The organism is Actinokineospora diospyrosa (assembly GCF_024171925.1).
Taxonomy (GTDB): Bacteria; Actinomycetota; Actinomycetes; order Mycobacteriales; family Pseudonocardiaceae; genus Actinokineospora; species Actinokineospora diospyrosa.
Genome location: NZ_JAMTCO010000004.1, coordinates 115,344 through 346,029, shown reverse-complemented (window position 1 = coordinate 346,029; position 230,686 = coordinate 115,344). Strand labels below are relative to the sequence as shown.

Here is a 230,686-nt window from a genome sequence, read left to right as displayed (position 1 = left end):
CACTGCGGGGGTTGCGACCTGCGGAAACCGACGGGGCGGATTCCCAACCTGGAGACCGAGGTTCGCACTCGCCAACAGGAGGCCGAGGCACAGCGAGCCGAGCGGGCAGAGCGGCTGCGGCTCCAGGGGGTTGAGCGAGCCGTGCGGGTGGAGCGGCGACGGAGCCTGCGAGCGACCGCGGACCCGGCGACCGTTGGCATCCTGGACGATCTCGATCTTCTCGAGGTGGACCCCACGGTTGACGTCGACGCGGACGCGACTGCCGCGGCTCGGCGCCGGTTGACGACGGTTGCCGGTCGTGCGGCGGACCGGTTTGACGAACGTGTCATCGACGAGTTGTTCGACGCCGTGGAGAGTGTCGGAGTTACCCAGCTTCTGGAGTCGTTGCGCCACCTGACGTCGCGGCGACCGGAACTCGCGCACCGCTTGGTCACGACTGCGCTGTCGGCGTTGCGGTCGTTCCCGACACTGGAGGCGGGCCGCTGCCTGACCGACTACCCGGACTTGGTGGACGCGGCGTCGATCGACGACGCGGTGATCTGGGCGGTGGTGGTACTGGCAGGGGCGAAGACACCCGAAGACCATCACTTCTCCGGCCCGACGCCGGTAGTACAGGCGAACGATCCGGGCCCATTGCGGGTCCTTGCAGATCTGTGTCCGGACAAGCTGGTCGCACGTTTGGGTGGGATGCTCCCGCGTCCCGCGGTGACGGGCATCATCGTGAATCCCGCGCACCAGCCGCCGTTGGTCTCCGACGTCGACCGGAGGGCGGCCGCTGGTGCTGTCGAGCATCTCGCAAGCGCTCATCTTGAGCTGGCTGTCCAGCTGTTGCCGGCTTTGGCCGTTTCTCTCTCTGTTCCACCGGAAGACAGCTATGACCCGGCGACGGTGGGGGCTGTCGAGCGTGCGATCGCGCGGATGTTCATCGCCGCTCCCGTCCGGATTGCCGGGCTTCTGGAGGACGCGGGCCGGTACGCGGCCGAAGCGACTCGGGACGGTCTCGTCGGTTCGGTCCGACATGCCCTGGAGATGGTCGACACCGAGTACTTCCACCGTCGCCCTCATGACCCGGTGGTAACGCCTGAGGAAGAGGCGGTCGTGACCGAATGGGCATTCGTGTTTCTCCTCGGCCGCACCGATGAGTCGTGGGGGGCAAAGGTGACATTCTCCGCGGCCGATGCCATTGAGCAGGTGGGTCGCTGGCACCGCGACGCCCTTGCCGGACGCATGGACGCGACCCTGGGTGCGTTCGTGACACTGACCCGGCACCGGCTCACCACGCGGAACAGCGTGCTCACCTCGGCCGCTGTTCCGGATCCTCTCGCGGGACTAGAGGCATTCTCGCGCGAACACAGCCTGTATCAGTCCGCCCAACGGCTGTTGAGAGCGGTGGAGTCCGCATCATCGACCGACCCGTTGGCTGTGTGCGCGACCATCACCGCGCTCATCACGAGCGAACGCGACAGTGACCTGGGTGCCGAGGTGGTGTGCCCCCTCCTGGCCACCCTCGGCGAGATCGGCCGCTCCCATGGCAACCAGCCCGGAGTAATCCAGGCCATTCTGCCGACTCTCCACACCTACCTCGTCGATGCCGACCCCGGGCCGCGTGCGGAGGCGCTCGAGGCATGGACGGCGATCGGCGGGACGCATGCCCTGCCATCGACGGTCGCGGACCTACTCCCGGCACTCGTCCTGGACACGCACGTCGTGATGATCGACGCCGTCCTCAAGGCCGCGTGCCGGCTCATCTGGCCGGACCAAGAGTCCCGGATTCGGTTGATTGTCCACGCTGCGAACGTGATGAAGGGCATCAACGTTTCCAAGCACTTGGACACGTTCCTGACCTCGCTCTCGGCGCTGCGGCGCCACGTACCGAACCTTGCTGCGCTCGCTGAGCTGGAGAAGGAGGCCCTCACCCGAGTTCCTGAACTTGAGGGGTATCAGGCGACGAAGGTCATCGAGCAGCCGTGGCAGCCCGGTGCACGAGTTGCACCGGAGCTCGCCGTGTTGTGGTTGATGCTCGCGCCGCAGAGCACTTACGGTTTCAGGCAGCACGACGAGGCCGAGAAGGCGTTGAACGGGCTTCTCGACTGCGGCGTCGGCCTCCTCGGTCTCCCAGCGGCCAACATCATTGAAGTCGGCGTCGCGCACTCCCCGGAGTCGCACCAGGGATCGGTGGAGTATGCCGAGGTCCTCGCCCGGGCAGAGCGCCGGACCGATGCCCTGGCGCTGCTTGAGGGCGCGCTGACTCGTATCCCGCACGAACCAGCGCGCAGTGCGCAACGTGCCATGGTCGCGCTCGCATGCGCTGTCGGACGTCTGCAGGTGACCCTAGAACCCGCCTCGCCAGTCGACGCCGACGTACGCACGGCAGTCGATGAGATCGGCGCCGCGATCAGCACCTGCTTGAGCCGCGCCGAGGACGACGCCGGATGGCTCCAGCCATACGCGAAGGACGCCGCGGTTCGAGCAGCGATCATCTGCACGGTGCTCGACATTCCGATCCCAGCGAAAGTCGCCGCCGGGATCGCGGATACACCAGCTGGCCAGCAGCTGGCCAGCTCTGACAACCCGGCGGGATCCGGCAGAGCAGTTCAAGGCGCGCGCGCGGCGGCTCCGCGTCCTGGCAGCTGCCCTCCAGCGCGGCGGAAGATCCGCCGGGACAGCGACATACGACGGTCTCGTCATCACCGGGCGACTACTCGACGCTGTCGCACACCTGCTCGACGCCGAGAGCGCCGACCTGAACGCCGATATCATGCAGGCTCGAGCGCACCGGACCGCAACAGCACGCCGCACCGCCGCCATCGACCTGAACGCATACCGGGACGACGATCCGCTCCTCGCGCGCGCGAGCCCTCCGGGCCACGCTCGCGGCAGATCCCGACCCGGCCGCACCCATCGACCTGGGCACGGTTCTCACCGCAGTGGCCGGTCTCCCGGCGCCGTTGCTGTTCATCCGCACACCTGAACCCCAACACGCCTCCAGGCCGTGGACGCCGCCCGCTGATCCCGAGCCCGATAGCCCGACGGTCGCTGTTGCCCTGGTGTCGATCGACGACACACTCCTCACCGGGCCCGCCATCGTCGACCCGACCCTCACCCACACTCTGTCTCTGCAAGTACAGACCGACCCGTGGCCAACGTGGGTCGAACGGCTGGACGCCGAGCTCGTCAGCACCCTGAACGACGCCGAACTCCAGCGGCCCGCGCTCACCTGGCAGCGCCACCAACACACCGGTGATCCGGACACCTACGAGGGGAAGGGCAGCCTTCACGTGCGGTACGCCGTCCCCACCACACAGCACGCGCCCCCCGTCCTGGTGCGCCTCACCTGGCGTGGCACAGACGAGAGCGGCAACCCCAAGCGCCAACCCCTCGACGTCGCCGGCCACCGCGAGTTCCGAGTGCGCCCCTACGACCCAGCCCGCGACGCCACCACCCAGTACGAGGTGTTCGACGAGCACCTCCTCGGCATCTACGAGAAGCTCGCCACCGCCGGCTACCCGCACAACCAACTCCAGCCGTTCGCCCGACTGCTCAACGCCATCTCCCGCGTGGGGCTCGCCATGACCTGGAACAAGAAGTACCGCCGCGGCCAGCACGTGAGCGAACGCCAGTTCCACGACGATCTCCACGCCGCCCTCCTCGCCGACCCCACCCTCGAAGGCCGAGTCGAACGCGGCACCGCCCTCGGACACGGATACCTCGACACCCGACACGACGGCATCACCGCTGAACTCAAGGTCGCCCGCGACCAACCCGTCACCCCTGGCACTGCCACCAAGTACATCGGCCAGCCCACCCAGTACGCCGCCGCCGACGGTGTCCGCCTCTCAATCCTCGCCGTCCTCGACATGAGCCGAAAGGTGCTGCCCATCGGAACACCCGAGAACTACCTATTCGCCCTCGGACCCCAACAGCACGGGATGACAGCTCCACATTCCCCGAGCGTCGTCGTCACCCTCGTCATCAACGGCAACCTGCCCGTGCCCAGCAGTTGGTCCCGCCGCAGGACCCCGATCACCACTGACACCCCTTGCCCCTAGGCGCCACCGGCGGACCAAGTCGACCATGGTAAATGGGTGGAGCGTGAGTAGCGTCTCAAGTCCAACATCGAGTTGGGGCAGCTGGCTGTCATCACCGGAGCTACCAAAGCTGGCGTAATCGGCTCGATGGTTCTGACCTGCGGATTGGGCTGTACTGTGTGTCAGAAGGGCCCATGGCTGGCCGCGGTGAGTCTGCGGCTGGTGGAGATGCTGACCACAGCGGTCGAGACCGCTGTGACAAATAAGGGCTCACCGACCTACGGCATCCCGAGCTGGCCGTACGATGCCGTTGACCTGCGGTTGGACGCCGTCGCAGGTCGTTGAGCGCTGCCCAGAGAGCCTTTGTGTGTGAACCAAGGACGCGATGATGCGCTGACCTGCGGAAACACAATTTCCGCAGGTCAGCGCGGATCCGTTCAGAGTCGTTGAATGCAGTTCGGGTCCGTTGGGCGTGTCTGACTGCTCCCCATTTGCTCCCCGCGCTGCTCCCCAGCGCTTTCACCGTCTGCGGTTTATGGGTTCTCGCGTAGTTCGTTGACCCACGACGGCGTGGTGTTCCAGCGCCTTGCTCATCGGTCTGGAGGTAGTAAGAAGTCTAGGGTCACCGCCGTGCGGCCAGGTTGGTTGAGGTGTTCGCTGGTGCCGGATGTGGCATTTCACTCGGTTGGCCGCATGTCGTGGAGGTCTTCTGCTCGCGTTGCCTGGTTGGATCGTTTGTCGGTTGCTACGGCAGGGGTTGGGTGTGCGTCCATGGAGTTCCGGGTCCTCGAGCAGGTGAAGGCGTTCAACGACGCGGGCACGGTCCTTGTGCTGGAGCCGAAACTCCAGGTGCTGTTGGCGATGCTGTTGATCAACCAGGGCGCTCCAGTGGCCAGGCGCAAGCTCAAATCGTGGTTGTGGGACGGTAAGGACCGCGCTGAGACCACATTCGATGGGTACGTTACTGATCTTCGGCGCACCCTGGTCTCTGCGTTCAAGGACCGCGCCACGTTGCAACCGGACGGTGTCGGTTACCTGCGGTTGACCGTGGCAGACCCGATGTGTGTCGACTACCGGAGATTCCGGACCCGTGTCGCGGCTGCCAAGGCCGCTGACAGCGACGAGAAGGCTGTGGAGGAGCTCGGCGCTGCGATTGAGGAGTTCCGCGGCGAGCCGCTGGGTGCGCTGGCTGGCTCCGAGTTGCGGAACATCCGCACGGACCTCGATCGTCAACATCGCGACGCCTGCCACGACCGAGCTGGTCGCCTGATCAGACTGGGCTGGCACCCTGATGCGCTCACGGAGCTCAACAGGTATCGCACGAGGTGGGCGCATGACGAGGACCTGTTCGAGCTGTGGGCCACCGCGATGATCGCGACCGGTCAGCACCGGCTGGCCCGTGAGGAGTTCACGCACTTCGACACCACCTACAAGGCCACCCCTCAGCTGCATACCCGCATGAGCTCGCTGCTTGCCCGCAGCCGCGACGACGTGCGTGAGCAGGTTTGGTCTGAGTCGGCTTCGGCTGAAGCGGTGAGCCTGTTCGAAGGACAGTGTGAACTCGGCGCTCTGCACCTGCCGAGCGCGTTGCTGCGTGCCGAGTACGGGGTGGTGCCGTTCCAGCACCGCGCCGACATGCTAGCGGCGCTCATGGCATGGATTGGGGATGAATTGCCCTTGTCCTGCCTGTTGATCACCGCTGAGGGCGGGCAGGGCAAGACTCGTTTGGCGCTCAAACTCTGCTCGATGGTCGGCAAGCAGGGATGGACGGCCGGGATGCTGCGCAACGACCTGCCCGCCGAGTTCCTCGCCCGCGTCGGCGCGAAGGGCGGTCGGCAACTGATTGTGATCGACTACGCTGAGGGACGCGTCGACCAGGTCATCTCAGTGGTGGAGGCGCTCAGCGCCCGCGCCAGTGCAGAACCAGCGCGTGTACTGCTGCTGAGCAGATCCATCGGTGAATGGCAGGACGGTCTGCTGGAAGCCGACGATGAAACGGCTGCGGCAGTTCTCGCATCCATGCACGAACTTGCGCTGCCAGCCCTGGTCACCGACGACGATCGACCGGGCGAGTTCGCCAGAGCGGCGACAGCGTTCAGCACGAGGCTCTCCCGGCCGCCTGGACTCGTGCCGCCGCCCGCTGATCTCGACGACCACCGCTACCGCAATGCGCTGGACATCCACGCGGCTGCACTGGCTGCGGTGCTCGACGAGGTCGAACCAGCAGGTCGCGGACCTGCTTGGGTCGACCCTGTACGGCGGGTCCTGCGGCACGAGCACGTTTACTGGGAACGCACCATTGACACATATGCACTGACCGACGCGCATCGGGGCCGACTTGACCAGGTCGTGGTGGCTGGAACTCTGTTCGGCGCTGCGGACCGCGGCGAGGCGGTCCGGCTCCTCAGCGCGCTACCGACGTTCGCGGGACAGCCCCAGGACCTGGTTGAACGGTTTCTCACCTGGTCGCGCGACCTCTACCAAGGCGAAGCGTTACTCAACGGGATGCGGCCCGACCGGCTGGGCGAGGACCACGCCGTTACAACCATCGCCAAGTTCCCGGACCTCGTCACGTTGCTGCTGACGGCCGCGGAAGCGGCTCAGGCCAGGCAGGCGATCACGGTGCTGGGTCGGGCGGCGCCGCGACACACCGCTCTGGTGGGTGCCATCGAGAACATGGTGCGCAGTACTCCTACGCGCCTGGTCCCGATCGGGATGGAGGTCGCGCCGACGCTGACGAACCCGACGGGGCTCACCTCTGCTCTGTCCACTGTGGTCAGTACCTCAGCGGATCGCGCACTGCTGGACGCGGTAGTGGCAGATCTGCCTCCTGGCAGCATCGCGCTCGCCGAGTTCGCGGCCGTGGCCACCGGTCGTGCCCTCGAGGTTCACCGGCACAGTTCGCTGGCCGATGCCGAACTCGCGGTGCTGCTGAGCGACCACGGGACGCGGCTCATCGCGGTGAACGATCTGGATGCTGCAGTTCCTGTTCTCGTCGAGGCAGTGCGGTTGCACCGCGAGATGGCGTCCGAACGCGGCGAGCCGATGGTGAAAGCGGCGCTTGCCAACGCGCTGATCGAGCTTTCCAGTGCGCTGTACGGCCTCGGCCACTACGACGATTCGCTCGACGGCTCACGAGAAGCGGTCGCGTTGTTGCGTGAGCTCGCCGAGCTGGATGAAGACCGGTTCGCCGATGAACTGGTGCTGACTTCCACGGAGTTCGCCAAGCAGCTGCTTGCGGCGGGCGAGCGTGAGGAAGCGTTGGCGCTGCTCGATGAGACGGCGGCGATCTGTGACCGGCTCAGCGAGGATGACCTCAGTTACCTTCCAGAACTAGCGGCGGTGCTGCAACAGCAGGGTTATGCGCTGGCTGAAGCCGGACGGGAAAGGGAGAGCGCCGAGGTGTTCGAACGGGCTGCCCAGATCTTCCGACCACTCGCACAACACGTTCCGGACGCGTTCGCGGAAGATCTCGCCAGCCTGCTTAGCAACTACAGCGGGATTATGTTCGCGCTCGGTGACGCTGCCGAAGGCGTGGAGCTCGCCGACGAGGCGCTGGAAACCGCCGAGATGCTGGTGCAGACCTATGGCGAACGGTTCGAGGCGCTGCTCGCTCACGTGCACAACAATCGGGCGCTGGCGATTGGTCGTCAAGGCCACCACTCGGACGCGGTACAGGAGCTCACTGCCGCACAGCGAATCTTCCGCCGGCTGGCTGATCACCGGCCAGAGTTCCATCTGGCTGATCTGGCGATGGCGCTGGGTAATCGGGCGGTCCACCTCCGGATCCTCGGCAGGCTGGGAGAGGCGGTGGAAGACGACACCGCCGCGGCCGACATTCACCGCAAGCTCGCGGATTCACGACCTCGTGAGTTCCTGCCGCAGCTCGCCGACACTCTCGTCCGACTGTTCCTGGATTACTGGGTGCAGGACCAATGGCAACGTGCGCACGAGGCGATCGCGGAGGCGGTCGTGATCACCACCGAGCTGATGAACACCGCCCCCGGCGAATCGAGGCCACGCCACACCACCGCGCTTTACCACTTGAGCCAGAGCTTCGTACCCCTGGGCAGAAACCTCCGCGCGGCAGCGACTGCCTTCGAGTCGATGCGCCAGGCGAGGGTGCTGGTCAGGGAACAGCCCGGAGCCTTCGACCAACTGGCCGCCGAGATCACGCAACTGCTGGGCGTGACCAGATCAGGCCAAGGACAGCACCGCAAGGCGTTGCACGCCCACAACGAGGCACTCGGCCGCTTCCGACAGTTGGCCGACCAAGATGCGCAGAAGTACCTGCCAAGCGTGGCCTTCGTGTACGCGGAGATGGCGAAGACGCAACGGTTCCTGGGCGATCGTCGCGGTGGCCCCCACCAGGCGTTGCGCACGAGCCGGAAGGCCGAAGGGATCTGGCGCGATCTCCTGACGATGGGCAACGAGGCCGCGGTAGGCGGACTCGCGGGCACATTGAGCAACATCGCTGGAATTCTCGGCGAATCCGGAGATGCCGTTTCCTCTCTGGCGGCCTTGGACGAAGCCATCGTGCTCGGTCGTCAGGCTCATGCCAAGTTTCCGCGTCTTCGCCGGTTCGACCTGTGGCGAGACCTGCGCCACAAGGCACTGGTTTTGTCGGACGAGTCGTGCGATGAGGCCGTGACGCTTCTTGCCGAAGCGCATAGGCTGACCGGTGAGGTGGAGGACGCCGACGTGCGTGCGGGGATGCTCGACGATCTGCGACGCGACATCGGAGTCTTCGACCAACAGGCAGTTCTGCGCGTGTGGCCGGACTGCTCGCTTGTCGGCGACGGCTACTGAGCGTTCTCGCTGGTGCGACGATCAGGTGAGAGTGGCTGTCGTCCAGCCAGTTGCCGCTCCCCGGTGCGGATACTCCGAAGCCTGTACCGGTTCGGGGAGGTGCCGATGGACGGCAGCCATGCCGAAGTCGAGAACCACGTGACGGGGACCGTGATCGGCAACGTCGTGCAGGCTGGACAGGTCAGCGGCGATGTTCACCTGCACTCGGCCGTACCGTCCACGCCTCCTCGTCAACTCCCGCCGAGCCCGGCGTGTTTCACCGGCCGGGCCATCGAACTTGCCGGGTTGGACGAAGCGTTGGATCGCAGTTCTGGCCACGCGGTTGTGGTCATCGTCGGATCAGGTGGCATGGGCAAGACCGCGCTGGCATTGAAGTGGCTCGGTGACCGTGCTGACCGGTTCGTTGACGGCCAGCTGTACGCGGACCTCTCCGCGTTCGGCGCCCAGGGCCCGGCGGAACCAGGTCGGGTGCTGGGCAGGCTGTTGAGAGGCCTGGGGGTGCCTGCGGCAGAGGTTCCGCCCGAGCTGGACGAGCGCAGCGCACTGTTTCGGTCTGTCACCGCTGGTCGGTCCATCGCCCTGCTGTTGGACGACGCGGCATCCACGGCCCAGGCGCAGATGTTGTTGCCCGGCATGGGGAACAACGTCGTCATCATCACCAGCCGTACGTACCTCGGTGGGATGGTGCTGCGTGGTGCGAGAGTGCTGCCGGTGTCGCCCCTGCCCGACGAGGATGCCGCGACGCTGGTCGTGCGGACGCTCGGCCCCGGTCGCGTCGTCGAGCCGAGCTCGGTCTGCGCGCTAGCAGCGTTGTGCGGCGGGGTGCCCCTGGCGCTGAGTGTCGCGGCGGCGCGCTTGGTCGGCAGGCCGCGGTGGCCGGTAGACCGGATGGTGCGCGAGCTCGCTGACGAGCGGCGGCGGTTATCCGCCCTGGTGCTCGAAGACGGCGGGGTCTCGGTCGAGGCGGCGTTCGACCTGTCGTACCGCGAGTTGGGCGCCAGCGTGGCCGAGGTGTATCGCCGCATCGCGTTGCACCCCGGTGCGGAGTTCGGCAGCGAGGTCGCCGCAGCGGCCACCGCCACGTCCGTCGAGCTCGCTAGAGACGCGCTGGACGTCCTGGTCGACGCCAACATGGTGATCGAGGTGGAGGAGGATCGCTTCCGGATGCACGACCTGCTGCGCCTGCACGCGCAGCGATGCGCGGAACGCGAGGACACCGCAACGGTCCGGCACGACGCGGTGCGCGCCATGACCGAGTGGTACCTCGAACGTGCGGTCACCGCGGACCTCGTGGCGACGGAGCTTCGATTCCACCTCGGTGATCACTATCTGACACCGAGACCGCGGCTGTTCGGCACTACTGGTGATGCGCTTGACTGGCTGGAGACGCAGCTGTCCAACCTCATGGGGGTGTTGCGGGTCGCGGCCGCGTTCGGCTGGGACGACCTCACCTGGCGGTTGAGCGACGCGCTGTGGGGCCTATTCCTCTACCGGGGCTTCCACCCGGAATGGATCGAGGCCTGTGAGATCGGCGCAGGTGCCGCAGCCCGGCTCGGCAACCCGGTGGTGGGATCCCGCCTGCTCGTGCACCTCGCTGCAGCCCACCTGCGGCTCAGTGACTCCGCGGCGGCGTTGCGGGCCGCGCTGCTGGCCTGGGAACTGGCGGAGACCACAGGCGACTCGCGAGCCATCGCAACGGCTCTGGAGTGTCTCGGCCGAATCGCCCACGCTGACGGGCAGCTACAGGACGCGGTCGGCTTGTACCTACGTGCGCTGACGGTCAACGAGCAGCACGACCATCAGCGTGGGGCAGCCCTAGTGCTGTGCTGTCTCGGCTACGCACTGGCCGGACTCGGCGACGACGCGAGCGCGGCTGGCTACTTCGCACGCGCGACGCGGGCCGCTGCCTCCATCGGTGACAACACGTGCCGGGCGCAAGCGCTCGTCGGACTCGGAGAGACCCGTGCCCGCCAGTGCCAGTTCGGCCGTGCGATCGCGGAGATGACCGAAGGGCTTGAGGCACTCGACCCGGCGGCGCTGGCGTTGCGCGTCGACGTGGTGGAGAAACTCGGCGAGGTGACGCTGATGGCGGGTGACCGCAGCGCCGCTCGGCGCTACTGGGAGGAGGCGCTGGAGACTTTCACCACGCTGCGGCATCCCAAGGCGAACCGGATCCGAGAGCGGTTGCGGTCACTCGACGTCGCTTAGGTCGATCGGAAATGGCCTCCGCAGCGGCCTGACCAGCACGACGCCTCCAGGTTTCGGGATTCCCAACAGCTCGTAGCAGACCCGGTGGATGATCTCGGTCGCCTGTCCATGGTTCGACAGCGCGATGTCCGCGAAGTCGCGCGACCCTCCCGCTTTCAGTGCCGCACGTACCTGCCGCAACAACGGCTTGCGCGGGTCGAACGGAGTTGCCAGCCGCGACAGCCTGTCCGCGGTGCTGTCCCGCCGGACATCTCGCAGCGACCGGGTGGTCATCAGGACCGGCAACCCCAGCGCGGCGCCGTACTGGGTGACCGATCCGTGGTCTCCGGCGAGGAGGTCTGCGGCGATGAGCGCAGCTCTCCACCCTTCGCGGTAGGGAAGAGCGGTCACCCCTGCCTGCTTTAACCGGACCAACACGGCTGGGCGTCCGTGGAGCAGCCAGATGAACGGGTGCACGATCACCACGATGCGGTACCTCCACGAGGGCAGGGCGGCCCGCAGCCGCGCGAAGACCGTGGGGTCCGAGCCCCAGAGGGAGTGCTCCGACCAAGTGGTGCTGACGACGACGAGCTTCTGCCAGGGACAGACTCGCAGCGCCCGTCGATAGCGCTTGGCCCGGCGCCTGCTCACGAGCATCCGGTCGAAGGACGGACACCCCGCGACGACGGCGTGCGGCAAGGCCTCCGGGCACGACTTGGCGAGCACTGCGAGTTCGTCTTCGTGCGACAGCATGAGTGCGGAGGCCACAACCTTGCCGTCCTTCATCAACTTCTCCCTTCGGAGGTCGTGCTGCTCCTCGTCGGGGAACGGGCCGATGCGCGAGCGTGCCCCGTTGATGCCGTGCGGTAGCTTCACCTTGGGGCCGATGGTCTCGTCCAGGCCGCCGAAACACGCAGAGAGCACGAGGTCGTACGGCGTCGTGAGGACCTGCCACCACGGCACGCGCGCGATGCCCAGTTCACGGAGGAAGTCGTCGAACTCGCTGCTCCAGCGGTACCGCAGATCCGGTGTTGTCCACACGACGTTGATCCGTGGGTCAGTAAGCAGGAGGGGGAGCACGTCGAACAGCAGGCGTGTCACGGCCTGCGGGTGCTGCGCGAGCACGAGCACGGTCTTGCCCGCGAAAGTCGTCCACGGCGCGGCAGCGCGCTCACCGGGTGCGAGCACCCGAGAGCCCTCCTGCTCCGCCGCGACCATTCCGACTCCCAGCTACGTGTTTGCGCTGGTCGCGATTGCAAGGCGCGGAACTGGGGGATCTACTGGGAGATCAACTGGGGAATAACCGGCAATCTGGTTGTCACCTGAATGGCGGAACGTCTCTCATCTCCGGAGACCCGGACTTCTGATGTGATTACCCACCGGTCAGTCGCGGCGGCAGGGGTGGTGCAGGTTCGTGACTAGCGCAGCCTTCGGCGCCGCGGACATCCGGGTGCTGGGACCGATGGAGCTGCGCGGCAGCGACGGCAACCTGGTTGTGCTGCCTCCGAAACCAGCGACGTTGCTGGTCGTGCTCCTGCTGAATCTCGACCTGGGAATGAGCAACGACCAGCTGAAGGAGCACCTGTGGGACGAGGAGGTGCGCGAAGACGACACCTTGTACGGCTACATCAAGGATGTCCGCGCTGCTCTGCGCACGCTCGACCCACGAGCGCAGCTGCTCCGATCGCGTGGGTTGCTCATGCTGCGCTTGCCGAACGCCGAAGTGCTCGATGTGCGCCGCTTCACCCAGCGACTGAAGACAGCGGAAGGAGCTGACACGCCTGAAGACGGGCTGGCGGCGGTGGAAGCCGCCATCGGCGAGTTTCGCGGCGAACCTTGGACAGCGCTGAAGGTGGGCAAGAAGCTCGGCGCCAAGCGCACCGGGCTGGTGAACCAGTGGATCCAGGCCTGCGATCGGCACGCTCGTCTGTTGATTGAGCTGGGCCTGCACGACCAGGCGATCGCCGCCCTCGACGAATATCAGGCGCGCTGGTTCAACGAGAAGCGCTTCGACGTGCTCCGGGCGGAAGCGATAGCCAGCGCCGCTGCGCAACGGAAGCTCTCGACACCCACGCGCCAGTCCGGCACCGACACGGACAGACCCACACACAGCGCCAGCCTAAGTGTCTTCAACCTCGATCGCATCGATTTCGGTGGCATGGCGTTTCACGACGAGGTGGTTGGCAAGGAGGAACATCCCCACGGACTGACGCCCACCATTCTGGATGGGTTGCCGGGGTTGGCGGCTGTGGCACCGGGCTTCACTGGGCGTGAAGATGATCTGGAGCGGTTGCTGGCGGCCCTCGACCCCAACTGTGCCACCGATGGGGGCGGGGTGGTGATCTCGGCGCTGGGTGGGATGGCTGGGGTGGGCAAGACCGCCCTAGCAGTGGCCGCCGCTCACGCCGTGCGCAAAAAAGGCTGGTACGCGGCGGTACTATTTATGAATCTGCGCGGCTATGACACCGATCCAGTCACCGCCGAGCAGGCGCTCCCAATATTCCTACGCGCGTTAGGAGTAGACCCGGTACATTTTCCACCCACGCTGGAGGAACAGGCTAGCTTGTACCGATCCCGACTCGCCAAGCTGGCCGGGGAAAAAGGTGCGCCTCTGCTGGTGATCGCTGACAACGTTTCCCTCGCCAGCCAAGTCAGGCCGCTGTTGCCGGGGATGGGAGAGCATCGGCTACTGATCACTTCTCGCGATCGGCTGCACACTCTTGGCGCGATACAGCTTGACGTGGCGGTGCTCGACCCCCATGCTGCGGTCGAACTGCTGCGTAGTCTGCTCACTCGAGCTGCTCCGGCAGACGGACGTGACTCCGATGCGGCTGGGCTGGAATGCATCGCTCGTCGTTGCGGGTGTTTGCCGTTGGCGCTGCAGATCTGCGCCGCCTTGCTGGTGCGCTCGCCCCATCTATCCCTAGCTCGGCTTGCCGAGAAGTTGACGGACTCCACTAACCGCCTTGAGCATCTTAATGACGGCGAGCGTGCCGTACGCTCCGCGTTTGACCTGTCTTATGCACGGCTAGCACCTAAGTGCGCTCAGGTATTTCTCCTGCTGGGTATCGCGCCCGGCCACGACATCGCCACCGCCGCCGTAGCCGTGCTCACCGATATGGATACCGAAAGCGTAGCCGAGGTTCTGGACGAGCTAGCTGCCGCCTATCTTATCAGTAACGATCCAGAATCCGACCGGTGGGGAATGCATGACCTGGTAGCTGACTATGCCCGCTGGCGTGCGGTCAAGGCCGCGCAGGGTGATCACAAGGTTGCGGAGGCTCAGCGTATGGCGGTAGTTCGAGTGCTCGACTACTACACTCGTGTCGCCAAGGCTGCGGACCGCCATCTCCGGGAGACCTCTGGGGAAAACATGTTGGACGAATTCACGGGACGTAATGCTGCGCTGGCCTGGCTGGACACCGAGCACGCTACGCTGCTCGCCGCCGTGCGCACCGCACGCGACATCAATCACAACAGCACTGCAATCGACCTGCCGCTGTACTTGGCGGAATGCCTGGACTTGCGACGCTACCTCGATGACCAGATCACCGTTACTATGATCGCCCGACAGGTCGCTCAGCAAATTGGGAACGCCCGCGACCAAGCCCTCGCTTGGAACATTCTAGGCAATGCCCTTCGTCATTCGCGACGCTTTGATGAGGCGATCGAAGCCCACGAACATGCCTGCACCATCCACCAAAAGGTCGGAGACCGTCGCGGCGAAGCTCAAGCGTTGAACAACCGTGGTATAGCCTTGCGTCACCAGCGACACTTTGATGAAGCTGTCAGGATTTTCCGGGATGCGCTCGCCCTATTTCGGAAAATCAAGGACCGTCGTGGCGAAGCTGAGGCATTGAACAACCTCGGCATCGCTTTGCGCGAGCAGCGACACCTCGGTGGCGCCGTCAAGACTTTGAAACAAGCCCTTGTGCTATTCAAAGAGATTGGGGACCGTCGTAACGAAGCCATAGCAAGCAACAGTTTGGGTACCGCGCTCGGTTTGGTAGGCAAATTTGACGAGGCGATCGAAGCCCACGAACATGCCTGCACCATCCACCAAGAGGTCGGAGACCGCCGCGGCGAGGCGATGGCGTGGAACAGTCTCGGTAAGGTCTTTCTTCGTATGGAACGCTTCGATGAGGCGACCGGAGCCCATAAACGCGCCCTTGTCATTCACTGTGAAATAGGAAACGGCCACGGCGAAGCGATGGCATGGAACGGCCTTGGTATCGCATTGAGCAAAATCGGCCGCCTAGCGGAGGCGGTCGCAGCGTTCGGTTCCGCGATTGAAATATTCGCCAGAATTGACGATGAGCGTCTGCGGGCCAATGCCGAAAAGAACTTGGCCAACACCCGTGCTAAGTGGGCATCTGATAGCTAATGAAGGCCATTTTGCCCTGCGTGACACTGAGGTGATCTCAGCGAGTTCAGATGAGTCGGCCGTGTTCGAAAACGTGTGAGGACAAGTGCCGCTTTGACGATTTGGCCGATCTTGCGGGGGCTGGTGGTGAAGTGCCGTAGGGCGCGCTGGCGCGGGGTTTGTACGCCGATCATTACAACGGGCTGGTGACCAAGGGCGAGCCGGTGCTGAATGTCAACGGCGCTCGAATGTGGGTTCTGGCTACGGCCGTGCAGGGCATCGCCCTCCCACAAGGTGTACGGGCTGATGATCACGACTCGCCCGGTTCCTGTCGCCTTGCCACCCGGGGACGGCGGGCTGGATGGCCGTCGTAGAACCGCTCGTCCCGCTCGACCCGGTCCGGGTAACGGTGACCGCCGGTCCACCGCCACCCGGTGCCGGTACCGCCCGGCGTGGTGGCGCAAGCTGGGCAGTCGACTCGGAGTTTGCCGCCCGCGGCGCGCACGGTGCTGATGCCGGGAACGAGTGGGTGTCGCCCGCTCTTGCACCTGGTGGGCAGGATCGCGATCACCGCGCCCACGGGATCGAGCCGGTACCGCAGCACCCCGTCCGGCGGAGTGAGCGAGGAGGACGGTGTCATGCCCGGCAACCTACCATCTGTTCGCACACATGTTCGATTTGGACATCGTCTGACGTGCTGGTTCCCGACGGTGACCGCGCCGTCACGTCATCCCGTGAAGGAATCCTCCGTCCAAAGCTCTGTGTCGTCGCGTTGGTGATCTTGCTACACCTGTTCGTGTCCGTGTGATGACAGGTTGTAGCGTGAAGGAAACCGATGCCCCGCACCAAGTCCGGCGTGATCCTGCCCGTCCTGGCCGTCGCCGGGGCCGTGGCCTATTTCGGTCCGGAGGCGGTGATCGACACCGTGACCGGCGCCTTCGACAACCAGGACCCGGTGCTGATCGAGGACGAGGGCCACCAGCTCCTGGTGGGTGGTGACGGGGAGTCCAAGGCGCGGCAGTGCACCGTCACGGTCGCGTTGACCACGCGGCAGTGCGGGGACGCGAAGGTGGTGGTGATCGACGCGGCCAAGATGCCGTTCATCGCCCGCAACATCCACCTGGCCTGGGGCGAGGGCCAACCGTCGGTCCTGACCCGCAACTCCGCCAAGCAGGCCGCCAATCGGGCCGCGGCGTGTGGGCGGTTCGTGCCGAAGAACGGGGGGAGTTGCGACGAATATAGCTTCGCGACCACGGACGAAGGTGGTTCCGGCGCGCGCACGGAGGAGGTTCCGTTGCGGGAGCAGCGATGTCAGGGTGGGGCGATCAGCTCCGGGTACGCCAAGGCCAAGATCGGTCAGGGGGACAGTTTCCTGGTGGTCATCTCCAACCCGGCCCAGGTCGCCACGACCGGGTTCGCCGGGGCCGACGTTGCTGACGAGCAGGTGGAACAATGCGCGCTGTGACCCGCTACGCGTGGGCGGACACCGCCTTCGACCTGGCCTGGACCCTGGCCGTGACCACCGGCCGGACCGAGCGCGAGGTACTCGCCGTCTACGGAGTCCGCGACGACGCGCGGCCAACCGACGTGACGTTCGAGGCCGCGCTGGAGGAACGCAACGAGCACTTCGACGACTACGGCCTCCTGCAACTCAAGCGCCACGGCGAGCACTTGGTGGCGATCGAGCCCAACGGTTGGGTCGGCAACGCACCGGCCGTCGCCCAGCAGCTCGCCAGGCCCACCGGGTTGTTCGTGTCGGTGTATTGGAGCGCCAACGGCGACCACCAGATCGTCCAGGCGCGGGACGGGCAGCTCGTTGCCCGGTTCGACCCCACCTTCATCGGTCTCCCTGCCGGGGCCAACGACATGCTGCCCGGCTGGGTCGAGCCCGAGGACTTCCCCCTCGACCACCTCAAGTCCGCCAGCCTCGCTGCCCTGGAGCGGGTGACCGCGGTGGCGGTCGAGGAGTCCTGGTTGACCACGCCACTACCGACCTACCGTCTCCCGGCCTAGGGCCAGCCGCCTCACCCGTCCAACACCTGCTCGAGCATCTCCTCGTCATGCTGGACCCACCTCGGCCTGCTCGTCGCCGCGCAAGACTTTGACGACCGCCTCTGTCCGACGAATCAGGGCTGCCGGCTCGGCAGCCACCGTGGGGCGAGGCGGGAGGTGGGTGCAGTCCACCATCACCACCGCTGTCGCGTTCGGCATCGCCGCCGCGTCCCCAGCAGCCCGCGGAACCCGGGACGTTCCTCGGCGTCCAGTGGTGACCCCACATCCTGGAAGACCGCGCCCAACCGCCAGCCCTCGCGGGCGCACCACATCTCCATCGCCACCCGATGCTCCAGGACACCTGCGGGGTCCTCGGTCGCGGTGCGAATGTAGCCGTAGACCACCGGAGCTGCCATCACGGTGTCCACAGCGAACCGGAGGCAAGCACCAGCGACGGAGCGCCGGGTTCACCGGGAGCTGGTTGGTCCCGGATGTCGTGGACGATCTCCTGCAGGTCGCTGCTTTCCTTCATCCAGACCACTCCGCCGCCGTAGTTGTCGGCCAGCAGACGGTTCGCCAGAAAGTGCGTGCGGTCGAAGACGAAGATCGCGTCGGTGAACTGCGCGCGGCTGTAGCTCGCGGCCACGCCCACCAGTTCGTCGTTGTCGCCAAGCAGGTGAAAGTTCCACCCGGCTTCGCGGATGGACAACAGGTGGACAAGTTCGGGGAAACGACGCAAGGCGTCGTCTTGGGTGATGTGCATGGTCACGACGCTGGCGCTCCGCGTTCGGTCGGCTCCGGTGGGAGGCACCCCACGCCGGAGACACGCGCCGCCGGCACGGGTCGGGGTACCTACCAGCAACGTCATCCGGCGTGGGGCGCCGTGAACCGAGCTTCGCTGCCGATCACCGGTAGCGGAACAGCGACGAACACGCAGGCCACGACCATCCACGAACCCGGCCATCAACCAGCCGCCGACCCGGAGCTTTACCCTGATGCGAACGAGTACTACCCGTACCTGCCCGACACGTGGAGCAGGATCGCCGACGGAACGCTCGGCGCGTGATACGCGGGCCACCTCGTGTGTGGCGGTTCATCAGTTGAGTGTGTCGGCGGGTTGTTCGTGGTGGCCGGTGGGGGCGGGTTCGGCGATGGTGCGGATGATTCGGGCGTCGTGGGCGAATTGGGTGTGTTCGGCGAGGATGTCGTGTAGTGCGGTGTCGAGTCGGTCGAGGATGTCGGTGATCAGGTGGCGTAGGGCGGGTGGGATGTCGGCTCTGCGGGCTTCTGCAGCTCATCGCCACCGCGAGCACCTGCTGTTGATCGAGCTCAGCGGCTGGGCTGGCATGTCCCGGCCGTCGCCAGCGGCTCGCCGGGTTTCGTGTCGGTGTTCTAAGGTGCCGATGGCGGTCACTGGATGGGTTCGGGCCCGCGGTGGGCAGCTCGTTGCTCGGTTCGACCCCACCTGCATCGGACAACTCGCTGGGGCTAAGGGAATGCCGCCCGGCTAGGTGGAGCCCGAGGGTTTTCCCCTTGACCGCCTCAGTCCGCTGGCCTCGCTACGGTGGAGCGGGTACCCGCGGTGGCTTTCGAGGAGTCCTGGTTGACCACGCTACTGCCGAGGTACCGCCTCCAGGTTTAGGCCAGTCCAACACCTGGTCGAGCGTGTCCTCGTCGTGCTGGACCCGCTGCGGATTGTTCCGGGGCGGGTTCGTGCGGCGTCGATCAGTCGTCCGCAGGGGCATTGCCCTCTCCACCGTGCAGGATCTCGCGGGTACGGTGCAGGAGGATCGCGAGGTCTATCCGTATCTGGTGGAGGGTGTCGGCGAGGGCGTCCATCCGATGTTCGATGTCGTCTAGTCGTGTTACCACGGGGTCTTGGTTTTCGGGTTGGTCGTGGTGTGGTGGTTCGTTGCCCTCGTATATGGCGGTCAGGTGGTGGGGGTGCCAATCGAGCGCGGTGGAGAGGGCCTCGAGGGTTCGGGTGCTGCGTTTGCGTTGGATGGTGTTGTATTGCAGTTCTCGGATGACGGCTTGGGAGACTTTGGATCGGGTAGCGAGTTCTCGTTGGCGCCAGCCGAGTTCGCGGAGCCGGTGGTCGAGGGCGCGTGCCACCGCGTGCCATCCGGTGTGGGGTCGGTTCATCCGGTGGGTGTGTCGGCGGGCTGTTCGTGGTGGCCGGTGGGGACGGATTCGGCGATGGTGCGGATGATTCGGGCGTCGTGGGCGAGTTGGGCGTGTTCGGCGCGGATGTCGCGCAGTGCGGTGTCGAGTCGGTCCACGATGTCGGTGATCAGGTGGCGCAGGGCGGGTGGGATGTCGGCGTGGTGAAGTTCGCCGAGGGCGACGGGATGGGGTTTGGGGGTGGGGCGGGTGGCGAGTTCTCGGAGGTGATCGAGGTCGAGGCCGAGCGCCCGTGACAGGCGGGAAAGTGTGAGGCGGTGGCGGTTGGATTGCTTGGTGTTGCGGGCGAGTTCTTTGACGACGGTCAGGGACACGCGTGACCGGAGGGCGAGTTGTGGTTCTGTGATGCCGAGGTGGGTCATGCGGCGTTGGATGAGGGCGGCCACGTCGGCCCAGTTCCCGGTGTTGTGGGGCATGTCAGGGGGTCCAGAGCGTGGGGATTCGGGCGATGACGAGTCGGGGAGCTAGTGGGTGGTCGGGGGTGGGGAGGTCGGTGAGGTGCTGGATGGTGTCGGTGAGGGTGCCGTCTCGGTTCCAGACCAGGCCGCCGTCGTAGGTTGAGCGGGCGGCGGCGGTGTTGGTGCGGTGGTGGATGACCAGGAGGTCGATCCAGCCGTCGGGCCAGCGGCGGTATCCGTAGATCTGGGTGATGCCGTTGTCGTCGAGGACGGGGTGGAACTCCCAGTCGTGGTCGCGGATGTCGATCAGGTGCTGGAGTTCGGGGTAGGCGGCGACGGCCACCGTGTCCGGTGAGGGCATGGAGGGTCCTCCGACCTCGAGCGACGTGAATGGTGATACCACTGGGGCGGTGCGCACAGCCGCTTCCTCGCCCCGGTGGGCGGTGGGGCGAGGAAGCGGGTCGGCTGCCTATGCGGTGGTGGGTCCGTCCGCGGTGACCATGCCGCTCGACGACGCGGTGGTCGGGGTCTCGTTGATGGCTGTGGTGGCCAGGGTGAGGAACTGTCGTAGGGCGGTGTCGGTGAAGGTGAGCATGATGGCGCCGTCGACGCGGCCGCCGAGGGTGAACTCGATCTCGCCCGGGGCGCTGCTCTCGTAGGTCATGGAGCAGTCGGTGGAGAGCTTGGCGTAGATGTCGACGGTGGGGGTCTGCATGGGTGGTACCTCCTGTTTCTGTCGTGTGGCTGGTCCACGCGACGGTGGTGTCGGATGGTGGTCGATCTGGGGAAACTGTTGTGGTTGCGGGAGTATCGGATCGGTGCGCGCGGGTCCTAGCGCGTGGTGTTCCGTGTCCCGGGTTTCGGGGTCAGGAGGTAGAGGACTTTGGCCAAGCCGAGGCGTAGGTCCCTGATCGAGCTGTTGATGTCGGCGAGGCGTTGTTCGATGGCGGCGAGTGGTTCGGGTTGATCGGTGGGGACTCCGAGGGGGAGTGGGGTGTGTTCGTCGCGGAGGGCGGCGAGGTGGTGGGGGTGCAGGCCGAGGGTGGTGGAGAGTGCTTCGAGGGTGCGTGGGCTGCGTTTGCGTTGGACGGTGTTGAGTTGGAGTTCTCGGATGATGGCTTGGGAAATACCGGATCGGGCGGCGAGTTCGTGTTGTGTCCATTCGAGTTCGGCCAGTCGTTGGCTGATGCAGCGTCCGACGGCCGCCCAGTCACGCTCGTTCATGGGGGTGGGGTATGGGTGTTCACTTGGGCGGGCACGTGTTCTGCGGTGCTGTGGGGCTGCGGCTTTGTGGTGAGGTTGTCGAGGATGGTGAGGGACTCCTCCGCAGTGGCCGCACCCTGTTCGATCGCCTCGATGTGGTGACGGAAGCGTTCGATGTCGGTGGGGTGTTCGAGGTAGAGGACGGAGTCGGTGGCGGGGATCTTGACGACGGTGTGGCCGGTGTCGAGGGTGAGCACGTCGAACGGGTGGGTGATGTCGCCGACGCCCGTGATGCGGATGGTGATGTGGCTCGAGCGGGCGCAGCGGACGAGTCGCGCGATGAGGCGTGACGTCTCGGATGCGGTGGGGTCGAGTAGGTCCACTGCGGACTGTCCGATGAGGTACTGCCCTGCGACCACGGCGCCTGGTGGGTTTCCTGATTCAGGCAAGGTGAACGGGGTGAACGACATCGTCCGGGTCGTGTGGTCGTGGATGATGGCGTTGGTTTCCCGGTACCAGGGTGTGTAGTGGGCGCTGAGCCACCATTCGGTGTGCTCGATGTCGCGTGATCGCCACGAGGGCGCGCTGCAGCGGTCGTGTCGTGATCCCGGCGGTCCAGGCCAGGACCGCGAGGTCGCCGTCGGTGATCGTCCTCATGCCGTTGAGGAACCGGGACAGGGTGGCGCGGTCGATCTCGCTGGTTTGCGCGATCTGTCGTTGGGTGTGCCCGGACTCGGCGATGAGGTCCCGCAGCAGGTTGCCCACCACCAGGGTGCGCAGCGTCATGTTTCGGCTTGTCATGGACTCACGCACTGCGTTTCGTGGCTGGCCAGAGCACGGGGTGCAGGGCCACCGGCACGAGACTGCTCACGTCCACACCACACCCGGCGATGTGCTGCGCCGCTGCGAGGAAACGGCCGCACGGCCACTGGGCGTTGACACAGAACGGACACACCCCCGGCTCCTGCTCCGCCGGCAGGTGCGAACTCAGGTCATCGACCGCCCGCGCGACCTGCCCGAGCGGACAGTCGACGACCACGACGGTGGCCACGATGTCCCTCATGGTGCTCATGACCCCACTCCCGCACCGGCGAGCCGGGTGCCGGTGAACGCGACGACCCGCTCGAGGGCGGCCTGGTGACCGTGAGAGGGCAACAGTTCATGCGGTAGGTCGAGATCGTGTAGGACTTGGTTGACGTGCTGGTCGGCCAATGCGCGGAAGTCGAGGTTCGGGTCGCGTCGTTTGTTGACCCCCAACGGCAAACCAGGATCCAAGGTGGTCCGCAGCAGCAGGTCGTAGTGGGCGCTGTGCGAGCGGACCAGCGACTCCAGGGACGCGACCGTCGCCGCGTCCAGCTGTTCGCCGCGGTAGGCGAGGGCAGCGCGGTAGTAGCCCAGCGCGTCCGGGACGGCGCGGTCGACCAGCACGACGTCGGCGTGGAGCCAGGCTTCGAGTTCGTTGCTGATACCTCGGGTGATGAACCACAGGGTGGAGGCGTAGGTGTGGTTGAACAGGATCGGCAACCCGATCCTCTGAGCCTGCTCACCCAAATCCGAGACCGTGGCGACCTGGATGTCGTCACGGCGCAGCTCGTGCGCGAGCCGGGCGAGGAACGTGGACTTGCCGGTGGAATGCGTGCCCAGCACGCCGATCATGACCGGACGCTCGACACTCACCACAATCCCCCCTCGGCTGCGTCGAAGCCGGGCAATGCCGCGACACGCACCAGCACAGACCAGTCGTCGCAGTGCTCGGCCAACGTGGCCAGCAGACGCGCGGTCATCCACGCGTCAAACCCAGCGCGATGTCGCTGACCCGAAAGCTCCTCTGGGTCGATACCGGTGTGGACGATGAGGCGGTCCAGGCCATAGCCGTCCAGGCCGGGCCAGACATGCCTGGCCAGACGAAGAGTGTCGAGCACCAACGGCGGTGTCCAACCCGGAAGGTGCGCGGCCAGCACACGCTGCTCCACAGCGGCGTTGTGCGCGACGATCACCCGATCGGCCAGCACACCCGTGATCTCGTCGGCCACCTCTTGCCAGGTGGGACTGTCGGCGACATCGGCGTTGCTGATGCCGTGGACCTTGCGCGTCACCACCGAACTGATCGGCATCCTCGGCCGCACCAACCACGTCGCCACGCGCGACGGGTGCAATGGCTGATCTAGTGCGAGCACACCGATTTCGACGATCTCCGGTGGTTGGCCGCCGTTGCCCTCGACATCCACGACCGTGAGGCGTTGCCCGGCCAGCACGCGTGGAATGGGATGGGTCACGACTCCTCCTGCGTGTGAGAGGCCCAGCCGGTGTCGGCTCGGCCGTGCCTGCTTGGATGGTGCGGCTTGGCCACATCGTGGACCTGGAAGCCGAGCCCGTGTTGCATCCGATATCGGCGCTGCTCGTCCAACCCCTGTACTACGATCGCCCGATCGGTGATCTCCACCAACCTTCCGCCCAGGTCCTCCGCCAGCGCGGCCACCGGGCCTTCCGCGGGCCGCGTCCACGCGGTCGCGCAACGCTGCAACTGGGTGGCTGGGCAGATGTCGCACAGTTCGCGGATACCGAAGTGCCCGTTGTAATCCGCCACAATGTGCGCATAAGCCACCGCGCAGCTCGTCTTGCGGAACAACGGCGACCCATGCCCCCGCGCTCCCGCCGCCGCCAGGATCCGGCGTTCCAGGTCCTGCGGGAAGATCTTGCGCCGTGCCCCATCCTCGTAGGGCTCGGGCAGCCCGTGGGCCCGGTAGTAGTCGCGGATCTGGTCCTTGAAGAACAACCCCGTGAACACCGTCGCGTGCGCATATCGGCTCAGGTCGACCAGCGCCGTGGACAGGTGCTCGTCGGTGTCGTTGAGACCGGGCACGATCGGCCGCCAGTACAACACCACCCGATACCGATCCTCGTGCTCGAACGCGATCTTCAACGACGACGCGGCGATGGTCGAGTCGACTGGCTCGACCCTGTCGTCGTCGATGCCCGACCACGTGACCAACAACGTGACCTTGAGGTTTCGCAACGAATTGAGCACCGCACAGTCTTCCTCCGTGACCCTCCACCGGGTGATCACCAGCACGTGATTGGTCAACCCACGTTCGTCCAACAGCCGCAACGTGGCGAGGGTGTGCGGCTTGACCACCGGCAGCATCGGGTCCGTGGCCCGGTTGAAGATCTGCACCGGGGTGACGTGTGCCTGGAAGTGCGCGTGCCCCATCAGAAGGTCGACCGCGTCCTCGTCGGACATCAACGCGCGGGGGACTTTCATCGCGAAGTTGTCGAACAAGTGCCGCACGCAATACCCACAATCCAGCGGGCACCCCACAACGTGGTTCAGGCTCAACCCGCTCTTGCGGTACTCGATCACCTCCAACAACTCCGGCCGCAAGCCCGCTCGTTGCTTGTCGCTGAGGATGGGCAGGTGCTTACGACCAGTCGTCACGTGCCCGGCTGCTTCAGTGGAGATCGTCATTCGGGGCCTCCCGTCCATGGACAAAGACCGTTGGGCTGGTTGCCATATGACCAGGGAGCCCTATGCTCACGTAACGGGGCAAACCCATGACAGCGCGTCGCGAACCGCTGTTGCCCCCACCTCAATCTCTGTCTGCTCTGGAGTCCGCAATGACTGATGACCGCACTGGCGAAGCGGGGCAGGACCAGGACGCGGAACCTTCCGTTGTCCTGCTGGCCGAGGAGATTCGGCGCTTGCGCAAGGCCGCGGATCTTAGCCACGCGCAGTTGGCAACCATGGTCGGTTACTCGCGCCAGTACGTATCGTTGGCCGAAAGGCCACGCAAAGGTCTCCCATCCGCGGACCTCGTACGTGCACTCGACGGCGCACTTGCCGCAGGCGGCTCCTTGATGGAGCTGCGGGAGCGCGCCGAGCTGGCCCGGCAGGCTCGACGCGGCCGCAGCTCGGTGACCGCGTTGGCCCCTGTCATGGCGACCGTGCATCGAGCCGGCACTGGAGCACCGCAGGTCGGTCGCGGACCTGATGACGAGGTAGCGGTCCAAGCACCCGCCGGGCGGTTCTTCGCCGGAACGACCATTCCCGCTGTGGCGTTCCCGGTGAGTGTGGACGCCCGGGTCTTGGCCGCTGTACCGCAAGGGTTCGCCGACGGCCCGTTTGTGCGTCGCCCCCGCCGCGGCCTTGTCATCGGTGTCGGACCGGATGAGCAGGCTCCTGTCCTCTACGGCCTCGACACCCGACAAGCCCGTCGCCGTCTTGCCGGAGCACCCGAGCAGGCGCGCCTGCTCATGACCAGGGCCTACGCGCTGGACGACCTCACTCTCGGTGTGCTGTGGGCCATCGCCAACATCGAGGAAGCCCTCCTGGACGACGACGCGCTACTGGAAGACAGCAGGGGGCAAATCGCCATCTACGCGGATTTGCCCCGCTCCGCCGTCGGCAAGGAAATCGCCCACGATCTGGGCCCCGTGTCGCGCATGTGGCTGGGCTCCCACTTCTGCGCCAGCCACATCCTGCGCCACACCGACTCGCTTACCGGCACCCCGGCGTTCTGGACACGGGAACAGCGCGGAGAGGAGGCCAGCACCTGGCTGCTGTTCGCACATAAGTACTCCTACCTGCGAGAATCCCGGGCGGCTGGTGGTGAGCGTCCCACTCGGGTGTTCTGCATCCCGCCCGACACTGTCAAGGACTCCGACCCCGCCGAACGCATCTTGCTCCTGCTCGCCGCCGCGCTGATGGAGTCCTTCGGCATCACGGTCGCTGTCACCACCGCCGCCGAGTACACCGCCTTGCCTGGGTTTGTCTTCGACGGCCACCGCAACGCCATCGTCGCCAACTGGGTCGGCGCCGACGGCGTCTGGCAGGTCGATGTCACCGACACCGTGGCCCTGGTCCGTGAGTTCGCCGACGCCACCGGCTACGCCCAGGCCCACTCCGTCCTGGGCGCCGAAACCCCAGGTCAACGACTACGTGCCCTCGCCGACTACCTCGCCCTCGACTGGACCTGGCTCGCCCGCCGATGCGCCGAGATCGGCGAGTACGGCATCAGTGGACTCGCCGCCCCACGCAGCCGCCTGGTGTCCACCGAAGGCGTCGATCAGGCTTGCCGCTTCGTGGCGACCGTCGCCCAGGTCGCCAGCTAGGCTGCCGACGATCTCCAGCCCGGACGAGCAGAAGGTGACCCGTGCCTGACATCGCCTCCGTGCCTCACGTGGTCGTCTTCGGCCTCGGCGGCACCATCGCCATGACCTCCACCCCGAGCGGCGGTGTCGTTCCCGCGCTCTCAGCGGAGCAACTCGTGGCAGCGGTACCGGGCCTCGCCGAGACCGGGATTCATGTCGAGGTGGTCGACTTCCGACGCGTGCCGGGGGCCTCACTGTCATTCGACGACCTCGACGAGCTGGCCGCCGCGATCGACAAGCACCTGTCCGCAGGCGCAGACGGCGTGGTGGTCACGCAGGGCACCGACACCATTGAGGAGACCGCGTTCTTCCTCGACCTCGCGCACACTTGCCCGGAACCGGTCGTGGTCACCGGCGCGATGCGCAACCCCTCCATGGCAGGTGCCGACGGGCCCGCGAACCTGCTCGCCGCGATCCAGACCGCCGCCAGCGCCGCCACCAGAGGTCTGGGTGCGGTGGTGGTATTCGCCGACGAGATCCACGCCGCCGCTCGCGTGCGCAAGACGCACTCCACCAGCGGCCACACCTTCGTCTCCGCCAACGGCGGTCCGCTCGGCTACCTCGTCGAAGGCCAACCCCAGATCCTCAACCGACCGACCAGTCGCGTCACAGTCCAGGGCACGCCTGACCATCCAATCGAGGTCGGCCTGGTCACCATCACCCTCGGCGACACCGGGACCCTGCTCCGCGCCACCGCCAACCACTTCGACGCCTTGGTCGTCGCCGGTTTCGGAGTCGGCCATGTACCCGTCGGCGTCGTCGAGATCCTGACCGAACTGGCTGCCGCCAAGCCTGTTGTGCTGGCTTCCCGCACTGGTGCCGGATCAGTGCTTGCCCGCACTTACGCCTTCCCCGGTTCCGAATCCGACCTGCTGGCCCGCGGCCTCATCCCCGCGGGGTTCCTTGATCCGCTCAAGGCTCGGATCCTGCTGCATCGCCTGCTGGCCACCGGCCAAGACCACGACACCATCCGTGCCGTCTTCACCGGGAGCGGGAATGCGTAGCCACGAACTCGCCCTCGGCCGCAGCTTCGCCGTCACCTTCGACCACGGCGACGACTTCTTCGAAGCCCTCGACCAGTTCTGCCGCGACAACAACCTCCGCCAGGGCTACATCCCCGGCTTCATCGCCGGCTTCGCCGACGCCCAGATCGTCGGCACCTGCGACAAACTCGACGACCCGCAAGCCCCAGTGTGGAGCCAAGTCCACCTCACCAACGCCGAAGCGTTCGGCGGCGGCACCCTCGCCTGGGACCCAGTCGAAGACCGCGTGGCGCCCCACATCCATGTGTCGGTGGGCCTCAAAGAACACAGCGCCACCGCCCACACCAGCCACCTACTCGGCGCCCGAGTCCAGTTCCTCACCGAGATGCTCGTCTTCGAGGTCGTCTCCCCGACGATGCACCGCGTCCGCCAGCCCGACCTCTACAACGTTCCTCTCCTGCGTCTGGGCGACGAGACCCACTGAGCGCGCTGGCGGGGCAACTGGGCGTCCGTATGCTGCCAGGCGTGGACAGCGTCGAGAACGCCGAACCCGACCCGACTGCATCGCAGGCCGACCCGGCCATCGCGCGCTTGACGGAGGAGATCCGGGCCCGGCGCCGCGCGGCGGGGCTCAGCCACGCCCAGGTGGCGGCGCGGATCGGATACTCCCGCCAGTATGTGTCGCTCGCTGAGCGCGCCGGTCGAGGGCTGCCTTCCGCGGATCTGATCCGGGCGCTGGACCGGGCGCTGGACGGGGCAGGTGCGCTCGTCGAGTTGCACCAGGCGGCGGCTCTGAGCCGATCCCGGCAGCGGCAAGCCTGGCAGGCCCCCACCGGGAATATGTTGGTCCCGGTGGAGCTTCCGAGCACGACCCCAGAGGCCGTGGTCCGTGCGGATGCTGCGGAGTCCGTGGCGTTCGCGCGCCGTCACGGGGGACACGGGTTGCACGAGGCGGTGTTGGAACAGTTCGAGGCCGAGGTGCTCCGCTTGGCCGAGGAGTTTCTTGAGGAACCGGCCTCGATTGTCGTGCGGCGGTGTCGGGACGTTCGGGACGAGTTGTTCCGGTTGCTTGATCAGCCGAGGTGGCCGCAGCAAGCCCGCACGCTCCACGCCTTGGCCGCCCGTACTTGCGGGTATCTGACTGTTGCCGCCAGCGATTTCTTCGGCCAGAACGCCGCCGCCGAGGACCATGCCCGCACCGCGTGGCAGCTGGCGGAGTTGGCGGATCAGGACGAGTTGCGGTCGTGGATCCGCAGTGTGCAGTCCGCCATCGCGTTCTGGGCGGGCCAGTGGCAGATCGCCGATGCCCTTGCTGCCGAAGCGCTTACGCTGGCGACGACCCGGTCCGGTGCGTCACGTGCGATCGTCATGCGCGCCCGTGCCCTGGCTCGTCTCGGCGACATCACCGCCCTGCGCGCGACCGCCGGCATCAAGGTCCCGGAGCAAATGCACGCCGGGGAGACCGGGATCGTGCTGTTCACCGATATGAACCGCCAACGGTGCCTCGGCGGCGCCTACCTCATGATCGGCGAGCACGGCAACGCCCGAACCCACCTAGAACAGGCCCTGGACGGCTACGAACAGGACCGGGCCTTCGACTACGCCGTCATCGCCGCAACCCGCCTCGACCTCGCCTCGACTCACCTCGCGCGCAGGGACCTGCACGCCGCGATCGAGGTTACGAAACCTGTGCTCGGTATGCCCGACGCTCGTCGCCTCGAAGGCGCCCTGCGCAGGCTCCGCGACCTGCGCGCCACCCTGGCCACCGATCCACACCGTGACGACCCGACCGCGCGGGCCTGGGCCGACCAACTCGAGAACTTCGCCGCCACCACCGTCCTTGTGGGCTGACCGGTGGAACTCCTCGTGCTGGGATGTGTCACTCCCTACCCACGACCGGGCCAGCCGTGTTCTGGGTACCTGGTCAGTGAGGGCGACACCCATATCGTGCTCGATTGCGGTTCCGGAACCTTCGCCGCCCTGCAGGAACACCTGTCGCCCGCACAGGTCACCGCGTTGTGGATCTCGCACCTGCACCCCGACCACAGCGCCGACCTGCTGGCCTGGTCCAACTGGGCACTCAACACACCCCACGCACCCCGCATCCAGGTCTACGGCCCACCCGGATGGGCCCAACGCCTCAACCACATGCTCTCCGGCACCCCCGACACGACCCTCGTCGACAGCATCTTCGACACCCATGAACTACACGACCACCACACCACCACACACGGAAACCTCACCCTCACCACCCGCGCCGTCCAACACTCCATCCCCGCCTACGGTGTCCGCATCCACAACGCCACGACCCACCTCGCCTACTCCGGCGACACCGGACCCTGCGACGCCCTCATCGACCTCGCACAACACACAGACTTCTTCATCTGCGAAGCCGGAACCACCACCCCCAGCCCCCACCACACCACCCCCGACCAAGCCACACACACAGCCCTCACCGCCGGAGCCCACCACCTACTACTCACCCATCTCGCCCCCACCCTCAACCCCACCACCACACAACCAACCGCGATCCCGACCACGATCGCGTCCGCCGGTTGGCGGTGGACTTCACCGTGAACGTGAACAGGGGCTTAGCGACTGAATCTGCGCAGGGCCGAGAACGGGACTACTTGGTCGATCAGACGAACCACATCGGACCGGTTGTCCGCGTAGCGAATCTCGTAGTTGACCACGCCTAGCCAGGTGCCGTGCAGGCCGCGGAAGCGACCATGGAGCCGACCGGGTACGCGACCTGTCAGGTCCAAGCCCGTTTCAACCACACACCGTTCGGCGGCGGAGACCTGGGGAAACAGATGATCAAGGTCAACTCGAACCTGGGTGAGTATCGGACTCCGTCCGTGGAGGTCATCGCCCTGCCAATGGGTGTACGGGCTTTCCAACACCATCTGCTCGCCTGCCACTCGGATACTCAGTGCGGTCGGTCACTCTGTGTGCGCGGGTGTGTTACCGCAGAAGCGCAATGATTAGGTCTCGGGCGACTGAACGGCGCACCTCAGAGCCTTTCTCATGTGAGGACCGTACCTCATCATCGAACCTACGTTCGAATCAAGAGGGAAGATTTGGCTACTGTCGGTGATGGCTGTTTGTGAAGACGCGAAGTGGTAAGCCGGTGTTGCGGCCAGTCAGCTCGTGTTGAGAACGATCAACGCGACTATGGCTCCGATGCCTAGGTGGGGGCCGAGCGGGGTTGGCGCTGTGCGGTCAATGTGTCGGGTTGCGCGGAGGGTGAATCTGGCTGTCGCGGCCAGCAGCCAGCCGAGGAGGGTGCCGGTCAGGATGGTTGTCCAGCCGTACCAACCGAGTGTGAGTCCTAAGAGTCCTGCGAGCTTGACGTCGCCTGCGCCGAGGCCGCTCGTGGTGAGCGCGAGGGTCAGATAGGCCGCGGCGAGGGTCACCATGCCGGTCAGGGACATGGCGAGGTTGGCGTAGCGGGAGTCGAGGATGGCTACTGCTGTTAGGCCTGCGCCGAGGATGGGATAGCTCGGCAGGATGATCGCGCTTGGCAGCCGGTGTTCCGCTAGGTCCACGGCGGCGAGGGCGACGAGTATCGCGGCGAGATAGCTCAAAGGCGGCACAAGGTGGGGTTGGTCTATCCGCCACGCCAACAGGACGAACGTGCCGCCGGTCAGTGCGGCCGACGTCGTCCAGGCTCGCCACCCGAATGATCTTGAGCTCAGCAGGCTTCGTGTCACGGCGCCGAACGCGCCGCCGCTTGCGATGCCGATCAGGCCCCACAGAGCGATCAATTCCGTGTAAGTCAATGGCTTTCGCCCCTGTCACTCGTTGTGGCGACTTTCGGCTCGATACGGCCAGTCGGTCGCCCTGTGTAACACGCACGGGAATTGCAAGGCCCATTGACCGTAGGCCAATCGAGTGAACTGGTGTGAGGGTGGAGCATCCCGACTTCAAAGTCAGCACATTCCGACTTTCCCGTCGGCCGGGGGCTGGGGTGTAAACCTATGGAGTCGCAGAAGGCAAGACGGCAAAGAAGAGGGGAGCGTCCATGTCGGCGCGGATCGCTCGATCGTGGCGCAACAGCCCGATCGTCAGTGTGCTTGCCTTCGCAACCTTGGTCGCGTGCAGCCCGCAGAGTTCCACGGGACCTGCCTCTAGGGCAATCAGTCCGGCGACGACCTCTCTGGCGACGAGCACAAGCAGTGCCTCGTTGTCGCTTGAGACTGCTAGTGAGGCCGCACTAGATGCATATCGGGGGATGTGGGCGGACTTCGTGGAGGCAGGACACACTTCGGACTGGCGGTCGGCGAAGCTGGGGCAGCATGCGACGGGGGTCGCGTTGACGAACCTGTCGCGGGGCTTGTACGCCGATCACTACAACGGCCTCGTGACCAAGGGCGAGCCGGTGCTCAATCCGACCGTGTCGTCGGCCGAGCCCGCGGCGGAGCCGAAAAAGATCATTGTCTCCGACTGTGGTGATTCGACGAACTGGTTGAAATACCGGGCCGACACCGGGGAACTCGCGGACAAGGATCCTGGCGGACGGCACGCGATCAATGCGATCGCCGAGAAACAGTCCGACGGCTCATGGAAGATCTCTGACTATGGCGTTCACGAGGTGGGGACATGCTGACCAGGACGCGCTTATCGATCATCGCCGGCGTCGCGGCGCTCGCCTTTGTCGGGACTGGTTTGCCCGCGCTGGCGGACACCGGCTGGGGAAGCACTGACTGTGGGCAGATCCCGACCCCGGCGTGTGAGCTGGAGGCGGGCAGCAACGGCGGCGGTGGGTCGCCGGGTGGGTCGTCCGGGCACGGCGGTTCCCCGCAGCGGCCGGGTGGGGGTGCGGGTGGTGGTGGTCAGGGCGGGTCGGGCGACACCAGCAGCGGCAGCGGGAACAGCGTGGCCGAGTGCAGGTACGTGCGCAGCGACTTCCAGCCTCCGGCCGGGGGCGTGATCAGCACGGCCTACCGCCCTTCCACCGCGCCCGGCGGAGTCGTCCAGGCCGCGATGGTCCGCCCTGCCGTGGCGCGGGCCGCGCAGCAGGGCGAGGGCGCCTGGTACATGTGGACGTGCGACGGCGAGGGTGTGGCGCATGGGTTGTATCGGCCGCCGGTGTGGATGGCCGACGGCCAGGCGCCGGGCGAGGCGTTGCTGCCGTCCCCCGCCGAGCTGTCGCGGGTCGCGCGCCGGCAGCTGCGGCTGCCCTCGCCCGCGATCGCGGCGAGCCCCGCGGCGGACCAGTTGGTGAACCTGCCGACGTGGATGTGGCTGACCGGCAGCTGGAGGCCGGTGTCGGCCACGGCGTCGGTGCCGGGGGTCTCGGTGACCGCGGTCGCGACCCCGACCTCGGTGTCCTGGGTGATGGGCGACGGCACCACCGTCACCTGCAGCGGCCCCGGCACGCCCTACCAGGCGGGAGCCGACCCGACCGCCGCCTCACCGACGTGCGGTCACGTCTACCGACGCTCGTCCACGAGCCTGCCGGGGCAGGCATACGCGGTGTCGGCGACGGTGCACTGGCGAATCTCCTGGTCCGGTGCGGGCCAGGGCGGGACGTTCCCCGACATGACCACGACCGGGACCGCGGCGTTCCGGGTGGCCGAGTCGCAGGTCCTCAACAACGGCGGCGGCTGACCACCACCGCCTGACCCACCGCACACAACCTTCAACTCTCCGTACCGCGCGCTGGTGTCGGCGTCGCGGCGCGCCACCCCCATGCCTTCTGGAGGTTCGGCATGTCTGCCAACACCACGCTCCGCCCCGATACCGGCAGATCCGCGACCGCGGGCGACGGCCGCTGGGCCGAGAACCGCAAGAAACCCGCGGCCTCGCGGCTGCGCACCCCCGGACGCCGACGCGGCGTCCCGTACCTGCTGCTCGGGGTGCTGCTCGTACTCGTCTGCGTCGGTGCTTTCGTGCTGATCTCGCTGCGCACAGGTGACCGTCAGCCCGTGCTCGCCCTGGCCCGCGCGGTGTCGGTGGGGCAAGTTCTCGCCGCGCAGGATCTGCGGCAGGTCAACGTCGCGGTCGACCCCGGCGTCGCGGTCGTGCCGGTGGACCAGGCGGCCACGGTGGTCGGTCGTCCGATGGCCACGAGCCTGTCGGCGGGGACGCTGCTCACCCCCGAGGCCGTCGGTGAGGCCGCGGTCCCGGCCGCGGGCCAGGCCATCGCCGCGCTCGCCCTGAAGCCCGGACAGTTCCCGGCCGAGGTCTCTCCCGGTGCGCGGGTGTCGGTGGTGTTCGTGCCCGGCCCGACCGGGACCGCGACCACGCCGCCCACCACGGGTGGGGTGGTGTGGCCTGCGGTGGTGACCAGCGTCAATACCCAGCCCAGCGGTGGGCAGGAGACGGTGGTGTCGGTGCAGCTGGCGGAGACGGCGGCCCGGCAGGTCGCGGCGGTCCCGGCGGGCCAGGTGTCGATCGTGATGCTCGCGGCCGGGGGCAGCTGATGCTGATCTCGCTGCTGTCGTTGAAGGGCTCGCCCGGGGTGAGTACCCTCGCCGCGGCCCTGGCCGCCCGCTGGCCCGCTCCGGCGAGGACGGTGTTGGTCGAGGCCGACCCGTCCGGCGGGGACCTCGCCCTGCGGTTCTCCTTGTTGTCGACCCCGGGGTTGGTGTCGTGGGCCGCCGCCGCGCGGCGCGCCGGGGACGACCCGGACCTGGTGTGGCGGCACACCCAACAGCTACCCGGCGGGTTGCCGGTGGTCGCGGCCCCACCGGACGCCGACCAAGCCCGCGCCGCCCTGGCGGCCCTGGCCCCGGACCCCGCGAGCGGACTCGGTGGCCTACGGGCCGCGGCCGAACAGCAGGACACCGTGGTCGTCGTCGACGCCGGTCGACTGGACCCGGGGTCCCCGACGCTGCCGATCGTGCCCGCCAGCGACGCGGTCGTGCTGCTGACCCGCGCGGGCGCCGACGACCTGGCGCACCTGCCCCGCCGGTTGCCCGTGATCAGCAGGTGGAGCCCGAACCCGATGCTCCTTTTGATCGGCGACGGCTACTCCAGCACCGAGATCGCCCGCGAACTCGGCGTCCCCCCGTGGGGTCACGTGCCGCACGACCCGAAAGGCGCGGCCGTCCTTCGCGGTCAGCGCGGCGCCTCCCGCTGGCGGCGCACCGGTCCGACGCGATCGGCGTTGGGGCGCTTCGCTTCCCAGCTCGCAGCCGACCTCGCCGCGCGCCACCAGCCGCCGGTGTCCGAGCAGGAAACACACGACGCGGCAACCACGGGCGGCGTCGGCGTCGGCGTCGCGTGCGCTCGCGAGGCCGATCCCATCCATTCCGGAGGGCAGCAGGTATGACCAACCCCACCGACCACCACCACCTCGCGGCGCTGCCGCACACCCGCTCCGCACTGGGCACTCTCGGCGGGCCCGCCGACCCGCGGTGGGACACCGAGGGCGGCGAGGCCGATCCGTCCGCGGCGCTGCTGCGGCTGCGGCGGGCCCTGCGGGAGCGGCTGAGCACCGAGCTGCCCCAACGGGTGGCAGACCAGCAGGAACACACCGGGGCAACCGTCACCCGCGAGGAGCGTCGCGAGCTGGCCCAGCTCATCCTCGACGAGGCGTTGCGTGCGCACACCGAGGACGAGCTGGCCGCGGGCCGCCAGCTGCCGACGCGCGAGGCCGAGCAACGCGTACTCAACGAGGTCGTCAACGAACTGTTCGGCCTCGCCGGGTTGCAGCCGCTGTTGGACGACCCGGACGTGGAGACGATCAACGCCAACCGCCACGACCTGGTCTTCGTCCAGTACAGCAACGGCCGCCGGGCCCAGGTCGGGCCGATCGCCTCCTCCAACGAGGAACTCACCGACCTGGTGCGGCTGCTGGCGGCTCGCGCCAGCAGCCAGGAGCGGCGCTTCGACCATGGCTCCCCAGCGGTCAACCTGCAACTGCCCGGCGGGGAGCGGCTGTTCGCGGTGATGGGGCTGACTGCGGGCGGGGTGACCGCGCTGTCGATCCGCCGTCATGGCTACCTCACCGCCACTCTCGCGCAGCTGCGCCGCGGCGGCACCATCGACGCGAGCCTGGAGGCGTTCCTGCGCGCGCTGGTGAAGGCCCGCAAGAACATCCTCATCACCGGCGGGACGGGGGCGGGCAAGACCACGATGCTGCGCGCCCTCGCCAGCGAGATGGATCGTCTCGAAAGGATCGTCACCGTCGAGGACGCGTTCGAGTTGGGGCTGGATCACGACGCGGCGGTCCATGCGGATGTGACGGCGTTCCAGTCGCGTGAGCCCAATGTGGAGGGCGAGGGGGCGGTCTCTCAGGCGGAGTTGGTGCGGTGGGGGCTGCGGATGTCGCCGGACCGGGTGATCGTCGGGGAGATCCGCGGGCCCGAGGTCATCCCGATGTGCAACGCCATGAGCCAGGGCAACGACGGCAGTATGGCCACTCTGCACGCCTCCAGTTCGCGGATCGCGTTCACCAGGCTGGCCTCCTACGCCGCCCAAGGCGCCGAACGGCTTCCGCTGGAGGCCACCAACCTCCTGGTCGCCTCCAGCGTGCACTTCGTCGTGCACCTGGCCCGCGCCGAGGATCGCCGCACCCGCGTGGTGTCCTCGGTGCGCGAGGTCGTGGGCGCCGACGGCCCGCAGGTGGTGTCCAACGAGGTCTACCGCCCCGGCCCGGACCGCAGGGCCCGGCCGGTTGCGGGCGCGCTGCGCGGCGACACCCTTGACGACCTGATCGAGGCCGGTTTCGACCCCGAGTGGCTCGAGGACCCCGACGGGTGGTGGACGCCGTGAACTTCACCCTGGGACCAGGTACTGCCGCCGCGGCCCTGTTCGGGGTGGGCACCGGGATTGGTGTCCTGCTGATCGTTCTGGGCTGGCGAGGCACCACACCCCGGCGACGCCGACTCCGCACTCGCGCGGCGGGCGATCCACGGCGGCTCGCGCGCGTCGCGATCGCCGCCGCGGCCGGTGCGGTGACCGGTGCACTCACCGGCTGGGTCGTCGGCGCTGTCCTGGCGGGGCTCGCGGCGTGGTTCCTGCCGCGGGTGCTGGGCCGCGACCCCGAGCACGCCCGGCGGGTGGCGCGGATCGAGGCCATCGCCTCGTGGACCGAGATGCTGCGCGACACCCTCTCCGCCGCCGCCGGTCTGGAGCAGGCCGTGCTCGCCACCGCGCAGCTGGCGCCCGCGGCGATCCAAGCGGAGGTCTGCGAGCTCGCCGCCGGGCTCGAGGGCGGCGATCGCCTCACGACCGCGCTACGGCGTCTGGGCGAGCGCCTGGACGACCCGGTCGGCGATTTGGTGGTGGCCGCGCTGCTGCTGGCCGCCGAACAGCCCACCCGCGCGCTTGGCGAGCTGCTCGGCTCGCTGGCCGAGTCCGCCCGCGGGCACGCCGCGATGCGGATGCGGGTGGACGCCGGGCGCGCCCGCACCCGCACCTCGGTGCGGGTCATCGTCGGCACCACGCTGGCGTTCGCCGCCGCGCTGGTCGTGCTCAACCGCGACTACATGGCCGCCTACGGCACCGCCACCGGCCAACTCGTCCTGCTCGGCATCGGTGGCCTGTTCGCCGCCGGGTTCGCCTGGCTCACCCGAGTCGTCCGAGTCGAACAACCCGACCGCTTCCTTGCCACCGAACCCATCGACCCGGCTCTCCCCGCCGCGGCAGGACCGCAGGGAGGCCGATCGTGATCACCCCCATCGCCCTCGGCCTGGGAGCGGGGGCCGGGTTGTGGGCGCTGACGGTGTACCTGGTCCCGCCGCGTCCGGCGCTCGGCGCGGTCTTGGCCGCCGCCACCGCGCCGGTCGCCCCGGCGCAGATCCTGACTACCGACGACACCGGCTGGGCCGTGCGCCTGGGTCGACCCGCCGTCCCGGCCCTGCGCGCGCTCGGTCTGCCCGGGCGGAAGGTGGCGCGTGACCTCGCGGTCGCGGGCCGCTCGGTGTCGGTGCACTTGGCGGAGAAGGCGGTCCTCGCCGTGGCCGGGCTCCTGCTCCCTGCCCTGGCCAGCGCGGTCCTCGCCCTGGCCGGGCTCGGGCTCGGAGTCCAGTTCCCGCTCGTCGCCGGCCTCGTGCTCGGTGTGGTCGGGTTTCTCGCCCCGGACCTCAACGCCCGCGCCCAGACGGCGAAGCTGCGGGCCGGGTTCCGCCACGCGCTCTCGGCCTACCTGGACCTGGTGTGGATCACACTGGCCGGGGGCATGGGCGTCGACTCCGCCCTGGGTGACTCGGTTCTCGTGGGCCGGGGGTGGGCGTTCGAGCAGCTCGGCCGCGCCCTCGACGCCGCCCGCCTCACCCGCCTCACCCCGTGGGCCGCGCTGCGGCAGCTCGGGGAGGAGTTGGACGTCGGTGAGCTCGCCGAGCTGGCCGCGTCGGTCAGCCTGGCCGGGACCGAGGGCGCCCGGGTCCGCGCCTCCCTCGCGGCCAAGGCCCAGGCCCTGCGCACCCACCAGATCACCGAGGCCGAGGGCAACGCCCAAGCCGCCACCGAACGGCTGAGCCTGCCGGTGATGGTGCTGTTCCTCGGTTTCCTCGCTTTCATCACCTACCCCGCACTCACGCAGGTCCTCAATGGACTGTGACAACCACCGCGATCCACTGCTCGTGGACAACTGGGAAGGACAACACCATGCACACACAACTCCAGGCGATGTGGACAGTGCTGCTCGCCCGCTGGGACCGGCTGCGCCGCGAGCCCGAGGCCGGGTACTCGACCGAGGCCGTCCTGGTGACCGCCCTGCTGGTGGTGGCCGCGATCGCGGTGATCGCGATCATCGTCGGCAAGGTCACCGAGAAAGCCACCGGGATCACCATGTGACCAGTACGCACACAACCGGCAACGCCGTGGCCGGGCGAGATCGAGGTGGCTGGTCTGGCCGGGTGCGGCGAGCGGTTCGCGGGGACCGGGGGGCGGTCAGCGCGGAGTTGGTGATCGCCACCCCGCTACTGCTGCTCATGCTGCTGGCGATCGTGCAGTTCGCGCTGTGGTCGCACGCCACCCACCTCGCCCAGGCCGCGGCATCGCAGGGCCTGGCCGTCGCGCGAGCCCAGAACGGCACCGCCGCGGCCGGGGCCGCCAGCGCGCGGCAACTGCTCGACCAACTCGCCGCCGGACCGCTGGACAACGCCACAGTGGCCGCCGACCGCGGCCCTGTCTCGGCCTCGGTGCGGGTCACCGGGACCGCGGCCGTGGTGGTGCCGTTCCTGAGCCTGCCGGTGCGAGCCGAGGCCGCGGGGCCCGTCGAACGTGTTGTCCCCGACCTGGAAGGCAGGTAAACCCGATGCCCAGACCACCGGCCTCTACCGACCACGCGGCACGGCGACGGTTCCGGCGGCGGGAGTGGGTGTCGTGGTGGCGCGCCGACGACGGGTCGGTGGCGGCCGAGATCACCATCGCCGCACCGCTGCTGATCATGCTGCTGGTGCTCGTCGGCGTGGTCATCCACCGGGGTGTCGACGCGCGGATGCGGATTGACGACGCCGCCCACCAAGCCGCCCGTGCCGCGAGCCTCGAACGCACACCGGCCGCCGCGGTCACTGCCGCCCGGACGACGGCGGGTACCGCGTTGGCGTCGGCGGGGGTGGTGTGTCGCTCGTTGGTGGTGAGCACCGTGACGGGCGGGATGCGTCCGGGTGGGACGGTCGCGGTGACCGTGTCCTGCGAGGTCGACCTCGGTGGCGCGCTCCTGCTCGGCGTTCCCCCCCGACAGTTGGCGGCCACCGCTGTCGAACCGGTCGACCTGTGGCGCGCCACCCTCACCACCGGGACCCGGACATGAAACGCTCCAACAGAGTCCGGTGGCGACGGTGGTGGGCCGCCGATCGGGGGCAGGTGACCGCGTTCGTCGTCGTGCTCGTCACCGGCATCCTCGTCCTGGCCGGACTCACCCTCGACGGCGGCCTCGCCCTGGCGGCCAAGGTCCGGGCGACCGGCCAAGCCGAGGCCGCGGCAAGGGCCGGGGCCCAGGCCATCGACCTCACCGCCTACCGCGGCACCGGCACCCTGCGCCTCGTCCCCGCCCAGGCCGCCGCCAACGCGCAAGCCCACCTGGCCGCCGAGGGCGCGACCGGCACCGTGACCGTCACCGGCGACACCGTCACCGTCACGGTCACCGCCGTCCAGCGCACACAACTGCTCGGACTGGTCGGGATCGGGTCGTTCCAAGTCCACGGCCAGGGAAGCGCCCACCCCCAACGCGGGTGACCACACCACCCCAGTGCCCTCTTGCCCAGTTCCACCCCCGCCCGGTTCCCGGGGTGGGGACGAGACGGAAGGAACCACCGATGCTCACACCCGAGGAGATCAGGCGACGCGTCGAGGACGCCGACACGTCCCGCAGCGCCCGCCGGGCCGCCGCGGCCGAGCAGGTCGGCGAGCTCGCCCAGCGCCGGGCCGCGATCGTCGAGCAGCTCGACGGGGTCGAGCGCGAACTCGGCCACATCCTCGCCGAGACCGCGGAGATCATCGACATCGACGAGCTGGCCTCGTTCACCGGCCTCAAGGCCGCCGACCTCACCGCGTGGCTCGCTGGCGCCAAACCCGTCCGCGGCGGCAGACGCAAGAAGCCCTCACTCGACCCGCGCACCAGCCCCGCCGAATCCGCCACCGACCTTCCCCTCGATCCGAAGGAGCGGGCCGCGACGCCCTAGCCGCCCTGGTCAAAGCACCACCAACCGCCCGGTCATCGCACCCCGGGCCCCACGAATCGAGTCCACCATGAGCACGCGAGCACATCCCTCTCGCCGTGGTGCGCCCGCGCGGCGCGGACGCCGTGCCGTCGCCGCGGTCGCGAGCCTGCTGCGCGGGCTGCTGGCCGCGGTGATGGTGACGGCGTTGGTGGGTGGGTTGCCGTGGGCGTTGACCCGTTTCGTCGGCTGGCCGTTGCCCGACCATGTCCCGTCTTGGGCGGAGATCGAGGGCGTGCTGCTCGGCCCGATGAGCGCGGGGTTCCTGCTCGACGTGCTCGCGTGCGCGGCGTGGCTGGTGTGGGCCCTGTTCACCCTCGACGTGGCGCGTGTCGCGGTCGTGATCGCCCGCGACACGCGACTGCCGGACCTGTCCGCGGCCGGGCCGGTGCACCGGGTCGCGGCCGTCCTGGTCGGAGCGATCCTGATCTCCCTGCTGGGCCAACGCACCGGCACGGGCGCCGCGAGCACACCCACGGCCGCACCAGTCCCCGCGGTGGCGGCCACCACGTTGCCGGGACAGCAGACCCCCGCCGCCCTTGGGACCGAGGGGGTTCGCCTGGCCGCCTACACCTCGGCCCGTCACACCCTCACCGCGGCCTCACCGTCCACCGCGGCGCGGTCGGCCGTGGTGCTGCCCTACAACCCGGCCACGGGGAAGCACGACTCGCTGTGGCGCATGGCCGAACGGGAGCTGGGCGACGGGAACCGGTGGCCCGAGATCTACGAACTCAACAAGGGCAAGCCCCAACCAGGCGGCGGCAGACTGACTTGCCCCAGCCTCGTGTTCCCCGGCGAGGAACTGCTCCTCCCGTCCCCCTTGGCCGCCGCGCCTGTCGAGCAACCCACCCCACCCGCTGCCGACCAGACCCCGGAACCCGTCACCTCGCCGAGCCCGCTCCCACCGACCACGCCCACGATGCCATCGACGCCTGCTCGGCAGGCGCCCCAGGACATCCTGGCGGCCCCGACGACCGCACCCGCTCCAGCGCCGCACGACCTCGCCACGCCACCGGCATCCGCGGGCGAGGCCGGAGTGCGGTGGGGCGAGGAGGTGTTCGTCGGTCTCGGGCTCGCCGCCGCGGTCAGCGCGGCCCTGCTGGTCGCCCGCCGACGGCACCGTCGCCGCTACCGGCCCGGCAGCGGCGACCGCACCGACCTGCCCGTCGCCCCGGTGGTCTACGGGCTGCGGCTCGCCCACCTGCGCGCCGACCACGACGACCCCTTCACCGACAACCCGCCCCTCCGACCACCGCACATCGCGACGTTCCCGGTCATCCCCGGCACCGGAGGGGGCCGCGCCGCGTCGACGGCGGTGCCGGTGGGGGTGCGCGACGGGCGGGAGCTCGCGCTGGACCTGGCCGCGGCGCACGGGTTGGGACTCCTCGGCGCGGGCGCGCCTGCTGCGGCCCGCGCCCTGCTGGTCACCGCCCTCGCCGGTGGCGAGGCGCGCGTGATCGTCCCGGCCACCGACCTCGCCAGCGTGCTCGGCCGCTACGCCGCCCGCGGCCCGCTGCCCGCGGCGTTGTGTGTGGTGGCCGACCTCGACGCCGCGCTCGATGAACTGGAAGCCCAGACCTTGGTCCGGCTCAACGGCACGAACCGTCGGTTCCCGCCACTCATCCTGATCGCGCACGCCCCCACCCGGCACACAGCCCGGTTACAGGCGGTGCTGGACATCGGGGTCGACCTCGGAGTGACCGGGCTGTTGCTGGGCCAGTGGTCGCCCGGGATCACCGCATACGTCCGCGATGACGGCGTCATCTCCACCACCAACCCCGGCCACGGCGAACCACTGCGGGGAGTGCGGGTGTTCCGCCTCGGCGACGACCACACCGGCGACTTGCTCGCCCTGCTGCACCACGCCGACCGCGACACCCACCTCGAACACCGAGCAGCCGCGGTCCCGCACCCTCGTCCGGGACCAGCCGACGAACCCGACATCCCGGGGGCGGCGGACGACCTCGGCGTCGCGGGCCCCGCGGGTGGGGAACCGTCAGAAAAGGACTCGTCGGGCGACACGGTGCTGGAGATCCTGGACACGGACATCTCGCCCGCCTCACACGAGCACCCACGACCCGTAGGCGACGCGCCGAGCACATGCACCGTGTCCGCCGAGGACACGGTGGACACCCGTGACGGCCAGGCGGCGATCCCGTCCCCGATACGGATCAGCGTCCTCGGACCACCTCGACTGTGGTGGCGCCCCGAGACCCGCGAGGAAGTGGAGGTCACCTCAGCGTTCCCGCCGCGGATCCGCGAGCTGCTGGTTTTCCTCGCCCTGCACACCGACGGGGTCAGCCGGGAAGCGCTCGTCGCCGCCATGTGGCCCATCAGCACGCCGGAACGGGCGACCAACGCGCTCAACACGTCCTTGAGCAGGATCCGCGGCGCGGTCTCGACCGCGACCGAGGGCGCGTTGTCCGACGTGGTCATCGTCGGCGACGGCCGCTACCAACTCGACCTTGACCTGGTGGAGGTCGACTTCCATCGCTTCGCCGGCGCGGTCACCGCCCGCCGCCTGGCCGCGACCGAGCAGGACCGTGTGCGGGCGTACCGGGCGGTGGTCGACAGCTATGCCGGTCCGCTGGCCGACGGGGCGAGCACGGAGTGGATCGAGACCGCGCGTGAGGCCATCCGCCGTGACGCCATCGACGCCGTCGCCGCGCTCGCCCGCGCCCTGGTCGGGCACGATCCACAGCAGACGATGGACCTGCTGGAGATGGCGCGGAGTTTCGACCCGCACAACGAGGCCCTCTACCGCGACATCATGCGCCTGCAGGCCCACCTCGGGCAGCTCGACGCGATCGGCCGCACCCTGGGGCTCCTGACCACCCGGCTGGCCGAGATCGACGAGCGACCGACCGCGCACACCGTCGAGTTGGCCACCCGCCTACGTCACCGGCATGACCGCGCCGACAACCCCGGTACCCCCTGGGAACCCGGTCGGGACCACACCCTGGCGAGCTGACCTCGACACGTCCCCGAGATAACGCCACCCTTTATGCCGCGGTGCGGGTTGATCAGCCGACCGAGCCCTCCGCGCGGAAGGGGCGTCGACCCTGCGCGGGGAAAGTCTTGTGCGCGCCGATCGCGGACACCTCTCCGGGCCCCGCCGTGTTCGCGCTCTGACGACCGAGAGCCTGAGCTCGCGCGAGAAGAGTCGAGTTCTCCTCCGCCCAGCAGAGTAACGGTTCCGCCAGATCCAGTGCTGCGGTGACCTCGGGACTCAACGAGTACGTGACTTCCGGCGGAAAAGTCGCCTGGTTGCTCTCACGGATGATGACACCCTGCTGACGCATCTTTTTCAATGCGCGCGCAAGAATGCTATCCTGCAAAACAGCGCGTTTATCCGACCAGTTCTCGTCGATCGAATACAGGTTGACCGTGGAAAGAATCTCTACCCGACGCAGCGGACCGCCCCGCAGGGCGACCAGGATCGCCGCCGTCCACTTGTCGCCGAAAAGATTCTTCAGGTCGTACAACCCGCGCAGCAGTCTCTCGTCCCGCTCCGCCATCGCGCCTCCCCATGTGCGTTGACCCGACCCCCAGGCCGCGCCCGTCGTCTCACGCGGCCACGTGCCACTCAAGCGCGCCGCCGTTGCCGTCACACGTGCCCACCGCCCTGGGCGCGCCACGACCCGCCTCCCCCGACCGGGGCGCGCCGAGCCTCAGACGCTACGTCAAACGGGGTACCTGTGCATCATATTTCTGCACCTATACCACTACTCCGAGTAGCGGAATCGAGATCGACTGCGCGCACAGTGACGTCCACTCGGGGGTCCTACCGGGGATCCGCTCGGGTATCCGACCGGGGATCCCGCTAGACCGCCACCCCCACGTCCGGACGAAGACGCTGGTGGGCGGGCGTACCGGGGGATCCGATGGTCTCCCAGACTGGCTTGTCCGCAAGCCGGTGGACACATCGGGGCGGCGTGCGGCCATGTCCGCGGTCGGCCCGGCTCCAGTTGACCGACCGCCCCCCGATTACCAACCACTTCTTCCATTCTTCCCTAATTCCGTATCTCACGTTTCATGTGCCCCCATTGATAATCTATTTGAAAAGAAGAAACGGAGAGCGCGCGAGCGCGCCCTCCGGCTCGCGGGCCGATCCCCCTCGGTCTCGTCGCCCCGACCTGCGAGAACACCGCGAATGGTCGTCGAACGCGCACCGCTCACCCCATTCATCGGTTTCTGGTGTCGCGGGACGCATTTCCGATCACCATTTAGGCGCCCACCCGAAAAGAGTCTTGAAAATGGGTCGGCGAATCTATTGCACACCGCCCGGGGTCGAGCAATAATTGACGTATCGCCAGGGAAATGAAAACCCCAACGAATACCACCCCCGGCGCGAGCCATGTCCCGCTGAATGCGAACCCGGAAATGGCCCAAGGAATCCTCGGACAATGCGCGCGATTTTGTAGCGCGGCCGTGAAAGGACCACCGCGATGACCACCCCAACACCACCCGCGCCGGCCGGCGTCGCGGCACCGTCCCGACTGCGCAACGGCGAGTTACGCGCGATGGTCGCGAAAGTTCTCGCCGACACGGGCACGGCGATGACCCCGCGCGCGATCGCCGTCCAGCTGGGCGGCCGGTCGTCGGGGGCGGTCGGCAACGCGCTACAGACGTTGGCCGATCAGGGTCACGCCATGATCACCGCGACCGCGCCGTTGACCTACCAAGCGACCCCGACCACGGCCGGTGTGGCGGCGGCGGCCATCGTGCCCGCACCACCCACCACCCCGCGCCCACGTCCCACCACGACACCCGCGCCCACGGCCCCATCCGCCCCCGTGTCCACACCGCCCGCCGCACCCGTGACCGGCCCGATCACGCGCCCGAACGGCGCGGCGTACCACCCGCGCAAGCTGTCGGGGATGCCGGACGTGACGGCGTTGCGGCGCCTACGCGACGCGGGGGTCCCGGCGCTGATGTACGGGCCGCCGGGGACCGGCAAGACGTCGGTGATCGAGGCCGCTTTCCCTGATCTGGAAACCGTTCCCGGGGATGGTGACACGGTGGTCGCCGATTTCGTGGGTGACTACACCAAGACCGACGACGGCCGCTATGTTTTCGTGTACGGGCCATTGATCCGCGCGATGCGGGCGGGGGCGGTGTTGTTCATCGACGACGCCACGATCATCCCGCCGACGGTGTTGGCCGTGGTGTACCCCGCGATGGACGGCCGCCGGCAAATCGTGATCAAGGCCAACGGCGGCGAGATCATCACCGCCGAACCCGGGTTCTACGTGGTCGCCGGACACAACCCGGGTGTTCACGGGGCGATCCTGTCGGACGCGCTCGCATCCCGGTTTTCCGCTCAAATCAAGGTGTCCACCGACTACGATCTCGCCGCCGAACTCGGGATCGACCCCCGCGCGGTGAAAGTGGCGCGGAACCTGTTCACCCGGCAGACCAAGGGCGAGATCGGGTGGGTGCCGCAACTGCGTGAGTTGCTGGCATATCAGAAGATCGCCGCCGCGTTGGGCGAGAAAGCCGCCGCCGGCAATCTGATCGGGATCGCGCCGGAAGAAGATCGGGACACCGTGGCAACCGTGGTACGCGCGGTGTTCGGTACCACCGTGGAACCCCTTGCCCTGGGTGCCCGCGCCTAGAAACGGCGCCCGATCCCCATCGGCCCCACCACGCCCCCGCCCCGCTTGCTGTTGTCCTGAAAGGACGAAACGATGACCGTGCACGTGGCACTCGACCCCAACGCGACCGGCACCGCTGTGTTTCCCGCACGCCCCGAGTGGCTGACCCTGTCCGCCGCGCTTGCCGATGAAGTCGGCGTGATCGCCGACCGCGATGACCTGTTGGTCACGATCGCGCCCGGCGCCGGTGGTGGTGCCCCGGCCTGTTTCTACCCGACTCGCGCGTTGATCGAGGTCGACGGTGTCCACTTGGGTGTCGATCCCGCGACCGTCGACCCCGCCGACCCGTTCGACCGGGGCCGCTACGCCACCGCGTGGGGACTACTGACCCACGAGTGCGCCCACGCCGCCCACAGTGTGTGGGACCCACCCGACGGCACACCGCCCGGCATCGTCGACGCCGCGACGTTATTGGAAGAATCGCGCATGGAAGCCGCACACGTGCGCCGTCGCCCCGATGACCGGTTGTGGTTGCGCGCATCGGCGGTGAACCTGATCCTCAACGACACCGACGCCACCGACCCCGCACTCGCGCCACGCATGACCACCGCCGACGCCGCCCACACGGCCGCGCTGATCCTGGCCCGGGTGGACGGCGGGATCCTGACCGCCGCCGAAACCGCCCCGGTCGCGGACGCGGTCGAGACCATTCTCGGCGCGCCCTTGTTGGACACGTTGCGCGGGTTGTGGCGGGAGTCGCTTGCCACGGCCGACGACGACGCCGACACCATGATCGACATCGCGCAGCGGTGGTGTCAGGCGGTCGGCACCGACCCCGACGACCCCGCCCCCGCGCGCGGCGGTCCCGGGAACCCCGCCCCGCCCGGCGCCGTGGTGGTGCCGTCGGCACTGGCCACCGCCATCACGACCACCGCCGCCACCGTCGCGGCGGCGGTGGCGACCGAGACACCAATCGACCCCGCCGCCATCGCGGCAGCGGCCCAAGCCGACGAGGACGCCGCCCGCGAGGCCGCGGACAAGGCCGCGCGCACCGTGTTCTCGAGTCCGGTCCGTGCCAGGCGTACGGGGTCCACCGCGACCACCGGGACACGCCCGCCCACCGCCGCCGAACGCAACGCCGCGCGCGTACTGGGCCGCGCCCTGTCCACCGCCGGCGTACGCGACCGGGTGCCCGTGAAGACAACGTCGCCATTCCCGCCCGGACGACTACGGATGCGCGGGGTGCTGGCCTCCGACGCCCAACGCGCGGCGGGCGCGGACGTCACCGCCGAACCGTTCACCCGCACCACCCGACGCGCCGTACCCACCCCACCGCTGAAACTGGCCGTGGCGTGCGACGTGTCCGGGTCCATGGGACACCTACGCAAGGCGGTCGCCTCGACCGCGTGGATACTCGCCCACGGGGGCCGTCACGCCACGGTGGACGTCACCACCGCCACCGTGATCTTCGGCCGCGCGGTCCGCCCCATCACCCACCCCGGCGCACACCCGGCCCATGTCAACGAGTTCGCCGCCAATGACGGATGCCACGCCATCGCCACGGCCGCCGACGCACTCGACGGCGCGCTAGGACTGTCCCGCCCCGGCGCCGCGCGCCTACTGGTGATCATCTCAGATGGACACTTCGACACCGACGAACAACGCGACGGAAAGAAGCGGATCGACCGGTTGCGCGCGTCCGGATGCGCGGTGCTGTGGCTGACAACCAACGAGCACGACCAGCCATTCAACGGCGTGACCGTGCACCAACTCACCGACCCCGCCACGGCAGGAACGGGCCACCCGGCGGCCGGGTCCGATCTCACATGGACCACCACCGCCCAAGCCATCGGCCGCGCGGCCACCGCCGCCCTACGCGCCACCCACTGAACCAGGGCCGCCCCGAACCCCAACCATGACAAGGACTTCAACCATGTCGACCATCGCGGAACAGGAACGGCGATGCCAGCAGAAGATCGTCCGTATCGCGGCCGAATTGCCCGGCGGATGGTCCTACGCCCAGCCGGTCAAGTGGCACAATGGGCGTTGGCAGCCCACGGGATACCCCGAATTGGTCCCACCCACTGGTGGCGCCACCCTGGCGGTACACCTGGCGCGCGAGGGTCGGAAGTGGTCGTTCATGATCAAGCCCACGTGCCCTGAACACCTACGCGATCACTACACCCCCAAGACGATTCAATGGGTGTTCATCTCCTACGCGACCAAACCCGCCGACGCCGCCGCGATGATCATCGACAAACTGGATGGCTACGCCGAACTACTCGCGGACGCACGTCGACGTGATCTCGCGACGCGACTCGCGGTTGAACGCGCCATCGGCGCCGTCACCAGGATCGCCCGCGTGTTCACCGAGGAACCGCACGTCGAGACCCGTCGCTCGTACGCCTGGGACCACTGGTCGGGGTGGGACGGCGAGGTGAAATGGCTTGGCAAGGCGCGGGTCAGCGTGACATCACGCGGCCAACCACACGCCGTGGACCGGACGGGGACGCATTGGGGCGCGGTAACCGTGTCGATCGCCGTCTCGCTCGACGACGAGCGTCTTGCCGACCTGGAAGGCGCACTCGATCGCGCACGTGCCAACACAATCCGATCGGACTCGACCCAATGATCACGCACCAGTATTCCGACGACGGCCGCATCCATCGCACTGTCGAGAACGGATGCGAAGTGACCACAGTGGACATTTGCCCTACCGGCACCCGACAGACCCGCTATGGCATCGTCACCCGTGACGGGCGGTTTGTCGGTAGCTACTACGGCACCGACAATGACGGCCGACCCGGTTGGCGCGTCGTCACCGGCGGTGGCGGCCCGCTGATCCTCGACGGCCGTGTCGTGACCCCGGTATCCGAACACGCCGCCATCCTCGTCTTGACCGTTCTCGCCAACGCCCGCGACAGTTTCGCGGCCGAACAGCTCATACGAGACGCCAGAGACAAAGAACTCGTGGACAGCGCCAACGCTCAAGGACGTTGATCCACACACGCCACCACCCATCTCGCCCGTTTCTCCCATCGGCCGTACGTCCGGTCACCGCACTTGCGGGCCGCCGCCGTACCAAGACCCCGGCAAATCTACGTTTGACACCTGGAAGGCATGACTTGGCGATGAAAGGAATCACGACAGTAGGCGACTTGGTCGCCACACTCGTCACCCAGGACCCCGACACCCCGGTGCGCCTCGCCACGCGCGACGACAACCCGGCCGAACACCTACTCGCCGGCGTCGCCTGCACGCCCGACGACACCGACCACGCCGCACCAACCGATCCGCCCGTTGTCTGGCTGGGAATCGGCGATCGAGTCGGGGTTCTTCCCGCGAACGCCGCCGACGCACTCGGGTGGGCGTGACCCCGCCGCACCCACCCGGACCGCACTCGAACGGCCTCACATAGCCCTTTTCCTTTTCCTCCACCCAACTCGACGATCCGAGAGATCACCATGACCACACTCGCACCCGGACTCGCCGAACGCGCGATCCAAGCCGCCGACGCCCACCGCGCCACCGACCCCGACGGGTTCCACGGTCGCCATGACGGTCCCCGAAGCTGGGACCGGTGGGCGCGTCGCGCCCGTGTCGCCCGCATCGTGGCCGCCGTCCTGCACGTCCCCGTGGACGCGGTGATGGTCACCGACGACCCCACCCGCACCTACCCCACCCGCACCGGACCGGTTCCCGGCGACCTGATCACCGTCACCGACCCGTTAACCACCCGTGCGTGGCGGTTCATCCCCGATAACAACACCCCCGGACAGTCGTGGTGGCTGATCGATCGGTGCCCCGGATGCGCCGCCGAGGTCTCTGTCGCCCGCGTCGCCTCTCTGGCCGACCTCGGCGAGCACCTGCAACTCGAACCCCTACGTCGCCGGACTTGCCGAAGCGCGACCGACCACCGGGTCGATGACGCACCGCCCGGGACACCGCACTCACCCGACGAGGCCGCGGTGCGAGGCGTGGCACCGAACGCGCCGGTGCGGTAAGGACATGTCGACCACGACCGACTTCTACGTCGGGCGCGGTGCTCGCGCCGAGTGGATCGGTTCCCTGCAATGGGAATGCGCACCGGCTGGCCTGATCCGCGTCCCGCCCGGGCGGCTCGCCCTGGCCGCGACCGACGAGTCCATCTACCGCGCCGCTGTCGAGGACCTGTTCGTCGTCTGGGAAAGCGAGGACCTCGGCCACGCCTACCCACGCCGCACCGGGTGGCCGTGGCCGTGGCACAACAGCCACCACAGCACATGGATCGTCACGTTCGACCCCGCAACCCGCCGGACATTGGCCACCGTGGGTGGTGGTGTGCGGTGGGAACCGGCCACCCCGCGCGCATCCCGCATCGAGGACAACGCCCCACCCGGACACGGCCCACCCACCGCACCGGTCCCGCTGCCGCTCATGCGCGACCCCGGCACCGGACGCCCGACTCGCGCCGCGCTCACCCTTACCCCACCCACCAGGAGATCACCGTGACCACGCCCGAGGCCCCCGACGACCGGTACTTCGCCGCCCGCAGCTTCACCGAGGACGGTGGCTGCGAGGTCACCGCGATCGTGTTCGACCCCGAGGACGCCCAACAAACGTGGTACGGGTACGTCACCCGCCACGGCGTGCTCATCGGCTCGTTCTTCTGTGCCGACCGCGTCCGGCAACGCGACTGGCACATCGTCACCTCCGAGGGTGTCCACATCGTCCTCGACAGCCCGGACATCCACCCGATCGGCGAGAGCGTCGCCGTCATGGTGCTCACCGGCCTCCGCGACGGCTCCGACGCCGAGGTCGACCGATGGGCGGACGAGATGACCCGCCGCATCGCCGACGAGAACCACCCCAAAACCACCAACTGACCCCTCGCACCCCGGGAGACCCGAACCATGAGCACCGAGCACGGCACGCCGCCGATACCCGCCGCCCTCCGCGACGCCTTCCCGTCCGAGACCGTCTCGCTGGTCCCGGCACCACCGCACGCCGTGCCGATGCGTGCCCCCGACGGGGCGTGGGGGTTGGTCGTGATCGCGGTGCGCACCACCCACAGCGCCGGGGCACCGGTGCGGCTGGTCGACGACGGGCCACCACCGGACCCCGCCCACACCGACATCGCCGACCTGATGGCCGGGGTGTGGCTGACCGCGCCGCCACCCGCCGCGCTGTGCACCGGCGACGTGGTCGTGCGGCTACGCGCCCCCGACAACGGCGACCCCGACCGGGTCGACGTCGAGCTCCTAGCCGCGATGCAAGGCGAGTGGCACACCGTCGGCAGCTGGACGGCGGTCGATGCTCGATGGCCGCACACGATCGCCTTGTCGGTGTTGCTGCACATGCAGTGGCTCGCCGACGCCGCCTTGGGCGACGCCCAATGGGTCACCCTGACCAGCACCATGATGCCCGGCTTCCTCGCACGAGAGCTCGGGCTCGACCGCGAGCCCGCGGGCCGATCACCGCGCCGGGTGCCCGACGCCCTCGCCGACCTCGTCGACGCCGGGCTGATCGAGGTCGGCGAGCAACTGGTCTGGGGCGGGCACACGGTCACCGTGGGCGAGCGCGGCGTCGTGCACCCCGGCCCGGACGTGATCACCGCGTCCACCATCACCGCCCACGCCAACCACCTGACCGGGTGCACCGTCAACGGCTGGCACCTTTGGCGACGAGCACGCGGCCACCGCCTTATGGCAGACCTGCGCACCGAACTCGCCACCCGCTGAAAGCCGCCGTCCGGCTCCCGGATCAAGATCCTGGACACGGGCACCGCCCCACAACCAGTGCCATAGGGAGTAATTGACCATGACAACCATTCCCAGCAGAGATGGCGTCCCCACGGCGATCACCTCGTCCAGCTACCGCTACACCCGACGCGCAGAGGGGAACCGGGCGACCGGTTCGCGTTCGCGTCGAACGGACCCGCTACCTCACCAGGAGCGTCGCCGTCGCCGAGATCGGTGCCGACGACGCCGGGTGGACCATTCTCACCGCCCTCGACCACTCCACGTAGTGGCGGGACGTCCCACCCCCGGCGCCGAGGTCGACGCCGTCGCCACCCTGGCTCCACTGGCCGAGCGCCTCCTGGAGCGCGCCGCCGACGTCCTGGCCTCGCCGCCGGCGAGGGCCACGGTGTCCGCGCACCTCTACGCCGCGATCAGCGCGCTGCTCGCCCACGCCGGGGGCTTCCCCTCCGACATCCAACATCGAGGTCGCCACCATCGACCGGGCACGCACCGACTGCGGCGCCCTGCACATCCTCCAGCACCCCAACGGATCGGTGATCTTCACCAACTCTTGGCGGTTCTTCTCGGTTCCGCCGTCGTTCGCGGCGTTGATGCTCGCGTTGTTCTTCCTCGCCGGACGACCAGTGTTGGGGTTGGGTGCGGGCGTTCTCGGTGGCCTCTTAGCCGTGGTGGCCATCATGACTCGTGTGGTGCCGTGGTGGTCACCAGTAGCGCTGGGGCTCGTGGCGTTGCTGCTGATGAAACCGCAGCGCCTGTGAGCTACTGAAGCGCGTGGGGTCAGTCAAGGTCGCCCACCAGGCCCTCTTTGATCAGCTTGGCCAGGGTTTCGACATCGGTTTCGTTGGTCACGTCGAGGCTGACGGAACCCCGGTTGCCCTTGACCGTGAGGGTCACTCCCTGCTGTTTCCCGAAGCGCTTCTTGATCAGGCCTGCGAGCTTGACGAAGGTGTCGGGGGCTTGGAGGAGACTGATGGCGGTCGCCGTGGAGGTGGCGCCGACGATCAGGATCTGGGCGATGGAGCCGCGGGGGCCGGGCCGGATGGCGAGCTCCTCGGCGACGAGGTCGTCGGCGAGTTCCTGCGGGAGTTCGACGCGGATCATGGGGTTCCTTCAGTAAGCCTGGTACGCGGCCCAGATGACGGGGTGGGGGTCGGTGAAGTCCTCGGTGAAACTACTCCCGCCGCGCAGGGAGTAGGTCTTCCACTCCTTGAGCATGCGGAGGTGGGTGGCGCGTAGCAGGACGCCCGCGTCGACGTCCGGTTGGGTCATTCCTTCGACGAGGAGGTCGTCGAAGGCCTGGGTGAACGACGAGTCGAAGACGTCCACGCCGGTGGCGATCACCTGGTGGGCGCCGGACTGGAGCATGCCTGCGGCCAGCCCGAGTGTCTCGCCGCCGAGGAGGGAGTTGCCGGAGCTGGAGCAGCAGGACAGGATCACCCGGGAGGGCATGGGGAGGAACGGGGTGCCGTCGTCGAACTTTCCGAACAGCTCGCCGGACTGGATCACGTCCTTGCCCGCGAGGGGGAGCGCTGAGTACGCGGGATCGCTGTCGTGCAGAGCGTGTCCGGTGTAGAAGAACACGCCGGGCGTGCCGGGACCGATGTTGTGCAACGCTGCCAACAGCGCGTCTTTGGTTGCCGCTTCGCCTGCGAGCACCGTTGACGCACGGTGGACGATGTTCGGTGCGGGGCGCTCGCGGAGTGTCCCATCCGGGTTCTCGCACGCGAGCAAGAACGGCGACGGGTGTCCGGCGGGCGGCCGTGGTCGGCCCGCCCGCACGTTCTCGATCACGCTCGACGTCCACATCCGTAGCACCGCGCGTTCCACCAGCCGGTCACCGGTGCCGGGGACGACTATGATCGGCCAGAGCACCGCCGCGAGCTCGCGCGCCGGGGACAAGGTCAACTCGAGCGGGCCGCGCCGGTCGGCGGCGAGGAGCAGGCTCACCAACGGTTCCGGCAACACCTCGCCGAGCGTGCTCGACATGATCAGCTCTTCGGGGGAGTTCCAGTCGGCCATGTGGCGCACTGGTTCGTAGTAGTCGCCAGCCTGGGGCGTGTAGGGCGGGAGCTGCCACAGCCGCGGGTCGGCCGCTCCGGAGTAGCCTGCCAGCGCCCGAAGGACGGGCTGGAGGCGCGGGTAGTCGCGCAGGTCCTCCATCCCGTGCGCGAGGTGGCGCCCGTCGACGGCGAGGAACCAGAAGAGCATCCCGTTCTCGATCTGGGTCGACCAGAAGGCGCCTTCCGGCAGTGCTGTGGTGTCGAAGGTGGTGGCCGCCGGTTGCAGCAGGAGCGTGCCATTGTAGGCGTCGTTGATCGCGGCGAAGATCGACTTCCCCGCGTGCAACTCCTCCTTCGTGGTCGCGCCTTGAGTGGTTGCTTGCACTCCGCCCTGCGCCGTGGACTTCTCGTGCTTCTCCTTGCCCTTCAGTTCGACCTCGACCTCGGCGGCGATGAGTGACTGGAGCCTGCACTTCTCGATCAGTTCGGCGACCACCTCGCCTTCACCGAGAGCGACACTGGCCCGCAATGCCGCGTATCGCGCAGGGGCGATGCGGCGCCACAATGCTTCCCGCTGGTCGAATGAACACGGCTCGTAGCGCGCCGCATCAAGTGTTCGCCACGCCGAGAGGGCCACTTCCCGACTCTGCGCGTACCGGCCCAAAGCCAATAAGACATTGGCTTTCCGCTGGTCCAGTTCGGCGACAACCGCGTCAGTCGCCTTCTTCGAGCTCAGGTGGACCGCCACGTCGTCCAGGAGTTCCAGCGCTTCCGCGAGGTGACCGTCGCCCGCCAGTCTGCTCGCGGTCAGCGCCGCGAGGTAGCCGTGCGCCACCGTCCCCATCGGCCGTGTCAGCGGGAACCTCGCAACCTCGTCCCGCAGGTCGGATGTGCTGTCGACCAACTTCCGGGATACCCGCAGGAAGTGCTTCGGCGGTCCCGACCCGTCGCCTTCGATCAAGGCGAGCATCTCGGCTGCCTCGCCGCGGTTGCCGTCGAGCAGGTAGCACAGGACCAGCATCGAGAAAGTGCGGCGGACCTGGCGGGGGCGTTGCCAGTAGAGCGAGGCGTGCCCGTAGCAGTCCGCGGCCATCTTCCAGTCGCCAAAACGCAGGTACTGCCTGCCGAGCAGTTCGTAGACCTTGGCCAGCGGCCGATCGCGTGGCAGCGGCACTCGCGCCAGTCGGTGCTCCCGCATGATCCGCATCAACGCCGACCTGGCGAACGAGAAGCCGGCGTTCCCGGTGTCGCGGTCCGCGAGCAGGCGAAGTCCGGTGAGGTAACCCTCCAACTCGGAGGCCTCCAGGCTGACACTCTCGGCCAAGGACTCGTTGTCCGACAGCGTGTCGAGCCGCCCGGCCAAGCGCCGGACCCACCCAGGCAGGGCGTCCCCCTCCTGCGGCAGCCGCCGAGACCTCGCCAGTCGGCCCGCGAGGATCAGAGACGTGGCGTAAACACTCAAGCGGCACCTACCGGCTGGACGATCGTGGACTCCTTCCACATCGTCGGCTGCGGCCTCGATGTGACAGCGCGGCACGAACTGTTGGAGTGAGGCGGGTGTCCCAAGTCGCTGGGACAACCCGAGCCCACAGCAGGCACCGCGGTCTCGACGAAACGGAAGTCCGCAACACCAGCCCTGTTGAGCCTACTCGACATCAGAACACCCCAAGAGCGCCCACGGAAAGTCCTCCACCAGCCTTTCACTACACGTCGTCAAATCGAGATCCGAATTCTACTAGCCAGGCCGGAGGATGTAGGCCGAATATTACTCGGCCGGATAGGGTATTCCAGGATGACTCCCACCCCGACGGTCACATAGCACTCGATGTAGCTGCCGTCCGCCCAGGACCACGGGATCTTACCGACGCCACCGGACCGGCCCTTGGGGTTTGAAGGAGCAAATACGTCCAGCGGTGCTCGGTGACCGGGTCTGTCACGCCAGGTGCGGACAAGGTTGTGCCCCGACGGGTGATCCTGTCGGGGCACAACGAGTCAAGTGACATTTAGGGTGGGGGTGCCGCTCAACTCTCCAACGCGGCCGTGACGGGCTGCTCGACCGGGGCGAGGGCGAATCGCCTCGGCTTGTCCTGGACCCTCACCGCCACGCCGTCGGCGACCAGTCTGTCGAGGGCGTTGCTCACCGCGCCCCCTGACCTGCCATCCAAGGTCCGAGCGATCTCGGTGGGACTGAACCGCTGGGCGGGGTGATCGCGCAGGTAGTCCTCCACCTGCCCACGCAGCGCTCCCGACGCCAACCGCCCCGCCTTCTCCACGCGAGCCGCGATGGCGTCCGCAGGGGTAGGGGTGACGGCAGAGTCGGGCACTGCCGGCTCGGCGTTCGCGGTCTCGACGGGCACGACGGCGGTGTCGACCCCGGGCCGTGGGGCGTCCGGCGCGAAGTTCTCCTGCGGCTCGTCGGTCTCCACGTGTTCGTCGCCGCTACCAACGGTCGGGACCGGGTGCTTCGCGCCGCCGCCGTCGAGTGCGACCCCGTCGGTGGCGGCGGTGTCGGTGATCGTCCACAGGTCGGCAGCTCGCCCGCTGCCACCGGCGGCGCCCGCCGTGCGGGTGACGGATCCCTCGTGTGCCCACCGGGCGAGGATCTTCTGCGCGGTGGACTTCCCGATACCAGCCGACGTGGACAACTCGACGGCGGCGGTACCGGGGTTGCTGTGCAACACCGCCCACAGCTTGTCCTCCGTCGCCGTGCGTGTCGCCGTCGCGGCCGAGTCGGGCACCACGCGCAGAGCGGGTTCCGGGCGGCTCGTGGTGGTGCGGGTTGTGCGGATGCGGTTCTTGTTGGGCATGACCAGACTCCCTTGGTTCAGGTGTGCCGTGACTGTTGCGGCAAAGCAGGGCCTTCGGATTGCCCCGGGCCGGTGCCAACGCGTTGCGGGATGGCTGGCACACGCATATGGACGCTTCCTTCCACTGGTGAAGTCAAGCCATGTCAAGGAAATCCCTGCTCGACCCGGCCACGGTCCTTCGAGGGCTTGACAACGCCGCGGTGACGAAGCGTCCATACACGTCGACCGTGTACGCGACGAACGCCCAGAACCGAAGGGGCACTTGGACATGGCGACAGACCACACCGAACCCCGAACTCGCCGATGCCAGTCAGGGGGCGCACCGTCACTCCGTCGACCCTGAACCCGTGGACGCGCCCGCGCGGCCACCCCAGCCGGATGACGAGGGTTCGTCACGCGAGCGGGAAGGACTGTCCCTGGACACGATCATCCTCGTGCCGTCGCCGACGGCACCGCCGATGCGGTGTCCCGAGCAGGCGTGGGGACTTCTCGTGTTGGCGGTCGACATCCTCGACGAGGCAGACCCGGACCGGGAAGGCGACGTCGTCCAGTTCGCCGGGTACTGGGTTCCCCGACAGCCGGCGGACGGACTCTACGACGGGGACCTCGTCGTGCGTCTGACGTCGTCGGGCGGAACGTCCACACCGGAGGGCACGACCCATGTCGAGATGCTGCTGGCCCACCGTGGCCGGTGGCGGCACGTGGGCCGGTGGGACGGTGTCGACGACCGGTGGCCGACCCTGATCGCCCCGACCGCCGCCACGGTGATGGGCCTGCACTGTGATCTCACCGAGGCCGCCGCCCGCTGGGAATCCGCGCCGCCACGGGTCGCACCCGCGCCGCCGAGGGAGGCTCGGGGCGTCGGCGACCTGCTTGACGCCGGTCTGCTCACGGCGGGCGACGAACTGGCGTGGTTCCGCAGCCGCGGCGTGCGGCATACGGCACGGGTCAGAGCGGACGGGGCGATCGTCCTCGTCGACGGGCGGGCTTTCGCGAGCCCGTCCGGCGCGATCACGGCCCTGGGCGGCAACAATCAGAACGGCTGGAACACCCTACGACGGCTATCCGACGGACAGACGCTAGGTGACCTGCGGACCGAGCTCGCACGCCGTCGAACTCGCTGAACCCCCGCATACCCTCGGCGCGGACGTTCGTCGCGCGCTTCGACGCGGTCGCACGATCGACCAGGTCGTGCGACCGCGTTCACCCCCGTGCCTTCTGGCGCCCCCGGTAGTGGTGTCGTCGCGTCTGGACGCCGTCGCGTGATCGCGATCGCCCGCGCGACGGGGTCCACCGCCTGGGTATCCGCGCGCTGTCGCGGCGGCGCCGTTCTCCCCACATTCCCTTCTCGAGAGGCCCTGCCTGCCATGCCCTCGGCCGCCACTGCCGCCGCGTCCACATCGGATCATGTCGTCCTCGATCCGCCCCCGGTCACCGCCCGGGCGGTGACCGCATGAACCGCCCCCGCGCCCGCACCGGTGGACCCATGAAGCTCAAAGGCTCGCAGTGGACGGCATTGACCAACGTCCACCACAACGCCACCGACGACAACGACCCGAACAACGGCAAGCTCACCACCACCGACCAGCGCGTGATCGGACCCATGATCCGGCACGGCTGGGTCGAGGAACGCCAGACCCGACGCGGACGGCGAATCAGACGATCCTGGTGGATCACCGACGCCGGGCGACGCGCCCTGGCCGAACTGCCCCTCGACCGCTACCAGGCGCCGATGTGGCGGCAGTGGTGGAACATCCGCCGAGCAGCCCATGGCGCCTGGGTGGTCGACGAACACGAGCTGATCAAGGCCGGGCGCGACTACGTGCGGGTGCTGTGCCCCCTACGAGGCCCAGACAGGTCCATCGCGACCGAGACCACCTTGTTCGACGCGGTCGAGGCTCTTGATCTCCACTTCCAAGCCCTGCCCAGACCGCTCTGCATCCCCACCAACCCCGCGCCAGAGCCGTCGCCGGTCGGCGAGCCGGTCGACCTCGACGACATCACCGACGGCGGCGGATGGCACTTGTAAGTACCGCGGCTCCGTTCTTCCCCCCGGCGGGGATGGACGAACTCGCGTCGGGGTGTCGCCAAGGCATCACCACCCTGTCTTGGATGACTACACCCGGCTGCGTCCTGATTTTCAGCCCAACAACGTCTCCAAGCGACATCTTGCTAGAGGGGACCGGTTGACAGGCTGCGCCGACGGCAGGCACTCGCGTAGTGTCTTGTGTCGTGACTCCACGTTCGCGCCGCTTCGGCGGCATAGACGTCGGTCGAAGTCGCGACCGCCTTGGCCGGACTGAATGGTCGCGTGCACGGGGGACTCTGTGGCAGTGCCTGTAGCGGAACAGCGCAAGCTGTTCCAGCGATCCGGCGACATGTGCGCCTTTCCTGATTGCAGGAGGGCGCTCACGGCGCCGCGAACGGACAGCGATCCTGTGACATCTTTGGGCGAGATCGCCCATATCGTGGGCGAGAGCGTCAACGGCCCTCGTGGGGTCTCCCCACTGACGTCACGCGAACGCGGTCTGTACGAGAATCTGATTCTTCTCTGCGACTATCACCACCAGCTCATCGACTCGCATCCCGCCACTTGGACTGTCTCCCGCCTTGTGGCGATGAAACGGACCCATGAGGAATGGGTGCGGGCGCGGCTAGGCTCGATCGATCCTGTGACGGGTACGGTCGGCAGAGGCGCGCTGGCAGGTGGCGACGACTTCCTGGAGTGGTTCATCACCGAGGCGGAACGGTGGCCCAGTGTCGATTCTTCGATCGAGCGGGCTCTGCTGGGCATCCACGCCGCCCTGCCACTCCCGCCTGGATCGCGTGGGTCGCTGTCGGCGCAACTGCCCGAGTACGTGCGTCGCGACTTGGACGTCGAGCTACGCGCAGCGGTGAGCGAGGCGAACCGGCGAAGCGCCTTCGTCGTCGTTGTGGGGCCGTCGGCAGCGGGCAAGACGCGATCGGTGTACGAGGCCGTACGTGCCGAGCTTGCCGGCTGGCGCATGATCATCCCACCGACGGCGGGCGATCTGGACGAGTTGCTGCTCTCGGGGATCCCGCTGGATCGCTCCGTCATCTGGCTCGACGAGCTGACCCGCCACCTGGATTCCGGTGCGCTGAGCCTGCGGGCCGTCCGCAGGATCCTCGCGGAGCGCAACGGCCCTCTCCTGGTGATAGGGACCATGTGGCTCAAAGACTTCGACCGCTTCTGCTTCCCGCCAGACAACGGCCCGGTGCTGGATCTGAACGCCGATGCCACCGAGATCCTCCGCCTCGCCACCAGATTCGATCTTGTCCCAGACTTCACGGAGGCTGAACACCGGCGGGCGAGGACAATCGGTGAACGAGACCCCCGAGTCCGCGAGGCGATCGAACGCTCAGCGGACGCGAAGATCCCATCCTGCCTGGCCTGCGCGCCTGAGTTGATCCGCCGGTGGGAACACCCCAGCGATCCTATGGGCGCGGCCATCATCACCGCCGCCGTCGAGGCGCGACTGTGCGGCCACCCCGCGGTCATCCCGGCAGATCTTCTCCGATCGCTGGCTGCGGAATACCTGACCAGCGCGCAGCGCGCCGCCGCAGCAGACGACTGGTTCGACTCAGCTCTCCAGTGGGCGCTGCGACCAGTCCGTGGGGACGTCGCCCCGCTCACCCCAATGGCGCGCCACGTCGGAGAACTCGATGGTTACCAGGCGTCAGACATTCTCACGCACCACGCGGAGCAGCGCTACCGCACCCGCGGACAGTCACCGGACAAGCCCTGGGCGGTCCTGGCAGCGCGCGCGGATCATGAGGCATTCCTGGTCGTTGGGATGTTCGCCAGCGCCTGCGGCCATCACGACCACGCCAAAGCCGTGTGGCGCCGATTGGCGGAGACCGGCAACACCGATGCGATGACGGCCCTGGGGTTGGCATGTCAAGATGACGGAGACCTTGAGGCCGCGGCCATCTGGTTCCGCCGCGCGGTCGAAACTGGAGACAACGAGGCGATGGCGATGCTGGCGGCCACGTTGCAGCAGCTCGGTCGGACCAGCGAGGCGCACAACTGGCTCCGTCGGGGCGCGGAAGCAGGCGTGCCGGGTGCCATGGTGGGGCATGGCCGCGTCCTGGAGGACGACGGCGACCATCAGATGGCGCGGCACTGGTACGAAGCTGCGTCGGAGGCCGGAGACAACGGCATGGGCAAGCTCTTCCTCGGCTGTCTGCTGCGCGATCAAGGCGACCTGGACGCAGCCAGTGAACGCCTGCTTGACGCGGCCGAAGTAGGGAGCTCGGTCGCGATCATTGATCCTCACAATCTGGCGATACCGATCGGAGCGCTCGACGTCGAGATCGGAAAATACCGGAAGACTGCCACAACTGTCTTTACAGGAGCGGCATGCGCCCTCGGCGAGATCTACCTGTCACAGAGGCGTTCCGAGGAGGCGAAAACCTGGCTTCAGCGCGCTGCGAAACTGGGGCAGGTGGACGCGATGTTCCTCCTCGGTTCCACACTGGCGGACGAGGGTGAGCTCGAACTCGCCGTGACCTGGCTCAGGCTGGCTGCAGAGAAGGGCATGGTCGAGGCCATGTTCCACGTGGGCGTGATGCTGGACGACACGGAGGAGGCCCATGAAGCGGGAACATGGTTGCGGAAGGTCGCGTTGGAAGGGCATCCGCAGGCGATGGGCCGCTACGGGATCTACCTCCACGAGCACGGAGACACCGCGCAAGCGTTGGAGTGGTCGACCAAGGCGCGTGACGCGGGCGACCCCGCTGCTGGCCTCTTTCTCGCGGCTGTGGGCGAGGCGGAAGGCCAGTTGGGCGTGAGCGTGACCCCATTGGAGCCTTGCAACCTCGGCGACGAGGTCCAGTGGACCCCGCTGGCGCACGCGTGTGGATGCGTCGTGGACTGGGGTTGGGAAGCGGAGCGCGCCGATCCGCTGGCCTTCATGCAGTGGTGCTCAGGCATGGTCACTCTGGAGTGCCCATGGCACGCGGTTGCCCGATTCGCCGAGCACAGGCCGCCCCTGCTCGTCGAAACCTCGCCGCGCGGCCCAGCCTTCTACGCGCGAGCCGCCTCTGGCGTTGACGTGGAACTCGGGCAACGCATCGCGTTGAGGATCCAGCAGCTGCTCGCGATGGTCGAGAGCGGAGACGAGGCGGGCATCCGGGAGAGCGTCCCGCCTGAGTATCGAACCTGGCTCGAAGCACAGCAGTACGACGTAGTGGAAGAATCATTCAGGTGGTGCCTCGTAGAGCTAGTGCTCAACCGTCACGCATGAGCCGGTGTCGCTTCAATCGCTAGTTGGACGGGCGGGTCGCTCCGGCGTAGTCGTCGCCGTTGTAGCGGTAGGGTTCGATCTTGACGACTTGGCCGAAGTCGGGTGCGTCGATCATGAGGCCGCCGCCGAGGTAGAGGCCAACGTGGTGGATCTTGGTGGGTGTTCCGTAGAAGACGAGGTCGCCGGGCAGGAGCGGTTGCCCGTCGGGGACGCGTGGTCCGGCGTGGTACTGGGTGTCTGCGGTGCGGGGCAGGGTGATTCCGGCGGCGGCGTAGGCGGCGGTGGTGAGGCCGGAGCAGTCGAAGCCCGTGTCGCCTCGGGAGGGGCCGTTGCCGCCCCATTCGTAGGGCAGTCCTCGTTGTCCGCAGGCGTAGTTGATCGCGGCGAGCGCGGCGGGGTTGGGGGCTTGGATGGCGTCGCAGTCACCGACGCCGGTGTCGCCGGTGTCGCCGAGGATGGCTTGGGTGTAGAGGGCGGCTTGGGCGAGGACTTTGTCGACGTAGCGGTCGTCGTGGTTGTAGGCGAAGACGGCGGCGCGGAGGTCGCCTTGGCGGGCTCCGTTGTCGCAGAGCAGGAACGCGGCGGCGTGGATGGCGTCGCTCGGGTTGTACCTGGATGGCGGCGTGGCCCCACCTGCGGGCAGTGGGTGCGCGGCGACGACGCCGGCGAAGGTCGAGGCGAGGAACTGCATCGGGCTACCAGCGCCTGCGGAGTTCTCGCCGTCGCGGACGCCGGGCAGGGTGGAGCGACCGTGGTCGGTCTCGGCCTTGCCGATCGCGGCCAGCACGGTCCAGGGCAGGCCGGGGCAGTCGGGGGCGGCGGTGACGTAGAGCTGGCAGTAGTCGGGTGGGATGTCGGCGATCGGCGTGGAGCACTTGGCCAGGGTGATGGTGTCCGAGCCGCCGAAGATGGCCGAGAGCACCCCGGCGACACCGGCGCCGGGCAGGGCGATGATGAGCAGCAGGACTGCGGCGGCGGTGAGGACCAGCTTGGTGGGCATCGGCGTCTCACCGCCGACCCGAACGGCCACGCACCACGGGCGGCATCGGGGGCGGTGCGGGCACCATCGCGAGCGGCACGCCGGCGCCGAGGGCGGTGTCGCCGGTCGGGCTGACCGGTGGGGGAAGGTGAGGCCACGCCTCGGTCAACCCCGCCAGTCCGCGTCGGATGCCGCCCGCGGTGGTGTCGAGAGGGAGCCAGACCTCGTCGGCGGGACCAGGGTGGGCAGCGGTCGGGTCGAGGAGTTCTGCTGCGGCGGTGGCGACGGGCACCGAGGCCGGGTCGTCGAGCCCCCGCCACGCCGCGGCCAGGGCACGGCGGGCACCGGCCTCTCGTCGGGAGGTCGGCACCCACACCAGCAGCGGGGTGGTGATCCCGCTGGCCTGTGCGAGGGCTGCGTACCCGGCGAGTTTCCCGGCCAGCTTGCCCAGGGGTTCGGTGCCGGTGTCGTACTCCAGGAACCACTCGATCTCCCGGCCCGCCTGCTGCCAGCGGCCGTAGCCGTCGGGGCGGACCAGGTCCCCGAAGTGGCGGGCACAGCGCCGTTCCGACCACCACGCCGCTAACGCGGTGTCGTCGCCGCTGGTGTGGCGGGCGTAGGCGACCAGGGCGGTGTGCCAGCCGTTGACGCCGGTGATGTGGGCCAGGCGCAGGCTGTGGGCGACGCCGAGGACGCGGTCGTGGCGGTAGCCGAGGTCCTTGACCTCCATGCCGTCCTCCGCGGCCAGCACTGCCGCGCCTGCGGGGGCGAGGACGTAGTGCATGGGTGAGCTGCCGGTGGTGACGAACGGCTGGAAACGGTCCACGACGCCGAGCAGGAACAGCTCGCGGAGCCGGATGCGCGCGGTCCGCGGACCGGCGAAGGCCAACTCGGTCAGCTGGTGGGTGGTCAACACGCGGTGTTCCCACAGCATCCGGCCGAGCCACTTGTCGCGTGGGGTCATCCGCCACGCCAGCATCGCCCGGTGCTCGGCGGTGTTGGCGGCGCGAGGTGTGGGGCGAGTGGGTTGGTGGCCGCGCAGGGCGCGCTGCTGGGTGGTGTTGGTGATCATGAGTCGACCTCCTGGTGGGCGCGGTGAAGCCGCCCGCGGGCATGGGGGTGCGCCGGGCGAGCGGGGCGGGCTGGGCGGTGTGGTGTGGTGGTGGCTTGGTCAGCGAGCTCGGCGCGGGTCGCTGCTCGGCGGGCGGGTGGTCCGCTCGGTCCGGTCGGCCGGGTGGGGCGGCGCGGTGGGTCGTCGAGGAGGCTGGCCGCTGTCCTTCACGGAACCGTCCGAAGCGATCGCCGTCTGGTGGGGTCGGGTGGTGTTGCGGCGTGCCGCCGCGCGGATCTCGCGGGCGCGGCCGGGGATGGCGGGTGGGAGGGGTTGGGTGAGCAGGGTGAAGGGTTGGGTTTGTTCGCCGTGCAGGACCAGGCGGGCGGCGGCGTGGTAAGCGCCGAGGTGGGCGAGGTCGTGGTCGGTCAGCCGCGGGGCGGTGTGGCGGGCGAGGTCGCGGGCGTCCTCGGGGCCCGCGTTGAGGATGATCTTGTTGCGGGCGTTGGTGGAGATGCCCTCGCGCAGTTCGCGGTGGAGTTGGGCGAGGTGTTGGTTGGCGTAGACCATGGCCAGCCGGTATCCCCGAGACTCGGCGAGCATGTCCTCGATGGGGTAGGGCAAGTTCAGGAAGTTGTGGAACTCGTCAATGACCAGCGACGCGTCGCGGCGGAGTCGTTGGGGTATGCGGGCGCGGGCGGTGGCGGCCTGCCAGGTACGGGCCACCACCAGCGATCCAACGAGGCGGGTGGTTTCCTCGCCGAGGGATCCTTTGGGGATGCGGACGAGGCAGATGCCGCCGTCGAGGATCTCGCCCATGTCCACGGTGGAGCGTCCACCCGCGATCGCGTCGCGCACGAACGGCCGCAGCAAGAAAGCCCTCAGCTTGTTCATCAGTGGACTGATGACCTGGGAACGGGTCGAGTCGGTCAACTCCTCGTACCAGGACCAGAAACCCCGTAGCACCTGGTCGGTGACGCCTGCGGTGACCCGGCTCCGGAACGCGCTGTCCGCCAACAGCTTCGGGAGGTCGGCGAGGGTGGCGACGCCTTCCTGGGTGCGCAGGGTCAGGCAGGCCGCGCGCATCACGTCGTCGGTGCGGGGTCCCCAGAAGGCGGAGTAGACGCGGCGGAACACGCTGACCAGGTTGTCCACGGTCACGTCCGTCTGGCCGCCGTCGAGGGGGTTGAGGCAGGGCGGTGGGTAGCGGCTGTCGGCGTCGAAGACGACGACACGGTCGGCGACCGAACGGGGCAGGCGCGCGAGCACGTCAGTGACCAAGTCGCCTTTGGGGTCCACGAGCACGATGCCGCGGCCCGCCTCGGCATCGGCGAGGATCATGTTTCCCAGCAGGGTGCTCTTGCCCGAGCCGGTCGCGCCGAGGACGTGGAGGTGGTGGCGGGCGTCGGCCACGCGCAGCGCGACGGGGCGTTGGTGGCCGGTGTCGGTGATGCCGAGGGGTTTGGCGTCCGGTCCGGGGGTGACGATGCCGGGCGGGGGCGCGACGGCGCGGGCTCCGGCGCGTTGAATGCCGGGGATGGCCTCGTCGGTGGGCAGGTGGGCGATCGCGGCCAGCTCGGGCACCGACAGCAGGTCGCCGCGCCCAAGTTGCCGGTAGTCGATCACCGTGCCGGGGTGGCGCAGGCGGCAGCGGGTGTAGTGGTTGTGTTCGGTGTAGGAGGCGAAGCTCGCGGCGAGGGCGTGGGCGCGTCCGCGGGCGACCTCGCGCGCTTGGCGCAGCTGGTCGTCGTCGGTGTCGGCGGGCAGGAGGGTCGCCACGGCGTAGCGCACCACCGTCTCGAACTGACTTCCTCGCTGCTTGGCGACGATGGCACGGTTCTGCGCGCTGTATTCCAGCGAGGTCTGTGGGTCGGTGTGCAGCGCCCCGGCTGCTGTGCGTGCCGAGGCCGGGCGGCGTGACCGGTGTCGGGCGCCGGGGGTGATCAGGTCGAGCAGGCGACCGACCAGCCGGGTTGAGCCTCCGGTGTGGACGTGGCGGGCGGCGCGACGAGCGCGTTGGACGCGTCGGCCGGTGACCGGGCGCGCCAGGATCTGCACGCAGGCGTGGTCGTCGCGGCCGAGGCCGACCGGCGCGCCGAGCAGGGCGCGGATCGGGTCGGCGTCGAAGTCCGACCGGATCGGCAGCGCCTCCGGCCTCGCGAGGCGGAGTTCGCCGCCGACCACCAGCCGCCGCTGCCCCTCGCCGGGTGCGGGCAGGGGCGGTTCGGCGCGGCCGACGCGGGTGTGCGCGCCGGGCCACGCCGCCTCGACCGCGCGCTCGACCAGCCCCGGCGGGATGACGCCAGGTACCCACAGCCGGATCGCGACCCCGGCCTCGGAAAACACGTACTCGCACGCCACATGCGGCTGCCCGGTGAACGCTCGCCGCCACCCCGGCCGCAGCAGGCCGACGAGGTTGGACCACAGCGCGGCACCGCCCGCGGGGTCCGCGGTGGGTGGGGCGAGCACGGTGACCTGGCGGGCGTCGGCGAGCAGCAGCTCGTGGCAGCGTCGCTGCCACCGACGCCACCCGAGCACGATCGCCGTGACCAAGGCCGCGAGTACGGGCACCGCGATCGGCCCCCACGTGATGGCGAGGTCGCGGAGTCGGCCCAGCACCGCGGTGAACTCGCCACCCGGGTCACGCAGGTAGTCCTCCACCCACCCCGACGCCGACACCGTCGTCGAGAGCGGCTCGGAGATACGCGACGACGGGCCACCGACCATGGCCCCGGACGCTGGGTGCGGGCTCATGCGGTGCCCAGATCGATCGGGGTGTCGTCGCTGTCGAACCCCTCGTCGTCGCCGAGGTCGACGAACATGTCCTCGGCGTGGTGGGTGTCGGGGTGGGTGGCGAGTTCGGCGGGGTTGCTGGTGACCAGGTCGTGCTCGGTCGGGGAGGCGATGGCCTGGAACGCGACCCGCTGAGTCCCACTGGACAGCAAGCCCTGGCCGCGATCAGCCGAGAGCAGGAACGCTCGCTCTCCGGCGGAGAGGTCGAACGCGCGGCCGACCTCGTCGATGGCCTGCGGCGCTTGGCGCAGCAAGACCTGGGTGGCGGCGTTGGCCACGATCGCCTGGCCCAGCTCACTGCCGAGCAGATCCGGGGTGTCCTGGGTGGCCACGGTCACCCCGGCCCAGTGTTTGCGGCTGGACTTGGCCATGCGAAAGAGAAACTCCGCACCCGCCCGCTGCTGCATCAGCAGCCATGCCTCGTCCACCACGACCAGCCGCGGACGCCGAACGGCCGGGTTGGACACCCGACGCCACACCGCGTCCAACACCAGCAGCGTGCCAGCACCCTTCAACTCGTCGGGAAGGTCCCGCAGGCTGAACACCGTGAGGTGTCCCTCCGGGCTGGTGCTGGTCGGGCCGTCGAACAGCTGCGCGAAGGCCCCGTCCACGTAGGGGTGCAGGCGGGCGGCGAGCTCGGCCGCGGACCGCTCACCGCCCTGCCTGGGCTCGGCGAGCCGGTCGCGCAGGTCGCGCAGGGTTGGGGAGGGTCTGGTCCAGGTGCGGGGGTCGGCGGTGATGCCGACGGACTGGTAGGTCGCGGCGATCGCCCGGTCCAGCGCCGCCCGCTCGCCCGCCTCCAACTCCTGTCCGATGAGGACGGCGATCACCGTGTGCAGGAACAGGCTGCGCCGCGTGAGCGCGTCCTTGGGCGCGGTCCGCCGCCCGTCGGCACGGGTGTGGATGGGCAGGTCGAACGGGTTCAACCTGACGCCTGGGGCGCCGAGGTGGACGTAGGTGCCGCCGACCGCGCTCGCGAGGCGGGCGTATTCGTCTTCGGGGTCGATGACGGCGATCTCGATGCCCCGGTAGAGGCTGCGCAGGAGTTCGAGTTTGACGAGGTATGACTTGCCGGCCCCGCTCCGGCCGAGGATCACGCTGTTGTGGTTGTGCATCCCCTCGCCGAACCGGTCCCAGTGCACCAATCCCTGGCTGCCGATGTTGTAGCCGTAGAGCACCCCCGACGGCGCGGCCACGGAGGTGGGGTCAGGCGCGGGCAGATCCGGGCTGGTGAACGGGAACGACGCGCCCAACGCGGCGGTGTCGAACGTTCTGCGCATCCCGATCAGGTCCAAGCCCATCGGCAACGTCGACACCCAGCCCTGCAGAGACCGGTAAGTGGTGTGCTTGGCGTCCAACAACAACGACGCGCACAGCGAGCGCAGCGCCGCGACCTCGTCGGCCAAGGTCTTCTCGGTGGCGGCGTGGATGGTCAGGTACAGCCCGACCCGGAACAACCTCCCCTCACCGCGGGCCACCCGGGAGGACAGGTCGTAGGCGTCCTCGGTGGCGGCCTCGACCCGCGGGTCGAACAATCTGCCGTGCTCGGCGGTGTGACGTCGCCCGGCCTCGAGTTTCGCCAGTTGCTTGCGCAGTCGGTCGGCGGCGGTGGCCGGGTCGATCGGCTCGATGTGGACGGACACGTCCAGGCGACCGGGGTAGGTCAGCAGCGGCGCCAGCCACCCCGGGTGCACCTCACGCGGGAAGCCGACGACGGCGAACGAGCTGACCCACTCGCCGCCGACCTCCAGGTGGCGGGCGGCGACGGAGAGGGCGTCGGGGGTGAACGCCGCGGCTCCGGGCGCCGCGGCCGTCGAGGCTTTACGGCGGGGAGTGCGGTGTGTGCGGGTGCCCATCAGGAGCGCCTCCTCTCGTCCTCGAAGTCCTCGTCGTAGTCCCAGTCGCCGCCCTCGTCGCGGGCAGCCATCCGGGGGTCGTGCTGGGGGACGGGGTCGCGGTCGTCCTCGACGAACCACGCGGTGGGGGTGGTGGTGATGACCTCGTCGGCGCCCGCCAGCTCGGCCGACGGGGGCAGCAGACTGTCCGGGTTGCACGCCGAGGCCAGCACCGAGGTCACCTGCCCGGCGTCCAGAGGTGTCACCACGATGCCCGCGGGGGACAGCAGCTCGACGGCCTCGCCGAGGCGACGCACCAGACGCGTCTCCGCCGCCCGCCGGGCCCCGATGTCGGCCTGCCCGCTCGTGGTCTTGCGGCGCTTGCCGGACATCGCGGCGAGCACGGCCAGCGGCCCGGGGCCACCCAACCCGTCGGTCGGCCCGGTGGGGCCGAGGGGTTCGCGCAGCACGAGCAGTACTTGCCTGCGGAGCAGGTCGGACTGTCGCCCGAGGTGGACGAGGTAGTCGGCGTGCTCGATCGCCGCGGCCTCCAGAGCGGGGTGCGGCAACCCACCGGACCTCGCGTGGAGCTCGGCGATCTGCGCGGACAGGTCCAGCCGCTCGGTCCGCACGAGGATCTGCACCGGGGCGGTCAGGGAGTGCAGGTACCGCCCGAAACTCGCGACGAGCGCCTCCTGCTCGGCCGCGGTCCGCAGGGCGAAGTTGACCGTGCTGGCGACCGCGACCACCGCCAGGCCGTCGGCGCCGAGGTCCACGACACCGGCTTCGGTGACCGACTCGGCGGGAAGCCGCAACGCCGAGGGCGACACCGGCTCATCCGACGGCGGTGCTCCGCGACCGGCGCGCTTTCCCGCGCCCTCTGTGGTGGCGTTGGTGGTGGTGAGCCAGGCGGGTGCTGGCCGTACCCCCTCGGGCGCGGCGACTCGGTGGCGCGGGGCGAGGCGCTGGCGGATCGCGGCGAGGAGCAGGATGTCCATCGGGACCCCGTCGCGGCGGCCGAGGGCGAGCATCGCCGACGCGGCTCCGACCGGGACGGCCACGGCCAGGAACACCGGCAACGGCACCAAGGCGCGGGTCGCGGCCCACAGCAGGTAGAGCGCGGCCCCGGCGGTGGCGAGGATCGCGAGTTGGCGGGCGGTCAGCGGGCCGAGGACACGGTCGTGCATGTCCACATCGGCCGGGATGCGCACAGGCGCGGTCATGGCTTACCTCCAGGCTTCGGGGTGGTGGGCCGCGCAGCTGGTGGTGGAACAGGCGGCTGCGGCGGTGGTGGGGTGAAGCGCGGCGGGGTCGGCGGCTTGGGCAGGTCCAACGGCAACCGCAGCTGCTTCCCGGCGCGTGGCGCCGGGCGCGAGGGTCCGGGCGGTGCCGGTGTGGGCGGTGCCGGTGGTGCGGCGGGAGTGCGCCGCACCCCGTCCAGCGGGAGCGGGTACTGCCCCGTGCTGGTCGGGCGAACACCCTTGTGGGGGTCGAAGGGCAGCTCCGGCTGCACGACTCGAGGACGCGGTGCCGGTGCCTTCGGAGGTACCGGTGCTCGCGACGGGCCGGGTGCTGGAGGTGGCACTCGCCGCACCCCGTCCAGTGGGAGCGGGTACTGCCCGGTGCTGGTGGGGCGGACGCCCTTGTAGGGGTCGAAGGGCAGCTCGGGCTGCGTCGCACGGGACCGACGAGCGGGCGACGTGGGCGGAGCCGGTGGGGGCGGTGTCGGACCGAGTGGGCGGGGTACTCGACGCACGCCGTCCAGTGGGAGCGGGTATTGCCCGCTGCTGGTCGGGCGGTTGCCCTGGTACGGGTCGAATGGCAACTCCGGCTGCCTCGCACGCTTCCTGGCCGCGCGGGGAACACCCGGGTCGGCAGCCGGGGGCGGGGCGGGCGACGGGGGTGTGGGCTGGACGTCCAGGGGCAGTCGGTACTGGCCGTCGCGGCCGAGGACCGGCTTGTTCTCCGGCCAGTCCTCGCCCAACGGCAACGCCAGCTGACGCCCCTGGCCTTTGCCCGGGGCGGCGGGTGTCGCCGTCGGCGTGGGCGTCTTCTTCGCGGTGGTCGGGTGGGTGCGGCGGACACCGGGCAAGGGCAACATCAGCTGACCGCCCGGGGTGGCGCGCGTGGACTTGTACGGGTCAAGCTGGCCGTCACCGCCTGCGTCGCCGCGGCCCCCGTTCTTCGGGGTGCCGGTCGAGCGGGGTCCTCGCCGCCCGCCACCTCCGCCTCCCCCGAGCAGGCCGAAGGTCTTGTAGGCGAGGAAGCCCTTGACGAGCCCGCCGATCAGGGACCGGCCGCCTCCGCCGCGGATGGATCCGAGTACCCAGAACGGGATCTTGAACAGGATGTACATCAACGCCAACGCCACGAGGAGGTTGACCAGCCCGGACACGGTCGGTCCGAAGACCGTGAACCCACCCGGGGCCAGGAAGACCTTCACGCCGGTGATGAGGGTGAGGGATTGTCCGATCTGGATGGCCAGGCAACCGCCGTAGGCTTTCCACCACCAGTAGCCGATGCCCTCGGTCTGTGGGAGGGCGTGGAACATCAACGCCAGCGGCGCACCGCCGATCAACAGGAGGGTGAGGGCGACGCGGACGACGTAGGTGATGAGCAGGGCGATGAGCATCCCGGCGAGGAAAAGACCGATGAAGATGATCCACAGCCCGCCGTTGAGCGACCCGATGACGAGGTTGCGCAGCGTCTGCCCGGCCGTGGTCGCGTCGACCCCACCGCCCATGATCGCGGCCACCAACGCGTTGGCGATCTGGATGCCTTTGGTCGCCACCCACAGCGACAGCGCTCCGGCCAGGAACCCGACCACGAGGCGGGGTGCGAGTTCCTTGATCGAGTGTCGTGTTTGGAGGGTCTGGTAGCTCATCGCGATGACGCCCGCGATGAGCACCAGCAGCCCGTAGGCGATCAGCAGGATCTGCCATGAGTTGTCCCACAGCTCGCCGAGGCGGGGCAACGAGTCCGGCATCGGCGTGGTCAACAACGTGCGCCCCAAGAGATCGAGGAGCGGGTTGAGCGCCTCGGTGACGATGCCCCGAAACAGCGCGTTGATTGCCTCGGTCACGCACGCCACGGGGTCGGTGATCCCGCAGTCGTCCTCCTCCTCACCGCCCTGCCCCGGCTGCCCGGTGCCCGGACCGGGCGCGGGCGTGGTGGTGGCCCCGGGTTGGGGGATGCAGCCCTCACCGGTGCACGGCGGCGTCGACGGTGTGGTCGAGGCGGTCGGGGGCACGGTGCCGCAGACCGGCAGCGGCAGCGACCCGCACGGATCCGGCTCGACCGTGGGAATCGGCAACACAGGCGGCTGCACGACGGCGGCCAGCGACACCCGTGGGCCGCCGTGCGAGTCGGTGCCCGCGGCGGCGAGTGCGGCGACGACGAGGACGAGCAGGCTGACCGTCAACGCCACCAGGGCCCGTGCCCGTGCGGGTCGCGCGAACCGCGTCCGCCGTCGGGGCCGGGTCGTCGGCGGGGCGAGCATGGGCCGATCCGGGGCACCGGTCGGGGCGTCTCGCGTGGTGGTTGTCGGGGTGTGAGATGGCGTGGTGAGGCCGGTGGGGGTCATCGGCTCAGCCCCCGACGATGCCCTTGAGCACCGTCACGACCAGCGGGGCCAGAGCGGCCAGCGCGTAGCCGATCCCGGCGGCCTTGAACGCCTCTTTGGACTTCTCCTGCTCGCCCGGGTCGCCCGCGCCGAACACGCGGCGGACGCCGCCGATGGTGAGGAACACCGTCGCCAGCAACGCGAGGATGCCCATGATCCAGTTGCGGATGTTGGTCAGGACCTCGTCGACGCTGCCCGCGATCGCGAGCACCATCGTGTCCGCGTGCGCCGGCGACACGGACGTGAGAAAGGCCAGCGCGACCAACCCGAGGACCACCGGGCCCCGGCGGCGCGGTCGACCGCGACCGCCGGGCGCCGTCGACGAGGAGTCGGTGCCGCGGGGACTCGGCCGAGTGCGGGTGGGCGACGGGGGAGTCGGTGTCGTGTCAGGACGGTTGCTGATGGCCTCGTGGTCGAGGACGCGGCTGTGTGAGGGAGAAGGGTGGGGTCGGTTCAGGCGCATCGCGACGCTCCCGGAGTCGTGCCCGACAGCGGGTGAGGCTGGGGCGAGGGATTCGCGGGGGTGTGTCTTCTCCCGCGCTTCTCAACTCCGGAAAACCGCTCTCGCGGGGACACGTGGTCGTGAACTTTCTCCGTCCGGGACGTGGTAGCGGTGCGTGATCGCGCTCCCTCGACACTCGGGGGTTCGACCGCGCTGGTGGGACCGGTGCCGTCGGTGACTCGGAGCGTCGGATCGCGGGGAACGTCCTGTGTGGTCGGGGTGTCGCGGGTGTCGGCGAGCAGGTAATCGGCGAGGCGGTACTCGGCCCGCCGACGTGCCTTTCTCACCGCTTGGCGGGACACGTTGCGCAGCGCGGCGGCGTCGGCCAGCGACACGTCCTCGAAGCGGGTGGAGCCGATGAGTTCGGCCTCGGCGGCGGTGATGGCGCCCGCGGCGACCGCGTCCGCGAGGACGAAGTCGGGGTGCCCCGCCGGTGGCGGTGGCTCGATCGACCTGTACCCGTGGCTGAAGGGGATAGGCGCGTCCAACGCCTCACGCACGCACGCGTGACCGGCGCGGTAGGCGGCCCACCGCAGCCGGTTCATGATGCGCGGCCGACGCAGGTCCACTTCGCCGAGTTCGGCGACGAACCCGGCCACCACCGCGCCGTAGATGTCGCTCGGGTCGCCCGCGAACCGCGCCGTCAACTTCGCGCAGATCGAGGTCAACGCGGGCAGCGCGACACCGACCGCGCCGACGGTCCAGGCGCCGCCCTCGGTGCGCGAGAGCAGCACCAGGTGCGCCCACACCGCGTCCCGCAACGTCTGCGGGCACCGGCGCTGCAGCAGCCGGTCGCACACCTCGTCCAGCGGCACCCGCCGCGCGGGGAATCCGGGGAACAGACGGCCGTCGATCGAGACCGGGTGCGGCCCGGTGACCAACCACTCGAACGCCACACGCGCCGCGTCCACGGCGTTCTGGTGGTGCTCGAAACCCGAGCGCGGAATGGACTGACGGGAAGTCATGGGAATCGCTCCTGAAGCGAGTCGGAACAACGACCCGCCCAGGACGCCACCCGGGGTGGTACGAACCTCTTACCGAACTGGTACGGAACTCTTACCGCACAGGTACCGAACCAGTACCAAGATCGCCCAGAAGACACACAAGATCGCCCACCCTGACGTATGTGGATCACATGGGATCGACGGCAAGATCGACGACAGCGACCGCGCGTAACGGTCTAGCTGGGCTTCCGTGGCGCGGTACCAGTTTCGTACCACTCCGGTAATAGCTGTGACGGCACGACCACGCTCGGCAACATGTGTAGACGATCGAGTCCCGTCTCCACCGAAGAGAAATCTTCAAGGCACGAGCGAAGTCCGTTTCGTGGTTCGGGTACCTGCTCTCGCGTACGCGCGGGCACGAGCCTCATCACCGTGAAGGCGGCTGCCGAAAGTCGGCGAAAAAGTTCGCCGACGAGTGTCCCCGGAGAGCGTGTTTTCCGGAGTTGAGAAGTGTCCAAGCGCCACGCCCCGGCAGGCGCAACTCGCCCTCCCGAAGGGACACTTCGTGCCCACCTCCAACCGCCGCGCCCCAAGCCAACGCGACGACGCCACCCACCCCACCGACAACCGCCCCGGCGGGCGCCGAGGCGGAGACCGCCGCCCCTGGCCCACTGCCCCCGACACCACCCGCGTCAGCCCCGCCAAGCCCACCACCGACACCACCCGGACCCGCTCCGCCAAGGCGTCCGCGTCGCCGACCCCGGCAACCGTGTGGCCTACGGGTGCCACGCCGATCCAGCTCGAGAGCGGGTGGCCGGTCGCGCTCGTGGAACGGATCGCACTGTCGTTCAGCGAGCCCGGCGCGCATGTCGTGCTCCTGGCCGAACCCACCCGCGACCACCACCTGCCGCCCGGCTGGATCGGGTCCGACGGGGTGATCGACCACGCCCCCGACACCGACCCGGAGCCCGAGTTGGCCGAGGCTCACGCCACGGTCGAACACCTCGGACGAGTACCGCGCATCGAGCGGCTCCCGGACGCCCGCGCGGTGTCCGCGGGCACGTCGCGCCCGTTCTGGGCAGACCTCGTCACCGACCCCACCCCCGCCACCTCACCCATCCCGCAACCCGACGCGCCCACCGCCACGACAGCCACCTCCGACGGTCCAGACTCGACCGTCGCGACCGCGGACCTGGTCATCGCCAGCTTCCCGCCGGGGCGCCTCGGCGTCCCGCTCGCCGACAGCGCGGCACTGCTCGCGGCCCGGCTGCTGCGGGTCGGCGGCGTCTTCGTCGTGCTCACCCACTGTGACTGGCGCGGCGGCCGGTTGACCGACCCGACCGGGGACGTGGTGGCCGCCGGGCAGACCGCCGACCTGCTCTACCTGCAGCACATCGTCACCCTGCACACCCCCATCCGAATCGGCCGCTTCCTCCGACCCGACCCCGAATCGGACGGCCGAGACCGCACCGGCGGCGGAGCGGAGGAGGGGCACCGCGCCCGTGTCCGCGGCCTGCCCGCACCCCACCGGCGGATCCACTCCGACCTGTTGGTCTTCGCCCAGCCGCACGAGCACCGGCCACCCACCCCGCCGCCCACCGCCGTCTCGCGCGACGGGAGTGCTGCCTGATGACCACCGTGCCCAGCGCCGACCCCGCCCACCACCAGGAAGCCGCGCCCGTGACCCAGGCCCACGCCACCCCGCCCGTCCACGACACCGTCGCCGACCCCGCCGACGAACCGACCCTCCCCATCCCGCGCGACCTCATCAACGCCCTCGACACCCGACACCCCACCACCGACGACCCGGCGGACGACCCGCTCGACGAACGCCCGGAGGCGGTGTCGGTGTGGACGACCGCGCAGACGTCCCCGGTCACGCAACGCAAGAACAAGTACGTGCCCGCCTCGACCGCGCACCCGGCCAAGATGCTGCCCGAGGTCGCCCGCCACGCCATCACCCACTACACCCGGCCCGGCGACCTGGTCCTCGACCCGATGTGCGGCATCGGCACCACCCTCGTCGAAGCCGTCCGCCTCGGCCGCCGCGCCGTCGGCGTCGAGTACAAACCCCACTGGGTCGAGGTTGCGAAAGCGAATCTCGACGGCGCACGGAGCGACGGCGTCGTCCACGACGCGCGGGTCTTCCAGGGCGACGCCCGCCAGTTGGTGACGCTGCTGCCGCCCGAGTACGTCGGCCAGGCGGCGTTGGTGGTGACCTCCCCGCCCTACGGGCCCTCCACCCACGGCCAGGTCTCCGTCGGACCGGGCGAGGGCGTGCAGAAGTACCACCACCGCTACGGCAACACCCTCGACCGCGGCAATCTCGCCAACGTCGGCCACCACCGCCTGCTCGCCGGGTTCACCCGCATCCTGTTCGGACTGCGCACCTTCCTACGCCCCGGCGGGCACATCGCCATCACCATCCGCCCGTGGCGCGAGCACTCCGAGCTCATCGACCTGCCCGCCCAGATCCTCGCCTGCGGCGTCGCGGCTGGACTCATCCCGGTCGAGCGCAACGTGGCGCTACTGGCCCGCGCAGCCGAGACCGACTTCGTCGCCCGCGGCTCGTTCTTCCAACGCGACTTCATCCGCAAACAACGCGAAGCTGGGCTTCCGCTACATCTGATCGCCCACGAGGACGTCCTCGTCTTCCGCACCGCCCTCACCAACACCGACGACACCGCCACGGCGGACAGGACCGGAGATGTTCAGGCGCCCTCGACTCCGGCCGCCGAGACGACACCCGACACACGGTCCCGGTGGACATGAGCCCTGGCGTGAACCGCCCGGAGCACGCCACCACGGCAACAAACCCGCACACCCGACCTGGGTCGAAGACCCAGGTCGGGGGCGAGATCGGTCCTGTGGTCGGATCGTTGTGCACCGGCGCCAGCGGTCGGGACCTGGGAGCGCTGGCCGTGCTCGGCGGACGGCTCGCCTAGATCGCCGACCCCGACCCGCACGTCACCCGAAAGCCCGTTGCCCGGCTGCCCGACGCACCCAACCTCGGGGACCTGCGGCACATCGACTGGGCACAGTCGAGCCCGTCGACGTGCTCACAGGCGGGTTCCCCTGCCAGGACATCTCTGTCGCCGGAAAACGCTCGGGTATCGAGCAGGGAACCCGCAGCGGACTCTGGACCCCCATCAATGCGGCCGTTGGTGTACTACGACTCCGCGCTCGTTCTGGTGGAGAACGTCGCCGCGTTTCGGCGCCAAAATTACTCGGCCTCACTTGCTACCCGATGCCATCGCCTCTAGTGACCCCGCATGTGTCCACTTCGCACTGATGACTCTCCAGGTCACGATCCGCGGTTATGACTCAACTGCCGTGATCCGGGACTTGCGGCCTGATCTTCACCGCCTAAGGGGTTGAGATGTCACGCTCCATCCGTATTTCCAGGGCCAGTCTGAGGCCCTCGATGTCCTCGAATCGCGTCCACCAGCCCCCTTCCAGCCGGGAGGCACCCACGTCGCCGCTGCTGTTCACTGCCGAACAAGCTGCTGCCATGCTGCAGGTGCGGCCATCGTGGCTCCGGCGCAAGGCCGCGGCCCGCGCGGTCCCCTGTCGATATGTGGGCAAACATCTCCGGTTCAGCCACGACGACCTCATCGCCATCATGTCGGCCGCGGCAGCCGGAAACAATGCCACTTGATGCGGCGCACTGCTGGTTTCGCGGCAAGCATCTCTTGACACTGTGGTTGACATTCCCTGCATATGGAGCGTCCATATGCCCATCAATCGCTCCATCCGCGAAATGGTGAACCATGGCTTACGCTGAGAAATGCGGAAAGAACACGTGGCGAGTTCGCTATCCTGCCGATGACGGGACACTCGGATCGATCTCGGGGTTCCCCACGAAAACCGCAGCTCAGAACGCGGCCGACGAGATCAACGTCGACAAGCGGCGAGGCACCTTCCACGACCCGGCGGCAGGCCGCATCACCCTTGCGGAGTGGGCGGTGCCCTGGTTCGACGCGCTCGATGTCGGGCCCAACACCACCGTGCAATACGAAAGTCTGTTCCGCAACCACCTCGAACCCCGCTGGGGCCAGACATCGCTCTCGAGCATCACCGGTATCGGCGTCACCACCTGGGCGAAGAAGAAACGCGCCGAGGGCTACGCCCGATCGACCACGGCCACGATGGTGAAACTCCTGGCGATGATGCTGTCCGACGCCGCCGACGAGAACATGATCATCGCCAACCCCATCCGCCCCAACCGGCGCGGACGCCGCCGACACGAACGCACCATCGAACGCATCTGGACCACACCCGAGAAGGCACTACGCATCGCCCTGCACGCCGCCGCCCTCGGCGGTATCTGGGCAGGGATCCTCGTCCTCACCGCTGCCTGGACCGGCGCCCGCTGGGGAGAACTCCTCGGCCTGCAACGCCACAACCTCAACCTCGACCTCGGCACCCTGACCATCCACCACGACACCGGCGCCCTCCTGGAGATCGGCGGTCACTTCGAACTCGGCCCACCCAAAACCGCCGAGTCCGCCCGCTCCGTCTCCCTCCCCCCGTTCCTCATCGCCCTGCTCACCTACCTGCTCACCACCCATACCCACCCATTCGTCTTCCTCACCCCCGACCACGGCCACCCCCGCCGCTCCAACTTCTCCCGCCGCATCATGCGCCCCGCCGCCGACGGCACCCTCCGCCACCCACGCCACCGACTCCACCTACCCCCCACCGAACCCGGCCTCACCGTCCACGGCCTACGCCACAGCCACAAAACCTGGATGATCGCCGACGGCATCCCCGAAGTAGCCCAAGCCCGCCGCCTCGGCCACCGCGTCCCCGACAAAATCCAAGACATCTACAGCCACGTAGCCCCCGAAGTCGAAACCCGACTCCTCACCAACCTCCAACACCGCTGGGACACCGCACTCGCCACCCTCACCCAACTCGCCACCCACGAGACCGCGCTCGACACCCCACTCCTCCAACTCGCAGCAGCATGACGGTTGCAGTTCGGTAGACCGGGTTGAAGGCGTCGAGCTGGACGGGTCGCGCGGCAGGGGGACGTGTGCTAAGACTCGGGGCCGTCGAAGTCGTTGGAAGCAGGGCCTCGATTCCAACACCATTGGGCTCAATCGTCGACGCTTGACCACGTTGAGTCGACTAAGCTGCGGTGATGGCTGGTAGGCAGAGTCGCAAAGATGTGGAGCCGGGCTTGTTGCCGACTCCCGAGCTGTCGCCAGGTGAGTTCGAGGACTTCACCGAGCGTGTGTTGGGTGCGCATCGGTTCTCTGTCGGACTGGATCGGAAGGTAGCGTCGATTGAGCGGTGGGGACGCCGTGGCGACCGGCAGGATGGTGTCGACTTTGTCGGCCGGTGGAGCGACGGCACGACGGTTGCCTGGCAGTGCAAGCGCTACGCCCAGTTCACAGCCGCGGAAGTTCGCAAGGCAGTGAAGGCGTGTTCCTATCTGGCCGACGAGTACGTCTTGGTCCTCTCAGTCGAGGCTTCCAGCGCTGCACGAACAGCGCTGCGGGCGTTCCCGAGATGGTCGCTGTTGGACCGGCGTGGTCTGAGGCGCATGCTGGATGACGTACCGCTGCATCGGCGTCGTGATGTGTTGGACCGCACCTGGGGGCCGCAGCGGCGCAGAGCACTGCTGGAGGTACCGGGTGAGGACGCGTTTCTGAGTTTAGAGTCCTTTGCCGCAGACCGGGTGGATCCCATGACGGTTCTCAACGATCTCGGGCCGCATTGCGGTAGGCAAGTCGAGTTGGACAGCCTTGCTGAAGCGTTGGCCAGCGCGGATGGTACGAGGCCGGTCGTGGTGGTCAGCGGCCCAGGCGGCCGTGGAAAGACACGGCTGGTCTTGGAGGCGCTTCGGCTGTTCGAGATCGAGAACCCGGAAGTCCCTGTGGTGCTGTCCTCCCCTGGTGGTCGGTTGGACGCGACCGCGATGGCGGAGTTGCCGCACGTGCCCGCTGTGGTGGTCGTGGACGACGCGCATCAGGACCCGGACTCACTCGCGCCGCTGTTCACCTATGTGAGGCGTGTTCCAGGGACAAGGTTGGTGTTGGGGGCACGCCCGATCGGTCTGGATGCTATCCGCGCACAGATCGCGACCGCCCGGTATTCCGCTGGGGATGTGTCGGAGATTGTAGTGGGCGAGCTGTCCAAGAACCACTCTCGCAAGCTGGTCCAGTCGCTGACCGAGGACCTGGGATTGCCATGGTCAGTCACGGAGTACTTCGTAGACCAAGCGGTCCACAGTCCGTACGTCGCTGTAGTCGCGGCAAATCTGATCCGTAGCGGGGAGCTGAGCGGACCCGTGGCCGCGAACGAGTCCCTGAGGGATCAGGTCATGGCTCGGTACCAGGAGTTCGTCGTCGGTGGGGTCGATGATCCTGCTCGCAAGGTGTTGGCTGTGTTCGCCGCGCTTGGTTCGACACCTGAGAACGACGTTGCGGTGCTGGCGGACGTTGCCGAGTTCTGCGGTGTGGGCCAGGCCCGTATGTTTGAGCTGGTTGAACAGTTCCGTGATCGCGGCGTGTTGGTGTCTCATCACGGCGGACTGAGGGTCACCCCCGACGTTCTCGCTGACGCCGTTCTGGACGGCCAAGCATGCACCGGACGCTACGACACCGGACTGGCGCTTAAGCTATGGCGGGCGTTCGGGAGGCAGTTCCAGGGGAAACTACTCACCGAGCTCGCCGCACTCGACTGGAGATTGCGTCGACGTGGCGGTCCTTCTGTCTTCACCGAGGTGTGGGACCAGGTGCGGACTGACATCACGAACACGGATGTCGGTCGTTTGGGATCTGTGCTGGACCGGACGGCGGCGTTGGCCAGCACGCAGCCACACCTGCTGATCGAGGCTTTGGACGAGATCCGCGTACGAACGGTTGATGTGGACTCCGCCGACTCCCACCGGGCTAGGTTGCGTCTGGCCAACCTTTATGCGACGTGCGCCACGGCTGATCACACACTGCTGACGGCGGCGCTGGACGCACTGTGGGACCTGCGCCGCGCTGACTCACGCGCGACCAACAGCGAGCCCAATCACCCCGAACGAGTGATCGCGGACACGCTGGCAAACCTCGGGACATTGACACACCCGGACGCACCGATGACGATCGCGAGCCGAGTAGAAAGCTGGCTCGCTGAGGCGGGCGACTCCCGAGACGTCGTTACCCCACTATTTGCGCTCAAGCCGCTGCTGGCCAAGGACGGTCACACCGCAGAGCAGCAGAGCTCACTGTCGATAGGGTTCACGCCGTACTCAGTCTCTCCCGACTCGGTGCGGCCGGTCCGCAACCGCATCCGCATCATCCTGCGGGATGCTGCAGCAGGAGCCGAGCTGCGGCATGCGGGGGCGGCGGTCGACCTGCTCGGCTACGCGGTCCGACCGCCGCATGGCGGGTTCGGGCGGCAGCCAAGCGAGGCCGAGGTGCTTGCCTGGGAGGACGATGACCTCGCCTCCATCGCCACAATGGCGGAGGCGGCGTCGGCCAGTAACAGCCCGGTCATCCGGCGCTTGATACGCGAGGCCATCGCATTCACGGCGGTACGAGCCCCATCGTTGCCACTGCGTCACGCGGCCCTGACGCTGGTGACCGAACTCGACGAGCGTGGCGACGATCTCGCCGAAGCCGTCGTCGGCTTCCACTATCCGCTCTGCAACCGCCGTGGCGTCCCGCTGCCGACGATCGACGAGCTGAGCTCAGGGACCAATGCCGCGGTGGACGAGGGCGACCAGACGGATGCTGGCGCCGATGGCGCCCCCCAGATGAGTGGCGCAGTCCGCCGACATCACCGTCGACAAGCCGAACTAGCTGCGTCTCGACAACGCGCGGTTGCTGGCTTCATTGCCGATGGAGGCACCATTCGCACTGCGGAGGAGTTCGACACCGTGCTTCGGCAGGTACAGCTCGCGGCACCAGCACGCCATATCAATTCTTGGCTGCTACGTGCCATCGCCGCAGACGAGCCCCAGCTCACATCAGAACTCGTCCGCGACGCAGCAAGATGTCTCCCCGGCCCGCTTGAGGCACAACTGCCGCCCCTGCTTGAGTATTGGAACATGCTGGACTCTGCGGCAGTGCAAGTCTGGATCCAGGATTACGAGACCTTTCCGGTTGAACTCAAAGCAGCTGTCGCCATTGCGTTCACCAGCGGTGGATGGGCGGGCGACGGAGCGTTCCGGCAGGTCCTCGACGCCGGACTCACAGACGATGACATGAACATACGTGACAAGTTCCTGCTCGCCGCCCATCCGCTTCTCGCTTCGGCGCCAACCCAGCACGTGCCGATGTTCATCGAGGCTGGCGTCACCGGCCGGGCTGCGGAACTGCTGCTAGAGCACGCCTGCAACTACGACGGTGATACCTGGGGGCGCCTGCTTGACAAGGCCGATGCCGATGCGGTCCTCGCATTCGGTGGCCACGCCGGGTGGGACAGCTACATTGTGGGCGAGATCGCGGCGGGAATCGCCCGCAACCACCCGGAGATGGTCCTGGACCACCTTGCTGGCCTGGCCACTCAGGGCCTCGGAGCCTCTGCTGAAATCCAATCACTGACTGTCGTGTTCGACCAACACGTCGATGTGCTCGCTAGATGGCTAAGCCACGCGGCATTCGCTGACCCGCAGACGGCCGCGGTCATCGCCGAGATCGTGATTGGCGAAACCATGAGCGCCGAGAAGGCTCACCACTTCGCAGCCGCTGCCGACACCCTGGAATCTGGCCAGGCGCTCGCTCTCACCAGGGCACTTAAAGCGGTGACCATGTGGCCTCTGTATCGGCCCGATCTAGCCCGTCGCCTCATCCGCAGCTGTCGCACCGCCGAATCTTCCACAGTCGAAACCGTTCGCGCCGTCGTCGCCGAGGCAATGCGTCCCCACCCCTGGGGCTTGACAGGAGAGTTTTCCACCAAACTCAACCAGGCTCGCACCAGGACCCTCCACCTCATTGAAACCACATCCGAAAACGACGACCTCCATTGGCCGCTCAGCGCTACTCTGCAATGGCTTGACGACGAGATCGCTCGTATCGCCATGTTCCACCAAGAAGGCGAGCAAGACTGGTAGGTCGGGTACTGGCGTTAGCGCCTGTTACTCATCTGTCCTTCGTGGAGCTTGTCGGCGTATAGTCAGGACAAGTGGGTGCGTACTCGTCCTGGTTTCAAGAAGGATACTTGCAGCTTGTTCTACAAGTGTGTCGAGTAGGGCCTTGGCGCTCGTGTGCTTGCTCGCGTCGTTTCGGCGAACTTTCTCGCTGGGTATGGGAGAGGTCCACTGAGCGATGGGGAACCAGCCGACCAGGTAGATGCCGTGGTCGGTGCCTAGTGTGGCGCAGTAGGGGGCTAGTTGTGTGGCCTGTGAGGTGAGTGTTTTCTCGTGCCATGCTCCTTTGATCTCGAGAGGGATGCTGATGATTCCGCCAGTGGACCCTTTGTGTGGGACGAAGTCGACCTTGATGTCAGGTCGTTCGCCGGAGTCACCGGCGTCGGTGGGGAGGATGACGACTTCGCGGTTGATGACGACTGGGGTGTGAGCGAGCCGGAGGCGTAGTTCGTGGGCCAGGTAAGCGCTGAGGGCGCCTTCGGACTTTGGACGCCAGGTATCGATCTTCGTGCTGTCTTGGTCAGTTTCGGGTTTGGTGCCGTCTCGGTCCCAGAGGAGGTTGCTGTGCGAGGGCAGGTCGTCCTGCACGGCTTGGAGTGCCTCGAGGATCACTGGCACGGCTTGAGCGGCGGTGTTGATGACCCGTCGACGAGGGTCTGCGAGGAGTTGGCTGACTTGGTCGGGCGGGAGGTGCGTGGTGATGGCGGCCTGGGCATTGCGGCGGGCTTGATGAAGCTGGGCTTGCAGGGCGAGCATGGTGGGGTTCGCCCGGGCAAGTTCCGCGAGGCGGTGGACGGCGTCGGCGGTTCCTCGCTTGGCGAGCGCGGAGAGGATGTCGCTGCGGAAGAAGTGGACTTCTTCTTCGGGTGTGACGGCGTGCGCTCCGGCGGAGATAAGGTCGATCTCGGAATTGCTGGAGTTGGTCAACCAGTGGTAGGCGTCGATGAGTTGTGTTTCGTTGAGTTCTGTGAGCAGGGCGCCGCGGCGTAGGTAGTCAGCGCTGTGCAGGGCGAATCTGCTGGCAAAGTCAGGGTCCGCGGCGAGTAGTGGATGCAGGTCGGGCCAGTGGGCGGCGGGATTGGCGGCGAGCATGCTGGTCGCCGCAGTGACGGCTAGTTGCTGGCTGGGGCCCTCTGCCGGGCCGGATCGTTCGGCGACGAGTCGGGTAGCGAGGGCGAGTGTGGCGGGGTCGTGCGCTTGAAGCGGTTGCTGCACGAGGTTCTGCCAACTTGCGAGGGCCGTGTTCCACTGCGGAGGTTGGTCATCGGGGGTGTCCGAGGTCGCGGCCAGTAGTTGATCGGCGGTTGTCCTCGCTAGGTCGGCGAGTATGGGCATCACGCTGGAGGGGAGCTGCGGCAGCCGCACAGTTCGGCCCTGCTCGAGCTGTCGGGCGACGAGCGTTCGCAAGACGTCGGCCAGTTCGCCAAACGCGTGTTGGGCTGCTCGCGCCAAGAGTGCGCCGTCGAGCTTGTGGTGGGTGTGGTTGAAGCGATCGGCTTGGTCGAGGATGACCCCGACCCAGTTCGCCCACCGGTTGTCGGGGATGTCGGTCCAGGCGGTCGCGCTGTGGTCTGTGTCGGCGGCGTGGTCTGGGTCGTGAAGGGAGGTGAACGCGACCATGGCCGCCAGAGCGCGGTTCGTTGTCCCGTGGCCTAGCCAGTCTTCGTGATGGTCGTGTTCCTCGCGTAGGTATGTGGTGGCGGCGTGCCGGAATCGCACGATCCAGTCCTTGTCGCCGCTCCAGATCCGGGCGGCAGGCATCTCGGCCACCCGCCAGCTTGACCACAACTCTCCGCGGAGAGTGTCGGGATCGAACTGCATGTTCGCGACCAACTGGGCGAACACCGAGACTTCCCCTGCGAAAGCCCGATCGAACAAGTCGCGTTGCACGGCGACGAACTTCTCGATCTGCGTGGGATCGACCGTTGGGCCGACGGGAGCTTCAGGAGGTGGTGTGCTGAGCCGTTGCGCCAGCTCATGGAAGGCGTCAGCCAGCGCGGGTGAATGGTTCTTGTGTTTGGCGGCCAGGTCTGCGGCCCAGTCGGCGTCGTCGGAGTACAGCAGGCTGGGGCGACTGCGGTAGGCCAGGCCAGACGGAATGTCGCGCCCGAGACTGTGCGAGCGCCGTCCCCAACCAGACTTGATCTTGTGCGCCCACAGGGAGAGGTTCGTCTGGAAGCGGGTGTGTGCTAGGCGCAGCAGCGATTCGGCGAGCGCCCGACGAAGATCACGGATGTGGTCGGGCTCGGTTCCGTCGACGGCGTTGACACAGGTCAACGAGCCTGGCAGCGGGGTGTTGGAGAATCGACCGAGGCTCCAGAGAAGCATCTCGGCCACACGGTCAAGGTGGTCCCAGGCGCTCGGCGAGTCGAGGAGACGGCAGACCACGGCGGCGATCAGGTCGCGAATGCGGCCAGCACGCTCGACGGTGAGGGCGCCGGGTACCGCTATGCCGTGCACGTCGTCGTCATATAGGTCGTCGTCCTCGATGCCGGGGATGGTGATCGAGACTCCGTGGATTCGAAGGATCTGTTCTGCCCGGGCCAGCAGGGCGGGAAGTTCCTCCTCGCGAACACGGCCAGGTAGCAGCTCGATCTGGTAGGCGAGTGCGCCTTTATAGCGCCGGAAGCGGTGATGCGGAGAAACCGCGACACCTCCGCGAATGTGAGGTGGGCGGGCCACAGTTCACGGAGAAGCATTGCCGCCAGTTCCGATGGCGCCTCGTGTTGACTGCCGTCCCAATCGGGGGTCGGAGGTTGGGAATCGGGTGGGGGCTGCAGTGTGGCCAGGGTGGCGCGGAGCCGGGTGATGGTCACGGCTGCGGGATCCACCGCCATGGCGGCGCTCACGGCCAGTCTGCGTAGCGTGATAGGCCATGCCGGGTCCTCCACGATGTCCAGTAGGAGATCGGCCAGGTCGGGCGAATGAGAGTCGTGGGCCAACCGCAGGGCGAGACGGGCGCGGGCGACATCGGGCCAGTCGCTGGTGTCGTCCACAACGGTGGTGAGGGCCTCAGTGAGCTGTGTACGGAGGCCGGGGTGGGCGAGATCCCAGCGAGTGTGGCGCCAGCTCCGATCGAAGAGTTCGATACGGTCGGCCCGATCGAGCAGCCCATTGACCAGTACCTCGCGCACGCCCGGGTGGGTGATCAGCGCCGTGTGGGCGAGCAAGCCTTCAGGGTCGGCGTGCGCCAGCCACATCGCCTTGGTCGGAGCGTGGGTTAGCAGCCAGGCGGCGGTTTCCCGCAGTCGTTCGGGGATGGCTGCGGTTGGCTCGTCCGCCGCTGTGACCAGGAACAGTTCTTCCAGTTGCAGGCGAGGAATCGGAGCGGGCGCGTGAAGTCGCTCGGCGAGATAGCGGGCAGTGAGAAAGGCAGCGAAGGAGGAGTGGGCAAACTGGGCCGTGAACCGGGTCCGGCTGAACAGCGCGGTCTCCAACGTCTCCCGGACGCGACGACGCGTGACCTCGAAGGTACCTAATCCCGCGGTCTCGTCGGCGCCTACCAACTGCCCGAGGGGCACGGCGACATCGGTCAGCAACCCGTTGTCGTCGACGTGGACCGAGCGGCGGGCGCTGAAGAGCAGATGAGCGGCCACACGCGAGGCGATCGCCACTCGCTGCTGGCGAGTGCTGTCGTCCCACGAATGTGCGCGGTCCGGATCGTGTTCAGCGGCAAGCACTTCCACCCCATGGGTGAACAGGCCCAGGGGAGTCGCGTCGATCGACTCTGACGGTTCGCGGTAGGCGCCCAACAACACCCACAGGGTCAGTGGGACACGCGCCAGCGCCCCAGCCGACGCCGACACGACCCAGTGCAGGAAGTCGTCGACATCGTCTCCGGTGCTCCGAACCAGCTCGGCGGCAGCCCTCCGAGTCAGTGGTGCGAGGTCGCCCACCATGCATCGGCCCAGAGCGTGGCTCAACACTCCCGTAAGTCGGTCCTGGTAGTCCGCCGCTCGACACCCGACCCAGATCCGCAGTCCGCGAGTGTCCTTGCCCTGTAGCCGAGATCTCAACCACTGCGGAAGCTGGTGTAGACACGCGCTTTCATCCAACTGATCAAGCACGATGAGCAACGACACCGGCTCGGCCGACGCCTCGCCGGAACCAGGCTTGATCGGGAGCGCGCCGAGATGGGGACCGAGCCGCGCGTCGACCGCGTGTACGGAGTCCCAGTCGCCTGCGTCCACCCACAAGGTGCCGCTCTCTCCCGGCAAAGGGTCCTCGTTATCGGAGTGAGCACCGGACAACCTGCGGAACTCAGTGCTCTTCCCGGCACCCGGCTCGCCCAGCAGTACCCATCCGCCCCACGCCGCTGCCTCCTCGGGGCGACACCAACCCGACGAGCCCGAATCCGGCTCAAGCAAGAACCCGCTGTCATCGAACCCGAAACTGGGATCCGCGCCCGGAGCATGCTCCTCGGACTGCCCGCCAGACCGTATCCGAACCCACCGGTCGGCATGAACGTCGAACATCGCCTTTGCGGACACACTCCATCATCGCCGACCCTGCCCGTTCCGCTACGACGGAGTACCCAATCGAGCGATCTCAGAGGAACCCTTGTCAGAGCAGGCATTGGTCCGGTGCTGGGCGAGGATCTTGCTCCACCACGGCGCGGCCACTGTCGCCGAACGACGCCGCGCCGTCCACAGGCCATACCCACACGCCGCCGCTTCGCTCGATGTCATTCACGGGCGCCTCAGTGGTCTGATCTCTGGCGCACACTGACGGCGATGCATCTACTTTCCCGGGTGACCGACATGCGGCACGTTGACCGCTGTCCAGGACGGCTGGGGCACGTAGCGGACATCACGCGTCGCAACGAGATCAACATGATGCATAACAGCGTTTTCATACCCACTGGAGACCGACCGCTCCAGGATTTCTCCAGTCTGAGCTAGTCGATCTTGATTCGGGCCAATGTAGACAGTAGGTCCATGATCAATGAGAGAATGCAGGGATGCCCGCTGACCTGGTGATATTCTCAGATCAGCGGGCATCTCTGCGACCGTCGGGCTGACAGGATTCGAACCTGCGACCCCTTGACCCCCAGTCAAGTGCGCTACCAAACTGCGCCACAGCCCGGCCGCATCCGCTGTTTGGCGGGTGCTGGGGAAGCTTAGCGCACGGTGGGGTGGGGGTGGTTCAGGGGGTGGGCCCTGGGTGGGGGCGGTCCGAAGGGGATCGGCGAGTATGGGGGTGTGCCGAGGGGTCTTCGTGTTTTGTGGGTTGGGTTGTTGCTGCCTGGGTTGACCTTGGCCACGGGTGCGAGCGGGGTGGTACTGGCGGAGGCCGGCTACTCGGGGTTCATCGCGCCTCTTGTGGTGGTGACGGTGGTGATGGGGGTGGCGACGCTCTTTGGGGTGTTCACGATGTTTGTGGCGGAGCCTCGGGACGTCGAGAGTGTGGCTGGGTTGGGATGGATCTCGGGGTTCTTGCTGGTCTTCGCGCTGGTGTTTGACTGCTTGATTGGGCTACCGGCGTGGATTGCGCTGGGTGACGCTCAGGGGGTGCGGTGTGAGGTGGTGTCTGTGGACGATGGGGAGGTGGCGGGGGAGGGGGACTACACGCTCTATAGGCATGTCGTGGCGTGCCCAGGGGGTTACCCCGAGAGCTATGAGGTAGACCGCCGCCACACGGGGGTGGTTGATCTGCTGGTGGACCCTGAACGCGAAGACACCCCTGAGGAGCTCAGGGGTGCCGACGTTCTTGCGAGTGTTGGGTACTGGGGTGGGGTGCCTACTACTGGGCTGCTCTTGGTGCTCAGCCTCGGTAGGGCTATCTACTGGTTCAGGACTTCCGAGCCTTCTTCTCGCGAACCCGCACCGAGATCCTGACCGGGCTACCGGTGAAGCCGAACTGTTCGCGCAGCTTGCGCTCGATGAAGCGCCGGTAGCCCGCCTCGAGGAACCCGCTGGTGAACAGCACGAAAGTCGGCGGGCGGGTCTGGGCCTGGGTGGCGAAGAGGACCTTCGGCTGCTTGCCCCCGCGTACCGGCGGTGGGGTTGCCGCGATGAGGTCGGAGAGCCAGGAGTTCAGGTGGCCCGTCGAGATCCGCTGGTCCCACGAGTCGAGTGCGGTCCGGAGGGCCGGTGCCAGCTTGCGGACCGAGCGGCCGGTCAGGGCCGAGACGTTGATCTTCTCGGCCCAGGGTACGCGGACCAGGCCACGGTCGAGTTCGCGTTCGAGCTGGTGGCGGCGGTCCTCGTCGACCAGGTCCCACTTGTTGAACGCCAAGACGCAGGCCCGGCCGGTCTCGACCACCATCGAGAGGACCCGCAGGTCCTGCTCGGCGATGGGCTCGGCGGCGTCGAGCAGGACGATGGCGACCTCGGCCGACTCGATGGCGGCCTTGGTGCGCAGCGACGCGTAGTACTCGGTGCCGCTGGCGAAGTTGACCCTCTTACGCAGCCCGGCTGTGTCGACGAAGCGCCAAACCTGGTCGTCTAGCTCTACCAGGGAGTCGACAGGGTCAACGGTGGTGCCCGCTACTGAGTCGACTACAGCGCGGTCTTCGCCGGTGAGGCGGTTCAGCAGGCTGGACTTGCCCACGTTCGGTTTGCCCACCAGCGCCACTCGGCGGGGGCCTCCCCGGATGCCGAAGTTCTCCCGAGGGGTCTCCGGCAGGGCTGCCAGGATGGCGTCGAGCAGGTCGCCGGAGTTGCGCCCATGTAGCGCGCTGACCGGGAACGGCTCACCCAGGCCAAGCGACCATAGCGACGCTGTGTCGGCCAAGAGGCGGCTGTCGTCGACCTTGTTCGCGACCAGGATCACTGGCTGCTTAGACCGCCGCAGCACCTTGGCGACAGCCTCATCGGTCGAGGTAGCGCCAACGGTCGCGTCGACCACTACGACCACAGCGTCCGAGTTCGCCATCGCGTACTCGGCCTGGGCCGCGATGGCGCGGGGCAGGCCATCCAGGCCGGGCTCCCAGCCACCGGTGTCGAGCACGGTGAACCGGCGTCCGTTCCACAGCGCGTCGTAGGCGACCCGGTCCCGGGTGACGCCCGGGATGTCCTGCACCACGGCCTCGCGGCGGCCCAAGATGCGGTTGACCAGGGTCGACTTGCCCACGTTGGGCCTACCGACCACGGCGAGTACCGGTTGCGCTACCGCGGCGTCCGAGTCGTCATCGGCGAGGGAGTCGACCTCGGCCCATTCGGACTCGTCGGACCAGGTCCCATCCAGGGCGTCCTCGTAGGTCCCATCAAGCTCAGTCATGATCCCGTCTTCCGTGCAACATCGAGTTCTCGGACCAGGTCCGCTAAGCGGGCCCGGATCTCTTCGGTGGCCGAGACGAGCCCGGCACGTCCCTTGCCCACAGTGAGCGTGAAGGGTTCACCCACCAGCACGTCCACCGGGGGCCTAAAGCGCCGTTTGCCACCCTCTGGCCTGCGGGTACCCCGGGTGGCGATCGGTAGCACTACCGCGCCGGTCGTGCGGACCAGCCATGCCGCCCCTTGTTCAGCGGCGGCGACGTCACCGGAGCCACGCGTGCCTTCCGGGAAGATCCCGACAAGCCCCCCGTCGCGGAGGATGCCGACCGCGGTAGTGAGCGGTGTCCGGTCGACCGAACCGCGACGCACCGGGATCTGCCCGATGGCGCGCAGCCCCCAGCCCGCCACTCCGCGGAACAGTTCGTCTTTAACCAGGAACACCGACCGGCGCGGCAGCATTCCGAAGATCAGCTGGGGTTCCAGCATCGAGCTGTGGTTGGCCACCAGCACCACCGGGCCGGAGCGCGGGACCCGACCCGAGCCCTCGATCCGCAGCCGCAGCGCAGGCCGGAAGACGACCCGGCCGATCAGCCGGCACACGTCGTGCAGCCAGGGCTTGGCCCCGGCGGGCAGGTGGGTCACCGGGTCGCCGCCACATCGCGCAGACCCCGCTCGCGGACCATCGACAGCAGCCGCTCCAGCACGCCGTTGACGTCCAGGTCGGTCGTGTCGACCTCGACGGCGTCGACGGCGGGGCGCAGCGGGGAGGCCGCCCGGGTGGAGTCCAGCAGGTCGCGGCGCTGCACGTCGGCCAGCGTGGCGTCCACAGTGGAACCGCGGCCCGCGGCGCTGTCCTGGGCGGTGCGGCGGGCGGCGCGGGCGTCGGCGGAAGCGGTCAGGTAGACCTTGAGCGCGGCGTCGGGCACGACCACGGTGCCGATATCGCGGCCCTCGACCACGATGCCGCCCAGCCGCCCCTTGGCCTCGCTGATGATCCGGCGCTGCGTCGCGACCAGCAGTTCGCGGACCTTCGGCACGGCCGACACCGCGGACACGGCCTGGGTCACCCGGGCGCCGCGGATCTCGGTCGACACGTCCTCGGCGCCGAGCCGCACGTCGGCGGAGGTCGGGTCGGTGCCGATGTGCAGGTCGGCTGTCTCCGCGCACCGCAGCACGGCGGCGCCGTCCTCCTGGTCTACGTCCGCGCGCAGTACCGCCAGCGTCACAGCCCGGTACATAGCGCCCGTGTCGAGGTAGGCAGCCCCAAGAGCGCTGGCGAGCCTGCGGGCGACGGTGGACTTACCGGTGCCAGACGGGCCGTCCAACGCGACGACGCCCCGCAGCTCACCCTGTCCCACCACATGCTCCTTCAGCTCGCCTGGCCGACCTTTGGCGCACCATTCTGCCTGGCCGTGTTCGTGTGACTTGGACTCGGGGCTTCGATCCGCCGGGATTCACGACAGAATGGGCGGACATCCCCGAGTGTGAGGACGTGCCCGTGACCGATCCCACCTGGCTCGCGGCGCAACGGCGCGCCCTCGTCACCTTCGCCGCCAAGGCCGCTGATCCTGCGGGGGGCTTCGGTTGGCTGGACGCGTCGGGCGGCAGGGTCGCCGAGCAGCCGGTAGCCACATGGATCACGGCCCGGATGACTCACGTCTTCTCCCTAGAGCACGGCTTGGGCGATCCTGACGCGGCAGCTCTAGCGGACCACGGCATCGCTGCCCTGCGTGGCCGCCTTCACGACGACCAGCACGGTGGCTGGTTCGCCTCGGTGGCCGATACGACTAAGGCCGCCTACGAGCACTCCTTCGTCCTGCTTGCCGCGTGTAGTGCGCACGCTGCGGGACGGCCGGGTGCCGAAGAGTTGTTGACGGAGGCTCTAGAGGTAATCGGCACCCGGTTCTGGGATGTCGAGGTAGGCCTACCGTTCGAGAGTTGGGACCGCGCGTGGTCGACGACGGAGGCCTATCGCGGGGCGAACAGCACGATGCACTTTGTAGAGGCGTTCCTGGCCGCTGGTGATGTCACCGGGGACAAGATCTGGCACCAGCGAGCGCTAGGTCTAGCTGAGCGAATCGTGCACGTCACGTCCGCCGCCCACGGTTGGCGCGTCCCGGAGCACTTCACCGAAGACTGGCGACCCGACCTCGACTACAACAGCTCGAACCCCAGGCACCCCTTCCGCCCCTTCGGCTCCACCATCGGTCACTGGCTTGAGTGGGCCCGCCTGCTGCTGCACCTGGAGGCCACCCTCGGCGAGGATGCCCCCGCGTGGTTGCTGCCCGACGCGCGGGCCCTCTTCGACTCCTCGGTACGGCGCGGCTGGGGCGTAGACGGCTACCTGGGCTTCGTTTACACCCTCGACTGGGACGACCTACCTGTGGTGCGCGAGCGAATGCACTGGGTGATCGCGGAAGCCATCATGGCCGCCTCCGCCCTCCGAGCTCGCACCGGCGAAGACCCTTACGCCGACTGGTACGTGACTTTCTGGGAGTACGCCCGTAAGCACCACATAGACCCCGTCGGCGGGTGGAGGCACGAACTATCCCCAGACGGCAGCCCGTCGGCGGGGGTATGGGCGGGCAAGCCGGACACCTATCACGCCTACCAGGCCACCCTGTTCCCAACTCTCCCTCTTAGCCCTGCCGCCGCACTAGCCGTCCGCTGACTGCGGGCCGGGCGCAATCCGGGTGCTGTGGTCACGCGCGGGCGTAACGCTCGGCTAGCGCGCGCAGCAGGGGCCGCAGCTCGGCCGGGGACTCGACGGTGAAGTCCAGGCCGAGCAGGCCCGCGAAGACGGCCACCGTCTCCAGCGAGTCAGCGCCGGTGACCAAGACGGAGGTGGACTCGTCGACCGCCTCGACGACGCCGACGGCGGGGTTGATCCGGGCCAGGACGGTCTCGGCAGGGGCACCGACGCGCAGCCGGGCGTGCACGTTCCACCCGCTGCTGGCGACCCGGCGCATCGCGAACGCCGTGTAGTCGCCGTCCTCGATCGGGATCGGGGCGAAGCGGCGGTGGGTGCGCATGCGCGGGGCGATCCGGTCCGCGCGGAAGAGGTCCCACTCGCCGGTGGCGGGGTCGCGGGCGACGAGGTACCAGCGGCGCTGCCAGGACAGCAGCCGGTAGGGCTCGACCAAGCGCGGGGCGTCGTCGTAGTCGAAGCGGAACTGTTCGACGCCGTGGATGGCGGTCGCGACCGCGCGCAGCACGCCCGGGTCGACCTCCGGATCGGGGGCGTCGGTAGCCGTGTTCTCGGGAGCGTGCTCGACCGCCGACGACAGCGCCTCGACCGCGGGTCGTAGGCGCGGGGGCAGGACCTGTTCGAGCTTGGCGAGAGCACGGCCGCTGGCCGCCTCGATGCCCGCGATGCCGCGACCCGCCCGCAACCCGATGGCCACCGCGACCGCTTCCTCGTCGTCGAGCAGCAGCGGGGGCAGCTTCCCGCCCGCGCCGAGCCGGTATCCGCCGGTGGCGCCCCGGGTGGCGTGGACGGGGTAGTCCAGGCCGCGCAGCCGCTCGATGTCCGTGCGGACGGTCCGGGTGGTGACGCCGAGGCGCTCAGCCAGCTCGGTGCCGCTCCACACCGGCCGGGACTGCAACAGCGACAGCAGGGCGAGTAGCCGAGCCGGTGTATCGGCCACGAACGCCTCCGTCAGTCGGGAAGTGGGTGTTCCTGTAAGAGCTCTGGTGCTGCGGCAGTTTCCTGAGTTGCACCGTCGCGTCAATTAGGAAGTAAACGTTCCTATAGGCACTCTAGCGTTACTGCCATGACGAACACGAGCATCCGCCCCTTCCGCGTTGAGATCGTCCAGGCTGAGGTGGACGACCTGGCTGACCGCCTGGCCCGCACCCGTCTTCCGCAGCCCGCGCCCGGGGACGACTGGGCGACCGGCACGCCGAACCACTACCTGCGCGAGGCCGTCGCGGCGTGGCGGGAGTTCGACTGGCGGGCGGCCGAGGAGCGGATCAACGCGCACCCGCACTTCATCACCGACATCGACGGGCAGCCGATCCACTTCATCCACGTCGAGTCGCCGCGCGCTGACGCGATCCCGCTGTTGCTCCTGCACACCTACCCGGGTTCCTCGGTCGACTACCTGGGCATGATCGACCAGCTGGTCAACGCGGACGGCCAGGCGTTCCACCTGGTGATCCCGGACGCGCCCGGGTTCGGGTTCTCCACCCCCGTCACCGAGTCCGGCTGGACCTCGGCCCGCACCGCCCGCGCCTACGACACCCTGATGCGCCGCCTCGGTTACACCGGCTATGGCGCGCACGGCTCGGATCAAGGCGCCATCATCGCCCGCGAATTGGGCCTGCTCGCCCCGGAGGGATTCCTCGGCTTGCACGTACTGCAACTGTTCTCCTTCCCCTCGGGCGACCCGGGGGAGTTCGAGCGCTTGGAGCCGCGCGATTACGCGGGCCTCGAGCACATGCAGTGGTTCCAGAAAGTCGGCGGCTACAACACGATGAACGCGAGCCGTCCGCAGACCATCGCCGCAGGCCTGAGCGATTCCCCGCTCGGCCTGCTCGCCTACAGCGAGTTGTTCAACTCCTTCGGCAACGGCACGTCGCTGGTCCCGCTGGAGACCGTGCTGCTGGAGGTGTCGGTGGCCTGGTTCACCAACGCCGCGGCGGGCATGACCCGGTCGTACTACGAGAACGCCGAGGCCCCCGAGAACACGGCGGTCAACACTTCCCGGACCGGCGTCGCGGTGTTCGCCGACGATTTCCAGACGATCAAGGTCTTCGCCGAGCGGGACAACAGCGCCATCGTCCACTGGAGCCGGTTCGACCATGGCGGCCACTTCGCCGCCCTGGAGGTGCCGGACCTCGTGGCGACCGACATCCGCGCCTTCTTCAGCGCGCCGCGCTGAGCCTGAAAATGCTTGATGGCCAAGGGAAATTCCGGCGGAACCCGATCTGGACGGGGTGGTCGAGACGTCCCTATGGTCTGATCATGAAACGGGTTCGGGTGGTGCTCGGTGTGGTGGTGTTGGCCGCGGCGTTAGGTGGTGCCGTACCGGCCGCGGCTGAGGTGGCGGCGGGGCCGGGGTTGGTGTGGGGGCAGTGCCCACCCGACCCGGGGCCCGCCGACCCGCGGCTGCGGTGCGCGGTGCTCGAGGTGCCGCTGGACTACCGGGCGCCGGGTGGGAAGAAGATCAAGCTCACGGTCTCGCGGCTGGCGACGGCGAAGCCCGGGTTGCGGCGGGGGGTGTTGCTGCACAACGGGGGTGGGCCGGGGGAGGCCAGTCTGTTCCTGCCCAGCCGGTACGCGTTGGCGTATTCGCGGGAGGTGCTCGACCGGTTCGACCTCATCGGGTTCGACCCGCGCGGTGTCGGGTACAGCACGCCGATCACCTGCGGTCGTTCGGCCGCTGAGTTGCCCAACGAGTGGGTGCTCCCGTTCCCCGCGGCGGATGGTTCGATCGACGACAATGTCGGGTTCGCCAGGGAATTGGCCCGCGACTGCCTCGCCAACGGCGGCGACCTCGTGCGGCACGTGACCACCGCGAACACCGCGCGGGACATGGACCGGATCCGGATCGCCCTGGGGGAGCGCAAGCTCTCGTACTCCAGCGGTTCCTACGGCAGTTACCTCGGCGCAGTTTACGCCTCCCTGTTCCCCGAGCGCACCGACCGGGTCGTCCTCGACTCCAACGTCGACCCGAGCCGGGTGTGGCACCGGCAGTGGTCGTTGTGGGACAGCGGGGCCGAGGCGCGGTTCCCGGACTTCGCCGCGTGGGCGGTCGAGGAGGGCGGGTTCGGCGCGACGCAGGCCGAGGTGCGGGAGCGGTTCCTCGCGCTGGCGACCAAACTGGACAGTGCGCCGGTGGTGCACCCGAAGGCGGGACCGGTCAACGGCAACCTGTTCCGGGCCATCCACCGCGCCTACTCCTACCACACCCTCTACTTCCCCGAACTCGGCGCCTGGTGGCGCTTCCTGGCCGATGGCGGCCCGCCCCCCGGCTGGGGCGACCCCGCGGACGTCCCGGGCGTGCCGCAGGACAACAGCACCGCGGTGCTGCTCGCCGTCACGTGCGGCGATACCTACTGGTCGCACGACATCGGACAGTACCGGCGGGAGGTCGAGGTCAATCGGGCCCGCTATCCGATCCTCGGCGGGATGGGGGCCAACATCTGGCCGTGCGCTTTCTGGCCCGCGCCGATTGAGCCGCCGGTGCGCGTCACCGATCGCGGTCCGTCCAATGTGCTGCTTCTGCAAACTCGCCGCGATCCCGGAACCCCTTACGCGGGTGCGCTGGGAATGCGCGCGGCCTTCGGAGATCGCGCGCGCATGGTCACTGTGGACACCGGCAACCACGGCGCCTACGACCCGAGCACGCCCTCCTGTGCGATCACCGAGGCGCACCGCTTCCTGGTCACCGGGACCTTGCCCCGTCGCGACCTTGCCTGCGCGCCGGACCCGGTGGCACCGGCGGCCGCCGCCCGCGTCCCCCTGCTGGGAACGCCGAGCATGATGGTTGATCGCTAGGTATACGTATGGGTGTCGCACGCCGCCCGCGAAGTGGATTTGTCCGGATTCCTACTTTCGGGCGGTGTGCGGCAAAACGGATATACGCGGGCATTTCCGGCCATAAAGCGGAGCGATAAGGCGCGCGATATGTCTGGCTAACTGGGAAAAATCATCCCACCTTCTGGTATTCGCAGGGTTGCGGGCGGATCACGAACGGGTGCATATTCGGTTGGCGAAATCGTCAACGCGATTTCGCGCAGATAGCTGCCATATGTACTCGCCAACCCTGCATTGGAAGACTCTTATGCGCAGATTCCTCACTGCCCTGGTCGGGGCGGGGGTCGTGTTGCTGTCCGTCCTGGCGGCGACCGGCTCGTCCAACGCCGCCGAGCAGTCGCCCGCCATCATCGGCGGGCACAACGCGACCGAGACCTACTCCTGGATGGTGTCGCTGAGCAACGGCTGCGGTGGCAGCCTCGTGGCCCCGCAGTGGATCGTGACCGCGAACCACTGCGGTAGCGCCACCCAGGGCCGGGTCGGCTCCACCAACAAGAACTCCGGCGGTGAGCTGCTGCGCATCGACCGGCGGGTCACCAAGCCCGGCACCGACCTGACGCTGATGCACACCAGCACCGCGTCGCGGCAGGCACCGGTCAGGATGGCCACCGCCAACCCGGCCGCGGGCTCCGCGGTGCGCCTGCTCGGCTGGGGCTGCCTGCGCTGGCCGTCCTGCTCGACGCCGACCACGCTGCAGGAGATCGACCTGACCATCCTGGCCAGCAGCCGCTGCGCCGCCGGTGGCGGGGCCTCGACCGACGTCTGCGTCTCCGGTGACCGCACCCACTCCGCCTGCCACGGCGACTCCGGCGGTCCCGCCGTGGTCGGCACCCGGGGCAACTGGACCCTCGTCGGGGAGACCCACGGGCCCGGTGACAACGGCGGCGAGTGCGCCACCAGCACCCTCTACACCGGAATCGCGGCCAACCTGACCTGGATCCGGCAGCAAACCGGCACCTGAGGACACCGCGCTACCGCCACGCCAGCACGCGACGCGCGGTAGCCCGGACGATCGGCGTACGCGGGCAGGACGGTGCCCGCGTACGCCGATCAGCCGTCTCCGGGGCCGCTCCCGCCGCGGCGCTGGCGGGGGAGGTCGACCGGCGCGCCCAGCGTCTCGGCCACCGCCAGCACCGCGTGCGCCGCCGAGGCCAGCGTCATGTGCCGGTGCCAGCCCGCGAACGAGCGGCCGGTGAAGTCGCGCATGCCGACCCGGTCGGCGAAGCGGTCGAAGTCGTGGTCGACGCGGGCGAGCAACCGGCTCAACCGCACCAGGTCGGCGGGAGTGGCGCCCGCCTGGTCCGAGAGCCACAGCTGCGCGGGCCACGGTTGACCCGCCGATCCCACGCCGAGCAGCACCAAGTCGTCGTGTCCCCCGGGAAGCCCGACCTTGGCCACCGCCGCGAGCAGCGGCCAGCGGCCCGCCACCGGTTTGCGGGTCTCGCGCACCGCCGCCATGACCTGCCGCGCCGCCACCGGCTCGGCCCCCGGTCGAGCCGCCGGGTCTGCCGCGGTGACCGGCTGCGTCCCGCTCACGCGCATCAGCGACGGTGCCCCCGCCCCGCGTAATCGGGTCAGCGCGGCTTGCACGTCACCGGCCCGCGCGTCGAGCACGACCGGTCGCCGCGCGGACCCCGCCGCCGCCAGGTACGCCTCGATCCCGCACTGCAGCTCGGTTTCCGCGCGCACGCAGTCCGGGATCGCGGCCCGGTCGCGCCTACCGGTGTCGGCGACCCACGCCCGCGGCAGGTGCAGCCGCCAGTTGACCGGCGCGGTCACCTCCTCCGACGCCGACCACACGCCCATCGCCTGCTGCGCGTTGAGGGTCTGCCCGAGGTCGGCCGAGAAGTGCCTGCCGACGCCGACGGAGTGCTTGCCCGCCTTGGGGATCAGCAGCGGCCGCACCACCCAGGCCCGCGGTGGCGCCACCCGGGCGACGTACTCGGCCAGCGCCCGGCGCACCGGGACGGCCTCCCAGGTCGAGTCGCTGATGAAGTGGTGCAGGTACTGCTCGGTGGCCTGGTTGCCGATGGCGAGCGCGATGTTGCGGATCGACTTGCGGCCGGTGGCGCGCAGCAGCCCCTGCAGGTACTCGACCCCCTTGCGGCGCTGGTCGTGGCGGGGCAGCGAGGCGAACAGGGGTGCGCACAGCTCCTCGAGTACCGCCTCGTCCGGTGCGGCGGTCGCGCGCTCGGCGACGTGACCCGCTAACGACATGGGTTCTCCCCCTGTGGTGTTTGGTGTGTTCGGGTGTGGCGCGTCGGGATGGCGTGCCTGGTCGGCTGCCGTGCCGGTGGTGGACTGGACCTGTTCCACCGTGGCCGGGAAACCAGGACGTGCCTAGGTTCGTGGAACACCAACATCGGCCCCCGCGTGGTGGGCCGACGCCACCCCACCCGTGCTGACCAGGCGGCGAGCGGTCACCCCCGGCGCCGGGTTGTGTTCGGCGCACGCGCCCGTTCGGTCCAGTCGGTTGCCCTGCCCGGGGCCGTCACCGGCGGGATCCCGCCACGGCGCCGGGAGCGTTCCCGGTGCCGGGAGGGCTCGGCGCGGACCTGATGGAGAACCCCGAACTTGACGGATCGATGTCCGATTCGTTGCCGATGACCACTCTCCGCACGCACGATCGTGTTGTCGACCAAGTGGTGTGCTCCGCGCGGTGCCGTCGGGGAGACGGCGGTCGTGCCCCGGTCCTCCCGCGATTCGTGATTGGAGTCTCAGTGGACAACGCCGTGTCCGACACCCTGCCCAGGATCGCCCTGCAGCAACCGCTCTGGCCGGACGAGGCGCTGGTGCGCCAGGTCAGAGCCGACCTCGCGAGCCGCCCCGGCCTGGTCACCGCCGAGGAGACCCGGCAACTGCGCGCGTTGTTGGCCGTGGTCGCCGCTGGCGAGGCGCACGTGGTCCAGGCTGGCGACTGCGCCGAGGACTTCGCCGAGTGCGAAGCCGGTTACGTCGCCCGCAAAGCGGGCCTGCTCGACCTGCTGGCCGGGACGCTCAAGATGGCGACCCGGTTGCCGGTCGTCCGAATAGGACGGATCGCGGGCCAGTTCGCCAAGCCCCGCTCCAGCCCGGTCGAGGTGGTCGGTGACCTCGAACTGCCCGTCTACCGCGGGCACATGGTCAACACCCCCGAACCGGACCCGCACGGGCGCGTCCCGGACCCCACCCGCCTGCTGCTCGGCTACCGCGCCGCCCGCGAGGCCACCCGGCTGCTGGGCTGGGGCGGTGCCGACCGGCACCTCGCCGAGCCGCCGGTCTGGACCAGCCACGAGGCGCTGCTGCTCGACTACGAAACCCCCATGCTGCGCCACGACCGCGCGGGCGAGGTCTACCTGGCCTCCACACACCTGCCGTGGATCGGCGAGCGCACCCGCCAGGTCGACGGCGCCCACGTCGACCTCCTCGCGCGGGTGGGCAACCCGGTGGCCTGCAAGGTCGGACCCACCATGGCCACCGACGAACTGCGCACCCTCGTCGAGCGGCTCGACCCGCACCGCGAACCGGGCAGGCTCATCCTGATCTCCCGCATGGGCGCCGACCTCGTCGCCGATCGCCTGCCCGCCCTGGTCGCCGCCGTGCGCGCGGCCGGGCACCCGGTGATCTGGCTGTGCGACCCGATGCACGGCAACACCGCGCGCACCCCCGACGGCCTCAAGACCCGCTACGTGGAGACCGTGGTCGCCGAGATCACCCGGTTCCAGGCCGCGGTGCGCGCGGGCGGTGGGGTCGCCGGTGGTCTCCACCTGGAGACCACACCGGACGACGTCACCGAGTGCGCGGCCGACCCGGCGCACGCCGCGCAGGTCGCCGACAAGTACACCAGTTTCTGCGACCCCCGGCTCAACCCCGACCAGGCCATCACCGCCGTCGCGGCCTGGACCGGCTGACCGGCCGCCGTTCCCCGCCCCCGAGTAGCAGACGGAGGACCACGAATGACAGGCATCCCGCCCATCGAGCCCTACCCGCTGCCCACGGCGGACGACCTACCCGCCAACACCGCGGCGTGGACGGTGGACCCGGCGCGGGCGGTGCTGCTGGTGCACGACATGCAGCGCTACTTCGTCCGCCCCTTCGCCCAGGACATGCGCGACCGGGTCGTCGGCAACATCGCCGGGCTGCGCGAGGTCCTCACCGCGGGCGGCGCGCGGGTCGCCTACACGGCCCAACCCGGCCGGATGACCGACGAGGAACGCGGGCTGCTCAAGGACTTCTGGGGTCCTGGGATGCGCACCAGCCCCGCCGACCGCGCGGTCGTCGACGAGCTCGCGCCCCGCGACGACGATTGGGTGTTCACGAAGTGGCGCTACAGCGCCTTCTTCCGGTCCGACCTGTTGGCGCGGATGCGCGCGGAGAACCGCGACCAGCTCGTGCTGTGCGGTGTGTACGCGCACGTCGGTGTGCTGGCCACCGCGATCGAGGCCTACACCAACGACATCCGCACGTTCCTGGTGGCCGACGCCATCGGCGACTTCTCCGAGCGCTACCACCGACTGGCGGTCGACTACGCCGCTGCGCGCTGCGCTGTCGTCGCCACCACCGCGGACCTGCTCGCGCAGGCCGAGAACAGGGAGAGGGTGGCACTGTGACCGACCTGCTCGACCGGGTGCTGGCCAACCCCCAGGCCCCGTTCGCCCTCCTGCACCGCACCGAGGCGGATCGCGACCGGGTCGACGTCCTGGTCGGCGACATCGCCGAACTCCGGGAACTCGCCGACCTCCCGTTGCCGGACGGGCCCGTCGCGCGGCCGAGGCACGACGTGCTCGCCGTGGTGCCGTACCGCCAGATCCGCGAGCGCGGGTACGCCCACCGCGACGACAAGGAGCCGCTGCTGGCGCTAGAGGTCCGGGACCAGGCGACGCTTCCGCTCGACGATGTGCTGTCGCGGCTGCCGGATGTCCCGCTGCGGCTCGATCGAGGCAGGTTCGACACCGACGACGACACGTACGCCGAGATCGTTCGCCGTGTGGTGGCTGAGGAAATCGGCACCGGCGAGGGTGCGAACTTCGTCATCCGCCGCTCCTACGTCGCCGAGATCGTGGGCTACACCCCGGCTTCCGCGCTGTCGTTGTTCAGCCGGTTGCTGCGCGGGGAGACCGGCGCCTACTGGACTTTCGTCGTGCACACCGGTGATCGCGCGTTCGTCGGTGCGACCCCGGAGCGTCACATCAGCGTCACCGGCGGCACGGCGGTCATGAACCCCATCAGCGGCACGTACCGCTACCCGCCGAGCGGCCCTGCGCTCGACGGTGTGATGGAGTTCCTGGCCGACCGCAAGGAATCCGACGAGCTCTACATGGTGCTCGACGAGGAACTCAAGATGATGGGCCGGGTCTGCGACGACGGCGGCCGAGTCTTCGGGCCGTACCTGCGGGAAATGGCCCGCCTCGCGCACACCGAGTACTTCATCGAGGGCAGGACCACCCGGGACCCGCGCGACATCCTGCGCGAGACCCTGTTCGCGCCGACGGTCACCGGCAGCCCGCTGGAGAGCGCGTGCAAGGTGATCAGCAGGCACGAGCCGACGCCGCGCGGGTACTACAGCGGGGTCATCGCGCTCATCGGCCGCGACACCGGTGGCCGGGTGCTGGACTCGTCGATCCTCATCCGCACGGCGGACATCGACGCGCGGGGAACCGTCCACATCGGCGTCGGTGCGACCCTGGTCCGGCACTCCGACCCGATCGCGGAGGTCGCCGAGACCCGGGCGAAGGCGGCCGGGCTGTTGGCCGCACTCGGCTCGGAGGACCGGCGTGGCTTCGCTGAACACCCCGACGTGCGGGCCGCGCTCTCCGGTCGCAACGACGGCATCGCCGACTTCTGGCTCTCGGCCGACCGGGTCGACCGCGCCGCCGACCCGGAGCTGGCGGGCAGGCGGGTGTTGATCGTGGACGCCGAGGACACGTTCACCTCGATGCTCGCCCACCAGTTGCGGGCCCTGGGGCTGCGGGTCGAGGTCCGCCGGTTCGACGAGCCGTACGACCCGGACGGGTACGACTTCGTCCTGCTCGGCCCCGGCCCCGGTGATCCGCGGGAGGGCGCGCACCCCAAGATCGCGCACCTCAGGGCCGCGGTGGACACTCTGCTCGCTCGCGAGGTCCCGTTCCTCGCGGTGTGTTTGAGCCACCAAGTCCTCAGCGCGCGACTAGGGCTGGACCTGGTCCGCAGGGATGTCCCCAACCAGGGCACCCAGTTGCCGATCGACCTGTTCGGCACCGCGCGGCGCGTCGGCTTCTACAACACCTTCGCCGCCGTCAGCGCGCGGGATGTGCTGCACCACAACGTTCTCGGCGCGGTCGAGGTCAGCCGCGACCCGGTGACCGGCCAGGTGCACGCGTTGCGCGGCAGGCACTTCGCCTCCATCCAGTTCCACGCCGAGTCCGTCCTCACCCAGGACGGCCCGGCCATCCTCGGCGGACTGCTCGCCGGACTGGCCGCGACCGCGCCGATGCCCCGGGCGAGCGCCGAGGCTTTCCCCCGCCCGGCAGCAGTCCCCCGCCCGGCAGCAGTCCCCCACCCGGCGACAGTCCCCCGCCCGGCAACAGTGCTGCGCTGACCCCCGAGCAGGCTGCCCCCGCTGTCCGGCGGGGGCAGCCATCACCACCTGGAGTCCCGATGCCCCGTTCGCTGCTCATCGCCGCGGTGTGCTTGCTCGCCAGCGCCTGCGTGTCGGTCCGCGCCGCGACGGTCCCCACCGGCTCAGCGGAGCCGGGGGTGACCGTCGGGAGTGGACAGACGGTGCGGGTCGCGGTGTTCAACAACTACCCGCCCGCCGAGTTCACCGCGGACGGCAGGTTGACCGGGTGGATGATCGAGTTCCTCGAGCCGATCGCGCGGGAGACCGGCCTGCGCATGGACATCGTGCCGGTCAACAACTTCAGCACGATCATCCCCGGTCTGCAGAGCGGCCGCTTCGACATCGCCGCGGCCAACCTGACCGTCTCGGCGGAGCGCGTGAAGATCATCGACATGGTCACCGTCGACGCCGTCGGGACCGGGTTCTCGGCCGCCGCCGACAGCGGGGTGGCGATCCGCTCGGGCCGGGATGTGTGCGGCAAGGCCGTCGCCGCGCTGGCGGGCTCGGTGTACGAGCCGCAGCTGCGGGCGATCAACGACGAGTGCGCCGCCGCGGGACTCCCGGCCGCCCGCACCAGCCTCTACCCCGACAGCAGCGCGGCCGTGCTGGCGGCGGGCACCCGGCGGGCCGACGTGTTCATGGGGTCGTACTCGGAGGTCGTGCACTCCGCGCGCGAGTCCGGCCAGTTGACGGTGCAGCCGTACCAGTTCGCGCGGTTGCCGGAGGCGATCGGCTTCCCGAAGGGGTCGCCGCACACCGAGAAGGTGCGGGCCGCGGTGAACAAGCTGATCGCGGGCGGGCAGTACCGGGCGCTGTTGGCGAAATGGGGCATGGCGGAGATCGCGGTCACCGAGTCCCAGCTGAACCCGGAGGTCCCATGAGCACCGAGACACCACTGGCCCCGCCCCGTCCCAGTCGCCCGGCGGACACCCGCAAGCGCGTCAAGGCCCCGCTGCACCCGGGCTGGTGGATCGGGTCGGCCATCGTCGGCCTGACGTTGCTCAACATCGGCAACGTGGTGGTGCGGAGCCCGAACCTGGACTGGTCGGTGGTGGGGGAGTACTTCCTGTCCACCGACGTCCTCTTAGGACTTCTGCGCACCGTTGAGCTCACCGCGATCGCCATGGCGTTGGGCATCGCGGGCGGCATGCTGCTGGCGGTCATGCAGCTCTCGCCGGTGCCGGTGGTCTCTTGGGCGGCCAAGAGCTACGTTTGGTTCGTCCGCGGCACACCGCTGCTGGTGCACATCCTGTTCTGGTACAACCTGGCCGCCCTCGTCCCGGCCGTCGCGATCGAGATCCCGTTCGGCCCAACGCTGTTCGAGGCCAACACCAACGACCTCATCACCCCGCTCCTCGCCGCGGTGATCGCCCTCAGCCTCAACGAGGCCGCCTACATGGCCGAGGTCGTGCGCGGCGGCCTGCTCTCCGTCGACCCCGGGCAGCGGGAAGCCGCGAAGGCGTTGGGCATGACCCACCGGCAGACCTTGCGCAGGGTCGTCGTGCCGCAGGCGCTGCGGGTGGTCATCCCGCCGACCGGCAACCAGGTGATCAGCATGCTCAAGGCATCCGCGCTGGTCAGCGTGACCTCCACCCCCGAGCTGCTCTACTCCGTACAAGTCATCTACAACAACAACTTCAAGACGATCCCCCTGCTGGTGGTCGCCAGCGCCTGGTACCTGGTCGTCACCAGCCTGCTCTACGTCGTGCAGCACTACCTGGAGCGCCGCTACTCCCGAGGTGATCGCCGTGGCTGAGACCGTGTTGAGCCTGCGCGACATCCACAAGAGCTTCGGCGGGCAAGAGGTGCTGCGGGGCATCGACCTGGACGTCACCGAGGGCGAGGTCGTCTGCCTGCTGGGGCCGTCCGGGTCGGGCAAGAGCACGCTGCTGCGCACCATCAACCACCTCGAACCCCCCGACGGCGGCGCGGTCTTCCTGCGCGACGAGCTCATCGGCTACCGCGAGGCCAACGGCAAGCTCGTCGAACTGACCGACCGGGTGTTGGCGCGGCAGCGGGCCAAGTTCGGCATGGTGTTCCAGGGGTTCAACCTGTTCCCGCACCTGAGCGCGCTCGAGAACGTCGTCGAGGCACCGGTCCTGGTCAAGCGCGAGGACCCCGAGCAGGCCCGCGCCCGTGCCCGCGAGCTGCTCGCCTCCGTCGGACTCGCCGACCGCGCGGACGCCTACCCGCGCCACCTCTCCGGCGGGCAGCAGCAACGGGTCGCGATCGCGCGAGCACTGGCCATGTCCCCCGCGGTGCTCCTGTTCGACGAACCGACCTCCGCGCTGGACCCGGAACTGGTCGGTGAGGTGCTCGAGGTGATGCGGCGGCTCGCCGCGCGCGGGATGACGATGCTGGTGGTGACCCACGAGATCGGGTTCGCCAAGGACGTCGCCGACCGCGTGGTGTTCCTCGACGGCGGCGTGGTGGTCGAGCAGGGCACCGCCGCCGAGGTGCTCGCCAACCCCCGGCGGCGGCGGACCAGGGAGTTCCTCACCCATGTCCGCTGACCCGCGGCTACGGCACCGCCTCGGCCCGCTCGCCGAGCAGTTCGCGCACCAGCAGCAACCGCAGCGCGAGCTGGATCTCCAGCGCCCGCGCGGGTTTCTGCCAGTCGGCGCCCAGCAGGTCCTTCACCCGGTCCAGCCTGCGGGTGACCGTGTTGGTGTGCACGTGCAGCCGTTCGGCGGCATACGTGGGACTCGCGCCCGCCTCGAAGTACGCCTGCAGGGTGGGCACCAGGTCGGTGTAGCGCTCCCGGTCGTAGTCCAGCACCGGGCCGAGCACCTGCTCGATGAACCCGCCGACGTCCTGGTTGCTCGACACCAGCGAGCCGACGAACCCCAACTCCCGCACCGAGGCGGCACCCCCGCTGACCCCGAGCGCCACCACCGCGTCCAGGCAGCGGATCGCCTCCCGGTAGCCCGGGTGCACCGACTCCGCCCCCGAGAGCGGACCGGCCGCCCCGACCGAGATCGGCGTGCCCAGCGCCTCGGCGATCGCCGAGGACACCTCCCGCGCCAGCGCGCCCGCGTCCCCGCCGGGCAGCAGCAGGATCAGGTGCCCGTCGCGGAAGCTGCGCAGACCACCCATCCGCCGCGCGTACCCGGCCGCCCACGCGTTGGCCCGGCAGTGCAGGGCCGTGCTGGGTTTGGCCACCACCATCAGGTACGGCCCGGACAGGTCGAGCCCGATCCGGCGGGCCCGTTCGGCCAGCTGCTTGGGCAGGTGCTGCTCGTCGCTGAGGGCGTCGTCGAGCAGCCGGTCGCGCACCTCGCCGTCCAGCCCGGCGGCGATCTTGTCCTGCCGGATGAACAGCACGGCCATCCGCGCGAACAGCCGCAGGTTCGAGCGGCCGACCTGGTCCAGCTCGCCGGGCACCCGCAGCACCAGCGCGCCGAGGTAGTCCTTGCCCCGGCACAGCGGCGCCACCCAGCCGCCGTCCCCGATCGGCGCCGGTTCCCCGCTGACCATGTCCGGCGCGTGGGCCAGCGCCGCGGCGTCGTCTCCCGCGGGCTCACCCGCGGTGACCAGCACGTCGCCGCCGGAGTTGTAGACCGACACCCGACCGCCGAGCGCGGTGGCGGCGAACCCGGCCATCGCGGGCAGGTCGGCGTCCTCCAGCAGCATGTCCACCAGCCGGGCCTGCAGGTCGCAGTACTCGGTGAACCCCGCTGCGGTGGTCGTGACCTGCTCCAGCCGCGCCCGCAGCGCGGCGGTCCGCTCCCGGGCGGCCAGCCGCTCGCGGGTGGACTCCAGGTAGGCGCCCGCCAGGATGCCCAGCGACCCGATCAGCGAGCGCTCGTCGGCGGTGAAGTGGTGGACCTTGCGGCTGGCCACGTAGAGCATGCCGGTCGGTGGGTACCTGGTCCTCGGGTGCGCCCGCCCGCCCCGGTGCGCTGGCTCGTCGCCGAGCGGGACGGCGATCATCGCGTGCATGCCCTCGACCCTGGCGACCTCCTCGAACGCCGAGTTCAGGGTGATCCGCTCGTCGGTGAGCAGGTCGTGCGTGGCGAACGGGGCGGTGCCCGCCTGGCCCGCCGCGGCGATGCCGTCGTCGGCCGGTAGCCGCAGGCCGACGCCCAGGCCCGAGGTGTGCCCGTCGGCGGCGAGCACCTGGATGTGGCCGCCGTCCTCGTCGAGCAGGGCGAGGTAGGCCATGTCCATGCCCAGCAGGTGCCTGGCGCGCCGGGCGATGGCGTGCAGCAGACTCGCGGTCGACTCGTAGGGCACCGCCAACTCGCGCGCCGCGTCGACCAGGGCCGCCAGGCCCGCCTCCCGGCCGCGGCCGCGCTGGATCTGCGCGTGCACCCGCATCGCCCGCCACACCGCGGCCCGCATGTCGACCGCCGCGCTCGCCGCGACGGCCCGCCCGGTCGGCGCGCCGGGGCGGTCGTCGAGCAACCGCTCGAACACGTCAACCGGGGCGCCACTGGCCAGCAATTCCAATAACTCGTCTATGCCGCCGCTGACTGCCAGTTGCGGGGACGCAAAAGGGCCCATCATTAGGTCACCGCCCGCGTTGAGTCCATGGCGGTCACCCGTTTGAACTATACCGTTCGTCGGGTGCCCGCGGTGATTGCCCACTGTTCCTGTTCGTCATCCTCAGCGTATCGAAAATGTCCGGTCCCGGTTCGGTGGAGCGGGTGTGGGAGTGCGCACCCGGGAGTGGGCGGAGGTCGCCCCCCGCCCACTCACCGAACAATTACCGCCGCTTAGCGAAACAACGCCGACTCGAGCTGCGCGATCACGGGGTTTTCCGGCGCAGGCCCTGTGCGAGCAGGGTGAGCACCGCGAAGCCCAAGATCACCCAGACGCCCGGGTAGAGGTCACCCAGCTGGACGGCGGGCACGATCACCGCGGTCACCACGGCGAGGCCGAACGCGCCACCGACCTGCAGCGAGCTGTTGAGCAGCCCGGCGGCCAAGCCCTGCTCCTGGTCGGGGACGCCGTTGGTGCCCGAGACCATCAGCGCGGCCAGGCTCAGCGCGAAGCCGAAGCCCCAGATCACCGACACCGGCACCAGCACGGTCCACAGCGCGGGCTCCGGGCCGATGCGCAGCAGCAGCAGGTAGCACGGGATGAAGGAGAGCAGGCCGACCATCAGGACCTTGTTGACCCCGAAGCGCTCCATCAGGTCGCCGAGCTTGGGCCCGATGACCACCACCATCAACCCGGCGGGCAGCAGCACGAAGGACATGTGCCACGGCTCCCACCCGTTCATGTTCTGCAGGTACAGCGCCAGCACGAACTGGAAGGCCATCGCCCCGCCGTAGAGCAGGAAGGAGCTGACGTTGGCGGCCACGATGTTGCGGTCGCGGAAGATGCCCAGCCGGATCAGCGGGTCGGCGACCCGGCGCTCGATGAGCACGAACGCGACCAGCAGCACCGCCGAGAGGGCGAACCCGCCGATGGAGCGCCACGAGCCGAGACCGACCTCCGGCGCCGACACCACGGTGAACACCAGCAGCAGCATGCCCAGCAGCAACGTCAGCGCGCCGCCGATGTCGAGCCTGGCCCGCTCGGTGCGCGGCTCGTCCTTGGGCAGGTACTTCAGCGCGCCCAGCATCAGCAGCACCGCCACCACCGCGGGCAGCACGAACGTCGTGCGCCAGTTCACCGCCGCGAGCAGGCCGCCGATGAGCAGGCCGGAGGAGTAGCCGGAGGCCTCGAACACGTTGAAGATGCCGAACGCCTTGTTGCGCTCGGGTCCCTCGCGGAAGGTCGTCGCCAGCAGCGACATCGCCGCGGGCGCGGTGAAGCCCGCCGCCATGCCCTTGACGAACCGGGTGACGATGATCAGCAGCGCGTCGTCGGCGAAGGCGCCCAGCAGCGAGATCACCGCGAACACCGCCATGCCGACGACGAACACCCGCTTGCGGCCGAACAGGTCGGCGCAGCGGCCGCCCAGCAGCAGGAAGGCGCCGAAGGCCAGGATGTAGGCGCCGGGCACCCACTGCGCGGTCGCCGCGCTCACCCCGAACGCGGCCTGGATTTCCGGAATGGCCACCGCGATCATCGAGTTCTCGAGCCCGTCGAGCATGATGGCCCCGCTGAAAATGAACAGCAGGATCCACTGCCGCGCCTTCCAGCGCACGGGGCCGCCCTCTGCCGCAGGGGCCGCGACGGCGTCACCGTCCCGTTTCTGCTCGTCGGGAGTCAAGCTGGTCGACATCTCATACCACCCTTCAAAGACCCCAGTCAGGACACAGCGGCAGCCGCGCCCCGAATCAGTTGTTTGGTCCGGGATTGCGTTTCCCTTATCGCCGGAATGGTCTCCGGCGCGCCCGCGCACCGCCCGGACTGGCCCGGTCCGCACCGCGGTCGGCGACCGCGGTGGCCCGGTGCGCGCCCCGGGGGTTGCCCCGGGCGGGTAGCCTGAACCCTACGCGCACATTACCGGCGTCCGAGATAGTTGCACACGCGCTATGTTGCACGCAGCTGATGATGCCGTATGCAAGCAGTTGGTCGCAAGGAGGGATGGGTCCCGTGGAGATCGCCGACGAGCTCGCCGAGACCAGGGCCCAGGGTTGGCGGACCCTGGCCGCGCTGCACGCGCGGATCGAGGACACCCTGGAACGGGCGCTGCAGCGCGCCCACGACCTGTCGGTCAGCGAGTACAGCCTGCTCGACGTCCTGTCCCGCCAGGAGACCTTCACCGGCTGCTACCTGCGGATGACCCAGCTCTCCAGGGCGGTGGTGCTCAGCCAGTCCGCCACCACCCGGTTGGTGACCCGCCTCGAGCGGCGCGGCCTGCTCCAGCGCTACCTGTGCCCGGACGACCGGCGGGGCATCTACACGGAGGTGACCCCGGAGGGGCGCGCGGCGCTGGACCGAGCGCGGTCCACGCACGACGAGTCCCTCGCCGAGGCCCTGCGCGCAGCGGCAGAACTACCGGAACTCGCCCCGCTGGTGGACGCTCTTGCGACGCTGCGCGCGGTACCCGCTACCGACGCAAGCGTTCGCTAAGCAGGACGCCGGTGGTCTAGGCGCTAGCCCGCCGATACGGGGTGAGGCTTGTTCGCGGGCAGTTCTGTCGTGGTGCGCCACAAGCGGCGTGACGCCAGCGCGGCGAGTGCTGCGCCTGTCGCGTTGAGCAGCACGTCGTCCACCGAGGACACCCGGTCCAACTGGAACACGTACTGCGCTGTCTCGACCAAGACCGAGCAGCCCGCCCCGAGCGCGAACACTCGCGCGACCGACGCCAGGGCCGCGAACCGCACCGGGGCGAAGAACCCCAGCGCCGCGAAGACCAGCAGGTTGCCGCCGATGCCGAGCGGACCCATCGTGACCAGGTCGCGCAGCGGGACCAGGCTCACCCGACCGGGGACCACGCCCGCCCCCGACCCCGGCATCAAGGTCATCCACAGCCACGGCACCGTCCCGTAGACCATGCCGACCTCGGCCAGCGACACCCGCCACGCCGAGGCCACCCCCGCGGCCCGTCGATGGCGCGCCAAGGCCCAGGCCACCAGACCCGCCACCGGCACGCCGATCAAGGTCATCAGCACCACGCCGTTCTCGGTGCTGAGGCAGCCGTCCCACCGCACGGCCAGGCACGCCGGGGCGGCCATGAACAGCGGCCCCCGCACGACGAACACCGCGCCCGCCAGCGCGAGGACCGCCAGGACGATGAGCACGATCCGGCGCGTGCGGTGCGGTGTTGGCGCTCCTGGTGACGGCGCTGCTGGTGACGGGGCTGAGCTGTGGTCCACCACCGCATCCAAGACGGTGCGGCGTTGTGGCGGCGTACGCGATTGCCGATATGCCCGCGATATGTGGCCCGTGGTACTGGTCGCCAGGGAGCACCGGCCGTCGGGTAGCAGCGGTCGTCGCCGCCCGCATCCCGGCCGCGGCCGCATCCTGCCGACATGACAGATCCGCCGGTCCGTTCCCCGCCGGGGCCGCACCCCGTGGGTAGCGTCGATCGAGTAGCCGGTGCGCGATCCCCAGCGACCGGTGCGCGACGACGCCGACCGGTGGAGCCGGTCCGGTGGGTCGCCGTGTAGAGCCGATCTGATCCCGATGGAGCACCGGGCCGTCGGCGCCCGTGTGGCGCCTCGATGGCCGGGTGACGCGATGTGGAGAACCAGAATGCGCCTTACGCAGACGGTGGCGGCAGTGATGGACCGGTACGCGGACCGGCCCGCCGTGGGTGAACGGGCGAAGGAGATCAGCCGCGACCCGGCGACCGGCCGGACCTCGGTGCGCCTGTTGCCCCGGTACGAGACCAGCACGTTCGCCCAGTTGTGGGCGCGGACCCGCGCGGTGGCCACCGAGTTGTGGGCCAACCCGGTCCACCGGCTGGCCCCGGGGGAGCGGGTGGCCTTCCTCGGCTTCGCCGGGCACGACTACACGACGCTGGACCTGGCCTGCGTCCTGCGCGGGGCGGTCAGCGTCCCGTTGCAGACCAGCGCGCCGATCGGGCAGTCGCACGCGATCGTGGCCGAGACCGAGCCGACGGTGGTCGCCGCCAGCCTCGACCGGCTCGACGTCGCGGTGGAGCTGGTGCTGCGGGGGCCGTCCGTGCGGCGCGTGCTGGTGTTCGACTACCTCCCCGAGGTCGACGACCAGCGCGAGCGGGTCGATGCGGCGCGCGACCGGTTGCGCGACGGTGGCCGGGACGTGCCGCTCGAGTCCTTATCGGACACCGCGGCGCGCGGGGCCGACCTGCCCGAGGCGCCGCACTTCGTGGCCGAGGAGGGCACGGACCCGCTGACCATGCTGATCTACACCTCGGGCAGCACCGGCACCCCCAAGGGCGCCATGTACACCGAGAAGCTGGTCGCGGCGATGTTCGGCGGTGGCGGCTGGGCGGACCTGTTCTCCGACATCCAGGCGGTCACCTTCCACTACATGCCGATGAGCCACGTCGCCGGGCACTCTTCGGTGAAGAACACCTTGGCGCGCGGTGGGATCAGCTACTTCATGGCCAGCGGTGACCTGTCCACGTTCATGGCCGACATCGCGCTCGCCAGGCCCACCGAGCTGTCGCTGGTGCCCCGGGTGTGCGAGATGCTCTACCAGTACCACCGCAGCGAGGTCGACCGGCGCGTGGTCGGCGGCGGTGACCGCGCCCAAGTCGAGGCCCAGGTCACCAAGGACATGCGCGACGAGGCGCTCGGCGGTCGGATCGCCTGGGCCAGTTGTGGTTCCGCGCCGCTGTCGGAGGAACTGCGGGTCTTCATCGAGGGGCTGCTCGGCCTGGAGTTGCACATCCTCTACGGCGCCACCGAGATCGCCGGTGTCAGCGTGGACGGCAAAATGCTGCGGCCGCCGGTGATCGACTACAAGATCGTGGACGTCCCGGAGTTGGGGTACTACCGCACCGACACGCCGCACCCGCGCGGTGAGCTGCTGATCAAGACCGACTCGGTGATCCCCGGCTACTACAAGCAGCCCGAGGTGTCAGCCACCCTGTTCGACGCGGACGGCTACTACAAGACCGGGGACATCGTCGCCGAGGTCGAGCCGGACCGGCTGGCGATCCTGGACCGGCGCAACAGCGTGCTGAAGCTGTCGCAGGGCGAGTTCGTGGCGACCCCGAGCCTGGAGGCCACCTTCGGCACCAGCCCGCTGGTGCGCCAGATCTTCGTCTACGGCAACAGCGCCCGCTCGTACCTGCTCGCCGTCGTTGTGCCGACGCCGGACGCGCTTGAGCGCTACGGCGCCGCGTCGGTCGCGATCGAGGAGCGGCTCAGCGAGTCGTTCCAGGCCGTGGCCAAGGAAGCGGGACTGAACTCCTACGAGATCCCGCGCGAGTTCATCATCGAGACCGAGCCGTTCACCCAGGCCAACGGGCTGCTGTCCGACCACCGCAAGCTGTTGCGCCCGCAGCTGCTGGAGGCCTACCGGGAGCGCCTTGAGGCGCTGTACTCCGACATCACCGCGCGCGAGTCCGAGGAGCTGCTGGAGATCCGCCGCACCGGCGCCGAGCGGCCCGTGCTGGAGACGGTGCAGCGCGCCGCCCGGGCCCTGCTGTCCGGCTCGGAGGTCAACCCCGACGCGCACTTCCGCGACCTGGGCGGCGACTCGCTGTCCGCGGTGCCCTTCGCCACGCTGCTCAACGACATCTACGGTGTCACGATCCCGATCGACCTGCTGATCAGCCCGGCGACCGACCTGCGCGCCCTGGCCGAGCACATCGCCGCCAAGCGCGAGTCCGCTGTGGACCGACCGACCTTCGCCTCGGTGCACGGCCGAGCGACCGACGAGGTGCGCGCCGACGACCTGGCGTTGGACAAGTTCCTCGAAGCCGGGCTCATCGCCGCCGCCGGGTCGCTGCCCAAGGCCGACAGCGCGCCGAAGACCGTGCTGCTGACCGGTGCGAGCGGCTACCTCGGCCGATTCCTGACCCTGGAGTGGTTGCAGCGCTTGGCACCTGCGGGTGGCACGCTGGTGTGCATCGTGCGCGGCAAGGACTCGGCCGCGGCTCGCGAGCGGTTGCTGTCGGCCTTCGCCACCGGCGACGACGAGCTCGTGGCCACTGTTGACGGTCTGTCCGCGCACCTGGAAGTCCTCGCGGGCGACATGGCCGAACCGCGCCTCGGCCTGGACCAGCCGACCTGGGACCGGCTCGCGGGCGAGGTCGACCACATCGTGCACGCGGGCGCCCTGGTCAACCACGTGCTGCCGTACAACCACCTGTTCGAGGCGAACGTCGTCGGCACCGCCGAGCTCATCCAGCTGGGCATCACCGGCAAGCTCAAGCAGTTCACCTACGTCTCCAGCGTCGCGGTGTCCACTTCGGCCGCCCTCTCCACTTCAGACACGGCTCAGCCGTTGGACGAGGACACCGACGTGCGCGCCGCGATCCCGACCCAGCCGATCCACGAGGGCTACGCGGGCGGGTACGCGACCAGCAAGTGGGCGGGGGAGGTGTTGCTGCGCGAGGCGCACGAGGTGTGCGGGTTGCCGGTCACCGTGTTCCGGTCGAACATGATCCTCGCGCACAGCCGCTACGCCGGCCAGCTCAACGTGCCGGACGTCTTCACCCGGCTGCTGTTCAGCGTCCTGGCGACCGGTATCGCGCCGAAGTCCTTCTACGGCAACGAGGGTGACGGTGGATCGCACTACGACGGGCTGCCGGTCGACTTCACCGCCGCGTCCATCGCCGCCCTCGGCCCGGCCACGACCGACGGCTACCTGACCTACAGCCTGGTCAACCCGCACGACGACGGGATCTCGCTGGACACCATCGTCGACTGGCTCGCCGCCGAGGGGCACCGGGTCGAGCGGGTCGCCGACTACGCCGACTGGGCGCGCCGCTTCGAGTCCGCGCTGCGCGGCCTGCCCGAGCAGCGCCGCCAGTACTCCGCTCTGCCGCTGGTGCACCGCTTCGCCGACCCGGAGCCGGTCGTACGCGGTTCGGCGATCCCCTCCGAGCGCTTCCGCGCCGCCGTGCGCGCCGCCCGGGTCGACCCCGGTGGCGACATCCCCCGGCTCTCGCGGGACTACATCGCTAAGTACGCCGCTGACCTGCAGGGCCTGTTGTCCGCCTGAGTGGAGGAGACGCCGTGAACCAGCAGTCCGTGACCTTCGACGAGCGCTACCGGATCGGCCGCAAGCTCGTCGACGAACTCGGTCCCGCCCAGGACACCGAGCCCAGCACCTTCGAACTCCTCGGCCTCGAATGGGACCTGGTGCCCGGCACCTACGCGCCCAAGCCCGGCACCGGGACCGAGTACTACACGACCGCCATCCCGTACCCGCAGGGCGGCAGCTTCCTGGAGATCGGTTGCGGCGCGGGCGTCACGGCCGTCTGGGCGGCGCTGCACGGCTGCGCGCACGTCACCGCCACCGACGTCACCGTGACCGCGGTGGCCAGCGCGGAGCTCAACGTCGAGCGGCACGGCGTCGCCGACCGGGTGCACGTCCAGCGCAGCGACGTCTTCGCCGACCTCGACCCGGATGCCAAGTTCGACGCCATCTTCTGGAACTGCAGCGTGATCGAGGCGCCGAAGGACTTCGAGTTCACCCAGGACTTCGAGTGGGCGATCTTCGACCCCGGTTACGCCGCGCTCGGCCGCTACCTCGCCGAGGTCCACGACCGCCTGCTGCCCGGCGGCCGCGCCCTGGTGACCTTCAACAGCCTCGGTGACGCCTCCCGGGTCGCCGAGCTCGCCGACGAGAAGGGCGTCACGCTGTCGCTCGTGGACAGCTCGACCAGGGTGCTCGCAGGCGAAGAGGTCACCTACAAGGTCTTCGAGATCACCCGGCCCTGACCCCAGACAGGAGAATCCGTTGTCCACACGTCTGTTCACCTCCGAGTCGGTCACCGAGGGCCACCCGGACAAGATCTGCGACGCGATCAGCGACTCCGTCCTGGACGCCCTGCTGGCGGCGGACCCGCGGTCGCGGGTGGCGGTGGAGACGCTGGTGACCACGGGCCAGGTGCACGTGGCCGGTGAGGTCACCACCGGGGCCTATGTGGACATCCCGTCGATCGTGCGGGATGTGATCTTGCGGATCGGGTACGACTCGTCGGCGAAGGGGTTCGACGGGAACTCCTGTGGTGTGAATGTGGCGATTGGTGCGCAGTCGCCGGATATCGCGCAGGGTGTGGACACGGCGCACGAGACCCGTGTGGAGAACGCTTCGGACGAGATTGATCGTCAGGGTGCGGGTGACCAGGGTTTGATGTTCGGGTACGCGTGCACCGACACCCCTGAGTTGATGCCGTTGCCGATCGCGTTGGCGCACCGGCTTTCCAAGCGTCTCACCAAGGTTCGCCAAGACGGCTCAGTGCCGTACTTGCGGCCGGACGGCAAGACCCAGGTCACCATCGAGTACGAAGGTGATCGCCCTGTTCGGCTCGACACCGTGGTCGTGTCCTCGCAGCACGCCGAAGGCGTTGACCTGGAGCGGCTGCTCGGCGTCGATGTCCGCGACGGTGTGGTGGCCCCCGAGTTGGCGGACCTCGATCTCGACACCACCGGGGTGCGGTTGTTGGTGAACCCGACCGGCCGGTTCGTCATCGGTGGTCCGATGGGTGACGCGGGCCTGACCGGCCGCAAGATCATCGTCGACACCTACGGCGGCATGGCCCGCCACGGTGGTGGCGCGTTCTCGGGCAAGGACCCGTCCAAGGTCGACCGCTCGGCCGCGTACGCGATGCGGTGGGTCGCCAAGAACGCGGTCGCCGCGGGTCTGGCCGACCGCATCGAGGTCCAGATCGCCTACGCCATCGGCAAAGCGGCCCCGGTCGGCTTGTTCGTCGAGACCTTCGGCACCGAGCGCCTCGACCCGGTTCGCATCCAGTCGGCGATCAGGGAGGTGTTCGACCTGCGCCCGGCCGCGATCATCCGCGACCTGCACCTGCTGCGCCCGATCTATGCCCAGACCGCGGCGTACGGGCACTTCGGCCGCCCGGAGTTGGACCTGCCGTGGGAGCGCACCGACCGCGCCGACGACCTCAAGCGGGTCGCCACGAGCTGACCGGCCGGGTGGCGCTCGCCGTGCTCCTAGTGAGCGCCACCCGGTCGCTCGACCAACTCCGCGAACGCCCGCAGCACGTCCTGGACCAGCGCCGGGTCGTCGCACTCGGTGGTGTGGCCCATGTCGATGGAGCGCAACTGCACCGTGCTCCCACCGCCGTCGCCGCCCTCGCCGACCGAGTTCGGGTGGTAGACCTCCATCGCCCCGCACTCGTCGCACTCGCGCGCCACCAGGTACGGGTGCAGGTCCAGCAGGACGTCCTCGTCGATGAGCGCGTACGTCCGCCCGGGGAACAGCAGCCGGGTCACGGTCCGCTCCTCGACGGCCCACACCGGGTTGTCCCCGCGCAGCACCCGCAGTTGCACCCGGTAGGTCGGCGCGGCGTCCTCGGCGACCGGTCGCACGGACTCGACGTAGCCGAACCGCCAGCGCGCCAGGAAGCTCAGCGACCGCAACAGGGTGCGCAGGTCCACGTGGACCGCCGCCAGCCGGGCGCGGAACTCGGCGGGGACCCTCGGGTGCTTGCCGTGGATCCGGTTGCGCTCGTCGATCAGCGCCCGCATCGCCGCGGGCGCGGGCAGGTCCTCGCGCCCGAACGCCTGGCACAGACCGCCGTCGCCATCGACCGGTTCCGCTCGCGCGACCTGTTCCGCCCGCGCCGCAACGGCGAGCAGGGCGGCGTGCCGCGCGCCGATCGTGGCACCGCGCCGGTTGACCGCCTTCGCCCAGTCCGACAGCGGCCCGACGCCGGTGCCCCCCGCCGACCGCGCGAGGGCCGCCGCGAGCGCGGTCAGCACGACCGACAGCGCTTCCACCAGTTCGTGCACGACGATGTGGTACTCCTCGCGCGGTGATACGGCGCCGTCGAGGGCCCGCAGCGTCCGCGCGATCGGGTACGGGTAGGCGACTTTCGCCATCCCGACCTCCTGGCTGATGTCGGTCGAGACCCGCATCGCGGCCGCGACCCCCTGCACCACACCGAGTTCGGTGCCGAAGTCGGCCTCGACGTCGTAGACCCGCTCGGCCGACTCGCGCAGCGCGCGCAGTTGCAGGTCCATCGCCAGCACCCGCTTCTCGAACGCGTCCAGCACCTGGTCCACCAGCCACGGGTCGCCCTCGCAGGGCGGGACGAGGATGTTCCTCAGGTCCCGCGCGGAGATCCGGGGAACCACCCCGGACACGATCCCGTTCAGCCGCGAGCGCCCCAGCCCGGACCGCAGGAACCCGAGCAGGTAACGGGAACCGGCCGTGCCGCGGCTGCGCAGGACGACTGTGTGGTCGCTGGCCAGCGCGGGCCCGTACCTGGCTGGCACGATGCCCCACCGGCCGTGCGGTCCGCTGACGCTGCCGATGATGTCGCCGGGCAGGACCACCGCCGAGGTGCGGGTGTGCGGTGTCGAGCGGGCCAACTCGGCCCACTCCGCCACGGTCGCACCGATGTCGCGGGCCTGGACCACCCGGAACTCCGGATCGCGTTCCTGCACCGCCTTGGCCGCCCGGTTGCGACCGGGCATGACCTCGAACAGGCGGTCCAGGGGCACTTCTGTCCGCATGGCTGGCGGATCCTCCGGTCGGCGGCCACCGGTTCGGTGGTGGACCAGTGTGGCACGCGAGCGGTGCCGGTGGCCGCCGATGCGGGCAAGCGCCCGGGGCCCGTGCGTGAGCCCGGTACGCGTTCTCCGCACCGGACCCACCGGAGGGCGCCTAGTGCCGGTGGTCGCTCAGGATCGCCTCGCCCTTGGTGAGCCAGGAGACGCCGAAGGCCAGGATCGCGATGGACTCCAGCCACAGCGCGGGCCGCATGTCCGCCATCGCCGTGTCGAACAGGAACACGCTCGTCGCCAGCAGCACCAGGCAGGCCAGCATGATCACCCCGCAGACCAGGTAGACCCGGTTGCGGGCGATCTTGGCCGGGGTGGGCGTCGGGTCGTCGCTGCGGCGGAACAGGACCAGGCTGAAGTAGGCCAGCGACAGGAAGAACACCACCGAGCTGATCAGGTGCAGGGTGCTCAGCAGGCCGTCGCCGCCCATCGGGTGCGCGGGCGCGGTGGGGAAGACCGCCACCCCGACCGCGGCCACCGCGGCGACGTTGGACACCAGGTTGTCGATCGGTTCGTAGCCCCGGTAGGACAGCAGGAACACCCCGACCGCGCACATCGCGCCGACCAGCAGATCGCGCACGTCGCTGTGGTAGTAGCCGCTGATCGAGGCGCGCACGCCGTCACCGAGGACGAGGTTGCCCACGACCAGGACGACCGGCAGGCCGATCCCGATGGCGCCGATCGCGCGGCGCAGGAACAGGTAGGAGTGGACGAGGGTGTCGTGCGGGGAGTGGGTGGGTGTCGCGACCATGGCCGCCTCCGGGGGGTGTTTCGCGCTGGTGAACGAAATGTAACTCCCCGGTCCGCTTTCACCGTGCCAACGACCGCAGAACCGCCCTTTCGGCCCTGTTCGGGCGGGTGCCCAGCCGCTCCGGGTGCCCGGGCAGCGGCGGGTAGGCCCGCGGCGGTGGGCACAGGAAGTCCGGGTGCGGGTAGAGCACCGCCCCGAGGGTCGTGATGGCCCGCTCCAGCACCGCGCGCACGCCCCGCTTCGACGTCTGCATGCGCGGAAGTGTGGCGACCGCGCGGCTCTGCCGGAGCCGTTCCCGGATCGTGGACGGTTCAGCCGCGCGGGCAACGGGTACTTCCCTTGCGTACCCCGAGTCCCATGCCCGCGAGACACGCGGGCAGTACCGAACACGAGCCCGACACCGGGCGGATGAGAGGTCGATGATGGGAGTCTCGAAGAAGGGAACCCTGGGCAGGGCATTGGGTGTCACCGCGGCGGCGGGTTTGGCGTTCGTCCTGGCGGCACCGCAGGCCCAGGCGAGTCCGGCCCCGTGCAGCGCCGCGGCCCGGGCTTGCGTCGACTTGAGCGCGAACTCCGCGTGGCTGGTGAACGCGGGTTCGGTCACCTACGGCGCGGTCCCGATCACCAGTGGCAAGGCCGGTTACCGAACACCGGTCGGTAGCTTCAAGGTGACCTACAAGGACATCGACCACTGGAGCAAGGCGTTCAACGGGCCGATGCCGTTCTCGGTGTTCTTCACGACCAGCGGTGTGGCCTTCCACGAGGGCAGCCTTTCGCAGCTCTCGCACGGCTGTATCCACCTGTCGCCGGAAGCGGCACGGGTGTTCTACGACAACCTCGCACCCGGTGACATTGTCGAGGTCGTCAGGTAGGTCGAGCGCGAACACAGGGGCTCGGGGTGACCCGGGCCCCTGTTCGTCCGGCCTTGCCCCGCCGGACAGCCCGGGTTCACCGAGGTCTGCGACGGTGCGTCGATCGTCATCGGGGTACCGGGGAGAAGCGCGGACATGGGTCGTGGCTGGGTTGTGCTCGGACTCGTCCTGGTGGCGCTCCTCGGGAGCGCCACCGCGGCCGCCGCCGAGTCGACCCAGACCGTCGCGGTGGTCGTCGACGACGGTGACCTGCTGGTCTCGGTCGACCGCGCGCCGATGGCGCTGCCCGCCGCCGAGTTCGTGGGCGCCTGGTACGCGACCACCGGCACGTTGCCCGGGTTGACGGTCGTGGACACCCGCGCGGGCAACCCGGGGTGGAGCGCGGCCGGTCAGTTCGCCGACGACTCCGGGGGCACGCCGCTGTCGTGGAGCCCCGCCGTGGTGGGCCAGTCCCCGGTGCAGGTGCTCACCCCGGGCAGCGCCACCATCGGTATGCGGGGGAGCCGGGTCCTGGCGGTCGCCGACCCGTCCGCCGGTCGCGGCACCGCGCACCTGACCGCCGGGTTCCGGCTGCTGGTGGCGCGGCCAACCGGCTACACCGCCACCCTGACGCTCACCGTCATCTGAGCGGCCCACCTCGGTTGCGCCGTCCGTCGTTCACCCCCGTGGACACCACCATTCACGTCCCCGTGCGATGTTGCCGCGTCGGGTCAGAACTGGGGAGAACCGTGTTTCGATCACTGTGCGTCGCCGTCATCGCCGTGCTGCTGGGAGCGGTACCGGCGCTCGCCCAGCCGGTCCGGGTGGGCGGCGCCGGGTCGACAACCGCGGCCAACCTGGTCGAGCAGTGGCGGGCGGGCGGCGGGCACCCGGTGAGCTACTCCGCGACCGGTGTCACCGACGGGCTCACCCAGTTCGAGGCCCGCCAGGTGGACTTCGCCGTCTCGGAGCTCACCCACCCGCAGGCGGGCATCCCGACGACCCGGCCGCTCGCCTACGTCCCGGTGGCCGCCCAGGCGATCACCCTCGCCTACAACCTGACGGTCGGCGGCCGCGAACTCACCGGGCTCCGGCTGTCCTCGACCACGGCGACCAAGATCTTCACCGGCGCGCTCACCCGCTGGGACGACCCCGCGATCGCGGCGGAGAACCCCGGCCTGGCGCTGCCCGCGATCCCGGTCAAACCGGTGGTGCGCGCCGACTCCTCCTCGACCACGCGCCAGTTCACCGGGTGGATGAACGCCGTCGAACCCCAGCTGTGGCAAGCGTTCTGCCCCGGGTGCGGGCAGCGGCAGGACTACCCGACCGCGTCAGGGCTTGTCGCGATGGCCGGCTCCATCGGGGTCACCAACTACGTCCGCCAAGCCCAAGCCACCGGCTCGATCACCTACGTCGAGCGCTCCTACGCGCTCAACGCCGGGCTGCCGCAGGTGAGCCTGGGCAACCGGCGGGGCGAGTTCGTCGCCCCGGAGGCGGACGCCGTCCAGTTGGGACTGCTCGCCGCTCGGCAATCCGCTGATGGCACCGTGGACTACGGCCCGGTGTTCCGGGACCCGACGGCCGGGACCTACCCGCTGGGGCAGTACTTCTACCTCGTCGTCCCCACCGCCGTGGACAGTCGGTTCGACCAGGACCGCGGCGCCGCGCTGGCCGAGTTCGCCCGCTACGCGCTGTGCGAGGGGCAGGCGGTCGGGCTGCGGGTCGGGATGACCCCGTTGCCCGCCAACCAGGTGCGCGCCGGTGTCGCCGCCCTCGGCCGGATCCCCGGCGCGGCGGTGACCGGCTGCGTCCCGCCCGCTCCACCGACCGAGACCATCACGACCGAGGTCGCGGCGGGGGAGTTGCTGATGTCGGTCGAGGCGGGCGGTGTCACCCTGCCCTCGCCGGTCATGGCGGCCGACGGGTCCGTGCTGACCACCTCCGGCAGGCTGCGCACCATCACGATCACCGACACCCGCGCGGGCGACCCGGGCTGGTCGCTGTCGGGCCAGCTGACCGACTTCACCGGCCCGTCCGGTCGGATCGACCGCGCGAACGCCGCATGGACCCCGATCGTGCTCGACCGCGCGCCGAACCAGGTGATCACCGAGGGCTCCGTCGCCGACCTGGCCACCCCGCGCACCCTCGCCGTCGCCACCCGGGGCGCGGGCACCGCGCGCCTCACCGCCCGGCTCGACCTGTGGGCCCCCACCTCGACCCCCGCTGGCGACTACTCCGCCCTGCTCACCCTGACCGCGATCTGACCGTCCACCAACTCGACCACCTGGTCCACCCCGTCCAGGTGCGCGCGGTCGTGGGTCACCAGCACGGTGGCGACGCCGTGCTCGCGGGTCCGCGCGGTCAGCAGGTCGATGATCGCGGCGCCGCTCGCCCGGTCCAGCGCGCTCGTCGGCTCGTCCACGAGCAGCACGGCGGGCCGGTTCACCAGCGCCCGCGCGATGTTCACCCGCTGCCGCTGCCCGCCGGAGAGCTGGTGCGGCCTGCGGTGCGCCAGCTCGGCCAACCCGACCTCGGCCAACCCCGCCTCGGCCTGCAGGTCCGCCCCGCCCCGGCGGCCGTCGAGCCGGGCCACCACGCGCAGCTGTTCGGCGGCGGTGAGCGCGGGCAACAGGTTCGCCTGCTGGAACACGATGCCGACGTGGCGGCGCCGGAGCCTGGCCAGTACCGCGCGGTTGAGGCCGGTGGTGGACGTGCCGCCGATCGTGATGGTGCCGGTGTCGGGCGTGATGAGGGTCGCCGCGACCGCGAGCAGGCTCGACTTGCCCGACCCGGACGGGCCGACGACGGCGGTGACGGTTCCGGCGGGCACGTGCAGGCTGACGTCGTCCAGCGCGGTGAGCCGCCGGTCGCCGTCGGGGTAGGTGAGGGTCACGGAGTCCAGGACGAGGGTCATCGGGCACTTCCCAACGCGGTGAGCGGGTCGACGGTGGTGATGCGGTGGATGGCCAGGGCCGCCCCGACCAGGCCCAAGCCGACGAGCACGGCGGCCGGGAAGGCGAGGGTGGGCAGGTCCAGCACGAACGGCACGGTGCTCGGGAGCGCGGCGCCGACCACGGCCGCCAGCGCTGTGCCGGTGGTGGTGCCGAGCGCCAGCAAGACCGCCGCTTGGCCCAAGGCATCCCGTAGCAGATAAGGGGTCGACGCGCCGAGTGCTTTGAGGACGGCGATGTCGTTGCTCCGCTGGATCGTCCACACCGTGAAGAAGGCACCGACCACCAGGGCTGAGATCGCGAACAGGAAACCTCGCATCAGCCGCAACGAGCCGTTCTCCGCGGCGAACGAGCCGATCCGCTCGAGCGCGTCCGACACCGTCTCGGTCTTGGTCCCCAGCCGCTGGTCGGCTGCCGCGACATCACTGTCCGATGTGGACAAGATGAGCACCGAGAACCGACTCCCCGGTGGCAGTGGCACCCGGACGACCGGGGCGTGGCTGAAGTAGTCGTCCTCTGTGGATACTCGGGCGACCGCGGTCAGGTCGCCGACCGTGACCGTCGCCCCGTCCCGCACCCCCAGTTCCGCTGCGGCGCCCCGCGACAACACGACCTCGCTGCCCGGCGAGGCGAACACGGCCACCCCGGCGCTGCGCCCACCCGCCTCGACCTTGCCCATCGACACCGCGAGCGGCTCGACCCGGCGCACCCCGGCGACGGCCGCCCACTCCCGCGCCGTCGACTCGTCGAGCCCGCTGCCCCCGAACTGCGCGTCTTCCCCGGCGAACACCACGTGGTCCCCGCCCAACCCCAGCACCGCGGAGGTGTTGCGCCCAGCCAACCCGCCGGTCAACCCCGACAGCAACCCGACGAGCACGGTGATGAGCGCGACGACCCCCACCAACAACCCGAAACGGCCCCGCGCGAACCACAACTCACGCCACCCCACGAACACCGGCCAGCTCCTCACTTCGGCGACCCCGCCAACCCTGCCGTGACGACCCGGCCGTGCCATCGCCCCCGAGATCGCTTTCGCGCACCCGTTGGACGCACCGAGAGCTCAACCTTTCGATTGATGCGACCTCCCGGAGCCGTGGCTACCCTGGCGGCATCGTGACCTCAGAGGACTCCCCGGCACTGCCCCGCCTGCTCACCGCGGGCCCGGACCTGTTGGCCGCCGCCCTGGTGGTGCTGCCCGCCCTGAACGACCCCCGTCCCGCCGTCCTCGTGGTGGGCGCGGCCCTGCTGGTGTGCGTCGTCGCGGGGTTCCTCAAGAGGCGCCGGAGTCTGCTGGCGGCGGTGGGAGTCCTGTGGGTGACACTGCTGGCCTTCACCCCCGGGGCCGTCTGGTTCGCCTTCCCCTTCTACTTCCTGCTCCTGCGCGACCTCCCGCGCCGGACCGCGGTCGCGGCGGTCGCGGCGACCGGGCTCGTCGCCGTCGCCGGGTTCGGGTGGCACCAGCACGTGCTCACGGTCGGCACCGTTCTCGGCCCGCTGCTCGGTGCCGCCGTCGCCGTGGCCACGGTGGTCGTCCACCGCGAGAGCCAGCGCCGCGCCGAGCTGACCGAGGAACTGGCCGCCGCGGAACGTGCGGCCGGGGTGCTCGCGGAACGGGAACGGCTGGCCAGAGAGGTGCACGACACCCTCGCGCAAGGGCTGTCGAGCATCCACCTCCTGCTCAGCGCCGCCCTGCGCGGCGACACCGAACGCCACGTCCGCGCCGCCCGCGCGGCCGCCGCCGACGCGCTCGCCGAGGCGCGCAGGTTCGTCAAGGACCAGAACCCGCCCGCCCTCGACGGCGGCTCACTGCCCAGCGCCCTGCACCTGGCCTGCGCCAGCACCGCGGCCACCGCCGACCTCGCCGTCCACTGCCGGGTCACCGGCGACGAGGTCGCCCTGCCCACCACGCACCAGGTCGCGCTCCTGCGCATCGCCCAATCCGCCCTGGGCAACGTCGTCAGCCACGCGGGCGCCACCGAGGTCCGGCTCACCCTCAGCTACCAGGACACCGACGTCACCCTCGACATCGTCGACAACGGCCGGGGCATCACCGGAGCCGGTGCCGGGGGCACCGACCCCGATCCCGCGCCCGGCCAGGACCGGGGCTACGGCATCGCCGCCATGCGGGCCAGAGCCAGGGCGCTCGCCGGTGACCTCGTGGTCGAGTCCGACGGGCGGGGCACCGCGATCGCGGTCACCCTGCCGGTGCCCGTCGCGTGATCCGGGTCCTCATCGCCGACGATCACCCGATCGTGCGATCCGGGCTGCGCGCGGTGCTGCGCGGCGAACCGGACCTCACCATCGCCGCCGAGGCGGCCACCGCCCAGGACGCCATCGCCAAGGCCGGGCTCGCCGACGTCGTCCTGATGGACCTGCGCTTCGGTGACGGCCCGTCCGGCGCCCAGGCCACCGCCGCCATCACCGCCCTGCCCGACCCGCCCCACGTGCTGGTCCTGACCACGTACGACACCGACGCCGACATCCTGGCCGCGATCGAGGCGGGGGCGACCGGCTACCTGCTCAAGGACGCCGAACCCGAGGACCTCGTCGCCGCCATCCGGGCGGCCGCGGTGGGGCGCTCGGCGCTCGCCCCGGGTGTCGCGGCCCGGCTGGTGGACCGCACGCGTAACCCTGTCGGGGCGTTGTCGGCCCGGGAGACTGAAGTACTGGGTCTGGTTGCCGATGGACTGTCCAACCTGTCCATCAGCAGGCGACTGCACCTGAGCCAGGCGACGGTGAAGTCTCATCTGGTGCGCGTCTACGCCAAGCTCGGCGTGGACTCGCGCACCGCGGCCGTGGCCGCCGCCACCGCGCGGGGGCTGATCCGGCCGCACCGGTGAGACAAACCCGCGCAATGCCTCAGGGGCCGCCGCCGCTCGCCGATGAAGGCGTCGATACCGGACCTGGAAGCGTGGTGGAGCGTGGAAGACTTCGATGATGTGGTCCAGGAGTTCCTGGTCGAGTCCTACGAGAACCTCGACCAGTTGGACCAAGACCTCGTCGCGCTCGAGCGCGACCCAACGGCCCGCGACCGCCTCGCGAGTGTTTTCCGCACCATTCACACCATCAAGGGCACCAGCGGGTTCCTCGCGTTCTCGAAGCTGGAGCAGGTGACCCACGCGGGTGAGTCGCTGCTGGCCCGGCTGCGTGATGGCGCGCAGGTCCTCGACCGCAGGGGTGCCGACGTCCTGCTGCGCGTCGTCGACGTCGTTCGGGCGCTGCTGGCGCAGATCGAGCGCGACGGCCAAGAGGGCGACATGGAGCTCGGGGACGTGATCGCCGAGGTCGAGGCGTGCATCGCCGGTGCCCCGGCCCCCGCGCCCACCGCCAAGCCGACCCCGGAGCCGGTCACCGAGACCGCGCCCGAGGCCGACACCGCCGCCGCCGCGGCCGAGCCCGCCGCCCCGGCCGAGCCCGAGGTCGCACCGGCCCCGGTCGCCGAGACCGCGCCCGCCGCCGCGGCGCCGAGCACCCCCGAGGCGGGCGCCCCGGCCCCCGCCGAGGAGACCGCCAGCCGCCGCGGTGTCGCCGACACCTCGGTGCGCGTGGACGTCGACCTGCTCGACAAGCTGATGCGCCTGGTCGGCGAGCTCGTGCTGACCCGCAACCAGATGGTGCGGGCCACCGAGCACTCCGGCGACCACACCATGAGCCGGGCCGCCCAGCGGCTCAACCTGATCACCAGTGAGCTGCAGGAAGGGGTCATGAAGACCCGCATGCAGCCCATCAGCCACCTGTGGTCCAAGCTGCCCCGGGTCGTGCGCGACCTGAGCAACTCGATCGGTCGCCAGGTCCGCCTCGAGCTCGAGGGCGCCGAGACCGAGCTCGACCGCAGCCTGCTCGAGGCGGTCAAGGACCCGCTGACCCACCTGGTCCGCAACGCCGTCGACCACGGCCTGGAGTCCCCCGAGGACCGGGTCAAGGCGGGCAAGAACCCCGAGGGCACGCTGACCCTGCGCGCCTACCACGAGCACGGCCACGTCGTGGTCGAGGTCGCCGACGACGGCAAGGGCGTGGACCCCAAGCTCATCGGCGCGACCGCGGTCAAGCGCGGTCTGCTCACCGCCGAGCAGGTCGCGGCCATGGACGCCGACGAGGTGCTGCGCCTGGTGTTCCGGGCGGGCTTCTCCACCGCGGCCAAGGTCAGCAACGTCTCCGGCCGCGGCGTCGGCATGGACGTCGTGCGCACCAACCTCGAGGCCATCGGCGGCGCGGTCGACCTGCGCTCGGTGGTCGGCAAGGGCACCACCTGGCGCCTGACCATCCCGCTCACCCTGGCCATCGTGCAGGCGCTGATCGTGGAGTCGGCCAACGAGCGCTACGTGCTGCCGCAGATGTCGGTCCGCGAGCTCGTCTCGGTCGAGGGCCAGACCTCCGCGCGCATCGAGTACGTCTCCGGCGCCCCGGTCTGCCGCCTGCGCGGTCGACTGCTGCCGCTGGTGCGGCTCAACGAGGCGCTGGGCGGCCCGATCGAGCGCCCCGAGGAGAACGGCGAGGCGATCTACATCGCGGTCCTCAACGGCGAGGGGCACGAGTTCGGCCTGGTGGTCGACCGCGTGCTCACCACCGAGGAGGTCGTGGTCAAGCCGCTGGCCAGCCACCTCAAGGACGTCGGCTGCTTCGCCGGGGCCACCATCCTCGGCGACGGCCGGGTCTCGCTGATCCTCGACGTGCTGGCGCTGGCCCGCAACGCCCACCTCGGCAACGCCGAGCGGGCCGCCGCGGCCGCCGCCGCGATGGCCGAGGTCAAGACCGAAACCCGCGACCGCCTGCTGGTCACCCGGGTCAGCGACCGCCGCGTGGCGATCCCGCTGAGCATGGTCACCCGGCTCGAGGAGTTCCCGGTGCAGGCCGTGGAGCGCGTCGGCAGCCGCGAGGTCGTGCAGTACCGCGGCCAGATCCTGCCGGTGCTGCGGCTCTCCGGGCTGCTCGGCTCGTGGTCGGAGGACGTCTCCGACACCGTGCCCGCGGTCGTGTACTCCTCGGGTGGCCACTCGGTGGCCCTCGCGGTGGACGGGATCCTCGACATCGTCGACGACACCGCCCCGCACGGCCCGTCCGACGGTGACGGCCTCTCCGGCTCCACCGTGATCGACGACAAGGTCACCGAGCTGCTGGACATGCGTCGGGCCATCATGGCCGCCGACCCGGACTTCCAGCTGCCCGAGTTCGTGACCCGTGACTACGTGGAGGCGTCGTGAGTTCCGTCCGGTACGCCACCTTCGAGGTGGCAGGCCAGCTCTTCGGCCTGGAGGTCGGCGAGGTCCAGGAGGTGCTCGCGTTCTCCGAGTACACCCCGGTCCCGCTCGCGCCCGGTCACGTCGGTGGCCTGTTCAACCTGCGCGGCCAGGTCATCGCGGCGCTGGACCTGCGGGTCCGCCTCGGTGAGCCCGCCCAGGAGCGCACCGGCCCGGCGATGAACGTCATCGTCCGCACCGACGACGAGTCGGTCAGCCTGCTGGTGGACCGCATCGGCGACGTGGTCGAGCTCGAGCCGAGCGCGGCCGAGCCGATCCCGGACACGCTGTCGGGCCCGGCCCGCGAGCTGATCACCGCGGCGTTCCCGCTCGCCGACCGGCTCATGCTCGCCCTCGACGCCCGGGCCGCAGTGCGCGGCAGCGAGGCCTGACCCACCCGGAGGCCCCGGGGCCACCCGGCCCCGGGGCCTCCGACCAGGCGGCCCCGCCGCCCTCTTCCCCGACTCCCAGCACAGCCGCCCCGCGGGCGGCGCCATGGAAGGGCTCACCCAGATGGCTGACTCCACCCCGGCGGCCGACACCGGCGCGCGCCGCGGGCTCGGCGGGTTCCTCGCCGACCGCTCGCTCGCCACCAAGATCTTCGCCGCGATCGCGCTGCCCGCCGTCGTCGCCATCGGTGTCGGCGTGCAGGGCATCGTCGCCACCGACAGCGGCGCGCACACCTCGGCCAGGCTGGGCAAGAACGCCGCCGCGGTGGGCGCCATCAGCAACTTCAACGGTGCCGCCATCACCGCCATCCAGCACCTGCTGAGCTCGTTCATCAGCACCGACACCGCGCGGGTGCAGAAGGAGATCACCGACACCACCGCGGCCATCGGCGTGCTCAACGGGGCGCTGCAGAAGTTCCAGCAGGGCATCGAGGCCGACCCCGAGTACAGCGCGGTGCCGCTGGCCACCGTCAAGCGCGCCATCAGCAACCTGGACCGGGTCGCCACCGTCGTCAAGGAGGAGGTCTTCCCGGCGGCGCTGGCGGGCCAGTCCCAGGTCGCCCTCGCCCGCTACAACAACAAGGCCGGTCCCGCGCTCGACGACCTGAGCACCGACCTGGTCGAGATGCAGCAGACCGAACTGGCCGCGGTCGGCACCGAGGTGACCGACGCCGCGGCCGAGAGCGACACCGCCCGCTTCACCACCCTGATCCTGCTCGGCGCTGGCCTGCTGCTCGCGCTGCTGGTCGGCTGGCTGATCATCCGCGGCATCACCCGCTCGGTGCGCGGGGTGTCCAGCGTGCTGGAGTCGGTCGCGCACGGCGACCTCACCCGCAAGGTCGACGTCCGCTCGCACGACGAGGTCGGCGTCATGGCCGCCGCGCTCAACACCGCGACCGCGAGCATGCACGACACCGTCACCGCCATCACCAACGGCATCTCCTCCCTCGAGGGCGCCACCCAGGACATGGCCGCCATCGCGGGCAAGGTCAGCGACAGCACGGGGGAGACCTCGGCCCAGGCGGGCGTCGTGTCCGCCGCCGCCGAGCAGGTCGCGCTCAACGTGCAGACGGTCGCGACCGGTGCCGACGAGATGTCGGCCTCGATCAAGGAGATCGCGCAGTCGGCCAACGAGGCCGCCGGTGTCGCCGGTCAGGCCGTGTCCGTCGCGGCCGCCACCAACGGCACGGTCGCCAAGCTGGGCGAGTCCTCGATGGAGATCGGCAACGTCGTCAAGGTCATCACCAGCATCGCCGAGCAGACCAACCTGCTCGCGCTCAACGCCACCATCGAGGCCGCCCGCGCGGGCGACGCGGGCAAGGGCTTCGCCGTCGTCGCGAACGAGGTCAAGGAACTCGCCCAGGAGACCGCCAAGGCCACCGAGGACATCTCGCGCCGGGTGGAGATGATCCAGGCCGACACCGCCAACGCGGTGAACGCGATCGACGAGATCTCCGAGATCATCGGTCGGATCAACGACTTCCAGCTGACCATCGCCTCGGCGGTGGAGGAGCAGACCGCGACCACGACCGAGATGAACCGCAACGTCGGCGAGGCCGCGGCCGGTGTGTCCGAGATCGCCGCCAACATCGCCGGTGTCGCCGACGGCGCCACCAACGCGACCAACAGCATCAGCGAGTCCAACCAGGCGATGGCCGCGCTCAGCAGGCTCTCCGCCCAGCTGCAGGACCAGGTCAACCGGTTCACGACCTGATCGGCCGCGATCACCCGGTGCGTCACCGGCGATCCCGACCCCGCTCGACCAGGCGGCGCTGTCCCTCACCCCCGAGGGATAGCGCCGTCGCTGTGTGTAATGGTTTACCCGATTTAGTACTGTTTCCGTAATCGAGGGTGCATACTCTATCGGGTGTACAGCCTTGTCAGCGCCCCCGTGTTGGGCTTCGACCTCACCCGGATGGCGGGCGGCCCTGCGACGGCGGAGATCCTGCTGACGCTGCTGGGCCACTCGACCGCCGAGGTCGAGGCGCTCGCCGAGCGGGCCGCCCCCCAGTCCCCCGCCCTCAGCCTCGCCAGGTCGCACGCGCTCGCGGCCGCCGCCGAGCTGCCCAGCGTGCGCGACCTGTCGGGTCCCTCCGCGGTCACCCTGCTGCAGCACGCCCCGATCGGGACGCTCGCGGGCTTACTCCACTGCGTGCGCACCGACGTCTTAGTCCCCGATCGCGACACCTTCCCCGCCGGGACCGCTCCCGAACCCCCCGACGGCGCCGTCGCCCTGGTGACCGACGCGGTCTGCGCGACCTACCTGCGCCAGCACCTCACCGACACCGACCGCCGGGTGCTCGGCGCGGGCTGGCTCGCCGCCCGCCGCGGCGCGCCCGAGCCGACGATCCACCTGGGCCCCACCCACGACCTGGTGCACCGCTTGCTCGACCGCGTCCGCGTCGCGCACCCCGCCGAGGTCCGCGCGCTCGCCGTGTCCGCCGACCGGTTGCGCGCCGAGCAGCAGGACTGGTCGGCCGCCATGCACTCCTCGGCCTGGGCGGTGCACGTCTCCGGCCGGATCCGGGCCGCCGCGGCGGCGCAGCTGCTGCTGGTCCGCGCGGTCGACCTCGCCGGTGTCTCGCTCGACGACCGGGCCAGCGGGGTGTGGAACGTGCTCAGCGGCGCGGTGCAGGCGCTGATGGTCCGCGACCTGGTCGACTCGGCCTCCGCCCAGGAACTGCTGGTCCCCTGCCTGGCCGCGTTCGGCCCGGATTGGCTGGTCCAGGCCGGGTAGGCGGGGTGGTGGGCCACCCGAACGGGTCGACACGGTAGCGCCCGCCCGACAACCGAACAGCCCCGATTTACTGTGATTGTCGTGAGAAGTCGGCTCGTCTGACCACTCAGGACCGGCCACGTGCGGCCGATGCCACGGTTGTCGCGGAGGCCAGCTGCCTCCGCCGCCGACCCTGGAGGCCCACGTGATCTCAGTGCTGGTGGTGGACGATTCGGTGGTCATCCGCCGCCTCGTCACTGATGTGCTGTCCGCGGACCCGAAGGTGCGGGTCGTCGGGACCGCGCCGGACGGGCGGATCGCGCTGGCCAAGATCGCCCAGCTGAAGCCCGACGTGGTGACGCTGGACGTGGAGATGCCCGTGCTCAACGGGGTCGAGACGGTGCGCGAGCTGCGCAAGACCAACCCGACCCTGCCGGTCATCATGTTCTCCACGATGACCAGCGACGGCGCCGAGGCGACCGTGGCCGCGCTGGCCGCGGGCGCCACCGACTACGTCACCAAGCCCGCCAACGCGGGCAGCGTCAACAAGGCGGTCACCGAGGTCCGCGAGCAGCTGCTGCCGCGCATCCACGCGCTGTGCGGCAAGCCCGCGTACACCGCGCAGCCGCTGCGCCCGACCAGCCCGGTCAAGCGCCCACCCACGAGCACCGGGCCGCGCAAGCCCGTCCAGGCCGTCCTCATCGGATCGTCCACCGGCGGTCCCGAGGCGCTGCGCACCGTGCTCTCCAAGCTCCCCGGCACCCTGCCGGTTCCCGTGCTGGTCGCCCAGCACATGCCGCCCGTGTTCACCACCATGCTCGCCCGCCGCATCGACCAGGACGCCGCGCTGCGCGTCGTCGAGGCGCGCGACGGCGAGCCGCTGCTGCCCGGCACCGTCTACATCGCACCGGGCGGCAGGCACATGGAGGCGGCGAAGACCCCTGGCGGGGCGAAGGTCCGGCTGCACGACGGACCGATGGAAAACCACTGCAGACCTGCCGTCGACGTGCTGTTCCGCTCGTGTGCGCGCGTCTACGGCTCGGCGTCACTGGCCGTCATGCTCACCGGCATGGGCCAGGACGGCAAGCGCGGCACCGAGGAGCTCGTCGCCCTCGGTGCCGGAGTTCTGGCCCAGGACCAGGCCACCTCGGTGGTCTGGGGAATGCCTGGTGCGGTTGTCAGCGCGGGCTTGGCCGACGCGGTGCTGCCGCTCGGCCTCATCGCGGAGAACATCGTCGCCCGCTTGCCCGCATCGGCGGCGGCAACAGGAAAGGAGGTGGCGCGGTGGAAATGACCCCGGCGCTGTTCGGCTACGTGGCCGATCTCGTCTACCGAGAAGCCGGCATGGTCCTGCGCCCCGGTAAGGAATACCTGGTCGAGTCCAGGCTCAAGCCGGTGGCGAAGCTCACCGGGCACGACTCGGTCGGCTCGTTGGCCAACGCGCTGCGCACCGGCACCGCCGCCCTGCGCACGCAGGTCGTCGAGGCGCTCACGATCAACGAGACCTCCTGGTTCCGCGATCGCGAACCGTTCGCCGCGCTCACCGACACGATCCTGCCCGACGTGCTCGCCCAGTCCACCCGCCCCGTGCGGGTCTGGTCCGCGGCGTGCTCCTCCGGCCAGGAGCCCTACAGCATCGCCATCACCCTGGAAAAGGCTCTCCCTCCCGGTCGCGGTTACCAGATCATGGGCAGCGACCTGTCCGAGGAGATGCTGCGCCGCTCCCGCGCGGGTAGGTTCAACCAACTGGAGGTCAACCGCGGCTTGCCCGCGACCGACCTGGTGACCTACTTCCAGCGCGCTGGGGCGGAGTGGGAGGTAGTACCCCGGATCCGGCAGAACCTGTCGTTCCAGCGGGTGAACCTCTGCGCGACGTTGCCGCCCATGCCGAAGTTCGACGTGGTGTTCTTGCGCAACGTGCTCATCTACTTCGAGCCCGAGACCAAGCGCGCCGTGCTCGACCGGGTCCGACAGGTGCTCAACCCAGGCGGTTGGCTCCTGCTCGGCGCGGCCGAGTCCACAGTGGGCATTGACTCCGTGTTCGAGCGGGTACCCGTTGGACGGACCGCCATCTACCGGGCACCAGCCCGAGATCGCCAAATGGTGAAAGAGGTGACGCAGTGCTAGGGATTGTGATCGATGATTCCCGGGCCATGCGCAAGATTCTCCGCGGCCTGTTGGCCGACCTCGGGTACGAGGTTCTGGAGGCTGGCAACGGCCGGGAGGCACTGGATCTGCTCCAGAGCACTGGTCGGGTGCCGGACCTGGCGCTGGTCGACTGGAACATGCCCGTCATGACCGGACTCGAGTTCGTGATCGAGGTCCGCAAGATCACCGAGATGCGTCAGATGACGCTGATGATGGTGACCACCGAGAGCGAGCACGGGCAGATCGTCCGCGCGCTCGCCGCGGGAGCGCACGAGTACGTGATCAAGCCGTTCACCCGCGACGGCATCATCGACAAGCTGGCCCTCCTCGGGCTCGTCCCGGTGGGGGTATCCTCATGACCAACGATCTGTCTACCGCTGTCGAGGTCGACCTCGACATGATCGCCGAGCAGGTGTGGTCGGCCTTCCTCAACGGCGACAACGAGGAAGAGACCATCTTCGCCGCGCCGGACACCGGCGCGCACACCGACCTCGCGGCCTCGGTCGCCATGGTCGGCGCGTACGAGGGTCACCTGGTTGTGTCCTGCTCGCACAAGGCTTCCCGCGACGTCGCGTCCGTGCTGTTCGCGATGGAGCCCGACGAGGTCACCCCCGACGACGTCGGTGACGCGCTCGGCGAGCTCGCCAACGTGCTCGGCGGTAACGTCAAGTCCGTGCTGCCCTCCCCGTCCCAGCTCTCCCTCCCGAGGGTCTCGGCGACCGCGCACGAGCGCTGGCCGGGGACCGTCGAGGTCTGCCGGACCGTCGTCCGGTGGCGCGACGAGGCGTACGTGGTGTCGTTGCTCAGTGGTGGTCAGTCCGCATCCAACAACACTCAGGGGGCGTGAGCATGAAGATCCTGGTCGCTGACGACAGCAGGGTCATGCGGCAGATCGTGGTCCGGACCCTGCGCCAGGCGGGGTTCGAGGACCACGAGATCGTCGAGGCCCCGGACGGCGCCGAGGCGAAGAGCAAGGTGGACAGCGAGAAGCCCGATCTCGTGCTGTCGGACTGGAACATGCCGAACATGTCGGGTATCGAGCTGCTGCACGCGTTGCGCGCGGGCGGGAACACGGTACCCTTCGCCTTCGTCACCTCCGAGTGCTCGGACGAGATGATCGCCAAAGCCGAGGCTGGCGGTGCTCTGTTCCTGATCAGCAAGCCGTTCACCGCGGAGACCTTCCGCGAGCGGCTGTCCGACATCTTGGGGTAGCCAATGACCGAAGCTCTGCCGGAACCCAAGCAGGTACTCGACACGGTGAAGAGCCTGCTCGGCAGGGAGGTCACGGTCAACGTGACCGACCCCGCCGGTGACGCGCCCGTTGTTGCTGTGTACCAGCACAACGACCAGTCGCTGGCGGGCGTCATCGGGTTCACCCTGCCGCTGGCGGCCAACACGGCCGCGGCGATGGGGTTGGTCCCGCCGGGCGGCGCGGAGGCGTGCGTGGAGGACGGTGAGCTCTCGCCGCTGCTCACCGACATCCTCGGCGAGGTCAGCAACATCCTCACCGGGTTGTTCAACGTCCCCGGTCGGCCGCACGTGAAGTTCCACGCGCTGCACACCGCGGCGGCCGAGGTCCCCGCCGACGTCCGCTCGCACCTGGCCGCGCTGGGCAACCGGCTCGACCTGACGGTGGGCATCGCGGGGTACAAGGGTGGCGTGATGTCCATTGTGGTGCCGCTGAACTAGTCCTCTCTGGACTGATTCACGCGAACGTGGGCGTGTCGCCACCCGGTTGGGTGAATCCCAGGTTCAGGTAGTTGTTTCCGTTGCTGTTCGGGGAAGTTCGTGGTGGCAGGCCGCCGGATCGGGGCCTGCCACACCCGTCCCACTACCCGCTGGGTAGTCGGAACTGGTGTGCACCCCCGCTGTTCTCCCGGTCCGGACCCCGCGCGGGGCCCGGGACCACTAGCGGTTCGGCGTCGGCTCGGCGATGCTCTTCGGAGTAATGCTCAACAGAGCTCCGGCTCGGCCGATGAACCGTCCGACGTGGAGCCAGGAAGGCAGCACCAGGCCAGGACGGCCGCACACCGGACCCCCTCGGGATGGACGGATGAACTCCAGGCGCTTGAGCCAGTTCGCGGTACCCGCGGGCGTCATCATGATCATCGTGCTGATGGTCGTGCCGATGCCCACGTTCTTGTTGGACATGTTCATCGTGCTCAACATCGCCCTGGCGCTGCTCATCGTCCTGATCAGCATGCAGGTCCGCAAGCCGCTGGAGTTCTCGGTCTTCCCGTCGATCCTGTTGCTGGCCACCCTCTTCCGCCTGGCGCTCAACATCAGCGCCACCCGCCTGGTGCTGCTCGACGGCGACGCCGGTGCCGTCATCGGCGCCTTCGGCCACGCGGTCGTCGGCGGCTCGCTGGTCGTCGGCCTGGTCGTCTTCTTCATCCTCATCGTCATCCAGTTCGCCGTCATCACCAACGGCGCGGGCCGCGTCGCCGAGGTCGGCGCCCGGTTCACCCTCGACGCGATGCCCGGCAAGCAGATGGCCATCGACGCCGACCTCAACGCCGGGCTCATCGACGAGCCCGAGGCGCGCAGGCGCCGCCAGGAGGTCACCGCCGAGGCCGACTTCTACGGCGCGATGGACGGTGCGTCCAAGTTCGTCAAGGGCGACGCCATCGCCGCGGTCGTCATCACCCTGATCAACCTCATCGGTGGCTTCTCGGTCGGCCTGATCCAGAAGGGCATGGCGCCCACCGACGCCATCAACACCTACAGCCTGCTGACCGTCGGCGACGGCCTGGTCTCGCAGATCCCCGCCCTGCTGCTCTCGGTGGCCACCGGCCTCATCGTGACCCGCGCCGCGGGCGACCAGAACATGGGCTCGCTGGTCACCAGCCAGTTCGGCGCCAACAAGACCGCCATGAAGATCGGCGGCGTCTCGCTGCTCGCGCTCTCGCTGATGCCCGCGATGCCGATGCTGCCGTTCCTGCTCGTCGGCGGCGGCCTGATCATCGCCTCCACCCGCGGCCCCAAGCCCGGCGAGGAGGTCGTCGAGACCAGCGAGTCCACCGAGGTCGCCGAGTCCGCGCCGGACGCCACCGAGGCGCTCATCGCCGAGATGCGGGTCGACCCGCTGGAACTGGCGCTGGCCACCGACCTGGTCGACCTGGTCGACGCCGCGGGCGGCGACCTGCTGGAGCGGGTCCGCGCGCTGCGCCGCAAGATCGCCCTGGAGCTCGGCGTGGTCATGCCGCCGGTGCGCACCCGCGACGACCTCGACCTGCCGCTGTCCTCCTACGTCATCCGCATCAACGGCGCCGACGTGGCCCGCGGCTACGCCCCGCCGGGCACCGTGCTGGCCATCGGCGACGACCTCGAGGCGCTGCCCGGCCGCGCGGGGGTCGAGCCGGTGTTCGGCCTGGCGGGCAAGTGGGTCCCCGCCGAGCTGCGCCACCAGGCCGAGGCCCTGGGCGCCACCGTCGTCGACCGCGCCTCGGTGCTGGTCACCCACCTCGCCGAGGTCACCCGCACGCACGCGGGCAGGCTGCTGGGCCGGGAGAACGTGCGCGCGCTGACCGACGTCGTCCGCCGCACCCACCCGGTCGTGGTCGAGGAGCTGACCCCCTCGCTGATGAGCCTGGGCGAGATCCAGCGCGTGCTGCACCGCCTGCTCGACGAGGGCGTCCCGATCCGCGACCTGGTCGGCATCTACGAGGCGCTGTCCCCGGCGGCCAAGGCCGGGGCCGACATCGACCGCCTGGTCGAGGCCGCGCGCGCCGCGCTCGGGCCCGCCATCGCCGCCCGCCTCGCCGTCGACGGCGTGCTGTCGGTCATCACGCTGGACCCCAGGGTCGAGCAGACCCTGCTGGAGAGCGTGCGCGTCACCGAGATGGGCGACCGGCTCGCCGTCGACGCGGCCACCCTGGAGGCGCTCGTCGGGGACGTCGCCGGGTTGGCGGGCCGCGCCGAGAGCCAGGGCCAGGCCGCCGTGCTGGCCTGCGCGCCCCGGCTGCGCACGCCCCTCTACCGCCTGGTGCACGCCGCCGTGCCTCGGTTGGCCGTGCTGTCGTATTCCGAGCTGTCCGGTGGTACCCACCGGATCGAGACTGTCGGGGTGGTGAACAGTGGCTACACGCTTGCTGCTTGAGGGTCCTGACCTGGAAGCACTGCTGGACCGCGTCCGGACCGAACACGGTGCCGACGCGCGCATCGTGTCCGCCGACCGCTTGCGCAAGGGCGGCGTGGCAGGCTTCTTCTCCAAGCAGTGGTTCGAGATCGGCGTCGAGGTGCCCGAACCCGGCGACCCCAGCGTCCCGCGCGAGCAGGTGCTCTCGGTGGCCGACCTGATGGAGATGGCCGACAAGGCCGATCTCGCCGCCGTCGGCGACACCGGCGACACCGGCGACACCGGCGATGCCGCCGTGCCCGAGCCGCGCGCCGGGGTCGTCCCGGACGCGCCACCCGGACCGGCGGGCGACCCGTTCGCCCGCTTCTTCGCCGAGGCCGGTGGCCCGGCGCCCAACGGGGTCGACCCCGCCCCCGGGATCTCCGCCGCCCAGGCCCGTGCCGCGGGCCCCAAGCCGCGCGGGCAGAGCGCGGGGGAGTGGGCCGCCGCTGTGCGTCCGCGCACCGAGGACCAGCCGCCGTCGCGACCGACCGCACCGCGCCCCGGGTCGACCCGGCCGGTGTCGCGCCCGCTCGCCCCGCGCACCGCCCAGCAGCGCGAGGCCGACGCCCGCCTGCGCGCCGCGGTGCTCGGCGAGCAGATCGCCGACGAGTCCGCCGTGGCCGAGATGACCGACGAGCAGTTGCGCGAGGTGCTGCTCGGCGCCCAGTCCGCGCCGCCGCGCCCGAGCGAGACCCCCGCGGTCCGCCCCGCCGAGTTCCCGTCGGTGGCGCGCCCGGTCGCCGGTGGGCCCCGGGTGTTCGAGGCCCAGCCCGCCATCGAGGACGACGTCGAGGAGCCGCCCGCGCCGACGTCGGACTTCGGCGACATGCTGGTGCCGCCGCGGATGCCCTCGTCCACCGCCCGCCACGCGCTGCCCGACTCCGACACCGCCGACGACGCGGCCTACCTCGACGAGTCCGCGGCCGAGCCCATCACGGCCGAGCCGATCAGCGCCGAGCAGGCCGAGGACGCCGCGGCCGACCCGGCGTGGCCGACCGCCGACGAGCCGCGCCTGGTCGCCGACCGCAGCCCCCGGCCGCGGCGGCGCTGGGACACCCCGGTGCCGCGCGACCTGCTGGTCGCCCTGCCCGGCAAGGTGATCGTGGTCGCGGGCGCGCTGCAGGAGGCCACCGCGGCCGCCGAGTGGATCTGCCAGAAGATGCGGCTGGGCCCGGGCGCGGTGCAGGTCGCCGGTCCCGACCAGATCGGCCGCGGCCGGGTCCTGGGCCCCGAGCACGCCGCGGAGCTGGCCTACGACCTCAAGCGCAGCCCGGTGCCGTCGGTGATCGCCATCGCCTCCGCGGTGGAGGACCCCGAGGGCGGCCGCTGGGCCGGTTCGGTGGCCAAGGCGTTGGGCGCCAAGCACATCGTCGCCGCGGTCGACGCGACCCGCAAGACCGCCGACCTGCGCAGGCACCTCGCCGACCTGGGCGGCGTCGACGCCCTCGCCGTGCACGGCACCGCCGCCAGCACCGACCCGGACTCGGTCCGCGAACTGGGCCTGCCCATCCTCACCATCGATGGCGTGCCGCCCAGCACGGCCAGCCACCGGAGGTCCTGATGTTCCGCTACTCGACCCTGGCCGCGGCCCTGCTCATGGCCTCCCCGTCGCTGTGGGCGGGCTTCGTCGCGGGCACCCTCGACCAGACCGACGCCCTGATCCGCCTGCTCATCGCCGTCCCGGTAGCGGCCATCCTGCTCGCCATCCCGCGCGCCGCCTACGACCGCTACGCCCGCACCCTCCCGGCCCGCGAGATCCCCTCGACCCCGGCGGTGCTCCAAGCCACCACCACCCGAGCCGACCGCTCGGGCTGACCTCCACTATGGACACTTCGGGAACCCGGACCACCCACGGACCGGGTTCCCGTCGTTTCTGGCTGGATTCCCACGCGCTAAAGCAGATGCCGATCCAGTACCTTCTGAGCAGTGCGAACACCAGGGGGTTCGGCGTGATCAAACTGCTCGGGACGGCCTTCTGCGATGCCGCGACAGCGGTCTACGACCACTCGATCCTGATGGACGTGTCGTGGGAACCGGGCTTCGCGGGCATGCCCCTGTACCTCTGCGTCTCGGGGAGCGAGGGCGGTGAGCTCGAGTTGAAGGTGGATCCGCGCACAGGCGCCCTCCTGCGCTTCATCGTCATCATCAGTCCACCCGAGACGGTCGAGCTCGCCGTGCCACGGGCCGCGACCTCCTTGAGCCAGACCGTGACCGTTGACCGGTCGCTCTGGGAGCCGGTCCGAAACGACTACGACCCCTCGGTCGCGTACCTCGAGGAACCCTTGTCCCTCAACCGATCCGGCGACTGGGTGGAAGTCGCCTTCTCGAACAACCCCACCGCCCACCACGTCTGGGCGGACCAGGTCCGCGTGGGCATCACCCCCGACCACACCTTGGCCACGATCGGCGCGACCTGCGCCCCCGCCCCGGAGGTTGTGTTCCTGACCTGATCAGCCCGTTCGGCGACGGATGATTCCCGTGACCGAAGGTCAAGCCGTCAGGACCTCAGGCAGGTCCCGGGTGTGCAGGACGGTCAAGCGGGAGACCGCGCGGGTCAGGGCTATGTAGAGCAGGCGGAGGCCGTCTGGGCCGGTGTCGATGATGTCGGCTGGTTCCAGGACGTAGACGTGGTCGAACTCGAGGCCCTTGGCCAGGCCCGCGGGGATCAGGGTGACGTCGGTGCCGGTGTCGTCGAGGGAGTCCGCGACGGTGATGCCGTGGGTGGTCAGGGTTCTCCGGACCTGTGCCCGCTGGTCGTCGCGGACGATGACGCCGGTGCTCTCGGGGGTGGGGTCGGCGGTGATGGCGGCGATCAGGGCCGCCGGGACGTCGGGGACGTGGGTGGTGGTGAAGGAGCCGGGGGCGTGGCGGACGGACCTGGTCGGGGGGAGGTCGGGGGCGATGAGCGGCAGCAGGCGGTTGGCCACGGCCAGCACCTCGGCGGGGACCCGGTAGCTCCTGCTCAGCGTCAGCACCCGGCTCGCCAGGCCCAGGTGCTCGCGCACGGCGTCCCAACTGCCCGCCGCCCAGGGGGTGGTGCGCTGGGCCATGTCACCGAGCACGGTCGCCGAGTCGACGCAGCGGCGGCCGATGGCGCGCAGTTGCAGCGCCGAGAGGTCCTGGGCCTCGTCGACGACCACGTGCCCGTGGCGGTCCGGTTCGCGCAGGTGCGCGCTGATCTCGTCCAGCAGGTACAGGTCGGCGGCCGACCACTTGGTCGACGCGCGCGCCAGCAGGCCCCGTTCGGCCTCGTCGAGGATCCCTTCAGCCGCCGCGGCCAGGACGGCGGGGTCGGACAGCAGTTCGCGCAGCACCTGTTCGGGCTTCACCGGCGGCCAGATCGCCGCGACGACCGCGCGCACCCCCTTCGTCCGGGCGACCCGCCGCATTTCCGCATCCGACGGGGCGCGGCCGCGCAGTTCCAGCCGGCGGCGGATGTGGTCGACGAGCCGGTCGGTCAGGTGGGCGCGGGCGCGGTCCCACGCGACGCGCGACCCGATCAGGTCTGCGGCGAGGTCGGCGACCGTCTCGGGCGACACCCGGACGAACGGGCTGGTCTCCCGGATGAGCAGGTCCTCGGTCGGTGCGCCGATCTTCGCGGCCATCGCCCGGCTGACGACCGCCACCATCCTGGCGTCCCCCTTGATCCTGGCGACCTCCGGCGGCTCCGCGACCGGGGCCCGCTTGGGCGCGGTGAGCTGCTCCAACGCCACGTGCCGCACGTCCGTCTCGCCGAGCGCGGGCAGCACCCGGGCGATGTAGCGGACGAACACGTCGTTCGGGCCGACCACCAGCACGCCCCTGCGGTGCAGGGTCGAGTGCTCGAACAGCAGGTACGCGGCGCGGTGCAGGCCGACCGCGGTCTTGCCGGTGCCCGGACCACCCTGGATGAGCAGCGTGTCGGCCAGCCCGCCGCGCACGATCTCGTCCTGGTCGGGCTGGATGGTCGCCACGATGTCGCGCATCGGTCCGAAGCGGGGCCGTTCGATCTCCGCGCGCACCAGCGCGCTCAAGCCGCCGTCGGCACCGCGCACCGGCTCGTCGTCGAAGCTGGTCAGCGCGCCGTCCTCGGCGAACCCGAAGCGCCGCTTGCGCAGTACCCCCATCGGCTCCGCCCGGCTCGCCCGGTAGAACCGCGCCGCCAGCGGGGTGCGCCAGTCGGTGACCACGATCTCGCCGTCGCGCCGCGGGTCGCCGACATGGCGTCTCCCGACGTAGACGGTCTCGACGTCGCTGTCGTCGAGCTCCATCCGCCCGAAGAACAGCGGCAGCCCGTCGTCCTGCTCGATCTGCTGAGCGCGCCGCAGCAACCAGATCACCAACTCGTCGTCGCTGGTCTTCATGGCCCGCTCGGCCATCTCCAGCAACTCGGTCCGGCTGCGCCGCAGGCAGTCCACGGCGTAGGTGAGGTGGGCGCGCTCGGCTTCCAGCTCGGCCCGACCCGCGGGCGCGCGATCACCGCTCATCACAAGGTGTCCAGGGGTTGGTCCACAACGCCGACCAGGCGCCGGAAGACCCTACTACCCCGCGCGCGCACCCCGCCTCACCATTTCCGGCCCGTCGCAGGCGAAGTCCGCCACGCGCCATCCGCGCCCAGCAACGATGCGAGTCCCGCGCACCCGAACCGCAAGACAGCGCATACGCACTGTCTTGCGGTCCGGCACGTGCAATTGCGCCAGTGGGGCGCACTAATGCATGCCAACCATGCCCGGACTAGCCGCGCAGGACCCGTCAGCCGCGCAGCGCGTCGACGAGCTCGCCGATCCCCGCCACCCGATCGTCCAGTTCGGACCGGGGGAGCACGGCGACGACCAGTCCGTCGTGGGTGATCACCACGGCGTCCTGGGTCGGGGTGAGGCGGTCGCGCACGCTCGACACCGACTCGTGCACGCCCGCGATCGGCAGCGCCGGTCCCAGGTGGTCGAGGACGAGGTCCTCTGGCGCTGCGTCGCGCAGGTCAGCCAGCGAGGCCGAGCCGATTACCTGGGCCACGGTCACCGGTTCCGCCTGCTCGGCGGGCCGCACCACAACCGGTAACGCGTGTCCGCGCCCGAGCGCCGCCCTGGCCAGTTCGACCGTCGTCGAGTGCGCGATCGTCTCGCTGACGGGCGCCGCCGCGGGGGCCTGCCCGGTCTCCGGGCCGAACCCGCGCTGGCTCACCCAGTCGTCGTCGAAGTACTTGCTCAGGTAGGACCGGCCCGAGTCGGGGGCGACGGCCACGACCACGTCATCGGGGCCGAGCGTGTGCGCCAGCGCGACCGCGGCCGCCACGGCTAGCCCACCGGAGGCGCCGACCAGCAGGCCCTCCTCCCTGGCGAGGGCGCGGGTCATCGTGATGGACTCCCGGTCGGGCACCTGCCGCACGGTCGCGGCGACCGCCGGGTCGTAGGACTGCGGCCAGACGTCGGTGTCGGTCTCCGGGTGCACGAAGCGGCCGGTCGCCTCGACCAGGTGCGGGCGCCCGGAGCCGCCGCCGTACACCGAGCTCTCCGGGTCCGCGCCGACGACCTGGACCCGGTCGCCGGAGACCTCCCGCAGGTAGCGCCCGGCGCCGGTCAGGGTGCCGCCGGTGCCGATCCCGGCGACCAGGTGCGTCACCCGGCCCCCGGTCTGCGCCCAGATCTCCGGGCCGGTGGTCGTGTAGTGGGCGTTGATGTTGGCTGGGTTGTCGTACTGGCCCGCGTACCAGCCGCCGGGGGTCTGCGCGGCCAGCCGGGCGGCGAGCGCGCGCACCTGGTCGGGGTGGTTGGCGGGCAGCAGCGCCGGGGTGATCACGACCTTCGCGCCGTAGGCCCGCAGGAGCCCCAGCTTCTCCTGGCTGCTGCGGTCGGGCACCACGACGACCACCTGGTAGCCCAGTGCGGCGCCGATCATCGCCAGCGCGATGCCGGTGTTGCCCGAGCTCCCCTCGAAGATCACCCCGCCCGGCCGCAGGTCCCCGCTGGCCTCAGCGGCGCGCACCATCGACAGCGCCGCCCGGTCCTTCGAACTCCCCGCCGGGTTGGCCGCCTCCACCTTCACCAACACCGCGGCCGGGGCACCCCGGGTAACCCGCTTGAGCCGCACCAGCGGCGTCCGCCCGACCAGCCCGGTCACATCGTCGACCACCGCGATCAGGTCGGGGAATCCGTCCGGCATCCAGCGCACCCTTCCGTCGAGCCCCCCACCACGAGGCCTCGAGGCCGGGCCCCGCCAACATACCCGCCGCCCAGCACCCCCAACCCGCCTTCCGCCCGCTGAGATCGGCGACCCCACCCAGGCCGCGCCCCTCTAGCCGGTCGGCGTTCTGGCGGGCACCGGTACCTGGAGCCCACTCCAGCGCCGATCTGGACCAGGGGACCCATGCCTCCTGCGAGGGTCGGCTACTTAGTGCTGTCGGAGGCAGCGCCACAGGGCATGGGCGCGAAGGAACCCGGACTGCGGATTCAGGCCGCTCGCGGGCTGTGGAAGGTGTGTCAGGAAACAGTGGAGCTCGCCATGAGTGGACAAGTCTGGTGGTGGGGCACAGTCTTGTGTGGTCGGCAGGTTTGGTGAAGAAGCAACGCCAGGCGCGGACTTTGCGGCCCGGATTGGCAGGGGGCATGGTGGGAACTGCGGGGGAGAGTTCGCGTGAGTGGGTTGACGCGGTGTTGGTGCTGCTCGGTGGGTTGATGGCTGGGTTCGAGGCGCACTATGGGTATGCGCCGGATGAGAACGAGGTTGTTCGTCGGTCGGTGGCTTTGGACGAGGCGACTAGTGCGGGTTTGGTTGGGCTTGGGGCGCCTGGTGAGCTTGTCGGGTTCTATGCCGTGGTTGGTGAGGTGTCTCTGCCCGATGTGGGCAGTGGGTGGTTCATCGACTCGGCGGAGGATGTGGTCGCGTTCGCCCGTGACGGGGTGCGGCCAGCCGGGGTGAGCGGGGCGCTTGACGGGGGGATCGTGGTGTTCGGGACTGATGGTGGTGGGGGTCTGCTTGCGATCGCTGGCGTTGATGGGCGGGTTTATCGTTTGCGTGAGGGTGCGTTCGTGAAGACGATGTATGAGGTCGAGACTGCGGGTCTTGAGGTGTTGGCCGCCGATTTCCCGGGTTTCCTGCGGTATCTACTGGACCAGGTCCACGCGGCGGCTGCGCCATTGCCGCCCACGGCTTAACCGGTGAATGGTGATCTGATGGTGGGCAGGGTGTTGGGCGATGCTGAACGGTTTGCGGCCTGGTGAGCTTGAGGGCTTGTTGGTGACAGGGCTGACCGAGTACCGCTTCGAGGACGGGACGTTGGCGGCGTTGCGGTTGGCGTTGGTGGGCGGGCGGTCGGTGGTGCTCAAGGAGTACGCGGACTGGGAGTTGCTCATCAACCCGCGTCCTGACCAGGCCATGCCCGAGTACCTCTGGCCGCCGGAGTCCATTGTGGTGGCGGAGTTGATGTCCGACTTGCCGCCGGGAGGGGTGCCGGTCGGGGTGCTGGGGGAGCGGTACAACGAGGTCGGTGACCTGGTCGGGCTGGAGCTCGGCTTCCACGATCGCCGGGTTGTTGTCGGAATCTGGGCGGGGGACCTCACGGTGGAGCTGCGGTGACAGGGTGATGTACGTCAACAGGATCTCCCTCGACGACCAGGACGCGCACGGCGAACGCGAGTTTGGTCCTGAAGGGATAGACGAGGCACTGGTTGTCGAGTTGGTCAAGGCGCTCGACGGGGTGCGGCACACGCTGCTGAGCCTGAGTCCAGGGAGCGAGGCGCACCTGGCCATCGGCGGTGGCGCGAATGGTGCCTACATCGTCTACATGACGGTGGACAACGAGGACTTCTACAACCTGATGGCAGCGAACCCGTCGCCCGGCCGATTCGTGGAGATCACCGCTGGCCAGTTCGGCGAGTACCCCACCGCGACCGCCGTCACGCTGGCCGAAGCGGTGGAAGCCGCCGTCTGCTACGCGACCTCGGGGACCAAGAGCGAGCGGCTCATCTGGGAACACCAGGCATAGACCGGTTTGTCGAACCGCAGGGAGGTGCCATGAGCTGGCGTCCGCTGAATGAGGTGCCGTCGAGTCGGTTGCGGGAGATGAGTGTGGTCGGCTTGACGGAGTACCGACACGACGATGGGTCGCTTGCCGCTGTGTTGGTCGAGGCTGTGGGCGGGGCCTCGGTGGTGCTGACGGTGTGGACCGACTGGGTGTTGGTGGTTGATCTCGAGGAGGACGGGGTGCCGCCGAGCTACTTGCGGCCGCTGGATTTCGAGACGCGGGAGTTGATGCCCGGGCTCCCGGCTGAGGGGGTGGTGGTCGAGTCCGTGGCGGAGTTCCGCAACGAGGTCGGCGACTTGAGCAGGCTCGTGCTCATGGTGAACGGGCACCGGCTGGTCGCGGGCATGTGGGCAGGCGACCTGACCCTGAGCCTGCAACGTTGTCCAGCCAGCGGTCCGGTGAGCAGTGGGCAGACCCACCCCTGCCCGTGTTGCGGGTACCTGACATTCGCGCAGCCGCCCGGTTCGCACGAGATCTGCGAGGTGTGCCTGTGGGAAGAGGATCCGGTCCAGTTGCGCGCGCCGCTTTCCCTGCGAGGGGCCAACAAGGTGTCGTTGGTCGAAGCACAGCGCGACTTCCGGGACCGGGCGACGACCTTCGCCCGCGATCCGGGGTGGCGCCCAGTCGACCTAGGGGTCGACAGCTTCGAGGCTCAGGGCGAGTGGCCCGCCGATCTGACCACTTTGTACTGGTGGCGGGACACCTTCTGGCGCGGGGTGGGGGTGTGAACGGGCGTCCGCTGAATGAGGTTCCCGCGGTCGAGTTGGTGAACTCGATGGTGACCCGGGTGATCGAGTGCCGGTACGGGGATGGGTCGCTTGCCGCGCTGCAGTTGGTGTTCGCGGGCGGTCGGTCGGTGGTGCTCACGGTGTGGATCGACTGGGTCTTGGTTGTCGATTCCCGTGGCGACGATGCCCTGCCGGATTATCTCTGGCCACCGGAGACCATTGGGGTGCGTGACCTCATCTCGGGTCTTCCGCCCGAGGGTGCGCCGATCGAGTCAGTGCACGAGAGCCGCAGCGAATACGACGACCTCGTCGAGCTTGAGTTCATCTTGCACGGACACCGGATCAAGGCGGGGATGTGGGCAGGCGACCTCACGCTGGACGTTCAAGATCGAGAGGTCTGATGCCATGAGCTCTTTTCCCTGCCCGTGCTGCGGGTATCTAACGATGGCTGAGCCGCCTGAGTCGTATGAGATTTGTGGTGTGTGCTTCTGGGAGGATGACAGTTCGCAGTTGCGGTGGCCGTTTTCGGTGGAGGGGGCCAACTATGTGTCGTTGGTGGAGGGGCAGCGGAACTTTGTGGAGTTGGGTGCGTGTGAGGCCAGGCTCGTACCCCATGTGCGGCCCGTGGCGCCCACCGATGTCCGTGACCCGGGGTGGCGGCCGATAGAGCCGGCTGTCGACAGCTTTGAGGGCGAGGACGAGTGGGCGCCCTGGCCTGAGGATCGCACCGTCTTGTATTGGTGGCGGGATACGTTCTGGCGCAAGGGCTAGGCGGCCGCGCCTGCGGGCATGCTGTGGATGCCTGCTGCGGAGCCGCGGCTGCGGAGGCGGTGGAGGAAGGCCAGAACGTGGGCCACGGGGCCGAAGAGGTCCATGGGGATCTCTTGGCCGACCTCGCAAGCGCTGTAGAGGGCGCGGGCCAGGGGGATGTCGCGCACGATCGGGACGCGGTGTTCGGTCGCCAGTTCGCGGATCTTGGCGGCGATCTCGCCCGCGCCCTTGGCGACCACGCGCGGGGCGCCCTTGTCGGGGTCGTAGCGCAGGGCCACGGCGACGTGGGTCGGGTTGGCCATGATGACGTCGGCGGTGGGGATGTCGGACATCATCCGGTTGCGGCTCATGGCGAGTTGGCGGGCGCGGATCTGGCCCTTGATCTCGGGGTTGCCGTCGGTGTTCTTGTGCTCGTCCTTGACCTGTTGCTTGGTCATCCGCAGTTCCTTGCCGACCCGGCGCTTGGCCACGATGTAGTCGGCGATGCCCATCGCCAGGCCCGCGACGGCGGCGAGGCGGATCAGCGACAGGACCGTGTCGCCCAGGGTGGACACCAGCGACTGCAGCGGCAGCGAGCCCGACCCCATGATGGTGGGGATCAGGTCCTTGACCGCGGTGTAGAGCACCAGCGCCAGGATGGCGCACTTGAGCAGCGTCTTGACCAGTTCCCACGCCGACTGCGGGCCGAACATCCGCTTGATGCCCTTGAGCGGGTTGAGCCTGGTGAACTTGGGCTTGAGCAGCTTCATCGCGGGCCGCAGTCCACCCTGGACGCCCGCGCCAGCCAGCACCGCGAGCAGGGTCGCCCCGAGCAGCGGCGCGATGGCCAGCGCCCCGCCCTTGAAGGCGTCGCCGAGCAGGGTGAACACGTCGGCCTGGTCGGGGTTGGCGATGAACTTGGCCGCCCGGCGCAACAGGCTCGCGCTGCTGTCGAACAGGTCGGTGAAGACCCCGGGGATGACCCAGGTGGCGACGAGCACCGCGGCCCACGCGCCCAGGTCCTGGGTGCGCGCGGTCTGCCCCTCAGACCTGGCCTCCTTGAGCTTCTTCGGTGTCGGCTTCTCGGTGGCGTCCTTGTTCCCGCTCATCGCCCGATCGCTTTCAGTACGGCGTTGGTGGCTTCCTCGGCGATGGCGTGCACCGCCTGCGGCAGCAACGTGATGGCCAGCCCGACCATCACCAGCGTGAGACCCACCTTGGCAGGGAAACCCACCGAAAACGGGTTCAGCGCGGGTGCGACTCGGTTGAGCAGCCCCAGGCCGATGTCGGCGCAGAACAGCACCACGATCATCGGCCCGGCGATGAGCACCGCGGCCAGGAACAACCGCCCTAGCCCGGTCGTGAGCAAATCCGATAGCCGTTCGAGGGAGAAGCCGCCACTGAGCGGTATCGCCTCATACGAGAGGGTGAATCCCCGCAGCACCAACTGGTGGGCGTCGGTGGCGAACATCAGCGCGGTGGCGGTCAGGCCGTAGAACCGGCCGAGCACACCGGCGTTGCCGGAGAACGAGAGCGGGTCGTAGGCGAAGGCCAACGAGAACCCGCCGAACACGTCGAGCAGGTCCCCGGCGGCCTGCACGCCCGCGAAGATCACCGCGGTGAGGAACCCCAGCCCGGCACCCACCACGACCTGCTCCACCGCCGACACCGCCAGCGTCCAGGTCTCCGTGCTCGGCGCCCCCGGCGCGAGCTTGGGCACCAGCGGCAGCACCATCGCCACCGCGAGCATCGCCTTGATGGTCCCCGGGATCGCCCGGCCGTTGAACGGCGGGCAGGTGATCAGCCACGCCACGCACCGGATCACGGCGAGCAGCATCGCCGTGAGCGTCCCGGGTGCCAGCGCGGCTTCCACCTCAGCCGACCAGCGCGGGGATCCGCTCGTAGAGGCCGCCGGTGAAGCTCACGATCTCGTGCACCATCCACGACCCGGTCAGCAGCAGCGCCGCGGCGACCCCGATGGCCTTGGGCACGAACGACAGCGTCACCTCCTGGATCTGGGTGACCGACTGGAACAGCGAGATCCCGAAACCGATCACGAGCGCGGTCAGCAGGATCGGGGCGGCCAGCTTGCCGGTGACCAGCATGGCCTGCACGCCCAGCTCGATGATGGTGGTGTCGTTCACAGGTGGTCCCTTACGAGTAGGTGCCGACGAGGGCGGTGATCAGCAGGCCCCAGCCGTTGGCGAGCACGAACAGCAGGAGTTTGAACGGCAGCGCGACGGTCACCGGGGGCAACATCATCATGCCCAGTGACATCAGCGACGCCGAGACGACCATGTCGATGACCAGGAACGGGATGAACAGCACGAACCCGATGAGCATGGCCGCGCGCAGCTCGGAGAGCACGAAGGCCGGGATGAGGGTGCTGGTGGGCACGTCGGCGGCGTTGGCGGGCTTGTCGTTCCCGGCCACCTTGGTGAACAGCGCGATCTCCTCGGGTCGGGTCTGCTTGAGCATGAACTCGCGCAACGGCTTCATCCCGTCGTTGAACGCGACCGACTGCGTCTTCTCGCCCTTGAGGTAGGGCTGCACTCCCTGGGCGTTCACCTCGCTGACCACCGGGCCCATGATGAACAGGCTCAGGAACAGCGCCAGTCCCGCCAACACCTGGTTCGGCGGGACGTTGGTCAATCCAAGGGCATTGCGTGTGATGCCGAGCACAACGAAGATTTTGGTGAAGCTGGTGCACAGCAGCAGCAGCGACGGCGCGACCGACAGCGCGGTCAGCAGCAGCAGGATGACGATGGATTCCGAGGGCTTGTCCGGCGTGCCGACGGTGACGGTGACCCCGCTGGGCTCGCTCGGCGCACTGGGCGCGCTCGGTTCGGCGGGCTGCACCGCGGCGGCCCGCGCGCCAGTCACCTGTACCCCAGCGGCCGGTACGGCGGCGGCCGGTACGGCGGCGGGCCCGGTCTGCGCCGAGGCCGACCCGGTCGCCCCCAGCAGTCCGATCAGGACCACCAGCATCGCCAGGACGCTGGAGCGCTTGACCCGGTCCACCCGGGTCGCACCGGCCGCCGCCGCGCTCACTTGCGCACCGACCGCTCGCGCAGCGCGTCCAGTGCCTGCTTCCAGGTGGCGGGGGAGAGCGCGGACCCGGTGAGCGCGCCCGGCTGGTCCAACTCCGGCTTGAGCGGCGGGCGCGGCTCGGGCACCGCGAAGGTCTCCGCGTCCGCCACGTGCAGCAGGTTCACCTGGTGGTCGGTGACCCCGAGCACCAGCGCGGTCTTGTCCACCTGGATGACCGCGACGCTGGCGCCGCGGCTGAGCTGGGTGCGGGCCAGCACGTCGAGCGTGCCGCCGCGGCGCCGCCGGTTGCGCATCGGGCGCCGCGCCAGCCGGGCGGCCAGCCACAGCGCGCCGAGCACCAGCAGCAGGGCGATGAACACCCGCAGCAGCTCGGCCATCAGATGGCGTCCACCGCGGCGCCCGCGAGGATCTCGGTGATCCGGATCCCGAAGTTCTCGTCGATGACCACGATCTCCCCGCGCGCGATGAGCCTGCCGTTGACCAGCACGTCGGCGGGGGCGCCCGCGGCCCGGTCCAGCTCGATGACCGACCCGGAGCCCAGCGAGAGCAGCTCGCGCACGGTCATCCTGGTGCGGCCGAGCTCGACGGTGACCTCCATCTCCACGCCGCTGAGCAGGTCCATCGCCGAGGCGGCCGAGCGCGTGGGTTGCGCCGCCTGCCGCGGCGCGGGCGCGCTGGCCTGCGGGGTGGACAGCACCACGACCGCCTGCATCGCCGCGCCCGCGGTCAGCGGGACACCGACCAGCACGCCGCTCTCGGCCATCGAGGCGAGCGCGGCCTCCGGGGTGGTCTGCCTGCCCGGTCCGGCGACCGAGCCGAGCACCTTGGCCGCGGCCTCCAGCGCGGGCGCCACCGCGGCGCCCAGGTCCAGCTCGCCGAGCGGGCTCGACTTGAGCGCCTCGACCAGTTCCTGGTTGACCAGCACCGCCAGCGTGCCGTGGGTCTGCCCGGTGAGGTCCGCGCACACGGCCGCGCCGGGCAGCGCGAGGGTCGTGGCGTCGGCGACCGGCGCGCCGACGGTGAGCGCCTCGCTGGCGGGCAGCACGGTCAGCGCGGCCTCGGCCGCGGCCCGGACGGCGGCGGAGGAGTCGGTGTGCGTGCTGGTCATAGCTGGATGTCCTCCGTGTTCGCGGCCACGACCTGGCAGGCCAGGCGGGCTCCCTGCTTGGTGGCGACGGCGTGGCCGAAGACGCGGCCCGCCGTGGTGATGTCGAGCGGGCGGTCCACCGGGTGGCCGAGCGAGAGCAGGTCACCCGGGCGCAGGTCGAACAGGTCGTTGGAGCGCAGCTTGGCCGGGGCGAAGCGCACCGCGATCTCCACCGGCACCTCGCGCAGGCCCTGGGTGAGCAGGTCGCGGGCGGCCTGCTGGGCGGCGCGCTCACCGGCGGTGGTCTCGGCGCTCTCGCTGTGGCGCTGCAGCGAGGGCAGCACGGACTGCAGCGGGACGGTCAGCGTCAGCGTGCTCTCCGCCTCGCCGACGTGCAGGTCGAACCCGGCGGTGACCATCACGTCGGCCGGGCCGCCGACCTGCACCAGCTGCGGGTTGTACTCCAGGGCGCCCAGGATCGGGTCCACCCGGACGAACTCGGCGAGCCCGATCTTGAGCTCGGTGAGCACGTCGGTGAGCAGGTCGCGGATGAGCGGGGTCTCCAGGTCGGTCAGCGGCCGCACGTGCTGCTTGCCGCCCGGCCCGCCGAGCAGGTGGTCGATCAGGGTCAGCGCGGTGACCTGCGGCAGCTCCAGGACGGCGACACCGGGCAGCGGGTCGAACCGCAGCGGCGCCACGACGACCGGCTCGACCTCGCGGGCGAGGAACTCGTCGGTGGAGATCTGGTCCACCGCGGCCACGCCGACCCGGCAGACCACGCGCAGCTGCGAGGTCAGCAGGATGGCGAGCCGGTGCGAGAAGGTCTCGTACGCCAGCTGCAGGGTGCGCAGGTGCTCGCGGGGCAGCTTCGCCGGGCGCAGGAAGTCGTAGCTGGCCAGCGGACGCCCGTCGGTGACGAGTCCGCCGGTCTTCGCGCCGCCAGCCCGACGGCCCGGTGATGACGAAGGGGTCTGCACGGTGCCTCTATCGGCCGGGTGGCGCGCCACCTGAGCGAGTAACCCCGTCATGTCCTCCGAACGAGTGATTGTCCACTCGGGATCGATGTTCATCCGATCGGTTGCGGTTGCCGGTCCGATCGGGACCGGGGCTGGGTCGGTCCCGATCGGACGGCGCGTCCCCGCGAAGGGGCGTTCTGCTGGGGCGAACCCCTACTGCATGACGAACTCGGTGAGGTAGATGTCCATCACTTCCTCGTCGTAAGCCTTGCCGATCTTCTCCTTGAGCTGCTTCTTCTGCTCCTCGCGCGCCTCGTTGCTGGAGAGCTCGGCCACGGTCTTGTTGCTGAACTGGGCGACCGCCAGGTCCAGCGCCTTGCTGCCGTCGAGCTTCTCGGTCACCTCGGCGGTGGCCTGCAGCGCCATCTTGAGCTTCAGGTAGTGCCCGTCGGTCAGGTTCATCGTGACCGCGTCGAGCACCAGCACCTCGCCCGGCTCCGGGGGAGCGGGCTCGCTGGAGCGGAACAGGAAGAAGTACGCCCCACCACCCCCGCCCAGCAGCACCACGAGCACCAGGATCAGCAGCAGCTTCTTGTTGCCCTTCTTCTCCGGCGCGTCGGTCTCGTCGGTCTTCTTCTCGGTCTTGCCCATGGGTTCCTCCCTCCGGATCAGTGTTCGGTCGCCGCGGTCGGCAGCAGTGCCTTGACCTCGGCGCTCTGGTCGGACAGCACGACCACCTCGACCCGGCGGTTGCGGGTCACCGAGAGCGGGTCGCTCGGCGCGTACAGCGGTTTGGTGTCGGCGTAGCCCGCCGCGGTCATCCGCGACGAGGGCAGGCCGTGCCCGAGCAGGTAGCGGACCACGCTCGAGGCGCGGGCCGTGGACAGCTCCCACGAGCTCGGGTAGTTCTTCGTCGGCACCGGCAGCTGGTTGGTGTGCCCGCCGACCTCCAGGTGGTTGGGCAGGGCGGTCAGCGACGGCGCGATCGCGTCGAGGACCTCCTTGCCCTGCGGCAGCAGTTCAGCGCTGTCGCCGCCGAACACCACCGAGCTGGTGATGATCGTGACGACCAGGCCGCGCTGGTCGATGGTGAACTGCACCGCGTCGGCGAGCCCCGCCTTCGCCAGCAGCTCGGTCATCTGCTTCTGCGCCTCGCGCAGCTTGGCGACCTCCTGGCGGGCCTTCTCCAGGTCGGCCGCGGCCTTGGCCCGGTCGGACTGCTGGACCGCCTTCTCCGCCTCCTGCTTGCTCAGCGTGGTGACGTCGGCGCCCTCGCCGCCGGCGGCGGACTGCAGGTCGATCTTGTCCGGGCTGACCCCCGAGGTGTCCGGGCTGCCCGAGGCACCACCGACCACCAGCGACTGGCTGCCGCCGAAGGCGCCTGCCAGGCTCTCCTTGAGCTGGTCGAACTTCTTCGCGTCCACTGTGGACATCGCGAACATGACGATGAACAGCACCATCAGCAGTGTGATCATGTCGGCGTAGGTGAGCAGCCAGCGCTCGTGGTTCTCGTGCTCCTCTTCGTGGCCGCCGCGGTGCTTGCGCTTGCCCGACATCAGGCTGCCTTGTCCTGCTCGGCGCTGGCGGGCACGAGGCTGCGCAGCTTGCGGGCGACCAGGCGCGGGTTGGACCCGGCCTGGATGGCCAGCACGCCCTCCAGGGCCAGCATCATCTGCTCGCACTCGAGCTCGCTGATGCGCTTGAGCCGGTTGGCCATCGGCAGCCAGAACACGTTGGCCGTCATCACGCCGAACAGCGTCGCCACGAAGGCGCCCGCGATCAGGTGGCCCAGCTGGCTGGGGTCGGCCAGGTTCTCCAGCACGTGCACCAGGCCGAGCACGGTGCCGATGATGCCGATGGTCGGCGCGAAGCCGCCCATGTCGGTGAAGATCTTGGCGCCGACCTTGTCGTGCTTGCGCTTGGTGTCGATCTCCGCCTCGAGGATCTCGCGCACCTCGTCGGAGTCGGTGCCGTCGATGGCCAGCTCGAGCCCCTTGCGCAGGAACGGGTCCTCGACCTTCTTCGCCTCGTCCTCCAGGGCAAGCAGGCCCTCGCGGCGGGCGCGGTCGGCGAGCTTGACCACGACGTCGATGACGGCGCCGCCCTCGATCTTGGGCGAGAGCATGGCGCGCTTCATCAGGCCGATGACGCCGACGGCGTCCTTCATCATGCCGCTGGCCATGGCGACGCCGAAGGTGCCGAGGAAGACCAGGATGATCGGCGGCAGGAGGATGATCGACATGGGGTCGCCACCCTCCATGATCATGGAGACGACGATGGCCACCAGGGCGAGTCCCATGCCCGCCAGACTTGCCGGATCCATCAGATGCCCCTTTCCGGCAGGTGCAGCAGGGTGGCCTCGCCGGTGTCGACGAGGGTGGGAACCGGCCGGTGACCGCGGTCGGCGGCGTCTTGAGCCTGGCCGAGGATCTCCGCGCGGTGCTCGCGCACCAGCGCCGCCAGCTCGTCGAGCGACTGGGCCACCACGTACTTGGCCCCGTTGACCAGGGTGATGACCGTGTCCGGGGTGGACTCGGCCCGCTCGAGCAGGTCCGGGTTGAGCGCGAAGGGTTGGCCGTTGAGCCGATTCAGCAGTATCACAGCGTCCGTCCTTGGGGTGCCGGTGTTGGGCCCCTCCGTGGACCCCGTTGGTTCAACCATCGGCAGGCGGCTCACCCGGTTGAGGTGAACCGCCCGCCACCGGTCGCCTAGCGCTTGAGGTTCATCAGGTCCTGCAGCAGTTCGTCGGAGGTGCTGATGATCTTCGAGTTGGCCTGGAAACCGCGCTGGGCGATGATCAGGTTGGTCAGCTCCTGGGCGAGGTCCACGTTGGACATCTCCAGCGCGCCGGAGACCAGCACGCCCATGCCGTTGCTGCCCGGCGCGTTCACCTGGGCGGCACCGGAGTTCGCGGTGGCGCGGTAGAGCGAGCCGCCGATCTTCTCCAGACCGGTGACGTTGGAGAACTTCGCGATCGCGATGCGACCGATGTTCTGCTGCTGGCCGTTGGAGGCCAGGATGCCGACCAGGGTGCCGTCCGGGGACAGCGAGTAGCTGGCGTAGGTGGTGGAGTCGATGGTCAGCGCGCCGATCGGCTGGGTCTGGTCGATGACACCCGCGGTGCCCATCCAGCCCTGCACCAGGCCGCCGTCGGCGGAGGTGAGGCGGCCCTGGGCGTCGGAGGCCATCGAGCCAGCCCGGGTGTAGGCCTGCTGGCCCGCGTTGTCGATGACGAAGAAGCCGTCACCCTGGATGAGCATGTCGCCGGTGCGGTTGGTCAGCTGGCTGTTGCCCTGGGTGAAGTTCACGCTGGTGCCCGCGGTCTTGACACCGAGACCGACCTGCGCGGGGTTCTGCGCGGCGGTGTTGGCGCCCGCCGCCGCGGCGGTGCGGATGCTCTGGCTGAGCGCGTCCTCGAAAACCACCGCCGAGCTCTTGAACCCGCTGGTGTTCACGTTGGCGATGTTGTTGCCGGTGACGTCCATCATGGTCTGGTGGCTGCGCAGGCCGCTGATGCCCGCGAAGAGGGAACGCAACATGTGGTTTCCAGCCTTCTGTTCGTGTTCGACTGAGGTGCTAGCGGTGTGTGGGGTACTCGGGGGTCAGACGGTGCGCTGACCGGTGACCAGCGACAGCGGGACGTCGGCGTTGCCGATGCGCACCGTGGGGCTGGCGCCGAAGGTGGCGGCGCTGACGGTCCCGGTGAGGGTCTCGCCGTCCACCTTGGTCTTGTAGCTGACGGCCTTGCCGACCAGGGCGCTGGCCTGCGCGCTCACCGTGGAGGTGAGCAGGCTCGACTGCGAGTCGGCCAGCGCGGTGAGCTTCTCCACCTGGGTCAGCGTCGCGGTCTGGGTCATGAACGCGGTCGCGTCGGTCGGGCTGCTCGGGTCCTGGTAGCGCAACTGCGCCACGAGGAGCTTGAGGAACGCCTGCGAGTCCAGCCCGGTGAGCGGGTTGCCCGTGGTCTTGGCGGCGCCGGTCGCGGTGGTACCGGTCGTCTGGGTGGACGTGCCCGAGATGGGGGTGGTCATGCGTCTCCTCGCTCCTAGGCGTGCAGGTCGAGCACACCCGCGGAACGCGCGGGCGCGGCTGGGCCGGTGGTCTGGTGGGTGGGCGCGGCCTGGACCTCGCCGCGGCTGCTCGCCGCCGCGGTCCACTGGTCCCACTGGGCGCGCTGCGCCCACTGCTCACCCGAACCGGCGCCGGTGCCCGCGAAGGCGCCGTCACCGACCAGGCAGGAGGTGAACCCGGCGCGCTCCAGTTCGCGGCGCAGCTCGGGCAGCGCGGCGCGCAGCGCCTCGCGACCGGCCTCGGTCGCGCTGCCCAGGTCGAGGTGGATGTCCCCGCCCTGGATGCGCGCGGTGAGGCTGACCGGGCCGAGGTCGACCGGGTGCAGGTGCACGGTGAGCGTGTGCTCGCCGTTGTGGCCGTGCAGCGGACTGAGCTCGCTGGCCAGCTGGTGCGCGTTCTGCACGTGCACCGGCGCGGTCGGGGTCTGCGCCGCGGGGGCGTCGACGGTCTGCGCGCGGATCGCGGTGAAGTCCACACCGGACAGCGGCGCGGCGGTCGGGGTGACCGGCTGCTCCGCGGTGCCCGGCGCGGCCTGCGCGGCCGTCGCGGTTATTGTGGTGTCCACAAGCGACAGTTGCTGGGCCTCGCCAGCGGCCGGGTCGACACCCGGGACCGCCTGCTGGTCGGCACCGGGCTTGTCGTCGCGGTCGGACTTGTCCTCGCTGGCTGCCTTCTCGCCCTTCACCGTCGCGGTGCCCGACCCCTGGGGGGCGCTCACCTGGGTGTCGGCCGAGGTGGCCTTGCCCGCGGCGTTCTGGGTGGGGGAGCTCTGGGTGGGCAGCGCGACCTCGACCGCGCTGCCGGGCTGGGCCTCGGCCCGCACGGTCGCGGTGTCGGTGTTCGGCGCGGTGGCCGACAGGGTGGTCACGTTGTCCACGTCGGAGTTGTCGGCCGCCGCGCGCCCCGCCTGCAGGGGGGCACCCGTCTCGCTGCCGCTCAGCACCTGATCCGCACCCGTGGCCGCCGCGACCGGGGCCTGCGTGGCGCTGAGCGCCTCGCTGCCCGCCTGGGCGGTGGCCCCCGGCGCCGTGGCCCCAGGCGTCGCGCCGAGGGCGGCAGCGGGCGACTCGGGGACGGTTCCGGTGGGCACCTCGGTCGCAGCGGTCGCAGCGGTCGCAGCGGTCGCAGCGGTCGCAGTGGACAGAGTGGGCACAGTGGACCCGGTGACCGCCGGAGGGACCACGATCTCGGTGGTCCCGGTCGACACCGCCGCCGCGGCGGGCTGGGTCGCCGCGGCGGCGGGAGTCTGCTGGCCCGGCGCGGTAGCCGCGGCCTGGGGCGCGATCGGGACGATCGGGTCGGCCGTGGTGCGGGTGGCCGGTGCTTGCGCGGTGGAGTTGGTGCCCGTCTGCTGGCTCGCGGCGAGGGGTAGACCGAGAGTCGGCACCACGAGGCCGGACATGAGGTCGGCGGCCAGCTCGGCGGCGTCGTTCTGGGTGGTGGCGTCCTGGGCGGCGGGGTCCTCAGTGGACCCGCCGATCCCGGTGACGAGCGCGCTCAGCAGGGACACCTGCTCGGTCGCGTTCGGGTCGGCCTGCGCCACCACGGCGGGGGTGACCGCGGGCGCGGTCGCGATCGCCTGGAGGAGGTCGGCGAAGGCGGGGGCGTTCGAAGTGGTCGTCTTGTCGCCGGTCCCCTCGGCGGTGCTGCCGGTGGCAGCGGTGGTGGGCCTGGTCAGCGCCGGGCTCATACCGGGGATGGTCATGCCGCGACTCCCGCGTTGAGGTTCGCCATGATCTTCTTGACGTAGTTCTGGGTCTCGTTGTACGGCGGGATGCCGTCGTACTTGCGCACCGCGCCCGGGCCCGCGTTGTAGGCGGCCAGCGCCAGCGGGACCGACCCGAAGGTCTCCATGTGGCTCTTGAGCAGCCGGGCCGCGCCGTCGACGGCCTGCGTCGGGTTCATCGCGTCGACGCCGAGGCCCTTGGCGGTGGCGGGCATGATCTGCATCAGGCCCTGCGCGCCCGCGCCGCTGACCGCGTTCGGGTTGTAGTTGGACTCCTGCTTGGCGACCGCGGACAGCAGCCCGCTCGGCAGGCCGTACTTCTGCGTCGCCTGGGCGAACAGCGACGAGTACACCGAGGAACCGCCGCTGGAGACGCCGTACTTGCCGGTGAGCGCGGTGAGCGAGTCCGCGCCGGACAGCCCCGACAGGGCGGTGGTGCCGCCGGTCGAGGTCTCCGGCAGCACCCGGCGGATCGCGGTCGGCGTCTCGTAGACCTTGCCGACCTTGACGTCCTGGCCCGCCTCGGGCGCGTGGATCATCTTGCCGTCGCCGATGTAGATGCCGATGTGGTGCACCGGCGAGCCGAAGGCCACCAGGTCACCGGGCTTGGCCTGCTCCAGGGACGCGACCGGGGTGCCGACCTTGGCCTGGTCGCGGCTGACCCGGGGCAGGTCGACCCCCAGGTCGCCGTAGACCTGCTGCACCAGCCCGGAGCAGTCCAGGCCGGTCGCGGGGTTGGTGCCGCCCCACACGTAGGGGACGCCGATGTACTTCTGCGCCGCGGTGACGGCGTCGGCCCCGGTGGCCGTGCCGGTGCTCGCGTCGCCGAGGGCGTCGGTCAACGCGGAGGCGAAGTCGGTGCCGGCGGTGGTGTCCACCTGGGTGGTCTTGCTCGGCAGGAGGGCGTCGATCTCCGCCATCCTCGACATGATCGCCTGGATACCGCTCATCGCTTGTCGTCTCCCAGCCCGTCTCGTGCGTCACCGCGTCGCGTCCCGGCCACCTCGTCGGCCACCCGCTGCTCGGCCGCGAGATCGGCCAGCCGTTCCTGCTCACTCACCCGTTCGACGAGCTTCTCCACACCGCGGCGGCGCATGGCCGCCTCGCGCAGCGCGCCGGTCTCGGTCTCGGTCTCCGAGCGGGCGGCGCGCTCGTGCGCGCGGGCCTCGCTCAGCGCCACGGCCAGGGCCCGGCCCGCGGCGATCGCGGCCACGTAGCTGGCCGAGTCGCCGTCGCGCGGGCCCGACCAGGCGCGCAGTGACTCGGCGCGCGACTCGGCGCGCTCACCGGCCTCGGCCAGGCGCGCGTTGGCCCGGGTCACCGCGCTCTTGGCGATGTCCTCCTGGGCCCGGCGCGCGCGCAGCACGGCGGCCAACTTGGTGCGGATCGTCATCACTGCCCCCCACCATCGGCAGTCCCGTGCAGCAGCTGAGCCAAGTGCTGCCACGCCGCCTCGGCGGGGACCTGGTCGTCGATGCTCTGCCGCAGGAACGCGGTGATCTCCCCGCGCAGCGCCAGCGCGCGGTCGGCGTCGGGGTTGGTGCCCGGCACGTAGGCGCCGATCTCCACCAGCTCGCGCACGTCGCGCTGGGCGGCCAGCAGCCTGCGCAGCGTCGCCGAGTCGGCCCGCTGCGCCGGGGTGGTGATGGCCCCGGTGACCCGCGACACCGACTCCAGCACCTCGATGCTGGGGAAGTGCCCCGCGGTGGCCAGCTTGCGGTCGAGCACCACGTGACCGTCCAGGATGGACCTGGCCGCGTCGGCGATCGGCTCGTTGTGGTCGTCGCCCTCCACCAGCACGGTGTAGAGCCCGGTGATGCCGCCGACCGGGGCGGGCCCGGCGCGCTCGAGCAGGGTGGGCAGCAGCGCGAACACCGACGGCGGGAAGCCCCGGGTCGCGGGCGGCTCGCCCGCGGACAGGCCGACCTCGCGCTGCGCCATGGCGATGCGGGTGAGGCTGTCCATCATCAGCAGCACGTTCTTGCCGGTGTCGCGGTAGAACTCGGCGATGCGGGTCGCCACGAACCCGGCGCGCAGGCGCACCAGCGGCGGCTGGTCGGAGGTCGCCACGATGACCACCGAGCGGGCCAGGCCCTCGGGGCCCAGGTCGTTCTCCAGGAACTCGCGCACCTCGCGGCCGCGCTCGCCGATCAGCGCGATCACGGTGATCTCCGCCTGGGTGCCGCGGGTGATCATCGACAGCAGGCTGGACTTGCCGACACCGGAGCCCGCGAAGATGCCGATCCGCTGCCCGTGTCCACAGGGGACCATGGTGTCCAGCGCGCGCACGCCCAGCTGCAGCGGCTCGCTGATCAGCGAGCGCTCCATCGCCGAGGGCGGCGCCATGTCCACCGACACCCGGCTCAGCCCGACCAGCGGCGGACCGCCGTCCATCGGCCTGCCCAGGCCGTCGAGCACCCGCCCGCGCAGCTCCTCGCCGACGGCGATGCGCAGCGGACCGCCGGTGTTGACGACCGGGCTGCCGATGCCGACGCCGCCGAGCGGGCCCAGCGGCAGGCACACCACCCGCTCGTGGTCGAGCGCGACGACCTCGGCGAGCAGCGGCTGCTCGGCGGGGCCGATCTGGACCAGGTCGCCGATGCGGGCGACGATGCCCGACACGGTGACCGCCAGGCCGACGACGCCGACGACGACACCGGTGCGGGTGGGCTTGGCCGCGGGCAGCAGCGAGGCGAACCGCGCGCCGAACACGGGGTGGTCGATGGTCAGGGTCACGGGGCCAGCTCCGCTCGGATCCGGGCCAGTGCCGCGCCCAGGGTTGCGTCAACGGTGGTGACGGAGGTCAGCGCGATCGCGTCGCCCCTGGCCACGGCCGGGTCGGCCACCAGGGTGACCTGCCTGCCGGGGGTGGGGTCGCCGTCCGCGGTCAGCTCGGTGAGGTCGAGCGGGTTGACCCGCACGGTCACCGCGGCGGTCGCGGGCAGCGCGCCCACCGCTCGGGCCAGCCCGGCCCGCGCGCTGTCGGTCACCGCGACCGACAGCTGGGTACCCAGCATCGCCTCGGCCAACTCGACCGCGGCGGCCAGGACGTCCTCGGCCAGGTCCTCGGCGCGGCGCACCGTGGTGGCCAGCACCTGCCTGGCCGCGGTGTCCACGGCCGACACGGCGAAGTCGGTGCGCTGGGCGCGCTCGGCCAGCAGCCGCTCCAGCTCGCCCTGGGCGCGGCCGCGGGCGGCCGAGGTGGCCTCCCGGGCCTCGCGCATGCCCTGCGCCCAGCCGGTGGCGTAGCCCTCGGCGTGCGCACCGGCGCGGCCGCTCTGGTTGCCGGAGGTGACGCCGATCTGGAACGGCACGGCGGCGTCCCCGCCGCGCACCACGGTCCCGATCCGCTCAGGCGACGAACTCATCGTCATCCCCCCGCCGCAGCACGATCTGACCGGACTCCTCGAGCGTGCGGATCTCGCCGATGATCTTGGCCTGGGCCTCTTCGACGACCCGCAGGCGGATCGAGCCGAGCACCTCGATCTCCTCGACCAGGCTCTCCGCGGCGCGCTCGGACAGGTTGCGCAGCACCTTGTCGCGCACGTCCTCGCGCACACCCTTGAGCGCGGTGGCCAGGTCGGCCGGGGACACGTTGCGCAGCACCAGCTGCAGCGACTTGTCCTCGATGCCGACCAGGTCCTCGAACATGAACATCTGGCTGCGGATCTCGTCGGCCAGCTCGGGCGAGCGCTTGGCCAGGCCGTCGAGGATGGAGCGCTCGGTGGCCCGGTCGGAGCGGTTGATGATGTCCACCAGCGGACCGACGCCGCCGATGGTCGACACGTCCGAGGGCTGCAGCAGCGAGGAGAGCTTGCGCTCGAGCTGGTTCTCCAGCTTGCGCACGATCTCCGGGGAGGTGCGGCCCATGGTCGCCACCCGCAGCGCGACCTCGCTCTGCCGCTCCGGGGCCAGCCCGGAGAGCACCGCGGAGGCCAGGTTGGCTGGCATGTGCGCCAGCACCAGCGCCACCGTCTGCGGGTGCTCGTCCTGCACGAAGGAGAGCACCTGGCGCGGCTCGGCGCGCTGCAGGAACCGGAACGGGACGTCGACCATGGTGGCCCCGATGCGCCCGACGATCTCGTCGGCGCGGTCGTGGCCCAGGGTCTCGATCAGCAGCTCGCGGGCGTAGTCCATGCCGCCGTGCGCCACGTGCTTGCGCGCCTTGGCCATCGCGTGGAACTCGTCGAGCACGGTCTTGGTGTAGGTGGCGTCGACCGCGCCGAGCCGGGCGACCTCGGCGGAGAGCATCTCCACCTCGGCTTCGCGCAGCTTCGACAGGACCTTGGCCGAGCCGTCCTTGCCCATCTGCAGCAGCAGCACCGCTGCCTTGCGCAGGCCCTCGGGGGTGTTGGCGATGTCGGACATGGTGGTCAGGCCCCCTTCGTCGCGAGCCAGCCGCGCAGCAGCCTGGCCACCTCGTCGGGCTGCTCGTCGACGAGCGCCTCGATCTCCTTGAGCTTGCGTTCCTGCGCGCCGTCGACGTCGCCGCCGGTGCCGCCGCCGATCGCGGTGAGCTCACCGGCCGAGGACTCCAGGCGGGCCTTCTCCTCGGCGGCCTCCAGGGCCACGGCCCTGGTGCGCTCCAGCTCGGCCTTGATCTCGTCGAGCCGCTGCAGCTCGGCGGCCTGCAGCACCCGGTTGCGCTTGCGGCGGCGGCGGGAGGCGAACCAGGTCACCAGCAGCAGCACCAGCACCGCGAGCGCCACGGCGCCCTGCTTGATCAGGCCCAGCTGCTCGGCCTTGGCGGCGTCGGCGCCCTGCGCGGCCAGTTCCTGCTGCGCGGCGTCGGCGGCGGCGGTGTTGAACTTCATCGAGCTGACCGCGAGGGTGTCGCCGCGGGTGGCGTCCAGGCTGACCGCGGAGGCGGCCAGTTCCCGGATCTGCGCCAGGTCGGCGTTGGCCAGCGTGGTCTCGTCCAGCAGCACCGCGACACCGAGCTTGCGGACCTGCCCGGGGGCGTTCTGCCTGGTCTCGATGACCGAGTTGACCGCGTTGTCGCGCACGGCCTTCTGCTGCGAGTAGGTGCCGTTGCCGTCGGTGGTGCCGGTACCGGTGCTGGTGGTGTCGCCCTCGGTGCCGTTGGTCTGGCCGAGGACCCCGCCGTTGGCGCCCGCGGCGCCCGCGCCGGTGCCGGTGTAGGTCTCGTCGGTGGTGCTTTCCTTCAGCGCCGGTGCGTCGGACTTGGTGTAGGTCTGGCTCTTGGTCTCCGAGGTGTCGAAGTCCAGGTCGGCGGTGACCTTGACGACCGCGTGGTTGGGGCCGACGACCTGGGTCAGCAGCGACTGCAGCGAGCTGGAGAGGCGCTGCTCGTAGGCGGCGGTCTCCTGCTGGCGGGTGCTGGTGGACCCGGTGTCACCGGCGCCGGGGGCGGCGAGCACGGTGCCGTCGGACCCGGCCACGGTCACGTTGTCGGGGTCCATGCCCTCCACGGCGGAGGCGACCAGGTGCACGATGGTCTGCACCTGCTCGGAGCCCAGCTTCTTGCTGCCCGAGGTGGCGACCATGACCGAGGCGGTCGGCTTGCTCGCGTCGTCGGAGAAGACGTCCTTGGTGGGGATGGCCAGGTGCACCGAGGCGGCGGTGACCCCGTCGATCGACTTGATGGTCTTGGTGAGCTCACCCTCCAGCGCGCGCTGGTAGGTGACCTGCTGCATGAACTCCGAGGTGGTGACGCCCTGCTGGTCCAGCAGCGAGTAGCCGGTGTCCTCGGAGGCGGGCAGGCCCGCGGAGGCCATCTTCAGCCGCAGCGAGTACAGCTGGTCGGCGGGCACCATGATCGTGGTGCCGCTGTCGGCGAGCTCGTAGGGGATCGAGCTCGCGTCGAGCTCGTCGACGATGGCCGAGGCGTCCTTGGCGGCGAGGTTGGAGAACAGCGGCGAGTAGTTCGAGGTCGCCGCGAAGAACGTGAAGTAGGCCCAGATCCCGATAGCCGCGACGAGAACACCCGCCACCACGACGATCTTCTGGCCCAGCGAGAAGGCCTTGAAACCGTCGACAACCCTGCGCAGCAACACCATGATCCGGTCCTGGTTCACGCCTGCAGCCTCATGATCTCCTGGAAGGCCTCAACGGCCTTGTTGCGGACCTGGACCGTCAGCTGCGTGGTCAGGTTGGCCTCGGTGGCCGCGGCGAGGTAGTTGTGCACGTCGATGTCGGAGCCGGTGGCTGCCTTGACGGCGAGGTCGGCCGCGCGGTCCTGGACCTGCTGGCCGTTCTGCAGCGCCTGGCCGATCATGGCGCCGAAGCTGACGCCGGAGGCGGAGTTCGCGCCGGAGGTCTCGCCGACCGAGATCGGGGCGACGACGGCGGGCGGTGCGATCGCGGACGTGATCGCGCTGATCGGGCTGCTCACGCGTTCTTCCCCAACTGTAGGGCGGCCTGGTAGGCCGAGGTGGCCCGCTCGACGGCGGCGATGTTGGCCTGGTAACCGCGCTGGGCCATGATCAGGTAGCCCATCTGCTCACTCAGGTCGATGTCCGGGTAGCGGACGTAGCCGCCCGCGTCGGCCAGCGGGTGGGTGGGCTCGTAGACCATCCGGCCGGTCTTGTCCCCGGAGAGCACCTGCGAGACCACGGTGCCGTTGTGCGTCGGGAGTTCCTTGGCCACCACGAAGCGCTCCTGGAAGGCGGAGCCGCTGGTCGAGGCGACGTTGTTGATGTTGGCCATGTTGTCGGCGACCGCGTCGAGCCACTTGCGGTGGACCGAGACGCCGCTCGCGGCCGTGTCGATGATGTTGAACATGCTCAGCGCACACCCTTCAGCACGGTGGAGACCAGCCCGTAGCGGTCGTCCATGGCGCGCAGCATCAGCTGGTAGCGCAGCCCGGTCTCGGTGGAGCCCAGCGTCTCCTCGTCGAGGTTGACGTTGTTGCCGTCCTGGCGGGCGGCCAACCGGGAGGTCGACACCGAGGCCCGGACGCCGGTGGCACCGTCGCCACTGGAGATCGCCTGGGCGAGCGCGGTCTCGAACTCGACCTTCTTGGCCTTGAAGTGGGGCGTCTCGATGTTGGCGATGTTGTTCGCCTGGACCCGCTGGCGCATCGCCAGACCGTCCAATGAGGCCCGCACGGCCTGTGTGGTCAGATCGTCGAACACGACCGGTGCTCCTTCATGCCGGTTGGTCGCCGATCCGTGGCGGGTACATCTGAGCGTTCCGTGCTCAGGCGCTTCTTCGGCTCCGTGAGATGAACTATGAGCCGCGGGAGTGGTCACTGGGCTGTGCCTCGGTTGCCACTCGGGTGCGCTTGCCGGGGGCGCGAACGCCCTGCTCAACGCCATGGTCGACCGATCTTGGCCGAACGTGACCGCGATCACGCGGAGATCGGGTGCCCGCGCGGGGTGGGACGCCGCGGCGGGTCCGCTGGGGACCAGGGGCGGTGCCCGGCCGGACCCGGCGGAGTGTCTACCGGCGGAGTGTCTACACAGGACCGCGCCCGCGCCCCTGGGAGGGGGTGGGCGCGGGCGCGGTCGTCTCACGCGGTTGACGGTGTCAACGGCGGGCTGGGGCGGGCGCTCTGGTGGCGCCCGGGTCGTGCCGGTACTGCTGGTATCGCTGGTGGCGCTGGTACTGCCGGTGGTGCCGGTGGTGCTGGTACTGCTGGTATCGCGGTCTGACCGTCCACAGTGCACTGGCGTGGTGGTGCGGGTTACATCGCCACGTCCACGTAGCTGGGGCGGGCCGGGTCGCGGCGGTCCTCGACCATCTTGCCCACCACCAGCGAGTGCATCGCGGCACCCGACATCGCCGCGGCCAGCTTGGTGGCCACCTCCAACTGCCTGCGCAGCACCGCGTCGGCGCGCGGGCGCATGTCCAGCGGCAGCGGGCCCAACCCGGCAGGCGGGGTCCACGGGTCGAACTTCGGCAGCTCGCGGAGCATGTGCTCCTCGGTCAGCAGTGCCTCGGCTGAGGCCACGTCGGACTCCAGCCGGTCGAGCGCCGTGGCCCAGGCCAGGTTCCAGGCGCCAGCCGTGTCGCTCACATCGGACCGTTCGCCGCCGGGAGGGCCTCGACAGCCTCCCGCCAGGCGTCGCGCAGCGGCTCGACCACCGCGAGCGCGGCGCGCACCGTGGCGGCGTCCTGCTTGAGGTTGGCGCGCATCAGCTCGGCGAGCAGGTACGCGTACAGCCCGGCCAGTTCCTTGCCGCCGTCCCAGGCCTCTTGGCGCAGCGAACCCTGCAGTTCCAACAGGATGTCCTGGGCGTGCAGCAGCAGGCCGGACGCGGTCTCGCGGTCGGCGGCGTCCAACGCCTCGGCGCCGCGCGAGAGGTCCAGGCACAGCCGGTCGTAGAGCATCACGAGCAGGCGGCCGGGGGTGGCGGTGGTGACCGAGTCGGCGAGGTAGCGCTGACGCAGTGCGGGGCTCGACATCAGGGTTCTCCTCGGCTACGAGCTCAGGCCAGCGAGCTGGCTGGAGAGCCAGCTCGACTGGTCCTTCAGCTTGCCCAGCGCGGTTTCCAGGTTCGTGTACTGCCGTTGCAGGGCGACCTTCTTGGCCGCCAGCCTGCCGTCCCAGTCGGTGATCTGGTCGTTGAGCTTGCGCACGTAGGCGTCACCGTTCTGGATGACCAGGGTGAGCTTGCCGGTGGTGCTGTTGGTGACCCCGTCGGCCACCTCGGTGTAGCGGCCGGTCAGCGTCGTGCCGATCTGGGCCTTCACCGCGGCCGGGTCCTTGCCCGCCGCCGCCAGGAACGCGGTGCGGTCGAACTTCAGCGCGCCCGTGCGGTCGAGTGACACACCGGAGGTGCTGAAGGTCCCGTTCGGGACGCCGCTGCTGACCGAGGTGAGCAGCTGCTCGCGCAGGCTGCGCACCATCGGGTTGCCCGCCAGCACCCCGGCGGTCTTGGTGGTGGCGTTGTAGGCGGTGTAGCCGTCGATCAGCGACAGCGCCGAGTTCACCGCGGTGACCAGCGACTGGGTGGCGTCGGCCGCCTTGCCCTGGTCGGCGGTCGTCGACACGGTGACACCCGACTCGACCTTGGCCGCGGTCACCGTCACACCGGGGATCAGGCCGGTGAAGGTGTTGTCCGCGCTGGAGAGCTTGTAGCCGCCCGCGTTCGGGTTCCCGACGGTGATGATGCCGTCCGCGCCCTGCGTCATGACCGCGGTCGCGTTGGTGAGCCCGGAGACGCTGAACGACTTCGCCGCGCCGGTGCCGGTCGCGGAGAACTGCAGCACCTGCCCGGTGGTCGTGGTCAGCACGGTCGCGCGCACACCGGCGTTGGCGCCGTTGATGGCGTCGGCGACACCCTGCGGGGTGTTGGTGGTGACCGGGACGTTCACGGTCTTGTCGGCGAAGACCAGGTCGAGCGAGGCACCCGCGGCGGGCGTGCCGTTGCCGGGCACGGCGGAGGTCAGCACGTGCGTGGTCGCCAGCGAGGTGACGTCGAAGGTCGCGGTGCCGGGCAGGGCCGTGGTCGAGGCGGCGACCGAGACCGCCGAGGACGACGCGGTGGCCTTGACGGCGGTCCACGTGGTCGAGGCCGCCAGGTCTTTGGCCGCGTTCTGCACGGCCAGCATCCTGGCGTTGATGGCCTGGTAGGCGGTGGTGAGCTTCTGCTGGTCGCTCACCTTGCCCTTGAGGCGGGTCTGCGGCGCCGCCTCGAGGCTCATCAACTGGGAGATGATCGAGGTGGTGTCCAGGCCGGTGACGAGTCCGTCGACACTTGTCATGTGAGGGGCCTTCTTCTTCGTCCGGGGTCAACCACTACATCGGCCCGACGGGGCCGGGCATGAGAAAAGCCCGGGCACTGATCTGGCTGATCAGTGCCCGGGCCGTGTTCACTCAGCCACGCAGGAGCTGCAGAACGCTCTGCGGAGCCTGGTTCGCCTGGGCGAGCATCGCGGTGCCCGCCTGGGACAGGATCTGCGACCGGGTGAACTTGACCATCTCCTGCGCCATGTCGGTGTCGGTGATCGCCGACTTGGACGCGGAGAGGTTCTCCACCTGGACGTTGATGTTGTTGATGGTGTGCTCGAACCGGTTCTGGTACGCACCCAGCTGGCTGCGGGCGGTCGACAGGTTCTTGATCGCCGCGTCCACCGCGTCGATCGCGTTGCGCGAGTTGGTGGTGTTGCTCAGCGACACGGCGGTGCCGACACCCAGGCCAGCGCTGTCGAAGCCGGTGGCGGTGGAGCCGGTGGTGCCCGCGACCGCGGTGCCCGCGGTCAGACCAGCAGCCGACGAGGAGACGGTGATGGTCTCGGACTGGGCGACCTTGGACGAGATCTTCAGGTCCGCGCCCGCCTTGGTGGCGACGAACGAGGCGCTGAAGGAGGCGTTGCCGTTGAGCTGGTTGACAACGTCGTCCAGGCTGGACGGGCTGTTCAGGGTGACCGTGGCACCGTTACCACCGATGGAGGCGGTGATGGTCTCGGTGTCGAGGGCCGCGCTGAAGGTACCCGAGAGGGTGTTGCTGGCCTTGGTACCGGCGGCACCGAACACCGACGCGTTGAGCGAGACGTCGATGCGGTCGTCGGTGGTGTTGTTGGCGCCGACCTGGAAGGAACCGGTGTAAGCGGTACCGCCAGCGGTGCCAACGGCCAGCAGCTTCTGGCCGCCGAAGGAGGTGGTCTTCGCGATCCGGTCCAGCTCGGACTGCAGCTGGCCGAACTCGGTCTGAGCCGCCGCCTGGGCGTTGGTGTCCTGCGACCCGCCGTTGGCGGACTGGACAGCCAGATCACGCATGCGCTGCAGGATCTCGGCCGACTCGTTCAGGGCGCCATCGGCGGTCTGAACGACGTTGACGCCGTCCTGGGCGTTGCGGGTCGCGACCTTGAGGCCGCCGATCTGGGCCTGGAGGCCCTGGGCGATCGACATGCCCGCGGCGTCGTCCGCGGCGCGGTTGATCCGCAGGCCAGACGAGAGCTTCTCCAGCGAGCCCTGCATCTGCTTGTCGTTGACCGACAGGTTGCGGTACGCGTTCATGGCAGCGATGTTGGAGTTGATGCGCAGACTCATGATGTTTCCTCCTTGAAGAGAGTCCCTATCCCCGCCCTTCCGTGGGCAGGCACCGAGTTATTCGGCGCTCCCGGCCCGGACCTGAGTTCCGGCGGGAAGATTTTTGGTTTGTTCTTGCTGGATCTTGCTTTCCGCTGTCCACCTGCGGTTCCACCGCGGCGGAGCCGGGTGGGTGGCGTGGTGGTCGGCGGGAGAACGGGGGTGGAGCGGGCCCCGGCGAGGCCGGGCGAGACAGGTCGTGCAGCCGCGGGGCCGGGAGTGGGGTGGCGAGAGGGGTGGACCGGCCTCGACTACGCGGACATGTCCACGGGGACGCCCTGCGCGGTGGTCTTGGCCAGGCGGGTGCGCAGGGTGCCCTGCGCCGCGACGGCGGCGTAGTAAGAGGCGCGGCGGCGGGCGGCGCAACCGTCCGGCTTGTCGCCGGAGGACACGCGCTCGGGGTCGAGCTGGGAGTTGATGCCCTCGCGCAGCAGCGCGGTGGCCTCGGCGCGCAGCTGCGAGACCCGCGACTCGGTGACCCCGAGCCGCTCGGCGATCTCGGCCATCGGCCGGTTGTTGAAGTAGTACTCCTCGACGACCACGCGCAGCCGCTCCGGCAGCACCTCGACCGCGTCGCGCAGGTAGCCGACGCGCTCGCGCTCGACGATGAGGTCCTCGGGGGTGGCGCGGTCGTCGGGGATGACCATCTCGCTGGCCTCGGGGCCCTCGGAGACGACCGACTGCAGGCTCACCACGAAGGAGCGCTGCACGTCGTCGCGAATGGACACCACGGTGCGCACGTCGGTCTCCAGCGCCGCGGCGAGCTCGGCGTCGGTGGGCACCCGGCCGTGCTGGGCGACGAAGGCGTCGCGGGCGCTCTCGAGCTTGCGGACCTTGCCGCGCACCGAGCGGCTCGCCCAGTCCTGCCCGCGCAGCTCGTCGAGCAGCGCGCCGCGGACGCGGACGGCGGCGTAAGCGGGGAAGGGGACGCCGCGGCCCGCGTCGTAAGCGTGCGCGGCGGCGACGAGCGCCTCGGAACCGGCGGAGAACAGCTCGTCGCGGCGGACGTGCGCGGGAACCCGGGCCAGCATCTCCCGGACCACGTGGCCGACCAGCGGCAGGTTCGCCGAGATCAGGCTGTCGGTGTCGGTGGTACGGGTGGTGGTGGGGTTCTCCGACATTGCTTCCTCCGCCGCTCATCCATCTGGGACGTCCTGGGCGGTTGGTGTGTCCGCCCTGATGACGTCAAAGGTGGGGGTCGGAGGGTGCGTCCCAAGTGCCTCACGGGTGCGTCTCGGGTGCGACGCTCGGAAACGCTTTGCTGCGGTTTCCTCAAGCGTGCCCCCGCCGCGTCGATAGGGCTTGTTGAGAACCATCAGACCGCCTACCGGAGGCAGTGCAGATGAACCCCGTAGAGACTTCAGCTATCCTCTGGCGGCAGCGCGAGCTGCTGTCCCTTCTGCTGTTCAAGCTCGAGGTGGAAAGCCTGTTGTTGGCCGCTGGCCGCACCAGGTGGCTGGGGTCGGCGACCTACGAGGTCGAGCTCATGCTCGAGCGCATCCAGAGCACCGAACTCCTGCGCGCCGCCGCGGTCGACGAGCTCGCCGAGACCCTCGGCCTGCCGCCCGGCCCGAGCCTGGCCGCGCTCACCGACGCCCTCGACGAGCCGTGGAAGGCGGTGTTCAGCGAGCACCGCACCGCGCTGGCCACCCTCTCCGCCGAGATCGAGGCGGCCGTGGAGGCCAACCGCGACCTGCTGACCTCCGGTCGCCGCACCGTCGCCGAGGCGCTGCGCGTGGTGCGCGGCGGCGGCGACGGCAACCTGTACCGCGCCGACGGCAGTACCGCACCCGCGGCCGTGGGTGCCCGACTGGTGGATGAGGCCCTGTAGATGAGTTCCTTCAACGGGATCAACACCGCCCTCACGGCCCTGCGCACCCAGCGCCAGGGCCTGGAGCTGGCGGGGCAGAACATCGCGAACGCGGGCACCGAGGGCTACACCCGGCAGCGCCTGGAGACCACCTCCATCGGCGGCTCCCCGGTGCCCGCCTTCTGGTCCACCCCCAACAAGTTCTCCACCGGCCAGGGCGTGCAGGTCACCTCGGTGAACCGGCTGCAGGACGCCTACATGGACGCCCGGGTCCGCTCCGAGCACGAGCGCAAGGCCGCCACCGACACCAACTACGACGTCCTCGTCGACGTCGAGCGGGTCTACAACGAGCCGAGCGACAACGGCCTGCAGTCCCAGCTCACCGACCTGTGGTCCGGCTTCGCCGACGTGGCCGACAACCCCGGCGACCTCGGGTCGCGCACCCAGCTGCTCACCCGCGCCCAGTCCGTGGCGAGCACGCTCAACGCCGCGTCCGCCGAGCTGGCGGGCCAGTACACCGACCGCCGCGTGCAGCTGGTCAACACCGCCAACGACATCAACGCCGCCGCCAAGCAGCTGGCCGGTCTCAACGAGGCCGTCGTGCGCGCCAAGGCCGCGGGCGTCAGCGCCAACGAGCTCTCCGACCAGCGCGACAACGCCGCCCTCAAGCTCGTCGAGCTCACCGGCGGCCAGCTCACCCGCGGTGCCGATGACTCGGTCACCATCACCCTCGGTGGGTCCAACCTGGTGAGCGGCAGCACTTCGCGTGATCTCAAGGTGACCAACGGCGCCGACATCGCCAGCGCGGGCGCCGACCCGGTGACCCTCAAGTGGGTGGACACCGACACCGTCGCCACCGGCGCGGGCGGCAAGGCTGGCGCGCTGCTCAACGGCCTCAACACCGTGCTGCCCGACCAGTTGGCCCGCTTCGACAAGGTCGCCAACGCGCTCACCACCACCATCAACACCGCCAACGCCGCCGGGTTCACCAAGGCGGGCGTCGCGGGCGGCGCGCTGATGTCGGGCACCACCGCGGCCACCATCAAGGTCGCCACCACCAACCCGGCCGACATCGCCGCCTCGGCGAGCAACACCCAGGCCCTCGGCGGCGGCAACGCCGACGCGATGGCCAGGCTCGGCTCGAAGTCCGGTGGCGCCGACGAGGTCTACCGCACCAACGTCGCCGACATCGGCATGCGCGTGCGCGCGGCCGAGCAGGCGGCGGCCACCCAGGGCACCATCACCAACCAGGTCGACTCCGCGCGCTCGGCCACCTCCGGGGTCAACCTGGACGAGGAGCTCACCTCGATGATCACCTACCAGCGCTCCTACGAGGCCGCGGCCAAGGTCATGTCCACCGTGGACTCGATGCTCGACACGCTGATCAACCGGATGGGGGTCTAGTCATGGCGGGTTTCCGGGTGACCGAGCAGTCCACCTCGGCCAAGGTGCTGGCGGGTCTGCGCACCAGCCAGAACAACGTCGACCGGCTGCGCGAGCAGATGACCACCGGCAAGCAGGTGTCCAAGCCCTCGGACTCCCCGACCGGGGTCGTCTCGGCGATGCAGGTCCGCTCCGACATCGCGACCCGCGACCGCTACGACCGCAGCGCCACCGACGGCGTCGCCCGGCTCAGCACCGCGGAGAACGCGCTGAGCACCGGCAGCGACCTGCTCAACCGCGCCCGCGACCTGGTGCTGCAGGGCATGTCCGAGCCCGCGCTGAGCAACCCCTCGGCGCGCGCCGGGATCGCCGTTGAGGTCCGTTCGCTGCGGGAGAACATGCTCTCCGTCGCCAACACCACCTACCTGGACCGCCCGGTCTTCGGCGGCACCACCGACAAGACCAGCGCGTTCCTCGACACCGGCGTGTACCAGGGCGACACCGGCAGCGTGCAGCGCCGCGTCGGCGACAGCACCCAGGTGCGCGTTGACGTGTCCGCCGACGTCTTCGGCACCGCGGCGGGCAACGTGTTCGACGTGCTCGCCTCGATCGCCACCGGCCTGGAGACCAACCCGGCCACCCTCACCGGCGACCTCGATCGGTTGGACTTGGCCAAGTCGCGGGTCACGAACGAATTGGCCGCCGTCGGCAGCCGCTACAGTCAGCTCACCGCGGCCCAGGACACCGCGAGCACCCAGGTCCTGGCGCTGACCTCGCGGTTGTCCGAGATCGAGGATATCGACATGGCCAAGGCGGTGATCGACCTGCAGACCCAGACCGCGGGTTACGAGGCCGCCCTCGCGGCGACCGCCCGGGTGGTGCAGCCCTCGCTGCTGGACTTCCTGCGATGACCGCTGGACCGTCCACGCTAACTGCTGGACTATCCACGCTGACCGCGCCACCGGCCAGAGGAGGCACTGCGCCCGCCGTGAGCACGCCCCACGCCAAGGACCTGCCGACCATCGAGTTCCGCACGCCGATGCCCGGGTTCCCCGAGCACCGCGAGTTCGTGCTGGTCGCGGTGGACCCCGACGGGCCGCTGTTCACCCTGCGCTCGGTCGACGACCCGGACCTGCGGTTCCTGGTCGTGCCCCCGGCGCCGTTCTACCCCGACTACGCCCCGCGGGTCGGCGAGCAGGTGCTCGAGCAGTTGGGCACCACCGACCCCGAGGACCTGCTGGTGCTGCTGGTGGTCACCGCGGCGGGGACGGTCGCCGAGGCCACGGCCAACCTGCTCGCCCCGGTGATCGTGGACCAGAGCACCCGACGGGCGGTCCAGGTGATCCTGGAGGAAGATCTCCCCATCCGTGCCCGACTGCTGCCCGCCTGATACCGAGGGCGGGGGAGGAGTGATCACGTGCTGGTGCTGACCCGTCGAACCGGTGAGAGCGTGCGGATCGGAGACGAGGTCACCGTCACCATCCTCGACATCAGGGGCGACGTGGTCCGAGTGGGCATCCAAGCCCCCCGCTCAGTCACCGTCCACCGCGACGAGGTCTACCGCGAACTCCGCAAGGCCAACGAGGCCGCCGCCCGCACAGCCGACCAGGGCGCGGCCCTGCTCACCGACGCACTGCGCAAACGAGGCCAGGCACCGACTTCTGGCCCTGTCCCCGCCCCGCCTGTGCCTCCCGCACCCCCCGCCGGGCCGCCAACACCGAGGGCACCGATTCCGCGTCCTCCCGCCCAGCCGCCGCAGGTCTGAACCTCGTTCATCCACAACGCCACCAACCATCCACAGCCGATGGTTGGTGGCGTTGCGCGTGGGCGCGCCTCGGTATGCTGGATTCGGGGGCTGCTCAGGGCGGTTTGATCTTGTGCGCCGGCTGCGGTCGACCACGAGGCACAGCGACCAGGCCACGCTGGCCGGCACCGCGTGATCGCTGGAGGCTCCGGCTGCCGCGATTGGCTGCCCCTGGCGGCTTGGGCCTCGCAGTGATGTCGTTTGTCCACAACGCCTCCGACTGTCCACAGGCTGCTGCTTGCTGCTCCCGTTCTGTCGGGTTGTCTCGGTAGGCTGTGTATTGGGGGCTCTTGGCGCAGATGATCTTGCCTGGGGTCGCTGGTAGCTGTTTGTCCACAACGGTTCCGCTTGTCCACAGGCCCTGTTTGCTGCTGCCGTTGTGTCGGTGTGCGTCGGTAGGCTGTGTATTTGGGGGCTTTCGATCAGGTTGATCTTGGCATAGGCCGGGGTTGGGAGTGCGGGGCAAGGGATTCGGGCCTCCGCCTTCGGCTCCGGTGGTCGGCCTCGTCGCCTGGCGGCGAGCTCGGCGTCCGATCCGCGACAATGCGGAAAGCTCGATGGGGCGAACTTGTTTTGCGCGGGGCCCCTACAGAACCCGTGCTGGGCTCAAAAGCTGGGGGCCAAAGGGACGGCCCAGCAGCCGCCAACGAGGCTACGGGTCCTGTCCCCCCACGCAAAACAAGTCCGCCCCATCGAGCCGGCCTGGCACCAGCGAGTCCGGCTGTCCAGGCGCTGGGAAGGTGGGTTGGGGCGGACCTGAGGGGCGCGGGATGGCACCGACGGGTCCGAGTGTCCACGCGCTGGGAAGGTGGGCTGGGGCAGGCCTGACGGAAGGCCAGTTGGCACCGTGCGTCCGAGTGTCCAGGGGCTGGGTTTGTGAGTTGGGGCGGACCTGGCGGGGGGCGGTGTTGGCACCGATGGGTCCGAGTGCCCACGGGTTGAGTAGGTGGGTTTGGGCGGATCTGACGGAGGCCGGGCTGGCACGGCGGCTTCTCAGTGTCCGGGGGCTGGGTTGGCGGGGCCTGACTTGACGATTGTTCAGGTGGGCGGAGTGGGGAGGGCGGGGGTCGATTTGGGAGTGGGGTGTTGTGGTGACTCGGGTTCAGGGGTCAGCTAGTCGGTCGGAGTAGAGGGTTGGGCTGGCGGCTCGGGTTACGTTGGGGGAGAAGGCGTTCTGGCGTGTCCGGGTGTTCAGGGGGCTGAGCGAGAGCTGCGAAGGGGCAAGCGTCAGGGGCGGGCTTCCCAGCGTGGGCGGTTGAAGGGGGTGTTGTGCACGATGATGTCGGCGTGGGTGGTGGGGTGGGCTGTGGCGTAGTAGCGCTGTTGGGCGGGGATGTAGCGGTGGCGCCAGGAGCGTTCGATCTCGGTGGTGCCGGTGAAGGCGGCGTCTCGGGCTCGGGCTCGCTCTACCGTCTGGTCAAGTGGGACGGATACGAAGATGCGCAAGTCCCACCGGTCGATTAGTTCTGGGCGCAAGAGGAAGACGACGTCGAAGAGGCGGGTGGGAACGAGGGGGCGTGGGCGTCGAAGTAGCAGCTCTCGGCGGAGTACCGGCCGTTGCGGTAGCGGTGGGCTCGGGGGAAGAGGAAGTCGTCGATGGTGGCGCGGATGGTGTCGCGGGACTGGGCGCGTAGGGCGGTGGCGAGTTCGTCGGCGAGGGTGGTCTTGCCTGCGGCGGGTGGGCCGTCGATGGCGACGCGCAGGGGGTGCGGGGGTGTGGCGGAGCCGATCGCCTCGGTTAGCTGGGTGATGAGTTCGGCGCGGGTGCCTTGGCGCATTGTCGCCTCTCTCGCGGTGGGGGCTGGCCAGGCTAGCGGGGTGACCTGACGCGAAGGCGGGGCAATTCGCCCACTGCCGGACGAACCGGTGGTGGGGGGTGGGAACAGGGGCGCGAGGGGGCGGGTGATGCGGCATGCTGCTCCCGTGCACGAAGCCACCCCGCAAGAGGACACCGTTGAGCCCGAGTACCTCGTCCCGGCCGAAGTGGACTCACCGACGCAGGGCGGCGCGCCCAGGAGGCCGCTCGCCAGGTGGCTGTTGCGGCACCGGGTGCATCCGGTCGGGCGGGGTGGGGAGGAGGAGCACGGCGAGCCGCAGGCGTGGTGGAAGGTCATGTGCCTCACCGGCGTCGACTACTTCTCAACGTTGTCCTACCTGCCCGCGATCGCCGTGGTCGCCGCGGGCGCGATCTCGCCCATCGCAACGTTGCTGATCGTGGCGTTGACGTTGTTCGGCATGTTGCCGATGTACCGGCGTGTTGCGCACGAGAGCCCCAACGGGCAGGGGTCGGTGGCGATGCTGGAGAAATTGCTGCCGTTCTGGCGCGGCAAGGTGTTCGTGCTGGTGTTGCTCGGCTTCGTTGCGACCTCCTGGATCATCACCATCACGTTGTCGGCGGCTGACGCAACAGTGCACATGGTGGAGAACCCGTTCTTCCCGTCGGCGCTGCACGGGCACGAGGTGCTGGTCACCGTGCTGCTGTTGCTCGTGCTCGGCGGGGTCTTCCTGCTCGGCTTCAGCGAGGCGGTCTCGGTCGCCATCCCGCTGGTCGCGGTGTTCCTCGCGCTCAACGCCGTCATCGTGGTCGTGGGGCTCGGCGAGGTGTTCACCCACGGCGCCCGGCTGGCCGACTGGTGGAGCGCGCTGACCGCCGGTGGCGACATCGCGGGCACCGCCGTGCTCGCGTTCCCGCTGCTGGTGCTGGGGCTGTCCGGGTTCGAGACCGGGGTGAGCATGATGCCCCTCATCGCCGCGACCGGGGCCGACTCGAAGCAGCGGCTGGCGAATCGGATCCGCAACACCCGCAAGCTGCTCACCACCGCCGCGCTGATCATGTCCGGCTACCTGGTGGCGACCAGCCTCATCACCACCGTGCTCATCCCCCGCGAGCAGTTCGAGCCGGGCGGCCAAGCCGCGGGCCGCGCGCTGGCCTACCTCGCCCACACCCGCCTCGGCGACGCGTTCGGGACCGTCTACGACATCAGCAGCATCCTGATCCTGTGGTTCGCGGGCGCCTCCGCGATGGCCGGACTGATCAACATCGTGCCGCGCTACCTCCCCTCCTACGGCATGGCGCCGGAGTGGGGCCGCGCGATCCGCCCGGTCGTGCTCGTCTACACCGCGATCTGCGTGGGCATCACCATCGCCTTCAAGGCCGACGTCAACGCCCAGGCGGGTGCCTACGCGACCGGCATCCTGGCGATGATGGTGTCCGGCGCCTTCGCGGTGACCGTGTCCGCGTTCCGGCGCAAGCAGACCCGCCAGGCCGCCGGGTTCACCGCCCTGACCGCGGTGCTGCTGTACGCGCTGGTGGCCAACGTGGTCGAGAAGCCGGACGGCATCGCCATCTCCGCGGTGTTCGTCGCCGGGGTCATCGCGGTCTCGCTGATCTCCCGGGTCACCCGCACCACCGAGCTGCGCGCCGACCGCATCGAGTTCGACGACGCCGCGCGCCGGTTCATCACCGACTCGATCAACCACGACGGCAGGCTCAACATCATCGCCAACAAGCGGCAGGCGGGCGACGCCGAGGAGTACGCGGCGAAGGAGGTCGAGCAGCGCGGCCTCAACCCGGTCCCGGGCAGCGCGGACGTCCTGTTCCTGGAGATCGACGTGATCGACCCGTCGGACTTCAGCGACGTGCTGCGGGTGCGCGGGGTCGAGGTGACCGGCCACCGGGTGCTGCGCGCCGACAGCCCGGCCGCGCCCAACGCGATCGCCGCGCTGCTGCTGGCCCTGCGCGATGCGACCGGGGTCCGGCCGCAGTGCTATTTCGAGTGGTCCGAGGGCAACCCGCTGACGCACCTGTTCCGCTACCTGCTGCTGGGCCAGGGCGACACCGCGCCGGTCACCCGGGAGATCCTGCGCACGGCGGAACCGGATCCGCAGCGCCGACCGGGCATCCACGTCGGCTGAGGCGGTGTGGTTTTCCTCATCTCGCGCCGCCGCGCGCCGAGTGTCCGGGAAACGAACACCGTGTCGGTGAGGAGATGGTCGTGGCACTGTTCGCCCCCGCGAGCGCCCTGCTGGGCAGGCTCAAGTACGCCCACAAGATCCTCCTGCTCACCGTCGTGCTGCTGCTGCCGCTGGGCTTCGTCGCCTGGGGCTACATCGGCATCCAGAGCTCCCAGATCGACTTCAGCGCCAAGGAGCGCGACGGCGTCGCCTACCTGCGCCCGGTCCTGGACCTGACCTCGGCGACCGTCGAGGCCCGCCGCGCCGCCGCCGCGGGCACCCCGGTGTCGGCGATCACCGACGAGATCGCCGCCGTCGACGCGGTCGACGCCACCTACGGCGCCGACCTGGGCGTCACCGACGCGTGGCGCACCGCCCGCGCCGCGCTGTCGGCGGCCTCGGGGACCGGCCAGAGCGCTTACGACGCCTACACCAAGGCGTCCACGGCGCTGCTGACCCTGATCGTGGCCATCTCCGACACGTCGAACCTGACCCTGGACCCGGACCTCGACTCGTACTACCTGATGGACGCGCTGGTGTTCCGGCTGCCCGCCCTGCTCGACCTCACCGGCCAGGTCGTCGACGACGCCGCGCTGGCGGTGGCCGACGGGTCCGCCGAGGGCCTGCAGTCCACCCGGCTGCGGCTGTCGAAGGCCTCCGGCGCGCTGGAGAGCACCCAGGCCGCGGTCGACACCGGGATGAAGACCTCCTTCGAGAAGACCGCCCGCGCCGAGCTGGCCGCCGCGAAGTCCGATGTGGACGCCGAGCAGGCCGCGCTGCGGGCGATCCTCGCGCAGGTCAACACCGCGGTGGAGACCGGCGACCTGACCTCGATCACCGCGGCGACCGGCGACACCGCGCGCACCGAGGTCGCCCAGCTGATGGCCAAGCTCGGCCCGGAGCTCGACGAACTGCTGCAGACCCGGATCGCGGCGTTCGAGCAGAAGGCGCTCACCGTCGAGATCGCCACCCTGGTCGCGGTCCTGCTGGTCGGCTACCTGCTGGTCGGCTTCTACCTCTCGGCCACCGTCCCGCTGCGCCGCACCGTGAACACCCTGCGCGCCCTCGCCGACGGCGACCTCACCCAGCGCGTGTCGGTCGACACCCGCGACGAGGTCGGCCAGATGGGCCACGCCCTCAACGAGGCCCTCGGCCGGGTCAAGTCCGCCATCGAGGAACTGCAGGGCGACGCCGAGGGGGTCGCCAGCGCCTCGACCGAGCTGTCCGCGGTCTCCGGCGAACTGCGCCGCACCGCCGAGTCGAGCGCGGCAAGGGCGGGCGAGGTCGGCTCCATCGCCAACCAGGTCTCCGCCCACGTCACCTCGGTGTCCACCGGCGCGGAGGGCATGACCTCCGCCATCGACGAGATCTCCTCCGGCGCCAGCAAGGCCGCCGCCGTCGCGGTCGAGGCCGTGGACGCGGCCCTGGCCACCCAGGCCACCATCGGCAGGCTCGAGGACAGCTCCAAGCAGATCGGCGAGGTCGTCAAGGTCATCACCTCGATCGCCGACCAGACCAACCTGCTGGCCCTCAACGCCACCATCGAGGCCGCCCGAGCGGGCGAATCCGGCAAGGGCTTCGCCGTCGTGGCCGGGGAGGTCAAGGACCTGGCGCACGAGACGAGCAAGGCCACCGGCGACATCTCCGCCAAGGTCGAGGCCATCCAAGCCGACGCCAAGGCCGCGGTCGAGGCCATCGAGGGCATCGCAGGCGTCATCGCCCGCATCAACGACTTCCAAACCACCATCGCCGCGGCGGTGGAGGAGCAGTCCGCCACCACCGGCGACATGAGCCGAGCCATCGGCCAGGTCGCGTCCGGTGCCCGCGAGATCGCCGAGGGCATCAGCGAGGTGGTCGTCGAGAACGAGCAGACCACGACGGGCGCGGTCTCCACGGCTGCTGCGGCTGATGAGCTTGCCGGGACCGCGGAGCGCATGCGGGGCATCGTCAGTCGGTTCACGATCTAGAGGCGCTCTGGTGGCCCCGCTTCCTTTGTGGAGCGGGGCCATCGGCGTTTCCTGGGTGTGACAAGGGGTTTCGGGCGTTCGGCTCCGGGGTCGACCTCGTCGCATGGCCCTGCTCGTTTGCCTGTAGGCAGCGAGGCTTCCGACTCGTCCCATGCAAGATCATCTGCCACAAGAGCCCCGATATACAGCCTAACGAGGAAACCTGACAGAACCGGAGCGGCGGCCACCGCCTGTGGACAACAGAGCACGTTGTTGACAACCACCCGCCAGCCCACCCAACCCAGCCCGTGGACACTCGGACCCGTCGGTGCCAACTGGCCTTCCGTCAGGTCCGCCCCGACCCACCTGCTCAGCGCGTGGACAGTCGGAGTCGCTGGTGCCAGGCCGGCTCGATGGGGCGGACTTGTTTTGCGTGGGGGGACAACACCCGTAGCGTCGTCAGCGGCAGGGCCTGCTTTTGGGCCCCTGCTTTGCGGTTCTGCGTCGGGTGTTGTAGGGGCCCCGCGCAAAACAAGTTCGCCCCATCGAGCTTTCCGCATTGTCGCGGATCTGCACCGATGGCGAAGCCGAGGCGTTCACCGGAGCCGAAGGCGGAGGCCCGAATCCCTTGCCCCGCACTCCCAACCCCGGCCTATGCCAAGATCAACCTGATCGAAAGCCCCCAAATACACAGCCTACCGACGCACACCGACACAACGGCAGCAGCAAACAGGGCCTGTGGACAAGCGGAACCGTTGTGGACAAACAGCTACCAGCGACCCCAGGCAAGATCATCTGCGCCAAGAGCCCCCAATACACAGCCTACCGAGACAACCCGACAGAACGGGAGCAGCAAGCAGCAGCCTGTGGACAACTCAAAGCGTTGTGGACAAACACCCTCGACAACCACCGCAGGCAGGCGCCGCAAGCGATTGCCGCCTATAGGCAACCAACCGTCAGGGCCCGTAGCAGTGCCATCCTCAACGTCCTAAGCGACTGCCAGTGCCTGTGTGACGACAGACGTATGTCCGTGCAGCACGATCGCTGTAGCGTTGTCCGTTGCCGCTGAAGCTGCGACAAGGGCGGCGGCAGCGTCCTCTCCGCCCGCCAGTGCGGCGATCCTGTCGGCGCTAAGTCCCTTGTGGACGCCATCCGTGGTCAGTAGCAGAGTCGCCGCCTGGTACGTGTCCACTGTCCCGATCGCTTCCCGCTCTACCGTCCGCACACTGGCCGTCACCACGTTCGCCAGGTGCGCTGCCACAGTCACGCCTCGCGTCAAGAAGTACTGCGCCACAGTGTGATCAGTCGTCAACTGGGTCAGGCGACCGTCCCATGTGTACGCTCGGGTGTCGCCTACCCAGGCCACTCGGTAGCCGGTGGGTGTTACGTGGGCGACCACCAGGACGCAGTCGCCGGTGGGGAGGGATCTGAGGGCGCGTTGGGCGGCCAGGACGCCTTCCAGGGGGCTCCAGCCGACCTTGGTGGCGGCGGCGGTGGCGGTGCGGGCGGCCAGGGCCGCTTCGGGGGTGTCGCCGATGCCGTCGGCCAGGGCCAGGACGACGGTGTCGCCCAGGGTGCTGGAGGCGGCCGCGTCCGCGTTGAAACGCCGGTTGCCTTGGGTTCCCGCCAGGTGCCAGTCCATGAGCGCCTCCTCAGTCCACGCCTCAACAGTGCGCGCGCGAGCTGTGAGTTGGCTGTGGACGGGCTGACGGGAGCTTATGAAGTCAGGCCCGCGACCGGCAGTTCTATCCGGATCACGGTCCCGTTGCCGCTGTGCGCGGGGGTCAGCACCATCGCGCCGCCGTGGCGTTCGGCGATCGCGCGGGCCAGCACCAGGCCCAGGCCGGAGCCGATCAACCGGTCGCCGTCGCCGCCGCCGAAGGGCATGGTGGTGAAGAGGCGGCCGGAGTCGCCGGGCAGGGGGTTCTCGTCGATCACCTCGAGGACCCAGTCGTCGGCTTCGACGGCGCAGCGCACGTGGACCGAGGCCGACGGCGGTGAGCTGCCGATCGCGGCGGCGACGACGTGGTGGGCCATGCGGGCCAGCAGGTCCCGGTCACCGGTGAGCACGGTGACCGCCGCGCCGCGGCCGTTGACCACGCTCACCCCGCGCTCGCCAGCGGGCCCGGTGAGCGTGGCGATCTGTTCGGCCACAAGCGGTTCCATCCGGATCGGGGTCAGCTCCAGGTGCCGCGAGTGCGACTCCAGGCCCGCCAGGAACAGCAGCGTCTCCACCAGCGTCGCCATCCGGTGCACGTTGCGGTCGACCGCCAGCGCCAGCGTGCGGTCGCCCTTGCCGTCGGTCAGCAGCGGGGTCAGCGAGGTCAGCGTCGTCAGCGGGGTGCGCAGCTCGTGCGACACCGTCGCGATGAACTCCGTCTTGAGCGAGGCCAACCGCGACAGCTCGGCGTTGCGGCGCTGCAGGGACCGCTGCGACTCGACCTGCTCGGTGATGTCGCGCAGCACCCACAGGTGCCCCAACCGCTCCTGGTCGATCTTGACCGGCACGAAGTCGACCTCCAGCACCCGGTCCGGCCCCAGGTTCACCGCCGCCCCGCGCACCGGCACCGCGTCGGCCATCCACCGCTTGGCCAGCTCGTCGATCGCCACGTAGTGCCCGGCGGGCAGCCCGCGCAGCCCGCGGACCACCTCGGCGTGCAGCCCGGTCAGCTCCACCGAGGGCTTGCGCAGGTCCAGCATCGTCGCCGCGGCCGTGTTCGCCGTCAGCACCACCCGGTCGTCGTCCTGCAGCAGCACGCCCACCTCGAGCGAGTCGACCAGGTGCCGCAGCCGGGCCGCGGCCACCCTGGTCTCGCGCTGGGCCTCCTGCAGCGCGGTGATGTCGTGCGCGAAGGCGACCAGCCCGCCGATCACCGGGTCGTCGATGCGGTCCAGGAAGTCGATGTCGAGCACCCGCCAGCCCAGCGGGGTGCGCACCCGCGCCGTGTGCCGCAGCTGCCCGCCGCGGTCCTGGGTGTGCAGGTTCTCGATCAGGTCCGCCAGCTGCGGCTGGTCGTCCGGGTGCACCAGCGAGGTGATCGCCGACAGCGTGGTCTCGCCGTAGCGGACCGGGGTGCCGTCGGGCCAGTGCACCATGTTGCTCCACCGCAGCACCCCGTCCGGGGTGAACAGCGCCACGATGCTGGGCATCTGCGCGATCACCGCGTCCCGGAAGTCGATCACCCCGCCGTCGGCGCGGGCCGCGTCCAGCGCGGCGGCCACGGTGTCCACCAGCGGCGCCAGCCTCGGGTCCGGCTCGCCCGCGCAGCGCACCGACACCACCCCGCCCGAGGTCAGCGCGACGGTGACCGCGGCACCGGGCACCGCGGCGCCCACGCCCGCCTCGACCACCCCGGGCAGCGCGCGCAGCAGGCCGAGCGCGGCGTACACCGCACGGCCCGAGCGGTCGGCCCAGGTGACAGCGCGCACCGCGGCCGCGCAGTCCCACGGGGAGCCCGCGGTGGTGTCCGCCATGTGACCTCCTTGACGTGATCAGTGTGGCCAACAGCGGGCGCCAGGTCGCGGTGATGACAACCGTTCCGCACCGGATTCGCTACCACGGACCACTCGATCCGGTGAAAATCGTCCATCGTGGACCGGATCGGCTCGCCCGGACCGGCCGCGCTCGTAGTGTGGCCCGGGGGACGCCCCGTACCGCCACTGGAGTGAACCTATGTCGTCTGACCAGGCAGGCCAGCGAGCCAGACCCGCCCTCGCGGGCCTGCTCGACGAGGCCACCCGCCTGCTCGGCGCCGTCGACCCGGGCCAGGTCACCGACCTGCTGCACGAGGCCGTCTCCGGCGGCCTGGACCCCGACGACACCACGGTGCTGCGCTCGGTCATCGGCCTGGTGAGCGCGCTCAACGACCGCGAGGACGACACCGGCGTTCCGCTGCCGCGCTCGGGCCTGCCGCCCACCGCCGACCGCGCCCTGGTCGTCACGGTCAACCCGGACGGCACGATGACCGCTGCCCCCGACGCCGTCACCGACGTCCTGGGCTACCCGACCGGCACGGTCCTGCCCCGCCAGCTCGGCGCCCTGGTGCACCCGCACGACATCGGCGGCCTGCAGCGGGCCTTCGCCGCGCTCGCCGCGGCGCCGGGCACCCAGGTCGAGGTGGACGCCAGGGTCCGCCACGCCGACGGCCGCTGGCTGGTGCTGGCCATCAGCATGATCAACCTGCTGGAGACCACCGGCATCAACGCCGTGGTCGCCCACGGGCACAACGTCACCGAGAAGCGCGCGGCCGACCGGGCGCTGGCCGTGGAGCGGGCCAGGCTGCGCGAGCTGGTGCTGCACCTGGCGGGCGGGGTGGTCGTCGACGACGGCTACCGGGTGCTGATGGACAACACCGCGTTCGACCGGATCTTCCGCCCCGGCCGCGAGGTCACCGGCGCCACCGTGGCCGAGCTGCTCGACCTGATCGCCAGCGAGTGCACCGACCCCGGCGTCGCCTGGGAGATGCTCGACCGGATGGTGCGCTCCGGGCGGGTGCACCGCGCGGTGCGGCTGCTGCTGGCCGGTGGCCGGGTCGTCACCTGCGACCTGGTGCCGCTGCGGGCCAGCTCGTCGATGGGCACCCTCTGGTACTTCCGCGACATCACCCGCGAGTCGGTGGCCCGCTCCGAGCTGGAGGAGACCAACCGGGCGCTGGAGGAGGCGGCCAACCTCAAGAGCCGCTTCGTCGCCACCGTCTCCCACGAGCTGCGCACGCCGCTGACCGCGGTGCTGGCCTTCGCCGAGATGATGGAGGACACCCCCGAGCCGCTGTCCACCCAGCAGGCCGCGCACCTGGCGGTCATCAGCCGCAACGCCAACCGGCTGCTGCGCCTGGTCGACGACCTGCTGCTGCTCTCGCGGCTGGAGACCCACCAGCTGTCCATGTCCTTCACCGACATCGACGTGGCCGACCTGGTCACCAAGGCCACCGAGAACCACGTGGCGATCGGCACCCGGGCGGGCATCTCGGTCACCTCGGCGGTGGGCACCGGCCCGCACATCCACGGCGATCCGGCCCGGCTCACCCAGGTGCTCGACAACGTGCTCACCAACGCGCTGAAGTTCACCAGGGCGGGCGGCGCGGTGCGGGTCGAGGCCCGCGCGGACGCCGCGAGCTGGACCATCGCGGTGTCCGACACCGGCATCGGCGTGCCAGCCGCGGACCTGCCCGGCCTGTTCGAGGCCTTCACCAGGGCCTCCAACGCGGGCGCCGCGGGCATCCCGGGCAGCGGGCTGGGGCTGTCCATCTGCAAGCAGATCGTCGCGGTGCACCAGGGCGCGATGAGCATCGAGAGCACCGAGGGCGTCGGCACGACCGTCCGGGTCACGCTGCCCGCCGAGGTCGGCGTGGACGACGGGCTCGGCGGGCTCGGCGGCAGCCGGGGGAGCGAGGAGCCGGGCGGCACGGGGATCGGCGTCAGCGGGCGGATCGGGACCGGGGGGATGGGGCGGCGATGAGCAACGTGCTGGTGGTGGAGGACGAGCCGGACATCGCGCTGGCGCTGCGGGTGATCCTGGAGCGGGCCGGGCACGAGGTGACCGTCGCCCCCGACGGGCGCCAGGGCCTGCGCGCGCTGCACGAGTCGCACCCGACCCTGGTGCTGCTCGACATCGGGTTGCCGGTGATCGACGGCTGGATGGTGCTCGAGCGCATCCGCGACGTCAGCGACGTGCCGGTGCTGCTGCTCACCGCGCACGGCATGGAGGCCGACAAGGTCCGCGGCCTGCGCGGCGGCGCCGACGACTACCTGACCAAGCCGTTCTCCACCAGCGAGCTGCTGGCCCGCATCGAGGCCATCCTGCGCCGCACCGAGCAGGCGGGCGGCACCAGCCAGGCCGAGGTCTACGACGACGGCGTGGTGCGCATGGACCACCGCTCCCGGCGGGTGTTCGTCAACGGCGTCGAGGCCGAGGTCAACGCCACCGAGTACCGGCTGCTGGCGACCTTCGTGCAGCACCGGGGCGCGGTGCTCTCGCCGCGCCAGCTGCTCAACCTGGTCTGGAACGACCCGACCGGCATCGGCGCCGACCGGGTCAAGTTCGCCGTGCTGCGGCTGCGCCGCAAACTCAACTGGTCGGCCGACGACTCCCCGATCAAGGCGGCGCGCGGCATGGGCTACCGCTACGACGTCCCCAAGTCCTGACCCCCTCCTCGATTCCGGCAAAACCCCGCACTCCCGTCGGCGGGCGCAATACCGACAATCGGAACAACGGACACAATCGCCGCGTTGCCGCGGGCGGTAAATGTCCGTTTCGGGCGGACTGTGAAAAAGGGCCGCACCGAGTTGAATACCGACGGTGAATAACGCGAATTGACACGCCGATCGCCGGCGCCCGCCGGTCTGTTTATTTCCCATGTTCGGAGTGTGGGGCAGAACACACCCATTGTCCGAACGCGGTGCTACGCTCCCCGCTTTCGGCGGCCCGTGCGGGCCAGGCGAGCGGGAGGCGGCATGGCTGGCCACGCGAGCGGGCAGTCCGCGCACTGGCCGGAGTTCGGCCGCCGGATGCGCGAGTGGCGCAGGCGGGCCGGGCTGACCCAGGCCCAACTCGGCCTGCGGGTCGGCTACCACCACAGCCTCATCTCCAAGCTGGAGAGCGGCGTCCGGGTACCGCCCGCTGGCCTGGTCGAGTGCCTCGACACGATCCTCGGCGCAGAGGGCGAGCTGGTCGCGCTGTGCCGCGAACCCGCCCGCGAACCCGAACCCCCGCAGCGCACGCTGCTGTCGCTGCTGCCCGGCGCGGGGGAGGAGTCGGTGCCGGTCACGGTGCGGTTCTGGCCCGCGACCCTGCCCGTCGACGGCGTCGGCTGCCCGCTGCACGGACCCGCCGGGTGCCCGGTCCCCGACCTCGACACCGCCCGTGACCTGCTGGCCCTGCTCGGTCCCGGCCGCCGCCCGCCGCGCGGGCTCGACCCCGACCTGACGCACGTGCTGACCGCGCTGCTCGCCGAGTACAGCCGGGTCAGCCTGCAGAGCGAGTCGGCCTCCGCCTTACCCGCGGTCGAGTGGCTGCTGCACGCGTTGACCCGCTTAGGTGACGCCGCCGACGAGCCGCACGCCGCCCACCTGCGGTTAGCCGCGCACTACGCGGCGATCGCGGGCAGGCTGCGGATGCACCGGGGGCAGACCACGCTGAGCATGGCCTGGTTCGGCCACGGCCTGGCCCGCGCCGACCTGGTCGGCGACGTCGGCGCCCGGGTCCGGCTGCTGGCCGAGGTCAGCACCCTGGCCAGGCTCGACGGCGACGTCGACACCGCGCTCGCCTGCGGCCGGGCGATGGCGGTGGCCGACACCGACCGCCCGTGGACCACCGTCCTGGCCCAGTTGTCCCTGGCCAGGGGGCACGCGGTCGCCGGGGACGACGCGGAGGCGCTGCGCGCGATGGCCGCCGCCGAGACCGCGCTGGGGCGCTTGGGCGAGCGCGACCACCTGGAGGTCCCGTGGCTGGTGGGGGACATGGGCAAGCTCAGGGTCGACGCCGCCGCCGGTGCCGCGTTGCGCGACCTGGCCGTGCTCACCGGGGACCGGGCGCTGGCCAGGCAGGCCGTGGTCGTGACCGGCCAGTCCGCGGCCCTGGTGCCCGAGCGGATGCGACCGGCCGCGCTGCTGCTGGCCGTGCGGCTGGCCGACGCGCACGCCTGCGCCGGGGAACCGGACGCCGCGGTCGCGCTCGCCGAACCGGTGCTGCTGGAGGCCGAGGCGGCGGGCCGCAGCACCATCACCGCCGAGGTCGCCGGACTGCGCGCCCGGCTGGGGCGGCGCTGGGGCGCGGTCGCCGCGGTGCGCGGGTTCGCCGAGCGCGTCGGCGGCCCGGGTGGGCATACGGTCCGGCCATAACAGAAATGCCGGTTCTGGAATCGGACAAATAGAACTCCGGCATTTACCAGGGCCGATGGTGAAATCTCCGAGTGGGACCCGCTTGACGAATTTGCCGGTGTTTGACAATCGGGCGTTCCCACGTTGGATTCCATTGACTGTTTCATGGCCATATCTGAATGCTTCGCTGCGCTCGGTGACGTCCGCGTTCCCCACCCGGCGGTGCTCTGCCCACGAGGCGGGAGCAGGCCGCATCGAGCGACACCCTGCCCACAAGGAGTATTCGATGAAGCGCAGAACGATGACAGCCGGGGTCGCCCTCGCTGTCTTCGCCGGGGCGGCGGTCGCCTTGACCGTCAGCCCGGTGTTCGCCAGCCAGGAGCAGCAGGCCCAAGCCCAGGACCGCCAGGCGCTCGCCGTCTCCGCCGCCGACCGCGCGGCCGTCAGCGGCCTCGACGCGCTGGCCAAGGGTCCGGACGAGTCGTACTCGCGTGACCTGGTCACCCCGTACGTCAACGACCTCTACTCGGTCAGCTACCAGCGCAGCTACCGCGGCCTGCCGGTCGTCGGCGGCGACGCCACCGTCCTGGCCGACGGCCAGGGCCGCGTGCAGGCCGCCATGGCCGCGACCAAGGCGAAGGTGGCCGTCCCCTCCACCACCGCCCGGGTCACCAAGGCCGCCGCCGAGCAGACCTCCCGCGGTCTGCAGGGCAAGACCACCAAGGTCGAGACGAGCCGCCTGGTCGTCAAGGTCACCAACGACGTTCCCGCCCTGGCGTGGGAGCACCTGCTCATCGGCACCGCCAAGGACGGCGGCCCCAGCCACCTCAACGTCTGGGTCGACGCCAACACCGGCGCCGTGCTGGACAAGGTCGAGGACGCCGCGCACGGCACCGTCAACGGTGAGTGGAACGGCAACGTCAACATCGACACCACCAACTCCGGTGGCACCTACCGCCTCGTCGACCCGAACCGCCCGGGTCTGCAGTGCGCGGACTACAGCGGTGGCGCCGTCTTCTCGAAGTCCTCGGACTCCTGGGGCACCGGCTCGGAGACGAGCAAGGAGACCGGCTGTGGCGAGCTGATGTACGCCGCCCAGCAGGAGTGGAACATGCTCCGCGACTGGCTCGGCCGCACCAGCCACAACGGCTCCGGCCGCAGCTGGCCCGCCAAGGTCGGCCTGAACGAGCAGAACGCGTACTGGGACGGCTCCCAGATCACCATCGGCCGCAACTCGGCCAACAAGTGGATCGCCTCGATGGACGTCGTCGGCCACGAGTACGGCCACGGCCTGGACCAGAACACCCCCGGTGGCACGTCCTCCGAGGCGGGCCTGGGCGAGGGCACCGGTGACATCTTCGGCGCCCTGACCGAGGCGTACGCCAACAACGCCAAGGACGTCCCGGACTACCTGGTCGGCGAGACGATCAACCTCGTCGGCAACGGCCCGATCCGCAACATGTACAACCCGTCCCTGGTGGGCAACAACCCCAACTGCTACAGCGCCTCGATCCCCAACACCGAGGTCCACGCCGCAGCGGGCCCGCTCAACCACTGGTTCTACCTGCTCGCCGAGGGCAACAACCCCGGCGGCGGCAAGCCGACCAGCCCGATCTGCTCCGGTGGCCCGTCCTCGATCACCGGCATCGGCATCAAGGACGCCGGTCGCGTCTTCTACGGCGGCATGCTGCTCAAGACCAGCGGCATGACCTACAAGAAGTACCGCGTCGCGACCCTGACCGCGGCGAAGAGCCTCGACTCGACCTGCAACCTGTTCAACAAGACCAAGGCCGCGTGGGACGGCGTCACCCTGCCCGCGCAGTCCGGTGAGCCCACCTGCACCGGTACCCCGGGCAACGAGTTCTCCCTGTCGCTGAACCCGTCCTCGGGCTCCATCGTCAAGGGCAACTCGGGCACCTTCTCCGTCGCGACCCAGACCACCTCGGGTTCGGCGCAGAACGTGAACCTGTCCGCCTCGGGCCAGCCCTCGGGCGTGACCGTGTCGTTCTCGCCGACCTCGGTGCAGACCGGCGCCTCCTCCACCGCGACCGTCGCTGTCGGTTCCTCGGTGGCCAACGGCACCTACACGATCACCGTGACCGCGGCTGGCGCCACCAGCCACACCGCGACCTACTCGCTGACCGTCACCGGTGGCGGCAACCCGGACCCGACCGCGCCGAACATCGACGTGGCCGCCGTCCAGGCGCACCTCACCCAGCTCAACTCCATCGCGACGAACGCGGGCGGCAACCGCCGCGCGGGTAGCTCCGGCTACACCCAGTCCGTCGCGTACGTGAAGGGCAAGCTGCAGCAGGCGGGCTTCACCGTCGCCGAGCAGAGCTGCACCAGCTGCACCTACGTGTCGAACAACCTGATCGCCGACTGGCCCGGTGGCGACACCGCCCAGACGATCATGTTCGGCGCGCACCTGGACAGCGTCTCCGCTGGCCCCGGCATCAACGACAACGGCTCGGGCTCGGCCACGCTGCTGGAGAACGCCCTGCAGCTCGCCGCCAAGAACCCGACCATGCTCAAGCACGTCCGGTTCGCCTGGTGGACCGACGAGGAGCAGGGCCTCAACGGCTCGAAGTTCTACGTCAACCAGCTGAGCTCGACCGCCCGGTCGCAGATCAAGGCGTACTACAACTTCGACATGGTGGCCTCCAAGAACGGCGGCTACTTCATCAACAACATCAACACCACCGCCGCCGCGCCGCTCAAGGCCTACTGGGACTCGCTGAGCCTGTCCCCGCAGGAGAACGTCGAGGGTGCGGGCCGTTCGGACGACTACTCGTTCCAGAACGCGGGCATCCCGTCCTCGGGCTACGCCACCGGTGCTTCGGCTCGCAAGACCTCGGCCGAGGCGCAGAAGTGGGGCGGCACCGCGAACGCCGCCTACGACTCCTGCTACCACAGCTCCTGCGACACCACCTCGAACATCAACGCCACGGCTCTCGACCGCAGCGCTGACGGTGTCGCGTACACGATCTGGAAGCAGGCCGTGGGCACCACCACGCCGACCAACGACTTCTCGGTGTCGTTGAACCCGACCTCGGGCACCGTCGCCCCGGGCAACTCGGCCACCACCACGGTGTCGACCCAGACCACCTCCGGCTCGGCGCAGAACGTCACCCTGTCGGCCACCGGTGCCCCCTCGGGCGTCACCGTCGCCTTCAGCCCGAGCTCGGTGCAGACCGGCTCGTCGTCCACCGCGACCATCAACGTCGGCTCCTCGGCGGCGGCGGGCACCTACCAGATCACCATCTCGGGTGTTGGCTCGGCGACCCGCTCGGCGACCTACAACCTGACCGTCAGCGGCACCAACCCGGGCAACTGCACCGGTTCGAACGTCATCGCCAACGGTGGCTTCGAGTCCGGCACCAGCCCGTGGACCACCACCTCCGGTGTCGTCGACAGCTCGGCGCAGGAGGCCCCGCACGGTGGCTCGTACAAGGCGTGGCTGAACGGCTGGGGCTCGACCCGGACCGACAGCGCGGCGCAGACCGTCACCATCCCGGCGGGCTGCACCAACTCCACGCTGACCTACTGGCTGCGCATCACCACCGCGGAGACCGAGAACGTCCAGTACGACAAGCTGACCGTCACCGTCGGTGGCACCACGGTCGCCAGCTACTCGAACGTGGACGCGGGCGGCTCCTACGTGCAGCGGACCATCAACGTGGGTCAGTTCGCAGGCCAGTCGGTCACCGTGAAGTTCAACGGTGTCGAGGACGCGAGCCTGCAGACCAGCTTCCTCATCGACGATGTGGCGCTGCAGACCAGCTGAACCCGTGTGACAACTGAATAGCAGAACCGGCGGGGTGGGACTCAGGTCCCACCCCGCCGGTCTTTGTTGTGCCCCAAGATGTTTGAGCTTGTCCTCAGTGTTCATCCACAGCATTCGTCCATAGTGGACGCATGCGGACTAGCTGATCCACTCCTTGGCCAGCAGCTCGAACGAGCGCACCCGGTCGGCGTGCTGGTGGGTGAGCGTGGTGACCATCAGCTCGTCCGCGCCGGTGACCCGCTGCAGGGTGCGCAACTGCTCGGCGACCTCGCCCGCGGTGCCGACGAACTGGGTCTGCACGCGGTCCTCGACCAGGCCGCGCAGGTCCTCGGTCCACTCGAACGCGGCGGCCTCGGCGGGGGTGGGGAACGGGATGGCGCCGTCGCCCGCGCGGATGCTGAGCACCCACTGGGCGTAGGGCGCGGCCAGTTCCCGCGCGGTGGCGGTGTCCTCGGCGACCACGACGTCGGCGGAGACCATCACGTGCGGCTCCGGGAAGGACACCGACGGCACGAACGCCGAGCGGTAGGCCTCCACCGCCTCCAGCACCGACGACGGGCTCACGTGGTAGTTCGCGGTGAACGGCAGGCCCAACTCGGCCGCCGCCTGCGCGCTCGGGCCCGCGCTGGAGCCCAGCACCCAGACCTGGGTGTCGGTGCCCTCCGCCGCCGGGGCGTGGAAGACCGTGCCGTCCTCGGCGGTGTAGCCCGCGGTGAGGAAGGCGAGGATCTGGCGGACCTGCTCGCCGTAGTCGACGTCGTCCTCGCGCGCCCCCAGCAGCCGCTGACCGGCCTCCAGCCTGCGCCGCACCTCCGGGTCGCCCAGGTTCGCCTTGGCCTTGCCGGGGATCAGCAGGCCGTCCACCAGGCGCGCGGGCTCGGCCGGGGCGCTGGCGGCGGAGAACTTGGTCGCCCAGTCGCGGGCCCGGACCAGGCCGGAGCGGCCGAGGCCGAGGTCGACCCGACCGGGGTGGGCCAGCGCGATCGTGCCGAACTGCTCGGCGACCGAGACCGCGGTGTAGTAGCCGAGCAGCACCGCGCCGGAGCCGACCCGGATCCGGCTGGTCGCGCCCGCGATCAGCGCGCTGAGCACGGCGGGGGCCGCCGAGGCGACCCCGGTCGCGAAGTGGTGCTCGGCGACCCAGAACCGCTGGTAGCCGAACTGCTCGGCCTGCCGGGCGAGGTCGATCGTGTCGCGCACCGCCTCGGCGGGGGTGCGGCCGGACGCGACCGCAGCCAAGTCCAAAATGGACAGCGGGATCGACATGGGTGTCCCCTTCCTCGTCTCGGCTGGGTTGCCCTCGACGCTACCGCCCGGTCGGGGGACGTCCGGGATGTGGAACACCGGGAATACGCACCGCCGGTGACCGGTTGCGGGAAGGTCGACCCGATCGGCGCAGTATCGGTACCCGGGCCGCGGACGATCTTCTCGACGGTGGGATCTGTCCCGGGGGGAGACGCTCTTGTCCGCAGTCGAGGTGCCCGACGCCGGTGTCGTGCCGGGTCGGTGGTTGGTGACCGGGGCGTGCGGGCAACTCGGTGCCCACGTGATGGAACTGCTGGCGCGCAGGGGTGCCGCTGTGCTCGGCATCGGCAGGCGTCCCTGCCGCGGCGCGCACGGAACCGTGTTGCCCCTTGACCTTCGCCGCGGCGCCGACCTGGATGCCGTGCTGCGCCGGTACCGGCCGACCCACGTGGTCCACTTGGCGGCGGTGTCGGCGCCCGGACAGGTGGCCCTCGACCCGCGAACGGGGTGGGCGCTCAACACCGCTGTCGCGGCGCGATTAGCCGGGTATGCGCGCGAAGAGGGCGCGTGGATGCTCTACCCGTCCAGCGATTTCATCTGGGACGGCACAGCTCGGCGGCGCTACCGCGAAGAGGACACCCCCGTGGGGCGCACCGCCTACTCGTGGACCAAGCTCGCCGGGGAACGGGCCGTGCTGGCCGAGGGCGCGGGTGTGGTCGCCCGGTTCTCCTTGCTGCAAGGCGATCCCGCGTGCCCGAGGCAGACCACCTGGACCCGGGTCGCCGCCGCGCTGCGGGCGGGCGACGAACTGCCGGTGTGCACCGACGAGTACCGGACCCCGCTCGCCCTCACCGCCGCGGCCCGGGTGGTGGTCGGGCTGGGGGAGCGGCGGGCGCGCGGCCTGCTGCACGTCGCCGGGCCGGAGGTGCTGACCCCGCGCGACCTGGTGGCCCGCGTCGCCGAGGGCATCGGGGTGGTGCCGCGGCTGCGCTCGATCTCCCGCCGCGACCTGCCCGGCGGCGCCGAGCGCCCGGCGAACATGGCGATGTCCGGCGCCCGGCTGGCCGCCCGGTGGCCGGAGTTGGCGCCCGGTCCGCTGCGCGTGCGACCCGCCTTCGGCGTGGTGATCCCGGTGTACCGGGGTGCCGACGTGCTGCACCGGGCGATCGGGTCGCTCGCCGAGCAGGACCTCACCGGCTTCACCGGTGACCTGCACGTGGCCCTCGCCCTCAACGACGGCGAACCCCGCACGTTGCGCGCGGCCCTGCGGTTGGCCCCGGTGCTGCGCGCCGCGGGTGCCCGCTGCTCGGTCCTGCTGTCCCCGCCCGGCCGCGTCCCGGCCATCAACGCCGCCGAGGCCGTGCTGCCCGCCGGTCCGCGGCTCTACCTCGACCAGGACGCCGTGCTCTCACCCGGCAGCCTGGTGGGCCTGAGCCACGCCCTCGCCCCCGGCACCGGCATCCACTTCGCCGTCCCCACCGTCCACATCGCCGCCACCGACAGCCTCGTCTCCCGCGCTTACTACCGCACCTGGCGCTCCCTGCCCTACGTCCGCCAATCACCCGCGACGATGGGCGCCTACGCGGTGTCGGCCCTCGGCCGCACCCGCTGGGACCGGTTCGCGGCCGTCCGCTCGGACGACAAGTGGGTTCGGTGGCACTTCGCCCCGCGCGAACGCGCCGTGGTCACCACGGCGAGCTACGAGGTGATCGTCCCCCGCGGCCCCAAGGAACTCGTGCGGGCCCGACGGCGCTACCAACGCGGCAACGACGAACTGACCCGACTGCCGATGGCGCACGGAGATGGCGCCAACCGCAACCGGGGCGTCGTGGGCGCGTTGCTGCGCCAACCGGCGTCAGCGGCGGTGTTCTTGAGCGTGCACGCGGCAGCCGTGGTGCTGGACCGGTTGTCGGCCCGGTGAGGGGCAGCCCAGGCGGCTCGGTGGTGCTGGTGAGCAGTCGGCTTGGCTCTGACGGGCTGGGCGGGCGGCCGGTGGTGGATGGCCGTGGTGTCGGTCGCGGCCGGGGCGAGGTGGTGCGGCAGCCGGGGTCGGTGGCGGGTTTGCGGGGTACAGGTGGGGGATCGGTGGGCGGTCCGGTGAGAGGCGCATCCGGCGGCCTGCTTGGGGGCGCGGTGTTCTGGGGGTTGGTGTGGTGATCGATGTGGTCGTCCCCGCGCGGGACGAGGGGGCACTGGTCGGGGCCTGCGTGCGGTCGGCGCTGGTGGGCAGCGCCGACCTGGATGTGCGGGTCGTTGTGGTGGCGAACGGGTGTTCCGATGACACCGCGGAGCGGGCGCGGGAGGCGGGCGCGGTTGTCGTCGAGACCGCGGGGGAGGGGAAGGCGGCGGCGCTGAACGTTGGGTTGGGGCACTGCCGAGAGGGCGCGGTCGTGTTCCTCGACGCCGACACGGTGTTGACGCCGGGGACGTTGGGGGCGATGGCGGCGGCGTTGGACGTGCCCCGGCCCCGGTTGGTCGGACCGCGGCCGTTGTTGGTCGAGCCGGACGGGTGGCTGGCGCGCGGTTTCGCCGCCGTGTGGACGCGGTTGCCGGGTGTGGCCGATGACGTCGTCGGGGCCGGGTGCTACGCGGTCAACGCGGCCGGGCGGGACCTGGTGCCCGCGTTCCCCGACGTGGTCGCCGACGACGCCTGGGCGCGGACGCGGTTCGCGGAGCGCGTGGTCGCCGGGACCTTCCTGTTCGTGCTGCCCCGCGGCCGCGAGTTGGTCGACGTCGTGCGCCGGTGGCGCGACGGCAACGCGGCCCTGCCCGAGTCCCCGTCCGCGAGCACGGCCCGGAACCTGACCTTCATCGCCCGCAGGCCCCGCTTGTGGCCCCGGCTCCCCGCCTTCCTCGCCGTGCTCGTCCTGGGCAGGCGGCGGCGCGGCTGGGCGCGGGCGGACGGGGTGCGGCAACCGGGCCGGATGGCGTCGTCGTACACGTTCCTGACCTCGGCGACCCCCGCCGACGACGCCTACGACCAGCTCTACGCCGTGGCGTCGAGGTTCCCGCGCGCCGGGGTCTACGGCGCCGGGCCCGGCGAGCTGGTCCGGTACGGCAAACCGGTGGGCGTCGCGCTGGTGGAGACCGCGTTGTGGGAGCGGATCGGGCGCCCGACCGACCTCGGCGTGCTGCACACCCGCTCCCGCGCGGTCGGCGCGACGCCGATGACCACCCCGCTCGCGCGGTTCACCGCCCCCCGCCCGGGTTTGGCCAGCGCGGCGACCTGACCACCCACCTCGTGACCGGCGCCGCGGGTTTCATCGGGTCGCACTTCACCCGGTTCTGGACCCGCCTGCACCCCGGTGACACCGCCATCGCCCTGGACGCGCTGACCTACGCGGGCACCGAGACCAACCTCGCCGAGGTCGCCGACTGGGTCACCTTCGTGCACGGCGGCATCGGCGACCAAGGGCTCGTCGAGCGGACCCCGGCCGAGCACGGCGTGGGGCCTGGACCGCGCGCTGAGGCCGCGCCCAGCCCGTCGAGCGCCGCCTGCCGGGCGTTCCCTGCCGGACAACCGGTGTGCCCCCCACGGCTAGACCCCCTCCGCGATCGGTCGGATACTCGCGAGCATGACGGCGACGACACCCCAGGTCCGGCATCCCCTCGACCCGCTGACCGGCGCGGAGATCGCCCGGGTCCGCGCGGTCCTGGTCGACGCGGGTCGGGTGCGCGAGACCACCCGGTTCCCCAGCGTGCTGCTGCTGGAGCCGCCCAAGGCCGAGGTCAGGGCGCACGTCGAGGGGGCCGCGGTCAGCCGCCGGGCGCAGGCCGTCGTGCTCGACATCGCCACCGGGGTCGCCAGCGAGGCCGTGGTGGACCTGGTGGCCGGGGAGCTCACCGACTGGCGCGACCTGGAGCCGGGCACCGGGCAGCCCGCCGTGCTGTTCGAGGAGTACGACCGCAGCGCCGACCTGGTGCGCGCCGACGAGCGCTGGCAGGCCGCGCTGCGCCGCCGCGGCGTCGAGGACTTCTCGCTGGCCTTCGTCGCCCCGCTCTCGCCCGGCTTCTTCGACTACCCCGAGGAGAAGGACCGCCGGGTCCTGCGCGCGCTGACCTTCCTGCGCGACTTCGAGGAGGACAGCCCCTGGGCGCACCCGGTCGAGGGCCTGCTCGCCAAGGTGGACCTGATCACCGGTGAGGTCATCTCGGTCGACGACGTCGGCGACGTGCCGGTACCCGCCGAGCACGGCAACTTCGACGCCGAGCACGTCGGGCCCGCCCGCACCACGCTCAAGCCGATCGAGATCACCCAGCCCGAGGGCGTCAGCTTCGCCGTCGACGGCAACGAGGTCAGCTGGCAGGGGTGGAAGTTCCGGGTCGGGTTCAACGCCCGCGAGGGCCTCACCCTGCACCGCATCGAGTTCGACGGCGACTCGGTCGCGCACCGGGTGTCCATGGCCGAGATGGTCGTCCCCTACGGCGACCCCGCCCCGTGGCGCTACTGGATCTCCTACTTCGACGCGGGCGAGTACCTGCTGGGCAAGAACGCCAACCCGCTCAAGCTGGGGTGCGACTGCCTGGGCGTCATCCACTACTTCGACGCCGTCGTCGCCGACGACCACGCCAACGCGGTGACCATCCCGCAGGCCATCTGCATGCACGAGGAGGACTACGGGATCCTCTGGAAGCACACCAACATCCTCACCGGGGCCACCGAGGTCCGCCGCTCGCGCAGGCTCGTGGTGTCCTTCTTCGCCACCATCGGCAACTACGACTACGGCTTCTTCTGGTACTTCTACCTCGACGGCACCATCCAGCTGGAGGCCAAGGCCACCGGCATCGTGTTCTGCGGTTCCGCCGAACCGGGCAGCACCTCCCCGTACGCCGCCGAGATCGCCCCCGGCCTGATGGCCCCGGTGCACCAGCACCTGTTCTGCGCCCGGTTGGACATGGAGGTCGCGGGGGAGCGCAACACCGTCGACGAGGTCGACGTGGTCGGCATCCCCGTGGGCCCCGACAACCCCTACGGCAACGCGTTCACCACGACCACCACGACGCTGACCAGCGAAGCGGGCGCGCAGCGGCTCTCCGACTCGACCAAGGCGCGCACCTGGGTCATCCGCAACGACGACAACACCAACCGGCTCGGCAAGCCGCGCGCCTACCAGCTCATGCCGCACACCGGCCCCACGCTGCTGGCCCAGCCCGAGTCGACGGTCGCCGCCCGCGCGGCCTTCGCCACCAAGCACCTGTGGGTGACCCAGCACGACGACGCCCAGCGCTTCCCGGCAGGCGACTACCCGAACCAGCACCCCGGTGGCGCGGGTCTACCGGCGTGGACGCAAGCCGACCGCGACCTGGAGAACCAGGACCTCGTGCTCTGGCACGTGTTCGGCCCGACGCACGTCCCGCGGCCGGAGGACTGGCCGGTCATGCCGGTCGACTACAGCGGGTTCACCCTGCGCCCGCACGGCTTCCGCGACCGCAACCCGGCCCTGGACCTGCCCGACGGCGCCAAGTCCTGTTCGCACTGTCCTCCCGGCCAGTGCGGCTGCGCTCACTGAGACATTTTCTCCCGCCACCCACCCCCTCATCCCCGCCCGGCATCGTTCCCGGCTGGCGGGGTGGGGTGCCCGGCATCGTTCCCGGCTTGGCGGGGTGGGGTTCCCGGGCTTGGCGGGGGTGGGGTAGCACCACCGGGTACGACGAGATCCGTTCCGCAGTCTGATCTTTGCAAGTTGCATCTACGGTTGTTGATCGACCTCGCGCAGGCCATCACGTTGGCTGAATAGCGACGAGAACGCGCCCCGCCCTGGACATCCGGGGGCGGGTTCCGCGCGTGCGGACGCACGTGCACCGACCGGTGTCGAGTGGTCCCACCGCATTTCGGTATTTCTACGGACACCGTGACCCGCCCCACAGGCGCACGCTGTTCGACACACCGCCACCGCGCGTTCCCCCGGCTGTTCCCAAGGATGGTGTTTCCGGCGTGAGTATTCTGTCCATTCAGGACGTCTGGGTCGAGCGATCCGGCCTGCCGATCGTGCGCGGCGCGACGGTCTCGGTCGCCAAGGGCCAGGTCACCGTCCTGCTGGGCGCCAACGGGGCGGGCAAGACGACGCTGCTGGAGGGCATCTCCGGCGCCATCCCGATCGCCAGGGGCGCCATCTCGCTGGGGTCCGCGCGCATCGAGAAGCTGCGCGCCTGGCGCCGGGCGCGCGCCGGGCTCGCGCACGTCGAGCAGAACCGCACCGTCTTCCGCGACCTGTCCACCGCGGACAACCTCTGGGCCGCCTGCCGCACCGGCGGCAACATCGACGAGGTGCTGGAGCTGTTCCCGGAGCTGCGCAAGCAGATCTCCGCCCCGGCGGGCCTGCTCTCCGGCGGTGAGCAGCAGATGCTGGTCGTCGGCCGGGCGCTGCTGGGCAAGCCCAAGGTGCTGCTGGTGGACGAGATGTCGCTGGGCCTGGCGCCGATCGTGGTCGAGCGGCTGGCCAGGGCGCTGCGCCAGCTCGCCGACTCCGGGGTCGGGGTGCTGCTGGTCGAGCAGTTCGCCAGCCTCGCGCTCGGCATCGCCGACCGCGCCTACGTGATGGCCAAGGGCGAGATGGTCTACGCCGGTGACGGGTCGGCGCTGCTGGCCGACGAGTCGCTGCTGCGCGCCCTCTACCTCGGCGACACCCGCGTCTGAGCCGGGGCCGCCGCCCCACCAGGACTTGAGATCCACACGAAGACCGGCGACTGGAGTCACAAGAAGTGGACACTGTGCGTAAGACCCGGCCGAAGGGCGGGTTCCTGGCCGCGGCGGGCCCGCTGGGCAAGCCCCTGCCGCTGGCGCTGGTCGTCGCCGCGGTCGTCGTGGTCGTGCTCTCCGCGGTGTCGGACAGCTCGACGCTGTTCAACCTCACCAGCGCGGCCGTGTCGGTCGTGTTCATGCAGAGCTACGGCCTCATCACCGGCCGCGCGGGCGTGATCTCGCTCTGCCAGCTCTCCTTCGCCGCCATCGGCGCCTGGACCGTGGGCTGGGCCAACGTCAACGACGTCCCCGGCGGTCTCTACGTGTGGCTGCTGCTGGGCGGCCTGGTCGCGGTCGTGGCCGGCCTGCTCATCGGCCTGCCCGCGCTGCGCCTGCGCGGGGTGAACCTGGCGGTGGCCACCTTCGCCTTCGCCATCGCGCTCGACGTCGTCTTCGGCGGCCTGAACTTCCCCGGTCAGGACGACTACGACTTCGTCACCCGCCCGGAGCTGTTCGACACCGACCAGGCGTACTTCGTGTTCACCGCCCTCGTCGCCGCGGCCATCTTCGTCGGCCTGTACTTCCTCGACCGCAGCCGCCTCGGCGGCGCGCTGGTGGAGATCCGCCACTCCGAGCGGGCCGCCGCCGCGCACGGCATCAGCGTCACCAAGGGCAAGCTCGCCGCCTTCGCGCTCAGCGCCTTCGTCGCGGGCATCGGCGGCGGCCTCATGGCCGGTCAGCTCGGGGTGGTCACCGCGGGCAACTTCTCCTCCTTCGCCTCGGTCGCGATGTTCGCCATCGCCCTGTTCGTCGGCACCAACAACGCCGAGGGCGCCATCGCCGGTGGCCTCATGGGCGCGTTCGTGCCGGTGCTGATGGACAACATCGGCATCCCGCAGGACCTCGCGTCGCTGCTGTTCGGCCTCGGCGCGATCCAGGTGCTGCGGATGGGCCAGAGCCAGACCGACCTGATCCGCACCCAGCGCCGCCGCAAGCAGGCCGCCAAGAACCCGCTGCCGCCGATCGAGGCGCCCCCGGTGTCGGTGTTCCCCAAGCGGCGACCGGTGCGCCCGCGCGGCTCCGGCGCGCCCGCGCTGGAGGTCCGGGACCTGCGGGTCGCGTTCGGCAACCTGGTCGCGGTCGACGACGTCAACCTGGTGCTGCCCCGAGGCCACATCGTCGGCCTGGTCGGCCCGAACGGGGCGGGCAAGTCCACCCTGATCAACACCGTCACCGGGTTCACCACCAACTACACCGGGCAGGTCCTGCTCAACGGCAAGCCCATCGACGGCCTCGCCGCCCACCACCGGGCCAGGGCCGGGGTGCGCCGCTCCTTCCAGCAGCTGCGCGTGCCCACCTCGATCTCGGTCGGCATGTTCCTGCAGGTCGCGGCTGGCAAGACGCTCACAACCCGGGAGATCTCCGAGCAGTTGCGGCTGTTCGGTTGCCCGCCCGCGGACACCCCGATGGAGGCCGTCGACGTGGCCACCCGGCGCCTGCTGGAGGTCGCGGGCCTCGCCGTGGGCCGCCCACCGGTGCTGCTGCTCGACGAGCCCGCCGCCGGGCACTCCAGCGACGAGACCCGGCTGCTGGTCGAGCGCCTCTCGGAGATCCCCGAGCGCTTCAACACCTCGCTGCTGCTCGTCGAGCACGACATCGAACTGGTCAGGGCCACCTGCGACCAGGTCGTGGTGCTCGACTTCGGCCGGGTCATCGCCGCGGGCCCGCCCGAGCGGGTGCTGTCGGACCCCACGGTGATCGCCGCCTACCTCGGCGACTCCACGCACTGAGCAGACCAGACCAGACCGCCGACGACTCGACGCGCTGAGGACCCCGCGCTCCGAGGACTCCACGCTCCGACGACTCAACCCGCTGACGACTCCACCCGTAGACGACGAGTTCCACCCCAGGCACCGCTCCAGCAACACCGGCAACACCCGCAGTACCGCAGGTCCCCGCGAAAAATCCAACCCCTGTGCCAGGAGTCCACAATGAACAAGGCCATCGTCAAGATCGGTGGCGTCGTCGGCGCCGCGGTCATAGCCAGCTCCTTAGTGGCGGGCTGCAGCTCCAGCGGTGACACCATCAAGATCGGTGCCATCGCGGGTCTCACCGGCAACTTCATCACCGAGGAGGTCGTCAAGACCGCGCAGCGCGTCTTCGACGACGTCAACGACAAGGGTGGCATCAACGGCAAGAAGATCGAGTACCTGATCAAGGACGACGCGGGCAACCCGCAGCGCACCGCTCAGGTCGCCCGCGAGCTCGCCGACGACGGCGTGGTCGCGATGGCCGGGTCCGGCAGCTTCACCGACTGCGACGTCAACGACGCCTACTACCGGCAGCAGAAGATCAGCTCGGTGATGGCCGTCGCCGCCAGCCCGAAGTGCTTCCAGAGCCCCACCATCGCCCCGGTCAACGTCGGCCCGTTCACCTTGATCACCGCCGAGCTGCTGTTCGCCTCCGAGACGCTGGGCAACCAGAAGATCTGCAACTTCACCGTGGTGCTGCCCGGTTCCGAGCAGGCCGTCAACGACTCGATCGCGCAGTGGGAGAAGATCAGCCGCAAGAAGCTGGTGGTCAACGACACCACCGTGCAGCAGAGCGGTGACCTGACCCCGTACCTGCTCAAGGCGAAGCAGTCCGGCTGCGACGCGGTGCTGTTCAACCCGGGCGAGCAGCTGGTCGTGCCGTTCCTCAAGGCGGCGCAGACCCAGGGGATGTCCGATGTGGACTTCCTTCTGCTCGCCCCGGCCTACACCGAGAGCGTCGCCAAGGCCGTCGGCGACCTGGGCCTGAAGGTCTACGCGGGCAGCGAGTTCGAGCCGTTCACCGCCGACACCGAGGCCAACAAGGGCTGGCGCGACGCGGTGACCCGCGCGGGCGCCCAGCCCACCGCGTTCTCCCAGGGCGGTTACCTCGCCGCGCTGTTCACCGTCGAGGTGCTCAAGTCCATCAAGGGCGAGGTCACCCGCGACTCGGTGAACGAGGCCCTGCGCAAGATGCAGCCGATCAACAACGCCATGGTCGGCACGCCGTTCATCTTCGGCCCCGGCGACCGGCACGCGCCCAACCAGGCCTCCAAGATGGTCGAGCTCAAGGACAGCAAGTGGGTCCCGCTCGGCGACTTCATCACCGTCCCGACCTCCTCCTGATCACCTGTTGACCCGCTCACCGAGATCCCACTCCTGACCCGGAGGCTGTCGTGCTCCAACTGTCCGCGGCCATCGCCGGACTGGTCACCGGCGGGGCGTACGCCCTGATGGGGCTGTCCACGCTGCTGACCTACCGCCTGGTGTCGGTGGTGAACTTCGCCCAGGCCGCCGTCGGCGCGTTCGGCGCCTTCGCCATGGTCATCCTGCACGAGGGCGGCCTGCCGCTGGTCCTGGCGGTGCCCGCGGGCATGGCGGTCGGCGCGCTGCTGCACTGCGGGCTCGGGGCGATCATGGTCCGCTGGTTCTCCGAGTCCAGCGAGGGCGTCAAGGCCGCGGTGACGATCGCGATCTACACCGGGCTCGTCGCGGTGGGGCTGCGCCTGTTCGGGGCGCAGCACCCGCACCGCTTCCCCAGCCCGTTCGACTCGCCCGCCTTCACCCTGGGCGGCGTGGTCGTCACCTGGACCGCGATCGTCACCATGGTCCTGGCGGTGCTGTTCGCCGCGGCGCCCGCGGTGCTGCTGCGCAAGACCAGGATCGGGCTGCTGCTGCGGGCCCAGTCCGAGCGGCCGACCACCGCCGAGCTGATCGGCATCCGGGTGCCCCGGCTGTCGATGATCGTCTGGGGCATCGCGGGCGCCGCGAGCGCGCTGGCCATCATGATCATCGCCCCGCAGCTGGCCAGCGACTTCGGTTCGCAGGCCGCGCTCATCACCCCGGCGCTGGCCGCGGTCCTGATCGGCGCGTTCCGCAGCTTCCCGCTCACCCTGCTCGGCGGGCTCGCGCTCGGCGTGCTGCAGGGCGTGGCCAGCACCTGGCAGGCCGTGCAGCAGTTCCGCGGCGTGCTGCCCTTCGTGGTCATCCTGGTCGTCCTGGTCTGGACCCGCCGCGGCGACCGCTGGGACGAGCCCGCGTAACGCCGCGACATCACATCCCTTGTCCAGCCATCATCTTTAGCGTCTACTGTTGTAGAATAAAAGTCCCCGCCGGAGGAGTCAGCATGAGGCCACGAGTGACCATGGCCGCGGTGCTGCGTGAGTTCAACGCGCCGCTGGAGATCGAGGAGGTCGCGCTGCCAGCCGACCTCCCACCGGGCTCCGCGCTGGTGAAGGTGATCCGCACGACCCTGTGCGGCACCGACGCGCACCTGTGGCAAGGTGTGCTCCCCTTCGTGGGACTGCCCCTGGTACTGGGGCACGAGATGGTGGGCGAGGTGGTCGCGCTCGGTCCGCACGCCGAGCACGACGCACTGGGTCGGCCGGTGGCGGTCGGCACGCGGTTGGTGTGGTCGGAGTCGGTGTGTGGCCAGTGCCACGGGTGCACCGTGCTGCGCGAGCCCGTGCTGTGCGCCGACCGGGGTTATGGTTTCCGGCAGCGCGCGGACAAGTGGCCGTTCGTCATCGGTGGGCTCAGCCAGTACACCTACGTGCCGCCCGGCGCGCACCGCCTGGTGGTGCCGGACGACATGCCCGACACCTGGGCGGCGTCGGCGGGCTGCGCGGTGAAGACCGTGTTGCGCGCCTTCACCAACGCCGGGGGTGTCCGGCCCGAGTCCACTGTGGTCATCCAAGGCGCCGGACCGCTCGGCCTCGTCGGCACCGCGCTCGCGCGGGCGGCCGGTGCGGGTCGGGTCATCACCATCGGCGGACCGGACAACCGGTTGGCCATCGCGCGGGCTTACGGCGCGGACGTGACGATCTCGGTCGAGGAGATGTCGGACCCCGACGAGCGGGTGGCCAGGGTCGAGGAACTGACCGAGGCCCGCGGCGCGGAGCTGGTGTTCGACTTCGCCGGGTCCCCGTCGGCCAACCGCGAGGGCGTGCTCATGTGCGGCCTGCGCGGCAAGCACGTCGTGGTCGGGCTCACCGGGCCGCAGGCCATGCCGGTGCCGATGGACGTGGTGATGAGCCGCGAGATCCAGGTCATCGGCTCGCTCAACGGCGATGTGTCCGACCTGGACCGATCGCTGCGCTTCCTCGGCGCCTTCAAGGACCGCTTCGACTGGGACGCCATGTTCGGCGCGCCAGTCGGCCTGGCCGGTGCGGACCAGGCCATCAAGGACATGGCGGCGATGACGGCGGTCAAGGCCGTCGTCGACCCCGCTCTCGATCTAGAGGAGATCTCCGGATGACCAACAGCCCCGTCGACCCCAGCCCCCTGGCCAAGGTCGCCTCCGGCTTCATGGCGGCCAAGCAGTTCTTCGCCGCCAGCGAACTGGGTGTCTTCGCCGCGCTCGCCGACGGCCCGGCCACCTCGGCCGCGGTCGCCGAGTCCGCCGGTGTGCCGGAGCGCTCGGCCCGCATCCTGCTCGACGCCATGGTCGGCCTCGAGTTGCTCACCTACGCCGACGGCCAGTACACCAACACCGCGGCCACCTCGGCCTACCTCGCGGGCGGCGAGGGCCTGGACCTGCGGCCGTGGCTGGCCTTCTGGGACGCGCTGAGCTACCCGCACTGGTTGGGCTACACCGACTCGATGCGCACCGCGCAGCCGCAGCCCTTCGACATGGGCGGCGAGCGCATGGAGACCTTCATGGGCGGGGTGCAGACCTACAACTCGCTGCACGCCCAGCAGTTGGCCGAGGTCTACGACTTCACCAAGCACGAGAACCTGCTCGACCTGGCGGGCCTGTCGACCGCGTTCCTCGACGAGGCGCACAAGCGCAACCCCAAGCTGCGCGGCGCGTTCGTCAGCACCGACATGATGCTGCAGATGGCCAAGGGCGGCGCCCCGGCCGGGTTCGACGAGTTCGTCGAGTTCGTCGAGGCCGACCCGCTGACCACCGAGGTGCCCGGGCACTACGACTCGGTGCTGCTCGAGCACGTGCTGCACCGCTTCACCCCCGAGGAGAACAAGACCATCCTCACCCGGGCGCGCGCGGCCGTGGACGCGGGCGCCACGCTGCTGGTGCTCGACTTCCTGCTCGACGCCGCCGACGGCCGCCGCCTGGACCCGGTCCTCGCGGGCGAGTACCTGGTCATCGACGGCACCGTCGTCTACCCCGAGGACGAGGTCAAGGGCTGGCTCGAGGCCACCGGCTGGCGCTGGGTGGAGACCCGCCCGGTCCCCGGCTCGCCGCGGGTGATCATCGCGGAAGCGGTGTGAGCGACCGCTTCGCGGGCAAGGTAGCGCTTGTCACCGGTGGGGCGGGTGGCATCGGCGGCGCCGTTGCCACCGCCCTGGCCGGGCAGGGCGCCAAGGTCGCGGTCGCGGACCTGGACCTCGACGCCGCCACGGCGCTCGCCGAGTCGATCGGCGGCCTGCCGGTCGCACTCGACGTCGGCGACGCCGACAGCGTCGCCGCGGCGGTCGCGTCCACGACCGACGAGCTCGGCCCCATCGACGTCCTGGTGCACACCGCCGGGATCGTCGGTGGCGGTGGGCCGCTCAACGGCCTGCCGGTGGAGGTGTTCGACGCGGTCACCCGGGTCAACTTCCGCGGCACGTTCCTGATCACCCAGGCGGTGGCCAACGCGATGATCGCCGCGGGCACCCGGGGCGCCATGGTGCACATCAGCTCGGCTGGCGCGTTCTCCCCGACCCCGGGCCTCGGGCACTACGAGGCCACCAAGGCGGGTATGAACGCGCTCATCCGCTCGGCGGCCCTCGAGCTCGCCGAGCACGGCATCCGGGTCAACGCCGTGGCCCCCGGCCCGGTCGACACCCCGATGACCAACTTCTCCGCCGCGCCACCGGAGGCCCTGGCGTTCTGGACCGAGCGGATCCCGCTCGGCCGGATCGCCACCCCGGCCGACCTGGTGCCCCAGGTGCTGCTGTTCGCCTCCGAGGACACCCGGCACATCACCGGGACCGTCCTCGCCGTCGACGGCGGCCAACTGCTGAAGGGATGACCCGCGGTGACTCGTCGCCTGGTCGACCACACTGACGCCCCCCTCGTCGGCTACACCGACCGGATCTCCGCCCGGCCGGGTGAGCGGATCGGCGTGCACGCCAGCTCCACCGAGCCGGACGTGCGGGTGCGGCTGGTGCTGGTCGACCACGACGGCACCGCCCCGGTCCGGGTCCCGGTCCCCGCCGGGCTCCCGGACCGGGTCACCGTGGCGCACGAGCACCTCGACCAGGGTTCCTACGGCCTGGTGCCCGAGCCGCCGACCTTCGCCGACGCCGTGACCTTCGCGGTGTGGGTGTGGCCGACGCTGCTCGGGCACGGCCGGGTCGGCGTGCTCACCCAGGACGGCGTCGCCGAACTGGGGATCGACGCGACGGGGCGCCCGGAGTTCACCGCGCACACCGACGACGGCCCGGTCACCGTGACCGCGTCGGCGCCGCTGAGCGTGCGCCGCTGGTACCTGCTCACCGGCTCCTACGCCGAGCGCGGTGCCCGGCTGCAGGTCCGCCCGGCGGCCCCGCTGGCCAGGGAGAAGGCGGCCACCGTGGTCGTCGCCCCGCCCCGCGGCGCGCTCAGCGCCGCCGCCACCCCGCTGGTGTTCGCCGCCCGGGTCGTCGACGGCGTCGTCACCGACAACTACGACGGCAAGATCAGCGCGCCCTGCCTGTTCGGCCGCGCGCTCGACGCCGCCCAGGTCGCCGAGCTCGCCGCCGACACCACCGGCGCCTGGCACCGCGGCGCGGCCGCCCAGTGGGACCTCGCCCAGGACATCGGCGGCGACCGGCTGCTCGACCTGGTCGACGGGCGGCACGGCACCCTGCACAACGGACCGCAACGCGCGGTCACCGCGCACGACTGGACCGGCGAGGTGCTGGACTGGCGCTTCGCCGACACCGGCTACGGCGCCGTGCACTTCCACAGCAGCGACCTGCAGGACGCGGGCTGGCCCGAGGTCCTGTCCATCGACCTGCCCGAGGACCTGCCGGGCGGCTGCTACGCCGTCGAGCTCACCTCCTCGGCGGGCGTGGACCGCCTCCCGTTCTTCGTGCGACCGCGCGCGGACGCCCCCCGCGCGCCCATCGCGTTCCTCGTGCCGACGCTGAGCTACCTCGCGTACGCCTTGGAGCACGTCCACATGCCGTTCCTGCCCGAGGACCCGGCCGAGGTCGCGGCCCCGTTCGCCCGGCGCAACCGGCTGCACAGCCTCTACGACCGCCACAGCGACGGCAGCGGCGCCGCCACCGCGTCCCTGCTGCGCCCGCTGCTCGGCGTGCGCGACGACCACGTGTTCCGCCACGCCGGCGGCCCGCACCAGTACAGCGAGGACCTGCACCTGGTCGGCTGGCTGGGCCGCCAGGGCTTCCACTTCGACGTGCTCACCGACCACGACCTCGACGCCGAGGGGGCCGAGGCGCTGGCCGGGTACAGCACCGTGATCACCGGCAGCCACCCCGAGTACTGGACCGGCGCCATGCTCGACGCCGCCACCGGGCACCTGCACGGCGGCGGCGCGCTGGCCTACCTCGGCGGCAACGGCGCCTACTGGGTCACCGCCATCCACCCCGAGAAGCGCCACGTCGCCGAACTGCGCCGCGGCTACTCCGGGGTCCGGATGTGGGAGAGCGAGCCGGGTGAGCTGCACCTGGCCGCCACCGGTGAGCCGGGCGGGTTGTGGGCCGAGCGCGGTCGCTCCCCGCACCGGTTGTTCGGCATCGGCACCTCCGCGGCGGGCCTCACCCAGGGCGGCTCCTACGAGATCCTCGCCAAGCCCGGGGACGCCACCCTCGACGCCCTGCTGCGCGGCATCGACCGCGACACCCCGCTCGGCCAGTTCGGCGCCCTGCTCGGCGGCGCGGCCTCGTTCGAGACCGACGGCTACGACGAACTGCTCGGCAGCCCACCCGACACCAAGCTCATCGGCCGCGCCCTGCTCGGCGACGCGTACATGTCCGCCGACACCGGCCCCACCACCCCGCACCCGCTGTCGGACCCGGTCGACCGCCGCCGCTCGGACCTGACCCTGCTCGACACCCCCGGCGGCGGCCAGGTGTTCTCCGTCGGGTCCATCGGCTGGTGCGCGGCCCTGTCGCACCGCGGTGACGCCAACGACGTCTCCCGGCTCACCGCCGCGGTCTTGCGCTCGTTCGGCACCGATCGGTACGGATCTCAGGACGGGCAGGCGGGTTCTAGCAACGGAAGGGAGCTCTAGATGCCACTGCACCCCGAAGCCAAAGCGATCATCGAGGCCACGACGGCCGCGGGCGGGCTCATCCAGGAGGACGTGCCAGCGGCCGAGGTGCGGGCCGCGTTCGCCGAGAGCTGGCGGATGCCCGACAACCTGGAGCCGGTCGGCCGGGTCTACGAGCGCGCCATCCCCGGACCGGGCGGCGACCTGCGGGTGCGGGTCTACGTGCCCACCGGTGAGGGGCCGTTCCCCGGGCTGCTGTGGTTCCACGGCGGCGGCTGGGTGATCGGGTCCTTCGTGGAGAACGAGGCCACCTGCCGCACGCTGTGCCGCGAGGCCGAGACGGTGGTGGTGTCGGTGGAGTACCGGCTCGCCCCGGAGCACCGGTTCCCGGCCGCGGCCGAGGACGCCGACGCCGCGCTGAGCTGGGTCGCCGAGCACGGCGCCGAACTCGACATCGACACCACCCGGATCGCCGTCGCCGGGGAGAGCTCCGGCGCCAACCTCGCCGCGGTCGCCTGCCTGATGGCCAAGGACCGCGGCGACCGGCTGCCGCTGCTGCAGGTCCTCGCCGCGCCGGTGATCGCCCCGCCCGCCGACCGGCCCTCCTACGTGGACTACGCGACCGGGCACTTCCTGACCCGCTCGTCGATGGAGTGGTTCTGGGAGCAGTACCCGCGCGACGAGGCCGACCTGGACAACCCGTACCTGAGCCCGCTCGCCGCCGGTGACCTCTCCGGGCTGCCGCCCGCGCTGGTGATGACCGCCGAGTACGACCCGCTGCGCGACGAGGGCGAGGAGTACGCCCACCGGCTGATGGACGCGGGCGTGCCCACCGAACTGGTCCGCTACCACGGGCAGATCCACGGCTTCTTCGCCCTGCTCGCCGACCAGCTCAGCATTTCCCCACTGGCCCACCAGCGCGCCATCGACGCGCTGCGCCGGGCCTTCACCCGGGGCCTGTCGCTCGACCGCGTCCCCCGGCTGCGGGTCCCCGACGGTAGTGAGAGGCAGGCATGACCACCGTTCCCCGCCGCCGGATCGGCACCACCGGTCCCGAGGTGTCCGTGCTGTCCATGGGCTCCTGGCACATCTACGACCGGATGCCCTTCCAGGAGGCCGTGGCGATGCTCCGCCGGGCCGCCGACGCGGGCATCACCCTGTTCGACGCCGCCTACTACGGCGGGTTCACCATCGACGGCAACACCATCCCCGAGTCCTACACCGACATCATCTTCGGCCGGGCGATGGCGGTCGCGGGTATCCCCCGCGAGGACTGGAAGTTCTCCGCGAAACTGTGGCTGCAGGGCTTCCCGGAGGTGTCGTTCGAGTCGCAGCTGGACCACCTGCTGCCCCGGGTCGGCATCGAGCACGCCGACTTCGCCATCCTCGGCGACCTGTTCGGCACCGAACCGGACATGGCGGTGCTCACCGGCGCGCTCGGCGAGCTCATCGCCAAGGGCAAACTCGGCGGCTGGGGCGTCAACAACTGGTCGGTCGAGCACATCCGCGCCGCGCACCGGGCCGCCACCGCGCAGGGCGTGCCGGGGCCGCAGATGGCGCAGCTCAAGTACAGCGTCGTCCGCCGCTCCATCCCGGACGGGGCGCCGTTCCGCGCGCTGGCCGAGGAGATCGGCATCACCATCCAGGCGTCCGACGTGTTCGAGGGCGGCATCCTCGCCGGGAAGCTGACCCCCGATCGCATGATCGGTCGTGACCCGGGTGGAATCCGCGACCAGGTGGCCGCCGCGGCCGTCCGATTGCAGGAGATTGCACAGCGTTACGACGCCACGGCCGCCCAGGCGGGCATCGCGTTCTGCCTCGCCGACCCGCTGACCACCACCGTGCTGTTCGGAACCTCCAGGCTGGCCCAGCTCGAAGCCAACCTCGGCGCCGTCGAGCTCGCCGCGCGGCACGGCGCGGAGATCCGCGAGGCCGTCGCCGACCTGTGGTTGGACAAGGATGTGGTCGACCCCTTTGGTCACTGAAAGTAACTGAATGGTTGTCGCACCGGGAACTCCGGGTTGACCCGCGGCGCACGGTGCGCGATCGCCGCGGGTCACCCGGTCTCCCGGGTATTGCCCCGTTCGGCTCAATGCCCGTAAATTTCTGTAACCGGCATGGGCGCGAGGAGGCGATCCGATGGACTCGACGATGGTGGCGTCGGCGCTGCGGATCGGGGCCGCCCTCGGCAGCGCGGCGGACGTGGAGTGGGACGAGGTGTTCGACGCCGTCACCGGCGCCGTGCCCGACGTGTGCGCCGCCCAGGTCGTGGGCTGGGACCCGGTCGCCAGCCGGTTCGTCATCCTCGCCGAGCGCGGCTACTCGCGGTCCATCTCCCACGACCTCGCCCACGAGCTCCCGCGCACCCGCTGGGGTGGGCAGCTGTTCGACTCCGAGGTCCCGCTGCTCATGGACGACGCCCCGCACAACTTCCGCGACTCGCCGCACTACCAGGAGAACCTGCGGCCCGCGGGCCTGGAGGACGGCCTCTCGGCCGCGCTGCGCCTCGGTCAGCAGCGCGTCGTGGGGATGCTGCACATCAACGCCTCGGTCCAGGGGGCCTTCGGCGAGCGCACCCGCTCGTTCGTCAGCGAGCTCGAGCGGACCATGGCGCGCCGGGTCGACCCGCTGCGCTCGCCGCGCTTCGAGGCCTGGTTCGGCCCCGAGTGGACCGCCAACCGCCTCGTGCCCGGCGGCACCCCGCTCCCGCTGGCCGACCGCGCCGCCTCGCCGCTGGCCGACGACCCCAAGATCCAGGCCATCGGCGCCGCCTTCGCCGACCTGGGCGTCGGCACCGTCGCCTTCCTCTGGCCCGGCCCCGACGGCTGGTACCGCGTCCGCCTCCTGCGCGTCCCCGACGGCCTGCGCCCCGGCGTCATCCTGGCCTCCGCCCCGTACGCCAACCCCATCGGCCTCACCGCCCGCGAAGTGGACGTCGCCACCGGCATCGTCGCGGGCCTGAGCAACCAGGCCATCGCCGAAAGCCTCGTGGTCAGCCGCCGCACGGTGGAGACCTACGTGGAACGCCTCCTGGGCAAACTCGACTGCCAATCCCGAGGCGAGGCCGCAGGCGTGGCCGCCCGCGCAGGCATCATCCGCCCCACCGCCACCCCCGGCGGCGTAGGCGACCTCAACCGCCTCACCCGCGGCGCCGAACCCCACTGGCTTTGACCGCTCGATGAATACCCCGGCGTTATAGCGCCGGGTTATCAGTCATTCCCGGGGATGTCCGCGCGAATTCGACGAGCCGAGACCGCGACCGTGCGGAAATGTCCAGTTTCTGTCGCGGATTCTTCGAGTCCCGCACTCCGGTTGAACTCACTTCGACGCACTTTCCGGCATCGCATCGGCTGCTCTTCCGCCAGTCGACGGGTTTGGGAAGAGACACTAAAACCGCCTCGTGATGGCCCCCTGGGCGGGGGCGAACTCCATGATTGTTCCGCTTTCCCGGCGTCGTGGAATCCGCTGCCCGGGTGGGCTGAAAACGGGACACGGGGGTCGACGTGCACTCCGCGAGGGTCTGTCACTCTGGGTAGTTGAGAGTCTGGTGTTAACTCGACCGGCGAGTGATGTCGGGCGGGTGGCTCGCGGCGTCGGTCCAGGGCGGGGTGTACCTTGGCAGGTGGGAGAGGGTGAAGGCATCAGAGTGATGGCGTCACTGTGATGCCCTCGGTTCAACGAGTGAACACTTAAGGGGTACATCGTGGGTCGGATGCCGGACCCGTCGGTCAAGCGCAAGTACGGCGGCAGAAGACTGCGCCGCAAGCGTGAAGAGCTCGGCAGCACCCAGCACCAGGTCGTCGCCGCGCTCGACTGGTCGCTGTCGAAGTTGCAGCGCGTCGAGGCGGGTTCGCACGGCGTGTCCACCACGGACCTGCGCTCGCTGCTGGACCACTACGGCGTCATCGGCGCCGACCGGGAACCGTATCTGGACGACTTCCGCGCGGGCCGCGAGCGCTCCTGGTACGTGCCATTTCGCCCCGTGCTTTCCCCGCAGGTGATCAGGTTGTTCGGCTACGAGTCGATCGCCACGGCGGTCCGGCAGGTCAACCCGCTGCACATCCCCGGGCAGTTGCAGACGCTCGCCTACGCCCATGAGCAGCTCGCGCCGTACTTCGCCGGTGATGAGCTCGCTGCCGCCATCCGCGCCCGGGAGTTGCGTCAGCAGTTGTTGTGGGGGGCGGATCGCCCCGACCTGTCGGTCGTGCTGGACGAGGGCGTGATTCGCAGGCTCATCGGTGGTCCGGATGTGATGCGCGAACAACTCCAGCACCTGCTGCGGGTCGCGGATGAACCTCGGGCCAGCGTTCGGGTCGTGCCGTTCGGCGCGGGCTGGCACTACGGCCTCGAGGGCGCGTTCACCCTGCTCGACGTGGCCGCCGTCCAATCGCGCCCCGAGACAGTGCTCTACCAGGAGCAGGGTGAGCGCGACTACTTCACCGAGGACGACCCCGGGCTGCTCGCGGATTACGAACGCAAGTGGACTGCCCTCTGCGCGGTCGCCCTGAGCGAGGGTCGGTCAGCCGACTTGATCGCCGCCCAAGTACGACTGCTGGAGGAGTCCCGGTGATCGCCCAGGGCTGATGTCGCCAACGGCGTGTGCCGAAGCGGCATCCGATCCCAGTCCCCCCAGGCATCTCAGCCCCGATGGAGCATGTCCATGTCAGACCAGACGGATGAGTCACCCCCGGCGGCCCCGGGGTCCGCCACGGGCGGCGCTCAGCCCGAAGTCGCCCGGCCGCCGAAGGCCGCTGAGGCGCCACCCAGCCTGCGGCTGACCGCGGGCAGCGGGCGCCTGCACCAAGTGCTGAACTTCCTCACCCTGCTGGTGCGGGAGCCGGGCGCCAAGTCGTGGGTCATGATCTTCGTGATCGTCCTGGCCGTCGCGGGCGTCGGGGTGCTCGCGTACTCACTGCTGAGCAGGATGCCCACCAACGCGTGGTACGTCGGGGGAGCGGTAACGGCCGCGTTCCTGGGCGGGGGAGCCGTTCGCCGGTTGAAGTCCGGGAGGAAGTGACGTCCGCTCGGTCCCGCGGGTCTCGCTCCGCCCGCGGCCGGGCGCACCGGCGAGGTAGCCCACCACCGCCGCGCCGATCGCCGCCAACAGGAAGGGCGCGACCCGCCACGCCGACTGCGGGGGGAACACCTCGGAGATCGTCGAGACCAGTGCTGTTCCCAGTGCGCCCACCGCGACGCTGTAACCGAGGTAGCGGGCTGCGTTCGTCATGCCGTGAGTCGTCATCGGACCGGTCCTGATGTGGTCGGCTCGCTCGTGGCGGATTTTCGCACGATTTCCTCCCGGTCGTGGTGAAAACCTCGCACCGGTCTACCCCCAAGTCGTCGACAACAAGTCGATCTTGCCATGGCCGTGGTTCCGCCACATCATCGGGTGTCGCACCGTCGAAGGCAAGCGTAACGCGTACGCTGCGGAACTCACTCGTTCAGCGCAAAGATTCCGCCGAAATGCTCCGCGCATATGCACGGTATCTGGCGATTCACCGAACAAAGGGTCCGTGCTCAGCGGAATACCGACGAATCTGGGGAAGTCGACCCCAGGGTTGCGGTCCGGCCCGACAATCGATGGTTGGTCTGATCTCACCCTCACACCCGCGTGGGTTCGCCCGGGGTGAGCCAGCGGAAGCGGTTCTGGATGTCCGCGGGTGCGGTGAACAGGGTGCTCTCCACGCCCGCCCGGCCCTCGTGGAAGTGGGCCCAGCCCTCGTAGTGCACCGGGATCGCGACCCGGGGCTTCAGCGCGCCGCACAGGGCGACTGCTTCTGTGCCGGTCATCGTGTAGCGCAGGGGGCCGGTCAGCGGGAACCGCACGCTGCCCAGGTGCAGGACGGCTATGTCGACCTCCAGGCGGTCGATGACCTCCTGGGTCCCCGCGAAGGGCACCGTGTCGCCCGAGATCCAGAGGATGCCGGTGGTGGTGTGCAGGGCGAAGCCGGTCACCTCGCCGACGATCGGGCGGCTCAGGGGTGGGCCGTGGCGGCAGGGGGTGGCGGTGACGCGCAGTGGGGGTTTGTCGGGGGATTCGAGGGTGGTCTCCGACCAGGGGGCCAGGCCGGTGCCGGTGCGCAGCCTGCGGGCGCCCGCGACCGTGGTGACCAGCCTCGGGACCGTGGGCAGCAGGGCCCGCCCCGCCGCGTCCAGGTTGTCGCCGTGGTGGTCGTGGGTCAGCAGGACGGCGTCGAGCGGGCCCAGGTCGGCGGGGGAGAGGGCGGGGCCCGCGAGCTTCACCGACGAGATGCCCCAGCCGAAGGCGTAGCGCTCACCGGGCGGGTCGAACGTCGGGTCGGTCAGCAGCCGCCAGCCGTCCACCTCGATCAGGGTCGTCGGACCGCCGATGTGGGTCACTGTGGTCACGCTGTCACCGCCAGGTCGCTGGGAGGCCCATGATCACACCGGCCCGGCCGGGCGGACAGCCCCCGAACGGCCCACCGGCCGCCGCCTCCGCTAGCCTCGCCCGCGGTGATCGTCACCAACTGGGGGTGGCGGCCGCGGGTTCGGCGTGCTCGCCCGCCCGCGCGGGTCCATTCTGGACCCCGGATGGTCGACCAGGGGAGTCCTCGGATGCGCAATCGGTTGGTAGTCCTGCTCATGGTGCTGGGTGTGTTCACCGCTCCCGCGACGGCCTCTGCGGCCGCGGGGTCGCTGCCGCTGCCCTACACCGGCGACGCGAACCAGGTGATCACCGTCGTCGCGGCGAACCCGACCGCGACCACCGCGACCCTCATCGCCTGGAAGCGGACCGCCACCGGCTGGGTCGCCCAACTCGGACCGCTCAAGGCCTACGTCGGCTCGGGCGGCATCGGCCAGGCCAGCGAGGGCAGCACCAAGACGCCCGCGGGGGTCTGGGCGCTCACCGAGGCGTTCGGCCACCACCCGGCCGCGGGCAGGCTGCCCTACCGGCAGGTGGACACCTCGGACTGGTGGGTGTCCGATGTGAACTCCGCGCACTACAACACCCCGTACCGCTGCGCCCCCGGCGCCTGCCCGTTCAACGAGGCCGCGGGGGAGAACCTGGGCAAGGTCGGCCGCGCCTACGACCGGGCGGTCGTCATGAACTACAACCGGTCGCCGGTCGTCAAGGGCGCGGGCTCGGCGTTCTTCCTGCACGTCAGCACCAACCAGCCCACGGCGGGCTGCGTGAGCCTGGGTCGCCCGCAGATGGACGCCGTCCTCAACTGGCTCGACCCGGCCGCCCGCCCGGTCATCAACATCGGCCTCGGCTGAGTCAGACCCGCGCCCGCTGCGGCCACAACGCCACCACCACCGCCGCGACGCTGATCGCAATGTGGACGGTGGACAGGATGACTTCTCGCGAGTCGATCGCGGGCTGTACCAAGAGCACGGTCGTCGCGGCCGCACCCACCCGCGCCACGACGGGTGCGTCAAGAAGCGGTTGTGCTGTTAGAGCGACGGTCGCGGCGACAACGTAAACCGGCCAGTCATTGGTTTCCTGGCTCAACGAGATGCAGGCGTTGAGGATCAACAGGACGTGGAAGGCGCTGGCGCGGACCACGGGCTCGCCCGCTCGGGCGCGGTCGACCTGATCAGCCACCACCGTCGTCACCAGGATCGCGGTCCCCGGCAGAAGACCCACCCAGCCGAAGCCCTGGGAGAGCGCCACCAGCGTGACCACCGCGCCGAGTCCGGCGCCCAGTTCCAAGCGCCACCCGGGCCTGACCAGCCCGCTGTGGATCACGAGCGCGACCAGTGCGCCGAGCAGGCCGTAGAGGATGACCTGCCCGGAGATCGGCGCGAGGACGCCGAGGGTGCCGAGCTTGGCGATGTGCGCGCCTGCCGCCGCGACGAGGGCGAAACCGGTGCCGAGGACCAGTTCCCGCGCGCGGGTCCGCCGGACGACGAGCACACCCACCAAGGTCGCCGCCAGCAACCAGATCGCCAGGGTCCCGACGACCACATAGGTGAACGACGACGGGAAGCGGTCGTAGGCGGTCGACTTCATGAGCTGGTCGGGGTCGCCGGTGACCATCGCCAACGCGAGTACGGCCGCGGCGGCCAGCACACCACCGACAACCCGCCACACGACTCGGGCGCGTTCCCCGGGGATCGGTGTGGGTTCGGCGAAGACCTCGGGCCCCACGGCAAACCAGGGCGGGCTCTCCCAGGGCTCCAGGACGGGGTCGTGTACCGGCTCCTCAGCGCGTTCGGGCGGTGCGGCGGGGATCTCGGCTGCGGGAGCGGGCAGGAGCGGTTCGGGTGGTGTCGGCTCGGGTGGTGGTGTTGGCCCGGGCCGGGCCGTGGCCAACGCTTCGGTGGCGGCGGTGACCACCGTGCGGCTGTCGTCGTCGGCCAGTGATTCCAGGGCCAGTCGGGCGGCCAGCGCCAGGCCCTCGTGCCCGCCGGTCAGCAGCCGGGCCAGGTCGTCCACCGCACCCGCCCGCACCGACCGGTTGGGGTGGACCACCGCTTCCCGCAGCTCCAGCGGCAGCTCCGAGGGCACCGTCACCGGGCGGCCGCGGCGGGCGATGAACAGGTCGCCCTGCAGGTCGAAGACCCACTTGCCCGGGGTCTGGTTCGGGGTGGCCGCGCGGACCCGGTCGTAGACGTACTCGTAGAGCTCGTCCAGGCCCACCATGCCGTCCTGGTCGCGGTCGGCGTCCCCGGTGCGCAACCCCTCCACCAGTGCGCTGGTGAACACCGACGGCCCGCCCGCGGCGGTGTCGGTCAGCTCCTGGCCCTCGAAGGCGTACTCCATCGCGCTCGACGCCGTGAGCACCGCCCGGCCGCGGCCCTGGAACTGCTCGTCGAGCGCCACCGAGGTGCCCGCGCGGGCGACCATGCCCCGGCCGAACGCGCCCGCGTAGCAGCAGTCCAGCAGCAGCACGACCCGGCGCGCGCGGGTCCGGTTCATCAGCCGCTGCACGAAGTCGCCCGCCACCGCCGTCGCGCCGAGCCGGTTGAGCTTGGTGCCGGTGGTGGCGAAGTAGAGGTCCCCGCTCGCGTCCTTCACGCCGTGGCCGGAGAAGTACAGCAGCAGGAGGTCGTCGGGGGCGCGGTCGGCGAAGAAGTCCTCGATGGCCTCGTTGGTGTCCGCCGCACTCACGTTGTGCAGGGTCCGCACCGCGAACCCGCCGATCTCGGGGTCGTCCAACACCGCCGCCAACTGGTCGGCGTCCTGCCTGGGCGCGCGCAACTCCCGCAACCCGGCGTCCTGGTAGGCGTCGTTGGCCACGATCAGCGCGTGTCGCATGCGGCTCCCCTCCCCTTGACTACATCGGGTGCCCGAGCCCTCGCGTATCGGTAACCGATGTCGGAATCCAGCCGGCGACCACCCGCGGGTACGAGCGCGAAGACGGCACCAGTGGCCCGTCGGCGTCGGCTGTTCGGCAGCGCGGTCGCTGTTCCTCGGCGTGGTTCAACGCCTGGTCGCGATGTTCGCTGACGCCTGGCGGTGGTCGGGCGGGCTACGGGGTGAGCTCGGGCCGGTCGCCCTCGGGGTTGAGGAAGGACTCGATCAGGCGCTGGTCTTCGCGGGCGCGGGCACCGGTGATCTCCAGGGTGCGGCCGTCCTCGGCGGTGATGGTGAGCTTGCGGTCGGTGGCCCGGGTGATCCAGTCGCGCACCGCGCGGGCGAGTTCGACCAGCACGGGGGAGGAGCTGACCGCGACCACCAGCGTGGTCACCACACCGGGGTCGACGCCCTTGCTGTGCGCGGGGGGCGCCTCGTCCGCACCGAAGTCCACCGCGTCGACGTCCAGCTCCAGCAGTTCCGCGCGCAGCTGCCGGGTCAGGCCATCGGCCTCGGCCTCGTCAGCGCCGTGCACGTGCACCGAGATCGACTTCATGACGCCACACCGTAGCGGGGCCCACCGACCCCGCCACGGCCCGGGCGACCGAGGCTTCACCCGTTCCAGCGACAGAAGTTATCCACATGTGGATCTTCAGCTGGGGTTTTCCAAGATCCACTGTCGGTGGGGCCTAGTAGACTGGCCCTGGGGCCGCCCCCCGGAGAGGGTGGGGGCTGGGCGTCGCGCGGGGCGGGTGGAACCCGGCGTGGGTGGACTCGCCGTCTGGCGTGGTCGGAACTCCGTGTGGTCGGACCAAGTGCGGGTGGCACTGGGTGCGGTCGGGACCCGTGGGCTCGACGGGACTTCGACCGCGCTGGTTGGGCTGGCGCGAAAGGGCTCGGACCCGCTGGGACCGGAATGGGCAAGCCGGTGCGAACGGGCTCCGTGCGCCCGGACCCGGCGTGCTGGGCCCGGGCGGCGGGGGGATCAGGTGACGAACTCGGTGAGCACCATGACCTTGGGCTCGGTGAGGTCCAGCATCGCCGACTGCACGCCCTCGCGGCCGACGCCGGAGTCCTTGATGCCGCCGTAGGGCATCTGGTCGGCTCGGTAGGTCGGTACGTCGCCGATCACCACGCCGCCGACCTGCAGCTTCGCCGTGGCGTGCGCGGCGACCCGCAGGTCGTGGGTGAAGACCCCGGCCTGCAGCCCGTAGCGCGACCGGTTGGCCGCGGTGACGGCGGCGTCCACCGAGGCGACCCGCTCGACCACGATGACCGGGCCGAACACCTCCTCGGTGACCACCGCGCAGCCCTCGGGCACGTCGGCGAGCACCACCGGGTCGATCGCGTTGCCGTCGGTCCTGCCCCCGGTGAGCAGCGTGGCGCCCCTGGTCACCGCGTCGGCGACCCAGTCGCTGACCCGGCGCGCGGCGTCGGCGTTGATCAGCGGGCCGACGTGGGTCACCGGGTGCGCCGGGTCGCCGGTCGGCAGGGCGCGCACGTGCTTGACCAGCGCGGGCACGAACTCGTCGTAGACGTCGGTGTGCGCGTACACCCGCTGCACCGACACGCACGACTGGCCAGCCTGGTGCGTGCCGAACGCGGCGACCCTGGCCGCGGCGCCCTCGATGTCGGACCAGTCCGGGGCGATGATGACCGGGGCGTTGCCGCCGAGTTCGAGCAGCACGTGCTTGCGCGGGTTGGCGTCGTTGATCCGCCAGCCCACCGCGTCCGAGCCGGTGAACGAGATGACCGGCAGCCTCGGGTCACCGACCAGGTCGGCGATCTGCGGGTTGGTCATCGGCAGCACCGACCAGGCGCCGGGGGGCAGGTCCGTCTCGGCGAGCAGCTCACCGAGCAGCAGCGCCGACAGCGGCGTGGCCGGGGCGGGCTTGATGATCACCGGGCAGCCCGCGGCGATGGCCGGGGCGAGCTTGTGCGCGACCAGGTTCACCGGGAAGTTGAACGGCGTGATGCCCAGCACCGGCCCGCGCGGCACCTGGCGGACCAGGGCGACCCGGTCCTCGGAGCCGGGCTCGGTGTCCAGCCGCTGCACGGTGCCGGAGAACCGGCGGGCCTCCTCGGCGCCCCAGCGGAAGGTGGCGACCGCGCGGGTCACCTCGGTGCGCGCCCAGGTGATCGGCTTGCCCGACTCGCCGGTGATCAGCGCGGCGACCTCGTCGAGCCGCTCGGCCAACCGGCGCGAGACGTGCTCGAGCGCGTCGGCCCGCACGTGCGCGGGGAGCGCGGCGACCTCGTCGCGGGCGGCGGCGGCCGCGGCCACCGCCTCCTCGATGTCCTCGGCGGTGGCGTTGCTGGTGACCCCGGTGACCGCGGCGTCATAAGGGCTGCGCACGGTCACCGGGGAGTTCGAGGTGCGGGGCTTGCCCGCGACCCAGTAGGGCGTGCTCACTGCGCTGCCTGGCCGTAGTGCATCCAGACGCCCTTGATCTCGGTGTAGGCCTCGATCGCGTAGGGACCCATCTCGCGGCCCCACCCGCTCGACTTGAACCCGCCCCAGGGGGCGGCCGCGTCGGGGATGCACGGCATGTTCACGAAGACGGCGCCCGCGCGGATGCTGTCGGCGAGCCGGTGAGCGGTGCGCACGTCGTCGGTCCAGACAGAGGCGGCGAGGCCGTAAGGCGAGTCGTTGACGCGGTGGATGAGTTCGTCCTCGCCGTCATAGGCGAGCACGGTGAGGACCGGGCCGAAGATCTCCTCGCGCACGATCGCCATGTCGTCGGAGACGCCCGCGAACACGGTGGGGCGGTAGAAGTTGCCGTTCGCGAGGTCGCCTTCGCCGCGCGAGCCACCGGCCACCAGCTGCGCGCCTGCGGTGACGCCACCGCGCACGTAGGAGTCAACCTTGGCGAGGTGCTCGGCAGTGACAAGAGGGCCAAGCTGGGTGTCGGCGGCGCTACCGGGGCCGAGCTTCAGACCGTCGACAGCCTTACCGAGCTTCGTGGCGAACTCGTCCACACGGGCCGAGTCGACATAGAGGCGCGCGAAGGCCGCGCAAACCTGGCCACTGTTGAGCAGACCGCCCGCGACGGCACCAGCAACGGCCGCGTCGATGTTGGCGTCCTTGGCGATGACCGTGGGGGTCTTACCGCCGAGTTCGAGGGTGACCCGCTTAAGGTCGTTAGCGGAAGCGGCGACGATGTCCTTGCCGACGGCGGTCGAGCCGGTGAAGGAGACCTTGTCGACACCGGGGTGCCGCACGAGGGCCTTACCGGCCTCGGGACCACCGGTGATCAGGTTCACCACGCCCGCGGGGACGCCCGCCTCGGCGCACAACCGCGTCAGGTACGCCGCGGTGAGCGAGGTCTGCTCGGCGGGCTTGAGCACCACGGTGTTGCCGCACGCCAGCGCGGGTGCGAGCTTCCAAGTCATGATCATCAACGGGAAGTTCCACGGCGCGATCAACGCGCACACCCCGACCGGCTCGCGCTTGTCGAACTGCAGCGTGTCCGGGAACGAGACGGTGCGCACCGCGCCGTCGATCTTCGTCGCGAACCCGGCGAAGTACCGGAAGTGCTCGACGGCACCGGTCACGCTGACGGCCTTCGCCACGCCCAGCGGCTGCCCCTGGTCCAACGTCTCGAGGGCGGCGATCTCGTCGCCGTGCGCCTCGAGCAGGTCCGCGATCTTCCACAGGATCCGCGCCCGCTCGGTCGCGGGCACCCGTCCCCACACCGGCAGCGCCGCCCGAGCCGCCGCCACCGCCGCGTCCACCTCGGCCTGCCCGGCGTCCACCAGGGTCGCGATCCGCTCCCCACTGGCGGGGTCCAGGCTCACGAACTCCCCGACCCCCTCCGGGCGCACCCACTCCCCATCAATGTAAAGCCCCTCGGTGCGCATCGGCTCCCCTTCCTTGCCGCCATGGACGAACGCGACCCCCAGTCTCGAACGCCAGAGCACCATCCCGGTTGCCTATCAGCGCATGGCCATTGACCACCTGCGCCCGACGACCCACCAACCACGACGAGGCGGCCCCACCGGGGACCGCCTCGTCAAGGTGAAGATCGTGTCAGGGGAGTTCCGGCTCCACGAGCTTGGCCGCCGCGAGCGCGGGCGCACAGAGCTTCGTGGGGTCACTGCCCGCCGCGACTACATCGATGCGCGAGGTTTCGGTGATCTGGATGCTGACCACACAGCCCAGGGTGTCCTCGTCGACGCCCTGGGCAGCCTTGTGCTTCCCAACCTGGATCTCGGCGGTCTGGCTACGGAGGTCCTTGAGCCCGAGTTCCGGAATGTAGGCGACGTCCAGCGTGTAGCTGTCCGCCGAGGCATCTTTGCGCACCCGCCAGCTGCAGGCTGTTGCCCCGGTGATCTTCCTGGGCTTGGGTTCCCCTGTGACGCCGATCTCCTTGGCTGCCGACTCGGTCAGCAAGTCGCAGGGCTTGATCGAGTCGGGTTCGGCCGATGTGGGCTTGGTCGGACGTGGTGCCTCTGACGACTGCGTGGTAGGCAGTCCGGGTTCGGGCGTTCCCACCGTCCGCTCAGTGCACCCCGTGAGCAGTAGCAGGCCGGCAGCGGACACGAGCATGAGCGATCGCCTCACAGACCAGGGACCCTTCAGTTCATTTCGCGCGCGGCTTGCTGATCAACCTGCTGATAGTTTGCCATCGCTTGGCGGATGGCCTCCTCGCCTTGGACCAGGGAGGCGCGCAGTTGCAGCAACTGCGTGATGAAGCCCTGGTCGTCGCTGGCGACCTGTTGGAGGAAGGGCTTCATGATCTCTGCGTTGTTCGAACTCCCCAGCTTCGCGACTCTGGTGAGCAGGCGCAATTGCACCTGCTGCTCGTCTATCCACTCGACAAGATTGCCGATCGCCCTCAGCAGAGCCGCGCCGCCGTGCTCGTTGACAGCGAACCCACCCCTGGCGGCCGCCGACGCGAACTCGCCCATCTGGGCTCCGATGGCGCTGGTCAGGCCACCCTCGTTGTCGTACATCGTGCTCCCCTGTGTGCTCCCCGGCGGCCACACTAGCAACGATGCCCGATGGGCAACTGCGCAATGGCGTGATATGGGCACACGGAGTGAACGTCATCGAGGGTTCGATGCGACGCGGACTCCGCCCCATCGAGGACGATGACCACATCCGTGGACGAGGTCAGGGCAGCTTGGGGTCAATGATCTTCGCTACGTCCAGCGCGGGAGCGCACATCCGGCCCTGGTTGCCGCCCGTGACATACACGTCCACCCTGGACTCCGCGGTCAAGCCGAGCGCCACGACACAGCCCGCCGCACTGATTCCAGGTGCTTGAACCGCCTCGTGACTGCCCACGTTCACGGGTGTGGGGGTCTCACTGCTGACAAGGTCTTTCAGACCTCGGTCTAGGTAGTGGGTGATGTCGATGGAGTAGCTGTCCGCCGCTACAGGTTTCTCGACTCGCCAGCGGCAGGAGTTTGTGTCTTTGGTCGTCTTTGTGCGCGGTTCTTCGACGACACCAAGGCCACGCGCATCCGCGGTCGACAACAACTCGCATGGCTTGATGGAATCCGCCACGGGGGTTGTGGGCGCGTTGGTTCGAGAGGTTTTCTCCGTTGTGGCGGGCGGGCCGCTGTCGCCGGGCGTGGTTGGCGTGCCAGCGGTCTCGTTGTCGCAGCTCGTCAGGAGCAGGACCAGGCTGATCCCCGAGGTGATCCAGAACGAACGCCGCACAGGTCCGCTGCCCTTCAACTGAGTGATCCCGCCGCTTCGTGATCTTCCCGTTGATAGTTTGCCATGGCCTGCACGATCGCTTGATCCGCTTCGGTCAGGGACTTGCGCAACTGCGTCAGCTGCGTGATGAAGCCGCTGCTGTCGGTAGCCACCTGCTGCAAGAAGGGGGCCATGACCATGGCGTTGCTTGAGCTACCGAGTTTCGCGCGCTGGGTGAGCAGTTGCAGGTCCAGCTCCTGGTCGTCAATCCACCGGATCATGGAGCGGATGGCCTTCAGTAGCGCGTCGCCGCCGTGCTCGTTGACGGCGAAGCCGCCGCGCGCGGCCAGTGCGGCGAACTCCCCCATGACAGATCCGATGGCGCCCGCGGGGCCGCCGTCGCTGCTGTACATCCCGATGCTCCCCTAGTTCGTGACTAGGGGACCCTATCAACGTTGACCTTGGGGCAATCGTCGTATGGAAAGTTCGACACCTCAGTCAATGGCTACTTTGGGTAGCGTGAAAGTTGCCCAAGGTGGCGAGTGGCTGAGGTGTGGGTATCGTCAGTCGGCGCGGTGGGTGGCGCTGCGTTGGCGGTATTCGGAGGGGCTTAGGCCGTATTCGGTCTTGAAGGCGCGGCTCAGGTACGAGGCGTCTACCAGGCCCCAGCGGGCGCCGATGGCGCCGATGGCGAGTTGCTGCTTCGACGGGTCCGCCAGGTCTTGGCCGCAGCGTTCCAGGCGGCGTTGGCGGATCCAGCCCGAGACCGTCACGCCCGCGTCGCTGAAGAGCTTGTGGAGGTAGCGGGTGGAGATGTGGTGGGCGGCGGCGATCTCGGTGGGGGACAGGGCCGGGTCGTTGAGGTGGGTCTCCACATAGGACTTGATTTTCACCAGCAGCGCGCCGCGGGTGGACTCGGCTGGGACGTTGGAGTAGTCGACGCGGTCGGCCAGGGCGGTGCCGAGGAGGTCGACGACGTTGCGGGCCAGCCGGACGCTGCCGTAGACCTGCGGGTCGTCCAGGTTCCTGGCCAGCTGGACCAGGATCGACGACACGATGCCGGAGACGCCGGAGCCGCCGGAGAAGCGGGTGGCGGTGAGCTGCTCCACGTGGCCCGAGGGCAGGCACAGCATGTCGCGGGGGAACATCAGGACCAAAGTGGACGACACGTCGTCGAAGGCCAGGGTGTAGGGCCGGGTCGTGTCGTAGATGGCGAAGTCGCCGGGGTCGAGGGCGGCTTGGCGGCCGTCCTGCGACAGTCGCGCGGTGCCGTGCAGTTGGAGACCGAGCTTGTACATCTCGGGGTTGGCGCGGGCGATGGCGCGTTGCGTGCGGCGGACGGTGTGCGCGTCGGCGGTGGCCTCGTACACGGCGACGCTGCCCAGGTTCTGCCCGCGCAGGCGACCGCGGAAGGCCGCGCGCTCACCCGGGGCGGCCTCCAGCGGCACGAACGTCTGCGACACCGCGGACTCCCACAGGTCGAACTGCTGCGCCGCAGGCGCGCCCGCCGTCGTCACCGAATACGTCAACGCTGACCTCCTTGCCAGAGTGACACTGCGTGACTGGGAACACTCTGCCCCGCGCCCCGGTCCCGTCAAGGGTCGGCCCCGCACCGAGTCCGACCCGCAACACGTGATGCGCTCCGGGACAACCGCTGTGCGCGCCCTACCAATCAACCTACGCCGGAAGTGGGTACACCTGTTCCCATCGGCGGCACGCGCCGCCACCGGAGCCGAAATCATATGCGATCGGCTACATGATTTCGACGACGAAGTCCGATGGAGGAGGTCACCATGGGTGAGCTGGTCCTGGCAGCCAAGATCACGCACGTCCCGTCGATCTGGTTGTCCATCCAGCCCGGCAAGAACCACGGGATCCGCAAGCCCGCCGAGGAGGGCCTCGCCGAGGTGGGCAGACGGGCCCGTGAGCGCGGTGCCGACACCTTCCTGGTGGCCGATTCGCACTGGATGAACAGCATGTCCTTCCACGTCAACGGCAAGGCACGGCACGCGGGCAGCTACGCCTCGCACGAGCTGCCGCACTTCATCGCCGACCTCGAGTACGACTACGACGGTGCGGCCGACCTGGCCGAGCTCATCGGCGAGGAGATCAACGCCGGTGGACAAAAAGCGATGGTCCACGACGTCAAGGACCTCGGCCTGGAGTACGCGACCCTGGTGCCGATGCACTTCATGAACCGCCCGGAGAACACCGGCGGCGCCGAGCCGCTCAAGGTGCTGCCGATCGGCTGCAACATCTACTCCACCATCGACGAGAACCGCCGCGTCGGCGAGGCCATGCTGCGCGCCATCAAGCGCTCCGACCGCAAGGTCGCCTTCCTGGCCAGCGGCAGCCTCTCGCACCAGTTCCCCACCAACGAGATCTCCTCGCAGTACCTCAACAAGATCTCCAACCCGTTCAACGAGCAGGCCGACCGGGTCGTGCTCGACCAGTGGCGTGAGGGGCGCATCGCGGAGTTCCTGGAGACGCTGCCGACCTACAACGAGCGCTGCACCGGCGAGGCCGCGATGGCCGACACCGCGATGATGTTCGGCCTGCTCGGCTGGAAGGACTACAGCGGTAGAGGTGAGCAGCTCTGCGACTACTTCCCGAGCAGCGGCACCGGCCAGGTCATCGTCGACTTCCCGGTCCCGGCGTGAGCGGGCACCCGCTGGGTCTCCAGCCGTCGAAGATCATCGCGGTGCACCTGAACTACCGCAGCCGCGCCGCCGAGCGGGGTCGCTTCCCCGAGGAGCCGTCCTACTTCGTCAAGCCGCCGTCGTCGCTCTCGCACACCGGCGCCGACCTGGTCCGGCCCAAGGGCACCGTCCTGTCCGCCTTCGAGGGTGAGATCGCCGTCGTCATCGGCAAGCGCGCCAAAAACGTGAGCCGTTCGCAGGCCTTGGACTACGTCAAGGGCGTCGCCGCCGCGAACGACTTCGGTGTCCACGACCTGCGCTACGCCGACCGGGGCTCCAACCTGCGCAGCAAGGGCGCCGACGGCTACACCCCCGTCGGACCGGTCCTGCTGGACCCCCGCACCGCCGACCTGACCCTGCGCACCTGGGTCAACGGCGTGCTGGTGCAGGAGGCCAAGGTCGACGACCTGCTGTTCGACTTCGCCTACCTGATCGCCGACCTGTCGCGCACCATCACCCTGGAGCCCGACGACATCATCCTCTGCGGCACCCCCACCGGTGCCACCGTCGTCGAGCCGGGTGACGTCGTCGAGGTCGCCATCGGTGACACCGAGCGCTTGGTCAACACCGTTGTGGAGGCCGAGGCCGAGCTCCCCAAGCCGGGTGCGCGGCCGCAGGTGACCCCAACGGATCGCGCGATCGCTTACGGTAAGGACGTTCCCGCGATCAAGCCCGAGACCGAGGCAGCGCTCAACCAGGTGTCCACCGCGACCCTGTCCAGCCAGCTGCGCAAGCGCGGTCTGAACCACACGTTCCTCACCGGACTCGCGCCTGCTCGCCCCGACCTGCGCATGGTCGGCACAGCGCACACGCTGCGCTACCTCCCGTTGCGGGAGGACATGTTCGACGAGCGCGGCGGCGGCATGAACGCCCAGAAGCGCGCGGTCGAGGCGATCGGCGACGGCCAGATCCTGGTCATCGACTGCCGCGACGAGCACGGCGCGGGCACCATCGGCGACATCCTCGCCCTGCGCGCGGCCCGCCGCGGCGCGGTCGGCATCGTCACCGACGGCTGCCTGCGCGACAGCCCGTCGTTCCGCGAACTGGAGATCCCCACCTACTCCGCGGGCGCCCACGCGGCTGTCCTGGGCCGCAAGCACGTGCCCTGGGAGATCGGTGTCGACGTGGCCTGCGCCGGTGTGCTGGTGCGCCCCGGCGACGTGCTGGTCGGCGACGGCGAGGGCGTCATCCTGATCCCGCCCGCCATCGTCGACGAGGTCGCCGCGGACGCGCTGGAGATGGAGCGGCAGGAGAAGTTCATCCTGGCCCGCGTCGACGAGGGCGAGTCGGTCGACGGGCTCTACCCGCTCGGTCCGAAGTGGCGCGAGGCCTACCAGCGCTGGGACGGCGAGTGATCACCCCGGCCACCCCGACCAAGCCTGCTCTGGACGGCCGCTCCAAGACCCAGTACGCCTACGAGACGCTCAAGCAGCGCATCGTCGACGGCTGGTACGGCCCCGGCACCCGGCTGGTGTTCGACCGCATCGCCCGCGACCTCGGCGTCAGCGCCGTCCCGGTGCGCGAGGCGGTGCGGCGGCTGGAGGCCGAGGGCTGGGTCGTCTTCGAGCGCAACGTCGGCGCCCAGGTCGCCGGGGTGGACCCGGACCAGTACCGGCACGCCATGCACACGCTGGCGCTGCTGGAGGGGCACGCGATGGCCACGGCGCGGTTCACCCCCGCGGCGCTGACCCGCGCGGCGACGCTCAACGACCGGATGCGCGACACCCTCACCGAGTTCGACCCGCTGGGCTTCACCCGGCTCAACCGCGAGTTCCACCTGCTGCTGTGCGGCGGCTGCGCGAACCCGCACCTGCGGGACCTGATCACCCGGGAGTGGAACCTGCTCGACGTCCTGCGCCGCTCCACCTTCGCGCTGGTGCCGGGCCGGGCCCGCGAGTCGGTCGAGGAGCACGACGAGCTCTTACGCCTGCTGCGCACCGGCGCACCGGCGGTCGAGGTCGAGGCGTTCGCCCGCCAGCACAAGCTCAACACCGTCAACGCCGTCTCCACGGCGTCTGGCAAGTAGCGGTTCCGAGGTCAGGAACGATGGACCACCAGCACGTTTGCGAATGTCTACACTTGGAGACGCAATGAAGTTCCGCGCCACACCGTCGCTGATCAAGGGCTCGATCGCCCCGGTCGTCACCCCGTTCACCGCCGATGGCGCGGTGGACACCGAGGGCCTGCGCAGGCTCGTGCGCTGGCAGCTCGACTCCGGCTCGCACGGCATCTCCATCGGCGGCTCCACCGGTGAGCCCAGCGCGCAGAGCGCGGCCGAGCGCATCGCCGCGATGAAGGCGGTCGCCGAGGAGATCGACGACCGCGTTCCGTTCCTGCCCGGCACAGGTTCCACCAAGCTCGAGGAGACCCTGGAGATCACCGAGGCCGCGCACAAGCTCGGCGCCGACCTCGCGCTGGTCATCACCCCGTACTACAGCCGCCCCACCCAGGAGGGCCTGATCGCCTGGTACGGCACCGTGGCCCGGGAGTTCCCCGACCAGCCCATCGTGATCTACAACGTGCCCTCGCGCACCGCCGTGGACATCGCGCCGGAGACCGTGGCCACCCTGCGCCGCGCCCACGACAACATCGTGGGCATCAAGGAGACCACGAAGGACTTCGAGCACTTCTCGCACGTGCTGCACAAGTGCGGGCGCGACTTCCTGATGTGGTCGGGCATCGAGCTGCTGTGCCTGCCGCTGCTGGCCATCGGCGGCATCGGCTTCGTCAGCGCGCTGGCCAACATCGCCCCCGCCGCGGTCGCCAGGATGTACGAGCTCTACGTCGCCGGTGACCACGACGGCGCCATCGACCTGCACTACCAGCTCGCGCCGCTGGTGGAGCTGCTGTTCGTCGAGACCAACCCGGCACCGGCCAAGCACATCCTCAAGGACCTCGGCCTCATCGAGAGCGGCTTCGTCCGCGCCCCGCTGATCGAGCCGACCGCCAAGGGCCTGGAGCGCATCACCGCGCTGCGCGCCCAGGCCGAGCACCTGCTCGTCCGCCCCTCGCTCTGAACCGCCCTGCCGACCCCAGAACCGAGCTGACCCACCAAAGGAGCACCCATGGCCGAGCAGGCTGTTCCCCGCCCCGCCGACCTGCCCAGCGACCTGCGGCACTTCATCGACGGCAAGCCCGCGTCCAGTGTGGACGGTGCGACGTTCCCGGTCGCCGACCCGGTGACCAACGAGGTCTACGGCCGGGTGGCCGCCGGTGACGCCGCCGACATCGACCTGGCCGTCGCCGCCGCCAAGCGCGCGTTCACCGAGGGCCCGTGGCCGCGGCTGTCCGCCCGCGAGCGCGCCAAGGTCCTGAACAAGATCGCCGACGGCATCGAGGTCCGCGCCGAGCGCCTCGCCGAGCTGGAGTGCTTCGACACCGGCCTGCCGATCACCCAGGCCCGCGGCCAGGCGCACCGCGCCGCCGAGAACTTCCGCTACTTCGCCGACGTCATCGTGGCCCTGCACGAAGAGGCCTACATCGTCGGCGACAAGCAGGTCAACTACGCGATCCGCCAGCCTGCGGGCGTCGCGGGTCTGATCACGCCGTGGAACACCCCGTTCATGCTGGAGACCTGGAAGCTGGCCCCCAGCCTCGCCTCCGGCTGCACCGTGGTGCTCAAGCCCGCCGAGTGGTCGCCGCTGTCGGCGAGTCTCCTGCCGGAGATCATGGCCGAGGCAGGCGTGCCCGACGGCGTGTTCAACCTGGTGCACGGCATCGGCGAGCAGGCAGGCGCCGCGCTGGTGGCCCACCCCGACGTCCCGCGCATCTCCTTCACCGGCGAGAGCGGCACCGGGCAGATCATCATGCGCACCTCGGCGGAGAACCTCAAGGAGGTGTCGATGGAGCTCGGCGGCAAGTCGCCGTGCGTGGTCTTCGCCGACGCCGACTTCGAGCGGGCCGTCGACGCCGCGGTGTTCGGCGTGTTCTCCCTCAACGGCGAGCGCTGCACCGCCAGCTCCCGGGTCCTGGTCCAGCGCGAGATCTACGACCGCTTCGTCGAGGCGCTGGCCGCCCGCGCCGCCGCGGTCAAGGTCGGCTCGCCAGCCGACCCGGCCACCGAGGTCGGCGCGCTCATCCACCCCGAGCACTACGCCCGGGTGCTGGAGTACGTCGAGATCGGCAAGCGCGAGGCCCGCCTGGTCGCCGGTGGCGAGCGCCCCGCGCACCTGACCGAGGGCAACTTCCTGCAGCCGACGGTGTTCGCCGACGTGCGCCCGGACGCCCGGATCTTCCAGGAGGAGATCTTCGGCCCGGTCGTCGGCGTCACCCCGTTCGACACCGAGGAAGAGGCCGTCGAGCTGGCCAACGCCACCAAGTACGGCCTCGCGGGCTACGTGTGGACCAAGGACCTGCAGCGCGGGCACCGGGTCGCGCGCGCGGTGCAGTCGGGCATGGTCTGGATCAACTCGCACAACGTGCGCGACCTGCGCACCCCGTTCGGCGGCATCAAGGCCAGCGGCGTCGGCCAGGAGGGCGGTGTGCACAGCATCGACTTCTACAGCGACGTGCGCGCCATCCACGTGGCCGTGGGCGACCTGCACACTCCCCAGTTCGGGAAGTAGGGCGAGTTCGGCAAGCAGGGCGAGTTCGGCAAGTAAGGCGAGTTCGGCAGGCACGTCCTAGTCCCGCGGTGCGGCCCCGTGGCCGGGTCCCACGACCCGGTCACGAGGTTGGCGCCGGGCGAACATTCGTTGTCCGGCGGCGCACTAGTGACCTTGGACGTGCCGGAAACCGGCGGGTGGGCAATTAGCGTGCCCGCCATGGGCAGCTTGGACGGGAAGGTGGCACTGGTCACCGGCGCGGGCTCGGGTGTCGGCGCCGCGATCGCGCGCCGACTCGACGCCGAGGGCGCCACGGTGGCCGTGCTCGACGGCGACTCCACCGGGGCCGAGTTGGCCTCGCGGGGACTGCGCCGGGGCATGGTGGTGCGCGCCGACGTCGCGGACCCGATCCAGGTGGACGGCGCCGTGCGCGCGGTCGTCGACCACTTCGGCAGGCTCGACGTGCTGGTGAACAACACCGGCTCGGGGGAGTGCGGCCCGACCGCCGCGGGCTCCACAATGGACATAACGGACGAGCAGTGGCACGCGGCGCTCGCCGCCCGGTTGGACGGGACCTTCTACGGCACCCGGGCGGCGTTGCGGGCGATGAAGGGCCAGGGCAGCGGTGTCATCGTGACCGTGGCGGCCGAGTGCCGCCACCTCGCCCACCACAGCGCGGTCGACGGCGCCATGCGCGGGTTCACCGCGGCGGTCGCGCGCGACGTGGCCCCGTTGGGCATCCTGGTCGGCGGGGTCGCCCCGGACTGCGCCGACTACCTGGTGCCCGACGACATCGCCGCCGCCG

Annotated in this window: 207 protein-coding genes, 1 tRNA gene and 1 pseudogene (2 of these 209 only partly in view); 119 read left to right on the top strand and 90 right to left on the bottom strand. The window is 69.9% G+C overall.

The window, feature by feature from the left end; translation table 11 throughout:
* The 3 genes from LV75_RS08695 to LV75_RS08685 form a co-directional block, all read left to right on the top strand.
* On the top strand, positions 1-3,186 hold the 3' portion of the coding sequence (locus LV75_RS08695; protein ID WP_253886284.1) for a hypothetical protein. The gene continues 234 nt to the left of window position 1, outside the view; 3,186 of the gene's 3,420 nt are visible here — the last part of the coding sequence; its start codon lies off the left edge, out of view; its stop codon occupies positions 3,184-3,186.
* A gap of 1,613 nt (positions 3,187-4,799) precedes the next feature.
* On the top strand, positions 4,800-8,837 hold the full coding sequence (locus tag LV75_RS08690) for a BTAD domain-containing putative transcriptional regulator (RefSeq protein ID WP_253886283.1): 4,038 nt from the start codon (positions 4,800-4,802) through the stop codon (positions 8,835-8,837).
* Between the two features lie 105 nt (positions 8,838-8,942).
* Positions 8,943-11,045: a hypothetical protein gene (locus LV75_RS08685; RefSeq protein ID WP_253886282.1), complete on the top strand. Its 2,103-nt coding sequence runs from the start codon at positions 8,943-8,945 to the stop codon at positions 11,043-11,045.
* On the opposite strand, the gene LV75_RS08680 is transcribed toward LV75_RS08685, so the two are convergent.
* Entirely contained in the window at positions 11,028-12,242 is a 1,215-nt protein-coding gene (locus tag LV75_RS08680) for a hypothetical protein (protein WP_253886281.1), read from the bottom strand. The two genes, LV75_RS08685 and LV75_RS08680, sit on opposite strands and share 18 nt — an antisense overlap.
* A 196-nt stretch (positions 12,243-12,438) precedes the next feature.
* On the opposite strand from LV75_RS08680, the gene LV75_RS08675 reads away from it, so the two are divergent.
* Positions 12,439-15,408: an AfsR/SARP family transcriptional regulator gene (locus tag LV75_RS08675; protein WP_253886280.1), complete on the top strand. Its 2,970-nt coding sequence runs from the start codon at positions 12,439-12,441 to the stop codon at positions 15,406-15,408.
* Between the two features lie 289 nt (positions 15,409-15,697).
* Here LV75_RS08675 and LV75_RS08670 read toward each other — a convergent pair whose 3' ends face one another.
* Positions 15,698-16,027 carry a hypothetical protein gene (locus LV75_RS08670; RefSeq protein WP_253886279.1) on the bottom strand — a complete coding sequence of 110 codons (330 nt, stop codon included), beginning with the start codon at positions 16,025-16,027 and terminating at the stop codon, positions 15,698-15,700.
* A gap of 195 nt (positions 16,028-16,222) precedes the next feature.
* Here LV75_RS08670 and LV75_RS08665 point away from each other — a divergent pair, with 195 nt between their 5' ends.
* Positions 16,223-16,852, top strand: coding sequence for a NucA/NucB deoxyribonuclease domain-containing protein (locus LV75_RS08665; RefSeq protein ID WP_253886278.1), 630 nt, complete (start codon positions 16,223-16,225; stop codon positions 16,850-16,852).
* Entirely contained in the window at positions 16,840-17,400 is a 561-nt protein-coding gene (locus LV75_RS08660; protein ID WP_253886277.1) for a DUF6461 domain-containing protein, read from the top strand. The genes LV75_RS08665 and LV75_RS08660 overlap by 13 nt, the downstream gene beginning before the upstream one ends.
* A gap of 173 nt (positions 17,401-17,573) precedes the next feature.
* On the opposite strand, the gene LV75_RS08655 is transcribed toward LV75_RS08660, so the two are convergent.
* Together LV75_RS08655 and LV75_RS08650 are read right to left on the bottom strand one after the other, a co-directional pair.
* Positions 17,574-17,795, bottom strand: a complete 222-nt coding sequence (locus LV75_RS08655; RefSeq protein ID WP_253886276.1) for a recombinase family protein — start codon at positions 17,793-17,795, stop codon at positions 17,574-17,576.
* Positions 17,795-18,148 carry a hypothetical protein gene (locus tag LV75_RS08650; RefSeq protein ID WP_253886275.1) on the bottom strand — a complete coding sequence of 118 codons (354 nt, stop codon included), beginning with the start codon at positions 18,146-18,148 and terminating at the stop codon, positions 17,795-17,797. Before LV75_RS08650 ends, LV75_RS08655 begins: the two co-directional genes overlap by 1 nt.
* A 114-nt stretch (positions 18,149-18,262) precedes the next feature.
* Here LV75_RS08650 and LV75_RS08645 point away from each other — a divergent pair, with 114 nt between their 5' ends.
* Entirely contained in the window at positions 18,263-18,445 is a 183-nt protein-coding gene (locus tag LV75_RS08645; protein ID WP_253886274.1) for a hypothetical protein, read from the top strand.
* A 659-nt stretch (positions 18,446-19,104) separates the two neighbouring features.
* Here LV75_RS08645 and LV75_RS08640 read toward each other — a convergent pair.
* The 11 genes from LV75_RS08640 to LV75_RS08590 form a co-directional block, all read right to left on the bottom strand.
* Positions 19,105-19,494: a helix-turn-helix domain-containing protein gene (locus LV75_RS08640; RefSeq protein ID WP_308210901.1), complete on the bottom strand. Its 390-nt coding sequence runs from the start codon at positions 19,492-19,494 to the stop codon at positions 19,105-19,107.
* 26 nt (positions 19,495-19,520) lie between these two features.
* Positions 19,521-19,979: a hypothetical protein gene (locus tag LV75_RS08635; RefSeq protein WP_253886272.1), complete on the bottom strand. Its 459-nt coding sequence runs from the start codon at positions 19,977-19,979 to the stop codon at positions 19,521-19,523.
* Between the two features lies 1 nt (position 19,980).
* A complete protein-coding gene (locus LV75_RS08630; RefSeq protein ID WP_253886271.1) occupies positions 19,981-20,322 on the bottom strand; it encodes a hypothetical protein in 342 nt (113 codons plus the stop codon).
* Between the two features lie 108 nt (positions 20,323-20,430).
* A complete protein-coding gene (locus LV75_RS08625) occupies positions 20,431-20,676 on the bottom strand; it encodes a hypothetical protein (RefSeq protein ID WP_253886270.1) in 246 nt (81 codons plus the stop codon).
* Between the two features lie 116 nt (positions 20,677-20,792).
* Positions 20,793-21,185 carry a helix-turn-helix domain-containing protein gene (locus LV75_RS08620; protein ID WP_253886269.1) on the bottom strand — a complete coding sequence of 131 codons (393 nt, stop codon included), beginning with the start codon at positions 21,183-21,185 and terminating at the stop codon, positions 20,793-20,795.
* Positions 21,182-21,634 (bottom strand): Scr1 family TA system antitoxin-like transcriptional regulator, encoded by a 453-nt coding sequence (locus tag LV75_RS08615; protein ID WP_253886268.1) that lies wholly within the window; start codon positions 21,632-21,634, stop codon positions 21,182-21,184. The genes LV75_RS08620 and LV75_RS08615 overlap by 4 nt, the downstream gene beginning before the upstream one ends.
* Complete coding sequence (locus tag LV75_RS08610; protein ID WP_253886267.1) at positions 21,606-21,950, bottom strand: helix-turn-helix domain-containing protein; 345 nt, start codon at positions 21,948-21,950, stop codon at positions 21,606-21,608. The genes LV75_RS08615 and LV75_RS08610 overlap by 29 nt, the downstream gene beginning before the upstream one ends.
* Before the next feature lie 19 nt (positions 21,951-21,969).
* On the bottom strand, positions 21,970-22,236 hold the full coding sequence (locus LV75_RS08605; RefSeq protein WP_253886265.1) for a hypothetical protein: 267 nt from the start codon (positions 22,234-22,236) through the stop codon (positions 21,970-21,972).
* Positions 22,233-22,841 (bottom strand): AAA family ATPase, encoded by a 609-nt coding sequence (locus tag LV75_RS08600; protein WP_253886264.1) that lies wholly within the window; start codon positions 22,839-22,841, stop codon positions 22,233-22,235. Before LV75_RS08600 ends, LV75_RS08605 begins: the two co-directional genes overlap by 4 nt.
* On the bottom strand, positions 22,838-23,440 hold the full coding sequence (locus tag LV75_RS08595; protein ID WP_253886263.1) for a 3'-5' exonuclease: 603 nt from the start codon (positions 23,438-23,440) through the stop codon (positions 22,838-22,840). Before LV75_RS08595 ends, LV75_RS08600 begins: the two co-directional genes overlap by 4 nt.
* Positions 23,437-24,630, bottom strand: coding sequence for a radical SAM protein (locus LV75_RS08590; RefSeq protein ID WP_253886262.1), 1,194 nt, complete (start codon positions 24,628-24,630; stop codon positions 23,437-23,439). The genes LV75_RS08595 and LV75_RS08590 overlap by 4 nt, the downstream gene beginning before the upstream one ends.
* A 149-nt stretch (positions 24,631-24,779) precedes the next feature.
* On the opposite strand from LV75_RS08590, the gene LV75_RS08585 reads away from it, so the two are divergent.
* Genes LV75_RS08585 through LV75_RS08565 form a run of 5 tightly spaced genes read left to right on the top strand, consistent with a single transcriptional unit; the run spans position 24,780 to position 29,872 of the window.
* Complete coding sequence (locus LV75_RS08585; protein WP_253886261.1) at positions 24,780-26,273, top strand: helix-turn-helix domain-containing protein; 1,494 nt, start codon at positions 24,780-24,782, stop codon at positions 26,271-26,273.
* 41 nt (positions 26,274-26,314) lie between these two features.
* Entirely contained in the window at positions 26,315-27,316 is a 1,002-nt protein-coding gene (locus LV75_RS35420) for an asparaginase (RefSeq protein WP_253886260.1), read from the top strand.
* Positions 27,309-27,779: a PPC domain-containing DNA-binding protein gene (locus tag LV75_RS08575; RefSeq protein WP_253886259.1), complete on the top strand. Its 471-nt coding sequence runs from the start codon at positions 27,309-27,311 to the stop codon at positions 27,777-27,779. Before LV75_RS35420 ends, LV75_RS08575 begins: the two co-directional genes overlap by 8 nt.
* Positions 27,780-27,820: 41 nt before the next feature.
* Entirely contained in the window at positions 27,821-29,146 is a 1,326-nt protein-coding gene (locus LV75_RS08570; RefSeq protein WP_253886258.1) for a helix-turn-helix domain-containing protein, read from the top strand.
* A 3-nt stretch (positions 29,147-29,149) separates the two neighbouring features.
* Complete coding sequence (locus LV75_RS08565) at positions 29,150-29,872, top strand: MBL fold metallo-hydrolase (protein ID WP_308210900.1); 723 nt, start codon at positions 29,150-29,152, stop codon at positions 29,870-29,872.
* A 566-nt stretch (positions 29,873-30,438) separates the two neighbouring features.
* Here LV75_RS08565 and LV75_RS08560 read toward each other — a convergent pair.
* The gene (locus tag LV75_RS08560; RefSeq protein ID WP_253886256.1) at positions 30,439-30,882 is read right to left on the bottom strand and encodes a prepilin peptidase; all 444 of its coding nucleotides are present in this window, start codon (positions 30,880-30,882) and stop codon (positions 30,439-30,441) included.
* Positions 30,883-31,529: 647 nt separating this feature from the next.
* Between LV75_RS08560 and LV75_RS08555 the strand changes: the two genes are divergently transcribed.
* The 13 genes from LV75_RS08555 to LV75_RS08495 all read left to right on the top strand — a co-directional run bounded on the left by LV75_RS08555 (position 31,530) and on the right by LV75_RS08495 (position 42,883).
* Positions 31,530-31,904, top strand: a complete 375-nt coding sequence (locus tag LV75_RS08555) for a hypothetical protein (protein WP_253886255.1) — start codon at positions 31,530-31,532, stop codon at positions 31,902-31,904.
* Entirely contained in the window at positions 31,898-32,908 is a 1,011-nt protein-coding gene (locus LV75_RS08550) for a hypothetical protein (RefSeq protein ID WP_253886254.1), read from the top strand. The genes LV75_RS08555 and LV75_RS08550 overlap by 7 nt, the downstream gene beginning before the upstream one ends.
* Before the next feature lie 101 nt (positions 32,909-33,009).
* A complete protein-coding gene (locus LV75_RS08545) occupies positions 33,010-33,723 on the top strand; it encodes an SAF domain-containing protein (RefSeq protein WP_253886253.1) in 714 nt (237 codons plus the stop codon).
* Positions 33,723-34,574, top strand: coding sequence for a CpaE-like family protein (locus tag LV75_RS08540; protein ID WP_253886252.1), 852 nt, complete (start codon positions 33,723-33,725; stop codon positions 34,572-34,574). Before LV75_RS08545 ends, LV75_RS08540 begins: the two co-directional genes overlap by 1 nt.
* The gene (locus LV75_RS08535) at positions 34,571-36,019 is read left to right on the top strand and encodes a TadA family conjugal transfer-associated ATPase (protein ID WP_253886251.1); all 1,449 of its coding nucleotides are present in this window, start codon (positions 34,571-34,573) and stop codon (positions 36,017-36,019) included. Before LV75_RS08540 ends, LV75_RS08535 begins: the two co-directional genes overlap by 4 nt.
* A complete protein-coding gene (locus LV75_RS08530) occupies positions 36,007-36,918 on the top strand; it encodes a type II secretion system F family protein (protein WP_253886250.1) in 912 nt (303 codons plus the stop codon). The genes LV75_RS08535 and LV75_RS08530 overlap by 13 nt, the downstream gene beginning before the upstream one ends.
* The gene (locus tag LV75_RS08525) at positions 36,915-37,808 is read left to right on the top strand and encodes a type II secretion system F family protein (protein ID WP_253886249.1); all 894 of its coding nucleotides are present in this window, start codon (positions 36,915-36,917) and stop codon (positions 37,806-37,808) included. Before LV75_RS08530 ends, LV75_RS08525 begins: the two co-directional genes overlap by 4 nt.
* A 47-nt stretch (positions 37,809-37,855) precedes the next feature.
* Positions 37,856-38,044, top strand: a complete 189-nt coding sequence (locus LV75_RS08520; RefSeq protein ID WP_253886248.1) for a hypothetical protein — start codon at positions 37,856-37,858, stop codon at positions 38,042-38,044.
* 62 nt (positions 38,045-38,106) lie between these two features.
* Positions 38,107-38,502: a TadE/TadG family type IV pilus assembly protein gene (locus LV75_RS08515; RefSeq protein WP_253886247.1), complete on the top strand. Its 396-nt coding sequence runs from the start codon at positions 38,107-38,109 to the stop codon at positions 38,500-38,502.
* Between the two features lie 5 nt (positions 38,503-38,507).
* Positions 38,508-39,005, top strand: a complete 498-nt coding sequence (locus LV75_RS08510) for a TadE/TadG family type IV pilus assembly protein (RefSeq protein WP_253886246.1) — start codon at positions 38,508-38,510, stop codon at positions 39,003-39,005.
* Complete coding sequence (locus LV75_RS08505; RefSeq protein ID WP_253886245.1) at positions 39,002-39,430, top strand: pilus assembly protein TadG-related protein; 429 nt, start codon at positions 39,002-39,004, stop codon at positions 39,428-39,430. Before LV75_RS08510 ends, LV75_RS08505 begins: the two co-directional genes overlap by 4 nt.
* An 80-nt stretch (positions 39,431-39,510) precedes the next feature.
* The gene (locus LV75_RS08500) at positions 39,511-39,876 is read left to right on the top strand and encodes a hypothetical protein (RefSeq protein WP_253886244.1); all 366 of its coding nucleotides are present in this window, start codon (positions 39,511-39,513) and stop codon (positions 39,874-39,876) included.
* Between the two features lie 67 nt (positions 39,877-39,943).
* Positions 39,944-42,883 carry a BTAD domain-containing putative transcriptional regulator gene (locus tag LV75_RS08495; RefSeq protein WP_253886243.1) on the top strand — a complete coding sequence of 980 codons (2,940 nt, stop codon included), beginning with the start codon at positions 39,944-39,946 and terminating at the stop codon, positions 42,881-42,883.
* 52 nt (positions 42,884-42,935) lie between these two features.
* On the opposite strand, the gene LV75_RS08490 is transcribed toward LV75_RS08495, so the two are convergent.
* Positions 42,936-43,430: a winged helix-turn-helix transcriptional regulator gene (locus tag LV75_RS08490; protein WP_253886242.1), complete on the bottom strand. Its 495-nt coding sequence runs from the start codon at positions 43,428-43,430 to the stop codon at positions 42,936-42,938.
* 1,302 nt (positions 43,431-44,732) lie between these two features.
* Here LV75_RS08490 and LV75_RS08485 point away from each other — a divergent pair.
* The 10 genes from LV75_RS08485 (at position 44,733) to LV75_RS08440 (ending at position 52,008) form a co-directional block, all read left to right on the top strand.
* Positions 44,733-45,530, top strand: a complete 798-nt coding sequence (locus LV75_RS08485; RefSeq protein WP_308210899.1) for an AAA family ATPase — start codon at positions 44,733-44,735, stop codon at positions 45,528-45,530.
* Positions 45,531-45,602: 72 nt separating this feature from the next.
* Positions 45,603-47,399: a vWA domain-containing protein gene (locus tag LV75_RS08480; RefSeq protein ID WP_253886240.1), complete on the top strand. Its 1,797-nt coding sequence runs from the start codon at positions 45,603-45,605 to the stop codon at positions 47,397-47,399.
* Positions 47,400-47,442: 43 nt separating this feature from the next.
* Complete coding sequence (locus LV75_RS08475) at positions 47,443-48,141, top strand: hypothetical protein (protein ID WP_253886239.1); 699 nt, start codon at positions 47,443-47,445, stop codon at positions 48,139-48,141.
* Positions 48,138-48,509 carry a hypothetical protein gene (locus LV75_RS08470; protein ID WP_253886238.1) on the top strand — a complete coding sequence of 124 codons (372 nt, stop codon included), beginning with the start codon at positions 48,138-48,140 and terminating at the stop codon, positions 48,507-48,509. The genes LV75_RS08475 and LV75_RS08470 overlap by 4 nt, the downstream gene beginning before the upstream one ends.
* Positions 48,510-48,667: 158 nt before the next feature.
* Entirely contained in the window at positions 48,668-48,883 is a 216-nt protein-coding gene (locus LV75_RS08465) for a hypothetical protein (protein ID WP_253886237.1), read from the top strand.
* Positions 48,884-48,973: 90 nt separating this feature from the next.
* Positions 48,974-49,513, top strand: a complete 540-nt coding sequence (locus LV75_RS08460; protein ID WP_253886236.1) for a hypothetical protein — start codon at positions 48,974-48,976, stop codon at positions 49,511-49,513.
* 4 nt (positions 49,514-49,517) lie between these two features.
* A complete protein-coding gene (locus LV75_RS08455; RefSeq protein WP_253886235.1) occupies positions 49,518-50,000 on the top strand; it encodes a hypothetical protein in 483 nt (160 codons plus the stop codon).
* A complete protein-coding gene (locus LV75_RS08450) occupies positions 49,997-50,374 on the top strand; it encodes a hypothetical protein (RefSeq protein WP_253886234.1) in 378 nt (125 codons plus the stop codon). Before LV75_RS08455 ends, LV75_RS08450 begins: the two co-directional genes overlap by 4 nt.
* Positions 50,375-50,401: 27 nt before the next feature.
* Positions 50,402-51,229 carry a hypothetical protein gene (locus tag LV75_RS08445; RefSeq protein ID WP_253886233.1) on the top strand — a complete coding sequence of 276 codons (828 nt, stop codon included), beginning with the start codon at positions 50,402-50,404 and terminating at the stop codon, positions 51,227-51,229.
* A gap of 554 nt (positions 51,230-51,783) precedes the next feature.
* Positions 51,784-52,008 (top strand): hypothetical protein, encoded by a 225-nt coding sequence (locus LV75_RS08440; RefSeq protein ID WP_253886232.1) that lies wholly within the window; start codon positions 51,784-51,786, stop codon positions 52,006-52,008.
* A 19-nt stretch (positions 52,009-52,027) separates the two neighbouring features.
* Here the strand turns inward: LV75_RS08440 and LV75_RS08435 are convergent, their stop codons facing one another.
* The 3 genes from LV75_RS08435 to LV75_RS08425 all read right to left on the bottom strand — a co-directional run bounded on the left by LV75_RS08435 (position 52,028) and on the right by LV75_RS08425 (position 56,057).
* Complete coding sequence (locus LV75_RS08435; protein WP_253886231.1) at positions 52,028-52,351, bottom strand: hypothetical protein; 324 nt, start codon at positions 52,349-52,351, stop codon at positions 52,028-52,030.
* A 9-nt stretch (positions 52,352-52,360) separates the two neighbouring features.
* Positions 52,361-54,712: a CHAT domain-containing protein gene (locus tag LV75_RS08430; protein WP_253886230.1), complete on the bottom strand. Its 2,352-nt coding sequence runs from the start codon at positions 54,710-54,712 to the stop codon at positions 52,361-52,363.
* 559 nt (positions 54,713-55,271) lie between these two features.
* The gene (locus tag LV75_RS08425; RefSeq protein ID WP_253886229.1) at positions 55,272-56,057 is read right to left on the bottom strand and encodes a winged helix DNA-binding protein; all 786 of its coding nucleotides are present in this window, start codon (positions 56,055-56,057) and stop codon (positions 55,272-55,274) included.
* Positions 56,058-56,404: 347 nt separating this feature from the next.
* Between LV75_RS08425 and LV75_RS35415 the strand changes: the two genes are divergently transcribed.
* From LV75_RS35415 to LV75_RS35410, 3 genes are all read left to right on the top strand, one after another.
* Positions 56,405-57,181 carry a restriction system modified-DNA reader domain-containing protein gene (locus LV75_RS35415; RefSeq protein ID WP_253886228.1) on the top strand — a complete coding sequence of 259 codons (777 nt, stop codon included), beginning with the start codon at positions 56,405-56,407 and terminating at the stop codon, positions 57,179-57,181.
* 329 nt (positions 57,182-57,510) lie between these two features.
* Entirely contained in the window at positions 57,511-58,086 is a 576-nt protein-coding gene (locus LV75_RS08415; protein ID WP_253886227.1) for a hypothetical protein, read from the top strand.
* 304 nt (positions 58,087-58,390) lie between these two features.
* Positions 58,391-61,324, top strand: a complete 2,934-nt coding sequence (locus LV75_RS35410; protein ID WP_253886226.1) for a tetratricopeptide repeat protein — start codon at positions 58,391-58,393, stop codon at positions 61,322-61,324.
* A gap of 19 nt (positions 61,325-61,343) precedes the next feature.
* On the opposite strand, the gene LV75_RS08405 is transcribed toward LV75_RS35410, so the two are convergent.
* From LV75_RS08405 to LV75_RS08370, 8 genes are all read right to left on the bottom strand, one after another.
* Positions 61,344-62,324 carry a C40 family peptidase gene (locus LV75_RS08405; protein WP_253886225.1) on the bottom strand — a complete coding sequence of 327 codons (981 nt, stop codon included), beginning with the start codon at positions 62,322-62,324 and terminating at the stop codon, positions 61,344-61,346.
* 7 nt (positions 62,325-62,331) lie between these two features.
* On the bottom strand, positions 62,332-63,375 hold the full coding sequence (locus tag LV75_RS08400) for a replication-relaxation family protein (protein ID WP_253886224.1): 1,044 nt from the start codon (positions 63,373-63,375) through the stop codon (positions 62,332-62,334).
* 99 nt (positions 63,376-63,474) lie between these two features.
* Positions 63,475-66,081, bottom strand: a complete 2,607-nt coding sequence (locus tag LV75_RS08395; protein ID WP_253886435.1) for a type IV secretory system conjugative DNA transfer family protein — start codon at positions 66,079-66,081, stop codon at positions 63,475-63,477.
* A gap of 23 nt (positions 66,082-66,104) precedes the next feature.
* Positions 66,105-68,003: a VirB4 family type IV secretion system protein gene (locus tag LV75_RS08390; protein ID WP_253886223.1), complete on the bottom strand. Its 1,899-nt coding sequence runs from the start codon at positions 68,001-68,003 to the stop codon at positions 66,105-66,107.
* Entirely contained in the window at positions 68,003-69,205 is a 1,203-nt protein-coding gene (locus LV75_RS08385; protein ID WP_253886222.1) for a PrgI family protein, read from the bottom strand. Before LV75_RS08385 ends, LV75_RS08390 begins: the two co-directional genes overlap by 1 nt.
* Positions 69,202-71,409 carry a TrbL/VirB6 family protein gene (locus tag LV75_RS08380; protein WP_253886221.1) on the bottom strand — a complete coding sequence of 736 codons (2,208 nt, stop codon included), beginning with the start codon at positions 71,407-71,409 and terminating at the stop codon, positions 69,202-69,204. Before LV75_RS08380 ends, LV75_RS08385 begins: the two co-directional genes overlap by 4 nt.
* A 160-nt stretch (positions 71,410-71,569) precedes the next feature.
* Positions 71,570-71,842, bottom strand: a complete 273-nt coding sequence (locus LV75_RS08375) for a pilin (RefSeq protein WP_308210898.1) — start codon at positions 71,840-71,842, stop codon at positions 71,570-71,572.
* A gap of 215 nt (positions 71,843-72,057) precedes the next feature.
* The gene (locus LV75_RS08370; RefSeq protein WP_253886220.1) at positions 72,058-73,071 is read right to left on the bottom strand and encodes a PqqD family protein; all 1,014 of its coding nucleotides are present in this window, start codon (positions 73,069-73,071) and stop codon (positions 72,058-72,060) included.
* 544 nt (positions 73,072-73,615) lie between these two features.
* Here LV75_RS08370 and LV75_RS08365 point away from each other — a divergent pair.
* From LV75_RS08365 to LV75_RS08345, 6 genes are all read left to right on the top strand, one after another.
* On the top strand, positions 73,616-74,680 hold the full coding sequence (locus LV75_RS08365) for a hypothetical protein (RefSeq protein ID WP_253886219.1): 1,065 nt from the start codon (positions 73,616-73,618) through the stop codon (positions 74,678-74,680).
* Positions 74,680-75,822, top strand: a complete 1,143-nt coding sequence (locus LV75_RS08360; protein ID WP_253886218.1) for a TRM11 family SAM-dependent methyltransferase — start codon at positions 74,680-74,682, stop codon at positions 75,820-75,822. Before LV75_RS08365 ends, LV75_RS08360 begins: the two co-directional genes overlap by 1 nt.
* A complete protein-coding gene (locus tag LV75_RS08355) occupies positions 75,758-76,342 on the top strand; it encodes a DNA cytosine methyltransferase (protein WP_253886217.1) in 585 nt (194 codons plus the stop codon). Before LV75_RS08360 ends, LV75_RS08355 begins: the two co-directional genes overlap by 65 nt.
* Before the next feature lie 87 nt (positions 76,343-76,429).
* Positions 76,430-76,708 carry a helix-turn-helix domain-containing protein gene (locus tag LV75_RS35840; RefSeq protein ID WP_372504150.1) on the top strand — a complete coding sequence of 93 codons (279 nt, stop codon included), beginning with the start codon at positions 76,430-76,432 and terminating at the stop codon, positions 76,706-76,708.
* Between the two features lie 112 nt (positions 76,709-76,820).
* On the top strand, positions 76,821-78,023 hold the full coding sequence (locus tag LV75_RS08350; RefSeq protein WP_253886216.1) for a tyrosine-type recombinase/integrase: 1,203 nt from the start codon (positions 76,821-76,823) through the stop codon (positions 78,021-78,023).
* Positions 78,024-78,196: 173 nt separating this feature from the next.
* Positions 78,197-82,105 (top strand): restriction endonuclease, encoded by a 3,909-nt coding sequence (locus tag LV75_RS08345; protein ID WP_253886215.1) that lies wholly within the window; start codon positions 78,197-78,199, stop codon positions 82,103-82,105.
* Positions 82,106-82,129: 24 nt separating this feature from the next.
* Here the strand turns inward: LV75_RS08345 and LV75_RS08340 are convergent, their stop codons facing one another.
* From LV75_RS08340 to LV75_RS08330, 3 genes are all read right to left on the bottom strand, one after another.
* Entirely contained in the window at positions 82,130-84,601 is a 2,472-nt protein-coding gene (locus LV75_RS08340) for a hypothetical protein (RefSeq protein WP_253886214.1), read from the bottom strand.
* Positions 84,589-86,331 carry an NACHT domain-containing protein gene (locus LV75_RS08335; RefSeq protein WP_253886213.1) on the bottom strand — a complete coding sequence of 581 codons (1,743 nt, stop codon included), beginning with the start codon at positions 86,329-86,331 and terminating at the stop codon, positions 84,589-84,591. Before LV75_RS08335 ends, LV75_RS08340 begins: the two co-directional genes overlap by 13 nt.
* An 821-nt stretch (positions 86,332-87,152) precedes the next feature.
* Positions 87,153-87,226 (bottom strand) — tRNA-Pro (locus tag LV75_RS08330).
* A 191-nt stretch (positions 87,227-87,417) separates the two neighbouring features.
* Between LV75_RS08330 and LV75_RS08325 the strand changes: the two genes are divergently transcribed.
* Positions 87,418-87,978 carry a hypothetical protein gene (locus LV75_RS08325; RefSeq protein ID WP_253886212.1) on the top strand — a complete coding sequence of 187 codons (561 nt, stop codon included), beginning with the start codon at positions 87,418-87,420 and terminating at the stop codon, positions 87,976-87,978.
* On the opposite strand, the gene der is transcribed toward LV75_RS08325, so the two are convergent.
* From der to cmk, 3 genes are read right to left on the bottom strand one after another with little or no spacing between them, the layout of a single operon-like run.
* Positions 87,932-89,362: a ribosome biogenesis GTPase Der gene (gene der / locus LV75_RS08320; protein ID WP_253886211.1), complete on the bottom strand. Its 1,431-nt coding sequence runs from the start codon at positions 89,360-89,362 to the stop codon at positions 87,932-87,934. The two genes, LV75_RS08325 and der, sit on opposite strands and share 47 nt — an antisense overlap.
* The gene (locus LV75_RS08315; RefSeq protein WP_253886210.1) at positions 89,359-90,000 is read right to left on the bottom strand and encodes a lysophospholipid acyltransferase family protein; all 642 of its coding nucleotides are present in this window, start codon (positions 89,998-90,000) and stop codon (positions 89,359-89,361) included. Before LV75_RS08315 ends, der begins: the two co-directional genes overlap by 4 nt.
* Positions 89,997-90,716, bottom strand: coding sequence for a (d)CMP kinase (gene cmk / locus LV75_RS08310; protein ID WP_253886209.1), 720 nt, complete (start codon positions 90,714-90,716; stop codon positions 89,997-89,999). The genes LV75_RS08315 and cmk overlap by 4 nt, the downstream gene beginning before the upstream one ends.
* Positions 90,717-90,856: 140 nt before the next feature.
* On the opposite strand from cmk, the gene LV75_RS08305 reads away from it, so the two are divergent.
* Complete coding sequence (locus LV75_RS08305; protein ID WP_253886208.1) at positions 90,857-92,029, top strand: AGE family epimerase/isomerase; 1,173 nt, start codon at positions 90,857-90,859, stop codon at positions 92,027-92,029.
* 31 nt (positions 92,030-92,060) lie between these two features.
* Here the strand turns inward: LV75_RS08305 and LV75_RS08300 are convergent, their stop codons facing one another.
* Complete coding sequence (locus LV75_RS08300; protein WP_253886207.1) at positions 92,061-93,005, bottom strand: helix-turn-helix transcriptional regulator; 945 nt, start codon at positions 93,003-93,005, stop codon at positions 92,061-92,063.
* Between the two features lie 126 nt (positions 93,006-93,131).
* Here LV75_RS08300 and LV75_RS08295 point away from each other — a divergent pair, with 126 nt between their 5' ends.
* The 3 genes from LV75_RS08295 (at position 93,132) to LV75_RS08285 (ending at position 96,860) form a co-directional block, all read left to right on the top strand.
* Positions 93,132-94,241, top strand: a complete 1,110-nt coding sequence (locus LV75_RS08295) for an epoxide hydrolase family protein (RefSeq protein WP_253886205.1) — start codon at positions 93,132-93,134, stop codon at positions 94,239-94,241.
* Positions 94,242-94,324: 83 nt separating this feature from the next.
* Entirely contained in the window at positions 94,325-95,860 is a 1,536-nt protein-coding gene (locus LV75_RS08290; protein WP_253886204.1) for an alpha/beta hydrolase, read from the top strand.
* Between the two features lie 286 nt (positions 95,861-96,146).
* Positions 96,147-96,860 (top strand): S1 family peptidase, encoded by a 714-nt coding sequence (locus LV75_RS08285; RefSeq protein ID WP_253886203.1) that lies wholly within the window; start codon positions 96,147-96,149, stop codon positions 96,858-96,860.
* 89 nt (positions 96,861-96,949) lie between these two features.
* Here LV75_RS08285 and LV75_RS08280 read toward each other — a convergent pair whose 3' ends face one another.
* Entirely contained in the window at positions 96,950-98,116 is a 1,167-nt protein-coding gene (locus LV75_RS08280; RefSeq protein WP_253886202.1) for an IS701 family transposase, read from the bottom strand.
* A gap of 503 nt (positions 98,117-98,619) precedes the next feature.
* On the opposite strand from LV75_RS08280, the gene LV75_RS08275 reads away from it, so the two are divergent.
* From LV75_RS08275 to LV75_RS08250, 6 genes are read left to right on the top strand one after another with little or no spacing between them, the layout of a single operon-like run.
* Complete coding sequence (locus LV75_RS08275) at positions 98,620-99,789, top strand: 3-deoxy-7-phosphoheptulonate synthase (protein ID WP_253886201.1); 1,170 nt, start codon at positions 98,620-98,622, stop codon at positions 99,787-99,789.
* A 45-nt stretch (positions 99,790-99,834) separates the two neighbouring features.
* Entirely contained in the window at positions 99,835-100,488 is a 654-nt protein-coding gene (locus tag LV75_RS08270; protein WP_253886200.1) for an isochorismatase family protein, read from the top strand.
* Positions 100,485-102,455 (top strand): anthranilate synthase family protein, encoded by a 1,971-nt coding sequence (locus tag LV75_RS08265; RefSeq protein WP_308210897.1) that lies wholly within the window; start codon positions 100,485-100,487, stop codon positions 102,453-102,455. The genes LV75_RS08270 and LV75_RS08265 overlap by 4 nt, the downstream gene beginning before the upstream one ends.
* A gap of 59 nt (positions 102,456-102,514) precedes the next feature.
* Positions 102,515-103,357 carry a transporter substrate-binding domain-containing protein gene (locus LV75_RS08260; RefSeq protein ID WP_253886199.1) on the top strand — a complete coding sequence of 281 codons (843 nt, stop codon included), beginning with the start codon at positions 102,515-102,517 and terminating at the stop codon, positions 103,355-103,357.
* The gene (locus tag LV75_RS08255; RefSeq protein ID WP_253886198.1) at positions 103,354-104,232 is read left to right on the top strand and encodes an amino acid ABC transporter permease; all 879 of its coding nucleotides are present in this window, start codon (positions 103,354-103,356) and stop codon (positions 104,230-104,232) included. The genes LV75_RS08260 and LV75_RS08255 overlap by 4 nt, the downstream gene beginning before the upstream one ends.
* The gene (locus LV75_RS08250; protein WP_308210896.1) at positions 104,225-104,989 is read left to right on the top strand and encodes an amino acid ABC transporter ATP-binding protein; all 765 of its coding nucleotides are present in this window, start codon (positions 104,225-104,227) and stop codon (positions 104,987-104,989) included. The genes LV75_RS08255 and LV75_RS08250 overlap by 8 nt, the downstream gene beginning before the upstream one ends.
* A 7-nt stretch (positions 104,990-104,996) precedes the next feature.
* Here LV75_RS08250 and LV75_RS08245 read toward each other — a convergent pair whose 3' ends face one another.
* On the bottom strand, positions 104,997-106,985 hold the full coding sequence (locus LV75_RS08245) for a helix-turn-helix domain-containing protein (RefSeq protein WP_253886197.1): 1,989 nt from the start codon (positions 106,983-106,985) through the stop codon (positions 104,997-104,999).
* A 241-nt stretch (positions 106,986-107,226) separates the two neighbouring features.
* Entirely contained in the window at positions 107,227-108,654 is a 1,428-nt protein-coding gene (locus LV75_RS08240; protein WP_253886196.1) for an MFS transporter, read from the bottom strand.
* Between the two features lie 305 nt (positions 108,655-108,959).
* Here LV75_RS08240 and LV75_RS08235 point away from each other — a divergent pair, with 305 nt between their 5' ends.
* Positions 108,960-109,448: a MarR family winged helix-turn-helix transcriptional regulator gene (locus LV75_RS08235; RefSeq protein WP_301318852.1), complete on the top strand. Its 489-nt coding sequence runs from the start codon at positions 108,960-108,962 to the stop codon at positions 109,446-109,448.
* 23 nt (positions 109,449-109,471) lie between these two features.
* Here the strand turns inward: LV75_RS08235 and LV75_RS08230 are convergent, their stop codons facing one another.
* Entirely contained in the window at positions 109,472-110,119 is a 648-nt protein-coding gene (locus LV75_RS08230; RefSeq protein WP_253886195.1) for a VanZ family protein, read from the bottom strand.
* A gap of 385 nt (positions 110,120-110,504) precedes the next feature.
* On the opposite strand from LV75_RS08230, the gene car reads away from it, so the two are divergent.
* Genes car through metK form a run of 3 tightly spaced genes read left to right on the top strand, consistent with a single transcriptional unit; the run spans position 110,505 to position 115,916 of the window.
* Positions 110,505-113,981 (top strand): carboxylic acid reductase, encoded by a 3,477-nt coding sequence (car, locus tag LV75_RS08225; RefSeq protein ID WP_308210904.1) that lies wholly within the window; start codon positions 110,505-110,507, stop codon positions 113,979-113,981.
* 14 nt (positions 113,982-113,995) lie between these two features.
* Positions 113,996-114,703, top strand: coding sequence for a methyltransferase (locus LV75_RS08220; RefSeq protein WP_253886193.1), 708 nt, complete (start codon positions 113,996-113,998; stop codon positions 114,701-114,703).
* Between the two features lie 31 nt (positions 114,704-114,734).
* A complete protein-coding gene (gene metK, locus LV75_RS08215; protein ID WP_301318905.1) occupies positions 114,735-115,916 on the top strand; it encodes a methionine adenosyltransferase in 1,182 nt (393 codons plus the stop codon).
* A 26-nt stretch (positions 115,917-115,942) separates the two neighbouring features.
* Here the strand turns inward: metK and LV75_RS08210 are convergent, their stop codons facing one another.
* The 3 genes from LV75_RS08210 to LV75_RS08200 all read right to left on the bottom strand — a co-directional run bounded on the left by LV75_RS08210 (position 115,943) and on the right by LV75_RS08200 (position 118,521).
* Positions 115,943-117,469: a restriction endonuclease subunit S domain-containing protein gene (locus LV75_RS08210; protein ID WP_253886191.1), complete on the bottom strand. Its 1,527-nt coding sequence runs from the start codon at positions 117,467-117,469 to the stop codon at positions 115,943-115,945.
* A gap of 151 nt (positions 117,470-117,620) precedes the next feature.
* Positions 117,621-118,268: a DUF998 domain-containing protein gene (locus LV75_RS08205; protein ID WP_253886190.1), complete on the bottom strand. Its 648-nt coding sequence runs from the start codon at positions 118,266-118,268 to the stop codon at positions 117,621-117,623.
* A gap of 58 nt (positions 118,269-118,326) precedes the next feature.
* A complete protein-coding gene (locus LV75_RS08200; protein ID WP_253886189.1) occupies positions 118,327-118,521 on the bottom strand; it encodes a hypothetical protein in 195 nt (64 codons plus the stop codon).
* A 169-nt stretch (positions 118,522-118,690) separates the two neighbouring features.
* Here LV75_RS08200 and LV75_RS08195 point away from each other — a divergent pair, with 169 nt between their 5' ends.
* The 3 genes from LV75_RS08195 to LV75_RS08185 all read left to right on the top strand — a co-directional run bounded on the left by LV75_RS08195 (position 118,691) and on the right by LV75_RS08185 (position 121,383).
* The gene (locus LV75_RS08195; RefSeq protein WP_372504151.1) at positions 118,691-119,140 is read left to right on the top strand and encodes a L,D-transpeptidase; all 450 of its coding nucleotides are present in this window, start codon (positions 118,691-118,693) and stop codon (positions 119,138-119,140) included.
* Between the two features lie 135 nt (positions 119,141-119,275).
* Positions 119,276-119,767, top strand: coding sequence for a hypothetical protein (locus LV75_RS08190; protein ID WP_253886187.1), 492 nt, complete (start codon positions 119,276-119,278; stop codon positions 119,765-119,767).
* 101 nt (positions 119,768-119,868) lie between these two features.
* Positions 119,869-121,383, top strand: coding sequence for a substrate-binding domain-containing protein (locus tag LV75_RS08185; protein WP_253886186.1), 1,515 nt, complete (start codon positions 119,869-119,871; stop codon positions 121,381-121,383).
* Here the strand turns inward: LV75_RS08185 and LV75_RS08180 are convergent.
* Together LV75_RS08180 and LV75_RS08175 are read right to left on the bottom strand one after the other, a co-directional pair.
* On the bottom strand, positions 121,350-122,033 hold the full coding sequence (locus LV75_RS08180; RefSeq protein WP_253886185.1) for an ABC transporter ATP-binding protein: 684 nt from the start codon (positions 122,031-122,033) through the stop codon (positions 121,350-121,352). The two genes, LV75_RS08185 and LV75_RS08180, sit on opposite strands and share 34 nt — an antisense overlap.
* A complete protein-coding gene (locus LV75_RS08175) occupies positions 122,030-123,025 on the bottom strand; it encodes an ABC transporter permease (RefSeq protein WP_253886184.1) in 996 nt (331 codons plus the stop codon). Before LV75_RS08175 ends, LV75_RS08180 begins: the two co-directional genes overlap by 4 nt.
* Before the next feature lie 158 nt (positions 123,026-123,183).
* Between LV75_RS08175 and LV75_RS08170 the strand changes: the two genes are divergently transcribed.
* The 16 genes from LV75_RS08170 to LV75_RS08095 all read left to right on the top strand — a co-directional run bounded on the left by LV75_RS08170 (position 123,184) and on the right by LV75_RS08095 (position 139,190).
* On the top strand, positions 123,184-124,290 hold the full coding sequence (locus tag LV75_RS08170) for a histidine kinase (protein WP_253886183.1): 1,107 nt from the start codon (positions 123,184-123,186) through the stop codon (positions 124,288-124,290).
* Positions 124,287-124,910, top strand: a complete 624-nt coding sequence (locus tag LV75_RS08165; RefSeq protein ID WP_253886182.1) for a response regulator — start codon at positions 124,287-124,289, stop codon at positions 124,908-124,910. Before LV75_RS08170 ends, LV75_RS08165 begins: the two co-directional genes overlap by 4 nt.
* A gap of 81 nt (positions 124,911-124,991) precedes the next feature.
* Positions 124,992-127,271 carry a chemotaxis protein CheW gene (locus LV75_RS08160; RefSeq protein ID WP_253886181.1) on the top strand — a complete coding sequence of 760 codons (2,280 nt, stop codon included), beginning with the start codon at positions 124,992-124,994 and terminating at the stop codon, positions 127,269-127,271.
* Positions 127,268-127,699, top strand: coding sequence for a chemotaxis protein CheW (locus tag LV75_RS08155; RefSeq protein ID WP_253886180.1), 432 nt, complete (start codon positions 127,268-127,270; stop codon positions 127,697-127,699). The genes LV75_RS08160 and LV75_RS08155 overlap by 4 nt, the downstream gene beginning before the upstream one ends.
* A 121-nt stretch (positions 127,700-127,820) precedes the next feature.
* Positions 127,821-129,470 carry a methyl-accepting chemotaxis protein gene (locus LV75_RS08150; RefSeq protein ID WP_253886179.1) on the top strand — a complete coding sequence of 550 codons (1,650 nt, stop codon included), beginning with the start codon at positions 127,821-127,823 and terminating at the stop codon, positions 129,468-129,470.
* A gap of 153 nt (positions 129,471-129,623) precedes the next feature.
* Positions 129,624-130,493, top strand: a complete 870-nt coding sequence (locus LV75_RS08145) for a hypothetical protein (RefSeq protein WP_253886178.1) — start codon at positions 129,624-129,626, stop codon at positions 130,491-130,493.
* A gap of 184 nt (positions 130,494-130,677) precedes the next feature.
* Positions 130,678-131,766, top strand: coding sequence for a protein-glutamate methylesterase/protein-glutamine glutaminase (locus LV75_RS08140; protein ID WP_253886177.1), 1,089 nt, complete (start codon positions 130,678-130,680; stop codon positions 131,764-131,766).
* Positions 131,763-132,599, top strand: a complete 837-nt coding sequence (locus LV75_RS08135) for a CheR family methyltransferase (protein WP_253886432.1) — start codon at positions 131,763-131,765, stop codon at positions 132,597-132,599. Before LV75_RS08140 ends, LV75_RS08135 begins: the two co-directional genes overlap by 4 nt.
* Positions 132,593-132,979 carry a response regulator gene (locus tag LV75_RS08130; RefSeq protein WP_308210895.1) on the top strand — a complete coding sequence of 129 codons (387 nt, stop codon included), beginning with the start codon at positions 132,593-132,595 and terminating at the stop codon, positions 132,977-132,979. The genes LV75_RS08135 and LV75_RS08130 overlap by 7 nt, the downstream gene beginning before the upstream one ends.
* The gene (locus tag LV75_RS08125; RefSeq protein WP_253886175.1) at positions 132,976-133,467 is read left to right on the top strand and encodes a chemotaxis protein CheX; all 492 of its coding nucleotides are present in this window, start codon (positions 132,976-132,978) and stop codon (positions 133,465-133,467) included. Before LV75_RS08130 ends, LV75_RS08125 begins: the two co-directional genes overlap by 4 nt.
* A gap of 2 nt (positions 133,468-133,469) precedes the next feature.
* Positions 133,470-133,832 carry a response regulator gene (locus LV75_RS08120; RefSeq protein ID WP_253886431.1) on the top strand — a complete coding sequence of 121 codons (363 nt, stop codon included), beginning with the start codon at positions 133,470-133,472 and terminating at the stop codon, positions 133,830-133,832.
* Between the two features lie 3 nt (positions 133,833-133,835).
* On the top strand, positions 133,836-134,309 hold the full coding sequence (locus LV75_RS08115; RefSeq protein ID WP_253886174.1) for a hypothetical protein: 474 nt from the start codon (positions 133,836-133,838) through the stop codon (positions 134,307-134,309).
* Positions 134,310-134,673: 364 nt separating this feature from the next.
* Complete coding sequence (locus LV75_RS08110; protein ID WP_253886173.1) at positions 134,674-136,719, top strand: flagellar biosynthesis protein FlhA; 2,046 nt, start codon at positions 134,674-134,676, stop codon at positions 136,717-136,719.
* Positions 136,697-138,301, top strand: coding sequence for a hypothetical protein (locus LV75_RS08105; RefSeq protein ID WP_253886172.1), 1,605 nt, complete (start codon positions 136,697-136,699; stop codon positions 138,299-138,301). Before LV75_RS08110 ends, LV75_RS08105 begins: the two co-directional genes overlap by 23 nt.
* Positions 138,301-138,555 carry a hypothetical protein gene (locus LV75_RS08100; protein ID WP_253886171.1) on the top strand — a complete coding sequence of 85 codons (255 nt, stop codon included), beginning with the start codon at positions 138,301-138,303 and terminating at the stop codon, positions 138,553-138,555. The genes LV75_RS08105 and LV75_RS08100 overlap by 1 nt, the downstream gene beginning before the upstream one ends.
* Before the next feature lie 134 nt (positions 138,556-138,689).
* Positions 138,690-139,190: a hypothetical protein gene (locus LV75_RS08095; RefSeq protein WP_253886170.1), complete on the top strand. Its 501-nt coding sequence runs from the start codon at positions 138,690-138,692 to the stop codon at positions 139,188-139,190.
* Positions 139,191-139,229: 39 nt separating this feature from the next.
* Here the strand turns inward: LV75_RS08095 and LV75_RS08090 are convergent, their stop codons facing one another.
* Positions 139,230-141,206 (bottom strand): HelD family protein, encoded by a 1,977-nt coding sequence (locus LV75_RS08090; protein WP_253886169.1) that lies wholly within the window; start codon positions 141,204-141,206, stop codon positions 139,230-139,232.
* A 265-nt stretch (positions 141,207-141,471) separates the two neighbouring features.
* Positions 141,472-142,878, bottom strand: coding sequence for a PLP-dependent cysteine synthase family protein (locus LV75_RS08085; RefSeq protein WP_253886168.1), 1,407 nt, complete (start codon positions 142,876-142,878; stop codon positions 141,472-141,474).
* Between the two features lie 488 nt (positions 142,879-143,366).
* Between LV75_RS08085 and LV75_RS08080 the strand changes: the two genes are divergently transcribed.
* From LV75_RS08080 to LV75_RS08055, 6 genes are read left to right on the top strand one after another with little or no spacing between them, the layout of a single operon-like run.
* On the top strand, positions 143,367-143,870 hold the full coding sequence (locus LV75_RS08080; RefSeq protein ID WP_253886167.1) for a hypothetical protein: 504 nt from the start codon (positions 143,367-143,369) through the stop codon (positions 143,868-143,870).
* A gap of 40 nt (positions 143,871-143,910) precedes the next feature.
* Positions 143,911-144,291 (top strand): hypothetical protein, encoded by a 381-nt coding sequence (locus LV75_RS08075; RefSeq protein ID WP_253886166.1) that lies wholly within the window; start codon positions 143,911-143,913, stop codon positions 144,289-144,291.
* 7 nt (positions 144,292-144,298) lie between these two features.
* Positions 144,299-144,700, top strand: a complete 402-nt coding sequence (locus LV75_RS08070; RefSeq protein WP_253886165.1) for an Imm1 family immunity protein — start codon at positions 144,299-144,301, stop codon at positions 144,698-144,700.
* A 29-nt stretch (positions 144,701-144,729) separates the two neighbouring features.
* On the top strand, positions 144,730-145,467 hold the full coding sequence (locus LV75_RS08065) for a CPCC family cysteine-rich protein (RefSeq protein ID WP_253886164.1): 738 nt from the start codon (positions 144,730-144,732) through the stop codon (positions 145,465-145,467).
* A gap of 47 nt (positions 145,468-145,514) precedes the next feature.
* Entirely contained in the window at positions 145,515-145,868 is a 354-nt protein-coding gene (locus LV75_RS08060; protein ID WP_253886163.1) for a hypothetical protein, read from the top strand.
* 4 nt (positions 145,869-145,872) lie between these two features.
* Positions 145,873-146,238, top strand: a complete 366-nt coding sequence (locus tag LV75_RS08055; RefSeq protein ID WP_301318848.1) for a CPCC family cysteine-rich protein — start codon at positions 145,873-145,875, stop codon at positions 146,236-146,238.
* Here the strand turns inward: LV75_RS08055 and LV75_RS08050 are convergent.
* From LV75_RS08050 to LV75_RS07915, 28 genes are all read right to left on the bottom strand, one after another.
* Positions 146,235-147,326 (bottom strand): EscU/YscU/HrcU family type III secretion system export apparatus switch protein, encoded by a 1,092-nt coding sequence (locus LV75_RS08050; protein ID WP_253886161.1) that lies wholly within the window; start codon positions 147,324-147,326, stop codon positions 146,235-146,237. The genes LV75_RS08055 and LV75_RS08050 overlap by 4 nt on opposite strands.
* Positions 147,323-148,054, bottom strand: coding sequence for a flagellar biosynthetic protein FliR (locus LV75_RS08045; protein WP_253886160.1), 732 nt, complete (start codon positions 148,052-148,054; stop codon positions 147,323-147,325). The genes LV75_RS08050 and LV75_RS08045 overlap by 4 nt, the downstream gene beginning before the upstream one ends.
* Before the next feature lie 37 nt (positions 148,055-148,091).
* The gene (gene fliQ / locus LV75_RS08040) at positions 148,092-148,361 is read right to left on the bottom strand and encodes a flagellar biosynthesis protein FliQ (RefSeq protein ID WP_253886159.1); all 270 of its coding nucleotides are present in this window, start codon (positions 148,359-148,361) and stop codon (positions 148,092-148,094) included.
* Positions 148,362-148,371: 10 nt separating this feature from the next.
* Complete coding sequence (gene fliP / locus LV75_RS08035; RefSeq protein ID WP_253886158.1) at positions 148,372-149,268, bottom strand: flagellar type III secretion system pore protein FliP; 897 nt, start codon at positions 149,266-149,268, stop codon at positions 148,372-148,374.
* Positions 149,265-149,645, bottom strand: coding sequence for a flagellar biosynthetic protein FliO (gene fliO, locus LV75_RS08030; protein WP_253886157.1), 381 nt, complete (start codon positions 149,643-149,645; stop codon positions 149,265-149,267). Before fliO ends, fliP begins: the two co-directional genes overlap by 4 nt.
* On the bottom strand, positions 149,645-150,376 hold the full coding sequence (gene fliN / locus LV75_RS08025) for a flagellar motor switch protein FliN (RefSeq protein ID WP_253886156.1): 732 nt from the start codon (positions 150,374-150,376) through the stop codon (positions 149,645-149,647). Before fliN ends, fliO begins: the two co-directional genes overlap by 1 nt.
* The gene (locus LV75_RS08020) at positions 150,373-151,383 is read right to left on the bottom strand and encodes a flagellar motor switch protein FliM (RefSeq protein ID WP_253886155.1); all 1,011 of its coding nucleotides are present in this window, start codon (positions 151,381-151,383) and stop codon (positions 150,373-150,375) included. Before LV75_RS08020 ends, fliN begins: the two co-directional genes overlap by 4 nt.
* Before the next feature lie 141 nt (positions 151,384-151,524).
* Entirely contained in the window at positions 151,525-151,962 is a 438-nt protein-coding gene (locus LV75_RS08015) for a flagellar basal body-associated FliL family protein (RefSeq protein ID WP_253886154.1), read from the bottom strand.
* Positions 151,963-151,979: 17 nt separating this feature from the next.
* Positions 151,980-152,867, bottom strand: a complete 888-nt coding sequence (locus LV75_RS08010; protein WP_253886153.1) for an OmpA/MotB family protein — start codon at positions 152,865-152,867, stop codon at positions 151,980-151,982.
* Positions 152,867-153,634: a flagellar motor protein gene (locus LV75_RS08005; protein WP_253886152.1), complete on the bottom strand. Its 768-nt coding sequence runs from the start codon at positions 153,632-153,634 to the stop codon at positions 152,867-152,869. The genes LV75_RS08010 and LV75_RS08005 overlap by 1 nt, the downstream gene beginning before the upstream one ends.
* Positions 153,634-153,912, bottom strand: coding sequence for a flagellar FlbD family protein (locus LV75_RS08000; protein ID WP_253886151.1), 279 nt, complete (start codon positions 153,910-153,912; stop codon positions 153,634-153,636). Before LV75_RS08000 ends, LV75_RS08005 begins: the two co-directional genes overlap by 1 nt.
* Positions 153,913-154,019: 107 nt before the next feature.
* Positions 154,020-154,850: a flagellar hook-basal body complex protein gene (locus tag LV75_RS07995; RefSeq protein ID WP_092784044.1), complete on the bottom strand. Its 831-nt coding sequence runs from the start codon at positions 154,848-154,850 to the stop codon at positions 154,020-154,022.
* 63 nt (positions 154,851-154,913) lie between these two features.
* Positions 154,914-155,342: a flagellar hook assembly protein FlgD gene (locus LV75_RS07990; protein WP_253886150.1), complete on the bottom strand. Its 429-nt coding sequence runs from the start codon at positions 155,340-155,342 to the stop codon at positions 154,914-154,916.
* A gap of 14 nt (positions 155,343-155,356) precedes the next feature.
* Positions 155,357-157,087 carry a flagellar hook-length control protein FliK gene (locus LV75_RS07985; RefSeq protein ID WP_253886149.1) on the bottom strand — a complete coding sequence of 577 codons (1,731 nt, stop codon included), beginning with the start codon at positions 157,085-157,087 and terminating at the stop codon, positions 155,357-155,359.
* Positions 157,084-158,058, bottom strand: a complete 975-nt coding sequence (locus tag LV75_RS07980) for a transglycosylase SLT domain-containing protein (protein ID WP_253886148.1) — start codon at positions 158,056-158,058, stop codon at positions 157,084-157,086. Before LV75_RS07980 ends, LV75_RS07985 begins: the two co-directional genes overlap by 4 nt.
* The gene (locus LV75_RS07975; RefSeq protein WP_253886147.1) at positions 158,055-158,501 is read right to left on the bottom strand and encodes a flagellar FliJ family protein; all 447 of its coding nucleotides are present in this window, start codon (positions 158,499-158,501) and stop codon (positions 158,055-158,057) included. Before LV75_RS07975 ends, LV75_RS07980 begins: the two co-directional genes overlap by 4 nt.
* On the bottom strand, positions 158,501-159,844 hold the full coding sequence (locus LV75_RS07970; RefSeq protein WP_253886146.1) for a FliI/YscN family ATPase: 1,344 nt from the start codon (positions 159,842-159,844) through the stop codon (positions 158,501-158,503). Before LV75_RS07970 ends, LV75_RS07975 begins: the two co-directional genes overlap by 1 nt.
* A complete protein-coding gene (locus LV75_RS07965; RefSeq protein WP_253886145.1) occupies positions 159,841-160,476 on the bottom strand; it encodes a FliH/SctL family protein in 636 nt (211 codons plus the stop codon). The genes LV75_RS07970 and LV75_RS07965 overlap by 4 nt, the downstream gene beginning before the upstream one ends.
* Positions 160,460-161,476 carry a flagellar motor switch protein FliG gene (gene fliG / locus LV75_RS07960; RefSeq protein WP_253886144.1) on the bottom strand — a complete coding sequence of 339 codons (1,017 nt, stop codon included), beginning with the start codon at positions 161,474-161,476 and terminating at the stop codon, positions 160,460-160,462. The genes LV75_RS07965 and fliG overlap by 17 nt, the downstream gene beginning before the upstream one ends.
* Before the next feature lie 5 nt (positions 161,477-161,481).
* Positions 161,482-163,146, bottom strand: coding sequence for a flagellar basal-body MS-ring/collar protein FliF (fliF, locus tag LV75_RS07955; RefSeq protein ID WP_253886143.1), 1,665 nt, complete (start codon positions 163,144-163,146; stop codon positions 161,482-161,484).
* Positions 163,143-163,463, bottom strand: coding sequence for a flagellar hook-basal body complex protein FliE (gene fliE, locus LV75_RS07950; RefSeq protein ID WP_253886142.1), 321 nt, complete (start codon positions 163,461-163,463; stop codon positions 163,143-163,145). Before fliE ends, fliF begins: the two co-directional genes overlap by 4 nt.
* The gene (locus LV75_RS07945; RefSeq protein ID WP_253886141.1) at positions 163,460-163,852 is read right to left on the bottom strand and encodes a flagellar basal body rod protein FlgC; all 393 of its coding nucleotides are present in this window, start codon (positions 163,850-163,852) and stop codon (positions 163,460-163,462) included. Before LV75_RS07945 ends, fliE begins: the two co-directional genes overlap by 4 nt.
* Before the next feature lie 2 nt (positions 163,853-163,854).
* Complete coding sequence (locus LV75_RS07940; RefSeq protein ID WP_253886140.1) at positions 163,855-164,205, bottom strand: flagellar basal body rod protein FlgB; 351 nt, start codon at positions 164,203-164,205, stop codon at positions 163,855-163,857.
* A gap of 551 nt (positions 164,206-164,756) precedes the next feature.
* A complete protein-coding gene (locus LV75_RS07935; protein ID WP_253886139.1) occupies positions 164,757-165,089 on the bottom strand; it encodes a hypothetical protein in 333 nt (110 codons plus the stop codon).
* The gene (gene fliS, locus LV75_RS07930; protein WP_253886138.1) at positions 165,086-165,478 is read right to left on the bottom strand and encodes a flagellar export chaperone FliS; all 393 of its coding nucleotides are present in this window, start codon (positions 165,476-165,478) and stop codon (positions 165,086-165,088) included. The genes LV75_RS07935 and fliS overlap by 4 nt, the downstream gene beginning before the upstream one ends.
* Before the next feature lie 15 nt (positions 165,479-165,493).
* Entirely contained in the window at positions 165,494-166,780 is a 1,287-nt protein-coding gene (fliD, locus tag LV75_RS07925; protein WP_253886137.1) for a flagellar filament capping protein FliD, read from the bottom strand.
* A gap of 112 nt (positions 166,781-166,892) precedes the next feature.
* Complete coding sequence (locus tag LV75_RS07920; RefSeq protein WP_204451630.1) at positions 166,893-168,068, bottom strand: flagellin N-terminal helical domain-containing protein; 1,176 nt, start codon at positions 168,066-168,068, stop codon at positions 166,893-166,895.
* A 290-nt stretch (positions 168,069-168,358) separates the two neighbouring features.
* Positions 168,359-169,228 carry a sigma-70 family RNA polymerase sigma factor gene (locus LV75_RS07915; RefSeq protein WP_253886136.1) on the bottom strand — a complete coding sequence of 290 codons (870 nt, stop codon included), beginning with the start codon at positions 169,226-169,228 and terminating at the stop codon, positions 168,359-168,361.
* A 221-nt stretch (positions 169,229-169,449) separates the two neighbouring features.
* Here LV75_RS07915 and flgN point away from each other — a divergent pair, with 221 nt between their 5' ends.
* The 5 genes from flgN to csrA all read left to right on the top strand — a co-directional run bounded on the left by flgN (position 169,450) and on the right by csrA (position 173,065).
* Positions 169,450-169,938, top strand: coding sequence for a flagellar export chaperone FlgN (gene flgN / locus LV75_RS07910; RefSeq protein ID WP_253886135.1), 489 nt, complete (start codon positions 169,450-169,452; stop codon positions 169,936-169,938).
* The gene (gene flgK, locus LV75_RS07905; protein ID WP_253886134.1) at positions 169,939-171,321 is read left to right on the top strand and encodes a flagellar hook-associated protein FlgK; all 1,383 of its coding nucleotides are present in this window, start codon (positions 169,939-169,941) and stop codon (positions 171,319-171,321) included. It begins immediately after the preceding gene.
* Positions 171,322-171,338: 17 nt separating this feature from the next.
* Positions 171,339-172,211, top strand: a complete 873-nt coding sequence (locus LV75_RS07900; protein ID WP_253886133.1) for a flagellin N-terminal helical domain-containing protein — start codon at positions 171,339-171,341, stop codon at positions 172,209-172,211.
* 77 nt (positions 172,212-172,288) lie between these two features.
* Entirely contained in the window at positions 172,289-172,690 is a 402-nt protein-coding gene (gene fliW / locus LV75_RS07895; RefSeq protein ID WP_253886132.1) for a flagellar assembly protein FliW, read from the top strand.
* A 27-nt stretch (positions 172,691-172,717) separates the two neighbouring features.
* Positions 172,718-173,065 carry a carbon storage regulator CsrA gene (gene csrA / locus LV75_RS35985; RefSeq protein ID WP_425547624.1) on the top strand — a complete coding sequence of 116 codons (348 nt, stop codon included), beginning with the start codon at positions 172,718-172,720 and terminating at the stop codon, positions 173,063-173,065.
* A 1,266-nt stretch (positions 173,066-174,331) separates the two neighbouring features.
* On the opposite strand, the gene LV75_RS07885 is transcribed toward csrA, so the two are convergent.
* A complete protein-coding gene (locus tag LV75_RS07885; protein ID WP_253886131.1) occupies positions 174,332-174,550 on the bottom strand; it encodes a nucleoside/nucleotide kinase family protein in 219 nt (72 codons plus the stop codon).
* Between the two features lie 14 nt (positions 174,551-174,564).
* Positions 174,565-174,882 carry a nucleoside/nucleotide kinase family protein gene (locus LV75_RS07880; protein WP_253886130.1) on the bottom strand — a complete coding sequence of 106 codons (318 nt, stop codon included), beginning with the start codon at positions 174,880-174,882 and terminating at the stop codon, positions 174,565-174,567.
* A 145-nt stretch (positions 174,883-175,027) separates the two neighbouring features.
* Here LV75_RS07880 and LV75_RS07875 point away from each other — a divergent pair, with 145 nt between their 5' ends.
* Positions 175,028-177,019, top strand: coding sequence for an APC family permease (locus LV75_RS07875; protein WP_372504149.1), 1,992 nt, complete (start codon positions 175,028-175,030; stop codon positions 177,017-177,019).
* Positions 177,020-177,099: 80 nt separating this feature from the next.
* Positions 177,100-179,025: a methyl-accepting chemotaxis protein gene (locus tag LV75_RS07870; protein ID WP_253886129.1), complete on the top strand. Its 1,926-nt coding sequence runs from the start codon at positions 177,100-177,102 to the stop codon at positions 179,023-179,025.
* A 967-nt stretch (positions 179,026-179,992) separates the two neighbouring features.
* On the opposite strand, the gene LV75_RS07865 is transcribed toward LV75_RS07870, so the two are convergent.
* Positions 179,993-180,646 (bottom strand): PP2C family protein-serine/threonine phosphatase, encoded by a 654-nt coding sequence (locus LV75_RS07865; protein ID WP_253886128.1) that lies wholly within the window; start codon positions 180,644-180,646, stop codon positions 179,993-179,995.
* A 74-nt stretch (positions 180,647-180,720) separates the two neighbouring features.
* Complete coding sequence (locus LV75_RS07860; protein WP_253886127.1) at positions 180,721-182,478, bottom strand: sensor histidine kinase; 1,758 nt, start codon at positions 182,476-182,478, stop codon at positions 180,721-180,723.
* Positions 182,479-182,677: 199 nt separating this feature from the next.
* On the opposite strand from LV75_RS07860, the gene LV75_RS07855 reads away from it, so the two are divergent.
* The 4 genes from LV75_RS07855 to LV75_RS07840 all read left to right on the top strand — a co-directional run bounded on the left by LV75_RS07855 (position 182,678) and on the right by LV75_RS07840 (position 190,609).
* Complete coding sequence (locus LV75_RS07855) at positions 182,678-184,462, top strand: sensor histidine kinase (RefSeq protein ID WP_253886126.1); 1,785 nt, start codon at positions 182,678-182,680, stop codon at positions 184,460-184,462.
* Complete coding sequence (locus LV75_RS07850; RefSeq protein ID WP_204451640.1) at positions 184,459-185,148, top strand: response regulator transcription factor; 690 nt, start codon at positions 184,459-184,461, stop codon at positions 185,146-185,148. The genes LV75_RS07855 and LV75_RS07850 overlap by 4 nt, the downstream gene beginning before the upstream one ends.
* A gap of 309 nt (positions 185,149-185,457) precedes the next feature.
* Positions 185,458-186,843, top strand: coding sequence for a helix-turn-helix domain-containing protein (locus LV75_RS07845; protein ID WP_253886125.1), 1,386 nt, complete (start codon positions 185,458-185,460; stop codon positions 186,841-186,843).
* A 265-nt stretch (positions 186,844-187,108) separates the two neighbouring features.
* Positions 187,109-190,609 carry a M28 family peptidase gene (locus LV75_RS07840; protein WP_253886124.1) on the top strand — a complete coding sequence of 1,167 codons (3,501 nt, stop codon included), beginning with the start codon at positions 187,109-187,111 and terminating at the stop codon, positions 190,607-190,609.
* Between the two features lie 138 nt (positions 190,610-190,747).
* Here LV75_RS07840 and LV75_RS07835 read toward each other — a convergent pair whose 3' ends face one another.
* The gene (locus tag LV75_RS07835) at positions 190,748-191,875 is read right to left on the bottom strand and encodes an LLM class flavin-dependent oxidoreductase (RefSeq protein ID WP_253886123.1); all 1,128 of its coding nucleotides are present in this window, start codon (positions 191,873-191,875) and stop codon (positions 190,748-190,750) included.
* Between the two features lie 196 nt (positions 191,876-192,071).
* On the opposite strand from LV75_RS07835, the gene LV75_RS07830 reads away from it, so the two are divergent.
* The 15 genes and pseudogenes from LV75_RS07830 (at position 192,072) to LV75_RS07760 (ending at position 210,900) form a co-directional block, all read left to right on the top strand.
* Positions 192,072-193,775 (top strand): sugar nucleotide-binding protein, encoded by a 1,704-nt coding sequence (locus LV75_RS07830; protein ID WP_253886122.1) that lies wholly within the window; start codon positions 192,072-192,074, stop codon positions 193,773-193,775.
* Between the two features lie 232 nt (positions 193,776-194,007).
* The gene (locus tag LV75_RS07825) at positions 194,008-195,084 is read left to right on the top strand and encodes a glycosyltransferase (protein ID WP_253886121.1); all 1,077 of its coding nucleotides are present in this window, start codon (positions 194,008-194,010) and stop codon (positions 195,082-195,084) included.
* An 11-nt stretch (positions 195,085-195,095) separates the two neighbouring features.
* Positions 195,096-195,287, top strand: a pseudogene (locus LV75_RS07820) (NAD-dependent epimerase/dehydratase family protein); the annotation flags it as partial.
* 142 nt (positions 195,288-195,429) lie between these two features.
* On the top strand, positions 195,430-197,364 hold the full coding sequence (locus LV75_RS07815) for a primary-amine oxidase (protein WP_253886120.1): 1,935 nt from the start codon (positions 195,430-195,432) through the stop codon (positions 197,362-197,364).
* Positions 197,365-197,789: 425 nt separating this feature from the next.
* Positions 197,790-198,491, top strand: coding sequence for an ABC transporter ATP-binding protein (locus LV75_RS07810; RefSeq protein WP_253886119.1), 702 nt, complete (start codon positions 197,790-197,792; stop codon positions 198,489-198,491).
* A gap of 65 nt (positions 198,492-198,556) precedes the next feature.
* Entirely contained in the window at positions 198,557-200,326 is a 1,770-nt protein-coding gene (locus LV75_RS07805) for a branched-chain amino acid ABC transporter ATP-binding protein/permease (RefSeq protein WP_253886118.1), read from the top strand.
* A gap of 201 nt (positions 200,327-200,527) precedes the next feature.
* Positions 200,528-201,691, top strand: a complete 1,164-nt coding sequence (locus LV75_RS07800; RefSeq protein ID WP_253886117.1) for an ABC transporter substrate-binding protein — start codon at positions 200,528-200,530, stop codon at positions 201,689-201,691.
* A 50-nt stretch (positions 201,692-201,741) separates the two neighbouring features.
* Positions 201,742-202,608 (top strand): branched-chain amino acid ABC transporter permease, encoded by an 867-nt coding sequence (locus LV75_RS07795; RefSeq protein WP_253886116.1) that lies wholly within the window; start codon positions 201,742-201,744, stop codon positions 202,606-202,608.
* Between the two features lie 83 nt (positions 202,609-202,691).
* Positions 202,692-203,822, top strand: a complete 1,131-nt coding sequence (locus LV75_RS07790) for a zinc-binding dehydrogenase (RefSeq protein WP_253886115.1) — start codon at positions 202,692-202,694, stop codon at positions 203,820-203,822.
* Entirely contained in the window at positions 203,819-204,796 is a 978-nt protein-coding gene (locus tag LV75_RS07785) for a methyltransferase (protein WP_253886114.1), read from the top strand. The genes LV75_RS07790 and LV75_RS07785 overlap by 4 nt, the downstream gene beginning before the upstream one ends.
* Positions 204,793-205,542, top strand: a complete 750-nt coding sequence (locus tag LV75_RS07780) for an SDR family NAD(P)-dependent oxidoreductase (RefSeq protein WP_253886113.1) — start codon at positions 204,793-204,795, stop codon at positions 205,540-205,542. Before LV75_RS07785 ends, LV75_RS07780 begins: the two co-directional genes overlap by 4 nt.
* Positions 205,543-205,548: 6 nt before the next feature.
* Positions 205,549-207,750, top strand: a complete 2,202-nt coding sequence (locus LV75_RS07775; protein WP_253886112.1) for a N,N-dimethylformamidase beta subunit family domain-containing protein — start codon at positions 205,549-205,551, stop codon at positions 207,748-207,750.
* Positions 207,751-208,746, top strand: coding sequence for a LipP1 family hormone-sensitive lipase (gene lipP1, locus LV75_RS07770; protein ID WP_253886111.1), 996 nt, complete (start codon positions 207,751-207,753; stop codon positions 208,744-208,746).
* Positions 208,743-209,714: an aldo/keto reductase gene (locus LV75_RS07765; protein ID WP_253886110.1), complete on the top strand. Its 972-nt coding sequence runs from the start codon at positions 208,743-208,745 to the stop codon at positions 209,712-209,714. Before lipP1 ends, LV75_RS07765 begins: the two co-directional genes overlap by 4 nt.
* A 154-nt stretch (positions 209,715-209,868) precedes the next feature.
* Complete coding sequence (locus LV75_RS07760) at positions 209,869-210,900, top strand: helix-turn-helix transcriptional regulator (protein WP_253886109.1); 1,032 nt, start codon at positions 209,869-209,871, stop codon at positions 210,898-210,900.
* A gap of 22 nt (positions 210,901-210,922) precedes the next feature.
* Here LV75_RS07760 and LV75_RS35835 read toward each other — a convergent pair whose 3' ends face one another.
* Positions 210,923-211,117 carry a DUF397 domain-containing protein gene (locus LV75_RS35835; protein WP_372504148.1) on the bottom strand — a complete coding sequence of 65 codons (195 nt, stop codon included), beginning with the start codon at positions 211,115-211,117 and terminating at the stop codon, positions 210,923-210,925.
* A gap of 324 nt (positions 211,118-211,441) precedes the next feature.
* Here LV75_RS35835 and LV75_RS07755 point away from each other — a divergent pair, with 324 nt between their 5' ends.
* Complete coding sequence (locus LV75_RS07755) at positions 211,442-212,299, top strand: helix-turn-helix domain-containing protein (protein WP_253886108.1); 858 nt, start codon at positions 211,442-211,444, stop codon at positions 212,297-212,299.
* A gap of 90 nt (positions 212,300-212,389) precedes the next feature.
* Entirely contained in the window at positions 212,390-212,746 is a 357-nt protein-coding gene (locus tag LV75_RS07750; RefSeq protein ID WP_253886107.1) for a hypothetical protein, read from the top strand.
* 584 nt (positions 212,747-213,330) lie between these two features.
* Here LV75_RS07750 and LV75_RS07745 read toward each other — a convergent pair.
* Positions 213,331-214,098: an MBL fold metallo-hydrolase gene (locus LV75_RS07745; protein WP_253886106.1), complete on the bottom strand. Its 768-nt coding sequence runs from the start codon at positions 214,096-214,098 to the stop codon at positions 213,331-213,333.
* Positions 214,099-214,305: 207 nt separating this feature from the next.
* Between LV75_RS07745 and LV75_RS07740 the strand changes: the two genes are divergently transcribed.
* The gene (locus tag LV75_RS07740) at positions 214,306-214,968 is read left to right on the top strand and encodes a L,D-transpeptidase family protein (protein ID WP_253886105.1); all 663 of its coding nucleotides are present in this window, start codon (positions 214,306-214,308) and stop codon (positions 214,966-214,968) included.
* Between the two features lies 1 nt (position 214,969).
* Here LV75_RS07740 and LV75_RS07735 read toward each other — a convergent pair whose 3' ends face one another.
* The 9 genes from LV75_RS07735 to LV75_RS07695 form a co-directional block, all read right to left on the bottom strand.
* Positions 214,970-216,952, bottom strand: a complete 1,983-nt coding sequence (locus LV75_RS07735; protein WP_253886104.1) for a caspase family protein — start codon at positions 216,950-216,952, stop codon at positions 214,970-214,972.
* A gap of 214 nt (positions 216,953-217,166) precedes the next feature.
* Complete coding sequence (locus LV75_RS07730; RefSeq protein WP_253886103.1) at positions 217,167-217,547, bottom strand: effector-associated constant component EACC1; 381 nt, start codon at positions 217,545-217,547, stop codon at positions 217,167-217,169.
* Positions 217,548-217,976: 429 nt separating this feature from the next.
* Entirely contained in the window at positions 217,977-219,404 is a 1,428-nt protein-coding gene (locus tag LV75_RS07725; protein ID WP_253886102.1) for an aldehyde dehydrogenase family protein, read from the bottom strand.
* Positions 219,401-220,852, bottom strand: coding sequence for an aldehyde dehydrogenase family protein (locus LV75_RS07720; protein ID WP_253886101.1), 1,452 nt, complete (start codon positions 220,850-220,852; stop codon positions 219,401-219,403). Before LV75_RS07720 ends, LV75_RS07725 begins: the two co-directional genes overlap by 4 nt.
* Positions 220,853-221,021: 169 nt before the next feature.
* Positions 221,022-221,540 (bottom strand): DUF3558 domain-containing protein, encoded by a 519-nt coding sequence (locus tag LV75_RS07715; RefSeq protein ID WP_253886100.1) that lies wholly within the window; start codon positions 221,538-221,540, stop codon positions 221,022-221,024.
* Between the two features lie 29 nt (positions 221,541-221,569).
* Complete coding sequence (locus LV75_RS07710; RefSeq protein ID WP_253886099.1) at positions 221,570-221,947, bottom strand: hypothetical protein; 378 nt, start codon at positions 221,945-221,947, stop codon at positions 221,570-221,572.
* A 160-nt stretch (positions 221,948-222,107) separates the two neighbouring features.
* On the bottom strand, positions 222,108-222,659 hold the full coding sequence (locus tag LV75_RS07705) for a DUF3558 domain-containing protein (protein WP_253886098.1): 552 nt from the start codon (positions 222,657-222,659) through the stop codon (positions 222,108-222,110).
* A 14-nt stretch (positions 222,660-222,673) separates the two neighbouring features.
* Complete coding sequence (locus LV75_RS07700; protein ID WP_253886097.1) at positions 222,674-223,051, bottom strand: hypothetical protein; 378 nt, start codon at positions 223,049-223,051, stop codon at positions 222,674-222,676.
* A 150-nt stretch (positions 223,052-223,201) separates the two neighbouring features.
* Positions 223,202-224,167 (bottom strand): AraC-like ligand-binding domain-containing protein, encoded by a 966-nt coding sequence (locus LV75_RS07695; RefSeq protein WP_253886096.1) that lies wholly within the window; start codon positions 224,165-224,167, stop codon positions 223,202-223,204.
* A 264-nt stretch (positions 224,168-224,431) separates the two neighbouring features.
* Here LV75_RS07695 and hpaD point away from each other — a divergent pair, with 264 nt between their 5' ends.
* The 6 genes from hpaD to LV75_RS07665 all read left to right on the top strand — a co-directional run.
* Positions 224,432-225,298: a 3,4-dihydroxyphenylacetate 2,3-dioxygenase gene (hpaD, locus tag LV75_RS07690; protein WP_253886095.1), complete on the top strand. Its 867-nt coding sequence runs from the start codon at positions 224,432-224,434 to the stop codon at positions 225,296-225,298.
* Entirely contained in the window at positions 225,295-226,692 is a 1,398-nt protein-coding gene (locus LV75_RS07685) for a fumarylacetoacetate hydrolase family protein (protein ID WP_253886094.1), read from the top strand. Before hpaD ends, LV75_RS07685 begins: the two co-directional genes overlap by 4 nt.
* Positions 226,689-227,363, top strand: a complete 675-nt coding sequence (locus tag LV75_RS07680) for a GntR family transcriptional regulator (RefSeq protein ID WP_253886093.1) — start codon at positions 226,689-226,691, stop codon at positions 227,361-227,363. Before LV75_RS07685 ends, LV75_RS07680 begins: the two co-directional genes overlap by 4 nt.
* Before the next feature lie 64 nt (positions 227,364-227,427).
* Positions 227,428-228,354, top strand: coding sequence for a 4-hydroxy-tetrahydrodipicolinate synthase (gene dapA, locus LV75_RS07675; RefSeq protein WP_253886092.1), 927 nt, complete (start codon positions 227,428-227,430; stop codon positions 228,352-228,354).
* Between the two features lie 48 nt (positions 228,355-228,402).
* Complete coding sequence (gene hpaE / locus LV75_RS07670; RefSeq protein ID WP_253886091.1) at positions 228,403-229,902, top strand: 5-carboxymethyl-2-hydroxymuconate semialdehyde dehydrogenase; 1,500 nt, start codon at positions 228,403-228,405, stop codon at positions 229,900-229,902.
* A gap of 198 nt (positions 229,903-230,100) precedes the next feature.
* Positions 230,101-230,686, top strand: partial view of an SDR family NAD(P)-dependent oxidoreductase gene (locus LV75_RS07665; protein ID WP_253886090.1) — the 5' portion only. Its footprint extends 74 nt past the window's final position; only the first 586 of its 660 coding nucleotides appear in the window; the start codon lies at positions 230,101-230,103; the stop codon falls past the right edge of the window.

Coding starts and splice junctions, on each gene's coding strand:
- LV75_RS08020 (WP_253886155.1), bottom strand. CDS start 151,383: ATGACGGGGTTACTCGCTCAGGTGGCGCGCCACCCGGCCGATAGAGGC.
- LV75_RS07880 (WP_253886130.1), bottom strand. CDS start 174,882: ATGCGCCAAGGCACCCGCGCCGAACTCATCACCCAGCTAACCGAGGCG.
- LV75_RS08500 (WP_253886244.1), top strand. CDS start 39,511: ATGCTCACACCCGAGGAGATCAGGCGACGCGTCGAGGACGCCGACACG.
- LV75_RS08090 (WP_253886169.1), bottom strand. CDS start 141,206: ATGAGCGGTGATCGCGCGCCCGCGGGTCGGGCCGAGCTGGAAGCCGAG.
- LV75_RS08290 (WP_253886204.1), top strand. CDS start 94,325: ATGAAACGGGTTCGGGTGGTGCTCGGTGTGGTGGTGTTGGCCGCGGCG.
- LV75_RS08285 (WP_253886203.1), top strand. CDS start 96,147: ATGCGCAGATTCCTCACTGCCCTGGTCGGGGCGGGGGTCGTGTTGCTG.
- flgN (WP_253886135.1), top strand. CDS start 169,450: ATGAACCCCGTAGAGACTTCAGCTATCCTCTGGCGGCAGCGCGAGCTG.
- LV75_RS08260 (WP_253886199.1), top strand. CDS start 102,515: ATGCCCCGTTCGCTGCTCATCGCCGCGGTGTGCTTGCTCGCCAGCGCC.
- dapA (WP_253886092.1), top strand. CDS start 227,428: ATGAAGTTCCGCGCCACACCGTCGCTGATCAAGGGCTCGATCGCCCCG.
- LV75_RS07700 (WP_253886097.1), bottom strand. CDS start 223,051: ATGTACAGCAGCGACGGCGGCCCCGCGGGCGCCATCGGATCTGTCATG.
- LV75_RS08060 (WP_253886163.1), top strand. CDS start 145,515: ATGGTGACCCGGGTGATCGAGTGCCGGTACGGGGATGGGTCGCTTGCC.
- LV75_RS08005 (WP_253886152.1), bottom strand. CDS start 153,634: ATGGATCCGGCAAGTCTGGCGGGCATGGGACTCGCCCTGGTGGCCATC.
- LV75_RS08495 (WP_253886243.1), top strand. CDS start 39,944: ATGAGCACGCGAGCACATCCCTCTCGCCGTGGTGCGCCCGCGCGGCGC.
- LV75_RS08350 (WP_253886216.1), top strand. CDS start 76,821: ATGGCTTACGCTGAGAAATGCGGAAAGAACACGTGGCGAGTTCGCTAT.
- LV75_RS08470 (WP_253886238.1), top strand. CDS start 48,138: ATGATCACGCACCAGTATTCCGACGACGGCCGCATCCATCGCACTGTC.
- LV75_RS08235 (WP_301318852.1), top strand. CDS start 108,960: ATGGGTCCCGTGGAGATCGCCGACGAGCTCGCCGAGACCAGGGCCCAG.
- LV75_RS08065 (WP_253886164.1), top strand. CDS start 144,730: ATGAGCTGGCGTCCGCTGAATGAGGTGCCGTCGAGTCGGTTGCGGGAG.
- LV75_RS08520 (WP_253886248.1), top strand. CDS start 37,856: ATGCACACACAACTCCAGGCGATGTGGACAGTGCTGCTCGCCCGCTGG.
- LV75_RS07790 (WP_253886115.1), top strand. CDS start 202,692: ATGAGGCCACGAGTGACCATGGCCGCGGTGCTGCGTGAGTTCAACGCG.
- der (WP_253886211.1), bottom strand. CDS start 89,362: ATGACTGAGCTTGATGGGACCTACGAGGACGCCCTGGATGGGACCTGG.
- LV75_RS08625 (WP_253886270.1), bottom strand. CDS start 20,676: ATGCAGACCCCCACCGTCGACATCTACGCCAAGCTCTCCACCGACTGC.
- LV75_RS08505 (WP_253886245.1), top strand. CDS start 39,002: ATGAAACGCTCCAACAGAGTCCGGTGGCGACGGTGGTGGGCCGCCGAT.
- LV75_RS08245 (WP_253886197.1), bottom strand. CDS start 106,985: ATGATGGGCCCTTTTGCGTCCCCGCAACTGGCAGTCAGCGGCGGCATA.
- LV75_RS08615 (WP_253886268.1), bottom strand. CDS start 21,634: ATGTCGTTCACCCCGTTCACCTTGCCTGAATCAGGAAACCCACCAGGC.
- LV75_RS08510 (WP_253886246.1), top strand. CDS start 38,508: ATGCCCAGACCACCGGCCTCTACCGACCACGCGGCACGGCGACGGTTC.
- LV75_RS07915 (WP_253886136.1), bottom strand. CDS start 169,228: ATGTCGGAGAACCCCACCACCACCCGTACCACCGACACCGACAGCCTG.
- LV75_RS08535 (WP_253886251.1), top strand. CDS start 34,571: ATGACCAACCCCACCGACCACCACCACCTCGCGGCGCTGCCGCACACC.
- LV75_RS08355 (WP_253886217.1), top strand. CDS start 75,758: ATGTTCAGGCGCCCTCGACTCCGGCCGCCGAGACGACACCCGACACAC.
- LV75_RS08110 (WP_253886173.1), top strand. CDS start 134,674: ATGAACTCCAGGCGCTTGAGCCAGTTCGCGGTACCCGCGGGCGTCATC.
- LV75_RS08075 (WP_253886166.1), top strand. CDS start 143,911: ATGCTGAACGGTTTGCGGCCTGGTGAGCTTGAGGGCTTGTTGGTGACA.
- LV75_RS08605 (WP_253886265.1), bottom strand. CDS start 22,236: ATGAGCACCATGAGGGACATCGTGGCCACCGTCGTGGTCGTCGACTGT.
- LV75_RS08120 (WP_253886431.1), top strand. CDS start 133,470: ATGAAGATCCTGGTCGCTGACGACAGCAGGGTCATGCGGCAGATCGTG.
- LV75_RS07835 (WP_253886123.1), bottom strand. CDS start 191,875: ATGTCGATCCCGCTGTCCATTTTGGACTTGGCTGCGGTCGCGTCCGGC.
- LV75_RS07980 (WP_253886148.1), bottom strand. CDS start 158,058: ATGAGCGGTATCCAGGCGATCATGTCGAGGATGGCGGAGATCGACGCC.
- LV75_RS07755 (WP_253886108.1), top strand. CDS start 211,442: ATGCCGGACCCGTCGGTCAAGCGCAAGTACGGCGGCAGAAGACTGCGC.
- lipP1 (WP_253886111.1), top strand. CDS start 207,751: ATGCCACTGCACCCCGAAGCCAAAGCGATCATCGAGGCCACGACGGCC.
- LV75_RS08460 (WP_253886236.1), top strand. CDS start 48,974: ATGACCACACTCGCACCCGGACTCGCCGAACGCGCGATCCAAGCCGCC.
- fliS (WP_253886138.1), bottom strand. CDS start 165,478: ATGTCGAGCCCCGCACTGCGTCAGCGCTACCTCGCCGACTCGGTCACC.
- LV75_RS08540 (WP_253886252.1), top strand. CDS start 33,723: ATGCTGATCTCGCTGCTGTCGTTGAAGGGCTCGCCCGGGGTGAGTACC.
- LV75_RS08015 (WP_253886154.1), bottom strand. CDS start 151,962: ATGGGCAAGACCGAGAAGAAGACCGACGAGACCGACGCGCCGGAGAAG.
- LV75_RS08630 (WP_253886271.1), bottom strand. CDS start 20,322: ATGCCCTCACCGGACACGGTGGCCGTCGCCGCCTACCCCGAACTCCAG.
- LV75_RS08590 (WP_253886262.1), bottom strand. CDS start 24,630: ATGACGATCTCCACTGAAGCAGCCGGGCACGTGACGACTGGTCGTAAG.
- LV75_RS08055 (WP_301318848.1), top strand. CDS start 145,873: ATGAGCTCTTTTCCCTGCCCGTGCTGCGGGTATCTAACGATGGCTGAG.
- LV75_RS07990 (WP_253886150.1), bottom strand. CDS start 155,342: ATGACCACCCCCATCTCGGGCACGTCCACCCAGACGACCGGTACCACC.
- LV75_RS08240 (WP_253886196.1), bottom strand. CDS start 108,654: ATGTCGACCAGCTTGACTCCCGACGAGCAGAAACGGGACGGTGACGCC.
- LV75_RS07760 (WP_253886109.1), top strand. CDS start 209,869: ATGGACTCGACGATGGTGGCGTCGGCGCTGCGGATCGGGGCCGCCCTC.
- LV75_RS07720 (WP_253886101.1), bottom strand. CDS start 220,852: ATGCGCACCGAGGGGCTTTACATTGATGGGGAGTGGGTGCGCCCGGAG.
- LV75_RS07985 (WP_253886149.1), bottom strand. CDS start 157,087: ATGACCATCCCCGGTATGAGCCCGGCGCTGACCAGGCCCACCACCGCT.
- LV75_RS08475 (WP_253886239.1), top strand. CDS start 47,443: ATGTCGACCATCGCGGAACAGGAACGGCGATGCCAGCAGAAGATCGTC.
- LV75_RS08555 (WP_253886255.1), top strand. CDS start 31,530: ATGTGGGCGGACTTCGTGGAGGCAGGACACACTTCGGACTGGCGGTCG.
- LV75_RS08655 (WP_253886276.1), bottom strand. CDS start 17,795: ATGGCAGCTCCGGTGGTCTACGGCTACATTCGCACCGCGACCGAGGAC.
- LV75_RS08200 (WP_253886189.1), bottom strand. CDS start 118,521: ATGCAGACGTCGAAGCGGGGCGTGCGCGCGGTGCTGGAGCGGGCCATC.
- LV75_RS07730 (WP_253886103.1), bottom strand. CDS start 217,547: ATGAAGTCGATCTCGGTGCACGTGCACGGCGCTGACGAGGCCGAGGCC.
- LV75_RS08100 (WP_253886171.1), top strand. CDS start 138,301: ATGTTCCGCTACTCGACCCTGGCCGCGGCCCTGCTCATGGCCTCCCCG.
- LV75_RS08085 (WP_253886168.1), bottom strand. CDS start 142,878: ATGCCGGACGGATTCCCCGACCTGATCGCGGTGGTCGACGATGTGACC.
- LV75_RS08210 (WP_253886191.1), bottom strand. CDS start 117,469: ATGCGGACAGAAGTGCCCCTGGACCGCCTGTTCGAGGTCATGCCCGGT.
- LV75_RS08070 (WP_253886165.1), top strand. CDS start 144,299: ATGTACGTCAACAGGATCTCCCTCGACGACCAGGACGCGCACGGCGAA.
- LV75_RS07750 (WP_253886107.1), top strand. CDS start 212,390: ATGTCAGACCAGACGGATGAGTCACCCCCGGCGGCCCCGGGGTCCGCC.
- LV75_RS08045 (WP_253886160.1), bottom strand. CDS start 148,054: ATGCTGCTCGCCGTGATCCGGTGCGTGGCGTGGCTGATCACCTGCCCG.
- LV75_RS08425 (WP_253886229.1), bottom strand. CDS start 56,057: ATGCCCAACAAGAACCGCATCCGCACAACCCGCACCACCACGAGCCGC.
- LV75_RS07995 (WP_092784044.1), bottom strand. CDS start 154,850: ATGTTGCGTTCCCTCTTCGCGGGCATCAGCGGCCTGCGCAGCCACCAG.
- LV75_RS07715 (WP_253886100.1), bottom strand. CDS start 221,540: ATGCTCGTGTCCGCTGCCGGCCTGCTACTGCTCACGGGGTGCACTGAG.
- LV75_RS07710 (WP_253886099.1), bottom strand. CDS start 221,947: ATGTACGACAACGAGGGTGGCCTGACCAGCGCCATCGGAGCCCAGATG.
- LV75_RS07765 (WP_253886110.1), top strand. CDS start 208,743: ATGACCACCGTTCCCCGCCGCCGGATCGGCACCACCGGTCCCGAGGTG.
- LV75_RS07975 (WP_253886147.1), bottom strand. CDS start 158,501: ATGACGATCCGCACCAAGTTGGCCGCCGTGCTGCGCGCGCGCCGGGCC.
- LV75_RS08690 (WP_253886283.1), top strand. CDS start 4,800: ATGGAGTTCCGGGTCCTCGAGCAGGTGAAGGCGTTCAACGACGCGGGC.
- LV75_RS08455 (WP_253886235.1), top strand. CDS start 49,518: ATGTCGACCACGACCGACTTCTACGTCGGGCGCGGTGCTCGCGCCGAG.
- LV75_RS08205 (WP_253886190.1), bottom strand. CDS start 118,268: ATGGTCGCGACACCCACCCACTCCCCGCACGACACCCTCGTCCACTCC.
- LV75_RS07920 (WP_204451630.1), bottom strand. CDS start 168,068: ATGAGTCTGCGCATCAACTCCAACATCGCTGCCATGAACGCGTACCGC.
- LV75_RS08050 (WP_253886161.1), bottom strand. CDS start 147,326: ATGAGCGGGAACAAGGACGCCACCGAGAAGCCGACACCGAAGAAGCTC.
- LV75_RS08660 (WP_253886277.1), top strand. CDS start 16,840: ATGCGCGCTGTGACCCGCTACGCGTGGGCGGACACCGCCTTCGACCTG.
- flgK (WP_253886134.1), top strand. CDS start 169,939: ATGAGTTCCTTCAACGGGATCAACACCGCCCTCACGGCCCTGCGCACC.
- LV75_RS08685 (WP_253886282.1), top strand. CDS start 8,943: ATGGACGGCAGCCATGCCGAAGTCGAGAACCACGTGACGGGGACCGTG.
- fliD (WP_253886137.1), bottom strand. CDS start 166,780: ATGACAAGTGTCGACGGACTCGTCACCGGCCTGGACACCACCTCGATC.
- LV75_RS07800 (WP_253886117.1), top strand. CDS start 200,528: ATGAACAAGGCCATCGTCAAGATCGGTGGCGTCGTCGGCGCCGCGGTC.
- LV75_RS07815 (WP_253886120.1), top strand. CDS start 195,430: ATGACGGCGACGACACCCCAGGTCCGGCATCCCCTCGACCCGCTGACC.
- LV75_RS07945 (WP_253886141.1), bottom strand. CDS start 163,852: ATGTTCAACATCATCGACACGGCCGCGAGCGGCGTCTCGGTCCACCGC.
- LV75_RS08575 (WP_253886259.1), top strand. CDS start 27,309: ATGCGTAGCCACGAACTCGCCCTCGGCCGCAGCTTCGCCGTCACCTTC.
- LV75_RS08395 (WP_253886435.1), bottom strand. CDS start 66,081: ATGGTCGGTGGCCCGTCGTCGCGTATCTCCGAGCCGCTCTCGACGACG.
- LV75_RS08135 (WP_253886432.1), top strand. CDS start 131,763: ATGACCCCGGCGCTGTTCGGCTACGTGGCCGATCTCGTCTACCGAGAA.
- LV75_RS08680 (WP_253886281.1), bottom strand. CDS start 12,242: ATGGTCGCGGCGGAGCAGGAGGGCTCTCGGGTGCTCGCACCCGGTGAG.
- fliG (WP_253886144.1), bottom strand. CDS start 161,476: ATGTCCGACATCGCCAACACCCCCGAGGGCCTGCGCAAGGCAGCGGTG.
- LV75_RS08345 (WP_253886215.1), top strand. CDS start 78,197: ATGGCTGGTAGGCAGAGTCGCAAAGATGTGGAGCCGGGCTTGTTGCCG.
- LV75_RS35840 (WP_372504150.1), top strand. CDS start 76,430: ATGTCACGCTCCATCCGTATTTCCAGGGCCAGTCTGAGGCCCTCGATG.
- LV75_RS08490 (WP_253886242.1), bottom strand. CDS start 43,430: ATGGCGGAGCGGGACGAGAGACTGCTGCGCGGGTTGTACGACCTGAAG.
- LV75_RS08370 (WP_253886220.1), bottom strand. CDS start 73,071: ATGACTTCCCGTCAGTCCATTCCGCGCTCGGGTTTCGAGCACCACCAG.
- LV75_RS08550 (WP_253886254.1), top strand. CDS start 31,898: ATGCTGACCAGGACGCGCTTATCGATCATCGCCGGCGTCGCGGCGCTC.
- LV75_RS08270 (WP_253886200.1), top strand. CDS start 99,835: ATGACAGGCATCCCGCCCATCGAGCCCTACCCGCTGCCCACGGCGGAC.
- LV75_RS08545 (WP_253886253.1), top strand. CDS start 33,010: ATGTCTGCCAACACCACGCTCCGCCCCGATACCGGCAGATCCGCGACC.
- LV75_RS08190 (WP_253886187.1), top strand. CDS start 119,276: ATGGGTCGTGGCTGGGTTGTGCTCGGACTCGTCCTGGTGGCGCTCCTC.
- LV75_RS08360 (WP_253886218.1), top strand. CDS start 74,680: ATGACCACCGTGCCCAGCGCCGACCCCGCCCACCACCAGGAAGCCGCG.
- LV75_RS08390 (WP_253886223.1), bottom strand. CDS start 68,003: ATGGGCACCCGCACACACCGCACTCCCCGCCGTAAAGCCTCGACGGCC.
- LV75_RS07785 (WP_253886114.1), top strand. CDS start 203,819: ATGACCAACAGCCCCGTCGACCCCAGCCCCCTGGCCAAGGTCGCCTCC.
- LV75_RS07850 (WP_204451640.1), top strand. CDS start 184,459: ATGAGCAACGTGCTGGTGGTGGAGGACGAGCCGGACATCGCGCTGGCG.
- LV75_RS08405 (WP_253886225.1), bottom strand. CDS start 62,324: ATGCCCACCAAGCTGGTCCTCACCGCCGCCGCAGTCCTGCTGCTCATC.
- LV75_RS07845 (WP_253886125.1), top strand. CDS start 185,458: ATGGCTGGCCACGCGAGCGGGCAGTCCGCGCACTGGCCGGAGTTCGGC.
- LV75_RS08665 (WP_253886278.1), top strand. CDS start 16,223: ATGCCCCGCACCAAGTCCGGCGTGATCCTGCCCGTCCTGGCCGTCGCC.
- hpaD (WP_253886095.1), top strand. CDS start 224,432: ATGGGTGAGCTGGTCCTGGCAGCCAAGATCACGCACGTCCCGTCGATC.
- LV75_RS08635 (WP_253886272.1), bottom strand. CDS start 19,979: ATGCCCCACAACACCGGGAACTGGGCCGACGTGGCCGCCCTCATCCAA.
- LV75_RS08620 (WP_253886269.1), bottom strand. CDS start 21,185: ATGAACGAGCGTGACTGGGCGGCCGTCGGACGCTGCATCAGCCAACGA.
- LV75_RS08280 (WP_253886202.1), bottom strand. CDS start 98,116: ATGTCGTTAGCGGGTCACGTCGCCGAGCGCGCGACCGCCGCACCGGAC.
- LV75_RS07740 (WP_253886105.1), top strand. CDS start 214,306: ATGCGCAATCGGTTGGTAGTCCTGCTCATGGTGCTGGGTGTGTTCACC.
- LV75_RS08125 (WP_253886175.1), top strand. CDS start 132,976: ATGACCAACGATCTGTCTACCGCTGTCGAGGTCGACCTCGACATGATC.
- LV75_RS08445 (WP_253886233.1), top strand. CDS start 50,402: ATGAGCACCGAGCACGGCACGCCGCCGATACCCGCCGCCCTCCGCGAC.
- LV75_RS07840 (WP_253886124.1), top strand. CDS start 187,109: ATGAAGCGCAGAACGATGACAGCCGGGGTCGCCCTCGCTGTCTTCGCC.
- car (WP_308210904.1), top strand. CDS start 110,505: ATGGAGCACCGGGCCGTCGGCGCCCGTGTGGCGCCTCGATGGCCGGGT.
- LV75_RS07865 (WP_253886128.1), bottom strand. CDS start 180,646: ATGGACTGGCACCTGGCGGGAACCCAAGGCAACCGGCGTTTCAACGCG.
- LV75_RS07735 (WP_253886104.1), bottom strand. CDS start 216,952: ATGCGACACGCGCTGATCGTGGCCAACGACGCCTACCAGGACGCCGGG.
- LV75_RS08180 (WP_253886185.1), bottom strand. CDS start 122,033: ATGACCCTCGTCCTGGACTCCGTGACCCTCACCTACCCCGACGGCGAC.
- LV75_RS08255 (WP_253886198.1), top strand. CDS start 103,354: ATGAGCACCGAGACACCACTGGCCCCGCCCCGTCCCAGTCGCCCGGCG.
- LV75_RS08010 (WP_253886153.1), bottom strand. CDS start 152,867: ATGTCGGGCAAGCGCAAGCACCGCGGCGGCCACGAAGAGGAGCACGAG.
- LV75_RS08670 (WP_253886279.1), bottom strand. CDS start 16,027: ATGACACCGTCCTCCTCGCTCACTCCGCCGGACGGGGTGCTGCGGTAC.
- LV75_RS08385 (WP_253886222.1), bottom strand. CDS start 69,205: ATGACCGCGCCTGTGCGCATCCCGGCCGATGTGGACATGCACGACCGT.
- LV75_RS08115 (WP_253886174.1), top strand. CDS start 133,836: ATGACCGAAGCTCTGCCGGAACCCAAGCAGGTACTCGACACGGTGAAG.
- LV75_RS08295 (WP_253886205.1), top strand. CDS start 93,132: ATGACGAACACGAGCATCCGCCCCTTCCGCGTTGAGATCGTCCAGGCT.
- LV75_RS08435 (WP_253886231.1), bottom strand. CDS start 52,351: ATGATCCGCGTCGAACTCCCGCAGGAACTCGCCGACGACCTCGTCGCC.
- LV75_RS07965 (WP_253886145.1), bottom strand. CDS start 160,476: ATGAGTTCGTCGCCTGAGCGGATCGGGACCGTGGTGCGCGGCGGGGAC.
- LV75_RS08150 (WP_253886179.1), top strand. CDS start 127,821: ATGGCTGACTCCACCCCGGCGGCCGACACCGGCGCGCGCCGCGGGCTC.
- fliO (WP_253886157.1), bottom strand. CDS start 149,645: ATGGCCGAGCTGCTGCGGGTGTTCATCGCCCTGCTGCTGGTGCTCGGC.
- LV75_RS08400 (WP_253886224.1), bottom strand. CDS start 63,375: ATGATCACCAACACCACCCAGCAGCGCGCCCTGCGCGGCCACCAACCC.
- fliN (WP_253886156.1), bottom strand. CDS start 150,376: ATGACCAGCACGCACACCGACTCCTCCGCCGCCGTCCGGGCCGCGGCC.
- LV75_RS08610 (WP_253886267.1), bottom strand. CDS start 21,950: ATGACGCTGCGCACCCTGGTGGTGGGCAACCTGCTGCGGGACCTCATC.
- LV75_RS08195 (WP_372504151.1), top strand. CDS start 118,691: ATGGGAGTCTCGAAGAAGGGAACCCTGGGCAGGGCATTGGGTGTCACC.
- LV75_RS08585 (WP_253886261.1), top strand. CDS start 24,780: ATGACTGATGACCGCACTGGCGAAGCGGGGCAGGACCAGGACGCGGAA.
- LV75_RS07860 (WP_253886127.1), bottom strand. CDS start 182,478: ATGGCGGACACCACCGCGGGCTCCCCGTGGGACTGCGCGGCCGCGGTG.
- LV75_RS08480 (WP_253886240.1), top strand. CDS start 45,603: ATGACCGTGCACGTGGCACTCGACCCCAACGCGACCGGCACCGCTGTG.
- LV75_RS07855 (WP_253886126.1), top strand. CDS start 182,678: ATGTCGTCTGACCAGGCAGGCCAGCGAGCCAGACCCGCCCTCGCGGGC.
- hpaE (WP_253886091.1), top strand. CDS start 228,403: ATGGCCGAGCAGGCTGTTCCCCGCCCCGCCGACCTGCCCAGCGACCTG.
- LV75_RS08415 (WP_253886227.1), top strand. CDS start 57,511: ATGAACCGCCCCCGCGCCCGCACCGGTGGACCCATGAAGCTCAAAGGC.